Origin of the sequence: Acidovorax sp. KKS102 (assembly GCF_000302535.1) — a bacterium.
In the GTDB taxonomy this organism is placed as follows: domain Bacteria; phylum Pseudomonadota; class Gammaproteobacteria; order Burkholderiales; family Burkholderiaceae_C; genus Acidovorax.
In genome coordinates this window covers 2,729,308-2,959,054 of record NC_018708.1, presented here as the reverse complement: position 1 = coordinate 2,959,054, position 229,747 = coordinate 2,729,308, and the positions used below count along the sequence as shown (strand labels likewise).

At 65.3% G+C, this 229,747-nt stretch carries 207 protein-coding genes, 1 tRNA gene and 4 pseudogenes (2 of these 212 running past the window's edge); 127 read left to right on the top strand and 85 right to left on the bottom strand.

Translation table 11 applies throughout. The features are described from left to right. The 16 genes from C380_RS13555 to C380_RS13480 form a co-directional block, all read left to right on the top strand. A protein-coding gene (locus tag C380_RS13555; RefSeq protein WP_015014425.1) for a Spy/CpxP family protein refolding chaperone crosses the window boundary here: on the top strand, positions 1–155 show its 3' portion. 313 nt of this gene lie to the left of the window's left edge; only the last 155 of its 468 coding nucleotides appear in the window; the start codon falls outside the window, past its left edge; the stop codon is at positions 153–155. A 17-nt stretch (positions 156–172) separates the two neighbouring features. Next, the gene (locus C380_RS13550; RefSeq protein WP_015014424.1) at positions 173–499 is read left to right on the top strand and encodes a hypothetical protein; all 327 of its coding nucleotides are present in this window, start codon (positions 173–175) and stop codon (positions 497–499) included. A 17-nt stretch (positions 500–516) separates the two neighbouring features. Continuing rightward, positions 517–1,203 (top strand): response regulator transcription factor, encoded by a 687-nt coding sequence (locus tag C380_RS13545; RefSeq protein WP_015014423.1) that lies wholly within the window; start codon positions 517–519, stop codon positions 1,201–1,203. Then, the gene (locus C380_RS13540) at positions 1,200–2,582 is read left to right on the top strand and encodes a cell wall metabolism sensor histidine kinase WalK (protein ID WP_015014422.1); all 1,383 of its coding nucleotides are present in this window, start codon (positions 1,200–1,202) and stop codon (positions 2,580–2,582) included. The genes C380_RS13545 and C380_RS13540 overlap by 4 nt, the downstream gene beginning before the upstream one ends. A 407-nt stretch (positions 2,583–2,989) precedes the next feature. Continuing rightward, the gene (locus C380_RS13535) at positions 2,990–3,955 is read left to right on the top strand and encodes an ABC transporter substrate-binding protein (protein WP_015014421.1); all 966 of its coding nucleotides are present in this window, start codon (positions 2,990–2,992) and stop codon (positions 3,953–3,955) included. Positions 3,956–3,977: 22 nt separating this feature from the next. Next, the gene (locus C380_RS13530) at positions 3,978–4,814 is read left to right on the top strand and encodes an ABC transporter permease (protein WP_015014420.1); all 837 of its coding nucleotides are present in this window, start codon (positions 3,978–3,980) and stop codon (positions 4,812–4,814) included. After that, positions 4,811–5,602 (top strand): ABC transporter ATP-binding protein, encoded by a 792-nt coding sequence (locus C380_RS13525; RefSeq protein ID WP_369750446.1) that lies wholly within the window; start codon positions 4,811–4,813, stop codon positions 5,600–5,602. The genes C380_RS13530 and C380_RS13525 overlap by 4 nt, the downstream gene beginning before the upstream one ends. 41 nt (positions 5,603–5,643) lie before the next feature. Then, on the top strand, positions 5,644–6,456 hold the full coding sequence (gene hutC / locus C380_RS13520) for a histidine utilization repressor (protein ID WP_015014418.1): 813 nt from the start codon (positions 5,644–5,646) through the stop codon (positions 6,454–6,456). 64 nt (positions 6,457–6,520) lie between these two features. Then, entirely contained in the window at positions 6,521–8,059 is a 1,539-nt protein-coding gene (hutH, locus tag C380_RS13515) for a histidine ammonia-lyase (protein ID WP_015014417.1), read from the top strand. A 39-nt stretch (positions 8,060–8,098) separates the two neighbouring features. Next, positions 8,099–9,832 carry a urocanate hydratase gene (gene hutU, locus C380_RS13510; protein WP_015014416.1) on the top strand — a complete coding sequence of 578 codons (1,734 nt, stop codon included), beginning with the start codon at positions 8,099–8,101 and terminating at the stop codon, positions 9,830–9,832. Between the two features lie 63 nt (positions 9,833–9,895). Beyond that, complete coding sequence (locus C380_RS13505) at positions 9,896–10,780, top strand: phytanoyl-CoA dioxygenase family protein (RefSeq protein WP_015014415.1); 885 nt, start codon at positions 9,896–9,898, stop codon at positions 10,778–10,780. Beyond that, positions 10,777–11,403: a HutD family protein gene (locus C380_RS13500; protein ID WP_015014414.1), complete on the top strand. Its 627-nt coding sequence runs from the start codon at positions 10,777–10,779 to the stop codon at positions 11,401–11,403. Before C380_RS13505 ends, C380_RS13500 begins: the two co-directional genes overlap by 4 nt. A gap of 72 nt (positions 11,404–11,475) precedes the next feature. Then, complete coding sequence (hutI, locus tag C380_RS13495; RefSeq protein ID WP_015014413.1) at positions 11,476–12,771, top strand: imidazolonepropionase; 1,296 nt, start codon at positions 11,476–11,478, stop codon at positions 12,769–12,771. Then, positions 12,768–14,150 carry a formimidoylglutamate deiminase gene (locus tag C380_RS13490; RefSeq protein WP_015014412.1) on the top strand — a complete coding sequence of 461 codons (1,383 nt, stop codon included), beginning with the start codon at positions 12,768–12,770 and terminating at the stop codon, positions 14,148–14,150. The genes hutI and C380_RS13490 overlap by 4 nt, the downstream gene beginning before the upstream one ends. Positions 14,151–14,184: 34 nt before the next feature. Further along, positions 14,185–15,000: an N-formylglutamate deformylase gene (gene hutG / locus C380_RS13485; protein WP_015014411.1), complete on the top strand. Its 816-nt coding sequence runs from the start codon at positions 14,185–14,187 to the stop codon at positions 14,998–15,000. A gap of 123 nt (positions 15,001–15,123) precedes the next feature. After that, a complete protein-coding gene (locus C380_RS13480) occupies positions 15,124–15,339 on the top strand; it encodes a hypothetical protein (RefSeq protein WP_015014410.1) in 216 nt (71 codons plus the stop codon). A gap of 29 nt (positions 15,340–15,368) precedes the next feature. On the opposite strand, the gene asd is transcribed toward C380_RS13480, so the two are convergent. From asd to C380_RS13450, 6 genes are all read right to left on the bottom strand, one after another. Next, positions 15,369–16,220 (bottom strand): archaetidylserine decarboxylase, encoded by an 852-nt coding sequence (asd, locus tag C380_RS13475; RefSeq protein ID WP_015014409.1) that lies wholly within the window; start codon positions 16,218–16,220, stop codon positions 15,369–15,371. A 64-nt stretch (positions 16,221–16,284) separates the two neighbouring features. Further along, complete coding sequence (locus C380_RS13470) at positions 16,285–16,998, bottom strand: ABC transporter ATP-binding protein (protein WP_015014408.1); 714 nt, start codon at positions 16,996–16,998, stop codon at positions 16,285–16,287. Between the two features lies 1 nt (position 16,999). Then, positions 17,000–17,773, bottom strand: a complete 774-nt coding sequence (locus C380_RS13465) for an ABC transporter ATP-binding protein (RefSeq protein ID WP_015014407.1) — start codon at positions 17,771–17,773, stop codon at positions 17,000–17,002. Then, complete coding sequence (locus tag C380_RS13460; RefSeq protein ID WP_015014406.1) at positions 17,766–18,764, bottom strand: branched-chain amino acid ABC transporter permease; 999 nt, start codon at positions 18,762–18,764, stop codon at positions 17,766–17,768. The genes C380_RS13465 and C380_RS13460 overlap by 8 nt, the downstream gene beginning before the upstream one ends. Before the next feature lie 82 nt (positions 18,765–18,846). After that, complete coding sequence (locus C380_RS13455; RefSeq protein WP_015014405.1) at positions 18,847–19,710, bottom strand: branched-chain amino acid ABC transporter permease; 864 nt, start codon at positions 19,708–19,710, stop codon at positions 18,847–18,849. A gap of 111 nt (positions 19,711–19,821) precedes the next feature. After that, entirely contained in the window at positions 19,822–21,009 is a 1,188-nt protein-coding gene (locus C380_RS13450; RefSeq protein WP_015014404.1) for an ABC transporter substrate-binding protein, read from the bottom strand. A 548-nt stretch (positions 21,010–21,557) separates the two neighbouring features. On the opposite strand from C380_RS13450, the gene C380_RS13445 reads away from it, so the two are divergent. The 4 genes from C380_RS13445 (at position 21,558) to C380_RS13430 (ending at position 24,591) form a co-directional block, all read left to right on the top strand. Next, positions 21,558–22,727: an HPP family protein gene (locus tag C380_RS13445; RefSeq protein ID WP_015014403.1), complete on the top strand. Its 1,170-nt coding sequence runs from the start codon at positions 21,558–21,560 to the stop codon at positions 22,725–22,727. A gap of 302 nt (positions 22,728–23,029) precedes the next feature. Further along, positions 23,030–23,281 carry a translation initiation factor IF-1 gene (infA, locus tag C380_RS13440; protein WP_015014402.1) on the top strand — a complete coding sequence of 84 codons (252 nt, stop codon included), beginning with the start codon at positions 23,030–23,032 and terminating at the stop codon, positions 23,279–23,281. 185 nt (positions 23,282–23,466) lie between these two features. Continuing rightward, positions 23,467–23,543: transfer RNA gene (locus tag C380_RS13435), tRNA-Pro, on the top strand. Positions 23,544–23,847: 304 nt separating this feature from the next. Beyond that, entirely contained in the window at positions 23,848–24,591 is a 744-nt protein-coding gene (locus C380_RS13430; protein WP_015014401.1) for a DUF1624 domain-containing protein, read from the top strand. A 102-nt stretch (positions 24,592–24,693) separates the two neighbouring features. Here the strand turns inward: C380_RS13430 and C380_RS13425 are convergent, their stop codons facing one another. From C380_RS13425 to C380_RS13400, 6 genes are all read right to left on the bottom strand, one after another. Next, positions 24,694–25,479: a peptidylprolyl isomerase gene (locus tag C380_RS13425; RefSeq protein WP_015014400.1), complete on the bottom strand. Its 786-nt coding sequence runs from the start codon at positions 25,477–25,479 to the stop codon at positions 24,694–24,696. Between the two features lie 68 nt (positions 25,480–25,547). After that, entirely contained in the window at positions 25,548–25,808 is a 261-nt protein-coding gene (locus C380_RS13420) for a BolA family transcriptional regulator (RefSeq protein WP_015014399.1), read from the bottom strand. 15 nt (positions 25,809–25,823) lie between these two features. Next, on the bottom strand, positions 25,824–26,363 hold the full coding sequence (locus C380_RS13415) for a septation protein A (RefSeq protein ID WP_015014398.1): 540 nt from the start codon (positions 26,361–26,363) through the stop codon (positions 25,824–25,826). After that, a complete protein-coding gene (gene msrB / locus C380_RS13410) occupies positions 26,360–26,812 on the bottom strand; it encodes a peptide-methionine (R)-S-oxide reductase MsrB (RefSeq protein WP_015014397.1) in 453 nt (150 codons plus the stop codon). Before msrB ends, C380_RS13415 begins: the two co-directional genes overlap by 4 nt. Beyond that, positions 26,809–28,290, bottom strand: a complete 1,482-nt coding sequence (locus tag C380_RS13405; protein WP_015014396.1) for a YdiU family protein — start codon at positions 28,288–28,290, stop codon at positions 26,809–26,811. The genes msrB and C380_RS13405 overlap by 4 nt, the downstream gene beginning before the upstream one ends. A 79-nt stretch (positions 28,291–28,369) precedes the next feature. Beyond that, entirely contained in the window at positions 28,370–29,437 is a 1,068-nt protein-coding gene (locus C380_RS13400; RefSeq protein WP_015014395.1) for an AraC family transcriptional regulator, read from the bottom strand. 185 nt (positions 29,438–29,622) lie between these two features. Between C380_RS13400 and C380_RS13395 the strand changes: the two genes are divergently transcribed. Next, positions 29,623–31,356, top strand: a complete 1,734-nt coding sequence (locus C380_RS13395; protein ID WP_015014394.1) for a carboxylesterase/lipase family protein — start codon at positions 29,623–29,625, stop codon at positions 31,354–31,356. A gap of 46 nt (positions 31,357–31,402) precedes the next feature. Here the strand turns inward: C380_RS13395 and C380_RS13390 are convergent, their stop codons facing one another. Further along, on the bottom strand, positions 31,403–32,089 hold the full coding sequence (locus tag C380_RS13390; protein ID WP_015014393.1) for a Crp/Fnr family transcriptional regulator: 687 nt from the start codon (positions 32,087–32,089) through the stop codon (positions 31,403–31,405). Between the two features lie 288 nt (positions 32,090–32,377). Here C380_RS13390 and C380_RS13385 point away from each other — a divergent pair, with 288 nt between their 5' ends. The 20 genes from C380_RS13385 to C380_RS13290 all read left to right on the top strand — a co-directional run bounded on the left by C380_RS13385 (position 32,378) and on the right by C380_RS13290 (position 54,531). Beyond that, entirely contained in the window at positions 32,378–34,021 is a 1,644-nt protein-coding gene (locus C380_RS13385; RefSeq protein WP_015014392.1) for a 3-(methylthio)propionyl-CoA ligase, read from the top strand. 187 nt (positions 34,022–34,208) lie between these two features. Further along, positions 34,209–35,441, top strand: a complete 1,233-nt coding sequence (locus tag C380_RS13380) for a branched-chain amino acid ABC transporter substrate-binding protein (RefSeq protein ID WP_015014391.1) — start codon at positions 34,209–34,211, stop codon at positions 35,439–35,441. Positions 35,442–35,536: 95 nt separating this feature from the next. After that, complete coding sequence (locus C380_RS13375; RefSeq protein WP_015014390.1) at positions 35,537–36,490, top strand: branched-chain amino acid ABC transporter permease; 954 nt, start codon at positions 35,537–35,539, stop codon at positions 36,488–36,490. A 4-nt stretch (positions 36,491–36,494) separates the two neighbouring features. Next, the gene (locus C380_RS13370) at positions 36,495–37,817 is read left to right on the top strand and encodes a branched-chain amino acid ABC transporter permease (RefSeq protein WP_015014389.1); all 1,323 of its coding nucleotides are present in this window, start codon (positions 36,495–36,497) and stop codon (positions 37,815–37,817) included. Between the two features lie 2 nt (positions 37,818–37,819). Then, on the top strand, positions 37,820–38,605 hold the full coding sequence (locus C380_RS13365) for an ABC transporter ATP-binding protein (RefSeq protein ID WP_015014388.1): 786 nt from the start codon (positions 37,820–37,822) through the stop codon (positions 38,603–38,605). A 1-nt stretch (position 38,606) separates the two neighbouring features. Next, the gene (locus C380_RS13360; RefSeq protein WP_015014387.1) at positions 38,607–39,302 is read left to right on the top strand and encodes an ABC transporter ATP-binding protein; all 696 of its coding nucleotides are present in this window, start codon (positions 38,607–38,609) and stop codon (positions 39,300–39,302) included. A gap of 365 nt (positions 39,303–39,667) precedes the next feature. Further along, on the top strand, positions 39,668–41,767 hold the full coding sequence (locus tag C380_RS13355) for a 3-hydroxyacyl-CoA dehydrogenase NAD-binding domain-containing protein (RefSeq protein WP_015014386.1): 2,100 nt from the start codon (positions 39,668–39,670) through the stop codon (positions 41,765–41,767). A 41-nt stretch (positions 41,768–41,808) separates the two neighbouring features. Further along, positions 41,809–42,984, top strand: a complete 1,176-nt coding sequence (locus tag C380_RS13350) for an acetyl-CoA C-acyltransferase (RefSeq protein WP_015014385.1) — start codon at positions 41,809–41,811, stop codon at positions 42,982–42,984. 3 nt (positions 42,985–42,987) lie between these two features. Beyond that, on the top strand, positions 42,988–43,488 hold the full coding sequence (locus tag C380_RS13345; protein ID WP_015014384.1) for a PaaI family thioesterase: 501 nt from the start codon (positions 42,988–42,990) through the stop codon (positions 43,486–43,488). A gap of 115 nt (positions 43,489–43,603) precedes the next feature. After that, on the top strand, positions 43,604–45,472 hold the full coding sequence (locus tag C380_RS13340) for an acyl-CoA dehydrogenase (protein WP_015014383.1): 1,869 nt from the start codon (positions 43,604–43,606) through the stop codon (positions 45,470–45,472). Beyond that, positions 45,472–45,681 (top strand): hypothetical protein, encoded by a 210-nt coding sequence (locus tag C380_RS13335; RefSeq protein WP_015014382.1) that lies wholly within the window; start codon positions 45,472–45,474, stop codon positions 45,679–45,681. Before C380_RS13340 ends, C380_RS13335 begins: the two co-directional genes overlap by 1 nt. Positions 45,682–45,864: 183 nt before the next feature. Then, positions 45,865–46,656, top strand: coding sequence for an SDR family oxidoreductase (locus C380_RS13330; protein WP_015014381.1), 792 nt, complete (start codon positions 45,865–45,867; stop codon positions 46,654–46,656). A gap of 154 nt (positions 46,657–46,810) precedes the next feature. Next, entirely contained in the window at positions 46,811–47,242 is a 432-nt protein-coding gene (locus C380_RS13325) for a PaaI family thioesterase (RefSeq protein ID WP_015014380.1), read from the top strand. A 114-nt stretch (positions 47,243–47,356) separates the two neighbouring features. Further along, entirely contained in the window at positions 47,357–48,373 is a 1,017-nt protein-coding gene (locus C380_RS13320) for an NADP-dependent oxidoreductase (RefSeq protein ID WP_015014379.1), read from the top strand. After that, on the top strand, positions 48,373–48,825 hold the full coding sequence (locus C380_RS13315; protein ID WP_015014378.1) for a GNAT family N-acetyltransferase: 453 nt from the start codon (positions 48,373–48,375) through the stop codon (positions 48,823–48,825). The genes C380_RS13320 and C380_RS13315 overlap by 1 nt, the downstream gene beginning before the upstream one ends. Positions 48,826–48,879: 54 nt before the next feature. Beyond that, positions 48,880–50,547, top strand: coding sequence for an isovaleryl-CoA dehydrogenase (locus C380_RS13310; protein ID WP_015014377.1), 1,668 nt, complete (start codon positions 48,880–48,882; stop codon positions 50,545–50,547). 29 nt (positions 50,548–50,576) lie between these two features. Beyond that, positions 50,577–51,518: a glutathione S-transferase family protein gene (locus tag C380_RS13305; RefSeq protein WP_015014376.1), complete on the top strand. Its 942-nt coding sequence runs from the start codon at positions 50,577–50,579 to the stop codon at positions 51,516–51,518. Between the two features lie 148 nt (positions 51,519–51,666). Continuing rightward, a complete protein-coding gene (locus C380_RS13300; protein ID WP_015014375.1) occupies positions 51,667–52,572 on the top strand; it encodes an SDR family oxidoreductase in 906 nt (301 codons plus the stop codon). 101 nt (positions 52,573–52,673) lie between these two features. Further along, positions 52,674–53,279 (top strand): methylated-DNA--[protein]-cysteine S-methyltransferase, encoded by a 606-nt coding sequence (locus C380_RS13295; RefSeq protein WP_015014374.1) that lies wholly within the window; start codon positions 52,674–52,676, stop codon positions 53,277–53,279. A 226-nt stretch (positions 53,280–53,505) separates the two neighbouring features. Next, the gene (locus C380_RS13290) at positions 53,506–54,531 is read left to right on the top strand and encodes a diguanylate cyclase domain-containing protein (RefSeq protein ID WP_015014373.1); all 1,026 of its coding nucleotides are present in this window, start codon (positions 53,506–53,508) and stop codon (positions 54,529–54,531) included. A gap of 33 nt (positions 54,532–54,564) precedes the next feature. Here C380_RS13290 and C380_RS13285 read toward each other — a convergent pair whose 3' ends face one another. The 3 genes from C380_RS13285 to C380_RS13275 form a co-directional block, all read right to left on the bottom strand. After that, positions 54,565–55,647 carry a DUF72 domain-containing protein gene (locus C380_RS13285; protein WP_015014372.1) on the bottom strand — a complete coding sequence of 361 codons (1,083 nt, stop codon included), beginning with the start codon at positions 55,645–55,647 and terminating at the stop codon, positions 54,565–54,567. Between the two features lie 45 nt (positions 55,648–55,692). Further along, complete coding sequence (locus C380_RS13280; protein ID WP_015014371.1) at positions 55,693–56,097, bottom strand: hypothetical protein; 405 nt, start codon at positions 56,095–56,097, stop codon at positions 55,693–55,695. A 241-nt stretch (positions 56,098–56,338) separates the two neighbouring features. Next, complete coding sequence (locus C380_RS13275; RefSeq protein WP_015014370.1) at positions 56,339–56,632, bottom strand: hypothetical protein; 294 nt, start codon at positions 56,630–56,632, stop codon at positions 56,339–56,341. A 281-nt stretch (positions 56,633–56,913) separates the two neighbouring features. Here C380_RS13275 and C380_RS13270 point away from each other — a divergent pair, with 281 nt between their 5' ends. The 4 genes from C380_RS13270 to C380_RS13255 all read left to right on the top strand — a co-directional run bounded on the left by C380_RS13270 (position 56,914) and on the right by C380_RS13255 (position 62,241). Next, positions 56,914–57,222, top strand: a complete 309-nt coding sequence (locus C380_RS13270) for a hypothetical protein (protein WP_015014369.1) — start codon at positions 56,914–56,916, stop codon at positions 57,220–57,222. A 324-nt stretch (positions 57,223–57,546) separates the two neighbouring features. Next, positions 57,547–58,635 carry a DUF6817 domain-containing protein gene (locus tag C380_RS13265; RefSeq protein WP_015014368.1) on the top strand — a complete coding sequence of 363 codons (1,089 nt, stop codon included), beginning with the start codon at positions 57,547–57,549 and terminating at the stop codon, positions 58,633–58,635. Between the two features lie 118 nt (positions 58,636–58,753). Next, the gene (locus C380_RS13260; RefSeq protein ID WP_015014367.1) at positions 58,754–59,557 is read left to right on the top strand and encodes a MetQ/NlpA family ABC transporter substrate-binding protein; all 804 of its coding nucleotides are present in this window, start codon (positions 58,754–58,756) and stop codon (positions 59,555–59,557) included. A gap of 377 nt (positions 59,558–59,934) precedes the next feature. Further along, on the top strand, positions 59,935–62,241 hold the full coding sequence (locus tag C380_RS13255) for a bifunctional diguanylate cyclase/phosphodiesterase (protein ID WP_015014366.1): 2,307 nt from the start codon (positions 59,935–59,937) through the stop codon (positions 62,239–62,241). Positions 62,242–62,431: 190 nt separating this feature from the next. Here the strand turns inward: C380_RS13255 and C380_RS13250 are convergent, their stop codons facing one another. Next, a complete protein-coding gene (locus C380_RS13250) occupies positions 62,432–63,076 on the bottom strand; it encodes an FMN-dependent NADH-azoreductase (RefSeq protein ID WP_015014365.1) in 645 nt (214 codons plus the stop codon). Between the two features lie 146 nt (positions 63,077–63,222). On the opposite strand from C380_RS13250, the gene C380_RS13245 reads away from it, so the two are divergent. Continuing rightward, entirely contained in the window at positions 63,223–64,170 is a 948-nt protein-coding gene (locus tag C380_RS13245) for a LysR family transcriptional regulator (protein ID WP_015014364.1), read from the top strand. A 151-nt stretch (positions 64,171–64,321) separates the two neighbouring features. Next, positions 64,322–65,191 carry an HDOD domain-containing protein gene (locus C380_RS13240; RefSeq protein ID WP_043566561.1) on the top strand — a complete coding sequence of 290 codons (870 nt, stop codon included), beginning with the start codon at positions 64,322–64,324 and terminating at the stop codon, positions 65,189–65,191. Between the two features lie 102 nt (positions 65,192–65,293). Here the strand turns inward: C380_RS13240 and C380_RS25315 are convergent, their stop codons facing one another. The 3 genes from C380_RS25315 to C380_RS13225 all read right to left on the bottom strand — a co-directional run bounded on the left by C380_RS25315 (position 65,294) and on the right by C380_RS13225 (position 67,922). Further along, positions 65,294–65,566: an ankyrin repeat domain-containing protein gene (locus C380_RS25315; RefSeq protein WP_168162366.1), complete on the bottom strand. Its 273-nt coding sequence runs from the start codon at positions 65,564–65,566 to the stop codon at positions 65,294–65,296. An 810-nt stretch (positions 65,567–66,376) separates the two neighbouring features. Continuing rightward, positions 66,377–66,991 (bottom strand): RNA polymerase sigma factor, encoded by a 615-nt coding sequence (locus tag C380_RS13230; RefSeq protein WP_051022537.1) that lies wholly within the window; start codon positions 66,989–66,991, stop codon positions 66,377–66,379. A gap of 22 nt (positions 66,992–67,013) precedes the next feature. Next, positions 67,014–67,922 carry a hypothetical protein gene (locus C380_RS13225; protein ID WP_015014360.1) on the bottom strand — a complete coding sequence of 303 codons (909 nt, stop codon included), beginning with the start codon at positions 67,920–67,922 and terminating at the stop codon, positions 67,014–67,016. Between the two features lie 189 nt (positions 67,923–68,111). Between C380_RS13225 and C380_RS13220 the strand changes: the two genes are divergently transcribed. The 6 genes from C380_RS13220 to C380_RS13195 all read left to right on the top strand — a co-directional run bounded on the left by C380_RS13220 (position 68,112) and on the right by C380_RS13195 (position 73,468). Next, on the top strand, positions 68,112–68,696 hold the full coding sequence (locus C380_RS13220) for an alpha/beta hydrolase (protein WP_043566555.1): 585 nt from the start codon (positions 68,112–68,114) through the stop codon (positions 68,694–68,696). Positions 68,697–68,929: 233 nt separating this feature from the next. Then, a complete protein-coding gene (locus tag C380_RS13215; protein ID WP_043566551.1) occupies positions 68,930–69,934 on the top strand; it encodes a sulfate ABC transporter substrate-binding protein in 1,005 nt (334 codons plus the stop codon). Between the two features lie 35 nt (positions 69,935–69,969). Beyond that, positions 69,970–70,839 carry a sulfate ABC transporter permease subunit CysT gene (cysT, locus tag C380_RS13210; RefSeq protein ID WP_015014357.1) on the top strand — a complete coding sequence of 290 codons (870 nt, stop codon included), beginning with the start codon at positions 69,970–69,972 and terminating at the stop codon, positions 70,837–70,839. Next, the gene (gene cysW, locus C380_RS13205; protein WP_015014356.1) at positions 70,836–71,738 is read left to right on the top strand and encodes a sulfate ABC transporter permease subunit CysW; all 903 of its coding nucleotides are present in this window, start codon (positions 70,836–70,838) and stop codon (positions 71,736–71,738) included. The genes cysT and cysW overlap by 4 nt, the downstream gene beginning before the upstream one ends. A gap of 12 nt (positions 71,739–71,750) precedes the next feature. Further along, on the top strand, positions 71,751–72,875 hold the full coding sequence (locus C380_RS13200) for a sulfate/molybdate ABC transporter ATP-binding protein (protein ID WP_015014355.1): 1,125 nt from the start codon (positions 71,751–71,753) through the stop codon (positions 72,873–72,875). A gap of 56 nt (positions 72,876–72,931) precedes the next feature. Further along, the gene (locus C380_RS13195) at positions 72,932–73,468 is read left to right on the top strand and encodes a disulfide bond formation protein B (RefSeq protein ID WP_015014354.1); all 537 of its coding nucleotides are present in this window, start codon (positions 72,932–72,934) and stop codon (positions 73,466–73,468) included. A 118-nt stretch (positions 73,469–73,586) separates the two neighbouring features. Here C380_RS13195 and C380_RS13190 read toward each other — a convergent pair whose 3' ends face one another. The 3 genes from C380_RS13190 to C380_RS13180 all read right to left on the bottom strand — a co-directional run bounded on the left by C380_RS13190 (position 73,587) and on the right by C380_RS13180 (position 75,658). Further along, on the bottom strand, positions 73,587–73,805 hold the full coding sequence (locus C380_RS13190) for a hypothetical protein (RefSeq protein WP_015014353.1): 219 nt from the start codon (positions 73,803–73,805) through the stop codon (positions 73,587–73,589). Positions 73,806–73,991: 186 nt separating this feature from the next. Next, positions 73,992–74,660: a glutathione S-transferase gene (locus C380_RS13185; RefSeq protein WP_015014352.1), complete on the bottom strand. Its 669-nt coding sequence runs from the start codon at positions 74,658–74,660 to the stop codon at positions 73,992–73,994. Continuing rightward, positions 74,657–75,658 carry a rhodanese-related sulfurtransferase gene (locus tag C380_RS13180; RefSeq protein WP_015014351.1) on the bottom strand — a complete coding sequence of 334 codons (1,002 nt, stop codon included), beginning with the start codon at positions 75,656–75,658 and terminating at the stop codon, positions 74,657–74,659. Before C380_RS13180 ends, C380_RS13185 begins: the two co-directional genes overlap by 4 nt. A gap of 91 nt (positions 75,659–75,749) precedes the next feature. Between C380_RS13180 and C380_RS13175 the strand changes: the two genes are divergently transcribed. Next, the gene (locus tag C380_RS13175) at positions 75,750–77,378 is read left to right on the top strand and encodes an HD domain-containing phosphohydrolase (RefSeq protein WP_015014350.1); all 1,629 of its coding nucleotides are present in this window, start codon (positions 75,750–75,752) and stop codon (positions 77,376–77,378) included. Between the two features lie 115 nt (positions 77,379–77,493). On the opposite strand, the gene C380_RS13170 is transcribed toward C380_RS13175, so the two are convergent. After that, positions 77,494–78,402 carry a LysR family transcriptional regulator gene (locus C380_RS13170; RefSeq protein WP_015014349.1) on the bottom strand — a complete coding sequence of 303 codons (909 nt, stop codon included), beginning with the start codon at positions 78,400–78,402 and terminating at the stop codon, positions 77,494–77,496. Positions 78,403–78,515: 113 nt separating this feature from the next. Between C380_RS13170 and bla the strand changes: the two genes are divergently transcribed. Further along, positions 78,516–79,430: a class A beta-lactamase gene (bla, locus tag C380_RS13165; RefSeq protein ID WP_043565412.1), complete on the top strand. Its 915-nt coding sequence runs from the start codon at positions 78,516–78,518 to the stop codon at positions 79,428–79,430. On the opposite strand, the gene argA is transcribed toward bla, so the two are convergent. From argA to C380_RS13145, 4 genes are all read right to left on the bottom strand, one after another. Beyond that, on the bottom strand, positions 79,427–80,773 hold the full coding sequence (argA, locus tag C380_RS13160; RefSeq protein ID WP_015014347.1) for an amino-acid N-acetyltransferase: 1,347 nt from the start codon (positions 80,771–80,773) through the stop codon (positions 79,427–79,429). The two genes, bla and argA, sit on opposite strands and share 4 nt — an antisense overlap. Positions 80,774–81,105: 332 nt before the next feature. After that, positions 81,106–83,118, bottom strand: a complete 2,013-nt coding sequence (locus C380_RS13155) for an AAA family ATPase (protein ID WP_015014346.1) — start codon at positions 83,116–83,118, stop codon at positions 81,106–81,108. Positions 83,119–83,218: 100 nt separating this feature from the next. Then, the gene (locus tag C380_RS13150) at positions 83,219–83,464 is read right to left on the bottom strand and encodes a hypothetical protein (protein WP_015014345.1); all 246 of its coding nucleotides are present in this window, start codon (positions 83,462–83,464) and stop codon (positions 83,219–83,221) included. A gap of 346 nt (positions 83,465–83,810) precedes the next feature. Further along, positions 83,811–85,694: a serine hydrolase gene (locus tag C380_RS13145; protein WP_015014344.1), complete on the bottom strand. Its 1,884-nt coding sequence runs from the start codon at positions 85,692–85,694 to the stop codon at positions 83,811–83,813. A 106-nt stretch (positions 85,695–85,800) separates the two neighbouring features. On the opposite strand from C380_RS13145, the pseudogene hrpA reads away from it, so the two are divergent. From hrpA to C380_RS13110, 7 genes and pseudogenes are all read left to right on the top strand, one after another. Beyond that, positions 85,801–88,773 (top strand): annotated as a pseudogene (gene hrpA / locus C380_RS25395) (ATP-dependent RNA helicase HrpA); the annotation flags it as partial. A gap of 19 nt (positions 88,774–88,792) precedes the next feature. Beyond that, entirely contained in the window at positions 88,793–89,005 is a 213-nt protein-coding gene (locus C380_RS13135; protein WP_148279963.1) for a hypothetical protein, read from the top strand. A 21-nt stretch (positions 89,006–89,026) separates the two neighbouring features. Beyond that, positions 89,027–90,325 (top strand): TRAP transporter large permease, encoded by a 1,299-nt coding sequence (locus tag C380_RS13130; RefSeq protein WP_015014341.1) that lies wholly within the window; start codon positions 89,027–89,029, stop codon positions 90,323–90,325. Between the two features lie 42 nt (positions 90,326–90,367). Beyond that, the gene (locus C380_RS13125; RefSeq protein WP_015014340.1) at positions 90,368–91,333 is read left to right on the top strand and encodes a TRAP transporter substrate-binding protein; all 966 of its coding nucleotides are present in this window, start codon (positions 90,368–90,370) and stop codon (positions 91,331–91,333) included. Between the two features lie 31 nt (positions 91,334–91,364). Further along, on the top strand, positions 91,365–91,913 hold the full coding sequence (locus tag C380_RS13120; RefSeq protein ID WP_015014339.1) for a hypothetical protein: 549 nt from the start codon (positions 91,365–91,367) through the stop codon (positions 91,911–91,913). A gap of 48 nt (positions 91,914–91,961) precedes the next feature. After that, positions 91,962–95,615 carry a hydantoinase B/oxoprolinase family protein gene (locus C380_RS13115; protein WP_015014338.1) on the top strand — a complete coding sequence of 1,218 codons (3,654 nt, stop codon included), beginning with the start codon at positions 91,962–91,964 and terminating at the stop codon, positions 95,613–95,615. A gap of 134 nt (positions 95,616–95,749) precedes the next feature. Then, complete coding sequence (locus C380_RS13110; RefSeq protein ID WP_015014337.1) at positions 95,750–97,423, top strand: methyl-accepting chemotaxis protein; 1,674 nt, start codon at positions 95,750–95,752, stop codon at positions 97,421–97,423. Between the two features lie 96 nt (positions 97,424–97,519). Here the strand turns inward: C380_RS13110 and C380_RS13105 are convergent, their stop codons facing one another. Next, positions 97,520–99,220 carry an electron transfer flavoprotein-ubiquinone oxidoreductase gene (locus tag C380_RS13105; RefSeq protein WP_015014336.1) on the bottom strand — a complete coding sequence of 567 codons (1,701 nt, stop codon included), beginning with the start codon at positions 99,218–99,220 and terminating at the stop codon, positions 97,520–97,522. 139 nt (positions 99,221–99,359) lie between these two features. On the opposite strand from C380_RS13105, the gene C380_RS13100 reads away from it, so the two are divergent. From C380_RS13100 to C380_RS24040, 5 genes are all read left to right on the top strand, one after another. After that, entirely contained in the window at positions 99,360–100,142 is a 783-nt protein-coding gene (locus C380_RS13100; RefSeq protein WP_015014335.1) for an SDR family oxidoreductase, read from the top strand. Between the two features lie 20 nt (positions 100,143–100,162). Next, positions 100,163–100,588 carry a thioesterase family protein gene (locus C380_RS13095; protein ID WP_015014334.1) on the top strand — a complete coding sequence of 142 codons (426 nt, stop codon included), beginning with the start codon at positions 100,163–100,165 and terminating at the stop codon, positions 100,586–100,588. Positions 100,589–100,738: 150 nt separating this feature from the next. Beyond that, positions 100,739–101,278: a helix-turn-helix domain-containing protein gene (locus C380_RS25880; protein ID WP_015011973.1), complete on the top strand. Its 540-nt coding sequence runs from the start codon at positions 100,739–100,741 to the stop codon at positions 101,276–101,278. Continuing rightward, on the top strand, positions 101,173–101,709 hold the full coding sequence (locus tag C380_RS25875; protein WP_015014333.1) for an IS30 family transposase: 537 nt from the start codon (positions 101,173–101,175) through the stop codon (positions 101,707–101,709). The genes C380_RS25880 and C380_RS25875 overlap by 106 nt, the downstream gene beginning before the upstream one ends. Before the next feature lie 293 nt (positions 101,710–102,002). Continuing rightward, entirely contained in the window at positions 102,003–105,164 is a 3,162-nt protein-coding gene (locus tag C380_RS24040) for an EAL domain-containing protein (RefSeq protein WP_051022533.1), read from the top strand. Positions 105,165–105,232: 68 nt separating this feature from the next. On the opposite strand, the gene C380_RS13080 is transcribed toward C380_RS24040, so the two are convergent. Genes C380_RS13080 through C380_RS13070 form a run of 3 tightly spaced genes read right to left on the bottom strand, consistent with a single transcriptional unit; the run spans position 105,233 to position 107,427 of the window. Continuing rightward, positions 105,233–105,946 (bottom strand): hypothetical protein, encoded by a 714-nt coding sequence (locus C380_RS13080; protein ID WP_015014331.1) that lies wholly within the window; start codon positions 105,944–105,946, stop codon positions 105,233–105,235. Between the two features lie 8 nt (positions 105,947–105,954). Next, positions 105,955–106,536 carry a peroxidase-related enzyme gene (locus C380_RS13075; RefSeq protein ID WP_015014330.1) on the bottom strand — a complete coding sequence of 194 codons (582 nt, stop codon included), beginning with the start codon at positions 106,534–106,536 and terminating at the stop codon, positions 105,955–105,957. A 45-nt stretch (positions 106,537–106,581) separates the two neighbouring features. Then, complete coding sequence (locus C380_RS13070; protein ID WP_015014329.1) at positions 106,582–107,427, bottom strand: IclR family transcriptional regulator; 846 nt, start codon at positions 107,425–107,427, stop codon at positions 106,582–106,584. Positions 107,428–107,561: 134 nt separating this feature from the next. Here C380_RS13070 and C380_RS13065 point away from each other — a divergent pair, with 134 nt between their 5' ends. The 12 genes from C380_RS13065 to pcaC all read left to right on the top strand — a co-directional run bounded on the left by C380_RS13065 (position 107,562) and on the right by pcaC (position 120,125). Beyond that, positions 107,562–108,569 (top strand): tripartite tricarboxylate transporter substrate binding protein, encoded by a 1,008-nt coding sequence (locus C380_RS13065; RefSeq protein WP_015014328.1) that lies wholly within the window; start codon positions 107,562–107,564, stop codon positions 108,567–108,569. Between the two features lie 41 nt (positions 108,570–108,610). Continuing rightward, on the top strand, positions 108,611–109,546 hold the full coding sequence (locus C380_RS13060) for an amidohydrolase (protein WP_015014327.1): 936 nt from the start codon (positions 108,611–108,613) through the stop codon (positions 109,544–109,546). Next, positions 109,543–110,562 (top strand): tripartite tricarboxylate transporter substrate binding protein, encoded by a 1,020-nt coding sequence (locus tag C380_RS13055; RefSeq protein WP_015014326.1) that lies wholly within the window; start codon positions 109,543–109,545, stop codon positions 110,560–110,562. The genes C380_RS13060 and C380_RS13055 overlap by 4 nt, the downstream gene beginning before the upstream one ends. 56 nt (positions 110,563–110,618) lie before the next feature. After that, positions 110,619–111,305 carry a diguanylate cyclase gene (locus C380_RS13050; protein ID WP_015014325.1) on the top strand — a complete coding sequence of 229 codons (687 nt, stop codon included), beginning with the start codon at positions 110,619–110,621 and terminating at the stop codon, positions 111,303–111,305. Then, complete coding sequence (locus C380_RS13045; RefSeq protein WP_015014324.1) at positions 111,302–112,234, top strand: NAD(P)-dependent oxidoreductase; 933 nt, start codon at positions 111,302–111,304, stop codon at positions 112,232–112,234. The genes C380_RS13050 and C380_RS13045 overlap by 4 nt, the downstream gene beginning before the upstream one ends. 148 nt (positions 112,235–112,382) lie before the next feature. Next, a complete protein-coding gene (locus C380_RS13040) occupies positions 112,383–113,342 on the top strand; it encodes a tripartite tricarboxylate transporter substrate binding protein (protein ID WP_015014323.1) in 960 nt (319 codons plus the stop codon). Positions 113,343–113,355: 13 nt separating this feature from the next. Then, entirely contained in the window at positions 113,356–114,354 is a 999-nt protein-coding gene (locus C380_RS13035) for a tripartite tricarboxylate transporter substrate binding protein (protein WP_015014322.1), read from the top strand. A gap of 17 nt (positions 114,355–114,371) precedes the next feature. Then, positions 114,372–115,343: a tripartite tricarboxylate transporter substrate binding protein gene (locus C380_RS13030; protein ID WP_015014321.1), complete on the top strand. Its 972-nt coding sequence runs from the start codon at positions 114,372–114,374 to the stop codon at positions 115,341–115,343. Next, on the top strand, positions 115,340–116,230 hold the full coding sequence (locus C380_RS13025; protein ID WP_015014320.1) for an amidohydrolase: 891 nt from the start codon (positions 115,340–115,342) through the stop codon (positions 116,228–116,230). The genes C380_RS13030 and C380_RS13025 overlap by 4 nt, the downstream gene beginning before the upstream one ends. Before the next feature lie 21 nt (positions 116,231–116,251). Next, positions 116,252–117,169, top strand: a complete 918-nt coding sequence (locus C380_RS13020) for an SMP-30/gluconolactonase/LRE family protein (RefSeq protein ID WP_015014319.1) — start codon at positions 116,252–116,254, stop codon at positions 117,167–117,169. A 175-nt stretch (positions 117,170–117,344) separates the two neighbouring features. Further along, positions 117,345–119,546, top strand: coding sequence for a catalase/peroxidase HPI (gene katG / locus C380_RS13015; protein ID WP_015014318.1), 2,202 nt, complete (start codon positions 117,345–117,347; stop codon positions 119,544–119,546). A gap of 183 nt (positions 119,547–119,729) precedes the next feature. Next, positions 119,730–120,125, top strand: a complete 396-nt coding sequence (gene pcaC / locus C380_RS13010) for a 4-carboxymuconolactone decarboxylase (protein WP_015014317.1) — start codon at positions 119,730–119,732, stop codon at positions 120,123–120,125. Positions 120,126–120,167: 42 nt separating this feature from the next. On the opposite strand, the gene C380_RS13005 is transcribed toward pcaC, so the two are convergent. Continuing rightward, positions 120,168–120,713: a LuxR C-terminal-related transcriptional regulator gene (locus C380_RS13005; RefSeq protein WP_015014316.1), complete on the bottom strand. Its 546-nt coding sequence runs from the start codon at positions 120,711–120,713 to the stop codon at positions 120,168–120,170. 75 nt (positions 120,714–120,788) lie between these two features. Between C380_RS13005 and C380_RS13000 the strand changes: the two genes are divergently transcribed. After that, complete coding sequence (locus C380_RS13000) at positions 120,789–121,496, top strand: CoA transferase subunit A (RefSeq protein WP_015014315.1); 708 nt, start codon at positions 120,789–120,791, stop codon at positions 121,494–121,496. A 2-nt stretch (positions 121,497–121,498) separates the two neighbouring features. After that, positions 121,499–122,137 (top strand): 3-oxoacid CoA-transferase subunit B, encoded by a 639-nt coding sequence (locus C380_RS12995; protein ID WP_015014314.1) that lies wholly within the window; start codon positions 121,499–121,501, stop codon positions 122,135–122,137. Between the two features lie 124 nt (positions 122,138–122,261). Here the strand turns inward: C380_RS12995 and C380_RS12990 are convergent. Beyond that, positions 122,262–122,556: pseudogene (locus C380_RS12990) on the bottom strand (DUF4148 domain-containing protein). Positions 122,557–122,646: 90 nt separating this feature from the next. After that, positions 122,647–122,943, bottom strand: coding sequence for a hypothetical protein (locus tag C380_RS12985; protein ID WP_015014313.1), 297 nt, complete (start codon positions 122,941–122,943; stop codon positions 122,647–122,649). 532 nt (positions 122,944–123,475) lie between these two features. On the opposite strand from C380_RS12985, the gene C380_RS12980 reads away from it, so the two are divergent. The 4 genes from C380_RS12980 to C380_RS12965 all read left to right on the top strand — a co-directional run bounded on the left by C380_RS12980 (position 123,476) and on the right by C380_RS12965 (position 130,786). After that, positions 123,476–124,786, top strand: coding sequence for an HD-GYP domain-containing protein (locus C380_RS12980; protein ID WP_015014312.1), 1,311 nt, complete (start codon positions 123,476–123,478; stop codon positions 124,784–124,786). A gap of 232 nt (positions 124,787–125,018) precedes the next feature. Then, positions 125,019–125,957: a translesion DNA synthesis-associated protein ImuA gene (gene imuA, locus C380_RS12975; protein WP_015014311.1), complete on the top strand. Its 939-nt coding sequence runs from the start codon at positions 125,019–125,021 to the stop codon at positions 125,955–125,957. After that, positions 125,920–127,494 carry a hypothetical protein gene (locus C380_RS12970; RefSeq protein WP_015014310.1) on the top strand — a complete coding sequence of 525 codons (1,575 nt, stop codon included), beginning with the start codon at positions 125,920–125,922 and terminating at the stop codon, positions 127,492–127,494. Before imuA ends, C380_RS12970 begins: the two co-directional genes overlap by 38 nt. 88 nt (positions 127,495–127,582) lie before the next feature. Next, on the top strand, positions 127,583–130,786 hold the full coding sequence (locus C380_RS12965) for an error-prone DNA polymerase (RefSeq protein ID WP_015014309.1): 3,204 nt from the start codon (positions 127,583–127,585) through the stop codon (positions 130,784–130,786). A 72-nt stretch (positions 130,787–130,858) separates the two neighbouring features. Here the strand turns inward: C380_RS12965 and C380_RS12960 are convergent, their stop codons facing one another. Then, positions 130,859–131,428 (bottom strand): YdeI family protein, encoded by a 570-nt coding sequence (locus C380_RS12960; protein ID WP_015014308.1) that lies wholly within the window; start codon positions 131,426–131,428, stop codon positions 130,859–130,861. Positions 131,429–131,585: 157 nt separating this feature from the next. Beyond that, positions 131,586–132,968, bottom strand: a complete 1,383-nt coding sequence (locus tag C380_RS12955; RefSeq protein WP_083871612.1) for a lytic murein transglycosylase — start codon at positions 132,966–132,968, stop codon at positions 131,586–131,588. A gap of 221 nt (positions 132,969–133,189) precedes the next feature. On the opposite strand from C380_RS12955, the gene sbcB reads away from it, so the two are divergent. The 3 genes from sbcB (at position 133,190) to C380_RS12940 (ending at position 137,400) form a co-directional block, all read left to right on the top strand. Further along, positions 133,190–134,638: an exodeoxyribonuclease I gene (sbcB, locus tag C380_RS12950; RefSeq protein ID WP_015014306.1), complete on the top strand. Its 1,449-nt coding sequence runs from the start codon at positions 133,190–133,192 to the stop codon at positions 134,636–134,638. Between the two features lie 147 nt (positions 134,639–134,785). Then, positions 134,786–136,033 carry a cystathionine gamma-synthase family protein gene (locus C380_RS12945; RefSeq protein ID WP_015014305.1) on the top strand — a complete coding sequence of 416 codons (1,248 nt, stop codon included), beginning with the start codon at positions 134,786–134,788 and terminating at the stop codon, positions 136,031–136,033. 38 nt (positions 136,034–136,071) lie between these two features. After that, positions 136,072–137,400, top strand: coding sequence for a protein kinase (locus C380_RS12940; protein ID WP_015014304.1), 1,329 nt, complete (start codon positions 136,072–136,074; stop codon positions 137,398–137,400). 63 nt (positions 137,401–137,463) lie between these two features. Here C380_RS12940 and C380_RS12935 read toward each other — a convergent pair whose 3' ends face one another. Further along, the gene (locus tag C380_RS12935; protein WP_015014303.1) at positions 137,464–138,693 is read right to left on the bottom strand and encodes a nucleoside recognition domain-containing protein; all 1,230 of its coding nucleotides are present in this window, start codon (positions 138,691–138,693) and stop codon (positions 137,464–137,466) included. Between the two features lie 216 nt (positions 138,694–138,909). On the opposite strand from C380_RS12935, the gene C380_RS12930 reads away from it, so the two are divergent. From C380_RS12930 to C380_RS12885, 11 genes and pseudogenes are all read left to right on the top strand, one after another. Then, positions 138,910–139,623: a YebC/PmpR family DNA-binding transcriptional regulator gene (locus C380_RS12930; protein ID WP_015014302.1), complete on the top strand. Its 714-nt coding sequence runs from the start codon at positions 138,910–138,912 to the stop codon at positions 139,621–139,623. Between the two features lie 12 nt (positions 139,624–139,635). After that, a pseudogene (locus C380_RS25870) lies at positions 139,636–139,716 on the top strand (hypothetical protein); the annotation flags it as partial. Between the two features lie 18 nt (positions 139,717–139,734). After that, positions 139,735–140,031, top strand: a complete 297-nt coding sequence (locus C380_RS12925; protein WP_015014301.1) for a DnaJ domain-containing protein — start codon at positions 139,735–139,737, stop codon at positions 140,029–140,031. Next, positions 140,028–140,603: a hypothetical protein gene (locus C380_RS12920; protein ID WP_015014300.1), complete on the top strand. Its 576-nt coding sequence runs from the start codon at positions 140,028–140,030 to the stop codon at positions 140,601–140,603. The genes C380_RS12925 and C380_RS12920 overlap by 4 nt, the downstream gene beginning before the upstream one ends. Positions 140,604–140,608: 5 nt before the next feature. Then, positions 140,609–141,373 (top strand): hypothetical protein, encoded by a 765-nt coding sequence (locus tag C380_RS12915; RefSeq protein WP_015014299.1) that lies wholly within the window; start codon positions 140,609–140,611, stop codon positions 141,371–141,373. Next, positions 141,373–142,629, top strand: a complete 1,257-nt coding sequence (locus C380_RS12910; protein WP_015014298.1) for a hypothetical protein — start codon at positions 141,373–141,375, stop codon at positions 142,627–142,629. Before C380_RS12915 ends, C380_RS12910 begins: the two co-directional genes overlap by 1 nt. A 221-nt stretch (positions 142,630–142,850) precedes the next feature. Next, positions 142,851–144,077 (top strand): GGDEF domain-containing protein, encoded by a 1,227-nt coding sequence (locus C380_RS12905; protein WP_148279962.1) that lies wholly within the window; start codon positions 142,851–142,853, stop codon positions 144,075–144,077. A 132-nt stretch (positions 144,078–144,209) separates the two neighbouring features. Beyond that, a complete protein-coding gene (locus C380_RS12900; RefSeq protein WP_148279961.1) occupies positions 144,210–144,863 on the top strand; it encodes a DUF1569 domain-containing protein in 654 nt (217 codons plus the stop codon). A gap of 227 nt (positions 144,864–145,090) precedes the next feature. Further along, positions 145,091–146,161, top strand: coding sequence for an HlyD family secretion protein (locus C380_RS12895; protein ID WP_015014295.1), 1,071 nt, complete (start codon positions 145,091–145,093; stop codon positions 146,159–146,161). Continuing rightward, a complete protein-coding gene (gene rbbA, locus C380_RS12890) occupies positions 146,158–148,929 on the top strand; it encodes a ribosome-associated ATPase/putative transporter RbbA (RefSeq protein WP_015014294.1) in 2,772 nt (923 codons plus the stop codon). Before C380_RS12895 ends, rbbA begins: the two co-directional genes overlap by 4 nt. A 1-nt stretch (position 148,930) precedes the next feature. Next, positions 148,931–150,064 carry an ABC transporter permease gene (locus C380_RS12885; RefSeq protein WP_015014293.1) on the top strand — a complete coding sequence of 378 codons (1,134 nt, stop codon included), beginning with the start codon at positions 148,931–148,933 and terminating at the stop codon, positions 150,062–150,064. Between the two features lie 40 nt (positions 150,065–150,104). Here C380_RS12885 and C380_RS12880 read toward each other — a convergent pair whose 3' ends face one another. Beyond that, a complete protein-coding gene (locus C380_RS12880) occupies positions 150,105–150,893 on the bottom strand; it encodes a hypothetical protein (RefSeq protein ID WP_148279960.1) in 789 nt (262 codons plus the stop codon). Between the two features lie 150 nt (positions 150,894–151,043). Next, a complete protein-coding gene (locus C380_RS12875) occupies positions 151,044–152,327 on the bottom strand; it encodes an amidohydrolase family protein (RefSeq protein ID WP_015014291.1) in 1,284 nt (427 codons plus the stop codon). Between the two features lie 71 nt (positions 152,328–152,398). Here C380_RS12875 and C380_RS12870 point away from each other — a divergent pair, with 71 nt between their 5' ends. Then, the gene (locus C380_RS12870) at positions 152,399–152,767 is read left to right on the top strand and encodes a VOC family protein (protein WP_015014290.1); all 369 of its coding nucleotides are present in this window, start codon (positions 152,399–152,401) and stop codon (positions 152,765–152,767) included. On the opposite strand, the gene C380_RS12865 is transcribed toward C380_RS12870, so the two are convergent. The 9 genes from C380_RS12865 to C380_RS12825 form a co-directional block, all read right to left on the bottom strand. After that, on the bottom strand, positions 152,746–153,669 hold the full coding sequence (locus C380_RS12865; protein WP_015014289.1) for an ABC transporter permease: 924 nt from the start codon (positions 153,667–153,669) through the stop codon (positions 152,746–152,748). The two genes, C380_RS12870 and C380_RS12865, sit on opposite strands and share 22 nt — an antisense overlap. Positions 153,670–153,783: 114 nt before the next feature. Then, on the bottom strand, positions 153,784–154,845 hold the full coding sequence (locus C380_RS12860; protein WP_015014288.1) for an ABC transporter permease: 1,062 nt from the start codon (positions 154,843–154,845) through the stop codon (positions 153,784–153,786). Beyond that, a complete protein-coding gene (locus C380_RS12855; RefSeq protein ID WP_015014287.1) occupies positions 154,842–155,612 on the bottom strand; it encodes a hypothetical protein in 771 nt (256 codons plus the stop codon). The genes C380_RS12860 and C380_RS12855 overlap by 4 nt, the downstream gene beginning before the upstream one ends. Further along, entirely contained in the window at positions 155,609–157,165 is a 1,557-nt protein-coding gene (locus C380_RS12850; protein WP_015014286.1) for an ABC transporter ATP-binding protein, read from the bottom strand. Before C380_RS12850 ends, C380_RS12855 begins: the two co-directional genes overlap by 4 nt. Next, on the bottom strand, positions 157,166–158,077 hold the full coding sequence (locus C380_RS12845; RefSeq protein ID WP_015014285.1) for a 5'-methylthioadenosine/S-adenosylhomocysteine nucleosidase: 912 nt from the start codon (positions 158,075–158,077) through the stop codon (positions 157,166–157,168). Positions 158,078–158,250: 173 nt separating this feature from the next. Next, positions 158,251–159,261 (bottom strand): BMP family protein, encoded by a 1,011-nt coding sequence (locus C380_RS12840; RefSeq protein WP_015014284.1) that lies wholly within the window; start codon positions 159,259–159,261, stop codon positions 158,251–158,253. Positions 159,262–159,560: 299 nt separating this feature from the next. Continuing rightward, positions 159,561–160,190, bottom strand: coding sequence for a uracil phosphoribosyltransferase (gene upp, locus C380_RS12835; RefSeq protein ID WP_015014283.1), 630 nt, complete (start codon positions 160,188–160,190; stop codon positions 159,561–159,563). Between the two features lie 83 nt (positions 160,191–160,273). Beyond that, positions 160,274–161,248, bottom strand: a complete 975-nt coding sequence (locus tag C380_RS12830) for a threo-3-hydroxy-L-aspartate ammonia-lyase (protein WP_015014282.1) — start codon at positions 161,246–161,248, stop codon at positions 160,274–160,276. A gap of 201 nt (positions 161,249–161,449) precedes the next feature. Next, positions 161,450–162,424, bottom strand: coding sequence for a LysR family transcriptional regulator (locus C380_RS12825; RefSeq protein WP_015014281.1), 975 nt, complete (start codon positions 162,422–162,424; stop codon positions 161,450–161,452). A 258-nt stretch (positions 162,425–162,682) separates the two neighbouring features. On the opposite strand from C380_RS12825, the gene C380_RS12820 reads away from it, so the two are divergent. Then, on the top strand, positions 162,683–163,684 hold the full coding sequence (locus tag C380_RS12820; protein WP_015014280.1) for a tripartite tricarboxylate transporter substrate binding protein BugE: 1,002 nt from the start codon (positions 162,683–162,685) through the stop codon (positions 163,682–163,684). A gap of 11 nt (positions 163,685–163,695) precedes the next feature. Further along, positions 163,696–165,144, top strand: a complete 1,449-nt coding sequence (locus C380_RS12815; protein WP_015014279.1) for a M20 family metallopeptidase — start codon at positions 163,696–163,698, stop codon at positions 165,142–165,144. A 53-nt stretch (positions 165,145–165,197) separates the two neighbouring features. On the opposite strand, the gene C380_RS12810 is transcribed toward C380_RS12815, so the two are convergent. The 3 genes from C380_RS12810 to C380_RS12800 all read right to left on the bottom strand — a co-directional run bounded on the left by C380_RS12810 (position 165,198) and on the right by C380_RS12800 (position 168,748). Beyond that, positions 165,198–166,040, bottom strand: a complete 843-nt coding sequence (locus tag C380_RS12810) for an enoyl-CoA hydratase-related protein (protein ID WP_015014278.1) — start codon at positions 166,038–166,040, stop codon at positions 165,198–165,200. Positions 166,041–166,209: 169 nt separating this feature from the next. Next, on the bottom strand, positions 166,210–167,025 hold the full coding sequence (locus tag C380_RS12805; protein ID WP_015014277.1) for a hypothetical protein: 816 nt from the start codon (positions 167,023–167,025) through the stop codon (positions 166,210–166,212). Positions 167,026–167,209: 184 nt separating this feature from the next. After that, positions 167,210–168,748: a helicase HerA-like domain-containing protein gene (locus tag C380_RS12800; RefSeq protein ID WP_015014276.1), complete on the bottom strand. Its 1,539-nt coding sequence runs from the start codon at positions 168,746–168,748 to the stop codon at positions 167,210–167,212. A gap of 241 nt (positions 168,749–168,989) precedes the next feature. Between C380_RS12800 and C380_RS12795 the strand changes: the two genes are divergently transcribed. From C380_RS12795 to rng, 7 genes are all read left to right on the top strand, one after another. Beyond that, positions 168,990–169,709: a YebC/PmpR family DNA-binding transcriptional regulator gene (locus C380_RS12795; RefSeq protein ID WP_015014275.1), complete on the top strand. Its 720-nt coding sequence runs from the start codon at positions 168,990–168,992 to the stop codon at positions 169,707–169,709. A 113-nt stretch (positions 169,710–169,822) separates the two neighbouring features. Further along, positions 169,823–171,103: a phosphoribosylamine--glycine ligase gene (gene purD, locus C380_RS12790; RefSeq protein ID WP_015014274.1), complete on the top strand. Its 1,281-nt coding sequence runs from the start codon at positions 169,823–169,825 to the stop codon at positions 171,101–171,103. After that, positions 171,103–172,074, top strand: coding sequence for an oxygen-dependent coproporphyrinogen oxidase (hemF, locus tag C380_RS12785; protein WP_015014273.1), 972 nt, complete (start codon positions 171,103–171,105; stop codon positions 172,072–172,074). Before purD ends, hemF begins: the two co-directional genes overlap by 1 nt. A 193-nt stretch (positions 172,075–172,267) precedes the next feature. Continuing rightward, on the top strand, positions 172,268–173,128 hold the full coding sequence (gene rsfS, locus C380_RS12780; protein WP_015014272.1) for a ribosome silencing factor: 861 nt from the start codon (positions 172,268–172,270) through the stop codon (positions 173,126–173,128). A gap of 81 nt (positions 173,129–173,209) precedes the next feature. Further along, positions 173,210–173,677, top strand: a complete 468-nt coding sequence (rlmH, locus tag C380_RS12775) for a 23S rRNA (pseudouridine(1915)-N(3))-methyltransferase RlmH (protein WP_007858784.1) — start codon at positions 173,210–173,212, stop codon at positions 173,675–173,677. A 100-nt stretch (positions 173,678–173,777) separates the two neighbouring features. Beyond that, entirely contained in the window at positions 173,778–174,392 is a 615-nt protein-coding gene (locus tag C380_RS12770; protein ID WP_015014271.1) for a nucleoside triphosphate pyrophosphatase, read from the top strand. Positions 174,393–174,416: 24 nt separating this feature from the next. Next, a complete protein-coding gene (gene rng, locus C380_RS12765) occupies positions 174,417–175,907 on the top strand; it encodes a ribonuclease G (protein ID WP_015014270.1) in 1,491 nt (496 codons plus the stop codon). Between the two features lie 186 nt (positions 175,908–176,093). Here the strand turns inward: rng and C380_RS12760 are convergent, their stop codons facing one another. After that, positions 176,094–176,702 (bottom strand): glutathione S-transferase family protein, encoded by a 609-nt coding sequence (locus C380_RS12760; protein ID WP_015014269.1) that lies wholly within the window; start codon positions 176,700–176,702, stop codon positions 176,094–176,096. 94 nt (positions 176,703–176,796) lie between these two features. Between C380_RS12760 and C380_RS12755 the strand changes: the two genes are divergently transcribed. Next, positions 176,797–177,762, top strand: coding sequence for a YafY family protein (locus tag C380_RS12755; protein WP_015014268.1), 966 nt, complete (start codon positions 176,797–176,799; stop codon positions 177,760–177,762). Positions 177,763–177,769: 7 nt separating this feature from the next. On the opposite strand, the gene C380_RS12750 is transcribed toward C380_RS12755, so the two are convergent. The 6 genes from C380_RS12750 to kdpF all read right to left on the bottom strand — a co-directional run bounded on the left by C380_RS12750 (position 177,770) and on the right by kdpF (position 185,940). Then, a complete protein-coding gene (locus C380_RS12750) occupies positions 177,770–178,480 on the bottom strand; it encodes a response regulator (RefSeq protein ID WP_015014267.1) in 711 nt (236 codons plus the stop codon). Between the two features lie 21 nt (positions 178,481–178,501). Next, positions 178,502–181,228: a DUF4118 domain-containing protein gene (locus C380_RS12745; protein WP_043565396.1), complete on the bottom strand. Its 2,727-nt coding sequence runs from the start codon at positions 181,226–181,228 to the stop codon at positions 178,502–178,504. 67 nt (positions 181,229–181,295) lie between these two features. Beyond that, complete coding sequence (gene kdpC / locus C380_RS12740; protein WP_015014265.1) at positions 181,296–181,913, bottom strand: potassium-transporting ATPase subunit KdpC; 618 nt, start codon at positions 181,911–181,913, stop codon at positions 181,296–181,298. Between the two features lie 53 nt (positions 181,914–181,966). Continuing rightward, a complete protein-coding gene (gene kdpB, locus C380_RS12735; protein WP_015014264.1) occupies positions 181,967–184,033 on the bottom strand; it encodes a potassium-transporting ATPase subunit KdpB in 2,067 nt (688 codons plus the stop codon). A 21-nt stretch (positions 184,034–184,054) separates the two neighbouring features. Beyond that, positions 184,055–185,848 (bottom strand): potassium-transporting ATPase subunit KdpA, encoded by a 1,794-nt coding sequence (gene kdpA, locus C380_RS12730; RefSeq protein WP_015014263.1) that lies wholly within the window; start codon positions 185,846–185,848, stop codon positions 184,055–184,057. Further along, a complete protein-coding gene (kdpF, locus tag C380_RS12725; RefSeq protein WP_043565393.1) occupies positions 185,845–185,940 on the bottom strand; it encodes a K(+)-transporting ATPase subunit F in 96 nt (31 codons plus the stop codon). The genes kdpA and kdpF overlap by 4 nt, the downstream gene beginning before the upstream one ends. Before the next feature lie 492 nt (positions 185,941–186,432). Between kdpF and C380_RS12720 the strand changes: the two genes are divergently transcribed. Next, positions 186,433–187,335 carry a DMT family transporter gene (locus C380_RS12720; RefSeq protein ID WP_015014262.1) on the top strand — a complete coding sequence of 301 codons (903 nt, stop codon included), beginning with the start codon at positions 186,433–186,435 and terminating at the stop codon, positions 187,333–187,335. Between the two features lie 22 nt (positions 187,336–187,357). Here C380_RS12720 and C380_RS12715 read toward each other — a convergent pair whose 3' ends face one another. The 5 genes from C380_RS12715 to lptF form a co-directional block, all read right to left on the bottom strand. Beyond that, a complete protein-coding gene (locus C380_RS12715) occupies positions 187,358–188,524 on the bottom strand; it encodes a pyridoxal phosphate-dependent aminotransferase (protein ID WP_015014261.1) in 1,167 nt (388 codons plus the stop codon). 65 nt (positions 188,525–188,589) lie between these two features. Continuing rightward, complete coding sequence (locus tag C380_RS12710) at positions 188,590–189,531, bottom strand: CysB family HTH-type transcriptional regulator (protein WP_015014260.1); 942 nt, start codon at positions 189,529–189,531, stop codon at positions 188,590–188,592. Positions 189,532–189,604: 73 nt separating this feature from the next. Further along, positions 189,605–189,976: a sirohydrochlorin chelatase gene (locus tag C380_RS12705; RefSeq protein ID WP_015014259.1), complete on the bottom strand. Its 372-nt coding sequence runs from the start codon at positions 189,974–189,976 to the stop codon at positions 189,605–189,607. Between the two features lie 22 nt (positions 189,977–189,998). Continuing rightward, a complete protein-coding gene (gene lptG, locus C380_RS12700) occupies positions 189,999–191,108 on the bottom strand; it encodes an LPS export ABC transporter permease LptG (protein ID WP_015014258.1) in 1,110 nt (369 codons plus the stop codon). Next, a complete protein-coding gene (gene lptF / locus C380_RS12695; protein WP_015014257.1) occupies positions 191,105–192,211 on the bottom strand; it encodes an LPS export ABC transporter permease LptF in 1,107 nt (368 codons plus the stop codon). Before lptF ends, lptG begins: the two co-directional genes overlap by 4 nt. 23 nt (positions 192,212–192,234) lie before the next feature. Here lptF and C380_RS12690 point away from each other — a divergent pair, with 23 nt between their 5' ends. The 5 genes from C380_RS12690 to C380_RS12665 all read left to right on the top strand — a co-directional run bounded on the left by C380_RS12690 (position 192,235) and on the right by C380_RS12665 (position 197,455). After that, a complete protein-coding gene (locus C380_RS12690) occupies positions 192,235–193,791 on the top strand; it encodes a leucyl aminopeptidase (RefSeq protein WP_015014256.1) in 1,557 nt (518 codons plus the stop codon). Between the two features lie 7 nt (positions 193,792–193,798). Continuing rightward, on the top strand, positions 193,799–194,233 hold the full coding sequence (locus C380_RS12685) for a DNA polymerase III subunit chi (RefSeq protein WP_015014255.1): 435 nt from the start codon (positions 193,799–193,801) through the stop codon (positions 194,231–194,233). Next, entirely contained in the window at positions 194,233–194,829 is a 597-nt protein-coding gene (locus tag C380_RS12680) for a hypothetical protein (RefSeq protein WP_085944661.1), read from the top strand. The genes C380_RS12685 and C380_RS12680 overlap by 1 nt, the downstream gene beginning before the upstream one ends. 131 nt (positions 194,830–194,960) lie before the next feature. Beyond that, entirely contained in the window at positions 194,961–196,088 is a 1,128-nt protein-coding gene (locus tag C380_RS12675) for a branched-chain amino acid ABC transporter substrate-binding protein (protein ID WP_015014253.1), read from the top strand. 138 nt (positions 196,089–196,226) lie between these two features. Continuing rightward, positions 196,227–197,455, top strand: a protein-coding gene (locus C380_RS12665; protein WP_369750442.1) for an IS3 family transposase whose coding sequence is annotated in 2 segments (ribosomal slippage) — positions 196,227–196,572 and positions 196,572–197,455 — 1,230 coding nt in all. Because the reading frame shifts where the segments join, the coding sequence is not laid out codon by codon here. Positions 197,456–197,559: 104 nt separating this feature from the next. Here the strand turns inward: C380_RS12665 and C380_RS12660 are convergent. Together C380_RS12660 and lexA are read right to left on the bottom strand one after the other, a co-directional pair. Then, positions 197,560–198,567 carry a D-2-hydroxyacid dehydrogenase family protein gene (locus C380_RS12660; protein ID WP_015014252.1) on the bottom strand — a complete coding sequence of 336 codons (1,008 nt, stop codon included), beginning with the start codon at positions 198,565–198,567 and terminating at the stop codon, positions 197,560–197,562. 1,126 nt (positions 198,568–199,693) lie between these two features. Beyond that, positions 199,694–200,368, bottom strand: coding sequence for a transcriptional repressor LexA (lexA, locus tag C380_RS12655; protein WP_015014251.1), 675 nt, complete (start codon positions 200,366–200,368; stop codon positions 199,694–199,696). Between the two features lie 83 nt (positions 200,369–200,451). On the opposite strand from lexA, the gene C380_RS12650 reads away from it, so the two are divergent. Genes C380_RS12650 through C380_RS12640 form a run of 3 tightly spaced genes read left to right on the top strand, consistent with a single transcriptional unit; the run spans position 200,452 to position 202,363 of the window. Next, positions 200,452–201,411 (top strand): asparaginase, encoded by a 960-nt coding sequence (locus C380_RS12650; RefSeq protein WP_043565388.1) that lies wholly within the window; start codon positions 200,452–200,454, stop codon positions 201,409–201,411. Between the two features lie 20 nt (positions 201,412–201,431). Then, positions 201,432–201,851 carry a hypothetical protein gene (locus C380_RS12645; protein ID WP_015014249.1) on the top strand — a complete coding sequence of 140 codons (420 nt, stop codon included), beginning with the start codon at positions 201,432–201,434 and terminating at the stop codon, positions 201,849–201,851. A gap of 41 nt (positions 201,852–201,892) precedes the next feature. Next, positions 201,893–202,363 carry a DUF6152 family protein gene (locus C380_RS12640; RefSeq protein ID WP_015014248.1) on the top strand — a complete coding sequence of 157 codons (471 nt, stop codon included), beginning with the start codon at positions 201,893–201,895 and terminating at the stop codon, positions 202,361–202,363. Between the two features lie 152 nt (positions 202,364–202,515). Here C380_RS12640 and adk read toward each other — a convergent pair whose 3' ends face one another. The 6 genes from adk to C380_RS12610 all read right to left on the bottom strand — a co-directional run bounded on the left by adk (position 202,516) and on the right by C380_RS12610 (position 206,675). Further along, positions 202,516–203,172 carry an adenylate kinase gene (gene adk / locus C380_RS12635; protein WP_015014247.1) on the bottom strand — a complete coding sequence of 219 codons (657 nt, stop codon included), beginning with the start codon at positions 203,170–203,172 and terminating at the stop codon, positions 202,516–202,518. Positions 203,173–203,425: 253 nt separating this feature from the next. Continuing rightward, on the bottom strand, positions 203,426–204,265 hold the full coding sequence (kdsB, locus tag C380_RS12630) for a 3-deoxy-manno-octulosonate cytidylyltransferase (protein ID WP_015014246.1): 840 nt from the start codon (positions 204,263–204,265) through the stop codon (positions 203,426–203,428). Beyond that, positions 204,262–204,444 (bottom strand): Trm112 family protein, encoded by a 183-nt coding sequence (locus tag C380_RS12625; RefSeq protein ID WP_015014245.1) that lies wholly within the window; start codon positions 204,442–204,444, stop codon positions 204,262–204,264. The genes kdsB and C380_RS12625 overlap by 4 nt, the downstream gene beginning before the upstream one ends. A gap of 28 nt (positions 204,445–204,472) precedes the next feature. Further along, positions 204,473–205,582, bottom strand: coding sequence for a tetraacyldisaccharide 4'-kinase (gene lpxK / locus C380_RS12620; RefSeq protein ID WP_015014244.1), 1,110 nt, complete (start codon positions 205,580–205,582; stop codon positions 204,473–204,475). A 5-nt stretch (positions 205,583–205,587) separates the two neighbouring features. Then, positions 205,588–206,022 carry a biopolymer transporter ExbD gene (locus C380_RS12615; RefSeq protein ID WP_015014243.1) on the bottom strand — a complete coding sequence of 145 codons (435 nt, stop codon included), beginning with the start codon at positions 206,020–206,022 and terminating at the stop codon, positions 205,588–205,590. A 5-nt stretch (positions 206,023–206,027) separates the two neighbouring features. Then, on the bottom strand, positions 206,028–206,675 hold the full coding sequence (locus C380_RS12610; RefSeq protein ID WP_015014242.1) for a MotA/TolQ/ExbB proton channel family protein: 648 nt from the start codon (positions 206,673–206,675) through the stop codon (positions 206,028–206,030). Between the two features lie 352 nt (positions 206,676–207,027). On the opposite strand from C380_RS12610, the gene xseA reads away from it, so the two are divergent. Both xseA and C380_RS12600 read left to right on the top strand, forming a co-directional pair. Continuing rightward, entirely contained in the window at positions 207,028–208,353 is a 1,326-nt protein-coding gene (gene xseA, locus C380_RS12605; RefSeq protein ID WP_015014241.1) for an exodeoxyribonuclease VII large subunit, read from the top strand. A 211-nt stretch (positions 208,354–208,564) separates the two neighbouring features. Continuing rightward, positions 208,565–209,146 carry a superoxide dismutase gene (locus C380_RS12600; protein WP_015014240.1) on the top strand — a complete coding sequence of 194 codons (582 nt, stop codon included), beginning with the start codon at positions 208,565–208,567 and terminating at the stop codon, positions 209,144–209,146. Positions 209,147–209,318: 172 nt separating this feature from the next. On the opposite strand, the gene C380_RS12595 is transcribed toward C380_RS12600, so the two are convergent. Beyond that, the gene (locus C380_RS12595) at positions 209,319–209,858 is read right to left on the bottom strand and encodes a DUF192 domain-containing protein (protein ID WP_015014239.1); all 540 of its coding nucleotides are present in this window, start codon (positions 209,856–209,858) and stop codon (positions 209,319–209,321) included. Between the two features lie 198 nt (positions 209,859–210,056). Beyond that, a complete protein-coding gene (locus C380_RS12590; protein ID WP_015014238.1) occupies positions 210,057–210,260 on the bottom strand; it encodes a hypothetical protein in 204 nt (67 codons plus the stop codon). A gap of 225 nt (positions 210,261–210,485) precedes the next feature. On the opposite strand from C380_RS12590, the gene icd reads away from it, so the two are divergent. From icd to C380_RS12570, 4 genes are all read left to right on the top strand, one after another. Further along, positions 210,486–211,745 carry an NADP-dependent isocitrate dehydrogenase gene (gene icd / locus C380_RS12585; RefSeq protein ID WP_015014237.1) on the top strand — a complete coding sequence of 420 codons (1,260 nt, stop codon included), beginning with the start codon at positions 210,486–210,488 and terminating at the stop codon, positions 211,743–211,745. Between the two features lie 386 nt (positions 211,746–212,131). Next, complete coding sequence (locus tag C380_RS12580; protein ID WP_015014236.1) at positions 212,132–213,982, top strand: PAS domain S-box protein; 1,851 nt, start codon at positions 212,132–212,134, stop codon at positions 213,980–213,982. Beyond that, positions 213,979–214,392, top strand: a complete 414-nt coding sequence (locus C380_RS12575) for a response regulator (protein ID WP_015014235.1) — start codon at positions 213,979–213,981, stop codon at positions 214,390–214,392. Before C380_RS12580 ends, C380_RS12575 begins: the two co-directional genes overlap by 4 nt. Positions 214,393–214,410: 18 nt before the next feature. Then, positions 214,411–218,043 carry an EAL domain-containing protein gene (locus C380_RS12570; RefSeq protein WP_015014234.1) on the top strand — a complete coding sequence of 1,211 codons (3,633 nt, stop codon included), beginning with the start codon at positions 214,411–214,413 and terminating at the stop codon, positions 218,041–218,043. A gap of 120 nt (positions 218,044–218,163) precedes the next feature. On the opposite strand, the pseudogene mmsB reads toward C380_RS12570, so the two are convergent. From mmsB to C380_RS12515, 11 genes and pseudogenes are all read right to left on the bottom strand, one after another. Further along, positions 218,164–219,069: pseudogene (gene mmsB, locus C380_RS12565) on the bottom strand (3-hydroxyisobutyrate dehydrogenase); the annotation flags it as partial. Between the two features lie 95 nt (positions 219,070–219,164). Then, entirely contained in the window at positions 219,165–219,566 is a 402-nt protein-coding gene (locus C380_RS12560) for a DUF488 domain-containing protein (protein ID WP_015014232.1), read from the bottom strand. Positions 219,567–219,599: 33 nt separating this feature from the next. Continuing rightward, complete coding sequence (locus C380_RS12555; RefSeq protein ID WP_015014231.1) at positions 219,600–220,130, bottom strand: TfoX/Sxy family protein; 531 nt, start codon at positions 220,128–220,130, stop codon at positions 219,600–219,602. Between the two features lie 62 nt (positions 220,131–220,192). After that, positions 220,193–221,359: an acyl-CoA dehydrogenase family protein gene (locus C380_RS12550; RefSeq protein ID WP_015014230.1), complete on the bottom strand. Its 1,167-nt coding sequence runs from the start codon at positions 221,357–221,359 to the stop codon at positions 220,193–220,195. Between the two features lie 45 nt (positions 221,360–221,404). Beyond that, positions 221,405–221,791 carry a lysozyme inhibitor LprI family protein gene (locus C380_RS12545; RefSeq protein WP_193353828.1) on the bottom strand — a complete coding sequence of 129 codons (387 nt, stop codon included), beginning with the start codon at positions 221,789–221,791 and terminating at the stop codon, positions 221,405–221,407. 190 nt (positions 221,792–221,981) lie between these two features. After that, positions 221,982–223,505, bottom strand: coding sequence for a CoA-acylating methylmalonate-semialdehyde dehydrogenase (locus C380_RS12540; protein ID WP_015014228.1), 1,524 nt, complete (start codon positions 223,503–223,505; stop codon positions 221,982–221,984). Between the two features lie 256 nt (positions 223,506–223,761). Next, positions 223,762–224,817 carry a tripartite tricarboxylate transporter substrate binding protein gene (locus C380_RS12535; protein WP_015014227.1) on the bottom strand — a complete coding sequence of 352 codons (1,056 nt, stop codon included), beginning with the start codon at positions 224,815–224,817 and terminating at the stop codon, positions 223,762–223,764. A 66-nt stretch (positions 224,818–224,883) separates the two neighbouring features. Continuing rightward, a complete protein-coding gene (maiA, locus tag C380_RS12530; RefSeq protein ID WP_015014226.1) occupies positions 224,884–225,522 on the bottom strand; it encodes a maleylacetoacetate isomerase in 639 nt (212 codons plus the stop codon). 15 nt (positions 225,523–225,537) lie between these two features. After that, on the bottom strand, positions 225,538–226,245 hold the full coding sequence (locus C380_RS12525) for a fumarylacetoacetate hydrolase family protein (protein WP_015014225.1): 708 nt from the start codon (positions 226,243–226,245) through the stop codon (positions 225,538–225,540). An 84-nt stretch (positions 226,246–226,329) separates the two neighbouring features. Further along, on the bottom strand, positions 226,330–227,463 hold the full coding sequence (locus C380_RS12520; protein WP_015014224.1) for a cupin domain-containing protein: 1,134 nt from the start codon (positions 227,461–227,463) through the stop codon (positions 226,330–226,332). A 65-nt stretch (positions 227,464–227,528) separates the two neighbouring features. Further along, complete coding sequence (locus C380_RS12515) at positions 227,529–228,731, bottom strand: 3-hydroxybenzoate 6-monooxygenase (RefSeq protein WP_015014223.1); 1,203 nt, start codon at positions 228,729–228,731, stop codon at positions 227,529–227,531. A gap of 126 nt (positions 228,732–228,857) precedes the next feature. Here C380_RS12515 and C380_RS12510 point away from each other — a divergent pair, with 126 nt between their 5' ends. Both C380_RS12510 and C380_RS12505 read left to right on the top strand, forming a co-directional pair. Then, entirely contained in the window at positions 228,858–229,340 is a 483-nt protein-coding gene (locus C380_RS12510; protein ID WP_015014222.1) for a MarR family winged helix-turn-helix transcriptional regulator, read from the top strand. Between the two features lie 4 nt (positions 229,341–229,344). Continuing rightward, positions 229,345–229,747: the start of a LysR family transcriptional regulator gene (locus C380_RS12505; RefSeq protein ID WP_015014221.1), read on the top strand. It continues 500 nt past the right edge of the window; 403 of the gene's 903 nt are visible here — the first part of the coding sequence; it begins with the start codon at positions 229,345–229,347; the stop codon falls past the right edge of the window.

Sequence of the window (229,747 nt, the reverse complement as noted above, 5' to 3'; positions counted from 1 at the left end):
AGTCGCTGCTGGAAGACAAGACGCGCGCGGTGCAGGCCCACAGCCCGGCAGTGGTCAACGCGATGGCTGACTTCTATGACAGTCTGAACCCAGACCAACAGCAAAAACTGCGCGAGCTGATGCAGCGGCGCAAGGGCTGGATGGCCCGCGGCTAAAGGGCAGGGAGCATTGCATGTCACCCACGCTGGAACCTATCCACCGCCTCGCCCAAGGCGTTCGTGTGCACGGGCCTGCGCTGCTGTCGGGGGTGCCGGAGCCTCACGATGAGCTGATGTCTCTGGTCTGGGGGCCGCGCTTTGACCGCGAGCATGCGATGGGCCTGGTAGCCCGCCAGCCCTCGGTGGCAGCCCACGCGCTGCCCGCCTTGCTGGCGGCTGCCGACCATTTTGACGCGCTGCACGCTGGTGCGCAGGGCCGTTTACGCCGGCTCATCGTGCGGCACCGCGCATTGTGTGCGGCAGGCGCTTCTGTCGATGAACCCCGTGGGGAGCGCGCCTGACGGTGTGAGAATTGCTCATGCACCGCATATTGCTGATTGACGACGACGCGCAGTTGGGCGCGCCCCTGGCCACTTACTTCCAGCGTTTTGAGCTGGAGCTAGTTCACGCCCTTCGGCCCAGCGATGGCCTGGCGCAACTGACAGCCGGCGGCTTCGACGCGGCCATCCTCGACGTCATGCTGCCGGAAATGGATGGCTTCGAGCTGTGCCGCACCATCCGCAAGCAGGGCGACCTGCCCATCGTGATGCTGACCGCACGCGGCGAGGTGATGGACCGTGTGGTGGGGTTGGAACTGGGGGCCGACGACTATCTGCCCAAGCCCTTCGAGCCGCGCGAGTTGGTGGCACGCCTGCAGACGGTGTTGCGTCGACGCCGGGCGCCAGGGCCCGGTGTTGCAGCGGGCTCGCTGGAGTTTGAGGGCCTGTCCATCGATGCCGCGCGCCGCAGCGTACAGCGCCACGGCGAGGTGGTGGAGCTGACCGGCACGGAGTTCGACCTGTTGCACCTGCTGGCGCGCGAGCCGGGCAAAGTCTTCAGCCGGGACGACATCCTGAACCAGCTGCGCGGACATGAAGCCGAGCTGTACACCCGCGCGGTGGACATCGTGGTGAGCCGGTTGCGCAAAAAGCTGGAGCCGCTGGACTGCATCAAGACGCTGCGCAATGTGGGCTATTCCCTGGCCCTGCGCCGCGCTGCCCCATGAAGAAGATTTGTTCTCCCGTCCACGACCCGAACTGCCCCTGGCACCGCCGGGCGCGCCACGCGGTGGGGCATTCGCTGCGCATTCGGCTGGTGCTGGTGTTCATGGCTTTGGCTGTGGCCGTCGCCGTCACGTTCATGGGCGGTGTACAAAAAGCCGTGTCGGTGGGTTGGCGCGAAGCCGCACGGCCGCTGTTGATGGACTATGTGGACCGCTTGGCGGCCGAGATTGGCAGCCCACCAAGCATCGAGCGCGCGCAGGCAATCGCCAACCGCCTGCCGCTGACCTTGCGCATCGACGGCCCGCAGATCCATTGGGCCTCGCATCCCGATCAGCAGAACCCTGACTGGATGAGCGACAAGGTCCGCCAGGAAAGCCGCTGGACCGGTGACGAGAACGGGCACAGTCTGCTGCGCCGCACGACGGCCGATGGGCACCATATCGAGTTCGGGCTGAACGCGCTGTCCTGGGACAAGCGCCCGCGCATTGCGTGGGGCACGCTCACCGTGCTGCTGCTGCTCACGGCGCTGGCCTATGTGTATGTGCGGCATCTGCTGCGGCCGCTGGACGACATTCGCCAGGGGGCGCAGCGCTTTGGCAACGGCAACTTTGCCCAGCCCATCCCGGTGCGGCATGCCCACCGGCCGGACGAGCTGGGCCAGCTGGCCGAGACCATCAACACCATGGGGGATGACATCCACCAGATGCTGGAGGCCAAGCGCGCGCTGCTGCTGGCGATGAGCCATGAGTTGCGCAGCCCCCTCACGCGGGCCCGCCTGAACACCGAGCTGCTGCCCGAAACGGCCGACGTGCAACCCCAACGCCTGGCGCTGATGCGTGACCTGGGCGAGATGGCAGGCCTCATCACGGACCTGCTGGAAAGCGAGCGCCTCGCGGGCCGCCATGCGGCGCTGCACCGCGAGCCCACCGATGTGGCCGAGCTGGCGCGCGAAGTGGTGGCTGATCTGTGCTCCCGCCATGCGGGCGCCTCCGACATTGCCTTGCACGCAGCGCCGGACTTGCCCGCAGTACGGCTCGACCGATCCCGCCTTCGGCTGCTGCTGCGCAACCTGCTGGACAACAGCCTGCGCCACAGCGAGTCGGGCGCCTTCCCGCCCGAGCTGCATCTGCGGCTGGTGGATGAGGGCAGGGTGCTGGAGCTGGAGGTGCGTGACCATGGGCGCGGTGTGCCCCCCGAGCACCTGCCCCACCTGGCTCAGGCGTTCTACCGGCCGGACACCGCACGCCAGCGCGCCACCGGTGGCGTGGGGCTGGGCTTGTACCTGTGCCGCCTGGTGGCACAGGCGCACGACGGACAGCTGAACATGCGCAACGCAGAGCCTGGCTTGTCGGTCACCGTGCGTTTGCCGGTAGTGGAATAGACCGCCCGCCGGTGGCATAGACAGGCTGGCCTCCGCGACGGCAGGTGGCGTCGCACCGATGCGGCCAGAGCAGCGCACAGGCCTGGTGCGCGGGAGAACTGGCGGCACCAGGGGCCATGGCAGGCCTTACGAGGCAGATTCATAGTCTTTTTGCTCTGTGGCGCTAGTATTTGTTGCGCCGATAGCTATCAAATCAGGAGTGGTTTCTGATGCCTGGGGCCACCCGAGAAGTCGCCATCCTCCCTGGCCTCGTTCTTGCTCAAGATCATCACCCCCCTCGCATGAGTCGGATTTTTCAGTGTTTACCCTGTATATACAGGTATGCTGATGCTGTCATCATGGCCGCCGGTACGCAGGTGCGTTCCGGTGGGCAGGGCCAAGGTACTTTCTTCAAACAGGAGCAGATGATGACTCGATCGGTTGTGAAATGGACGTCGCTGGCAGCGGCAGCAGCATGCATGATGGCTCTGGCCGCACCGGCCCAGGCGCAGGACACCAAGATTGTGCTGGGCATGTCCGGCTGGACAGGTTTTGCACCGCTCACGCTGGCCGACAAGGCCGGCATCTTCAAGAAGAACGGCCTGGATGTGGAGATCAAGATGATCCCGCAGAAGGACCGCCACCTGGCCCTGGCCTCCAAGTCCATCCAGTGCGCCGCTACCACGGTCGAGACGCACGTCGCCTGGAACGCCAACGGCGTGCCCATCGTGCAAATCTTCCAGATGGACAAGTCCTATGGCGCCGACGGTATCGCAGTGCGCGGCGACATCAAGAGCTTTGCGGACCTCAAGGGCAAAACCATCGGCGTGGATGCGCCCGGCACCGCTCCGTACTTCGGCCTGGCCTGGATGCTGAGCAAGAACGGCATGAGCCTCAAGGATGTGAAGACCACCACGCTGTCGCCCCAGGCCGCAGCACAGGCCTTCGTGGCGGGGCAGAACGACGCTGCCATGACGTACGAGCCCTACCTGTCCACCGTGCGTGAGAACCCCAGCGCCGGCAAGATTCTGGCCACCACGCTCGACTACCCCATGGTGATGGACACCGTGGGCTGTGACCCCACGTGGCTCAAGGCCAACGGCAAGGCGGCTCAGGCACTCGCCAATTCGTATTTCCAGGCGTTGGACATGATCAAGGCCGACCCGACCAAGTCCAACGAGATCATGGGCGCCGCCGTCAAGCAGACGGGTGAGCAGTTTGCCAAGTCGTCGTCCTTCCTGCGCTGGCAGGACAAGGCCGCCAACCAGAAGTTCTTTGCGGGCGAGCTCACCAGTTTCATGAAAGACGCCACGGCCATCCTGCTGGAGGCCGGCATCATCCGCAAGGCGCCTGAAGACCTGAACGTCACCTTTGACGCCAGCTTCATCAAGTAAATAGACGGAAGAAGAGCGCTCCATGTCCGCCGTGCAACCCCTGTCCGTTTCTGAGCCAAAGGCCACCGTGCGCCGGCGCTCCCTGGCCCCGCTGGAGCCTGTGAGCAGCCGATCCCGCTGGATGCTGGGGCTGGCCTTTTTCGCCCTGTTCGTGGCGGTGTGGGCGTTCTTTACCCTGGGCGGCTTCGTGTCGCCCACCTTCCTGGCCAGCCCCGTCACCATGGTGAAAGAAGGCTGGCTGCTGTTCACCGAATACGGCTTCATCAAAGACATCGGCATGACCATCTGGCGCGTGGTCGGTGGCTTCATCCTGGCAGCGGTCATTGCCGTTCCGCTGGGCATTGCGATGGGCGCGTACAAGGGCATCGAGGCGTTCTTCGAGCCCTTCATCTCGTTCTGCCGCTACTTGCCTGCTTCGGCCTTCATTCCGCTGCTGATCCTGTGGGCGGGCATTGGCGAGGCGCAGAAGATCCTGGTCATCTTCATCGGCTCGGTCTTCCAGATCACGCTGATGGTGGCCGTCACCGTGGGCGGTGCGCGGCGCGACCTGGTGGAGGCCGCTTACACGCTGGGCGCAGGCCACAAGGGCATCGTCACGCGGGTGCTGATCCCCGGTGCGGCGCCCGAGATCGCCGAGACCCTGCGCCTGGTGCTGGGCTGGGCCTGGACCTATGTGATCGTGGCCGAGCTGATCGGCTCGTCCAGCGGCATCGGCCACATGATCACCGACAGCCAGTCGCTGCTCAACACCGGCCAGATCATCTTCGGCATCATCATCATCGGCCTCATCGGGCTGGTGTCCGACTTCGCCTTCAAGGCGCTCAACCACCGTCTGTTTGCCTGGAGTTTTGTGCGATGAGCAGCCCCTTGAACCGAGTCTCCATCCAAGCCGTCTCGCGCACCTTTGAAGGGCACAAGGGCCAGCGCACGCAGGCCCTGCTGCCCGTCGATTTTGAAGTGCGTGACAACGACTTTGTCACCATCCTCGGCCCCTCGGGCTGCGGCAAGTCCACGCTGCTGCGCATCGTCGCGGGTCTGGACCATGCCACCAGCGGCCGGGTGCTGCTGGACGGCGTGCCGGTCGAAGGCCCGGGCGCGGACCGGGGCATGGTGTTCCAGAGTTACACGCTGTTCCCCTGGCTCACCATCGAGCAGAACATCCGCTTCGGCCTGCGCGAGCGGGGCATGCCCGAAGCGCAGCAAAAAGAGCGCGCCGCGTACTTCATCGCCAAGGTGGGCCTGCGCGGCTTTGAGCAGCATTTCCCAAAGCAACTGTCGGGCGGCATGCAGCAGCGCACCGCCATTGCCCGCGCGCTGGCCAACGACCCCAAGATCCTGCTGATGGACGAGCCCTTCGGCGCGCTCGACAACCAGACCCGCGTGCTCATGCAGGAGCTGCTGCTGGGCATCTGGGAGGCCGAGCGCAAGACGGTGCTCTTCGTCACCCACGACATCGACGAAGCCATCTTCATGGCCAACCGCGTGGCGGTATTCAGCGCCCGGCCCGGCCGCATCAAGACCGAGCTGGCCGTCGACCTGCCGCACCCACGCCATTACACGATCAAGACCAGCCCCGAGTTCATGGACCTCAAGGCGCGCCTCACCGAAGAGATCCGCGCCGAATCCATGGCGGCGGACCTGCACTGATCTGAAGCCGCATCCACCCCGCACCCATTCCGCATCCACCCATGAGCGCCCGTCCATCCCGCCGCACCACCGCCGCTGCACCGCGCAGCGCCACGCCTGCCAAGGCCGTGGCCTCGGCGGCTGCGCCCGCGCAGGCCATGGCGCTGTACGAGCAGGTCAAAGACCACATCTCGCGCAAGATTCAGGAAGGCATCTGGCGCGCGGGCGACCGGCTGCCGTCTGAGAACGAACTGGTCACCCAGTTCGGCATCTCGCGCATGACGGTGAACCGCGCACTGCGCGAGCTGGTGGAGCAGGGGCGCATCGTGCGCGTGGCCGGTGTGGGCAGCTTTGTGGCCGAAGACAAGCCCCAATCCACGCTGCTGCAAATTGCCAACCTGGCGAGCGAGATCCGCCAGCGCGGGCACGACTACCGCTGCGACGTGCTCACGGTGGAACGCACCTCTGCCACGCTGGAGGTTGCCGCCGCGCTGGACCTGCGCACGGGCGAGTCGGTGTTCCACTCGCTGTGCATCCACCGCGAAGACGGCCTGCCCGTGCAACTGGAAGACCGCCACGTCAACCCACGCCAGGTGCCCCAGTTCGCCGCGCAAGACTTCACGCAACTGCAACCTTCCGAATACCTGGTGCGCAACGTGCCCTTCGACCAGATCGAGCATGTGGTCGATGCCGTCATGCCCACCGCCGAGCAGGCCGCGCTGCTGGAGATGTCTCCGCAGGAGCCTTGCCTGCTGCTCACCCGCCGCACCTGGTCGCGCGGCGTGCCGATCACCGTGGTGCGCTGCCTGCACCCCGCCACCCGCTACCGCCTGGGCAGCCGCTTCCGCGCCGACGGCAACCCCGTCGCTGGTTGAAATTTTTCGCCCAAAGCACAGAATTTTTTCGCTTGTACCTACTTGTATATACAGGATCAACGCCATGACACAGAACGCATCACTCATCACCCTGCACCCCGGCCGCGTCACGCTGGCCGAGCTGCGCCGCATCCATGCGGGCCCCGTGCAACTGGTGCTGGACGCCTCGGCCCGCGCAGGCCTGCAGAAATCCCTGGCCACGGTGCAGCGCATCGTGGATGAAGACCAGGTGGTCTATGGCATCAACACCGGCTTTGGCAAGCTGGCCAGCACCAAGATTGCGCACGACCGCCTGGCCGAGCTGCAGCGCAACCTGGTGCTGTCGCACAGCGTGGGCACGGGCGATGCGCTGCCCGACGATGTGGTGCGCCTCATCCTCGCGACCAAGGCGGTGAGCCTGGCGCGCGGCCACTCGGGCGTGCGACCCGAGCTGGTGGATGCGCTGCTGGCCCTGGCCAACGCCAACGTGCTGCCCGTGATCCCGGCCAAGGGCTCGGTGGGTGCGTCCGGCGACCTGGCGCCGCTGGCGCACATGGCCTGCGTGCTCATCGGCGAAGGGCAGGCCAAGGTAGATGGCAAGGTGGTGCCGGGTGCCGAGGCCATGCGTTCCATCGGCTTGCAACCGTTTGTGCTGGGCCCCAAGGAAGGGCTGGCGCTGCTGAACGGTACGCAGGTGTCCACAGCGCTGGCGCTGGCCGGTTTGTTTGGCGCCGAGAGCGTGTTTGCTGCTGCGCTGGTCGCAGGCTGCCTGTCACTCGAAGCCATCAAGGGCTCGGTCAAGCCGTTTGACGCACGCATTCACGAAGCACGTGGCCAGGCCGGGCAGATCGCTGTGGCTGCCGCCGTGCGCGCGCTGCTGGACGGCAGCGCCATCGACCCCTCGCACCCGAACTGCGGCCGTGTGCAAGACCCGTATTCCATCCGCTGTGTGCCCCAGGTGATGGGTGCGTGCCTGGACAACCTGCACCACGCAGCGCGCGTGTTGACCATCGAGGCGAACGCCGCGTCGGACAACCCGCTCGTTTTCGACAACGGCGATGTCATCTCGGGCGGCAACTTCCACGCCGAGCCCGTGGCCTTTGTGGCCGACATCATCGCGCTGGCCGTGGCCGAGATCGGCGCCATCTCGGAGCGCCGCCTGTCGTTGTTGCTGGACCCGGGCCTCTCAGGTCTGCCCGCGTTCCTGATCCGCGACAGCGGCGTGAACTCCGGCTTCATGATCGCCCAGGTCACCGCCGCCGCGCTGGCCGCCGAGAACCAATGCCTGGCCAACCCCAGCAGCGTGACCAGCCTGCCCACTTCTGCCAACCAGGAGGACCACGTCTCCATGGCCACCTACGGCGCGCGCCGCCTGGGTGACATGGTGCGCAATGCGGCCGTGATGGTCGGCATCGAGGCCATGGCCGCTGCGCAGGGCATGGAGTTCGACCGCTCGCTCAAGAGTTCACCCCTCATCGAAGCGCAATTCGCCGCCATCCGCGAGCGCGTGGCCTACCTGGAGCAGGACCGTTACCTCGCTCCCGACATCGAAGCCATGCGCGCCTGGGCCCAGCAGTCCACATGGCCCGCAGCGCTCACGCAATGCCTGCCCAGCTTCGCCTGATTTTTTCTACGCACACCCACTGATTCACAGGAGCCCACCATGAACGCCAACGACGCCATCATCGCTGCCGCCACTTCGTCCGCCAGCACCGACCCCCGCCACGACGCCAGTCGCGTGATCCGTGCGCCGCGCGGCAGCCAGCTCACCTGCAAGAGTTGGCTGACTGAGGCCGCCTACCGCATGATCCAGAACAACCTCGACCCCGAGGTGGCAGAGCGTCCTCAGGACCTGGTGGTGTACGGCGGCATTGGCCGTGCTGCGCGCAACTGGGAGTGTTTTGATCAGATCCTCGCCTCGCTCAAGGACTTGAACGACGACGAAACCCTGCTCATCCAGTCCGGCAAACCCGTGGGCGTGTTCAAGACCCACGCCAACGCGCCTCGCGTGCTGCTGGCCAACTCCAACCTGGTGCCCAAGTGGGCCAACTGGGAGCACTTCAGCGAGCTGGACCAGAAGGGCCTGTTCATGTACGGCCAGATGACCGCAGGCAGCTGGATCTACATCGGCACGCAGGGCATCGTCCAGGGCACCTACGAAACCTTTGCCGAGGCGGGCCGCAAGCACTTTGGCGGCTCACTGGAAGGGCGCTGGATCTTGACCGCAGGCCTGGGCGGCATGGGCGGCGCGCAGCCGCTGGCCGCTACCTTTGCGGGCGCGGTGTCGCTCAACATTGAGTGCCAGCAAAGCAGTATCGACTTCCGTCTGCGCACGCGCTATGTGGACAAGCAGGCGCGTGATATCGACCACGCGTTGGAGCTGATCCAGCAGCACACGGCAGCCAAAGAAGCCGTGTCGATTGCGCTGCTGGGCAACGCCGCAGAAATCCTGCCCGAGCTGGTGCGCCGCGCCAAGGCCGGCGGCTTGAAGCCCGACTTGGTCACCGACCAGACCTCGGCCCACGACCTCGTCAACGGCTACCTGCCCGCGGGCTGGACGGTGGCCCAGTGGCGCGCCGCGCAGCAGGATGTGACCCAGCATGAAGTGCTGAAAAAAGCCGCCGCCAAGTCGTGCGCCGTGCATGTGCAAGCCATGCTCGACTTCCAGCACATGGGCATCCCGGTGGTGGACTACGGCAATAACATCCGCCAGGTGGCGTTTGACGAAGGCGTGAAAGACGCATTCGACTTCCCCGGCTTTGTGCCCGCCTACATCCGCCCGCTGTTCTGCGAAGGCAAGGGCCCGTTCCGCTGGGTGGCCCTGTCGGGCGACCCAGAAGACATCCGCAAGACCGACGCCAAGATCAAGGAGCTGTTCCCCGAGAACAAACACGTGCACCGCTGGCTCGACATGGCTGGCGAACGCATCGCCTTCCAGGGCCTGCCCGCACGCATCTGCTGGCTGGGCCTGGGCGAGCGCCACATCGCGGGCCTGGCCTTCAACGAGATGGTGAAGAACGGCGAACTGAAGGCGCCCATCGTCATCGGCCGCGACCACCTGGACACCGGCAGCGTGGCCAGCCCCAACCGCGAGACCGAAGCCATGAAGGACGGCACCGATGCCGTGAGCGACTGGCCGCTGCTCAACGCGCTGCTCAACACCGCAGGCGGCGCCACCTGGGTCAGCCTGCACCACGGCGGCGGCGTGGGCATGGGCTACTCGCAGCACTCGGGCATGGTCATCGTGGCCGACGGCACCGATGCGGCAGCTGCACGGCTGGCCAATGTGCTGGTCAATGACTGCGGCAGCGGTGTAATGCGCCATGCCGATGCAGGCTACGAATTGGCCGTGGAAACGGCCAAGAAGCAGGGCCTGAAGCTGCCGATGATCAAGTAAGCCCGCCAAATACTCGCGGGGTCTATCTATCTGTCTCTACGTTTGATCTGGAGGTGAGGTGCCATGCCCGATGTTTCGTCTGGGGTTTCGCAGCAACAGTGGCAGGCGCGCCTGCGCGAGCGGTTGAGTGACCAACAGGTTGCCGACTTCGCCCGCGACGGCGCCATCTGCATCAAGCAGCTGCTCACGCCCGATGAAGTCGCGCTGCTGCGCGAAGGCATCGATGCCAACCTGGCCGCGCCCAGCCCGCGCGCCAAAGTGGCCAGCAGGCCGGATGACCCGGGCCGCTTCTTCGAGGACTTCTGCAACTGGCAGGACATTCCGCAGTTTGGCCGCTTTGTGCGCGACACGCCGCTGGCCCTGGCTGCGCAGCGCCTGATGCAGTCGCGCACCGTGCGGCTGTACCACGACCATGTGCTGGTCAAAGAGCCGGGCACGCGCCAGAAGACGCCTTGGCACCAGGACCAGCCCTACTACAACATCGAAGGCATGCAGAACGTGAGCATGTGGATACCGGTAGACCCGGTGTCCCGCGCTGCGACGCTGGAGTTTGTGGCGGGCTCGCACAAGGGCCCGTGGCTCATGCCGCGCACCTTCATGGACAACCAGGCCAAGTGGTTCCCTGAGGGCAGCCTGCAGGACCTGCCCAACGTGGAGGCCGACCGCGATGCCTTCCCCATCGTGGGCTGGGAGATCGAGCCCGGCGACGTGGTGTGTTTCCACATGCTCACGCTGCATGCGGCGGGCGGTGTGGAAGGGCCTAATCGCCGTCGGGTGTTCTCGGTGCGCTTTCTGGGCGACGACACGCGCCATGCGCCCCGGCCCTGGAAGACCTCGCCCGAGTTCCCGGGCTTGGCCGATGAGCTGCCCGCTGGGGCTGCGATGGACCACCCGCTGTTCCCTCTGCTGGTGGATGGCAACGATGCGCCGCAGGGTGAACGCGCATGAAGCAGTTTCTGGACTTGGCCTTCACGCCCCCAGTGCCCTGGAAAAACGGCGGCGGCAGCACGCGCGAGCTGGCGTGCTGGCCGCCCGGCGCCGGCATGGACAGCTTTGCATGGCGCGTGAGTGTGGCCACCATCGCCCGCCCCGGGCCGTTCTCAGCCTTTGCGGGCGTGGACCGGCAGATCATGCTGCTGGAGGGCGATGGCGTACAGCTGCAAGCCGCAGCGGGGCAATGGCAGCACGCGCTGACGCAGCGGTGGGAGCCGTTTGCGTTCTCCGGCGAAGAGCCGGTGGACTGCCGCATGCTCGGCGGTGTTTCTACCGACTTCAACCTGATGCTGCGCCGGGGAGAGTGGAGCGGGAGCCTGCAGGTGCTGCGCGATGTGCCGCCCGCAGAGGGGGCTGCCGCAGGCCTGTGTATGGTGCTCCACGGCACGTGGCGATATGAGGACAGCGATGGCCGCCCAGCGCGGATGTTGGCAGCGGGGCAGGGCCTGTGGTGGGTGAGCGAAGGGGGCGAAGCAGCGCCGTCAATCACCCCCGTACGCGGCGCCGAAGGCGCCATGTCTGCCGACGATGCACCGGTGCTGGCCTGGGTGGCCTTGCACAGGGGCTCCGCACCATAATTTGAATCAAATGGGCTGCAAGCGCTAGTGGAATATGCGCAAGTAGCTATATAAAAGATAGCAAATTGATCCATGAACACAGCAGCAAGTAGCAACCCGCAGAGCGCGGTCCCGCCAACATCTTCCGCGCCCAGTGCCGATGGCGTGTGGACCCACCTGCGGCCCTTGGCCGCGTTGTGGTCGGCGGACGTGCCGGTGCCCGAGAGCGCGCTGGCGTGTGTGGTGGTGCAGGGCGGCGCTGTGCAGTGGGTGGGCCCGCAGGCCCAGGTGCCTGCGGCGTTTGCCGCCTTGCCCCGCTTTGACGGTAAAGGCGCCATCACCACACCCGGCCTGGTCGATTGCCATACCCACCTGGTGTACGGTGGGCAGCGTGCCAACGAGTTTGCGATGCGGCTCGCAGGCGCCACGTATGAAGAGGTGGCCAAGGCGGGCGGGGGCATTGTGTCGTCGGTGCGCGCCACGCGCGAGGCCAGCGAAGACGAACTCTTTGCCCTGGCCGCGCCGCGCCTGCAGTCGCTGCTGGACGAAGGCGTGTGCGCCATTGAGATCAAGTCCGGCTACGGCCTGGCGCTGGAGCACGAACGCAAGCAGCTGCGCGTGGCCCGTCGTCTGGGCGAGGCCTTTGGCGTGACGGTGCGCACCACCTTCCTCGGCGCGCATGCGCTGCCGCCCGAATACGCTGGAAAACCTGGAGGTAGCCAGGACTACACAGACCTTGTTTGCAACGAGATGCTGACTGCCCTGGCGGCCGAAGGTCTGGTCGATGCGGTGGATGTGTTCTGCGAACGCATTGCCTTCACGCTGGCGGAGACCGAGCAGGTCTTCCAGGCCGCGCAACAGCTGGGCATTCCCGTCAAGCTGCATGCCGAGCAACTGTCCGACATGGGGGGCTCGGCGCTGGCCGCGCGCTACGGTGCGCTGTCGTGCGACCACATCGAGCACCTGTCGGCCGACGGCATCGCTGCCATGAAGGCCGCAGGCACCGTGGCCGTGCTGCTGCCCGGCGCCTACTACACGCTGCGTGACACGCACCTGCCACCCATCGCGCAGTTGCGCGCAGCCGGCGTGCCTATGGCCGTCTCTACCGACCACAACCCTGGCACCTCGCCCGCGCTCAGCCTGCTGCTCATGGCCAACATGGCCTGCACGCTGTTCCGCCTGACGGTGCCCGAGGCGCTGGCCGGCATCACCACCCACGCCGCGCGCGCGCTGGGCTTGCAAGATTCGCACGGCCTCATCGCATCTGGCAGACCGGCCAACTTTGTGCTGTGGCCCGTGGGCGAGGCCGCCGAGCTGGCCTATTGGCTGGGCCAGAAGCCCGCCTGCACCATCGTGCGGCAAGGGCGCATTCACGGAGTCATGCCATGACGCAACAGCTGTTCGCCGCCGATGCACTACTGCCCACGGGCTGGGCGCGCAATGTGCTGATTACTTGGGATGGGGCAGGGCGCATCACCGCCGTCTCGCCCAATGCGCAGCCCTCCGGTGCCGCTGTGGCCCCGGGCCCCGTGCTGCCTGGCATGCCCAACCTGCACTCGCACGCCTTCCAGCGCGCGTTTGCGGGCCTGACCGAGTACCGGGGGGAAAGCCAGGACAGCTTCTGGAGCTGGCGCAACCTGATGTACCGCTTTGCGGCGCGCATCACGCCCGAATCGCTGGAGGCCATTGCGACCTGGCTGTATGTGGAGATGCTGGAGGCGGGCTACACCAGCGTGTGCGAATTCCACTACGTGCACCACGACCAGGGCGGCACGCCCTATGCCGATGACGCCACGCTGTCGCTGGCACTGCTGCGTGCCGCGCAGCGTGCGGGCATCGGCATCACGCTGCTGCCGGTGCTGTACCAGACGAGCGGCTTTGGCGCCAAGCCACCGCGCGCGGACCAGGCACGCTTCATCCGCAGCACGGACAACATGCTCTCCTTATTGGAGCGCCTTGCGCCCGCTGCACAAGCGCAAGGGGCCGTTTTGGGCCTGGCACCGCATTCATTGCGTGCAGTGCCGCCCGACAGTCTGGCGGCTGCCGTGCAGGGCCTCACGGCGCTCAATGCGCAGGCTCCCATCCACATCCACATTGCCGAGCAGACGCAGGAGGTGGATGACTGCGTGGCCTGGAGCGGTCAGCGCCCGGTGCAGTGGCTGCTGGAGCACGCACCCGTGGACGAGCGCTGGTGCCTGGTGCATGCCACGCACATGACGCCGCAGGAATACCAGGACGCAGCGCGAACGGGCGCCGTGGCAGGTATCTGCCCCACCACCGAAGCGAACCTGGGCGACGGCATCTTCGACATGCCGCTGTGGCTGCAGCATGGTGGGCGCTGGGGTGTGGGCTCAGACAGCCATGCCTGCGTGAATGCGGCTGAGGAGTTGTTGATGCTCGAATACGGCCAGCGCCTTTCGCTGCGCCAGCGCAATGTGCTGGCCACCGCCGCGCAACCCGAGGTGGCCACGGCCATGACCTTGCAGGCCGTGCAGGGCGGGGCGCAGGCCGCTGGCCGCGCCATTGGCGGTCTGGCAGTGGGTGAGCAGGCCGACCTGGTGGCGCTGGGTGCGCAGCATGTAGCGCTGCGCGATCTGCCCGCACCCAGCATGTTGTCGGCCCATGTATTCGGCAGCCACCGCACCTCGGCCATCGACAGCGTGTGGGTGGCGGGCCAGCAGCGCATTACGGGTGGCCGGCACACGCTGCACGATGCGGCGGCCCATGCGTTTGTGGCGGCACGCTCGGCCACCATTGCACCCGATTGAAGCGTCCGATTGAATTCATACCCGTGAGCTTGTGATGACCGATACCTCTCCACCTCCTTTTGTCTTTTACCCCGGCACTGCGCCGCTGCTGGTGTCCATGCCCCATGCAGGCACCTACGTGCCGCCCGCGCTGGCCGCGCGCTTCACGGATGAGGCCCGCCAGGTGCCTGACACCGACTGGCACATGGAGCGCCTCTACGCGTTTGCCAAAGACCTGGGGGCGTCCATCCTCGTGGCCACGCATTCGCGCTATGTGGTCGACCTGAACCGCCCGCCCGATGGCGCCAGCCTGTACCCTGGGCAGAGCGTCACCGGCCTCTGCCCGGTCGATACGTTCGACGACACGCCCATCTACGCAGCAGGCGATGTGCCCGATGACGCAGAGATCGCTGCGCGCCGTGAGGCCGTCTGGGCGCCGTACCACGCGCAACTGCGTGCCGAGCTGGACCGCATCCGTGCGCAACACGGTGTGGCGGTGCTGTGGGACGCCCACTCCATCCGCTCGGTGCTGCCGCGCTTTTTTGAAGGCAAGCTGCCCGACCTGAACCTGGGCACGGCCAACGGTGAAAGCTGCGACCCGGCGCTGGCGCAGGAACTGCTGTCCATCGCCAAAGAGGCCCAGGGCTACACCGCCGTGCTCAATGGCCGCTTCAAGGGTGGGCACATCACGCGCCACTACGGGCAGCCCGCGCAGAACATTCACGCGGTGCAGCTGGAAATGACGCAGTGCAGCTACATGCAGGAGGCCCTGCCGTTTGACTACCTGCCCGAGGTGGCTGCGGGCGTGCAACCCCACCTGCGTAGTATGTTGGAGGCCGCGCTGGCCTTTGCGGCAGCGCAATCGGCGTGAGGCTTACGCCCCAGGGCGGGAAGTATCGGTGCTAGTATGGGCTGGTCGGTCCGCCATGGACCGCCGCCCGGGCCCACCCCACATCCACGCAGGGGCCCGTCATCGCGGGAGGAGCCGCACCCCATGGACCCCACCGCGTACTACTACATGCCTTTGTTCAAGCCAGGCACCTTCGTGCAATGGAACCACCAGCGCGAAACCGTGAGCCACGTGGTGGTGCGCCGCCACGCTCTTATGGTGTATCTGGTGGGGCATGAATCCCCTGTGTACCCTGAAGCGCTGCACCTCGCGCCCACCGCCTTCCGGCTCACGCGCACGCCCGACGCCGACGGTTCGTAAGCGCGTCGCGTCGGCCAAGGGGCTGAAGGTCAGCCCCCAGAGCGCTGTGCCATGGCTTCACCCAGCTGGATGGGGCGCGTGGGTGACCACTGCGGGTTGAATTGCAGCGGCCCTTGTGGGAACAGCATCACCACGGTGGAGCCGAGCAGGAAGCGGCCCATTTCTTCACCCTGCTGCAGACTTACCTGGCCCTTCGCGTAGTCCCACTGCCGCAGCACACCGGTGCGCGGCGGGTTCACCTGCCCGTGCCACACGGTGGCCATGCTGCCCACAATGGTCGCACCCACCAGTACCAGCACAAACGGGCCGTGGGCCGATTCAAAAAAGCACACCACGCGCTCGTTGCGCGCAAACAGGCCGGGCACGCCGCGTGCCGTGGTGGGGTTCACCGAAAACAGGTCGCCCGGCACATGCACCATGCGCGTCAGCTCGCCCGCGCACGGCATGTGGATGCGGTGGTAGTCGCGTGGGCTCAGGTACAGCGTGGCGAAGTGGCCGTTGTCAAAACGTGCCGCAGCAGCGGCGTCGCCACCCACCAGGGCGGTGGTGGAGTAGGTGTGCCCCTTGGCCTGAAAGACCTGGTCCTTGGCGATGGGGCCGAACTGGCTGATGGCGCCATCCACGGGGCAAATCAAATCGGCTTGGGCCAGTGGGCGGGCGCCGGGCTTGAGCGCCCGCGTGAAGAAGTCGTTGAACGAGGTGTAGCTGGCGATGTCGGGGTTGGCCGCCTCGGCCATGTTGACGTTGTAGCGGCCCACAAACCAGCGGATCACCGAGGTGGTGAGGCCGCCCAGCCGGGCCGATGCAAACTTGCCAGCCAGGGTGGTCAGTGCCTGCTTGGGCAGGAGGTATTGCGGCAGAACTGCCAGGCGATCAGACACGGGCGAACCCCTCAAAGACGAAAGCGGACGATTCTATCGGCGGGGCGCCATCGCCCGCACGGGGTCATACCCCGAGGTACTGCTCCAGCAGCAGGGGCTGCGCATGCAGGGCGTCCGAGCTGCCGTCAAACACTACCTGGCCCTTGACCAGGATGACGTTGCGGTCGGTGATCTGCGTGACGTGCTTCCAGTTCTTGTCCACGATCACGCTGCTGATGCCGCTGTCCTTGATGAGGCTGCAGATGCGCCAGATCTCGCGTGCGATCAGCGGTGCCAGGCCTTCGGTGGCTTCGTCGAGGATGAGCACGTCGGGGTTGGTCATCAGCGCGCGGCCGATGGTGAGCATCTGCTGCTCGCCGCCGCTGAGCTGCTGGCCGCCGTGGCCCAGGCGTTCCTTCAGCCGCGGGAAGGTCTCCAGCACGCGCTCGTAGGTCCAGTCCCGCTGGCCGCGCGTGCCGGCGCGGGCGGCCATCTGCAGGTTCTCGACCACGCTCAGGTTGCCGAAGATGCCCCGGCCCTCGGGCACGTAGGCGATGCCCAGACGCGCCACCTCGTAGGGCGGTTTGCCGGTCATGTCGCGGCCGGCCACGGCCACGCTGCCGGAGCGGGGCTTGACCAGGCCCATCAGCGACTTGAGCAGGGTGCTCTTGCCCATACCGTTGCGGCCCATGAGGCCGATGGTCTCGCCCTGGCCCACGGTGAAATCAATGCCGTGCAGGATGTGGCTGCTGCCGTAGAAGGTGTGGATGCCCTTGGCATCGATCCATGGAGTGGTCATGTCAGTGGTCCTCCCCCAGGTAGGCGGCCTGCACGGTGGCATCGGCGCGCACCTCGGGCGGTGTGCCATGGGCAATCACCTCGCCGTTGACCATCACCGTCAGGCGGTCGGCCAGCGCAAACACGGCATCCATGTCGTGCTCGACCAGCATCATGGCGTGGGCGGGCTTGAGGCGCTGCAGCAGCTCCACCATGCGTTCGGCCTCGGCCACGCCCATGCCCGCCAGGGGCTCGTCGAGCAGCAGCACCTGCGGCTCGGTGGCCAGGGTCATGGCAATTTCGAGCTGGCGCTGCTCGCCGTGGCTCATGGCTCCCGCGATGGCCGTGCGCCGGTCTTTGAGGCCTGACAGCTCGATAGCGCTTTCAAGACGTGCGCTGGTTGCTCTGTTTTTGATAGTGTCCGAGCGGGTGTCCTGCCACCAGCGCAAGGGGTTCCAGGGTTGCTGCGCATCGCGCGACTGGGCGGCCAGGCGCACGTTTTCGTGCACGGTGAGCGGCAGGAAGATGTTGGTCTTCTGGTAGCTGCGACCCAGGCCCTGGCGTGAGATGCGTTCAGGCGCCCAGCCGGTCACATTGGTGCCACCCAGCAGCACGGTGCCCGAGGTGGGGGGCAGGTCGCCCGAGAGCAGGTTGGTCAGCGTGGACTTGCCCGCGCCGTTGGGACCGATCACCGCGTGGATCTTGCCCCGCCACAGGTCCACCGAGACACCATTCACGGCGGCCAGGCCGCCGAAGCGCTTGGTGACCTTCTGTGCAGACAACAGGACTTCAGCCATGGTGCGATCCCTCCGAAGCCTTGGCTGCGCCCCGCTGCGCAAACATGCCCAGCAGCCCGCGCGGCGCGGCCACCACCACCAGCACGATGAAGCCGCCCATCAGCAGTTGCCAGTGTTTGCTGATGTCCTTGAACACGTGCAGCAGGTACTCGAACGCAAACGCACCCACGATGGCGCCTGCAAAGTTGCCCATGCCGCCCAGGATGACCATCATGATGGCGTGAGCGCTCATGTGAAAGCCCATGAGTTCGGGGTTCACATAGCCGGTCTGCGCGCCCCACAGGTACCCCGCCAGGCCTGCCAGCGCCCCGGCGACGGTGAAGGCAGTGAGCTTGTAGCCCCGCGTGCCAAAGCCCATGGCGCGCATGCGGTGCTCGTTGATGCGGATGCCTGCCAGCGCGCGGCCCAGTGGGCTCCACAGCAGGCGGCGCAGCAGCACATACACCAGCACCACCAGCGCCAGCGTGAAGTAGTAGAAGGTCTTGCGGCCCTCCAGATCGAACGGCAGCCAGCCGAAGAGCGACGCATCGGGCCGGAAGTTGATGTACAGGCCGTCCGATCCCCCCAGCACCTTGTTGTCGAAGAACAGGTAGAAGACCATCTGCGCAAAGGCCATCGTGACCATGATGAAGTAGATGCCGTGGGTGCGCACCACAAAGAACCCGATCACCAGCGCCACCAGGCCCGACACAGCCACTGCCAGCGGCAGCGACCACCACAGGCTGACCGGCATGTCCGCCGGCGTGAGAAAGGCGAGGGCGTAGCCCGCCACACCAAAGTACGCCGCGTGGCCCAGTGATACCAGCCCGGTCACCCCTTGCAGCAGATCCAGGCTCATGGCAAAGATGGCCATGATCATCATGCGGGTGACCATTTGCACGTAAAAGTCGCTGCCCACCACGGGGAAAAGCAGCAACGCCGCCAGCCCCAGCGCGAGGGCGAACTGCACGCTGCGCGGCAGCACTTCGATATTGGCGCGGGGGGTGCTCATGAGTTGCCGCCGGGCCGCCCCAAGGCAGCGAAGGCCCCCTCGGGGGGCAGCGAGATACACGAAGTGACGAGCGTGGGGGGAGTCATTGTTTAAACAGGCCTTCGGGTTTCCACAGCAGCACGGCCGCCATCAGCATATAGACCAGCATGCCCGCTGCCTGTGGCAGCAACACCTTGCCAAACGTATCGACAAAGCCCACCAGCAGCGCCGCAATAAGCGCACCCCGTACCGAGCCGATGCCGCCGATCACCACCACCACAAAACACATGATGAGCACCGATGAGCCCATGTTGGGATACACGCTGGATACGGGTGCAGCCACCATGCCCGCGACCGCCGCCAAGCCCACGCCGAGCGCAAACACGATGGCATGGATCAGCTTGATGTTCACGCCAAGGGACTCGGCCATGTCGCGGTTGAAGGCTCCGGCGCGGATCTTCATGCCCAGGCGGGTCTTGGAGATCAGCAGGTACAGCGCCACCGCCAGTGCAATGCACACGCCCGAGATGAACAGCCGATAGACCGGGTAGGAGAGGGTGTCGGTGAGCGGAATCGACCAGTCCAGCACCTTGGGGATGGGCACGCCATGCACATCGTCGCCCCACAGGATGGAGCGCAGTTCCTCGAAGATGTAGATGAGGCCAAAAGTCAGCAGCACCTGGTCCAGATGGTCGCGGTGGTAGAAGTGCCGGAATAGCAGCCATTCGAGCGCCAGCCCGAAGACCACGGACAGCAGCGCACCGCCTACGATGGCAAGTGCCAGGCTGCCGAAATGCCCCGACAGCGAATATGCGAGGTAAGCCCCCAGCATATAAAAGCTGCCGTGCGCCAGGTTCACCACGCCCATGATCCCGAAGATCAGCGTGAGCCCGGCCGCCAGCATGAACAGCAGTAGGCCGTATTGCACGCTGTTGAGCAGCTGGATCAGGAACGTCGCGAAATCCATGGAGGGCTGGGTTTGGAGTGCAAAAAATCAACCCGCGCAGAACGAGGCCGGCGGAGGAAGCCCGGCACGCAAGCCGGGCGGTTGGGTCGGAAAATGGGCCGACCGAACGGCTTAGCCCATGCGGCAACCGGCGCCGCTGTCGGCCAGCGCCTTGGCGGCCACGCCGATCACCTTGTTTTCCTTGTTCTCCACCCGGCGCAGGTAGATGTCCTGCACGGGGTTGTGGGACTTGCTCATCGTCCACTTGCCACGTGGGCTGTCGATGACGGCGCTTTCCATCGCCTTGATGACCGCCGGCTTGGCAGACAGATCGCCCTTGACCGCGTTGGCGCCCTGCACTAGCAGCAAGCCGGTGTCGTAGCCCTGCACGGCGTACACATCGGGCTGGCTGCGGAATGCCTTGGCGTACTCCAGGCGGAACTGCTTGTTGCGCGGCGTATCCAGCGAGTCGCTGTAGTGCATGGTGGTGATGATGCCGTCGGCAGCCGGACCTGCAGCGTCCAGCACGCCTTCGGTCAGGAAGCCCGAGCCATACAGCGGAATCTTGTCCTTGAGGCCGGCCGCCGCGTAGTCCTTGATGAACTTGGCCGCGCCGCCACCGGCAAAGAAGCAGGCCACGGCATCGGGCTTGAGCGCGGCAATCTCGGTCAGCAGCGCCTGGAATTCGACGTTGGGGAACGGCAGGCCCAGTTCCTTGACGATGGTGCCGCCCGCCTTGGTGTAGCTTTCCTTGAAGCCCTCAAATGCTTCGTCACCAGCCGCGTACTTCCAGGTGATCCACACGGCCTTTTTGTGGCCCTTTTCAACCATGGCCTTGCCCAGCGCCAATGTGGGCTGGGAATTGCTGAACGAAGTGCGGAACACGTTGGGGGCGCACAGCGCGCGTGTGGCTGCGTGTACGCCTGCGTTGGGGATCAGGTTGAGCACGCCGGTGTCGCGCGCCACTTTCTGGATACCCATTTGCACGCCCGAGTGCACGGTACCAATCAGCACATCCACCTTGTCGCGTTGCACCAGCTTGCTGGCGTTTTCCACACCCTTGCTGGGCTCGGACTCGTCATCCACCTTGAACCATTCGATCTCGCGCCCGCCGAGCTTGCCGCCTTGCTGGTCGATGGCCAGGCGCACGCCGTTTTCAATGGCCACGCCCAGCTGGGCAAATGTGCCGGTGTAGGGCAGCATGAACCCCACGCGCACCTTGCCGCTCTGAGCACGCACGATGGAGGGCAGCAGCAGGCCCGTGGATGCTGCGCCAACGAGGGCGGCACTGCGGCTGATGACGAGGCGGCGGGTGGTCATGGGGCTTGTCTCCTTTGTTTAGGCTTAAAGTAATTTACTGCAAGCGTTCGGTGGTGAATACCTATGGGTTACCCGTACCAGGGCTCGTTTCGGGTTTCGCGAGCGGGGAGGGGAGCTTCACGGCTTTTTTTGTCTTCGCTGCTGAGAAGCCTGACGGATCGGTACGGCATGGCTGCCGCTGTGGATGGTCACTACAGCCCAACTGAAAATTTGAAACATGAATTAAAATGCATATATTGAATTTTTGTGCAGTATAGAGCGTGTTTTTGGATTGGGGTGGTCGATTTGGGTTCGCGTTCTAGGTAGTTTCCAGCAGGGGCGCAGCACCGATACCGATCAAGGCGTGGCAACTCCCCGTCGCACCGAAAACCTCCCGGGCCCCAGCGGCATGGCGCTGCCTGCACAATCGTGGTCTGATCATCCGGTCCGTCGCATGTGGTCAGACGGCCTGGCCGGGCGATAGCGTTGTGGACTGCACCGTAGCCCACCATCCCGCAGTCTGCGCCGAGTTGATGCAGCTTGCCGCTGCATCCGCATTTTTATTCTGTATGCCTTCTTCTCCCTCCGAACTGTCTCCTTCCGCCCCATCCCGGCCGTCTTGGGCGGCTCGCTTGACCGAATGGCTGCGTCATTTCTGGCCCGCCCCGTTGGGCATTGATGGCAAAGAGCGCCTGCGGTTTGTGGTGGGCGCGGTGATCGGTGTGCTGCTCACGGCGTGGCTCAGTCGCTGGTGGGCCCAGGGCAATGGCTCGGGCCCGTGGATGGTGGCTTCGCTGGGCGCCAGTGCCGTGCTGGTGTTCGGCATGCCCTCTAGCCCGCTGGCCCAGCCCTGGCCGGTTTTGGGGGGCAGCACGTTGTCGGCGCTGGTCGGGGCGGTCTGTTCTGCGTTGATTTCAGACAAGGCCTTGGCGGGGGCGGTGGCTGTGGGGCTGGCGATTGCGCTCATGGTGCCTTTGCGTTGTCTGCATCCGCCAGGCGGGGCCATGGCCTTGTACGTGGTGCTCACCTCGGGCGATGGCTGGCACCTGGCCGCGTTTCCGGTGCTCTTCAACGTGGTGCTGCTGTTGATTGCCGCCGTGGTCTACAACGGGTTGACGGGCCGCCGCTATCCACACCCCCAGCGCGTCGCGCCGAAGGCGGCAGCAAGCCAGGGAGGCTTCACCGCATCGGACGTGGATGCGGCGCTGGCTCATTACAACCAGGTGCTCGATGTGAGCCGTGCGGACCTGGAAGGCCTGTTGCACCTGGCGGGTCGTGCGGCTTTCCAGCGGACGCTGGGGGAATTGCGCTGCGCGGACATCATGTCGAGCCCGCCGTACGCCGTGGAGGCCGGCGTTTCGCTCAAAGAAGCGTGGGCGCTGATGCGGCTGCAGCAGATCAAGGCACTGCCAGTGGTGGATGCCCAGCGCCACGTCATCGGCATCGTGACGGTGGCGGACTTCATGCGGCTGGCCAATCTGGACACCCACGAGGGGTTGGGGCAGCGCCTGCGCACGCTGGTCATGGGGCGCGGCGGGCAGCCTCAGACTGTGGGCGAGATCATGTCGCACCCGGTGCAGGTGGCGCGTGCGGGGCAGCACGCGATGGATCTGGTCCCCCTGTTTTCGCAGGGCGGCCACCACCACATCCCCATCGTGGATGACGTGGACCACCTCGTGGGCATCATCACCCAGACCGACCTGGTGCGTACGTTGGCCTCCGCAGTGCAGGCGCGATAGCGGGCGGCAGCTGCGGTCCCGATGAACGGGCGCGGCGCCCGCGCCACAGAGGGCACCGGCCGTGCCATAGGCAACTTACAGGTTGTCGCGGTACAATTGACAGGCTTTGCGCAGCGCTGACGCCTGTTCATTGACGCCGTCTCCCGGCCCTCTGCCTGATCTGCGCCCTGGGTGCAGCGACTCCCACCGCCCGCCATGCACCGTGTGTCGAGTTTCGACAACGCTGCAGCTGCCGTGGTGAATGCAAAAAACCGCTCAGGCGCCGACCACAGAACATTTGCTTTGAAGAGATAGAGAAACACATGGCCAAAGAAGAACTCATTGAAATGCAGGGCTCCGTCACGGAAGTCTTGCCGGACTCGCGCTTTCGCGTCACGCTGGACAACGGTCACCAACTGATCGCCTACACCGGCGGCAAGATGCGCAAGCACCACATCCGCATCCTGGCGGGTGACAAGGTGTCGCTCGAAATGTCGCCTTATGACCTGACCAAGGGCCGCATCACCTTCCGCCACCTGGCAGGTCGTGGCCCTGGCCCGTCGTCCAGCCGCTGATCGTTTCTTCCCCGGTCCGTGGCAGACCGGGGAAGGTGTTTGATTTTTCTGGTTCGTCTTTTGCCACGTCGCGGCCTTTGGGCCGTTCCCCCGTCATCTCTTCGCCTTGCCACTTTCTAAAAAAAGTCAAAAAAGCAGGCGTTGAATCCAAAACGGGGAATTTGGCGGGTTAGAATACGAGCTGTCGGAGCGTAGCGCAGCCTGGTAGCGCATCTGCTTTGGGAGCAGAGGGTCGCGAGTTCGAATCCCGCCGCTCCGACCAATGTTTGAAGGCCTTGCAGCACATGCTGCAAGGCCTTTTTTCTTGCTCGCTTCGAGGCATCGCGTCGCAACAAACAGGCTCACTGGCGGCGGATCAAGGCCATGTTCAGCGGGTATGTCGGAAGGCAGGCCGAATCTCCGTACCATTGGCTCCATCGCCCACAAACGCCCTTAGATGCCCATTTGCACCTGACCCTGCCGCGTACCGCGCACAGGTGCTTGCCGCTACCCCCATGACACTTTCTGTGCATTCCAAAGCCGCTGAGGCTTCCGCATCGCAGCCCCGTGGGCCTGACTCTCTTGCCATGCGTCGTTACGACGCCGTCGATGCATTGCGTGGCGTAGCGATGGTGTGGATGACGGTGTTCCACTTCTGTTTTGATCTGAGCCACTTCGGTCTGTGGCCGCAGAATTTCCGTGTCGATCCTTTCTGGACCACGCAGCGCACCATGATCGTGAGCCTGTTCTTATTCTGTGCAGGGCTGGGGCAGGCCATCGCCTGGCACCAGGGGCAGGGCTGGCGCAGGTTTGGGCGTCGGTGGATGCAGATCGCCGGGTGCGCATTGCTCGTATCTGCCGGGTCGTTTGTGATGTTTCCAGCCAGCTTCATCTATTTTGGTGTGCTGCACGGCATGGCGGTGATGTTGCTCATCGCTCGTTGCACTGCGGGTTGGGGGCGCTGGTTGTGGCTGGCCGGATTGGTGGCAGTGGCCTTGCCGTGGGCCGCGCAGCAGCTTCTGACGGGGGTATGGGCAGATGCAGCACCCTGGTTCAATGGACGAGCACTGAATTGGCTGGGGCTGGTGTCACGCAAGCCGTTCACCGAAGACTATGTGCCCGTGTTGCCGTGGCTCGGTGTGCTCTGGTGGGGGCTCGCTGCAGGCCAATGGGCGGTGCGAGCGCGCAAGGGTTGGCTGCAATGGCGGCTACCCGCCGGGCTCACGCCGCTGGCAACGCTGGGGCGGTGGAGCCTGAGCTACTACATGGCCCACCAGCCGGTGATGATTGGCCTGCTGATGGCCGTGGTGTGGGTGATGGGGCGGACTTGAGCCTTGTGAATTAAGTGGGGCTTGCGGCAAAGCCCGAGCCCATAAAAAAACGCGACCGAGGTCGCGTTTTTTTGTTTCCAGAACGGCTGAGTGCCCGTTGGCTTATTCCACCTTGGCCTTGGCGCGCAGGTCTTCCTGGAACTTGGCCAGCTTTTGCTGTTGCAGCTGCTGTGCGACTTGTGGCTTCACCTCTTCGAGCTTGGGCAGCTCGGCTTGGCGCACGTCGTCCAGGCGGATGATGTGCCAGCCAAACTGGCTCTTCACGGGCGTCTCGGTCATCTTGCCCTTTTCGAGCTTGACCAGCGCTTCGGTGAATTCGCTCACGTAGCTCGATGGGTTGGCCCAGTCGAGGTCGCCGCCCTTGGCGCCGGAGCCTGGGTCCTTGGATTGCTTCTTGGCGATGTCTTCAAACTTCGCGCCCTTCTTGATGGACGCGATGATGGCCTTGGCGTCGGCTTCCTTTTCCACCAGGATGTGGCGGGCCTTGTATTCCTTGCCGCTGTTGGCTGCCACGAACTTGTCGTATTCGGCCTGGATTTCAGCGTCCGTCACGGGGTTCGTCTTCTGGAAGTCGGCGAATAGCTCGCGGATCAGAATGGCCTGGCGGGCCAGTTCCAGCTGGGACTTGTAGTCGGCCGAGGTTTCCAGGCCGCGCTTTTGGGCTTCCTGCATGAAGATTTCACGAGCGATGACTTCTTCCTTGATCTGGCCTTCGATGTCGGGCGTCACAGGGCGGCCCGAGCGTTCCACCTGCTGCTTGAGCGCTTCGACACGCTCCTTGGGAACCGCCTTGCCGTTGACGATGGCGACATTCTGGGCGGAAACGGGCAGGGCCAACGTGCCCAGCACGGCAGCGGCCACCAGGCCGGACAGGAGCTGTTTCTTCATGCGAAATCCAAAAAAATAAGGGGTTTGTTTGCCAGCTGAAATCCGGCAGCTATGGATCTGGGGCCGGCTCAGAGAACTTCAATGGCGAGGGCGTGAACGCCTTGGTCAATAAATTCTTGCAGCGCATGATACACAAGGCGGTGTTGGGCCACGCGGGTGCGTCCTGTAAAGAAAGGTGACGCGATCCGCACCCGAAAATGGGTGCCGAATCCGGTGCCGTTGGCACCCTCATGGCCTGCGTGGGCGGCGCTTTCGTCCAGCACCTCCAGGTGGCTGGGGGTGAGGCGGTCGGCCAGTGTCTGGTGCATCTGGTCTGCAATGGTGGTCATGGGCTTCACGCTCGTTCAGGTGGTGGGCTCATCGCCCTTGAGGTGGGGAGCGATGTAGATACCCTGGGCCACCAGGAAGACCAGCGGAAAGACATAGCCCCAGAGCTTGAAATCCACCCAGGCTTCGGTGCTGAAGTTCATCACCACGTAGGCGTTGATGGCCGACATGAACGCGCAATAGACGATCCAGGCTACGTTCAGGCGCTGCCAGACGGTGTCGGGCAGGTCCAGCTGGCTGCCCAGCAGCATCTTGAGAAAGTTCTTCTTGAGCGCCCACAGCGCCACCGCCAGGGCCATCGACATCGCACCGTAGAGCACAGTGGGCTTCCACTTGATGAACCGGTCGTCCTGCAGCACCAGCGTAAGCGTGCCAAACAGCAGGATCAGCACCAGGGTGACCTTGTGCATGGTCTGCAGGCGCCGGTCGATGGCGTAGATGATGGCCATCTGCAAGGCCGTGGCCGCCATGAGCACGGCGGTGCCTACGTAGATGCCGTAGAACTTGTAGGCCCCGAAGAACAGCAGGATGGGGAAGAAGTCGATCAGAATTTTCATGGAATCAGCAAAGAGTGCCCAAAGAGTGCCGGGCTTCCGCGGTCGCCGGACTCGAAGTCCAGCGAAGCCGAGTTCATGCAATACCGCAGCCCGGTGGGCGCTGGGCCATCTTCAAACACATGGCCCAGGTGCGCCCCGCATTGTGCACACACCGTTTCGGTGCGGACCATGCCATGGCTGCGGTCCACGATTTCGGTGATGGCGCCGGGGACGGCTTCGGAAAAGCTGGGCCAGCCGCAGCCCGCATCAAACTTGGTGACCGAGTCGAACAGCTTGGCGCCGCAGCAGATGCAGTGGTAGCTGCCGTCAGCCCAGTGGGCTTCGTACTTGCCGGTGAAGGGGCGCTCGGTGGCGGCATGGCGCGTGACCTGGAAGGCCACGGGTTCGGCGCCTTTTTCGCGCAGTACGGCTTGCCATTCGGCATCTGTCTTCTGGATAGGGTGGGTCATGATGAACAGCTGATCTCGATGGAAGACGCCCAGTCGGGCGGGAAGGCGGCGTAGGCGTCGTGCCCGGGGTGCTCGTCAAACGGGCGCTCCAGCAGCCGCTGCAGGGTTTGGAGTTCGCCAAAGTCGCCAAGTTTCGCCGCACGGATGGCCTGTTCGCCCAGGTGGTTGCGCAGCACGAACTTGGGATTGGTTTTAAGCATCAAATCGGCTTGATGCGCTACATCCATATGCCTCGAATGCTCTGAATAGAGTAGCAACCATTGGTCACAGCCGGCGCGGTCTGCAAACAGGTCGCGTACGGGCTCCATGTCTTGGGTGCCCACGGCGTGCGACAGGCGGCGCCAGAAGATGGGGTAGTCCACCCCGTTCTGGGCCAGCAGCAGCAAGATGCCGTCGATGAGTGCGCCATCGCCATCGCTGGCCTCCACCAACCCCAGCTTGGCGCGCATTTGGGCCATGAAGCTTTCTGGGAAAACTGTTTTGTATGACTCCAGCGCCTGTTTGGCCAGGTCCTGGTCGCCGATCAATGGCAGCAGCGCCTGCGCCAGGCAAAACAGATTCCAGTAAGCCACATTGGGCTGGCGGTTGTAGGCGTAGCGGCCTTGCGAGTCGCTGTGGTTGCACACGTGGCCGGGCACAAAAGCGTCCAGAAACTGGAAGGGCCCGTAGTCAATGGTCAGGCCCAGGATGCTCATGTTGTCGGTGTTCATCACCCCATGGCAAAAGCCTACGGCCTGCCACTGCGCCATGAGGCGTGCGGTGCGCTCGCTCACCGCCTGCAGCAGGGCGGCGTAGGGGTTGCCTGCCATGCCGGTGCCGTCCCGGCATTCGGGGTAGTAGCGGTCGATGACGTAGTCGGCCAGCGTTTGCAGCGCGTCCTCCTGGCCGTTGGCTGCAAAGTGTTCAAAGTGGCCAAAGCGCACAAAACTGCGCGCCACGCGGGTGACGACGGCGGCGGTCTCGATCTCCTCGCGGCGCACCGGCCCGGGGGACCCGGTGATGCACAGCGCGCGCGATGTCGGCACACCCAAGCCGTGCATGGCTTCGCTGCACAAAAACTCGCGGATGCTCGAGCGCAATACCGCACGACCATCGCCCATGCGCGAGTAGGGCGTTCGGCCCGCACCCTTGAGCTGAACCTCCCACCCCGAGGCTGTCTCACCGAGCAAGATAGCCCGCCCATCGCCCAGCTGGCCGGCCCAGACGCCAAACTGGTGTCCGCTGTACACGCTGGCCAGGGGGCGCGAACCTGCCAGCAAGCGGTTACCGGTGAAGGCCTGCAGGGCCTCGTCGCTGTGCAGGGCGGCTTCATCCAGCCCCAGCAGTTGCGCCACGGCGGGGCTGGTCCCTACCCAATGGGGCGAGGGCAGAGGGGTGGGGCGCAGTTCGGTGAAAAAGTCAGGGCCCAGCGCGGCAAAGCGGTGGTCCCAGGCGAGGCCGAGGTCGGTGCGGGCGTCGCTGTCGGCGGTCAGGGTCATGGGCTGGATTGTCTCGCAGGCCGGATGTCCCGGCGCCCACAGGGCCATGGCAGGGTGGGGAGGGCTAGCACTGCAACCGTTAGAGCGACGCTGCCGCTGCCAGGAAGGCTGCGCTGGGTGCGGGCTGCACCAGCTGCTGGCGGTACTGGCCTGGTGGCATGCCGAACCAGCGCTTGCAGGCCCTGAAGAGGTTGCTCTGGTCGCTGAACCCCAGCTGGTCGGCCACCTCGGCCAGGCTGCGGCGTGGGTCGGCCAGGTACTGGCGGGCCAGCTCGCTGCGGGTGTCGTCCAGCAGTTGTTGAAAACTCACCGACTCTGCCTGCAGCCGGCGCTGCAGGGTGCGGTCGGTCAGGTGCAGGCGTGCCGCCACGTCCTCGCGGCGCGGTTCGCCCAGGTGCAGCATGCGCGATATCTCGGTGCGCACCTTGGCGCTGACCAGCGACTGGCCCAGCGGGCCCAGTTGTCCCAGCTCGGCTTCCACCAGTTGTTCGTGCAGCGCCCACAGGCTGGGGTTGTGGGTGGGGATGGGTTGCAGCAGGTCGGCTTCGGCCATCAGAAAGCGGTTCACCGGCTGGCCAAAACGGGGTGGCACGCCGAATGCCGCGCGATGCCGCGTGTCGTCGGTCGGTGCTGGGGTGACCAGCTCCACGGCCAGGGGTGTGAGGTCGCGCCGGGTGAGCCAGTCGCACAGCGTCAGCAGCGTGAGTACCGCAAACTCCACCCGCTGCCGCGGTATGGGGCGCGAGGCGCCGATGTGGTTGAGCACCAACCAGTAGCCACGCGGGTCCCGCTCCATCGAGAACGTGGTGGCGTCCGAGATCAGCGCCATGTGCCGGTCCAGGTGCTTGAAGCCTTCGAGCAGATTCGGCCCCGAGGCCAGCGCGTGGCCGACCAGGTCCAGCTTGCCGTAGCGGGCGGCCAGTTGGCGGTCCAGGCCCAACCCTGGGCGGTCGTAGTGCTGGGCTGCGGCCTCCCACAAGCGGCTGACGCGGTCCACATCCACACGGGTGTGGGGGTGCTGCAGGCTCTCCAGGTCGATGTTGGCCTGCGCGCACAGGGCCTGCACCGGCAGGCCCTCGGCCACAAAAAGCTCGGCAATACCGCGCACCCAGGCGGCAGAGCTGGTGCGCTGCGGCAGCGGGTTCATGGGCAGGCCCCAGTCTCAGGGTTTACGCGCGGGTGGTGTTCTGAAGTCACTGTTTTGGTGCGGTTGCGATAGTGGGTTGTGGGCCGGGCGTTTCCACAATCGGCGCCGAGGTCGGTCCCAGGCGCGAGTGTGATGCGTTCTGCAGGCCCGCCCCATTCCTGAAAACCCCGAAGGAGACAAACAACATGGCCTATTTTGCAAAGAGCCTGCGCTGGGGCGCAGCCTGTCTTGCCGCCGTGCTGACCACGGCGTGTGGTGGCTCTGGCGGCACGCCGCCCGAACTGCGCGAAACCCGCTACGGAATGGTGCGCGGTACGGACGAAAGCGCCACCAGCGGCACCTATGCCTGGAAGGGCGTTCCCTACGCCCAACCCCCCGTGGGGCCCCTGCGCTGGCAGCCGCCTGCAGAGCCCGCCGCCTGGATGGGCGAGCGCAGCGCCACCCGATTTGGCAACGCCTGCCTGCAGATGGGCCGCATTTACGGACCAGGGGCCAACAACCGCTTTGACGACACGATTGGTCAGACGCTGAACACGCCGCTGGGCAGCGAAGATTGCCTGACCCTCAACATCTGGCGCCCGGCCACCGCGCAGGACAACCTGCCGGTGCTGGTCTTCATCCATGGCGGCAGTGCCATCTCGGGCTACACCGCTGACCCAGTGTACGACGGCGCGGCGCTGGCCAAGTCAGCCAATGCCGTAGTGGTCACGGCCAACTACCGGCTTGATGTGCTGGGGTATCTGCAGTTGCCCGCGCTGCATGCGGGCAACAGTGGCAGTGGAGGCAACGCGGGCAGCAGCGGCTACACCGGCAACTATGCGTTGCTGGACGTAGTGCAGGCGCTGCGGTTCGTGCAGGGCAACATCGCCCGGTTTGGCGGCAATGCAGGCAATGTCACGTTGATGGGGCAGTCGGCGGGGGCCATCAATGCCCTGGCGCTGCTGACGGCGCCGCAGGCCAGCGGGCTGTTCCACAAACTGGTGCCGATCAGCGGGGGGATTTCCCTGGCGACCAACTTGCCCGCCGGGTCCATCCCCACACTCAACCCGGTCTCCCGCTATGCCACACAGGCCAGCCAGCTGCTGGCGCATCTGGCCGTGGCCGATGGCCTGGCACCCGCATTGCCAGAAGCCCAGGCCCTGGTGGCCGGTTGGCCCCCCACGCAGGTGGCCAGCTACCTGCGCGGCAAGGATGCGCGGGTCATCTTGCAGACGGTGCTGGCGAAGGGGCTGACAGGCTCCGGTCCCATCCCGGACGGTGTGGTGGTGCCGGCCGACCCCATCGCCGAGATCGGGGCAGGGCGCTATCAGAAGGTGCCCGTGCTATCCGGCTACACGGCCGAGGAGGGCAAGCTGTTTGCCCCCTTCCTGGTGCTGCTGGGCGGCAAGCCCGGCATGAAGATCAGCGATGCCGACCGCTTCGCGATGATGCAGCGCTTTGACCCCGATGCGCCCACCACCCTGACTGCGGCGGACATTCTGGATGCGTCCTACCTGCCGGTGACGGCCCCAGGCACGGGCTACAACGCACGCACACAGCTGCTGGGCAATGTGTTCATTGGCGCCAGCCGCGACAACCTGCTGAACGCCCTGCGCAGCCAGCAGAGCAACGTGTGGAACTACCAGTTCAACTGGGCCCAGCAGCCCGCACCGTGGAACGATGTCTACGGCGCGGCCCATGCGTTCGACCTGCCGTTTGTGTTTGGCAACTTCGGTCCCTCGGTGTTTGCGAAGGCGACCAACAGCACCGCCAACCAGCCGGGGCGCCTGGCCCTGTCGCGGGCCATGATGGACAGCCTGCGGGCGTTTGTGCACACCGGTGATCCCAACAACACCACGCTGGGCCAGACCTGGCAGCCCTGGCCCCGCAAGTTCATCTTTGACGCAGACCAGAAGGCGTTGCGCCTGAGCGTGCAATGACCTTCGCGCTGCAGATGCTGAACAGCCCTTGGCCGAATGCGGCTGGTCAGTGCGCGGCTGTGGCGGCGAGGTATGCGTTCAGCGCCTCGTCGTCCACGATGGCCACACGCCCGAAGTCCAGCGACACGATGCCCATGCCCTCCAGCGAGCGCAGCACCTTGTTCACGGTCTGCCGCGACAAGCCCACCAGTTGCCCCAGCTCTTCCTGCGTGAGGTTGAGCCGCCGCGTACTGCGCCAGAACAGGCGGCTCAAGTACAGCGCCACGCGGTGCTCGGTGGACTGGGTGCGCCCGGCTTCGATGATGGTCATGGCCTGGCCCAGCCGCATGTTCAGGTGTAGCACCAGGAACTGGTTGAACGCCAGACTGGTCTCGCGCAGCGTGGCAAACAGCGGCAGTGGCAGGCACAGCAGGGTGGTGGGGCGCAGAGCCACCACGTGGTACCGGCGGGGCTCCGGCTTCATGGCCGAGCCTTCGCCAAACCATTCGCCATCGGGCACTCCGATGAAGGCGGACGACCTGCCCTGGCTGGTGGGGCTCTGCAGCATCACCAGGCCCGACAGCACGGCATGCCAGCCCTGCACGGCGCTGCCGGCGGGCATCATCACCGCGCCCTTGTCGGCTTGCTCGGCAAACACCTCTTCGCGCAGCCGCTCCTGCATGGCGGCTGGCAAGCCTGCGAACCATGGCTGGGCGGCGATGAAGCGTTGGGCAGAAGGTGCGGCGCAGAGCATGGGCCTGATTGTCGCTGCAGCGGTGCCTCCGGTTCAGGGTATTCCCTTGCCCTTTGTCAGTGGGACGACAAGTGTTGGCAGCCATGCCTGTCGGGCGCACACTCCGCTGCGGTTCACGGGGTTCGGCGATGGTGCAGCCGTGCCGCCTCCGATGCCGCGCCAGCGCGGTGTTGCGGCGTGCGTGGGTTCATCCCAGTGGCGTGCGGGGGCACGACGCGGGCGACACCCGGACGCCGATACGCGCGCTACGATGACCGTTCCATTCACTACAACATCCAAGGAGTATTCATGCTGGGCTTGATGCAGAGTCAACCGTTGCTGATTTCGTCGCTGATCGAATTCGCAGAGCGCCACCACGGCGACGCCGAAATCGTGTCCCGACGGGTGGAGGGGGACATCCATCGCTATACGTACCGCGACCTCGCCGCACGTGCCCGCCGCCTGGCCAATGCGCTGGATGACCTGAAGCTCCAGTTCAGCGACCGGGTGGCCACGCTGGCGTGGAACGGCTATCGCCACATGGAGATGTATTTCGGCGTGAGCGGATCGGGCCGCGTGCTCCACACCGTCAATCCGCGCCTGCACCCCGACCAGATCGCCTGGATCATCAACCACGCGGAAGATCAGGTGCTTTGCTTTGACACCACCTTCCTGCCCTTGGTGCAGGCGGTGCACGCCAAGTGCCCCACCGTCAAGAAATGGGTAGCGCTGTGCGACGCCGACAAGCTGCCTGCCGATACCGGCATTCCCGGCCTGACCAGCTACGAAGCCTGGATCGGCGCGCACTCTTCCGACTACGCCTGGCCCGAGTTTGACGAGAACTCCGCATCCAGCATGTGCTACACCAGCGGCACCACGGGTAACCCCAAGGCCGCGCTGTACAGCCACCGTTCCACCACGCTACATGCCTACGCTGCGGCGCTGCCCGATGTCATGTGCCTCTCGGCCCGCGACTCGGTGCTCCCGGTGGTGCCCATGTTCCACGTCAATGCCTGGGGCATTCCGTACTCGGCCGCGCTCACGGGCTGCAAGCTGGTGTTCCCCGGCCCGGCGATGGACGGCAAGTCCATCTACGAACTCATCGAAGCGGAGAAGGTGAGCTATGCCGCAGGCGTGCCCACCGTGTGGCAGATGATGCTGGGCCACATGAAGCCTGCGGGCCTCAAGTTCTCCACACTGCGCCGCACGGTCATCGGCGGATCGGCCTGCCCGCCCGCCATGATCCATGCGTTCAAGGAAGACTACGGCGTGGAGGTACTGCACGCCTGGGGCATGACTGAGATGAGCCCGCTGGGCACGCTGTGCACGCTCAAGAACAAGCACCTCGCCATGTCCAAGGACGAGCAGATGAAGATCCTGCAGAAGCAGGGCCGTGCGATTTATGGCGTGGACATGAAGATCGTGGGCGGCGACGGCAACGAGCTGCCCTGGGACGGAAAGACCTACGGCGACCTGCTGGTCAAGGGCCCCTGGATTGTGGGCGGCTATTTCAAGGGCGAGGGCGGCGACCCGCTGGTGCGCGACGCGCAGGGCCGGGGCTGGTTCCCCACCGGTGATGTGGCCACCATCGATGCCGACGGCTTCATGCAGATCACGGACCGAAGCAAGGACGTGATCAAGTCCGGCGGCGAATGGATCAGCTCCATCGACATCGAGAACATTGCCATGGCCCATCCCGCCATTGCCATGGCAGCGTGTGTGGGTATGCCGCACCCCAAGTGGGATGAACGCCCCATCGTGGCCGTGGTCAAGCGCCCCGGTGCGGAGGTCACGCGCGAAGAGCTGCTGGCCTTCTACGAAGGCAAGACGGCCAAGTGGCAGATCCCCGATGACGTGGTGTTTGTCGATGCCATTCCGCTGGGTGCCACCGGCAAGATGCTCAAGACCAAACTGCGTGAGCAGCTCAAGGATTACAAGCTTCCCGGCCTGTGATCAGGGTGGGGCAATGCATGTGTGCGCATCGTTTGCGAACGCCATTTTTTGCACTGCCCCAGGCTGGTGCGCGCTCGGGGGAGCGCAGCGCCAGTCACGTGTGCGACGCTGGTAGGGGCAATCCCTGAGCATCGCTTTGTTGCAACGCGGTACGCTGCGTTGTGTCGATTTACAAGGAGACAAAAGCATGAAGTTCGCTATTAAGGCTGTAGCAGCCTCGGTAATCTTGGCAACCGCTGGCGGGGCCTTCGCTCAAAAGGGCGAGACGGTCAAAATCGCCTGGCTCGACCCCCTGTCTGGCCTGATGGCAGCCGTGGGAACGAACCAGCTCAAGAGCTTCCAGTTCATCGCTGAAGAGTTCAACAAGAAGAACCCTGCCGGCGTCAAATTTGAAATCATCGGCATCGACAACAAACTGAGCCCACAGGAAACCACCAGCGCACTGCGCTCGGCCATGGACCAGGGTGCGCGTTACGTGGTGCAGGGCAATGGCTCTGGCCCGGCCCTCGCCATCATGGACGCGCTGGAAAAGCACAACGCGCGCAATCCCGGCAAGGAAGTCCTGTTCCTGAACTACGCCGCTGTGGACCCAGACCTCACCAACAGCAAGTGCAGCTACTGGCACTTCCGTCTGGACGCAGACACCTCCATGAAGATGGAAGCGCTCACGACCTACATGAAGGACCTGCCAGAGGTCAAGAAGGTCTACCTGATCAACCAGAACTACTCGCACGGCCACCAGGTCTCCAAGTTCGCCAAGGAGATGATGCAGCGCAAGCGCCCCGACGTGCAGTTCGTGGGTGACGACCTGCACCCTCTGGCCCAGGTGCGTGACTTCTCGCCCTACATCGCCAAAATCAAGGCATCGGGCGCTGACAGCGTGATCACCGGCAACTGGGGCTCTGACCTGGCGCTGCTGATCAAGGCCGCGAACGACGCGGGCCTGAACAACGTCAACTTCTACACCTACTACGGCTCCGTCACTGGCAGCCCCACCGCCATGGGCGCTGCTGCCGCAGGCCGCGTGTACATGGTGGCTTACGCCCACATGAACCTGCCTGGCCCGCTGAACCAGATCGTGGTGGACTATAAGAAGAAGTTCAACGACGACATGTACACCGGTGCCGTGTACCACGCCTTCACCATGCTGTCCGAAGGCTTCGTGAAGGCCAAGTCCACCGACCCCGTCAAGGTGGCTGCAGCGTTTGAAGGCATGAAGTTCAAGAGCTTCAACGGTGAAGTCGAGATGCGCAAGACCGACCACCAGCTGCAACAGGGCCTGTTCATTTCCAAGTGGGAAAAAGCCGGCGGCAAGTACCCCATCGACTCGGAAAACACCGGCTACACCTTCGTGCCCCTGAAGTACTACGAACCCTACGTGGCCAGCACGCCCACGTCGTGCCAGATGAAGCGCCCCTGATGTGGCGCTGGCGCTGGGACCTTGTTCCCAGCCGTCAGAACTTCGAGGCCCGACGTACTCGGGCCTTTTTTTTCCCTCCGTGATGAAAAATTCCAATGAATCCTGAGTTTTTCGTGATCTCTTTGCTGAACGGCGTGAGCTACGGGCTCCTGCTTTTCATGCTGAGTTCCGGCCTCACGCTGATCTTCAGCATGATGGGCGTGCTCAACTTCGCACACACCAGCTTCTACATGCTGGGTGCCTATTTCGCGTTCACCATCTCCGGGGTGGTGGGCTTCTGGCCAGCGCTGGTGCTGGCTCCGCTGCTGGTGTTTGTGCTGGGCGCTGCATTTGAGCGCTATGCCTTGCGCCGGGTGCACAAGTTTGGCCATGTGCCCGAGTTGCTGGTCACGTTCGGCCTGTCGTACCTGATCCTGGAAGTCGTGCAGCTGGTCTGGGGCCGCTCCACGGTGCCCTACGGCCTGCCCGAGCAACTGCAGGGGCCGCTGTTCTCGCTGTACGGTACGCAGTTTCCCAAGTCGCGTTCGTTTGTGATGCTGGTGGCGCTGCTGATGCTGCTGTCGGTGTGGCTGCTGCTCACCCGCACACGCATAGGGCTGGTGATCCAGGCGGCCCTCAAGTACCCCGAGATGGTGGAGGCGTTGGGCCACAACGTGCCGCGCGTGTTCATGCTGGTGTTTGGCGGCGGTGCCGCGCTGGCGGGCTTGGCAGGCGTGATCGGCGGCAACACCTATGTCACCGAGCCTGCGATGGCTGCATCCGTGGGCTCCATCATCTTCGTGGTGGTGGTGGTCGGCGGCATGGGATCGCTGGCCGGAGCCTTCATTGCCTCGCTGCTGATCGGCGTGGTGCAGACCTTTGCCGTGGCGCTGGACTACTCGCTGATCCACGTCTTCAAGGCAGTGGGTGTGGCCGTGACCGACCAGACCTTTGGCTACCCCTTGCTCAAGCTCACGATTTCCCAGGTGGCGCCCATCCTGCCGTACCTGTTCCTCGTGCTGATCCTGATCTTCCGCCCCAAGGGCCTGTTGGGCACGCGGGAGGACTGAAGCCATGAATTCGACCACTCATCCTGTTTCTGGTGCCACGTCGCACTACCGGTTCAAGCCCTGGAACGTGGGGCGCTTTGTGATCTGGACGCTGTTTGCTGTCGCACTGATCGTCGCGCCCATGCTGTTTCGCAGCAGCCTGGCGCTGACCATGCTCTCGCAAATCGGCTACCTCATCATCATCTGCCTGTCGTACAACATGTTGCTGGGGCAGGGCGGCATGCTGAGCTTCGGCCACGCGGTGTACACCGGCCTGGGCTCGTTCATTGCCATCCACGCCATGAACATGGCAGGCAAGGGCAGCTTCAACATTCCTCTGGTCCTCATCCCCATCGTGGGCGGACTGGCGGGGGCGTTTTTTGCGATCTTGCTGGGTTTTGTGACGACCAAGAAGTCGGGCACTACGTTCGCCATGATCACGCTGGGCATCGGCGAGCTGGTGGCCTCGATGGCGCTGATGTTCCCCGAGTTCTTCGGGGGCGAAGGCGGCATCACCACCGACCGCGTGTACGGCCAGTCGTTCTTCGGCATCACCTTCGGTCCTGCGATCCAGGTGTACTACCTGATCGCCGTGTACTGCTTCATTTGCACGGCGGCGATGTTTGCCTTCACCGGCACACCGCTGGGCCGCATCCTGAATGCCGTGCGCGACAACCCTGAGCGTGTGGAGTTCATTGGCTACAACACGCAGCGCGTGCGCTACTTCGCCTTCATCATCGCGGGCTTCTTTGCTGGCATTGGTGGTGGCCTGGCCACGATCAACTTCGAGATCGTGACAGGTGCCGACAGCCTGAACGTGGTGCGCTCGGGCGGCTATCTGCTGTTCACCTTCCTGGGCGGGGCTACGTTCTTCTTCGGTCCCATCATTGGTGCGGTGTTGCTCGTGCTGGCGTCGGTGCTGCTGTCCGAGCTGTCCAAGGCATGGCTGCTGTATCTGGGCCTGGTGTTCCTGTTCATGGTGATGTATGCGCCCGGCGGCGTTGCCAGCCTGATCATGATGAACCTTCGCCTGGCCAAGTTTGGCAAGCTGCGCCAGCTGTGGACTTCGTACCTGGCCCTGGGCGGTACCGCCCTGGTGGGCGTGATGGGCGCGGCCTGCATGATCGAGATGACCTACCACCTGCAGCTCAATGCAGCGCTGGGGCCAGAGCTGACCTTCCTGGGCGCCACGCTCAATGCCAAGGGCTTTACCAGCTGGTTTGGCGCGGTGTTTGTGATGGTGACGGGCTTTGCCCTGTTTGAACTCTGCCGCCGCCAGTTTGTGCGCCAGTGGAGCCGGATCCAGGAAGAAATAGAACATGAAATCAAGCGTGGGGAGGCTTTGTAACCATGGCGGCTGACAACGCAACCTATGCGCTCGAACTGCGCGACCTGCGCAAGAGCTTTGGCAAGACCGAGATCATCCGCGGCGCCAACCTGGCCGTCGCGCCCGGTGAGCGCGTGGCCATCATCGGCCCCAACGGTGCCGGCAAGTCCACGCTGTTCAATCTGATCAGCGGACGCTTTGCGCCCACCAGTGGCGACGTGATCCTGAACGGCCAGCGCATCAATGGAATGGCGCCGTACGAGATCAATCGGCGCGGGCTTTCGCGCAGCTTCCAGATCACCAACATCTTTCCCAAGCTGTCGGTGTTCGAGAACCTGCGCTGCGGCGTGCTGTGGAGCATGGGCTACAAGTACACGTTCCTGCGCTTCCTGTCGAACCTGCACGATGCCAACGAGCGGGCCAAGCAGCTCATGGAAATGATCAAGCTCGACAAGAAGCGCGACACGCTGGCCATGAACCTCACCTACGCCGAGCAGCGCGCGCTGGAGATCGGCATCACCATCGCGGGCGGTGCCAACGTCATCTTGCTGGACGAGCCTACGGCCGGCATGAGCAAGACCGAAACCTCGCGCTTCATCCACCTCATCAAGGAAGTGACCGAAGGCCGCACGCTGCTCACGGTGGAGCACGACATGGGCGTGGTGTTCGGCCTGGCCGACAAGATCGCCGTGGTGGTGTACGGCGAGGTGATTGCCTTTGACACGCCCGACAAGGTGCGCGCCAACCAGCGCGTGCAAGAGGCCTATCTGGGCTCGGTCGTTGCGGACGAGCAAGGGGCGGGACACTGACATGCTGAAAATCGAAAATCTCCACGCCTATTACGGCAAGAGCCATGTGCTGCATGGCGTGACCTTTGATGTGCAACCCGGTGAAATCGTGGCCCTGCTGGGGCGCAATGGTTCGGGCCGCTCCACCACCGCGAAGGCCATCATGGGTCTGGTGGACTGGGAGGGCACACTCAACTGGAAGGGGCAGAACCTCAATGGCAGGAAGGCCTACGAGATCGCCCACCTGGGGGTGGGTTATGTGCCCGAAAGCCGCGATGTGTTCCCCAACCTCACCGTGCACCAGAACCTGATGCTCGGCCAAAAGGGCAGTGGCAAGAACAGCCGCTGGTCGTTTGACGACATGTACGAGATGTTCCCCCGACTCAAGGAGCGCCAGCACACCGAGGCGGGCGTGATGTCGGGCGGCGAGCAGCAGATGTTGACCCTGTGCCGCACGCTCATGGGTGACCCTGACCTCATCATCATCGACGAGCCCACCGAGGGTCTGGCACCCAAGATCGTCGAGCTGGTGGGTCAGTACCTGCAGACCATCAAGTCGCGCGGCATTTCCGTGTTGCTGATCGAGCAGAAGCTGACCATCGCGATGAAGATCTCAGACCGCGCACTGGTGATGGGCCACGGCTCCATCGTGTTCCAGGGCACACCGGACAGCCTGCGGGCCGACAGCTACATCCGCAAAGAGTGGCTTGAAGTTTAGCGGGGCGATCCCCCTGAGGTGCTGCGCGCCTTCCCCCCTTCTCTCGAATCGCTGCGCGATTCGGGAAGGGGGACGCAGCCCTCGCTGCGGGGCGGCCCTTGCTCGGCTGCCCTGGTCTCGGGGCGCGCCAGTTTCTAAGGTCCGGGGCAGGGCGGACGCACTGGAAGGCGCTCCGCCAACTGTGATCTATAGAGGTGCCCGGTCTTCGGTGGCGCCTTTTTTTTGCCTGCCGGAATCTGCTCTTCTGGGGATGTCTGATACCCCCTTGTCCCGCCCGGGACAAATTGACACGCCAAATGGTTTTGAAGTCTCTACAATAAAAACGCACGATCGTTCTTTTTCACTTTCCAAGGAACAACAGCACCATGACCGCTGAATACAAAGTCCACGGCTCCGTTGCCGTGATCACCATGGCCAACCCTCCCGTCAACGGACTCGGTCTGGCGACCCGCCAGGGCATCGTGGACGGCCTTGGCCGCGCCAATGCCGATGCAGCGGTCACGTCCATCGTGATCACCGGTGCCGGTGGTGCGTTCTCTGGCGGTGCCGACATCAAGGAGTTCGGCACCGACAAGTCGCTGCAAGAGCCCAACCTGCTGTCGGTGATTGCCGCCATCGAAAATTCGGCCAAGCCCGTTGTGGCCGCCATGCACAGCGTCGCCATGGGCGGCGGGCTGGAGCTGGCCCTGGGCTGCCACTACCGCATTGCCGCGCCTGGCTGCTCCATTGCACTGCCCGAAGTCAAGCTGGGCCTGATCCCCGGCGCAGGTGGCACGCAGCGCCTGCCGCGCGTGATTGGTGTGGAAGCCGCGCTCAACCTCATCGTGAGCGGCGAGCCCGTCAAGAGCGAAATGATTGCGGGCGTGCCCGGCCAGAAGCTGTTCGACAAGATGGCCGCGTCGGCCGAGTCGCTGGCGGCAGAAGCCCTGGAGTTTGCGCAGAGCGTGGCCGATGCCCGTCCTCTGCCCCTGGTGCGCAACCTGCCTTGCAAGCACCCCGAAGGCGATGCGTACTTCCAGTTCGCGCGCAACATGGTCAAGGGCATGGCCAAGAACTTCCCCGCGCCCGCCAAGTGTGTGGACGCTGTTGAAGCTGCCACCAAGAAGAAGTTTGCCGAAGGCATGCTGGTCGAGCGCGAAATCTTCATCAACCTGATGTGGACGCCCGAGTCGCGCGCACTGCGCCACCTGTTCATGGCAGAGCGTGCAGCCAGCAAGATCCCCGATGTCGCATCCGACACCCCCAAGCGTGACATCAAGCTGGTGGGCGTGATTGGCGCCGGCACCATGGGCGGCGGCATTTCCATGAACTTCCTGAACGCGGGTATCCCCGTCAAGATTCTGGAAATGAAGCAGGAAGCCCTGGACCGTGGCGTGGCCACGATCAAGAAGAACTACGAAGCCCAGGTCAAGAAGGGCAAGCTGAAGCAAGACAAGTACGAGCAGCGCATGGCCCTGCTGAGCACCACGCTGAGCTACGACGACCTCAAGGACTGCGACCTGATCATCGAGGCCGTGTTCGAAGAGATGGGCGTGAAGGAAGCGGTGTTCAAGCAGCTCGACGCTGTGGCCAAGCCTGGCGCCATCCTGGCCTCCAACACTTCCACACTCGACGTGGACAAGATCGCCGCCTTCACCAAGCGTCCGCAGGACGTGGTGGGCATGCACTTCTTCAGCCCCGCCAACGTGATGAAGTTGCTGGAAGTGGTGCGTGGCAAGGAGACCGCCAAGGACGTGCTGGCCACCGTGATGGCCATCGGCAAGAAGATCAAGAAGACCTCGGTGGTCTCGGGCGTGTGCGATGGCTTCATCGGCAACCGCATGATCGAGCAGTACAGCCGCCAGGCCGGCTTCCTGCTGGACGAAGGCTGCACGCCGCAGCAGGTGGACAAGGCCATCGAGAAGTTCGGCTTTGCCATGGGCCCGTTCCGCATGGGCGACCTGGCCGGCAACGACATCGGCTGGGCCATCCGCAAGCGCCGCGCCGTCGAGCGCGCCGACATGAAGTACAGCCGCACCGCCGACAAGCTGTGTGAACTGGGCCGCTTTGGCCAGAAGACCGGCGCAGGCTGGTACGACTACCAGGCTGGCAAGCGCGATGCGATCCCGAGCGACCTGGTCAACAAGATGATCGAAGACCACCGCAAGGAACTCGGCATCACGCCCCGCAAGATTTCGGACGAAGAAATCGTGCAACGCCTGGTGTTCGCCCTGGTCAACGAAGGTGCGCACATCCTGGAAGACGGCATTGCCAGCAAGTCCGGCGACATCGACATGGTGTACCTGACCGGCTACGGCTTCCCCATCCACCGTGGCGGCCCCATGCACTACGCCAGCGAAGTGGGTCTGTTCAACGTGGTGCAGGCCATGGACCGTTTTGCCAAGAACCCGCTGGACGACGCAGCGTTCTGGAAGCCCGCTCCGCTGCTGGCCAAGCTGGCCGCCGAAGGCAAGGCCTTCCAGTAAGCCGCCCGCGTGCACCCATCTACAGATTCAAAGGAATTCACATGACCTCCGCAGTGATTGTTTCCACCGCCCGCACGCCACTCGCCAAGAGCTGGAAGGGTTCGTTCAACATGACGCACGGCGCCACCCTGGGCGGCCATGCCGTGCAGCACGCCGTGTTGCGCGCCGGCATCGACGGTGCTGACGTGGACGACGTCATCATGGGTTGCGCCACGCCCGAAGGCGCCACGGGCAGCAACATCGCGCGCCAGATCGCGCTGAAGGCCGGCCTGCCCATCACGGCATCGGGCGTGACCGTCAACCGTTTCTGCTCGTCCGGCCTGCAGACCATTGCCATGGCTGCCCAGCGCATCATCGCGGGCGAGGCCGATGTGTTTGTGGCCGGGGGCGTCGAAAGCATCTCCTGCGTGCAGCAAGAGATGAACCTGCACATGATTCAGGACCTGGCCCTGGCCAAGCAAAAGCCTGAGATCTACTGGAGCATGCTGCAGACCGCCGAGCAAGTGGCCAAGCGCTACAACATCGGCCGCGAAGCCATGGACGAATACGGCGCTGCCAGCCAGCAAAAGGCTTGCGCTGCCCAGGCCGCCGGCCTGTTCGACGCCGAAATCGCCCCCATCACCGTGACGGCCGGTGTGGCCGACAAGACCCTGGGCCTGATCACCAAGCAAGTCACGGTGAGCAAGGACGAAGGCACGCGGGAAGGCACGACGGTAGAAGCCATCAGCGGCCTGCGCTCGGCGCTGCCCGGTGGTCTGATCTCGGCCGGCAATGCCAGCCAGTTCTCTGACGGCGCCGGTGCCTGCGTGGTCACCAGCGAAGAGTACGCCAGCAAGAAGGGCCTCAAGCCCCTGGGCCGTTTCCTCGGTTTTGCGGTGGCCGGTTGCGAGCCTGACGAAATGGGCATCGGCCCCGTGTTTGCCGTGCCCAAGGTGCTCAAGAAGCTGGGCCTCACGGTGCAGGACATCGACCTGTGGGAGCTGAACGAAGCCTTTGCCGTGCAGGTGCTGTACTGCCGCGACAAGCTGGGCATCCCCGCCGATCGCCTGAACGTGAACGGCGGCGCCATCGCCCTGGGCCACCCCTATGGTGTGTCGGGCCAGCGCCTTACGGGCCACGCCCTCATCGAAGGCAAGCGCCGTGGCGCCAAGAAGGTGTGCGTGACGATGTGCATTGGCGGCGGCATGGGCGCTGCAGGCATTTTCGAGGTGCTGTAAGCCATGTCCGGGCAGGCCTCGTCGGCACCGCGCACCGACATCCCCGATGTCGTGGTGTCGCCCGAGGTCTTCCTGGCCATGGGGCGTGAGGTACTGGCATCGCAGCCGTTCAGCATCCTGGTGGGGGCGCGGCTGCATGCCTTGTCGCCCGGGCAGTGCGAGCTGCACCTGCCCGTCACGCCCCAGCTGCTGCAACAGCATGGTTTTGTGCACGGGGGTGTGCTGAGCTATGTGGCCGACAACGCCCTGACGTACGCCGGGGGCACCGCCATGCGGGTGCCCGTGGTGACGTCCGAGTTCAAGATCAACTACCTGCGGCCTGCGGTGGGCGAACTGCTCATCGCCCGTGCGCAGGCGGTACACCATGGCCGCGCGCAGGCCGTGTGCCGCTGCGATGTGTTCGTGGTGCAGGCGGGCACCGAAAAGCTGTGCGCCGTGGCGCAAGGCACCATTGCCGCACTGCCACCGCGCGATGGCGCAGCGCCGGCCCCTGCGGGCGCCTGATGGTGGCAAGGGATGGGAGCATGTTTCTCCTCACTCCTGCGCCGTTTACTCCTTATTTGATAGCTGCTGGCGCATGATTTATCTGCGCCTGCGGCCGTTTTAACCCTGAAATGCCATGAGCCTACGTCCCACCGTCGATTTCCTGCTCTACCAGTGGCTGGACGCCGAGGAGCTGCAAGCCCGCGAGCGCTTTGCAGACCATTCCCGCGAAACCTTCGATGCCGTGCTCGACACCTCCGAGCGTATTGCGCGTGAGAAGTACGCGCCTTTCAACCGCGTGGTGGACACCGAAGAACCCCGCACCGAGACCGAGCGCGACGGCACGCTGCGCGTGGTGCTGCCGCAGGCCACCTACGAAGCACGGCGCGCCTATGCAGAATCGGGCCTGCTCAGCGCCGCGCAGGACTACGACATTGGCGGCATGCAACTGCCCTACACGGTGGAGGCGGCGGCCAACAGCTTTTTTGCAGCCGCTTCGATCAGCATTGGCTCCAACCTGCTGACCTCGGGCAACGCCAACCTGCTCATGGTGCATGGCACCGACCTGCAAAAGCAGGTGTTTGCGCTCAATGAATTCAACGGCCGCTGGTCGGGCACCATGTGCCTGTCGGAGCCGCAGGCGGGTTCGTCGCTGTCGGATGTCGCCACGCGCGCCGTGCCGGATGGCGAGGGTTTTGAAAGCGACCCGCTGGGCCCGCGCTACCGCCTCAAGGGCAACAAGATGTGGATCAGCTCGGGCGACCATGAGCTGACCGAAAACATCGTGCACCTGGTGCTGGCCAAGATCCCGGGGCCGGACGGCAAGCTGGTGCCCGGCACCAAGGGCATCTCCCTCTTCATCGTGCCCAAGAAGCTGGTGGATACCAACGGCCAGTTGACCGGCGTGCGCAATGACGTGGCGCTGGCGGGCCTGAACCACAAGCTGGGCTGGCGCGGCACCACCAACACGCTGCTGAACTTTGGCGAGGGCAAGTACCCCGTGGACGGCCAGGCCGGCGCCGTGGGCTACCTGGTCGGCCAGCCCGGCAAGGGCCTGCACTGCATGTTCCACATGATGAACGAGGCGCGCATCGGCATCGGCATGGCCGCCACCATGCTGGGCCTGGCGGGCTACTACGCCAGCCTGGACTACGCCAAGAACCGCCCCCAGGGCCGCCCAGTTCAAGGTCCGAAAGACGGCGCCGCCGCGGTGGTCAAGGATGCCGCCCAGCCCCAGGTGCGCATCGTCGAGCACGCAGACGTCAAGCGCATGCTGCTGGCGCAAAAGTCGTACGGCGAGGGCGCGCTGGCGCTCAACCTTTTCTGCGCGCGGCTGGTGGACGAGCAACACACGGGGGATGCGGCAGCGGCCGACGAGGCCCGCCTGCTGCTGGAGGTGCTGACCCCCATCGCCAAGAGCTGGCCCAGCGAATGGTGCCTGGAGGCCAACAGCCTGGCCATCCAGATCCATGGCGGCTATGGCTACACGCGCGACTTCCCGGTGGAGCAGTACTGGCGCGACAACCGCCTGAACATGATCCACGAAGGCACCCACGGCATCCAGGCCATGGACCTGCTGGGCCGCAAGGTGCTGATGGAAGGCGGCCGGGGCCTGCAGCTGCTGGCCGGGCGCATCAACGCCACCATCGAGCGCGCTATCCAGGTGCCCGCACTCGCTGCCCACGCCAACGCGCTGGGCAAGGCGCTGCAGGACGTGGGCGCCGCCACCAAAGCCGCCTGGGCCACAGGGCAACCGGCGGATGCGCTCGCCAACGCCGTGCCGTACATGCAAGCCTTCGGCCACACGGTGCTGGCCTGGGTGTGGCTGGACGTGGCTCTGGCTACGCTGGCGGCCGATGCCGCGCTGGCACAGCCCGCCAGCATGGGCCGCATGGGCGCCATGCGCTTCTTTTTCCATTACGAGCTGCCCAAGATCGGCGCCTGGCTACAAGTGGTCAGCACGCGCGACGCGACCTGCGCCAGCTTTCCGGAAGAGGCGTTCTGATGGCGGCTCCGAGCACGTTGCAGCGCTTGCAAAAGCTCATCTGGGTGCTGATCTACGGCGGCCTGCTCACGCTGGTGCTGGGCATTGCCACTGAGCGCACCGACGCATCCACCGGCTGGGTACTGATGGTGGGTGGGGGCGTGGTGGCGGCCGTGGGCGTGGTGCTGATCGCCGTGCGCGCGCGGCTCAAGGCCGGCCCCCAGGGCTGACGCTGCGGCACCGCTGCAGCCGCCCGGTCGGCCCACTGCGGGGCGGACGCGGCGGCGACACAATGCAGCCTTCTGGCACCGCACAATGGCTGCCTGTATTCCACCCCCTGGCTGGCGCATCCCAGCGCCGGGCTGTGGTCCGAGAACATCCATCGACTGGCAAAAATCCAAGGAGACATTCACATGACACGCACCATCCAACAACTGTTTGACCTGACGGGCAAGACCGCCCTGGTGACCGGCGGCTCGCGCGGCCTGGGCCTGCAACTGGCGCATGCGCTGGGCGAGGCGGGCGCCAAGATCGTGCTCAGCTCGCGCAAGGCCTCCGACCTGGAAGAAGCCGCTGCCGACCTGAAGGCCGCCGGCATCGAGGCCAGCTGGATCGCCGCCGACTGCGCCAAGGAAGAAGACATCCGCCGCCTGGCCGACGAGACCCTGCAGCGCCTGGGCCACGTGGACATCCTCGTCAACAACGCCGGTGCCGCCTGGGGCGCCCCGGCCGAAGACCACCCCGTGGAAGCGTGGGACAAGGTGATGAACCTCAACGTGCGCGGCTACTTCATCCTGAGCCAGCACATCGCCAAACACAGCATGATCGGCCGCCGCAGCGGCAGCATCATCAACGTGGCGTCCATCGCGGGCCTGGGTGGCAACCCCAAGGGCATGAACACCATCGCTTACAACACCTCCAAGGGCGCGGTGATCAACTTCACGCGGGCGCTGGCGGCCGAATGGGGTGCGTACAACATCCGCGTCAACGCGATCTGCCCGGGCTTCTTCCCGAGCAAGATGACGGTGGGCACCCTCAAGGCCATGGGCGAAGAGGCGCTGGCCGCGCACGCCCCGCTGGGCCGCCTGGGCGATGATGAAGACCTGAAGGGCCTGTGCGCGCTGTATGCGTCGGATGCGGGCAAGCACATCACCGGCCAGTGGCTGGCGGTGGATGGCGGGGTGAGTATCGTGACTGGAGGGTGAGCATCCCCCTGAGCGGCTGCGCCGCTTCCCCCTTCTCTCGAATCGCTGTGCGATTCGGGAAGGGGGACGACGCAATCGCTGCGGGGCGGCCCTTGCTCGGCTGCCCTGGCCTGAGCCGCGCCAGTATTTGACGTTTGTGTTCTGAGGAAATCCCTTGAAAAGTTTCGGTGTCGAAATCCCCTTTGTCAGCCACCTCGGCTTCACGCTGCACTGCATGGAGGACGGCGAGTCCGAGCTGCGTTACGAAGCCAAGCCTGAGCACCTGAACTCGTTTGCCGTGACCCACGGCGGCGCGTCGATGACGCTGCTGGACGTGACCATGGCGACGGCCGCGCGCAGCGTGACGCCGGACATGGGTGTGGTCACCATCGAGATGAAGACCAGCTTCATGCAACCCGCACGCGGGCCGCTGGTGGCCAAAGGGCGGCTGATTCACCGCACGGCCACCATGGCGTTCACCGAGGGCACGGTGTACGACGCCCAGGGCAAGGTGTGCTGCCATGCCACCGGCACGTTCAAGTACGTCAAGCGCCTGCCGGTGGACGGGCGCAATGTGAACGACCTCAAGGTCATCTCCACCGACTGAGTCGGTGGGCGAGGTCATCGGTAGGTTTTGAAGCCTTTTTGCCTGCAAGCGCAATGAATACAGGCGCTGGCAGCTATCAAAAACATAGTATTGAATTTTCTGAAGGAGCTCTCCATGCCACGCAACCAACAAATCGTTCTCGACAACCGCCCCCAGGGCGAAGCGGTGGCCAGCAACTTCAAGCTGGTCGCGACCGACACGCCCCCGCTGCAGGACGGCCAGGTGCTGGTGCGCCACCACTACCTGAGCCTGGACCCCTACATGCGCGGCCGCATGAACGAGAGCAAGAGCTACGCTGCGTCGCAGGCGCTGGGCGAAGTGATGATCGGTGGCACCGTGGGCGAGGTGGCCGAGAGCAAGCACCCCAAGTACGCCGTGGGTGACAAGGTGGTGGGCATGGGCGGCTGGCAGGAATACAGCGTGGTCAATGCCGACCAACCCGGCGCGCTGCGCAAGGTGGACACCACCCATGTGCCGCTGTCGCACTACCTGGGCGCGGTCGGCATGCCGGGCGTTACGGCCTGGTATGGCCTGGTCAAGATCATCGCGCCCAAGGAAGGCGACACCGTGGTGGTGAGCGCCGCCACGGGCGCCGTGGGCAGCGCCTTTGCCGCATTGGCCAAGGCCCGTGGCTGCCGCGCGGTGGGCATTGCAGGCGGCGCGGACAAGTGCAAGTACGCAGTGGAAGAACTGGGCTTTGACGCCTGCATCGACTACAAGCAGCACAGCGACGTGAAGGCGATGTCCAAGGCGCTGAAGGAAGCCTGCCCCAACGGCATCGACGGCTACTTCGAGAACGTGGGCGGATGGATCATGGACGCCGTGATGCTGCGCATGAATGCCTTCAGCCGCATCGCCCTGTGCGGCATGATCGCTGGCTACGACGGCGCACCGCTGCCCATGGCCAACCCCGCGCTCATGCTCATCAACCGCATGAAGGTCGAGGGCTTCATCGTGAGTGAGCACATGGAAGTCTGGCCCGACGCACTCAAGGAGCTGGGCACGCTGGTCGGCACCGGCAAGCTGCGCCCGCGCGAAACCATTGCCCAAGGCATTGCGGCTGCACCCGAGGCCTTCCTCGGCCTGCTCAAGGGCAAGAACTTCGGCAAGCAACTGGTCAAGCTGATCTGATGATGCTGAAGTGGACCTGGGCCCGCTTTGATGACCTGGGCGTGCATGCGCTGCATGACGCCCTGGCCTTGCGCTGCAAGGTCTTCATCCTGGAGCAGGGCCCGTACCAGGACCCGGACGGTGCCGACAAGCAATCCCACCACCTGCTGGGCTACGACGAGACGGGTGTGCTGCAAGCCTGCCTGCGTGTGGTGGACCCGGGCGTGAACTACCCCGAGCCCTCCATCGGCCGCGTGGTCACCGCCAAGGAGGCGCGTGGCAACGGCACGGGCAGGGCGCTGATGCAGGAGGGCATTGCCCGCTGCAGCCAGGCCTGGCCGGGCCGGGACATCCGCATCAGCGCGCAGGCGCACCTGCGGGGCTTCTATGGCAGCCTAGGCTTCGAGGCCGTGTCCGACGAATACCTGGAAGACGATATCCCGCACGTTGAAATGCTGAGAAAGGCGGGCTGACGCCGCCGCAGCCCCCGCCACCATTCACCCCCGCCCAACCGTGAAGGAGCCGACATGACCTTGCCCACCGTCACCCTGGCGCGTACCCATGACGTCTTCAACCAAAGCACGCCCTGGGCGGACGTGAACCTGTTCACCACCAACCAGCCGCTGCAGGACGCGCTGCGCCTGCATGCACCGGGCCTGGGTGTGGCGGGCCTCACCGCGCTGGGCGCCGAGATGGGCTCGGCCGAGATGCTGACCCACGCGCGCCTGGCCAACACCCACAAGCCCCAGCTGCGCACGCACGACCGCTTTGGCCACCGCACCGATGTGGTGGAGTTCCACCCCAGCTACCACGCGCTGATGGGCGCCGCATTGCGCCACGGCCTGCACGCCACGCCCTGGTCGCGCCAGGACACGGGCCACGCCCACGTGGAGCGCGCGGCGGGCTTCATGCTGTTTACCGAGGCGGAGCCGTCCATCCTCTGCCCGGTGTCGATGAGCTACGCCGTCACGCCTGCTTTGCGGGGCAATGGCGCCGTGTGGGCCGACTGGAACAAAGGCTTGACCAGCACGCAGTACGACCCGCGCCTCGCACTGTTCTCGCAGAAATCCGCGCTCACCATGGGCATGGGCATGACCGAGAAGCAGGGTGGATCGGACGTGCGCGCCAACACGACCCAGGCCGTGCCCGATGGCGACGATGCCTGGGGCGCGCGTTATCGCATCACGGGGCACAAGTGGTTCTTTTCCGCGCCGATGTGCGATGCGTTCCTGATCCTGGCGCAGGCACCCGGCGGGCTCACCTGCTTCTTCCTGCCGCGTGTGCTGCCCAATGACACGGTCAATGCGATCCGCATCCAGCGCCTGAAAGACAAGCTGGGCAACCACGCCAACGCCAGCTCCGAGGTCGAATTCATCGACGCGATGGCTTGGCGCGTGGGCGAGGAGGGCCGGGGTGTGGCGCAAATCCTGGAGATGGGCACCATGACGCGGCTCGATTGCGCCCTGGGCACCAGCGGCCTCATGCGGCAGGCGCTCAGCATTGCGCTGCACCACACGCGCCAGCGCTCGGCCTTTGGCAAGAAGCTCATCGAGCAGCCGCTGATGCGCAATGTGCTGGCCGATTTGGCGCTGGAGAGCGAAGCCGCCACCGCGCTGTCAATCCGCCTGGCGAGCGCCTTCGACAAGAAGGCCACTAGTGAGCACGAGGCCGTGATGGCCCGCCTGCTCACGCCCGTGGCCAAGTTCTGGGTCTGCAAGCGCGGCAGCGTGTTTGCTCAGGAGGCCATGGAATGCCTGGGCGGCAACGGCTATGTGGAAGAGGGCGGCGAGGGTGTGATGGCCCGCATCTACCGCGAGATGCCGCTCAACTCCATCTGGGAAGGCGCGGGCAACATCATGGCGCTGGATTTGATGCGCGCCGTGCGCCGCGCCGATGCCGCCGCCGCGCTGGACGCCGAACTGGCCCCCGCACGCGGCGCCCACCCCGCGCTGGACCGTCTGGCAGGTGCCTTGCCCCTGCGCGTGGACGCCATGACCACCGAGGCCGAGGCCCGCCGCCTTGCGCAAGATGTGGCGCTGGCCGTGCAGGCGGCGCTGCTGCTGCGCAGTGCGCCCGGCGCCGTGTTCCGCGCGTTTTGCGACTCGCGCCTTTCCGGCGATTGGGGCTACAGCTTTGGCACGCTGGGCGCGGGTGTCAACCTTGACGCCATCCTGGCCCGCGCGCTTCCGGCCTGAGCCCGTCCACAGTTTTATACGGAGACCCTATGTCCCACCTCATCCTGCACCACTACCCCTCGTCCCCGTTCTCCGAAAAGATCCGTGCGGTGCTGGGCTTCAAGCAACTGGCCTGGAAGTCCGTCATCATCCCCAGCGTCATGCCCAAGCCCGATGTGGTGGCGCTGACGGGTGGCTACCGCAAGACGCCGTTCTTGCAGATCGGCGCCGACATCTATTGCGACTCGGCCCTGATCTGCGACGTGCTGGAGCACGAACAGCCCGAGCCCGTGCTCTACCCGCCGCACCTGAAGGGCGTAGCGCGCGTGTTTGCGCAGTGGGCCGATTCCACGCTGTTCTGGGCGGCCATGGCCTACAACCTGCAGCCCAAGGGCGCAGCGGTGCTGTTTGCCAACCTGCCGCCTGCCGCTGCGCAGGTGTTTGGGGAGGACCGCCGCGAGATGAGCGCAGGCATGCAGCGCCTGCGCCCGGCCGACGCCACGGCCGCCTACCGTTCGTACCTGCGCCGCATCGCCCACATGGCCGAAGAGCATGACTTTTTGTTCGGCGCCGAGCCCTGCCTGGCCGACTTTGCGGCCTACCACCCGCTGTGGTTCACGCGCCAATGCGTGCCGGTGATGGCAGACATCTTTGCCGCCACGCCCGCCGTGCTGGAGTGGATGGACCGCATCGCCGCACTGGGCCATGGCCGCATGGAGAAGTTCAGCGCCGCCGACGCCATCACCGTGGCCGCCGGCATGGAGCCGCTGCCGCTGACCGACGATGTATTCCAGGACGAGCACGGCATCCCGCTGGGCAGCCAGGTCACGATTGCCGCCGAGAGCTTTGGCACCGAGCCCACGGAAGGCGAGCTGATTGCCGCCACCCGCACCCGCTACACGCTGCGCCGTACCGACCCGCGGGCGGGCACCGTGCACGTTCACTTCCCCCGCATCGGCTACGTGCTGCGGCCGGTGACGTCGGCGTCCTGACAAACGGCAGCCTTTTTGATCGCACCGCGCCCGATGCGCTCTGCGCGTTCGGGCGGCGTTGGTCGAAGCTAGGTGTCGGCATCAGAGCCGTCCCGTGTTTCACGACCGCACCCCATCATCCATCGATAACCCCTAGGAGACACACAACATGATCGACAACTTTGCCGGCAAAACCGCCGTCCTCACCGGCGCAGGCTCGGGTTTTGGCCTGGAATGCGCGCGCATTGGCGCCCGCCTGGGCATGAACCTGGTGCTGGTGGATGTGCAGCAGGATGCTCTAGACGCCGCGACGGCCGAGATGCAGGCCGCAGGCGCTCAGGTGCTGGCGCGCAAGGTGGACGTGTCGAACGCCGCCCAGATGGAGCAACTGGCCGCCGATGTGCAGAAGCGCTTTGGCGCACCGCACCTGGTGTTCAACAACGCGGGCGTGGGCGCGGGCGGCCTGGTGTGGGAGAACTCGGTCAAGGACTGGGAGTGGGTGCTGGGCGTGAACCTGATGGGCGTTGTGCACGGCGTGCGCCTGTTCACACCCATGATGCTGGCAGCCGCCAAGGCCGACCCGGCCTGGCGCGGCCATATCATCAACACGGCCAGCATGGCGGGTCTGCTGGCAGCGCCCAACATGGGCATCTACAACGTGAGCAAACACGCGGTGGTGGCCCTGTCGGAGACGCTGTACCAAGACCTGTCGCTGGTCACCGACCAGATCGGCGCCAGCGTGCTGTGCCCCTTCTTTGTGCCCACCGGCATCAACCAGAGCCACCGCAACCGCCCCGGCGACCTGCCCGCCGAAAAGCCCACCAAGAGCCAGCTCATCGGCCAGGCCATGAGCGACAAGGCTGTGGGCAGCGGCAAGGTGACGGCGGCCGAGGTGGCGCAAAAGGTGTTCGACGCGGCAGCGCAGGGCCAGTTCTACATCTACAGCCACCCCAAGGCCCTGGCCTCGGTGCAGACGCGCATGGAAGACGTGATGATGGGCCGCAACCCCACCGACCCGTTTGCCGCCAAGCCCGAGCTGGGCGCGCAGCTGCGCGCAGCGCTGCGGGCGGACTGACCAGCGCAACGCGCCCACAGACGCCTGGCGACAGGTGTTTGAATAAAAATAGCTGCATGCGCTAGTGCAATATGCGCCAGCAGCTATTAAATGCATAGCATATGTCCCCGGATGCACCGCTGAACGCTGATGCCCACGAGGCCGCATGGGGCCACGCTCTGTTCGACACGGCGCTCGGCCCCTGCGGCATTGCCTGGGGGCCCGGTGGTATTGCGGCAGTGCAATTGCCCGAGGCCGATGCACCGGCCACCCAGGCGCGCCTGCTGCGCGGGCTGCGGCAGGGCAACTATCCGCAGGTATTACCGCCGGCCGTTCCGCCAGCCGTGGTGCGCCATGCCATCGCAGGCATCCAGGGCTTGCTGGCCGGGGAGGCGCTGGACCTGCGGGAGGTGCCGCTGGACATGTCCGGCGTGTCGGCGTTTCACCAGCAGGTGTACGCCATTGCACGGGCCATTCCGCCGGGCCAGACGCGCACGTATGGCGAGGTGGCAGAGCAACTGGGCAGCAAGGGCCTGTCGCGCGCCGTGGGGCAGGCGCTGGGCCTGAACCCGTTTGCGCCCGTCGTGCCCTGCCACCGGGTGCTGGCAGCAGGCGACAAGCCCGGCGGCTTCTCGGCCGGGGGCGGTGCGCTGACCAAGATGCGCATGCTGCAGATCGAAGGGGCCTGCCTGGGCGGTACGCGTTCGCTGTTTGGCAACGCGGACTAGCCCAGCAGACTTGCCCCGCCATGCGGCAGTGATCTGTCGCGACGAGGGTCGGCGCGGCTGGCTGCACAAGTGTGTTACGGAGTGCTACATTTGTTGAAGCGCCTGTTTTTTGTGCAGTAGCGAGGCGCCTCGCGCTCTGTGCAGCAAGGCATTGCGTCCAGGGCTGCCGTGGCTACGCCTTGACCCACCCATCCCTCCGCTCCCGGCCTTCAGGAGAAAGTTGCCCATGTCACCCGAACGCCAACGACTGGCCCGCATGCTGTTTGACGAGTACATCGCCATGTATGCGTCGCGCGATGCCCGGTTGGTGGACCGCTTCAGCGACAACTTCAGCGGCTTTGCGGGCAGCAGCGACAAGCTCATCAAGTCCCGCAGCGAGTGGGTAGACATCACGCGGCTCGACTTTGCGCAGGTGCCCGGGCATATCGGCATCGAGATGCGAGACATCTTCCCCCAGGAGTTGGGGGCAGACGTGTTGGCCGTGACGGCGTTTTTTCACATCCACCTGCCCAACCCTGATCCGCTGTTTGCCAGTGAGACCGCCCGTTTGGTGCTTGTCTTCCGGCAGGAGGGCGGCGACTGGAAGATTGCGCACAGCAGCATCTCCATCCCCTACGGCCTCGCGCGCGACGGTGAGGTGTACCCCGCCAGCCGCCTGCAGCAGCGCAACCAGGAACTGCAGGCCCTGGTGGACGAGCGCACGCAGGCGCTGGCCCAGGCCAACAACCAGCTGCAACTTCTCAGCAATACCGACGGCCTGACGGGCATTGCCAACCGCCGCCACTTTGACCAGGCCCTGGCCCATGAATGGGCGCGCGCCCAGCGGGCCCATGCCCCGGTGTCGCTGATCATGCTGGACGTGGACGTGTTCAAGCACTTCAACGACCACTACGGCCATCTTGCGGGCGATGCCTGCCTGAAGTCCCTGGCCCTGACGCTGGCGCAGACCGGGGGCCGCCGCGACGGCGACGTGGTGGCGCGGTTTGGCGGCGAGGAGTTTGTGGTGTTGTTGCCAGGTGCCGATGCCCCGGCCGCGCTGGAGGTGGCCCAGCACATCCAGCAGGCCATCCAGGCCCTGGCCCTACCGCACGAGGGCGCCCCCCACGGCATCGTGACGGTGAGCTTTGGTGTGGCCACCATGGCGCCCGAGCGCGAGCAACTGGCCGAAGAACTGGTGCGGCGCGCGGACCGCGCGATGTACCGCGCCAAGCAAGGCGGGCGCAACCGCATCGAGCAGGCGCCGGAGCCCTAGAGCCGAACGGGGCCTGCCGGAGCGCCGTCGCCTTTATCGGGCCGCCAGCTTTGCGACCTCTTCCGCTACCCCCCGCACCGTGAGCGGCGCGCAGCCCTCTGCGTGGTTGCTGATGGTCACGAAGGCGTTCTGCCCCCGACCCGTGGTGCCCGCGATGACGGCAGCCAGCGCTGCCCGGGTTTCCGGTGCCGGGTGGTGCAGGCGGTCGTAGGGCTCGTACAGCCGCTCAGCCTCTTCATAGCCGTAGGGGCCGTGCACGGGGTTCAGGTTCCAGCGACACACCAGCGGGCCGGGCCACAGCGCACGCAACATGGGCAACTGGTCCTGCAGCGGCGGCATCTTGGCATGCAGCCCCAGGCAATAGGTGGCGCCCGCTTCGCGCAGCATGGCCGCAAAGTCCGGCGTCAGCCACTCGGGGTCGCGCACCTCCACGGCAATCACGCCGTCAGGCGCCAGGGGGGCCAACGGGGGCAGGGCCTGCAGCATGGCACGCAGACGATCCAGCAAGGCGGGCATGCGGTCCAGCTGCGCCAGCGGCAGCGGGCTGAGCTGGAACACCAGCGCGCCCAGCTTGTGGCCCAGGCCCTGCAACGCGGGCTCCACACACTCGCTGCGCGCCAGCTCGGGGCTCAAGAACGCCAGGTTGGGCTGGCGGCCCCGTCCGTCTTCGCTGCGCACCAGGGCGTCTGTCACCACGCTGGGCGCCTTCACCACAAACCGGAAATCGTCGGGCACCTGCGATGCGTAGCGTTCGTACTGGCTCACCGTGAGCGGGCGGTAGAGGCTGCGGTCGATGCTCACCGTGCGCATCAGCGGGTGCTGGGCGTACACGGCCAGCCCTTGTTTGGACAACTGCGTGTCGGAATGCTCGCCCTCCCACACCAGGCCTTGCCAGCCGGGGTAGGTCCATGACGATGTGCCCAGGCGCAACCGGGGCGGCAGGGCGGCGGCGAGGGTCGTCAGTGCACCGTCCGGAGCGATGGGCACCACGGTGCCAGACCGGGAGCGCCGTGTGGGGGCATCGGTGCCTGGCACGATGGGCGAAGCGGGTGCCGAGGCTGCAGCTTCTGCCGGCGGCGGCTTGGGCAGTGTGTCGCCAAAAAGATCGTCTTGCATGCGCTGGGGTGGGCCGGCGAAGAGCAGAGCGAGGGGGCCAAGGCGCTACGCGCCGCCAAACAGCCCGCTCTCGTCCAGCAGGTCAAACGCGATCTGGGGTTGGGCGTCCATGCTCTTCTTGATGGCTGCCGGAATGGCCTGCCGCGTCTTGCGGCACAGGCCCGGCTGTTCATGCACCAGGATCGCAATGCCCCGCAGGCTGCGCACCTCGTTCGGGCTTTGGGTGATGGACAGGCGAATGCCCAGTTGTTGCTCCATGCGCTCCTGCATCCTGCGCAGGTCGGCCAAGCTGCCCAGGTTCTCCAGCCGCTCCAGCATCTTCTTTTCTTCGCTGCGCGTGAGCATCAGGATGCGCACATCGCTGCCTGGCGTCTGGAGTAGCGCATCCCGGTCGCACACGCAGGTGCCGGGAGGGCATTCGGTGCGGATGGGGAAGGGGGGAAGGGACATGGAACGGCGTGTGAACAGTCCTTCATTCTATGAAGGGCTGGCGGTGCCCAGCGTGTGGCTGCCCGTAAGCCCATGCAGTCCACCAACAAAAAGGGCTCCCAAAAGGAGCCCTTTTTGCCTGCCCGCCCCTGCGGTTCAGTTAACACTCCCCATGGCAGCAGCACCCGCACCGCGCGAAGTGCCACCACCAAGGGAAGTCCCGCAACTGCTTCAATCCAACTCAAGCAGTTGGTCTGCCAAATTACATGGCGCTGAATTCGCCCGAAGGGATCTGGCCGGTGCGCACAGCTTCAGCAGCCTGGGCACGCACAGCTGCGCGGTCAGCGGTGGACTTGTAGGTCACCACACGGGAGCCAGCGGGTTCCATGCTGTGGGTACGGGCTTCGGTGACAGCCTCGGCAGCCACTTCAGCGCGGGTGCGGTTCGTGTCGAACTTCAGGGCAAATTGCGAGCCATCGGCTTCGTCAGCATGGGCACCAAAAGCGGCGAAAGCGGCAACAGCGGCGACGGAGAGGAAACGGGCGGTCTTGTTCATGATGAAAATCCTTGAAAGTTAAAAAGCGTCTCAAAAAAGCCGGGTCAAAAACCATTCCTGAACCGGGTTCGGTGAGTCGCCTTGCGGGTTCGGCTCATCGATGGGATGAACTGTACGCCGATGGTGTTCAGAGAAAAACCACTCAGTCGCAAACTAACTGTTCCAGTATTGAGAACAATCTTTCCTTTCTCCCGCGCTCTGCGGGGAATCTTTCAGCGCTCGAATTTTTCTGGAAAAAACTGTATATTCATACAGTATCAAACCACAGGAGAAGCAGCGCCATGCAAGTCATCGAATCCACTTACGTCGTCAACCTCCGCGACTACCCCGAGGAGCTTCCAGCCAAGGAGCGCATAGCCGCCGAAACCCGGTACGCCAGAGCCCTGGAAAAGCAGTTGGGCGGCCCCAAACAGGTGGCGGCCGCGCTGGACACCATGCAGAGCCTGGAGGAGTCGCCGCCCGAGGTGGTGTCCCCGGGTGATCTCACCCTGCTCAAGGCCTGGGGCAAGGCCAGCGTGGCGGCCCGGCAGGCCGGGTTCCGGGACTTGGGGGAAGGCGAGGGTGCGTACTTTGAGGTGCGGCTGGTCTGAGAGGCTGAGAGTCCTTTGTCCACGCCCGCTTGGCACGCCCATACGCCCCGGTTCGTCGTTACCAATGCTCGCCATAGCCTGAGCTATGGCTGTGCTTTGCGCCTAGATCCGAGGCGTATGGGCGCGCCAGGCGGGCCCGGCTAAAAAGACTCTCAGCCTCTGAGCCTGAAGGCCCGCAGAACGCAATCGGGCTGACCGAGCCGCCGTGCAGGCGCGTGCGGGTTGTAAGGGCCGGGTCGCCCCCGTGCTTGCGCAACCGCCGTGGGGGCAGATACTGTGTGTACATTGCATTCCCTGCACCTTCAACGCCGGAGACACCACCCCATGACCCTGCCGCTTCACCCCCTGGACCCTGACCTGTTTGCCCGCGCACTGCCGCTGCTGGACGACGAGTGGCTGACCCGCGACCCCGAGCTGGCGCCCGTGCTGCCCACGGTGCTGGCACGCAATGTGGGGCAGGACTGGCACAAGGCGGGCACCTTCCGCCACCACCTGGTGGGCGTGACGCGCACGCTGACGGTGTGGCAGCAGCCGCGCGATGTGCGCCTGCTGGGCCTGCTGCACAGCGTGTATGGCAATGCGTTTGTGGACCTGGTGAAGTTTGACCCCGCCAAGGAGCGCGCACGGGTGCGCGAGATTGCGGGCGAGTCGGCCGAGCACCTGGTCTACCTGTTTTGCACCCAGTCCCGCACGCAGTTTGTGCAAAAGGTGCTGGCCCATGCGCTGGAGGCCGATGGCAGCCTGGTGCTGCAAAAGGACGGGCAGGACCACGTGCTCACGCCCTACGAGGTGGCGGCCTTCATCATCGTGAGCATGGCCGACACCATCGAGCAGTGGTTCAGCTGGCAGGACGACATCTTTTCGCGCTTTCCGGACGTGCAGCACCGCCACCAGAAGGCGCATTGGGCTGCATCGCTCTGGCCCGGGCCCATGCGGCCGTCGGGGCGCATGGTGCACCAGATCAACGGGCTGGCCAAGGCGCTGCAGCACCCGGGCCTGAAGGATGTGCTGCCCATGCCGCCCGTGTTTGCGCATTGCACGCAGCACCTGTCGGCCGCCAACGAGGCGGCGGCCACGTCGCTGTACTGGTCGGTCATCCAGCAAGACCAGCCGCTGGTGGACCTGGACGTGGCCACCGGCGTGCTGGAAAGCGCCGTGCGCCACAACCCCTGGGTGGGCGAGCCGCAGATGGTGCTGGCGCAGCTGTATCTGTCTGCGGGCCGCAATGAAGACGCCAAGGCCGCCGCCGAGAGCGCGCTGCACCTGTTCAGCGCCTGGGGCAATGCGTGGGACAAGCGCGTGCAGTGGGACGCCTGGGTGGCCTGGACGCGCATCTTGCTGCAGGGCGCGACGGTGGACGGCACCTGGCCCGAGCGGCTGGACAAGCTGAACAACGTAGCACTGCGGGGCTGAAGAAGGAGCGTTGAGTGCTTGTTATGCGATTGGGTTGTAATGAAATGAAAACTTAGTTGTTCCTGTTTTATCGGGGAAACCCTAGGATGCGAGCCATCTCTCAACGAAAGGTTTTCCCGTGAACAACAACAAGCGCCTTCTCCTGCAATCCGCTCTGGCCCTGGCTGCCGCAGCCACTTTCTCGTCAGGCGCCATGGCCCAGGACAAGCCCATCAAGGTGGGCGTGACCGGCGGTCCCCACGCGCAGATTTTTGAGCAGGTGAAAAAGGTTGCCGAGAAGGACGGCCTCAAGATCCAGATCGTCGAGTTCAGCGACTACGTGCAGCCCAACGCCGCGCTGGCTGCCGGCGATCTGGACGCCAACAGCTACCAGCACAAGCCGTACCTCGATGCGCAAGTGGCCGACCGTGGCTACAAGCTGGTGTCGGTGGGCTACACCGTCAACTTCCCCATCGGCCTGTATTCCAAGAAGGTCAAGAAGCTCGAAGACCTGAAGGAAGGCGCCAAGTTCGGCATTCCCAACGACCCCACCAACGGCGGCCGCGTGCTGCTGGTGCTCCAGGACAAGGGCCTGATCAAGCTGCGTGATGGCGCGGGCCTCAAGGCCACTCCGCTGGACGTGGTGAGCAACCCCAAGAAGCTCAAGTTCGTCGAACTCGACGCCGCCCAGCTGCCCCGTTCGCTGGACGACCTGGACGCCTCGGCCATCAACACCAACTTTGCGCTGTCGGCAGGCCTGAACCCCGGCAAGGACGCGATTGCACAAGAAAACGCCAAGAGCCCCTACGTCAACCTGATCGCCGTGCGCGAAGCCGACAAGGACAAGCCCTGGGTGGCCAAGCTGGTGAAGGCCTACCACTCTGAAGAGATCAAGAAGTTCATCCAGACCGAGTTCAAGGGTTCGGTGCTGCCAGGCTTCTAAAGCCGCGATGGATCGCTCCATGGCGCCGGGCCGGCAACGGCCAGCAGCGGTGGAGGTTCTCTCTCCTTGCGCGAGCAGGGCAGTACCGGGTTGAGCAGGTACGCCCCGGCCATGGGCTGCAGCCCTCCGACGCTCTCGATCAGGCGGCGGTGTTGCGGCGCCGCAGCGTCGGGGGCTTAACAAAAAAATTCAAGCCGTTTGGCACCCAGCGCCCATCCCATGGGCGCTGGGTGCTATTTTTTTGATAGCTTTTTTCTGTGTCAGTGCCCTGGCAAACCGCAGGGGGAAAAGGTGGGTCGAACTTGCAGCCACAATGGGAGGGTTAACGTTCTGTAGCAACTGCGCCCAGCACACCCCCTCCATCCCAGCACTGACCCATGTCCTTCGCGGAACGAATCCTCACAGCGGTCTGGTTGAGTGCGACCACGCTGTCGTTCCTGGCGTCGTTGTGGGTGCCTTCTCCGGGTGCGCGGCTGTTTCTGGACAACACCTCCTGGACGCTGGCTTTCTGGCTGTCTGCCTTCTGGGCCTGGCGCGGCTGGCGGCAGGCGCCGCCCACCGACCGCGCGCTGCACACCGGCCTGCTGAGCTTTGCTGTGCTGGTGGCGTTGGGGCAGATGGTGTGGAACGTGCAGGTGGCGCTGGACTGGAACCCTTTCCCTGCGCCCGCCGACCTGCTGTTTCTGGCGGGTGGGCCGCTGTGGGCGGCCACTGTCATCCGCGCCACGTTTGCACGCCTGTCGCGCGACCGGGCCTACCCGGCGGCGCTGGACTTTGGTGGCACGGTGCTGGCGCTGCTGGCGTTCACGCTGGTGATCTATTTGCCGTCGGGCGGGGTGGACTCGCTGGCCGTGGGCACTGTGCTGGTGCTGTACCCGGCGGGGTTTCTGGCGGCAGCGGGCGTCACGGCGCTGGCCATTCCTACGGTGGGGGTGCGCATCGAGCGTTCTCACGTGCTGGTGCTGCTGGGCTTGCTGGGCTATGGGCTGAGCTGGATGCAGTGGAACCTCATGGTCATCAGCGGCACGGTGCAGCCGGGCATCTGGTTCAACGCCAGTTTCAGCGTGTCGGCACTGGTGCTGGGCTGGGGCGCACGCTGGCTGCGGTTTGCCATGTCGGCAGATGCGGCCTACCGCCGCCAGTGCGACCAGGCCATGAACTACGTTCCGCTGCTGTCCATGACGCTGGCGGCCGTCACCCTGGTGCTGCTGTTTGTGGCGCCCGATGGGCGGGCGGGCATGCAGGCACTGATCCTGGTGTGCTGTCTGCTGGTGCTGCTGCTGGCCGCGCTGCGGCAGACCATTGTGGTGAGCCTGCTCAACCGCCTGCGCACGGCCGAGGCCGCCGTGCTGCGCAACGAGGAGCAGCTGTACCGCGTGGCGCACTTTGACGCGCTCACCGGCCTGCCCAACCGCCGCTACTTTGAAGACGCGCTGGAGCGCGCCGTGGCCGAGGCGGCACGCGACACGCACAGCACCAACCGCCGCGTGGCGCTGCTGCTGATCGACCTGGACCACTTCAAGAGCGTGAACGAAACCTACGGCCACCGCGTGGGCGATGCGTTGCTCAGCGAGGTGGCTCAGCGCATCACCCAGCTGCTGGCGGGGCAGGGCCTGGTGTCGCGGCTGGCCAATGACCAGTTCACGGTGATGCTGCTGCGCCCCGCGTCGCGCACCGAGCTGGCGCAGCTGGCGGCCTCGCTGGTGGAAGGCCTGGCGCAGCCGTGGGAGCTGTCGGAGGTGGGCGCGCAGTACATGGGCGCCAGCCTGGGCATCAGCCTGTACCCGGACGACTCCGCCAACAGCGTGGAGCTGGTGCGCCACGCGCATTCGGCGCTGCATGCCACCAAAAGTGCGGGGCGCGGCTCGTACCGCTTCTACATCGAGGAGTTCACGCAGATCACGCGCGGACGGCTGGAGCTGCGCCGGCGCCTGCACAACGCGCTGCAGGCGGGCGAGTTCGCGCTGGTCTACCAGCCCCAGCTTAACCAGCAGCGCCAGACCGTGGGCGCCGAGGCGCTGCTGCGCTGGTCGGTGGACGACAAGGCGGTGCCGCCCGACGAGTTCATCCCGCTGGCCGAGGAGAGCGGGCTCATCGTGCCCATCGGGCTGTGGGTGTTCGAGACCGCCTGCCACCAGATGGCGCAGTGGCGTGCCGAGGGCTGGCAGGTGCCCGTGGTGTCGGTCAACGTCTCCACCATCCAGCTGCGCGAGCCGGGCTTCACCCAGACCCTGCTGGGTGTGACTCAGCGTGCCGGGGTCACGCCCGCCAGCCTGGTGCTGGAGATCACGGAGTCGCAGCTGCTGGACGAGTCGCTGTACGCCATCGCGCTGGAGCTGAAGAACGCGGGGTTTGCGCTGTCGATTGACGACTTTGGCACCGGCCACTCGTCGCTCATCAAGCTCAAGCGCCTGCCGGTGAGCGAGCTGAAGATCGACAAGGTGTTTGTGCGCGACATCGTGGTGGACGTGAACGACCGCGAGATCTGTGCCACCGTCAACGCGCTGGCCCGCACGCTGGGCCTGGAGGTGGTGGCCGAGGGCGTGGAGACCGAGGAGCAGCTGCAGTTTTTGATCCGCATGGGCTGCGAGCGCTTTCAAGGCTGGCTGTTTGCCCCGGCCCTGCCGCCCCGGCAGCTGGCTGAGCAATGGTTGCAGCGGCAGGCGTCACACGCAGCGCAGTGACTGCTGGCACGGTGCGGCGTAGGGGCGGCATTGCCCGTGCGCGGCATATCAAAAATGATAGCTGCCCAGGCATTTTCCACTAGCGCATCCGGCCGTTTTGGCTGGATAAAAGCCAAAACCCGGCACGGGGCCGGGTTCTAGGGGGGTTGCAGGGCTTGCGCCTTGCGCGCCGTCGTTGCTGTTGATGCGTTTAGGCGGCCTGCGAGACGCGGCCCTGGTTGGCGGCCACGCTGGTGTGCGTGGAAATCTCCACGTTGGCCGAGGCCAGTGCGGCCGCCTTGGCGTCCGGGCCCATGGCCACGCCTTCGGCGCGCACAAAACGCACATCGGTGATGCCGAAGAAACCGAACACCACCTTCAGGTAGCTCTCCTGGTGCTCCATGGCCTGGCCACCTTCGCTGGTGGAGTACACGCCGCCACGGGTGGAAGCCACGATCACCGTCTTGCCACCAGCCAGGCCCACGGGGCCCTTGTCGGTGTACTTGAAGGTGCGGCCGGCTTGCGCCAGGCGGTCGATCCAGGCCTTGAGCTGGCTGGGGATGGAGAAGTTGTACAGCGGCGCGCCAATCACGATCACGTCGGAGGCCAGGAACTGGCTCACCAGCGCTTCGGACAGGGCGTTTTCATTGCGTTCCACCTCGGTCGCAGCGGCCTGGCCGGTGCGGAAACCGAGCGATTGGGCCGACAGGTGCGAAGGGGCCTGTTGGGCCAAGTCCAGGTATTGCACGGTGGTGCCAGGGTGGGCGGCTTGCCAGGCGGCCACGGTGCGGGCGGTCAGTTGGCGGGACACGGATTGATCACCGGTGATGGCAGAGTCAACGTGAAGCAGTTGCATGAGGGAACTCCTTGGGTTCTGTGGATCGGAGCCACAGCGTGTGGCCATGGAATGAATTGTGGAGATGGATCGATTTGTTGATAAGGTAGTGAACTTGCGATAGATTGTTCTATCCATAGAACGATTGAAGTGTTACGGACCTGTCCATGCAAGACCTCAACGACATGCTGTATTTCGCCGAAGTGGTGGAGCGCGGTGGCTTTGCCGCTGCGGGCCGCGCGCTCGGCATCCCCAAGTCGCGCCTGTCACGCCGGGTGTCCGACCTGGAAACGCAGCTGGGCGTGCGCCTGCTACAGCGCACCACCCGCAAGCTCTCGCTGACCGAAGTGGGCGAAGCCTATTTGCGCCACTGCCAGGCCATGCGCGAGTCGGCCCAGGCGGCGGCCGACACGGTGGCCCAGGTGCAGACCACGCCGCGCGGAACCATCCGCGTGAGCTGCCCGGTGACACTGGCGCAGACCGTGGTGGCCGAGCTGATGCCCCGGTTTCTGGCCCAGTACCCCGAGGTGCGCATCGACATGCTGGTGAGCAACCGTGCGGTGAACCTGGTGGAGGAGGGCATCGACGTAGCGCTGCGCGTGCGCCCCTCGGTGGACGACAGCGGCAGCATGGTCGTCAAGCGACTGGACCACACCACACAGATCCTGGTGGCCAGCCCCGAGCTTCTGATCCGCCAGGGCACCCCCCAAACGCTGGACGACCTGGCCAAGCTCGACAGCATCGCCATGTCGGCGCCCGACGGACGCTCCACCTGGAACCTGATCGGCCCCGGCGGCGTGCACCAGCAGGTGCAGCACACGCCGCGCTATGTGGCGGACGACCTGCTCACGCTCAAATACGCGGCGGTGGCCGGCACGGGGGTGTGCTGGATGCCCGACTACATGTGCCAGGAAGAAATGCGCGAGCGCAAGCTGGTGCGGGTGCTGCCCGACTGGGCGCCCGCGCCCGCCATCGTGCACGCCGTGTTTCCGTCGCGCCGGGGGCTGTCGCCCGCCGTGCGGCGCTTTCTGGACTACCTGGGTGAGGCCATGCCCGGCCGCAGCAGCCTGAGCACGCGGCAGGCCCTGCAAGGGCTCGACGGCGCCAATATCTGAGGCCAGGTTCTGACGCACTGGGCGCAAAGCCTGCGCCTGTGCACGGGTTCGGTGGGCAGAACGCTTTTTGGCGCCACAATGCAACGAATTGCAACTGTGCGGGCTGCGCCCGTCCGTGTGGTCGGCACACGCGGCGGCCCGGGGACTTTTTGTGACCGCTCCACACCCCATCGACCAAGACATCCGGCAGGCCCGCGTGCACCCTGCCGTGCGTGCCATCGTGATCCCGCCGTGCCCCGAATCGCTGCTGCGCCTGCAGCAGATAGTGGCGGCGCCCGAGCTGGACTCGACCGCGCTGGAGCAACTGGCATCTTCCGACGTGGCCCTGGCCGCCGCCGTGATGCGGCTGGCCAACAGCCCACTGTACGGCCTGGCCCAGCCGGTGCAGACCGTGGGCATGGCGCTGACGGTACTGGGGCTGCAACCGGCGGTGGAGCTGCTGTCTGCCTTTATCACGCGCAACGCGCTGCAGGTGCGCTCGCCGTTGCTGGAGCATTTCTGGGAAAGCTCGCAGCGCCGCGCCATCGCGTGCGAGCACATCGGCCACCAGCTCTACAGCCTGGACCCAGGGCTGGGCTACAGCTTCGGGCTGTTCTGCCATGTGGGCATGCCGGTGCTGGTGAAGGCCGTGCGGGGCTATGCGGGCACCGTGACCGAGGCCCTGGCGCGCAAGGACCGCACCTTCACCCAGACCGAGAACGCCAGCCACCGCACTGACCACGCGGTGATGGGCGCCATCGTGGCGCGCACCTGGCACCTGCCGGGCGACGTGGCCCAGGCCATCTGGTTGCACCATGACTTTGCGTGCCTGAACGACGAGCGGTTTGACCCCACGGTGCGCCACCTGGTGGCGCTGGGCCTGCTGGCCGAGTTTCTGGTCAATCAGCACGACGGCCTGGCCCCGACGCGCGAGTGGACCCAGCACGGCCAGGCCTGCATGGACCACCTGCACGTGACGCAGGACGAACTGGACCACTGGATCGACGCGCTGCACCCGGCGTTCGAGGCGGTGCGGTTCTGATGATCCCAACGAGCGGCTGATTCTCCACTGGCACCGAACGGTGCCTCCAGGGCTCCCCATGCGAACATGACGCAGGCCCTGTGTGGCCTGCCGGTGAGCTTTTCAGCGCGCCGCTTCCAGCAACTCCACCAGGCGCGTGTGCCCCCGCTGTGCCGCCAGCTGCGCCGCAGTCAGACCATCGCGATCCACCAGCGTCGGGTTGGCGCGCAGGGCCAGCAGCCGCTGCACGGTGGCGGTGTGGCCGTTCATCGCGGCCAGCATCAGAGCGGTTTTTCCTTCGGGGTCGCGGGCATCCACCGGTGTGCCCTGTTGCACGAGCGCTTCGACCTGTTGGGTCTGGCCTGCGCGCGCGGCCTCCCAGACGGTGCTGGGCAAGGCTGCGCCCAGATTTTTTTTGCATGGCAGGGGCTGCGGCAGCCGCGTGGTGGTCGCGCGTTGCAGCGTCAGCCTGCGCGCTGCGGGCAGCTGGTGCGGCAGCCGGAGCGGGTGCAGCTGGGGTGGCCTCCTGGAGAGCCGGTGCTGCGGGGGCTGCTGCGCGCTCGCGCCTTTCAGCACCGGACTCGGCGCGGGGGGCTCCGGCCGTCGCGGGTGCGGGGGGCGAGGCGGGGAAACCGGAGAGGGTGCCTGCGGTGCGAGGCGCTGCCAGGGCTTCCTGTTCAGTGGCCGAAGGCGATGCGGGCGCCGCCTTGGCCACGGGCTGTGCGGGTGCTGGTGTCTGCGCAGGTGCGGGGGCGGCTACCGTGGAGGGCTTGGAGGGCAAGGCGTCGGCCGATGGGCCGGTGCTGTTCCGCGCCCTTTTCTGCGCGCTATCGGGCTCGCGCGGAGTGGCTGGTGAGGGCTCAGCCGGTGGCTGCGGCGTCGGAGGGGCCGCTGGCGCTGGGGCTGCCGGCGCCTCGGTCCGGCGGTGGCTGAAAGCAGTGTCCCGCTCTTCGGGCGTGCCGCGCTCAAACTGCAGCATCAGCAACCCAGTCAGCCCCACCACGGCCACAGTGGCCAGGGCCGAAATCTTCCAGCGGGCTTGGTTGGCGGCAGGGGTTGCCACTGAGCCTGCTGATGCCGATGCCGCAGCCTTGGCGATCATCTGGGCATGTGCACGCACGGCCTCGCGCACATGCGCGCCGGGGCGGGCGTCTTCCTGCTCGCTGGCTTCGTGGTAGCGCCGGACCAGTTCGTCGTCCTGCCGGGTCATACAAACTCCTTGAGGTGCTGGCGCAGGCTGGCCCGTGCGTAGCGCAGGCGGCTCTTGGCGGTTTCAAAATTCACGCCGGTGGCCTCGGCAATCTCCTGCACGCTCAGGTCGCCTTCGGCTTGCAGCAAAAAGGCCTCGCGCTGTTCCAGCGGCAACTGCTCCACCGCCGCAATCAGCGCAGCCGCCTGCTCGCGCGACTGCAGTTGCCGCACGGGCCCAAAGCCCGAATCAGCCACCAGCGCGTCGGCCAGCGTGCGCGCATCGTCCTCGCTGGCGTCTAGGCTGGTGTGGTGTTTGGTAGTGCGCAGGTGGTCCACCAGCCGGTTATGCGCCAGGGTGAACAACCAGGTGCGAAACTTGGCCTTCACCTCGTAACGGGCGGCATTGCGCGCCACTGCAAACCACACGTCCTGCAGCAGGTCGTCGGCCACCGCCTGCACCTTCACGCTGCGAAACACAAACCGCCACACGGACAGTTCGTGCCGGGCGTACAGCCGGTCGAACGCGGCCATGTCGCCCTTGGCGTAGCGCAGCATCAGCGCTTCGTCGGCGTCGTGGGCATGGTCAAAGGGTGGGGCGGCAGGCACCCGGGCATTATGCGAAACCCTCATGCACGCACGGGCTGGCCCAGGCCTACCTGGGGTCGGGTACGTACGACAGGTTGTCCGACTGCGGAAATGCGCGGGGCACCGGGGGCACGGAGGGTCGGGCGATGGGTTCGCGGATCACGCCGCTGGCGATCAGGTTCTCGCGGCTGTCGTAGCGGATGCTGATGATTTCATTGGGTTGCTCCTGCAGGCGCGTGAAAGTGGTGTGGGTGACGACCGAGGTCTCGCGCTGGCCATGCGCCGTGCCCAGCTTGGCCGATGGCATGGGGGCGGCCTTGGCCACACTGTCAGCAGATGGCGAGCGGGCAGTGGACTCTGCCTCGGCCGATGGGGCTGGGGCCGCAGGCGCACCGGCAGCCCCAGCGGCTGCGGGCGACGCGGGTTCCTCCCGCAGGCGCCCGAGGCCCAGGCCGTTGTCGCGGCGCTGGCTGTAGGGCTCGGGGGTGATGGTGGGGGCCGGCTGGGGCGCCGGTGGCTGTTCGCGGAACAGGGCCACACCAATCACGCCCACGTGCGCCGGGCGGCCCGTACGGGCGGCATACGAGTTGGCAATGTGCGAAAACTCAAAGGCCGCCACCTGGCTGTCGCTCTTGCGCCAGCCGGTGATCTGGTAACGCTCATAGGGCGAGAACACATAGCCGCGCTGGTCCCACGCAGCGGTTTCGCCGCTGAGCACATTCACGCCGTCCACTGACGGCACGGCCAGCACCCGCTCGCCAAGCCGGTTACGCACGGTGATGGCATACCGCGCCCCGGGCCGCCCGGCCACCCAGTATTCGCCCCGGGCGTAGTGCACCGGCAGCGTGGCGCCGGTGTCGCGGTCCACGATGGTGACGTCGGCCAGGCGGCCAATGGCCTGGGCAGGCAGGTGGGCCAGGCCCAGCAGTGCTGTCAGGGCGGCGAGGGCGGGCAGGGGGAGTGAACGGGGTTTCATGGCAGCTCCATCAAAAAAGTGGTGGTGCTGGGTGAAACGAACCGGGCGGCCGAAAGGGGTTAAACCCCGCGAAAAAAAATCCTGGGGTTAGACACTGCATAAATGCGGGTGTTTTTAGATGATTTGGCGATTAAATAACAAGAATTAAGTCGTTTGGGTTTTAAAGACTGGCTCGCAGAATGCCAGCCTGTGACCGCTAACACCTCCATCATCATCGTCCCCGGCTGGCGCGACTCGGGCCCCGGCCACTGGCAGAGCCTATGGGCCGAGCGCCTGGCCCATGCGAGCCGTGTGGTGCAGGACGACTGGATCACGCCCACGCGTTCGGCCTGGGTGAGCCAGTTGGAAAAGACGGTACTGGCTGCGCCCCAGCCCGTGGTGATCGTGGCGCACAGCCTGGGCTGCATTGCCACCACCCACATGGGCCCTGAGGCTGCGGCCAAGGTCTGCGGCGCGCTGCTGGTGGCCCCGGCCGACCCGGAGCGCCGGGCCATCCTGAGCGACTTTGCCCCCGTGCCCTATGCCGCATTGCCGTACCGCAGCATCGTGGTGGCCAGCAGCAACGACCCGTTTTGTCCCATCCGCCTGGCGGGCGCCTATGCGCGGGCCTGGGGCAGCGAGTTTGTGCGCATGCAGAACGCAGGGCACATCAACATTGACTCGGGCCATGGCGAATGGCCTTTGGGCTGGGCGTTGTTGCAGTCGCTGGAGGGGGATCACACCGGTAACCGGCCCATGGGTGGCTACGCGCAGGTCTCCTCTGCTGCTGCCTAATTGCTACCTTATTGATAGCTTGCTGGGCATATTGCACTAGCGCTTGGGGTCTATGGGGTCAGAAATCTCTCGCCTGGGCAGCCGCAGTGGGCCCAGGTGGCTTGACTTGAGCGCACCTCCCGATCGTGCTTATATGCCGATTTTTGATTAATTAACAAAAATATATTCTTTTGAGTTTTAAGGGGGGGGTCCGCACAATGCGGAATCTCCAGCATTTTTTGGGCGACCTCACCATGACTTCTCTGAAACTCAAGACCCTCCTGGCCTCCCTGGCCCTGGCCGCGAGCGGCATGGCTGCCGCTCAAAATTCGCTGCTCAACGTGTCGTACGACGTGGCCCGCGAGTTCTACAAGGACTACAACACCGCCTTTGCCGCCCACTACAAGAAGACCACCGGCCAGGACGTGAAGATCGACCAGTCGCACGCTGGCTCCAGCGCCCAGGCGCGGGCCGTGAACGATGGCCTGGCCGCCGACGTGGTGACCATGAACACGACCACCGACGTGCAGTTCCTGGCCGACAACGGCGTGGTTGCCAAGGACTGGGCCAAGAAGTTTCCCAACGACGCATCGCCCACCACGTCCACCATGCTGTTCCTGGTGCGCAATGGCAACCCTAAGAACATCAAGGACTGGGACGACCTCATCAAGCCCGGCGTGCAGGTGATCGTGGTCAACCCCAAGACCGGCGGCAACGGCCGTTATGCCTACCTGGCCGCCTGGGGCGCCGTGCGTGAAAAGGGCGGCACCGACGCGCAGGCGGCGGAGTTCGTGAGCAAGCTCTACAAGAACGTGCCCGTGCTGGCCAAGGGTGGGCGCGATGCCACCGCCACCTTCCTGCAGCGCAACCAGGGCGACGTGCTCATTACCTTTGAATCCGAAGTGGTCTCCATCGACCGCGAGTTCGGCGCGGGCAAGGTCGATGCGATCTACCCCTCGGTGAGCGTGGTGGCCGAGAACCCCGTGGCTGTAGTCGAGCGCACTGTGGCCAAAAAGGGCACGGCCCAGCTGGCCAAGGCCTACCTGGACTATCTGTACTCGGACGAAGCCCAGGAGATCGCCGCCAAGCACGCCATCCGCCCACGCTCGGAAAAGGTGCTCAAGAAGTACGAAGCCACGTTCAAGCCGCTCAAGCAGTTCACCGTGGCCAAGTATTTCGGCTCGCTGACCGAAGCGCAGAAGGTGCACTTCAATGACGGCGGCCAGTTCGACAAGCTGTACACGCCCGGTGCCAAGTAAGTAGGCGGCGCTTCTCCCGACTCACCACTGCATCTATGACCACTGCGACTGCCGTGGCCGCAGCCCCGGCCGGACGGCGCGCGCCCAAGCGCGTGTTGCCCGGCTTCGGGCTGTCACTGGGCTACACCCTTTTCTACTTGAGCGTCATCGTGCTGATCCCACTGTCCGCACTGATCTTCAAGACCTTCACCCTCACCTGGGACCAGTTCTGGGCGGCCATCAGCGCGCCGCGGGTGCTGGCTTCTTACCGGCTGACGTTTGGCGCATCGTTTATCGCGGCGCTGGTCAACCTGGTGTTTGGCTTGCTGATCGCCTGGGTGCTGGTGCGCTACAAGTTCCCGGGCAAGAAGATCGTGGACGCGTTGGTGGACCTGCCATTTGCGCTGCCCACGGCCGTGGCCGGCATCTCGCTCACGGCCCTGTTGGCGGGCAATGGATGGGTGGGCAGCATTCTGGAGCCCATGGGCATCCAGTTGGCCTTCAAGCCCGCAGGCATTGTGATTGCGCTCATCTTCATCGGCCTGCCGTTTGTGGTGCGTACGGTGCAACCGGTGCTTGAAGACGCTGAGAAGGAACTGGAAGAGGCCGCCACCTGTCTGGGCGCCACACGCCTGCAGACCTTCACCAAGGTCATCCTGCCCTCCATTACGCCCGCACTGCTCACCGGCTTTGCCATGGCGTTTGCGCGGGCGGTGGGTGAATACGGCTCGGTGATCTTTATCGCGGGCAACATGCCCATGGTGTCGGAGATCACGCCGCTCATCATCATCGGCAAGCTGGAGCAGTACGACTACGCAGGCGCCACCGCCGTGGCCGTGGTGATGCTGGTCATCTCCTTCATCCTGCTGCTCATCATCAACGCGCTGCAAGCCTGGCAGCGCCGCCACGCGGGGGCTCCAGCATGAGCGGTGCCAACTCTCGAACTGTTCGCCGCGCCCAGGCCGGCACCACCGAGGCGCCATGGGTGCGCTACACGCTCATCGCGCTGGCACTGGCTTTCATGCTGCTGTTCCTCGTGTTGCCGCTGGCCGCCGTGTTCGCCGAGGCGCTGCGCAAAGGCTTTGGTGCGTATCTGGAAGGCTTGCGCGAGCCCGATGCGTGGTCGGCGATCAAGCTCACGCTCATCACCGCGCTGATTGCGGTGCCGCTGAACCTGGTGTTTGGCGTGGCCGCGGCCTGGTGCATTGCCAAGTACGAGTTCAAGGGCAAGGCGTTTTTGACCACGCTGGTGGACTTGCCGTTCTCCGTGTCGCCTGTGGTGGCCGGTTTGATCTATGTGCTGATGTTTGGTGCCCAGGGCTGGTTTGGCCCGTGGCTGGCGGCGCATGACATCAAGATTATCTTTGCCGTGCCCGGCATCGTGCTGGCAACCGTGTTCGTGACCTTTCCGTTCATCGCCCGCGAATTGATCCCGCTGATGCAGGCGCAGGGCAACGACGAGGAACAGGCGGCCATCGTGCTGGGTGCCAGCGGCTGGCAGACCTTCTGGTACGTGACCTTGCCCAACATCAAGTGGGGCCTGCTGTATGGCGTGATCTTGTGCAACGCCCGGGCCATGGGCGAGTTTGGCGCGGTGTCGGTGGTGTCGGGCCACATCCGGGGCCAGACCAACACCATCCCGCTGCACGTCGAGATTCTCTACAACGAATACCAGTCGGTGGCCGCGTTTGCCGCTGCCTCGCTGCTGGCCTTGCTGGCCCTGGTCACGCTGGTCATCAAGACGATTGCCGAACACCGCAACGAGCAGGCCCTGAAGGCCGCCGCCGAATTGCCGCCCGAGCGCCCCGCGCCCGCTGGCGTGTGAAGGAAACAGAACATGAGCATTGAAATCCGTAACGTCAGCAAGCAGTTTGGCGACTTTCAGGCCCTGCGCGATGTGAGCCTGGACATTGCCTCGGGCGAACTCATTGCACTGCTCGGCCCCTCGGGCTGCGGCAAGACCACGCTCTTGCGCATCATTGCCGGTCTGGAAACAGCCGATGTGGGCACGATCCACTTCAGCGGTGAAGACACCACCGACGTGCATGTGCGCGAGCGCAACGTGGGCTTCGTGTTCCAGCACTATGCGCTGTTCCGCCACATGACGGTGTTCGAGAACGTGGCCTTCGGCCTGCGCGTGAAGCCCCGCAGCGAGCGCCCCAGTGAAGCGCAGATTAAGAAGAAGGTCATGGACCTGCTCAAGCTGGTGCAGCTCGACTGGCTGGCCGAGCGCTACCCTTCGCAACTGTCCGGCGGCCAGCGCCAGCGCATTGCCCTGGCCCGCGCGCTGGCGGTAGAGCCCAAGGTGCTGCTGCTCGACGAACCCTTCGGCGCGCTGGACGCCAAGGTGCGCAAGGAACTGCGCCGCTGGCTGCGCCGCCTGCACGACGAGTTGCATGTGACCAGCATCTTCGTGACCCACGATCAGGAAGAAGCCCTGGAAGTGGCGGACCGTGTGGTGGTGATCAACCAGGGCAAGATCGAGCAAAGCGGCTCCCCCCAGCAGGTGTGGGACCAGCCCGCCAGCCCGTTCGTGTACGGCTTTCTGGGCGATGTGAACCTGTTCCATGGCCGCGCCCATGAAGGCCTGGTACACCTGGAAGGCATGCAGATCGACTCGCCCGAACACCAGACGGCGCAAAACGCCAAGGCCTTTGCCTATGTGCGTCCGCACGACCTGGACGTGGAGCGCTACTCCCCCGGCGCAGGCCTGGACGCCGAAGGCCGTCCCCGTGGCATCGTGGCCCAGCTGAGCCGAGCCATTGTGGTGGGGCCGATTGCGCGGCTGGAACTTATTCCGACCGATGACCACAAACCAGCGGACAATGCGTCCCCAGAGTCCCTGATCGAAGCGCAGATTCCTGCGCAGCAGTTCAAGGAAATGGGTTTCAAAGAGGGTGAAACGCTGGTGGTTACACCACGCCGCGCCCGAGTGTTCTTGGATCACGCCGCTGGTATCTGAGCAGCTTCCCTGGGGATGCCGCGCCAGGCACTGCGCGGCTTAGAGGGATAACAAAGATGTTGTTGAACTGGATCGATCAGGCCCCGCGCCGTGTGCTGGCACTGATCAGCGTGGCCTGCGTGGCGATGCTGGCCTTTGGCATGTATTTGCAGCATGTGGTGGGCCTGGAGCCTTGCCCCATGTGCATCGTGCAGCGCTATGCGCTCATTGGTGTGGCGGTATTCACGGCCCTGGCGAGCGCGCGAGGCAATCGGGGCTGGTGGATGAGTTTTGGGGTGCTGGCCTTGGTCACCGCCGGGTTTGGCGCCTTTGTGGCAGCCCGCCAGAGCTGGCTGCAGTGGTACCCACCGGAGATCGCGACCTGCGGCCGCGACTTCTACGGCATGATCGAAAACTACCCCATCAGCCGCGCCATCCCCATGATCTTCCGCGGTTCGGGTGACTGCACCGCGATCGACTGGACTTTCCTCGGGGGCTCGATTGCCAACTGGTCGTTCATCTGCTTTGTGGGCTTTGGCCTGGTGCTGCTGGCACTGCTGGTGCGGGCCTTGAAGGGTGGTACCCAGCGGGGCTCCGGCTACTCGGTGGCTTGACGGCAGCCCTGGCTCTGCCCCCAAAAAGCGCTCTACGGAGCGCTTTTTTCATGCTGGAAGTTTTTCAAACACCGGGTCCTCTGCGGTGAGAGACGCCCTTGCCGGCATTGGCTTGCAACTAGCCCAGCACCACACCCCCTGCATCCAGCGACGGCGGGCGCAGCAGGTCCTCGTTGATGCCCATGGTCTGGCTGGCGCGTTCCACTGCTTGCCACAGTGGCGCCGGCATTTGCAATATCTCTTCCGGCGAGGTGGAGCGCGCGATCCAGGCGCTGATTTGCAGGTGCTGCTCTTGGGTGAGCAGGTCCAGGTTCAACATTTCGTCGATGATTTTCATGCAGGGGTAATGGGGGCGAGTGGGTGTTTGGGGAGGGCTCTGCGCAGTGAAGCCCTGGGGAGGCTGCGCGGTGCATGAGGTGGAGAAGGGCTGCTACGTGGTGACCTTTGGTGCCACGGAGCGTGATGCGCTGTGGAACAGATGGTGCCTAAGGCACCGATCTCAAGCAGATTCGGGATGGTGCCGTCAGCCGGGCATCCCGTTGCTGTGCGGGAATGGTACGCCTTGCGTTCCGTCCACCCAGGCGGGCAGTTTGGGCATCACCTGCTCAAACAGCGGGCTTGCCTGCCAGTGGGCCAGCCAGGCCTGCAAGCGCGGCCACGGTTGGGCACTCCACCAGACGTCATCAATGCCGGCAAACTGCCGTACAAAGGGCGCAATGGCCATGTCGGCAAGGGCTGCCCGGTTGCCATACAGGCAGGCATGGTGGGCGAGTCTTGCCTCCAGCGTTTGCAGCCAATCCACCGCCTGGGTGCGGGCCAGGGCGGGGTCGGCGTCGGGGTAGCGGCTGGGGTATTTGCACCGGTCCAGCGCTTGCTTGAACGGGCCGTCGCATTCGGCAATCAGCGCCAGCATGTCCGCCACAGTGCCGTTGCTGGGGGTGAGCCAGCCTTCCGGGTCGTTCTGCGCCAGCGCCCACAGCATGATGTCCAGGCTCTGCTCCAGCACCTGGCCGCCAGGGAGCACCAGCACGGGTACCGTGCCCTTGGGGGATGCTTGCAGCAGGCCCAGGGGCTTGTTCCTCAGTACCACTTCGCGCAGTTCGCACACCTGCCCACTCACGGCCAGGGCCAGGCGCGCACGCATGGCGTAGGGACAACGGCGGAACGAGTACAGGACGGGCAGGGCGGTCACGTTGTGCCATCCACGCCGTCGTCACCGGCGTCCTTGGCCGCAGTGCGCGGGGGGCGGCCGGGTTGCTGCGCGCCGATGTGTTCTTGCCCGCGCTGCCGGGCCAGCTGCATCTGCCGCTCGCGCTCGGCCAGGGCACGTTCCTGCTCGGGCGTGCGGGTGCCGTGGCAATAGGGGCAGCTTACGCCGGGCACATAGTGCGGTGACTGCAGTTCGGCCTCGCCCAGGGGCATGCGGCAGGAGCGGCACAGCTGGTGGTGGCCCGGTGCGAGGCCATGGCCTACCGACACGCGTTCGTCGAACACAAAACAGTCGCCGTGCCAGCGGCTGTCTTCTTCGGGCACGGTTTCCAAGTATTTGAGGATGCCGCCTTCGAGGTGGTAAACCTCGTCAAAGCCTTGCGATTTGAGGAAGGCGGTGGACTTTTCGCAGCGGATGCCGCCGGTGCAGAACATGGCGACTTTGGGCTTGCCTGCCAGCACGCCACCGGGTTGTTTCTCTTTTTCGACCCAGGCCGGAAACTCTGCAAAGGTCTGCGTGTGCGGGTTGATGGCGCGCTCAAACGTGCCAATGCCCACTTCATAGTCGTTGCGTGTGTCTACCACCACCACGCCAGGGTCGTCGATGAGGGCGTTCCAGTCCTCGGGCTTCACATAGGTGCCCGCGTTGCGCGCAGGGTTCAGGCCCGGCACGCCCAGGGTGACGATCTCGCGCTTGAGGCGCACGCGCATGCGGTAGAAGGGCATGCGCTCGGCCAGCGCCTCCTTGTGCTGCAGGGCGGTAAAGCGCGCGTCGCTGCGCAGCCACGCCAGCACGGCGTGCACACCCTGCGGTTCGCCCGCAATGGTGCCGTTGATGCCCTCGGGCGCCAGCAGCAGCATGCCGCGCACGCCGTTCGCGTCGCACAGGGTCTGCAGAGGCTCGCGCAGGGCCGCAAAGTCTGGCAGGTCCACAAACTGGTAAAGCGCGGCGGTGAGAAAGCGGGGTGTGACCGAGTCCACGAATTGGGCGTTTTTGAAACAGGAAGGGTGATGATAGCTGTCACCTTTCGTTACGATGCGGGGTTACCAACGCTGCTTGCAAGGTGGTCGCATGAGCAAGGAATCCACTCTCAATCTGTTCCGTCGGCTGGAGCAGCTCAACGGCATCGGCGCCGCGCTTTCGCGCGAGCGGGACATCGACCGGCTGCTGGAGAACATCCTGGAGGCCGCCAAGACCATCACGGGTGCCGACGGCGGCACGCTCTACAGCGTGACGGATGACCAGTCGGCGCTCAAGTTCGAGATCCTGCGCACCGACTCCCTCGGCATCAGCCTGGGAGGCACCACCGGCAAGCCCATCGACCTGCCGCTGCTGCCCCTGCGTACGGCCGACGGCGGGCCCAATGATTCGCTGGTGGCGGCGCACGCGGCCATCCACGACCGCACGGTGAACATTGCCGACGCCTACAGCGCCGCAGGGTTTGATTTTTCGGGCACACGCGCGTTTGACCAGCGCACGGGCTACCGGTCGCAGTCGTTCCTCACGGTGCCGATGAAGAACCATGACCTTGAACTCATCGGCGTGCTGCAGCTCATCAATGCGCGCGACCCGGACACGGGCGAGGTCATCACCTTCTCGCAGGCCGACCAGAGCCTGGCCGAGTCGCTGGCCTCGCAGGCGGCCATTGCGCTCACCAACCGGCTGCTCATCACGCAGTTGGAGCGCCTGTTCGAGTCGTTCGTGAACCTGATCAACCTGGCCATCGACGAAAAATCGCCCTACACCGGCGGCCACTGCCAGCGCGTACCCGCTCTCACAATGATGCTGGCCGAAGCCGTGGATGCAACCCGCGAGGGGCCGCTGGCCGCGTTCAAGATGAGCGACCGCGACCGCTACGAGCTCAAGATGGCAGGTCTGCTGCATGACTGCGGAAAGATCACCACCCCCGTGCATGTGGTGGACAAAGCCACCAAGCTGCAGACCATCTACGACCGCATCGGCCTGGTGGACACGCGGTTTGAGGTGCTCAAGCGCGACGCCGAGCTGGCCGCGCTGCGCCGCCAGCTGGCGCTGCGCCCGGTGGTGGACGCGCGGGCCGAGGGGCAGGAGCTGCAGGCCCTGCAACACGACATCCATGCGCTGGAGGAAGACCGTGAGTTTCTGCGCCGCTGCAACACCGGCACCGAGGCCATGCGCCCCGAGGACCAGCAGCGCGTGCGTGACATTGCCGCCATGCGCCACTGGCGCAACCCGCAAGGGGTGCAGACGAGCTTTCTGACGGCCGAAGAAGTGGAGAACCTCACCATCCGCTCCGGCACGCTGAACCAGGCCGAGCGCGACACCATCAACTATCACATCGTCGCCACCATCAAGATGCTGGAGACGCTGCCCTGGCCGCGCCACCTCCAAAACGTGCCCGAATACGCGGGCGGCCACCACGAGCGCATGGATGGCAAGGGCTACCCGCGCGGCCTCACGCGCGAGCAGATGTCGCTGCAGGCCCGCATGATGGGCATTGCCGACATCTTTGAGGCGCTAACGGCCGCAGACAGGCCCTACAAGAGCGGCATGACCTTGTCGCAAGCAATCGCCATCATGTGCAAGATGCGCGACAACGGGCACATCGACCCCGACCTGTTCGAGGTGTTTGTGCGGGAGCGGGTGTACCTGCGGTATGGCGAACAGTTTCTGGAGGCGGGGCAGGTGGACGCGGTGGATGTGACGGCGATGGGTTTTTGATTCCGCCGGGCGCCCGGGTGGCGCATCGTCCCATAGCGCGTATCGATGCCTTCGGATTGTTTGCTATCTAATTGATAGCTATTAGCGCAATATGCACTAGCGCTACTGACCTAAATCACTCCAATTTCTCTGCGCTGGTGCTGGTACCAGTGCTGCCCCCCGCCCCGGCGCTGGCCTGCGCCAGCAGCCAGTCCCGAAACGCCGTCATGGCCCCCGTGGCAGGGCGGGACTGCAGCCGCGTCAGCCAGTAGGCGCCCCGGTGCAGCTCTTGCGCAAAGGGCTGCGCCAGGCGGCCCTGCTGCAGTTCGCGCGCGAACATCTTCACTGGCAACAGTGCCATGCCCGCGCCCTGCGCCGCCGCCTCGGCCAGCGTCAGGGACGAGTCGAACACCGCGCCACGCACCACGGGGCAGGGCGCACCCGCAGCCTCGAACCAGGCCGTCCATTCGTCGGTGCGGTAGCTGCGCAGCAAAGGCTGGCGCGCCAGGTCGGCCGCCGTGCGCAGGCCGTGGGCCAGGGCGGGCGAGCACATCACGGACATGGGCGCATCCATGATGCGGTCGGCCTGCGTGCCGTGCCAGGCACCGTCGCCAAAGCGGATGGCGTAGTCCAGCCCTTCGCCCGCCATGTCAACCCGGTTGTTGTGCGTGAGCAGGCGAAGGTCCACAAACGGGCAGGCCTGCTGAAAGTCGCGCAGCCGTGGCAGCAGCCAGCCCACCGCGAAGGTGCCCACGGCCCCCACGGTCAGCACCTCGCGTGGGCGGGTGTCGCCCAGCTTCTCCAGGGCGCGCTGAAGGTTGCCGAACGACTCCACCACCACGGGCAGAAGCGCCTGGCCTTCGTCCGTCAGCGCCAGGCCGCGCGGCAGGCGCCGGAACAGCGGTTTGCCCAGCCGGTCTTCCAGCTTGCGGATGTGCTGGCTCACGGCGGTCTGGGTCACGTGCAGCTCCTGGGCGGCGCGCGTCAGGTTCAGGTGGCGGGCCGAGGCCTCGAAGGCACGCAGGGCGTTGAGCGGCAAGTGCATGGTGCCAAAAGGTCAAAGTTTTTCTTGGGGCTTTTGGCAATTATTGTCGATGGTGCTGGGGGCTGAACCTCCGTATCGTTCGGGCCTTGTTCCTCACCACGCTTTCCATCGATATGCAAAGAAGACAGTTTTCCTTGGGTTTGATGGCCGCCACGACCCTGCCTTTGTGGGGTTGCGCTGCCGTCCGCAACCCCGACCGGCGCGACCAGACCACCCGCGCGTGGAACGAAGCCCTCGCCAGCATCGAACGCACTGCACAGGGCCGCCTGGGTGTGGCCATGCTCGATACCGGATCGGGCCTGGCCCTGGGCTGGCGGCAGGACGAGCGTTTTGCCATGGCCAGCACTTTCAAGGCCGTGCTGGCGGGCTGGATGCTGGCGCTGGTGGACCAGGGCAAGGAGCGGCTGGATGCGCGTGTGCACTACGCCGCGGCCGACGTGGTGGCGTACTCGCCCGTCAGCGGTGCGCGCGCGGGCGACGGTGGCGGTCTGACGGTGGGAGAGCTGTGCGCTGCCACCGTGAGCCTGAGCGACAACACCGCCGCCAATGTGTTGCTGGCCCGCCATGGGGGGCCTGCCGGGTTCACCGCATTCGTGCGTTCGCTGGGTGACCCGATCACGCGGCTGGACCGCACCGAGCCCACGCTGAATGAGGCTGCCGTGGGCGACCCGCGTGACACCACCACGCCGCTTGCCATGCTGCAGACCCTGCAGAAACTGGTGCTGGGCAACGCGCTCAGCCCCATGTCCCGGGCCTGGCTGCAGCGCTGGCTGGTGGAGACCAGCACGGGCGACAAACGGCTGCGCGCCGGTGTGCCTGGCTGGAAGGTTGGCGACAAGACGGGCACGGCGGGCGACAGCGGCACGGCCAACGACATCGGCGTGCTGTGGCCGCAGGGCGGCGGCGCGCCGATGTTGGTGACCTGTTACCTCACGCGCTCTACAGCGTCAGGCGAGCAACGGGATGCGGCGATTGCCCAGGTGGCGCGCGCCGTGGCGACCGCACGCGAGACTTTCACCCGTGCTTAGAGCTTCTTGACCAGCACCTGGCTCTTGCGGTCCCAGTTGTACTTGCGCTTGCGGGCGTCGGGCAGCCAGTCAGGGTCTACCGGCGAGAAGCCGCGCTTGATGAACCAGTGCATGGTGCGGGTGGTCAGCACAAAGATGCTGTCCAGCCCCAGCAAGCGTGCACGCTGCTCGATGCGCTTGAGCAGCTTTTCGCCGTCGCCCGTGCCCTGGCTTTGTGGCGATACCGTTACGGCGGCCATCTCCGCCGTCTTGGCCTCGGGGTAGGGGTAGAGCGCGGCGCAGCCAAAGATCACGCCGTCGTGTTCGATGATGGTGTAGGTGGCGATGTCCCGCTCGATCTCGGTGCGGTCGCGCTTGACCAGCGTGCCGTCCTTCTCGAAGGGTTCGATCAGCTGCAGGATGCCGCCCACGTCATCAATCGTGGCCTCGCGCAGCTCTTCCAGCTTTTCGTCGATGACCATGGTGCCGATGCCGTCGTGCACGTACACCTCCAGCAGCAGCGAGCCATCCACCGCAAACGGCAAGATGTGGCTGCGCTCCACGCCGGCCTTGCAGGCCTTCACGCAGTGCTGCAGGTAAAAGCCCGTGTCCGTGGGCTGCTGGGCGGGCGGCAACTGGGCCAGCAGGGCCTGCGCGGCGGCCAGCGGCAGCTCGGTGTCGATGGGGTTGTCGTCGCTCTCGGGCTCGGTGGGCGACATGCGGATGCCCTGCACCTCGGTCAAAAAGATCAGCTTGTCGGCCCGCAGCTCAATGGCGACGCTGGTGGCCACTTCTTCCATGCTGAGGTTGAAGGCCTCACCCGTGGGCGAGAAGCCAAACGGCGACAGCAGCACCAGCGCGCCCATGTCCAGAGTGCGCTGGATGCCGGCCACATCCACCTTGCGCACGAGGCCCGAGTGCTGGAAGTCCACCCCATCCACAATGCCCACGGGCCGCGCCGTGAGGAAGTTGCCCGAGATCACGCGCACCGTGGCGCCCGCCATCGGCGTGTTGGGCAGGCCCTGGCTGAAGGCGGCCTCGATCTCGTAGCGCAGCTGCCCAGCGGCCTCTTGCGCGCAGTCGAGAGCCACAGAGTCGGTAATACGGATGCCATGCGAATACTTGGCCGCATGCCCCTTGGCCGCCAGCTGCTCGTTCACCTGCGGGCGAAAGCCGTGTACCAGCACGATCTTCACGCCCATGGCCTGGATCAGTGCCAGGTCTTGCGCAATGCTGTGCAGCTTGCCGGCCGCAATCGCCTCACCCGTCAGCCCGATCACAAACGTCTGGTTGCGGAACTTGTGGATGTACGGCGCCACCGAGCGGAACCAGGGGACGAAGGTGAAGTTGAAAACGGCGGACATGGAGGAGGGTGGTTGGGGCGGTGGTGGTAATGCGCGGAGGTGCGAATGATAAGTGTCCTTAGGGACCGGGTGCCGGGATTTGTACGCTCAGCCAGGGTGAGCATCGAACAGCGCCGCGATGCGGCAGCGCCAGCGTTCGGCTTCTTCCCGCTGGTCAAACCCCCCAGCTGCAGGGGGCGCTCGCCACGCGCTGTCAGGCGCAGCACATGGTGGGGAGCGTCTTCCGAGGCGCATCGGCACCGAGATGTGCTCGGCGTAGTGCAGCCCGTCGCCGGACTCGGAAAACCCGCTGGCCATGTCGATCCTTGAGCCTTGGTCTCTCGTGCTGGGTGTCACGCCAGCTGGGGTGCAGCGGACGCCGCCCCGCGTGCGCGAAACGCGCTGAGTTTGGCACCAAACGGCTCCAGCACCAGGCCTTCTTCGGGCAGGGTGCCTGCGGCATCCGACGGAGACGCCAGTGCAATGCCGCAGCATTGCAGCAGCGCCACCATCTCCGCCGGGGCGATGGTGCCGTGTGCCAGCAACGCGTCCACCGTGCGCCCCAGCGCCTCATGGTGCGTGGTCAGCAGGGCCTGGGCGCGCTGGTATTGCTGCTGCATCAGCGCCTCGATGGCTTCGTTGCTGGGGTCGATGTCGGTGTTGATGTGGTTGTCCATCTCCACGGTGACATCGGTGCGGGCCAGCCGCGCGCCAAAGCCATGGTGGCGGATGTAGCGCGCCGCTTCGGCCGTCACCTGCTTGAAGTCCTGCTCGGCCCCGGTGGTGCAGGCCATTTCGCCAAACACCAGTTCCTCCGCCACGCGGCCTGCCAGGCCTACGCACATCATGTCGAGCGCGTTCTGGCGCGTGGTGGCCTTGAGGCTAGAGAAGCTGTTGTACCCGCCCTCGAACGAGGCGATGTTGATCTTCACCTCTTGCGGAGCGTGCCCGAACAACACGCAATAGGCCAACCCGTGGCCCGCCTCATGCACGGCCAGCAAGGCCCGAAAGTCTGCGTTGGCCCGCTGTTTGAGCCGGTTCAGCTCCAGCGTCACCGCAAACGCGGCCTGCACTGGGCCCGAAGGCCCCTGGCCCGACACCAGCAGGTGGCGCTTGTCGGGCGCCAGGTGAATGGCGAACTCTTGCTCCAGCGAAAGCTGCTCTTGCACCACCCACAACGCGGCGTTGACCAGGTTGGCGCTCAGGATCGCGTGCACTGAGGAGAACAATGGCCGCGTGCCCTGCGCAGGGAACACCGCATTGGCATACAGCTCGCTCAGCACATCCTGCCCAATGGCAAACCGCACGCCACACTGCGCGGCAATATCGTCCACATAGCGTGTGCACAGGTTATGGATGAGGCGCTCATACGTCGCCTTGCTGAACGACGGGTAGACCACATGTTCATTGCCCAGCCGTGCGATCTGCTCGGGCTTGAAGCGCTCGCCCAGCGCCTTCTTCACATCGATGAGCGAGAGCTTGCGGGTTAGGCGGTGAAAGATGTCGGCATCGGTGTCGCAGTCTTCTACACGCTGTGCGGTCTCGTGGTACATCTCGTCGAGGTTGCCACATACAAACACCAGCAGCTTGCTGTAGTCGGTCTCCCACGCATGGCTGGACTGCTGAAAGCTGGCAAACAGCGCCTGCACCTTGGCGGGCGGCCACTGCATGATGGCGGACAGCGGCTCCTGCAGCTTCAGCATGCGCTTGAGTTCTTGCGCATCCCAGGCGTCCAGCTGAAAGCGGTAGGGCTTCTTGCCTGCGCGGTCGTCATCGCCATCTTCGGCGCGCTCAGCCTCGTAGTGCGCATCGGCCAGCTTGCGCTCGATGTTGGACAGCGCGCTCAACGCGGGTGGCAGGCGCCCATCGGACAGCAGCGTCCACACGTCCTGGTAGCGCTCCACCTTCACGTCGGCGCCCTTGGTGTCCACTGTGCGAAACCGCTGGAACTCGTCCAGTACCAGGATGCCCGGCATGCCCTCGTGGACGCCCGAGTCGCCCAGCATGCCCGAGATGGACGAGCTGCGGTAGCTCGCGCCGTGGCTGAAGCCGTCCATCTGCACTTCCACAAACCGGTCGTAAAAGCCCAGCAGCTGGGCCAGCCGCCGCGTGAGCTGCGTCTTGCCCGTGCCGGTCAGGCCCCACAGGCAGACGATGACCGGCCGGGTGATGAGCTGTGGCAGCACGTACCAGGCGCGGATGGCATTGATCACGCGGTCGATCACGTCGTCGATGCCGAAAAGCTCGGCTTTCAGTTGCAACGCCGCGCGCGCCAAAGCCTGCTGGCGCTGGGCCAGCTCTGCGCTGCTGGCAACTGGCGTGATGGTCGCGGCTGTCTGGGCACGCACAGGGTGCGCTGAGTGCATCGGGGATGGATGCGCTGCCAGCGTTGGCGCACCGGCCAGCGCCGGATGCGGAGTGGGATGCCGCTGGTGTGGCGGCAGTGGGTTGTTGAAGGGATTCATGTCAATCGTTCAAAAAGGGGTTCTGGATCGCCTTGCGCAGGGCGACGTTGTCCGCGCGGCGCTGGGCCCCACGGGTTCGGATGTGCTTGCCTGCCGCGCTGGACAGGCTGCGTTGGGCCAGCGCTGCGGCCACAGGGTTTCGGGGCGGGCCCGAGGCTTCGAGCTTCAGCACCAGGGGCTGCTTCATGCGGCGCAGCTTCTTGATTTCACCCTGGGCGAAGGCCCGAGACAGTTTTTTGGCACTCATGGTGTGCGTTCCACAAACAAAAAACCCCGGCAAATTAGCCAGGGCTTGTGGAGCGCTGCACAAGGTGCAGGAGGTCGCTTGTCTGCCGTGGCTGGATGCGTGAAAACACAGTCCAGCCGGGGCGGTGGACAGTGGTCAGGCGGGAGCGAACAAGGGAACAAACATAGCGGTGACCTCCAGGGCTCTCAGGGGCTGGCCGACATGGCCGCGCAGTGCTGAAAGAAGGCGCGATTGTGGCGAGGCGTGCTGCGCGTGGCAAGCGCAGGGGGCGCGGCGCTGGCCGATGTGTCGCACAAAACGCACAGTGTGTGCGCATTGCCCGCACATTGCACGGGGGCAGGGCGGCTCAATCGTGGCGGCGATACATCCAGCCTGCGGCGTGCACCCACTCGTCCTTGTCGTGCGTGTGCACCACCAGCTCCACCAGGTCGCGGCCCGCGTTGTGGGGCACCTGCACCGCCATGCCCGCGCGGTCTGCCGACAGGGGGAGCAGGAACTGCCTGTCGTCCCAGAGCAGGTAGCCGGGCAGGTCTGGCAGCTCCTGCAGGGAGGCGGCCCCCACGCCCATGGCCAGCGGGATGGAGTCGGGCGCCTCGTTGGCCAGCAGCCACGTGCTGCCCAGCCGCGCCGACCACTGCGGCGGGAGCGGTGCGGGGGCCCGCTGCATCTGCTGTGCCACCGTCGTGGCAACCCCGTAGTGCCCGGCCGTGGCTGTCTCGCGCGCAAGCAGGTAGCGGCGGCCTTCGACCTGCTCCCAGCGGTACTGCGTGCGGGGCTGGGCGTCCGACCACCACCAGCCATCGCTGCACAGGCGCAGCCCGGTGCACAGGGACTCCCATCCTTGGGCCTTGGCGGACCAGATCGACAAATCCACCTGCTGGCTGTCGGGCGAGCTGGCTTTGATGGGACGTGCGGAGCAGCCGTAGATGCCTAGCAGGGCGTCCACCGCGCTGGAGGAGATGGTGGCCTGCGCCGGGAAGGCCGCCGATACCTTGGGTGGCAGCATGCGCAGCTGCCCTATTTCGTGCAGCGCGCGCAGCAGGATGCCTTCGGCAACGGGTCCCGGCTTGAAGCCGGGCGCACTGCCAGTGATCAGCAGCGCCAGGCCCGCTTGCGGCAGCACGTAGAAGTCGCTGGCGTAGAACATCGTGTTGCCGCTCTTTTGCCAGGCCACAAAGCCTGCGGCGTCCAGTCCCGGGTGCTGGGTGCTGTCCCAGCCAAGGCCCGCGTGCCAGTCGGGGGTGAGGTGGCTCAGGCGCATGTCCTGGTGCTGCGTGCTGCCCATTTCGGTCACGGCGGCTTTCGAGACGATGCGCTGGCCGTCCAGTTCACCTCCCCGCATCAGCAGGGCGGCCAGCTTCATCATGTCGCCCGGGGTGGTGCACAGCCCGCTGGTGGCGTAGCCCATCACAAACTCCTGGCCCTGGCGGGCATCACCGATGTAGCCGTGGGCAAAGCTGCCTGGGGGCAGGGGCTGCAGCGTGTAGCCCGACCGCGCCATGCCCAGCGGGTTGAGGATGGCCGACTGCACGAACGCCGGATAGGCCTGCCCGGTGACCGCGAGCACGATGCGCTCGACGAGGGTGAAACCATCGTTGCAGTACACCGCCATGGCGCCGGGCGCGTGCTTCAGGTGCACGTCGGCCAATGCAGCCTCTAGTTCGGCCGCATAGCCCGGTTGCGGGGCAAACGAAAACAGGTTGTGGGTGTGGGTGCCGGGCAGCCCCGACGCATGGTTCAGCAGGTGCCGCACCGTGATGTCGCGGTAGCCCGGGGACAGCATGGCGAACTGCGGCAGGTAGTGCAGCACGGGTGCGTCCAGTTCCACCAGCTGGCGGTCCACCAGAACCATCACGGCCAGTGCCGCCAGCACCTTGCTCACAGAGCCCACGTTGAAGCGCGTATCGGGGGTGGCAGGCGTGCGGGTGCTGTCGTCCAGCACGCCAAACGCCTCCTGCCAGACCAGGCGCTCGCCTTGCAGCAGCGCAATCGATGCCGCCCGCGCCCGGCTGGCCTGCATGGCCTGCCGGATCTCCTGGCGGCCCCAGGCCATGGTGGCTGGCAGCTGGGGCCCCGGGTTGTTGCTGCCACCGCAGCCTGGCAGCCAAGGTGCCACTGCGGTGGTGCCCGCCCATGCCATCCAGTCGCGGCGGGACGGGGAGCGGGGTGGGTGGCGAGTTGCGGCGTGGTCGTCGGCAGCGGGTGTGGGGGCAGATGTCTGCAAGGGCATGCGGTTGTTCCAAGGGGCCCACCGGCCACGGAGACATCGCCGCGCGGTGGAGAAGGTGTGCGCATTACATACCGAAAACCCCGGCTCTCGGATAATGCGTGCCTTCATGACCGAATCCGCGCCTCTCCCCCCCACGCCACCCGCCTCCCGCGCCGCCCCTGCCGCCTCTGCCACCACGCCGCTGCGCATCACTTTTCCTGATTCCCTGCCCGTTTCGGGCAAGCGCGACGAGATCATGGAGGCCATCACCAAGCACCAGGTCATCATCGTGTGTGGTGAGACGGGGTCGGGCAAGACCACGCAGCTGCCCAAGATCGCGCTGGCGTTGGGACGTGGCAAGTGCAATGCCAACCCCGGACAGAAAGGGCAGCTGATTGGCCACACCCAGCCGCGCCGCATTGCCGCCAGCAGCGTGGCCAAGCGCATTGCCGAAGAGCTGAACACGCCGCTGGGCGACGTGGTGGGCTTCAAGGTGCGGTTTCAGGACCGCTTGAGCCGCGATGCGTCCGTCAAGCTGATGACCGACGGCATCCTGCTGGCCGAGACGCAGACCGACCCGCTGCTCAAGGCCTACGACACCATCATCATCGACGAGGCGCACGAACGCAGCCTCAACATCGACTTCTTGCTGGGCTACATCCGCCAGATTCTGCCCCGCAGGCCGGATCTGAAGGTCATCGTCACCTCGGCCACCATTGATGCCGACCGGTTTGCCAAGCACTTCGAATCCGCTAAAGGTCCAGCGCCGGTCATCATGGTGTCGGGCCGCACCTTCCCGGTCGAGCAACGCTACCGCCCGTTTGAAGAAAGCCGCGACTACGGTCTGAACGAGGCCATTGCCGATGGCGTGGATGAGCTGTGGCAGGGCAACGCGGCGGGCGACATCCTGGTCTTTTTGCCCGGCGAGCGCGAGATCCGCGAGGCGGCAGACCATTTGCGCAAGCACCTGTCGCACCAGCCAGTGATGCGCAATGCCGAGGTGTTGCCGCTGTTCGCGCGCCTGTCGCAAGCCGAGCAGGATCGCATCTTTGACGGCCACACGGGCCGCCGCATCGTGCTGGCGACCAACGTGGCCGAGACCTCGCTCACGGTGCCGGGCATCCGATACGTCATTGACGCAGGCACAGCGCGCGTCAAGCGCTACTCTTTCCGTAGCAAGGTGGAGCAGCTGCTGGTCGAGCCCATCAGCCAGGCCGCCGCCAACCAGCGCGCGGGCCGGTGCGGCCGGGTGGCCAACGGCATCTGCATCCGCCTGTATGACGAGGCAGACTTCAACAGCCGCCCGCGCTTTACCGACCCCGAAATTTTGCGTAGCTCGCTGGCCGGCGTCATCCTGCGCATGAAGTCGCTGCACCTGGGCGACGTCACTCAGTTTCCGTTCATCGAGGCGCCCTCGGGCCGCGCGATTGCCGACGGCTACCAGCTGCTGGCCGAGCTGGGCGCGGTGGACGACGCCAACGAACTCACGTCCGTGGGCGTGGAGCTGTCGCGCTTGCCGCTGGACCCGCGCGTGGGCCGCATGATCATCGAGGCGCGCGACCGCAAGGCGCTGGACGAGGTGCTCATCATTGCCAGCGCCCTGAGCGTGCAGGACGTGCGCGACCGTCCTATGGAAGCGCAGCAGCAGGCCGACCAGGCGCACGCCAAGTTCGACGACGACAAGAGCGAGTTCAGCGGGTATCTGAAGCTGTGGAAGTGGATCAACGAGGCCCGGGGCGGGGCGCCCAGCTTGCCGTCGGCCCGTGCCCAAAAAGCCATGGCCGCGCAGAAGGCGCCGTCGCAGGCGTACCTGCCCGTGGAGCGGCGCGGCGGCGCGCCTGCAGCGGCTGCTGCAGCAGCAATACCCGCCGCCCCAGCCGCCACCCACAAACTCAGCAACCGCCAGTACGAGCAGTTGCTGCGCCAGAACTTCATCAGCATCCGCCGCCTGCGCGAGTGGCGCGACATCCACACCCAGCTGCTCACAGTGGTGACCGAGCACAAGTGGCAGATCAACACCCAGCCCGCCAGCTACGAGCAACTGCACCTGTCCATGCTGGCCGGGCTGCTGGGTAACGTCGGCTGCAAAAGCGACGAGGAGGACTGGTACCTGGGCGCGCGTGGCATCAAGTTCTACAAGCACCCGGGCGCGCACCTCAACAAGAAGCCCGGCCGCTGGATCATCGCGTCGGAACTGGTCGAGACCACGCGCCTGTTCGGCCGGGGCATCGCTGCGATTGAGCCGCAGTGGCTGGAGCAGATCGGCGGCCACTTGCTGAAGAAGCAACTGCTGGACCCGCACTGGGAGAAGAAGTCTGCCGAGGTCGTCGCGCTGGAGCGCGCCACGCTCTACGGCATCGTGGTCTACAACAACCGCCGCGTGAACTTCGGCAAGGTAGACCCGCACGCCGCGCGCGAGGTGTTCATCCGCGAAGCCCTGGTGGGCGGTAACTGGGAGACGCGCCTGCCGTTTTTGGCCGCCAACCAGAAGATGATCGCCAAGGTCGAAGAGCTGGAGCACAAGTCCCGCCGCCAGGATGTGCTGGTGGACGACGAACTCATCTACGCCTTCTACGACCAGCAACTGCCGCCCGAAGTGTGCAGCGGCCATAGCTTTGAGGCCTGGTACCGCGACGAAAGCAAAAAGCAACCCGACCTGCTCAAGCTCACCCGCGAAGAGCTGATGCGCCACGAGGCTGCAGGCATCACCACCAACGCCTTTCCCAAGACGGTGCGCCTGGGCGGCGTGGACTGCGCTGCGAGCTACCTACACGAGCCCGGCGATGCGCGTGACGGCATCACCGTTACCATCCCGCTCTTTGTGCTCAACCAGGTGAGCGAAGAGCGCTGCGAATGGCTGGTGCCCGGCATGCTGAAGGACAAGATCCAGGCCCTGCTCAAAAGCCTGCCCCAGCGCCCGCGCAGCCGCTTTGTGCCGCTGCCCGAATCTGCCACGCGCCTGGCCGAGCTGCTGGGTGCGCCCGAGCGCTTTGGCACGGGCAGCCTGACCGATGTGTTGCTCAAGCAGGTGCGCGACGAAACCTCGCTGGACGTGAAGCGCGCCGACTTCAAGCTCGACATGCTCAGCCCACATCTGTATCAGCGCGCTGGTGCTGTCCGTGTACATCGCCTGCTATGCCGTGCGTTCGGTGTGGATCTCCTACATCACCCATGACATCTCGCCTGCGGCTGACGCGTCACCGCTGTGGATTCCCCAGATCAGCATGGCCATGGGCTGCATTGGTTTTGCGCTGGCGTTTGCCCATGCGCTGGTGTTGCGCTTCCAGGGGACGGCCTTCATGGCGGTGTCCGAAGCCGCACGTTCCGAATAACCCGATCCAGGAGACCTCATCATGGACGTCATCATCGCTTTGGGTCTGATCGTGGTGCTGTTCGCAGTGCTCGGATCGGGCCTGTGGATCGGCCTGTCACTACTGGCAGTGGCTTTGGTCGGCATGGAGTTTTTTACCAACCGCCCGGTGGGCGACAGCATGATGCTGACCATCTGGGGGTCGACCTCCAGCTGGACGCTGACGGCTTTGCCGCTGTTTTTGTGGATGGGCGAGATCCTGTTCCGCAGCAAGCTGTCGAGCAGCATGTTCAAGGGCCTGGCGCCCTGGCTGGAGCGCTTGCCCGGCCGCCTGCTGCACGTCAACGTGGTGGGCTGCACCATCTTCGCAGCCATCTCGGGCTCATCGGCCGCCACCTGCGCCACCATCGGCAAGATCACGCTGCCTGAACTCAAGCAGCGCGGCTATCCCGAAGACATCTCCGTGGGCACATTGGCCGGTGCGGGCACGCTCGGGCTGCTGATTCCGCCATCGATCATCATGATCGTCTACGGCGTGGCAGCAAACGTGTCGATCTCCAAGCTATTCCTTGCAGGGGTGATTCCGGGGTTGATGCTGGCTGCGCTGTTCATGGGCTACATCGTGGTGTGGGCCTTGTTCAACAAGGACAAGGTGCCGGCGCCTGATGCCCGTCTCAGCTTTGTGCAAAAGCTGTATGCCTCCCGCCACCTGATTCCCGTCGTGTCGCTCATCGTCGTGGTGCTAGGCGCCATCTACAGCGGCATTGCCACCGCTACCGAAGCTGCGGCGCTGGGTGTCGCCGGGTCGTTGATCCTGGCCAAGATCGAGGGCTCGCTGAACTGGGAGCGCTTCAAGGAAGGGCTGGTCGCCGCCTGCCGCGTGTACTGCATGATCGGCCTCATCCTGGCCGGTGCCGCGTTCCTCACGCTGGCCATGGGTTTCATCGGCCTGCCACGGCACTTGGCCGAGTTCATCGGGGCGCTGCGCCTGTCGCCCTTTGCGCTGATGCTGCTGCTCATCGTGTTCTTCATTGTGCTGGGCTGCTTCCTGGACGGCATCTCCATGGTGGTGCTGACCATCGCGGTGCTGCTGCCCACGGTGGAGGCTGCAGGCTTTGACCTGGTGTGGTTCGGCATCTTCATCGTGCTGGTGGTCGAGATGGCGCAGATCACGCCGCCCGTGGGCTTCAACCTCTTCGTGTTGCAGGGCATGACGCGGCGCGAAGTGACCTGGATTGCGCGCACGGCCTTGCCTCTGTTCGCTCTGATGATCGTGGCCGTCGTGATGACGTACTTCGTGCCCGATGTCGTGCTCTGGCTGCCCCGCCAGATGCAGGGCTGACCCCCAGCACCCACGCCTGAAACGTCCGCACAGGAGTTCCCCATGAAGACCTTGGTGTTGTTGGCCGCGTTCGCCGTGGCCCCGGTGCTGCACGCTCAGACCCAGTGGAAGCTGGCCACGGGCTACCGCGCGGAGTCGTTTCATACCCGCAATCTCGTGCAGTTTGCGCAAGACGTGGAACGTGCCTCGGCAGGCGCGCTGCGCATCGAGGTCCATGCCAACAACGCCTTGTTCAAGCTGAACGAGATTCCCCAGGCCGTGCAGGAGGGCAAGGCCCAGGCGGGAGAGACCATCATGACCAACCTGGTGCGAGACATCCCCATCGCCGGGGCGGACGCCGTGCCCTTTGTGGTGCGCAGCTATGCCGACGCGCGGCGCATGTGGGACGTGCAGCGGCCGTTGATCGAGTCGCACATGGCCAGCAAGGGGCTCAAGGCGCTGTACGCAGTGCCCTGGCCGCCGCAGGGGCTGTTCTCGATCAACCCCGTGCGCTCGTCCGCCGACTTCAAGGGCACGCGCATGCGCACCTACAACCCCGGCACCGTGCGCATTGCCGAGCTGCTGGGCGCCACGCCCGTGGATGTGCCCATGGTGGAGGTGAACCAGGCCCTGTCGGCTGGCAAGCTCGACTCCATGATCACTTCGGCCCTCACGGGGGTCGAGAACCAGGTCTGGGGCCAGATCAAGCAGTACTACGGCATCAACGCCTGGTTTCCCAAGAACATCGTTTTTGTGAACCAGCAGGCTTTTGACGCACTGCCTGCACCCACACGCCAGGCGGTGACGAAGGCCGCCGCCGAGGCCGAGACGCGCGGCTGGGCCATGAGCGCTGCGGTGGCCGAAGAGTCGGTGGCCGAGCTGCAACGCAAGGGCATCAAGGTGGATCGTGCGCCAGCGGATTTTGATGCCGAACTCAAGCGCCTGGGCGAACGCTTCTCGCGCGAGTGGGTGCGCTCGGTGGGCAGCGAGGCCAACCAGATCTTCATCCCTTACTACACGCAGCGCTGACCTTTCCTGCAAGTCTTTCAGGAGAAGCACCATGCACACACCCTCGGACACCATCGAGATGTACCTGCGCGCCAAGGATCTCAATCGCCCGCACCTCATTGCGCAAGCCTTTGCCGGTGGTGCGCTGCTGCAGATGGAAATGCGCCAGGGCGACGAGCAGGTCCCAGCATGCACCCTGGGCCGCGAGGCCATTGCCGAGACCCTGGTGCGCAACTTTGGCCGTGCCTATGAAAACGCCTACACCTTTTGCCTGACCGATCCCCCGGCACCGGCCTGCACAGACTTTCACTGCCTGTGGCTGTCTGCCATGACGGCCAAGGACAACCGCGCCGTGTGCGTGACTGGCGGCCGATACCACTGGCGATTTGCCCCTGGCAACCGCCTGGCGCAGGAGCTTCGCATCGTGATCGACACCATGCAGACCCTTCCGCCGGTAGACATCTTGCCCGTGATGGCCTGGGCCGCCTCCTTGGCGGGCCCCTGGTGCCCCGTCGAGCGGGCCCTTGCCACCGCTCCCCCCATTCCTGCCGTGTGGCAGGTCATGCAAAGGCTGGCCCCCGCCCACCTTGCCATCGCCTAGCCACACAGCCACCACCTCTTTCCATTTTTTATCTCGGAGCCACTACACATGACCACCATGACACCCCAAACGCACACCCCACGCTGGCAGTTCTGGATCGACCGGGGCGGCACGTTCACCGACATCGTGGCCAAGCGGCCCGATGGCTCCCTGACCACCCACAAGCTGTTGTCCGAGAACCCCGAGCAGTACAAGGATGCCGCCGTGGCGGGCATCCGCCACCTGCTGGGCCTGAAGCCTGGCGAGTCCGTCACGCCCGCGCTGGTGGAGTGCGTGAAGATGGGCACCACGGTGGCCACCAACGCACTGCTGGAGCGCAAGGGCGAGCCCACGCTGCTGGTCACCACACGCGGCTTTCGCGATGCACTGCGCATCGCGTACCAGAACCGCCCGCGCCTGTTTGACCGCCACATCCAGCTGCCCGAGCTGCTCTACACCGAAGTCATCGAGGCCCGCGAACGCATGGGCGCCCATGGTGGCGTGCTGCAGAACCTGGACGAAGCCACTTTGCGCGGTGACCTGCTGGCCGCCTATGGTCGCGGGCTGCGCAGCGTGGCCATTGTGTTCATGCACGGCTACCGCTACACGCAGCACGAGCAGGCGGCCAAGCGCATCGCCCAGGAAGTGGGCTTCACGCAAATCAGCACCTCGCACGAAACCAGCCCCATGATGAAGTTCGTGAGCCGGGGCGATACCACGGTGGTCGATGCCTACCTGTCGCCCATCCTGCGCCGCTACGTGGAGCAGGTGGCCAGCGAGATGCCGGGCGTCAAGCTGTTCTTCATGCAGTCCTCGGGGGGGCTCACCGATGCGGGCACGTTTCAGGGCAAGGACGCGATCCTGTCCGGCCCTGCAGGAGGCATCGTCGGCATGGCGCGCACGGCGGGCCTGGCTGGGCACGAAAAGGTCATCGGCTTCGACATGGGCGGCACCTCCACCGATGTGAGCCACTACGCCGGGGCCTTCGAGCGCGAGTTTGAGACCCACGTGGCGGGCGTGCGCATGCGCGCTCCCATGATGAGCATCCACACGGTGGCGGCGGGCGGTGGCTCGGTGCTGGCCTACGATGGCGCCCGTTTTCGCGTGGGCCCCGAGAGCGCCGGCGCCAACCCCGGCCCCGTGAGCTACCGCCGTGGCGGCCCCCTGGCTGTGACCGATGCGAACGTGATGGTGGGCAAGGTGCAGCCCCGTTATTTCCCCAGCATGTTCGGCCCCGCAGCCAACGAAACGCTGGACGCTGACGCGGTGCGCGCCCGCTTTGAAGAGATTGCGACGCAGACCCAGCGTAAGCCCGAAGAAGTGGCCGAAGGCTTCATCCAGATTGCCGTGCAGCAGATGGCCAACGCCATCAAGAAGATCAGCGTGGCGCGCGGCTATGACGTGACGCGCTACACCCTGCAGTGCTTTGGTGGTGCAGGCGGCCAGCATGCTTGCCTGGTGGCCGATGCGCTGGGCATGTCGCGCGTGTTCGTGCACCCCTTGGCTGGTGTGCTCAGCGCCTACGGCATGGGCCTGGCCGACCAGACCGTGATCCGCGAGCAGGCGGTGGAGATGCCGCTGGCGGCTGAATCTCTGCCCTTGATCGCCGAGCGCCTGGATACGCTGGGCGCTGCCGCGCAGGCCGAGCTGGAGCGCCAGCAGGTCAGCACCAACCCCGTGCAGGTGCGCCACAACGTGCATGTACGCTACGAGGGCACGGATTCGGCCCTGGTCGTGCCGTTTGGCGACATGGCCAGCATCCAGGCAGCCTTTGAGGCCGCCTACCGCCAGCGCTTTGCCTTCCTCATGGCCGGCAAGGGCCTGGTGGTGGAGGCCGTGTCGGTCGAAGCCATGATTGCCGGTGACGCCCCTGCCGAGCCGCGCCTGCCCGTGCACCCACACCGCAAGCACCCGCAGCGCGAGGTGGTCCAGATGTACTCGGGCGGCGCCTGGCACGACGCGGCCCTGGTGGTGCGCGAGGACCTGCACCCCGGCGACGTGATTCCCGGCCCCGCCATCATTGCCGAGAAGAACACCACCACCGTGGTGGAACCCGGCTGGTCTGCACGCCTGACCGACCTGGACCACCTGGTGCTGGACCGCGTGACCGCCCGCAAGGTGCAGTACGCCGCAGGCACCACCGTGGACCCGGTGCTGCTGGAGGTGTTCAACAACCTGTTCATGAACATTGCCGAGCAGATGGGGCTGCAACTGCAGAACACGGCCTACTCGGTGAACATCAAGGAGCGGCTGGACTTCAGCTGCGCGCTGTTCGACGCGGCAGGCAACCTGATCGCCAACGCGCCCCACATGCCCGTGCACCTGGGGTCCATGGGCGAGAGCATCAAGACCGTGATCCGCGAGAACGCGGGCAAGATGCACCCGGGCGACGTGTACATGCTCAACGACCCGTACCACGGTGGCACCCATCTGCCGGACGTGACGGTGATCACCCCGGTGTACGTGGCCGAGGGCAACGAACCCACGTTTTATGTGGGCAGCCGGGGCCACCACGCGGACATTGGCGGCACCACGCCAGGTTCCATGCCTCCGTTCTCCACGCGCATCGACGAGGAGGGCGTGCAGATCAACAACGTGAAGCTGGTGGACCGGGGCATCTTTCTGGAAGAGGAAGTGCGCACCCTGCTGGCCACGGGCGGCGGCACCACGCCATACCCCAGCCGGAACCCGCAGCAGAACCTGGCCGACCTGCGTGCACAGATCGCGGCGAACGAAAAGGGCGTGCAGGAGCTGTCGAAGATGGTAGACCAGTTTGGTCTGGATGTTGTGCAGGCCTACATGCGCCACGTGCAGGACAACGCCGAAGAGTCCGTGCGCCGTGTGATCACGCAGCTCAAGGACGGCAGCTTCACCCTGCCGCTGGACAACGGCGCACAGATCAGCGTGTCGGTCAAGGTCAATGTGGCCGAGCGCAGCGCGGTCATCGACTTTGCAGGCACCAGCCCGCAGCAGATGAACAACTTCAACGCCCCGCGTGCCGTGTGCATGGCGGCCGTGCTGTATGTGTTCCGCACGCTGGTGGACGACGACATCCCGCTCAACGCCGGTTGCCTCAAGCCCCTGCAGGTGATCATTCCGCAAGGCTCCATGCTCAACCCCAACCCGCCGGCCTCGGTGGTGGCGGGCAATGTGGAGACCTCCACCTGCATCACCAACGCGCTGTTTGGCGCATTGGGCGTGATGGCGGGCAGCCAGCCCACCATGAACAACTTCACCTTTGGCAATGCGCAGTACCAGTACTACGAAACCATTGCCGGTGGCAGCGGTGCGGGTGCGGTGCTGGACGCCTCGGGCCGTGCGGTGCGCGGCTTTGACGGCACCAGCGTGGTCCAGACCCACATGACCAACTCGCGCCTCACCGACCCCGAGGTGCTGGAGTTCCGCTTCCCGGTGGTGCTCGACAGCTACGAGATCCAGCGCGGCTCGGGCGGTGCAGGCCGCTGGGCGGGCGGGGACGGTGGCGTGCGGCGCGTGCGTTTCCTGGAGGCGATGACGGCCAGCATCCTGTCCAACGGGCGACTGAACCCCGCCTTTGGCATGGCGGGCGGCCAGCCCGGCAAGCCCGGTGCCAACCGCGTGCTGCGTGCCAACGGCCAGGTGGAGGAGCTGGGCCACATTGGCGCGGCACTGATGGAGCCGGGCGATGTGTTCGAGATCGCCACCCCCGGCGGTGGCGGCTTTGGCGAATGTGTCACGTCCTGACGTGATGGATTGCTGACCCACCCGGCGGGGCCGGTGCTGTGTGCTGCGAGTCAGCGAGGACCCACGGTGCACGGCGCTGGCCACCACCGGCTTCCACCCCCGCACGGTGCGGGATATGAAACAGGAGAACGCTCATGAACTATTTGCCCGCCACTTCCGGGGCGCCTGGCGGCGCCGCCTTCTCCGCCGCACCGGCCGACGCGGAGTTCAGCGGTGCCGTGCCAGACGCCGCTGCCCAGAGCCCAGCTCCTGCCCGGCGTCGCCGGACTCTGAGCGTGGGCCAGAAACTGGCGACCAGCTTTGGCATCCTGGGCTTTGCGGTGGCGCTGCTGGGGGCCACCACCTGGCTCACAGGGCAGGACACAAGCCGCCAGGCCACGTTGCTGACCACGGAGCAACTGCCCATTGAGCGCACCGTGCGTGACTGGAAAACTCAGTCGGTCTATATCGGCCAGATTGCGTTGCGCGCCACGTTGTCGTCCGATGTGTTCCCCTTGGTGGCCGAAATGCGCAACCAGATCGCCGCCGAAGACGCCATGCGCAAGCGCATTGATGAAGCGCTGACCAAGGCATCTTCCAGCGAGAGCGCGAGGCCCCTGTGGGCACAGGCCCAGGCCGAGCGCCAGAAATACGCCGTGTTGCGGGACGCGCTGGTGCAGAACGCCCTCGAAGCCAAGATCATCAGCCAGAAGGAGCTGCAGGAGCACGCCGCCGCGTTGACTCAATACCTGCGGTCCATTGACCAGTTGCTCGCAGCGTCGGAGCAGTCCTCCCTGAACGCGGGCGACAGCATGATTGCCGACGCGTCCCGTGCGCAATGGATCAGCGCCGTGGCGGTGCTGGTGGTGGTGGCGCTGTCGGCGCTGTTTGGCTGGCTGCTGCGGCGCTCCATTGTGTTGCCGCTGCGCCAGGCCTCCGAGGCTGCCGCTGTGGTGGCACGGGGCGACCTCACGGTGCGCATGCAAACCCAGCGCACCGACGAGATCGGCCAGCTGCTCACGGCGCTGGACAAGATGGTCGAGTCACTGCACTACGTGGTGACCGAGGTGCGTGACTCGGGCGAATCCATCCATGTGGCCAGCTCCGAAGTGGCCGCAGGCAACACCGACCTGAGCATGCGCACCGAGCACGCGGCCAGCAACCTGCAGCAGACGGCGGCCAGCATTGCCCAGCTGGCGCAGATGGTGGCCGCCAATGCCGACAGCACGCGCCAGGCCAATGCGCTGGCGCTCAATGCCACCGAGGTGGCCAGCAAGGGGGGCGAAGTGGTCAACCAGGTGGTCAAGACCATGGAAGAGATCAATGCCAGCAGCAAGAAGATCGCCGACATCGTGGGCATCATCGACGGCATTGCGTTCCAGACCAACATCCTCGCGCTCAATGCGGCCGTGGAGGCGGCGCGTGCGGGCGAGCAGGGGCGCGGCTTTGCCGTGGTGGCCAGCGAGGTACGCGGCCTGGCCGGGCGCAGCGCCAATGCGGCGCGCGAAATCAAGGCGCTGATCTCCACCAGCGTAGACAAGGTGAGTGATGGCGCCCGGCTGGTGGTGACCGCAGGTTCCACGATGGGTGACATCGTGCAAAGCGTGGAGCGTGTGACCACGCTGATGTCCGAGATCAACGAGGCCAGCAGCGAGCAGAGCACGCAGATCGGCCAGGTGAGCCAGGCGGTGGACCAGCTCGACCACATGACGCAGCAGAACGCCGCGCTGGTGGAGCAGGGCGCCGCAGCGGCCCAGAGCCTCAAGGACCAGGCCAACCGGCTGGCGGGTGCGATGGGGCGGTTTCAGCTCACGCGCGCAGCCGCATGAGGAGGGGTATTGCGCTGCAGATCGGACTGATTTCTATGAAAAAGGGCCTGCAGTGCAGGCCCTTCAAGCGCAAGGTGCTATGAATTTTGACGGTGCTTACATGCCCGCGTAGTTCGGGCCACCGCCGCCTTCCGGCGTGACCCACACGATGTTCTGCGTGGGGTCCTTGATGTCGCAGGTCTTGCAGTGCACGCAGTTTTGCGCGTTGATCTGCAGGCGCTGGGCATCGCCGCCCTTGGTCGTGTCGGGCACAAACTCGTACACACCCGCCGGGCAGTAGCGTGCCTCGGGGCCGGCGTACTTGGCCAGGTTGATGTTGACCGGCACGCTCGGGTCCTTGAGCGTGAGGTGGGCGGGCTGGTTCTCTTCGTGGTTGGTGTTGCTGATGAACACGCTGGAGAGGCGGTCAAACGTGAGCTTGCCATCGGGCTTGGGGTAGACGATGGGCTTGCACTCGGCCGCAGGCTTCAGGTACGCGTGGTCGGGCTTGTCGCGGTGCAGCGTCCAGGGGATGTGGCCGCGCAGCACGAATTGCTCAAAGCCGTTCATCAGCGTGGCCGTGGTCAGGCCGTACTTGAACCAGTTCTTGAAGTTGCGGTCCTTGTTCAGCTCGGTGTGCAGCCAGCTCTTTTCGAAGGCTTCGGGGTAGGCCGTCAGTTCGTCGTGCTGGCGGCCTGCCACCACGGCGTCATAAGCGGCTTCGGCGGCCAGCATGCCGGTCTTGATGGCGGCGTGGCTGCCCTTGATGCGGCCCACGTTCAGGTAGCCCGCGTTGCAGCCCACCAGTGCGCCGCCCGGGAACACCGTCTTGGGCAGGGCGTTGATGCCGCTGGCGTTGATGGCACGTGCGCCGTAGGACAGGCGCTTGGCCGTGATCTCGCCCTTTTCGTTTTCGAAGTAGTAGCGGACGTTGGGGTGTGTCTTCCAGCGCTGGAATTCCTCGAACGGGCTCAGGTAGGGGTTGGCATAACCCAGGCCGGTGACGAAGCCCAGGGCCACCTTGTTGCCCTCCAGGTGGTACAGGAAGGCGCCGCCGTAGGTGTCGTTCTCCATGGGCCAGCCAGCGGTGTGCATCACAAAGCCGGGCTGGTGCTTCTTGGGGTCAATCTCCCACAGCTCCTTCACGCCGATGCCGAAGCTTTGCGGGTCGCGGTCTTTGTCGAGGTGGAACTTGGCAATCAGCTGCTTGCCCAGGTGGCCGCGTGCGCCTTCGGCAAACACGGTGTACTTGCCCAGCAGCTCCATGCCGAGCTGGAAGTTCTCGGTGGGCTCGCCGTCCTTGCCAATACCCATGTTGCCCGTGGCCACGCCCTTGACGGAGCCGTTGTCGTTGTAGAGCACTTCAGCGGCCGTAAAGCCGGGGAAGATTTCCACACCCAGGGCTTCGGCCTGTTCGCCCAGCCACTTGGTCAGGTTGCCCAGGCTGATGATGTAGTTGCCGTGGTTCTGCGCAAACGGCGGGAGGAACATGTTGGGCACACGGAAGCCCGACTTTTCGCTCAGGAAGATGTAGGCGTCGTCGGTGACGGGCTGGTTCAGCGGAGCGCCGCGTTTTTTCCAGTCGGGGATCAGCTCGGTCAGGGCCTTGGGGTCCATGATGGCGCCCGACAGGATGTGCGCACCGGGCTCGGAGCCTTTTTCCAGCACCACCACCGAGACGTCCTGGCCTTTTTCGGCCGCGAGTTGCTTCAGGCGGATCGCAGTGGCAAGGCCGCCAGGGCCGCCGCCAACGACCACCACGTCGTATTCCATGGATTCGCGGGGGCCGTATTGGGCGAGGATTTCTTCGTTGGTCATGGGCTTCTCGTCGGGCGTTTGATAATGGATTATTTTCTACAGAGCGCCGACCGCGCCCTGTCTGTCTGGCGACTGATTGTATTCACGGAATATAGACAATCGAACGACCGTTCTATTTTGATCAGTAGGGAGACTCTAAATGGCATACAGCATCGACTTGTCCGGCCGCGTGGCCTTCATCACGGGCGCCTCCAGCGGGCTGGGCGCACAGTTTGCCCGCACGCTGGCCCGCGCGGGCGCAGGCGTCGTGTTGGCCAGCCGCCGAGTGGAAAAGCTCAAGGAGTTGCGCGCTCGCATCGAAGGCGAGGGCGGTGACGCCCATGTGATCGAGCTGGACGTGACCGACCACGACTCCATCAAGTCCGCCGTGGCCCATGCCGAGACCGAAATGGGGTCGATTGACATCCTGGTGAACAACTCGGGCGTGAGCACCACGCAGCGCATCCAGGACGTGACGCCCGAGGATTACGACTTCATTTTCGACACCAACGTGAAGGGCGCCTTCTTTGTAGCGCAAGAGGTGGGCAAGCGCATGCTGGCCCGCTCGCGCGGCGCAGCGCCGGGCAGCTTCACGGGCGGGCGCATCATCAACATCGCGTCGATGGCGGGCCTGAAGGTGCTGCCGCAGATCGGCGCCTATTGCATGAGCAAGGCTGCCGTGGTGCAGATGACCCGGGCGATGGCCCTGGAGTGGGGCCGGTTCGGCATCAACGTGAACGCCATTTGCCCCGGCTACATCGACACGGAAATCAACCACCACCACTGGCAGACCGAGCAGGGCAAGAAGCTCATGGACATGCTGCCGCGCAAGCGCGTGGGCCAGCCGCAGGACCTGGACGCGCTGCTGGTCATGCTGGCCAGCGACCAAAGCCATTTTGTGAACGGGGCGGTGATCGCTGCCGATGACGGCTTCGCGGTCTGATCCCCGGGGTACGGGCGGGTATGAAGATCGAAATCCCTGAGGTCAAGAAGCTGGTCTTTGAAATGCGGTTCCCGGTGCGCTGGGGCGACATGGATGCAATGGGCCATGTCAACAACACCGTGTACTTCCGCTACCTCGAAACCGCGCGCATCGAGTGGATGGTGTCGGTGGGCTGCAACCCCGACCCGCGCGGGCAGGGGCCGGTCATCGTCAATGCGTTCTGCAACTTTTACAAGCAGCTCGAATACCCGGCGGACGTGCTGCTCAAGCTTTACGTGAGCGACCCGGGCCGCACCACGTTCGAGACCTGGGGCACGATGGAACGCGTGGCCCAGCCGGGCGTGATCTGTGCGGCGGGCGGTGCCACGACGATCTGGGTGGATTTTCCGCAGCAGAAGGCGGCACCGCTGCCGGACTGGATGCGGGCGCTGGTGACGGCGGGTTGATCCGCTGGCCGGCCCCGTGTCTCGGGTGGGGGTGTCTAGCACCTATTTTGAGATGGCGGTTTCAACAACGAAGTGCACGTTGCCAAAAGGTAGGCCCAGACAAGTAAGTGAAGATGACTTGTGTGACCTGCCAGTCAACCCAAGTGCACCATGAACTACACCCATCTGAGCCAAAGCGAACGTTACCAAATCCAATGCCTGCGCGACGTGGGGCTGTCGATCACACAGACAGCCCTGCGCCTGGGGCGCCACCGCAGCACCATTGCCCGCGAGATCCGGCGCAACAGCGACGCCAGCACAGCCTACCAAGCCCACAACGCCCATCAACAGGCTCTCTCGCGCCAAAGCGGCCAGACCAACGCTCAGCGCTTTGACGGTGCCCAGTGGGAGCTGGTGCTGTCGTATCTGCAGCTGGACCTGTCGCCTCAGCAGGCAGCCGCCCGCCTGGGGCTGGAAAGGCGCCTGCGCATCAGCCACACCTGCATCTACAACCGGCTGCGCCGCATGGGACAAGCTGCACCGCGCCTGCGTTGCGGCCATTGCCGGCGCAAGGCACACAGGGTGCGGGGCAACTGCGCGATCGCGTGGGTATCGCACAGCGCCCCGCCATCGTGGACAAGCGAGCGCGCCTGGGGGATTGGGAGGGCGACACCATCGTCTCGGGTGCGGGTGGGCTGGCAGGGCTGGTGACCCTGACCGAGCGGCGCTCGCGCTACACACTGGCGCAGCGTGTGCAGCGGCGCCAGGCCGAGCCGGTGGGCCAGGCCATCATCGAAATGCTCAGGCCCCATCCCAAGCGCCGCCACACCCTGACGCTGGACAACGGCAAGGAGTTCGCCGATCACAGGTGGGTACATAGGCGTCTAAAGACGAAGGTGTACTTTGCTGACCCGCACAGCCCCTGGCAGCGAGGACTCAACGAGAACCACAATGGGCTGCTACGCCACTACTTCCCCAAGGGCAGCGATCTGGGCAAGGCCAGCGAGCAAGAGGTGCTCCAAGCCGTGTACCGGCTCAACCACCGACCCCGCAGATGCTTGGGCTGGAAGACTCCGCATGAGGTGTTCCACGGCTACAAAGTGACCCCACTTACACTGGGGACTGGTGCACTTCGTTGTTGAAACCGCCGATCAATTTGGCCACTAGCGCAGGTATCTCATGCCTGAAGTGCTATTAAAAACATAGTGTTCGCGCTGGTGAGGCTTGGTGTGCGGCCGATGTGCAACCCCCTCCCTCTGGACCGTGGTGCGCGCCAGGACCCGAAAGCCTGCCGGGCGGCATGAATAGCGCCCGCCGGGTACCCTTGTTCAATTTGTTACCTGTTAGGATGGTTCGGGGGATAACAGAAGAAAACGAATAGAGCGGGGAGGGAAATGCCCCCCTGCACCGACGTGCCGTTTTGTGCTTTCTGAGAATGAACTTATCCATCCAAGCAAGCGCAGCTGCCAGCAGCATCCACAAGGTGACAAATCTGGTCATCGCGTCGGTTCTTTTGATGGTGGGCCTGTACGCCTTTGACGAGTGGGGCCAGGTCAAGGAGCGCGAAGAGCAGCACATGCAGTCCAACCTGATGTTGCTCACGCGGACGCTGGACACTTTTTTTCTTTCCAAACGCGCTGGTATGTTCAGCCTGGCGGATGCCATTGCCATCTCGCCCGATGGCCTCGACAACTTGGCGCGGGTACAGCAGATGTTGGTGGACTACCGCAAGCACCGCCCCGAAGTCAGCCAAGCCTTTGTGAGCGACTTGAGCGGTCAGTTACTGGCCTCATCCCACACCACAAGCCTGCGTGATCTGCCCAGCATGGCGAGTCAGCCCAGCTTTCAAGACGTTGTGCGTGTTGCTCGGGACCTGCGCGACGTCTACCTCGGGAGACCCCAGAGAGACATGCTGGGCCCGGGCTGGGTTTTCACGCTCAGTTATGTGCTGCGGGACACGCAGGGCCAGCCTCGGGCCGTGTTGACGGATGTGTTCCCGGTCGATTTTCTGGAGTCGCTCTGGAAAGACGCCCCGCTGGTGCAGCAGCTCACGGTGGGTGTGCTGCGCGATGATGGCTACCTGATGACGCGCTACCCCGTGCCTGTCTCGGTCACCAAGGAAGAGGTCTATGGCACGCGCCGTGATGGGGCACTCGTCCGGTATCTGACCGCCCAGAAGTTCCCTGTGCAAGGGCGGGTCGAAGGGCCCAACGCACTGCTGAATGGACAGAACTTCATCAACCTGTTCCATCGGCTCGACCAGTTGCCTGCGACAGTCTTTGTGGCACAGCCGGAGAACCGGTTCTTTCGGGTCTGGGGTCGGAGCATTGACACACCGCTGGCCTTGACCGTGCTGCTGCTCGCCTTCATCAAGTTCGTGTCGCTGCGCCTGGCCCGCCGCGAAAAAGAAAACGAGGACCAACGGCAGGTGGTGGAGCAGGTGCTTCGCGACAGTGAAATCGAGCAGCGGTCCCTCATTGACAACCTGATGACGGGCCTCGTCATCCACGATGCAACGGGTGCCGTGGTCCGGTGCAACGCCGAGGCCAGCAACCTCCTGGGACTCAGCTTTGAGCAGATGACTGGTAAACAGCTGATCGATCCGGCCTGGTCCTTCCTGAACGAGGAAGGCCAGACCATGCCGGTGTCTGACTACCCCGCCTCGCGCGTGGTTGCCACCCGCGAACCAGTCAACGGCATCGTGGTGGGCATTGTTCGCTCCAAAGATGCCGACATCTGCTGGGTGCTGTGCCGTGCCGACCCCTGGTTCACGCCGGTGGGAGCGCTCGACAAGATCGTGGTGACCTTTGTCGACATCACCATGCGGCGCAAGCTGACGTCGCAGCTGCAGGACCGCGAACTCAAGTTCCAGGCGTTGTTTGACAACAGCATGGACGCTGTGCTGCTCACCTCGCCCGATGGCACCGTGCTGGCCGTGAATCGGGCGGCGTGCCGCCTGTTTGGCTTGAGCGAGGCGCAAATCATTGCCCGGGGACGCGCGGGGCTGGCCGACCCCACCGACCCCCGGCTGCACGAGCTGCTCGGGCGGCGCGAGCAGATGGGGCAGGCGGCCGGCCTGTTGACCATGGTCCGGGGCGATGGCAGCCGATTCACGGCCGAGATCAGCTCCAGCATCTACGGAGACAGCGAGGGCCGCCAATACAGCAGCATGATCGTTCGCGACATGACGGAGCGCCTGCGCAGCCAGGCCGAGTTGGAGGCCGCCAACGCGCAGATGCGCCGTATCAACGAGCAACTGGCCGAGGTGGCGCACTTTGACATGCTGACGCACCTGCCCAACCGCGTGCTGCTGGCCGACCGGCTGCAGCAGGCCATGGCGCACTGCGTGCGGCGCCAAAAGTCGCTGGCGGTGGCCTTTCTGGACCTGGACGGCTTCAAGGACATCAACGACCGCTATGGCCACGCGGCGGGTGACGAGTTTCTGGTGGCGATTGCCAAGCGCCTGCGGTTGGCACTGCGCGATGGCGACACGCTGGCGCGCATTGGCGGGGACGAGTTTGTGGCCGTCATGTCCGACCTGTCGACCGAGCACGACTGCGAACCCCTGCTGCTGCGGCTGCTGCAGGTGGCCGCAGAGCCGTTGCAGGTGGGCGGCAACTCCTTGCAAGTCTCCGCCAGCATCGGCGTCACCATCTACCCGCAAGACGGCTCCAGCTCGGAGCAGCTCATCCGGCATGCGGACCAAGCCATGTACCTGGCCAAGCAGGCGGGCAAAAACCGGTTCCACCTGTTCGATGTGGCCAGCGATGCCGCCATCCGCATCAAGCGCGAAAGCCTGGACCAGATTGCCGCTGCCATTGCGCAGCACCAGCTGGTGCTGTACTACCAGCCCCAGGTCAACATGCAGACGGGCGAGGTGGTGGGCATGGAGGCGCTGGTCCGCTGGTTGCATCCCGAACGGGGCCTGCTCGCGCCCGGCCAGTTCCTGCCGGTGATTGAAGACCATGACCTGGCCATTGCGATTGGTGAGCGGGTGCTGGACCTGGCCTTGTCGCAGATGGCGCAGTGGTTGGCGGCGGGGCTGCACCTGCCGGTCAGCGTCAATGTGTTCTCCCGGCAGCTGCAGCAGGATGACTTTGTGCACAAGCTGCGCCAGGCACTGGCCGCTCACCCCACGGTGCCTTCGTCGGCGCTGGAGCTGGAGATCGTGGAGACCAGCGCGCTGCAGGACATGGCCCAGGTGTCCGGCCTGATGCACGCATGTGCCGAGCTGGGCGTGCGTTTTGCGCTGGACGATTTCGGGACGGGCTACTCGTCGCTGACCTACCTGAAAAAGCTGCCCGCGGAGCTGCTCAAGATCGACCAGAGTTTTGTGCGCGACATGCTCGATGACCGGGATGATTTGGCGATCGTTCAGGGCGTGGTCGGCCTGTCCAAGGCCTTCAATCGCAAGGTGATTGCCGAGGGTGTAGATACCGTGGCTCACGGCCGCAAGCTGCTGGCCATGGGCTGCGTGCTGGGCCAGGGGTATGGCATTGCACGGCCCATGCCTGCGCAGCAGGTGCCGGGCTGGCTGGACCAGTGGCGGGCGCAGCAGCCCTGGGTGCCTCAGGAAGACGTTGGCTTGCCTGCCTGATGCCTTCGGCGGAGATAGCGAGGAAGGGGGCGGCGCCATCTGCGGCGACCGAGAGGCAAGGAATACCGTCAACCAGGCGGCAGGGCTACGCAATGCGCCATGGGCATGCCCTGTGCCTCGGAGGCACCCAGCAAGAGCAGGCGCTGCAGCTCTGGCAGATAGCGAATGGCCGTCTGCGGGGCGCTGTAGCCGTTGCTGTTGTTCAGGCGCTCCTGCATGCGCAGTGCCAGACGGCTGGGCAGGTGTTCGATGCTGAGCGTGCGCACGCCGGTGTAGAAGGTGGTGTCGATGGTGCCTTCGGTGCCGAAAAAGCCGCCACCCACGCGCGCGGCGCGGCGACGGCCCTCGAAGGCTGTGGCGATGCGCAGCTTTCCGTCGCGGCTGGTGCAGCTCCCTTCAAAGGCTGCAGCGCATTCCATGGGCAGGGGGTTTTGCTGCACCAAGACGGCCTGCACGGCGGGTGTTCGCAGCAGCGCTGGGGGCACGGGCTCCAGGCGCGCGCAAGCCGCCGTGGGCACCACCTGCCACGCCGTGGCGCCGGGCGAGTCGGGGATTTGCAGGCGCGACCCCGCCACGCCGGCGCCCAGGTAGTACGTGGGCGCCGCCCCGGCGTTGGACTCTTCGCGGAAGAGGGCGGAGGACCGCAGCGGCGACAGTGCGCCCGCAGGCACAGCCACCGGCAACGGGTGAATGGGCAGCGTGCCTTCTGGCGGCCCAAACCCCGCAGCCTGCACTGCGGGGGCGGCCAGCACACAGAGCCAGATCGTTGCTGCGGCGCGCATGGTGGGTATCAGGCCGCAGGCTTGGCCTTGGGCACACGGCCCATCAGATAGAACTCGGGGTTGGGCTGCATACCGGCAAAGCTGGCCATGCGGTTGGACAGGCCAAAGAACGCCGTGATGGCCGCGATGTCCCAGATGTCCTCGTCATCGAACCCATGCGGGTGCAGGGCCTCGAAATCGGTGTCGTCGATCTCGTGGGCGTTCTGGCACACCTTCATGGCGAAGTCGAGCATGGCCCGCTCCCGGGGGCTGATGTCTGCCTTGCGGTAGTTCACTGCCACCTGGTCGGCGATGAGCGGCTTTTTTTCGTAGATGCGCAGGATTGCGCCATGCGCCACCACGCAATACAGGCACTGATTGGCGGCGCTGGTGGTGGTGACGATCATCTCGCGCTCGCCCTTGGTCAGGCTGCCTTCCTCCTTGAGCATGAGCGCATCGTGGTACGCAAAGAAGGCGCGCCATTCTGCCGGGCGGCGGGCAAACGCGAGGAACACGTTGGGGATGAACCCGGCCTTCTCCTGCACTTCAAGAATCCGCGCGCGGATGTCCTCGGGCAGGGTGTTCAGGTCGGGGAAGGGGTAGCGGCTCACGGTGGTCTCCTGGGTTTTTGTAGGGGTGGATAACGAACGCAAGTATCAGGGATGCCACTGGGTCGCCCGCACGGGGGCATGGGCCGGCGCGGCCGAGCTGCCGGCCAGCGCATAGGACAACTGCGTTGCCGCAGCGATCACGGTGTGCGCCAGCGCTTCGAGCTTTTCAGCAGGCAAACGCGAGGCCGGGCCTGAGATGCACACCGAGCCCATGAGCCGCCAGTGCATGCCAAACACCGGCGCCGACACGGTGGCCACGCCCTGTTCGCGTTCACCAATCGACCAGTGGTAGCCCTTCTTGCGGATCTCTTCATAGGCTTTGCCCGGCTCGCCCGAAAACGCCAGGATCACGCGGCCCGGCGAACCCTTGTCCAGCGGCAGTCCTTCGCCTATGCGGGCGTGGTGGCGCAGCGCCTGGGGACCTTCCACGCGCACGAGGCAGGTGCGCACATTGCCTTCACGCACGTAAAACGCAGCGCTTTCGCCCGTGGCAAGGGTCAGCTCACGCAGCGCGGGCTCCAGCACGTTCTGCACGTCAAAGCCCGCCTGGTAGCGCGCACCCAGCCAGCCGGCGGCCGGGCCCAGGCGCCAGTCGCCGTCTTCGCGCTGCACCATGAAGCCGGATTGCGCCAGTGTGCGGGCCAGGCGCAGTACGGTGGTCTTGTGAAGGCTGCAGCGGCGGCTCAGCTCTGCCAGGGACAGGCTGGATTCGCCCAGCGCAAAGGCCTCCAGCACCTGCAGGGCACGCGTTACGGCGATCACGCCACCGGTGTCCTTGGTCGCCGCATCGGTCGGCGCGTCTGCGCTTTCATCGGCCCCAGCAGTGGTGGCATTCGGTTTGGCTGCCTTGCGCGGGGCAGGGCGCGCTGGCGAAGAGGATGGGTTGCTCATGGCGCAATTCGTTTCATTGTTTGCAACTGCATTGTATGGGTTGAAACGCGTGCGTACATTCGCACACCACGGCGCCGGGCCCGAACAGGCCTTAGCAGACCGGTGTGACGAACCACCATAACGGAGACAAATCCATGCTCGCTTTTTCATCGCTTTCACGTTCTTTGAGCGCGCGCCTGTGCGCCGCTTTCCTGGGCCTCGCCGCCATGGGCGTGCCCCACGGCGCAGTGCAGGCGCAAACTGCCTACCCCGCCAAGCCCATCCGCCTGATTGTTCCGTTCCCACCCGGTGGCGGTACGGACATGATCGCCCGCGCTGTGGCGCAGAAGGTGGCCGACCAGAACAAGTGGAACGTGATCGTGGACAACCGTCCCGGCGCCGGCGGCAATCTCGGTGTGGACGCCGTGGCCAAGTCCGACCCCGACGGCTACACCCTGGTGATGGGGCAGACCAGCAACCTCGCCATCAACCCCACGCTGTACAAGAAGCTGCCCTACGACCCGCTCAAGGACCTGGCACCCGTGGCGCTGGTGTCCTCCTCGCCCATCGTGATGGCCGTGCCGGTCAACTCGCGTTTCAAGACCTTTGCCGACGTGGTGGCTGCGTCCAAGGGCAAGCCTGATGCCTTGACGCTGGGCTATTCGGGCAACGGCACCGTAGCCCATCTGGCTGGTGAAATGGCCGAGAACGCTGCTGGCATCCAGCTGCGCCACATCCCGTACAAGGGCGCAGCCCAGGCCATGACGGACCTGATGGGCGGGCAGATCGATCTGTACATGTCATCCGTGCCCACACTGCTGGGCCATGTGCGCAATGGCAAGCTCAAGGTCATTGCCATCACCTCGGCCCAGCGCTCCGCGCAACTGCCCGATGTGCCCACGCTGGCCGAGTCCGGGTTCAAGGGCTTTGAGGCTGTGACCTGGTTCGGTGTGCTGGCCCCGGCGGGCACGCCCGCAGCCATCGTGGCGCAGCTCAACAAGGCCATCAACCAGGCCCTCAAGCAGCCGGACGTGGCCGACAAGCTGCGCTCTGAAGGCGGCGAAATCCTGGGTGGCACGTCCGAGCAGTTTTCGGCCCTGCTGCGCACCGAAGTGCCCCGCTGGTCCAAGATCGTGAAGGACTCGGGCGCCAGCCTGGACTGATAGCGCCGCGCCACGCTCATCCCCGCTGACAGCCTATCGCCATGACCCGCGATTGCCTTGCCACGCCCGTACCGTTTTCCTTGGGAACGGCGGCGCCCCGCACCGCACTGCCAGCGGGGGCCTGCGACTGCCATGTGCATGTGTACGACCAGCGCTTTCCCTCTGCGCCCGGCGCCAGGTTGTTGCCGCCCGATGCGTCGGCCAGCGACTACCGCGCGCTGCAGCAGCGCCTGGGGACCGAGCGCACGGTGCTGGTCACGCCATCCACCTACGGTGCGGACAACCGCTGCATGTTGCAGGGCCTGGCTGTGTTGGGCGAGCAGGCCCGGGGTGTGGCCGTGATCGATGGCAGCGAGAGCGTTGCCCAACTGCAAGCCCTGCACGACGCGGGCGTGCGCGGCGTGCGGCTGAACCTGTCGCTGGGCGTCACCGGCTCGGTGGACTCTATCTTGCCCCTGGCCCGGCGCATTGCGCCCTGGGGCTGGCATCTGCAATTGCTGATGGCACCCGATGTGCTGGCCAGTCTTGGCGGCGTACTGCGCAACGTGCCCGTGCCCCTGGTGTTCGACCACCTGGGCCGCATCGCCCCCGCGCAGGCGGGGCAGCACCCCGCCCATGCGTTGCTGCTGCAACTGCTGGGCGAGGGCCGGGCCTGGGTCAAGCTCTCGGGCGGCTACATCGTCAGTGCCACCCATGCGGTGGACGACCCCGCGCTCGACGCGCTGGCCGCCAGCTACCTGCGTGCTGCACCAGAGCGCGTGCTGTGGGGCAGCGACTGGCCCCATGCCACTGCCAGCGCTGGCCTGCACCCCGTGCCGGACGACGCATTGCAAATCGACACCCTGGCGCGCTGGTGCGATCAGGCCGGTGCGGATGCCCTGCGCCGCGTGCTGGTCACGAACCCTGCCGCGCTCTATGGCTTCTCGCCGGTCTCGACTTCTTCATCCCCACCCCTGTCTGAGGGCCTTGCACCATGACCTCTTTGGTATCTCCCCTATCTACGCACGGCGCACAGCGCCGCCACCTGTTGACCACCCTGGCCCTTGCGGGCGCTGGTGTGGGGACGGGGCTGCCCGCCTGGGCGCAAAACGATTGGCCTGCGGGCAAGCTCATCACCTGGGTGGTGCCTTACCCCGCCGGTGGCAGCACCGATGTGCTGGGCCGCAACATCGCCCTCAAGCTGGGCGCGGCCCTGTCCACCAACGTCATCGTGGACAACAAGGCCGGGGCGACGGGCACCATCGGTGCAGCCTATGTGGCCAAGGCGGCGCCCGACGGGCTCACGCTGCTGGGTACGTCCATCGGCCCGCAGGCGATTGCGCCGCACCTCATGGCCAAGCTGCCCTACGACCACATCACGGCGTTTGAGCCCGTCATCACCGTGGGCACCATCCCGCACATCCTGGTGGTGGGCGCGAACCAGCCGTTCAAGACGGTGGCCGATCTGCTGGCCGCGGCCAAGGCCCAGCCCGGCAAGCTGGCGTTTGCCTCGGGCGGCAACGGCACCATCTTGCACATGCAGGGCGAGCTGCTGGCGCAGCAAACCGGCGCGCGCTTCATCCATGTGCCCTACAAGGGCGACACCCCCGCGCTGCAAGACACGCTGGCCGAGCAGGTGCAGTTCATGTTTGCTCCCGCAGCCGCTGCCCTGCCGCATGTGCAGTCGGGCAAGTTGCGCGCCCTGGCTGTCACGTCGGCCCAGCGCCTCAAGGCCCTGCCTGCCGTGCCAACCATGGGCGAAGCGGGGATCAAGGACTTTGTGGTGGAGCAGTGGCAGGCCGTGTTTGCGCCTGCCAAGACACCTGCTGTCATCGTGCAGCGCCTGAACCGCGAAATTGCCGCCGCGCTGAAAGACCCCGCCCTTGTGGCTCTGGCCGACAAGCTGGGCGCGGCGCTGGTGGGTGGCTCGCCCCAGCAGCTGGGCGACCTGCAAAAGGCTGACTCCGCCAAGTGGGCCAAGGTGATCAAAGAAGGCGGCATCAAAGCCGACTGACCACCGCAGTTCTCTTATTTCCTTTCTTCATTCCTTCGTTCAACCGGACCATCCCCATGAGCCAACTCCCTGAAATCATCCGCACCATCGACCGCGTCAGCGCCGACGTCGTCGCCAAAGCCTCCACCTTCCAAGCCGCCATCCTGTCCGACGTGGCAGGCCGCCGCGGCACCATGCATGGCCGCGTCGCACCTGTGCATCAGAACATGAAGGTGGCTGGCCCCGCCTTCACCGTGGAAGTGCGCCCCGGCGACAACCTCATGATCCATGCCGCCATTGCCCTGGCCCAACCGGGCGATGTGCTGGTGATCGACGGCAAGGGCGACCAAACGGCGGCGCTGATGGGCACGCTGATGCTCAGCGCCTGCAAGAAGCGTGGCCTGGCGGGCGTGATCGTGGACGCCGCCATCCGCGACAAGCTGGAAATTCTGGAGCTGGACTTCCCCGTGTTCAGCGTGGGCTTCAACCCCGCAGGCCCCACCAAATTTGTGCCTGGCCGCGTCAACCACCCCATCAGCGCCGGTGGCGCCACCGTGAACCCCGGTGACCTGGTGGTGGGCGATGCCGATGGCGTGGTCGTCATCGAGCGCGATAAAGCCCCCGCCATGATGGCCCTGGCGGACAAGAAGGTGGCTGACGAAGCCGCCCGCATCGAATCCATTGCCCGTGGCGACACCGCCGCGAAGTGGCTGCCTGCCGCCCTGCGTGCCGCTGGCGTACTGAAAGAAGGAGAAACGCTGTGAGCCAACCCACCATCATCGTCACTGGCGCCGACCTGGCGCAACAAGCCCTCGACCTGCTGACAGGCTACGCAATCGTCTATGCAGGCAAGGCATCCACGGAAGAAGACCTGGTGGCCCTGTGCCGCGCGCACAACCCTGTGGCCATGATCGTGCGCTACGGCAAGGTAGGCGCTACGGTGATGGATGCTGCGCCTGCGCTCAAGGTCATCTCCAAGCACGGCAGTGGCACGGACACCATCGACAAGGTCGCAGCCCAAGCCCGTGGCATTGAGGTGGTGGCCGCCGTGGGCGCCAATGCCGCTGCCGTGGCCGAGCAGGCCCTGGCCCTGCTGCTGGCTTGTGCAAAATCGGTGGTGGCGCTGGACGCACGCATGCACGCTGGCCACTGGGACAAGGCCACGCACAAGAGCCTGGAACTGGGCGGCCGCACCGTGGGCCTGGTGGGCCTGGGCGCCATCGGCCTGCGCTTTGCCAAGATGGCCGACGCCCTGGGCATGCGCGTGATCGGCTTTGATCCGTTTGCCAAAAACCTGCCCGCGTACGTGCAGGCGGTGGACCTGGAAACCATCTGGCGCGAATCGGATGCCATCTCGCTGCACTGCCCGCTGACCGACGACAACCGGGGCATGCTCAACGCCACCACGCTGGCGCAGTGCAAGCGCGGCGTGATCGTGGTGAACACCGCACGCGGCGGCCTGATCGACGAGGCTGCACTGCTGGCCGCCGTGCGCTCGGGCCAGGTGATGGCGGCAGGGCTCGACAGCTTTGCGGTAGAGCCCATGACGGCAGGCCACCCCTTCCAGGGCGAGAAGAACTTCATCCTCAGCCCCCACATCGGCGGCGTGACGAGCGATGCCTACGTGAACATGGGCGTGGGCGCCGCGAAGAACCTGCTGGCCGTGCTGGCCCGCAGCGCTGTCGCTGCCTGAGCATCGATTTCTTCCATAACAACCATGGTGCCGATGCCGCTCGCGCTGAAGCGTGGTGCGGCATCGGCACCTCACGGAGACAAGCAGCATGATCCAAATTCTCAAAACAAATCGGCCGCTAACACTTGCGAATAAAGCGCTGGCAGCTATGGCTTTGGTAGTGACTGCCACTGCGGGTGTGCTGAGTGCAGCGCCTGCGCAAGCCCAAGGCACCTGGCCTGACAAGCCGCTCAAGCTGGTGGTTCCGTACCCAGCCGGTGGCAATGCCGACAACACCGCGCGCTTGCTTGCCACGCAACTGGGCCAGCGCCTGGGCCAGCAGGTGGTGGTGGACAACCGCCCTGGCGGCAGCGGCACGATTGGCGCTGCGGCGGTGGCCAAGGCCCCGGCCGATGGCTACACGCTGCTGCTTGACGCCACAGCTTTCACCGTCAACCCCAGCCTGTTCCCCAAGCTGCCGTTTGATGCGACCAAAGACTTTGCACCCATCTCGCTGGTGCTGCAGGTGCCGCTGCTCATGGTGGTGCCCGCCAACTCGCCCTTCCAGTCGGTGGCGGATGTAGCCAAGGCCGCCAGGGCGCGGCCGGGCCATCTGACTTATGCATCGGCTGGCAACGGCGGCGCGCAGCATCTGGCGGGCGAGCTGTTCAAGCAGGGGCAGAAAGTGGCCATCACCCACATCCCGTACCGCGGCGGGGCGCCTGCGCTCACCGACCTGATCGGTGGGCAGGTGGACGTAATGTTCAGCGCCACCACGGCCAGCGGCCCGTTCGTCAAAAGCGGCAAGCTGCGGGCGCTGGCCATCTCGTCACCCCGCCGCGTTGAGGGCTGGGAGTCCGTGCCCACCGTGGCCGAGTCTGGCGTGCCCGGCTTTCAGGTCAGCGAGTGGAGCGGCTTGTTCGCCCCCGCAGGCACACCGCGCCCCGTGCTGGAGCGGCTGGAGGCCGAAACCCGCGCCATCGTGGCCAGCCCCGAAATGAAGAAGCGCTTTGCCGAACTGGGCGTGCAGGGCGTGGGCTCCAGCGCGCAGGAATTCAGCAGCTTTTTGAAAGCCGAAACCACCAAGTGGGCTGAGGTGATTCGCACCAGCGGCATCCGCATGGACTGAGGACGCCTTCGCCATGTTCAAGAAAAAAATGCCTCTGGCGCTTATCCATCAAGCGCTGGCAGCTATTGTTTTAGTAGCGTCTGGCATCGCCCATGCGCAAACGGGCGCGGCGGCCTACCCCACCAAGCCCGTGAAGCTGGTGGTGGGCTTTGCCGCTGGTGGCCCCACCGACGTGGTGGCGCGTGCGTTTGCCGACCACGCCAGCCGCGCGCTGGGCCAGCCGTTCATCATCGACAACAAGCCCGGCGCGGGCACCATCATTGCCGCGCAGGCCGTGGCCAGCGCCCCGGCCGATGGCTACACGCTGCTGTTCGGCGCCACCAACCACACGATGATTCCGGCGCTGTACCAGGGCCGCGTCAAGTTTGATGCGGTGAAGTCCTTCCGCCCCCTGTGCACGGTGGCAGGCAGCCCCACGGTGCTGGTGGTGGCACCCGGTCTGCCGGTAAAGACGCTTGCCGACTACCAAGCCAAGGCCCGTGCCGAGCCCGGCCGCGTGACGGCAGGCACGGCCGGGGTGGGTAGCTCAGGCCACTTCGCCACCGAGATGTTTGCCCGCGCCCAGGGCCTGCAGCTCAACCATGTGCCCTACAAGGGCGCGGCGCCCGTGGTGACGGACCTGATGGGCGGCCAGCTCGACAGCTCGTTTGCCACGCTGGGCTCGGTGCTGCCGCAGATCCAGACCGGCAAGCTGCGTGCGCTGGCCGTGGGTGCACCCAAGCGCTCGGCCCTGGTGCCCGATGTGCCGACGTTTGCCGAGTCAGGCGGCGGCAATTACGCGGCCGACGTGTGGTACGGCGTGCTGGCCCCCGCAGGCCTGCCCGAGCCCATTGCCCAGGCGCTGGAGCGCACGGCGGCCGACTTTGTCAAGAGCGCATCGGCCATCGACAAGCTGCGTGGCCTGGGGCTGGACGCCGAATCGGTCTGCGGCAATGCCTTTGCCAGCCGCGTGGCCCGCGAAGTGACCACGTATAGCCAGATGGCCAAAGCGCTCGACCTCAAAGCTGATTGAACGACAAGGAGACTCTCATGCGACGCATTCACACCTCACTGGGCGCAGCCCTTGCGCTGACCTTCGCCATGGCCCATGCCATGGCACAAACCGGCTACCCGGACAAAGCCGTCAAGATCGTGGTGCCATACCCACCCGGCGGCGCGGTCGATCAGGTGACCCGACGCATAGCCCAAAAGCTCACAGAGCAAACCGGCCAGAGCTTCTTTGTCGAAAACAAGGCCGGTGGCACGGGCACCATCGGCGCCAACCAGGTGGCGCGTTCGCCGGGTGATGGCTATACGCTCATGGCCAATGACACCACGTACTCCATCCTGCCCCAGGTGTTCGAGAAGCTGTCTTGGGACTACGCCAACGACTTGGTGCCTGTGGCAGGTTTCAATTTCGCCCCCACCGCCGTGGTGGTGGCCGCCAACTCCCCGTTCAAAACACTGGGCGATCTGGTGGCGTATTCCCAAGCCAACCCGGGCAAGCTCAACTACGGCACCGGCGGAGCGGGCACCATGCCCCACTTCGCCACAGAAGCATTGCAGGGTGCCAGCGGCCTCAAGGCCACCCACGTGCCCTTCAAAGGCGCTGGGGAAGCCACCTTGGCGTTGCTGGGTGGAACCATCGATTTCCAGATCGCATCCACCCCAGGCGTGATGGGGCAGGTGCGTGGCGGCAAAGTGCGCCTGCTGGCTGTGAGCGGCGAGCAGCGGCTCAAGGCCGTGCCCGATGTGCCCACGTTTGCCCAGGCGGGGGCGCCGGGCTACAAGGTGGTCAATTTCACCGGCCTGTGGGCTCCCAAGGGCACGCCAGAAGCGGTACTGAGCAAACTGCGCCAGGAAATCACCAAAGCCATGGCCAGCGCGGATGTGCAGACTTTTGCCACGGACCTCGGCGCCGTGCCCAGCGTGCTCAGCGGAACCGCCTTTGCCGACAAGCTGAAGGCAGATGCCCAGCTGTGGGAGTCTGTGGCGGTCAAAGTGGGTATTGAAAAGCAATGACCCCCGTGCCCCACTCCGTGGGCCTGAACCGCCCACAGCGCCAGTTGCCGCCCGGAGCGTGCGACAGCCACATGCACATCTTTGACCCGCGCTTTGCACCATCCAGCCACTGGCCGCGCACGCCGCCGGTAGCCCCCGTGGCGGCGTATCGGCAACTGCAGGCGCGCCTGGGCACCACGCGCACGGTGGTGGTCACGCCCTCCACCTACGGCACCGACAACGCCTGCACGCTGGATGCGCTGGACCAACTGGGCGACGCTGCGCGCGGCGTGGCCGTGGTGGGTGAGGATGTGAGCGCGGATGAACTGGCCGATCTGGCCGCACGCCGTGTGCGCGGGCTGCGGGTCAACTTTGTCTCGCCCCAATCGTGGGGCACCACCACACCTGAAATGCTGGCCACGCTGGCGCGCAAGGTGGCCGAGCACCCGGCCTGCGCGGGCTGGCATATCCAGATTTTTGTGCACCCTGAGCAACTCATCGAGTTGGCGCCCCAGTTGCAAACCCTACCCGTGCCGTTGGTCATCGACCATCTGGGCCGCATTGATCCGGCCCAAGGCCCCGCTGCGCAGGCCTATGGCGTGGTGCGCAGGCTGCTGGATGGTGGCAACACCTGGGTCAAGCTCTCGGGCGCCTACATGCGATCAACCGTGCATGGCCCCAGTTATGCAGATACCCTGCCGTTGGGCCAGGCCCTGGTGCAGGCCGCGCCCGAGCGCCTCGTGTGGGGCAGCGACTGGCCACACACCACGGAGGCGCCTGGCACTGTGAACGATGCCGACTTGATGGATCTGCTGCAGGCCTGGGCTGGCAGCGACGCGGCCATGGACCGCATCCTGGTCGACAACCCGGCACGGCTGTATGGTTTCGATGCCGTTCCCGCCGCCTGAACGAATTGGAAAGACCCCACCATGTTTTTGCTTCAAGCCCCTGAAGTCCGAGACCTCGATGTCTTCACCGCCATGCCCGAGCCCTTTCGCCGCCGCGAGCGCAGCGACTGGGCCGACGCCAACCGGGGCGGCACCATCACCGATTCGTTCCTGGAAGGCCCGGTGTTCGACGACGCAGGCAACCTCTACGTCAGCGACATCCCCTGGGGCCGGGTCTTTCGCATCAACCCGCAGGGCGACTGGGCGCTGGTGGCCGAGTACGACGGCGAGCCCAACGGCTTGAAGTTCTTGAAGCCCGGTGCGCTGCTTATCACCGACTACAAAAACGGCCTGATGCAGCTGGACGTGGCCACGGGCGCCGTCACCCCGTACCTGCAGCGCCGCAACAGCGAGCGCTTCAAGGGCGTGAACGATCTGATCTTTGATGCCGACGGCAACCTGTATTTCACCGACCAAGGGCAGAGCGGCCTGCACGATCCGAGTGGCCGCCTGTACCGGCTGCGGCCCAACGGACAGCTCGACTTGCTGCTGCACAACGTGCCCAGCCCCAACGGCGTGGCCCTGTCGCCCGATGGCCGCGTGCTGTATCTGGCCGTGACGCGCGGCAACTGCGTGTGGCGCGTGCCGCTGCTGCCCGACGGCAGCGTGGCCAAGGTCAGCCAGTTCTTTACCTCCTATGGCCCGAGCGGCCCGGATGGTCTGGCTGTGGATGCCGAGGGCCGCTTGCTGGTGGCCAACCCCGGCCTGGGTTATGTGTGGGTGCTGAACCACCGCGCCGAGCCGGTGCAGGTGCTGCGCGGCGCGCCGGGCAGCTCCACCACCAATCTGGCGTTTGGTGGGGCAGGGCGCACCACGGTGTATGTCACTGATTCCACCCATGGGCGCATCCTGCGGGCTGACATGGGGGCCCCTGGACTGCCGTTGGCTCGCTTGCGTTGAAGCGGCCTCCTGTCTGATGAATGCATGGGGTGCAGTGAAATCAATGGAGTGAAGGTGTTTTATTGATATTGACTATTGAAGAGATTCAATCGATTCAATTTACCTGTCATGGTTTGCTTCCTACCATCTGTCCTGTCGATACGTTTTGCCGACGCGCTTTCACAGGAGATGACCCATGACGACAGAAGCCAAGTGCCCCTTTGACCACACCAAGGCCGCGCCCACGGGCCCCCGCAATGCCGACTGGTGGCCCAACCAGCTCAATCTCCGCCCCCTGAACCAGAACTCGCCGCTCACCGACCCGATGGGAGAGGGCTTCAACTACGCCGAGGAATTCAAGAGCCTTGACCTGGCGGCCGTGAAGGCCGACCTTCGGGCGCTGATGACCGACTCGCAGGACTGGTGGCCCGCAGACTTTGGCCACTATGGGCCGCTGTTTGTACGCATGGCCTGGCACAGCGCGGGCACCTACCGCCTGGCCGATGGCCGTGGTGGCGCAGGGGCAGGGCAGCAGCGTTTTGCACCGCTCAACAGCTGGCCCGACAACGCCAATCTGGACAAGGCGCGCCGCCTGCTCTGGCCCGTCAAGCAGAAATACGGCCGCAAGATTTCGTGGGCCGACCTGATGATTCTGGCGGGCAACGTGGCGCTGGAATCCATGGGCTTCAAGACCTTTGGCTTTGCTGGTGGCCGCCCCGATGTGTGGGAGCCCGATGAAAACGTGTATTGGGGTGCTGAAAGCACCTGGCTGGCTGGCGACAAGCGCTACAGCGGCGAACGCGATCTGGCCAACCCGCTGGCCGCCGTGCAGATGGGCCTGATCTATGTGAACCCCGAAGGCCCCAATGGCAACCCCGATCCCGTCGCCGCCGCCCGTGACATCCGCGACACCTTTGCTCGCATGGCCATGGACGACGAGGAGACCGTGGCATTGATTGCTGGCGGCCACACCTTTGGCAAGACCCACGGTGCGGGCGATGCGGCCCTGGTGGGCAAGGAGCCCGAAGGCGCGGGTATCGAGGAGCAGGGCCTGGGCTGGAAAAGCAGCCATGGCTCTGGCAAGGGTGGCGACACCATCACCAGTGGCCTGGAAGTCACCTGGACCACCACGCCCACGCAGTGGAGCAACAACTTCTTCGAAAACCTGTTTGGCTACGAATGGGAGCTGACCAAGAGCCCGGCGGGCGCCCACCAGTGGACGGCCAAGGGAGCTGCGGCCACGATCCCGCACGCGCACGACCCGTCGAAAAAGCTGGTGCCCACCATGCTCACCACCGACCTGTCGCTGCGCTTTGACCCGGCCTACGAGAAGATCTCGCGCCGCTTTTTGGCCCACCCCGAGCAGTTTGCCGATGCGTTTGCACGCGCCTGGTTCAAGCTCACGCACCGCGACATGGGGCCGCGTGCCCGCTACCTGGGCCCGGAAGTCCCCGCCGAAGTGTTGATCTGGCAAGACCCGGTTCCCGCCGTCGATCACGCTCTGGTCAACGCGCAGGACATCGCTGCGCTCAAGGCCAAGGTGCTGGCATCGGGCCTGTCCATTCCAGAGTTGGTATCCACGGCGTGGGCCTCCGCTTCCACGTTCCGGGGCGGCGACAAGCGCGGCGGTGCCAACGGCGCGCGCATCCGTCTGGCGCCGCAGAAGGACTGGGCCGTGAACCAGCCTGCGCAGCTGGCCAAGGTGCTGGGTCAACTCGAAGCTATCCAGCGCGACTTCAATGCCGCGCAGACCGGCGGCAAGAAGATCTCGCTCGCTGACCTGATCGTGCTGGCCGGTGGCGCCGCCGTCGAGGCCGCAGCGAAGCATGCCGGGCAAGAGGTGACCGTGCCTTTCACCCCCGGCCGCACCGACGCCTCGCAGGAGCAGACCGATGTGCCTTCTTTCGAGGTCATGGAGCCTGTGGCCGATGGCTTTCGCAACTATGTGCGTCCTGGCCTGGAAGGCGCCGTGGCCGAGCTGCTGGTGGACCGCGCCAATCAGCTCACGCTGACAGCGCCCGAAATGACGGTGCTGGTGGGTGGCTTGCGCGTGCTGGGTGCCAATGTGGATCAGGCGGCCCATGGTGTCTTCACGCAGCGCGTCGGCACCTTGAGCAATGATTTCTTTGTGAACCTGCTCGACATGCGCACCCAATGGCAGAAGTCGGCGGGCGCAGCAGGTGTGCTGGACGGTGTGGACCGCAGCACCGGTGCCAAAAAATGGACCGGTACGGTGGCCGACCTGGTGTTTGGCTCCAACTCTGTGCTGCGTGCGCTGGCCGAGGTCTATGCCAGCAGCGATGCGCAGGCGGTGTTTGTGCAGGACTTCGTCAAGGCTTGGACCAAGGTGATGAACCTCGACCGGTTTGACCTGGCCGCAGGCGGCGCCAGCGCCTGAATCCCAGGGCCTCTGCTCCATGCCGTTGAAGGATGGCATGGGGTGGGCTGAGCATGCCTTGATCGAGCCCGGTGTGTGCAGTGCACGCGCTGGGCTTTTTGTTCTGTGGTTTTCATGACGGGGGCGTTGCGCTTGCTCGCTACCATCGGGCCTTGATGTTTCAACCTTTCAAGGAGAGCGCGCGTGACAGCAACCCCGTCCAAAGACTACGAAAAAGGCCTGGCCACCCGCCGAGAGGTCATGGGTGATGATTTTGTGGACCGTGCGCTGGGCAACGCCACTTCTTTCACGCAGCCCATCCAGGAATACATCACGCGCAATGCGTGGGGCGATGTCTGGCAGCGCCCTGGGCTGGACCGCAAGACCCGCAGTCTGATCACGGTTTCCATGCTGATCGCGTTGGGCAAGCAGCACGAACTCAAAGGCCATGTGCGTGGAGCGCTGAACAATGGCGCCACGGCCGAGGAACTGCAGGAGGTGCTGCTGCACGCCAGCGTCTATTGCGGCCTGCCGACGGCGGTAGAGGCGTTTCGCACCGCTGCGGAAGTCATTGACGGACCTGCGGGACCTGCCAAGTAGCGGGCCCGCGACTGGTGGGGGCGACGTACAGGCCGCCCCGCTTCAGCCGCCTGCGAGCAGTTTTTGCACCAGGTCGGCTGCGGTGGACGCGTTGTACTTGCGCATGAGCCGCGCGCGGTAGATCTCCACGGTGCGGTGGCTGATCTCCAGCGCCCGGCCAATCTCCTTGGAGGTCAGGCCTTCCAGCAGGCGTGCGGCCACCTCCCGCTCACGGCCTGTCAGCTCGGCCTTCACGGTGCGCTGCGAGCTGAGGTCCTCAAAGCTCCAGATGCCGGATTCATGCGGGGCATTGCGGTTGAGTGCGCGGCCCGACACGTGGCACCAGAAGACCTCGCCATTGGCGCGCTTCATGATGCGGTTGTCCGCATAGTGGCCCTTGGCGTTCAGGATGGGCTCCATGTGTGCGCCCAGGCGCTCGTACTCGTCAGCGCTCGGATAAAGTATCTGGAACGACTGGCCGATCAGCACCTCGCGTGAGGCACCGAACATCTCGCACACATGGCGGTTGCAGTCGACCATGGTGCGGTTGCGCGACAGCACCAGCCCCACGGGAGCCATGTCAAAAGCCAGCCGGTAATCCACTTCCATAGTGCTAATCTTTACGGAAAACTACTTATTTAAGTACGTAGTATCGTAGCGCATCCCATTCATAAGGAGATCGTGGTGAACAAGATATTCCCCTCCGCAGCCGAAGCCCTGAAGGGCGTGGTTGCAGACGGCCAACTCATGGCTGTAGGCGGTTTCGGGCTGTGTGGCATTCCTGAAGCCTTGATCGACGCGCTGCGTGATTCGGCCGTCAAGAACCTCACCGTGATCTCCAACAACGCGGGCGTGGACGGCTTTGGTCTGGGCAAGCTGCTCGAAACCCGTCAGATCAAGAAGATGATCTCGTCGTACGTGGGCGAGAACAAGGAGTTCGAGCGTCAGTACCTGGCGGGCGAACTGGAGCTGGAATTCACCCCCCAGGGCACGCTGGCCGAAAAGCTGCGCGCAGGCGGCGCGGGCATTCCGGCCTTCTTCACCAAGACCGGCGTGGGCACCATCGTGGCCGAGGGCAAGGAGCTGCGCGAATTTGACGGCGAAACCTATGTGATGGAGCGCTCCCTGGTGCCCGAGGTCTCGCTGGTCAAGGCCGACGTGGCCGACAAGTCGGGCAACCTGCGCTTCAACCTTACCGCGCGCAACTTCAACCCCGCCGCCGCCACTGCAGGCAAGGTCTGCATCGTCGAAGTGGAAAAGATCGTGGAAGTGGGCGAACTGGCCCCCGACGATATCCACCTGCCTGGCATTTACGTGCACCGCATCGTGCTCAACGCCAACCCCGAAAAGCGCATCGAAAAACGAACGATCACCGAGAAAGCAGGAGCCTGACCATGCCGTGGACCCAAGACCAGATGGCCGCCCGTGCGGCGCAAGAACTCGAAGACGGCTTTTATGTGAACCTGGGCATCGGCATTCCCACGCTGGTGGCCAACTTCACCGGTGACAAGGAAGTGTGGCTGCAGTCCGAGAACGGCATGCTGGGCATCGGTCCCTTCCCGACCGAAGACCAGGTGAACCCGGACCTGATCAACGCCGGCAAGCAGACGGTGACGACCATCAAAGGCTCGTCCATCTTCGGCAGCGACCAGTCGTTTGCCATGATCCGTGGCGGCAAGATCAACCTGTCCATCCTGGGCGCCATGCAGGTCAGCGAAAAGGGTGACCTGGCCAACTGGATGATTCCCGGCAAGATGGTCAAGGGCATGGGCGGCGCCATGGACCTGGTGGCGGGCGTCAAGCGCGTGATCGTGCTCATGGAGCATGTCGCCAAGAAGAAGGACGGGACCGAGGACCTGAAGATCCTGCCCCAGTGCACCTTGCCCCTCACCGGCGTGGGCGTGGTCGACCGCATCATCACCGACCTGGCCGTCCTGGACGTGACGCCTCAGGGCCTGAAGGTGGTGGAGCTGGCTCCCGGCGTGACCTTTGAGGCTCTGCAGGCCAAGACCGGCGTCACGTTGATCCCCTGAGCGTTGGGCCACTATCGTAGTGGCGCCACAAAAAAGGCCGGGGCCCTTCACAGGGCCCCGGCCTTTTGCATTTGCACAGCTTTTTCACAAAGCCCCCATGCCGTACGCACGGGGCCTGTGGCAATTACATCGCGTTGCCGATTTCGCCCGAAGAAATCTGGCCGGTGCGCAGGGCTTCAGCAGCCTGGGCACGCACAGCAGCGCGGTCAGCGGTGGACTTGTAAGTCACCACACGCGAGCCAGCAGGCTCTTGGCTGCGGGTTTGCCACGGTAGCGGCTTCAGCAGCCACTTCAGCACGGGTGCGGTTGGTTTCGAACTTGGTGGCGAACTGCGAAGCATCGGCTTCGTCAGCGTGGGCACCAAAAGCGGCGAAAGCGGCAACAGCAGCAACGGACAGGAAACGGACAGACTTGTTCATGGTGAAACTCCGGAAAATCTGAAAAAGAGGGACTTGGGTACTGAGAGATACGGCGCAACCAGGGCGGCAGATTCAGCCGCCCCGGGTCAATCAGCCGCGCTCACCCGAAGAAATCTGGCCGGTACGCACAGCTTCAGCAGCCTGGGCACGCACGGCAGCGCGGTCAGCCGTGGACTTGTAAGTCACCACACGCGAACCAGCGGGTTCGATCGAGCGGGTCTGAGCCACGGTAGCGGCTTCGGCTTGCACTTCAGCGCGGGTGCGGTTGGTTTCAAACTTGGTGGCGAATTGCGAAGCATCGGCTTCATCAGCCTGGGCACCAAAAGAAGCGAAAGCGGCGACAGCGGCGACAGCGGCGATAGACAGGAAACGTGCGGTGTTGTTCATGATGAAAAATCCTTGAAGTTAAAGAAGCGGCTCAAAAAAACCGGGACAAAGCGCCAAAAACAAAGAAAGCTGCCTGGGACCGGGTTCGGTGAGTCGCCTTGCGGGTTCGGCTCATCGATGGGATGAACTGTACGCCGGTGGGGTGCAGAGAAAAACCACCTAGTCGCGAACTAACTGTTCCAGTATTGTGAACAATCGGCGCGGAACTTTTCAGGGTTTACCCAAGCCTGACTGCCTGAGAACGCCAAAAAATGGGCTTTTGGCGACATTGCCTCATGAAAACCCTGATTTCCATTTGGGACAATGACATTGGGGTGACAAGGGGCTTTTCCATCCCGGAAAGCCTGGGTGCAAGCAGGTCTTGCACAGGGGAATAGGGGCGTGCAATGCGTTCCATGCGGCCAAAACAAGTGCAGGTAGCAGGGCTTGCCACTTGATGTGCATCAAGATTGCGTGTCTGTATCGCGCCATGCGAGTCAGTGCCTTGCAAGAGAACCCCATATAGTGCGAAGTAACGATTTGTGTTGCTTGCATGACCGATATTCTTCTTTCAGCGGATGCCGAGGACGCTGACAGCCCCCATTACTTGCGTGCGCTGACCGACATGGCCGACCGGCGTACGGTGGTCGCAGGTGCTGCCATCTACACCGACAACGGCATCAAGCTGGTGGAGAAGGGGGCACGCATCGACAGCCGTCTGTACGACCGCCTGGTACAGCACAAGCTGCGTGAACCCATTGATCGCCATCTGTCCATCGAAAACCCGGTGGACGTACCGGCCCTGCTGGCCCTGGGCCAGACGCTCATCGAGCAGGAAACCCTGCCCGCCATGCTGGCCGAGGCATTGGGCTCAGGCGCCCGGTTGTTGGCACCCCTGCGTTCCCTGCCATTGCCTTCTGCCATGGCCTGCAAACTCACGGTGATGCGTGACCAGCGGCCCACGCTGTTCCAGCACAGTCTGGTGATGACCACCGTGGCGGTGTTTCTGGCGCTCAAAAGCGGGCTGAGTGAGCGCGACTGCAGCACGGTGGCGGCCGCTGCGCTACTGCATGACCTGGGGGTGCTGCACATGGACCCGGCCTGGGACGACCCGGACCACAAGGTGGTGGGGGTAGGGCGCAAGCACCTGGTGGCCCATCCCATCTCGGCCATGCTCATGATCCGCGACACACAGGCCTACCCACGCGCCGCCGAGGTCGCTGTGCTGGAGCACCACGAGCGCATGGACGGCAGCGGTTATCCGCGCGCCTTGCTGGGGGCCGACATCACGCCCATGGGCCGCATCCTGCTGTTGGCCGAGGTGGTGGCCGCCTTCTACGAAAAATACGACGACATGCCCGCACAGCGGCTGTCGCTGGTGCTGCGGCTCAACCACCGCAAGTTTCCTTCGGCCTTGGTGGCGTTCATCCTGCCGCTGCTACAAGAAGAAGTAGCCCGCGAATCGGCCCTGATGCCCCTGGGTAACGACGCCCCGCGCCAGATCGAATTGCTGGCCGAAGCCTTTGCCTACTGGGACCAGCTCAAGGCGGCGTTGCCCCCAGACGCGGCGGCCAAGTCTCCTGCGGGCAGCGCCTTTGCGTTTGCCGATTCCCGCCTCATGGCATTGCAAAAGGCCCTGATCGAAGCGGGCTCACACCCCCGGCACCAGGGGGAATTGCTGGCGCAGCTGCAAGGCGACGCTATTGGCATGGCCGAGGTCGCCCTGGTGGGGCGCGAGGCCTTGTGGCAGCTGCAAAGCATCCTGAACGCCAGCCACCGCCGCTGGCCTCAGCTCTCGGACCGTGCCACGCCTGCCGATGCGGCAGTGGCGGACTGGTGCGATTGGGCGATGCGTACGCTGTAAACCGACTCTTGGATCGACACCACCAACTCGGGGGCTTTTTAAAGAAGGCACTCCGGTTGACGGTGCTTGCTAGCGGCCCCTCCGCGCCGCCCTGAACGCGTGGGCGGTTCGCCAGCCTGCGTCGGCCTCCGCATACCGGCGTCCTGGGTGGGTCTTCGCCTTCAGACCCACCCAAGCAGCAAAATACTGGTTATATTTACAGTATTCTTGTTGCCTGAATCCCTCTGCCACCATGCCTGCGTCACGCCCTTCCTCGCGGCTTGCGTCCCATTCGCCCGCCTCCATTGCTGGGGTGTGGCATGCCGACGCGCTGGGGGCCGGCACGCCGCGTGTGCTGCCCACAGGGTATGCCGCGCTGGATGCCGAACTGCCGGGCGGTGGCTGGCCTGTGGGAGCCCTGAGCGAGGTGCTGCAGCCCCTGGCGGGCTTGCATGAATGGCAACTGGTGCTGCCTGCGCTGGTGCAGGCCACGGCAAAACAAAGTGGGGCCATCGTGCTGGTGGCGCCGCCCTGTGAGCCTTTTGGCCCGGCCTTGCAATCGCAGGGGTTGCGCGCAGAGCGGGTGTGTGTGGTGCGCGCCGACTCCCCCGTGGCCGCCTTGTGGGCGGCTGAGCAGGCGCTGCGCTGCCAGGGCGTGCTGGCCGTCATGGCCTGGTTGCCCCAGGCGCAGCCTGCGGCACTGCGGCGGTTGCAACTGGCGGCTGCCCAGCAGCAGCAATTGTTGTGGGTGTTTCGTTCGGTGGCCGCCTCGCTGCAGGCGCTGCAAATGCCGCATGCGTCGCCCGCCCCGTTGCGGCTGCAAGTGCAGGGGCTGGCCCTGCCAGGGGATGCCGCCGCTGCCCCTGGCATGCAGGTGCAGATCCTCAAGCGCCGGGGGCCTCCGCTGGCGCAGGCACTCCACCTGCCGGGCTGTCATCCGCAGTTGGCGCAGGTGCTGGTGGCGCAGGCTGAGCGGCGCCGTGCGGCGCAAGAAGCCGCCAGGGCTCTGCTGGCAGGGCGTCAGGCCGCATCCGTCCGTGTAGCCGGGGCCTTGGCGGGGGCGTTGGCGCGCCACGTGCCTCCAGTCCAGCCCCCAGGCCAGCCCGGAGAGCAGCCGGGGGGCCGACCCGGAGGCCGGCCAGAAGGGAGCAGGCATGCACTGGATCGCTCTGCCATTGCCCTGGTCCGATGAGGCTGCCGCCTTGCCAGGTACGGGTATGGGCACGGACAAAAGTGCTGGCGCACTCCAGGCCGCCGCTGGCTGGTGGGCCTTGCGTTTCACGCCGCGTGTGGCACTGGCCGATGGCGAGGCGGTGTTGCTGGAGGTGTCCACCACCGAACGCCTGTGGGGCGGGCGCGAGGCGCTGCAGGCCCTGGTGCTGCAAGCCTGGGCCGAGGCTGCTGCCCGGTACGAAGGGGAGGGCGCAGCGCCTCCACGCGTCCGCAGCGCGGAAGGGCTTGCCCCTTGCTGTGGACAGACCCCGGCTTTGCCGCTTCATACGCCGACGGTGTGGGGCACAGGCCCCACCGCCCTGGTGGCCCATGCCAGGCTGCGCATGGCAATGGCAGGGCGCTCCTGCCCACCGCAGAGCAGGGTAGAGAGCCTGCCCTTGCACACGCTGACAGCACTGCGCCCCCATGTGGCCAGCCTGGAGCGCATGGGCTGCCGCACCTGGGGCGCGCTGCGGGCCTTGCCGCGTGCGGGCGTTGCGCGGCGCCTGGGCGCGGGCGTGCTGCAGGTGTTGGATCAGGCCCTGGGCGATGCCCCCGAGGCCCATGCCTGGTTGCAACTGCCCGAGCAGTTTGTACTGACCACTGAGCTGCCCGCCCTGGCCGCATCGGCCGACGCACTGCTGTGGAGCGCCAGCCGCAGCCTGACAGCCCTGCAGGCCTGGCTGCAGGCGCGCCAGCAGGGCGTGCTGGCGCTGGAGCTGGCCTGGCGCCACGACCTGCGGCGCATCGATGGTGTGATGCTGCCGCCCACCCAGGCGCTGCAGGTGCGCACCGCCCAGGCCACCCACGACCTGGCGCACCTGCGGCGCCTGCTGGCCGAAAACCTGGCGCACACCAAGCTGGCCGCCCCGGTCCACCAGATCACGCTGCGCCTGCTCGAATCGGCCCCGCTGCCGCACCGCAGTGCCAGCCTGCTGCCCCCGGGGGAGGTGGGTGGGCGCGACCCAGCAAGCCATGGCAGCCCCGAGTCCGCCGGCGCTCCCGGCGAGGCCCTGCACCAACTGCTGGAGCGCCTGTCGGCCCGCTTGGGGGCGGACCATGTGGTGGCCCCGGTGCTACTGGCCGACCACCGGCCCGAACGCATGCAGCAGTGGCGCCCTGCGGCAGAATGGCTGGGCACGCCCGCCCGTTCTGCAGGTCCTCATGCTGTGGGCCGTGTGCCGCAGGGCATTGCGCCGGATGCCCCCCTGCTGCCTACCTGGCTGCTGAACCCGCCCCGGCAGCTGGCCGTGCAAGGCAACCGTCCTTGCCATCACGGCCTCCTGCGCCTGCTGGCCGGGCCCCACCGGTTGGAGGCGGGCTGGTGGTCTGCCATGGACGATGCGGTGGATCCAGCACCCCATTGCGCAGACCTGGCCTTGCGCGATTACTTTGTGGCCTACAACGACGTGGCGGGGCTGGTGTGGGTGTTTCGCGAGCGCCTGACGGCTGCGCTGGAGGGCTCGCCAGCGATGGCTCGGCCACACCGCTGGTTCTTGCACGGAATCTTTGGCTGAGCGGGCAGGGTGGTTGTCCATGGGTTTGACGCACCGACATCCTCCGCAGGCTTCTGTTGTGCCTGCAGCCGCTGCACCTGCCGCAGGCATGGCCGAGCTGCCAGGCTATGCCGAGCTGCATTGCCTGTCCAACTTCAGCTTTCAGCGCGGCGCATCGCACCCGCAAGAGCTGGTCACGCGTGCTGCCCAACTCGGCTACCAGGCGCTGGCGCTGACCGACGAGTGCTCTGTTGCCGGGGTGGTGCGCGCCTGGGGGGCGGCCAAGGAATGTGGCCTGCACCTCATCGTGGGCAGCGAGTTTTTGTGGGGCGACCTGCGGCTGGTGGCCCTGGCACGCGATGCCGGGGGCTGGGGCAACCTGTGCGAGTTCATCACCGCCGCCCGGGCCGCCGCGCCCAAGGGGCAATACCGTGTGGCGGCGGACAGCCCCTGGCACTTGCTGCAGGGGTGCGAGCTGCTGCTGGCACCATGCCGTCAGCGCTTTGATGCTTCTGATTTTGTAGCAATCAGCGCATGTATCACTAGCGCTACCAGCCAATTGGGCTCTCAAAAGGCTCCGCATGTGTGGCTGGCGGTCGAATTGCACCAGGCGGCCGATGACAGCCTGTGGCTGGCCACGCTGCAGCGCGTGGGGGCCGCGCTGCAGCTGCCGTTGGTGGCTGCGGGCGACGTGCACATGCACGCCCGCTCGCGCAAGCCGCTGCAGGACGTGATCACCGCCGTCCAACTCGGCTGCACCGTAGCCGAGTGCGGCTTTGCGCTGCAGCCCAATGCCGAGCGCCACCTGCGCCAGCGCGTGCGGCTGGCGGGCATCTATCCGCCCGAGTTGCTGGCGGCCACGCTCACCGTGGCCGGGCGCTGCACTTTCAGCCTGAGTGAGATCCAGTACCGCTACCCGCTGGAGACCGTGCCCGAGGGCATGACACCTGCCCAGGCACTGGCCTGGCTGGTAGAGCTGGGGGTGCGAAGCCATTACCCTTTGGGCGCGCCCGAGGGCGTGCAGGCGCAGATCCGCAAAGAGCTCGATCTGATCGCGCACTGCGGGTACGAGATGTATTTCCTGACCGTGCATGACATCGTGCGGTTTGCGCGCAGCGTGGGCATCCTGTGCCAGGGGCGCGGCTCGGCGGCCAACTCAGTGGTCTGCTACGTGCTGGGCATCACGGCAGTGGCCCCCGAGCAGTCCCACCTGCTGTTCGAGCGCTTCATCAGCAAGGAGCGCAGCGAGCCGCCCGACATCGACGTGGACTTCGAACACGACCGGCGCGAAGAGGTCATCCAGTACATCTACGACAAATACGGCCGCGACCGCGCCGCCATTGCCGCCGTGGTCACCTGCTACCGCACGCGCAGCGCCCTGCGCGACGTGGGCAAAGCCCTGGGCGTGGCGCCCGCCCTGGTCGATGCGTTTGCCAAAGACCACCACTGGTTTGACGAGACCTTTGCCACCGACCGCCTCCAGGAGCTGGCCCAGGCGGTGGGCGTGTCGCTGCACCGGCATACCGCTCGGCTGTGGCTGGAGCTGGCTGCCGACCTGAAGGATTTTCCGCGCCACCTCAGCCAGCATGTGGGTGGCTTTGTGCTGACCCAGGGCAAGCTCACGCGGCTGGTGCCGGTGGAGCCCGCCAGCATGAAGGACCGCTCCGTCATCCAGTGGGACAAGGACGACCTCGATGACATGGGCCTGCTCAAGGTCGATGTGCTGGCCCTGGGCATGCTCAGCGCACTGCGCCGCTGCCTCAACCTGCGCGCAGCCCTGCGCGGCGAGCGCTGGGGTCTCAAAGACATCCCGCACGAAGACCCCGCCACCTACGACATGATCTGCGCCGCCGACACCGTGGGCGTGTTCCAGATCGAAAGCCGCGCGCAGATGAGCATGCTGCCCCGCCTGCAGCCGCGCGAGTTCTACGACCTGGTGGTCGAGGTCGCCATCGTGCGCCCCGGCCCCATCCAGGGCGGCATGGTGCACCCCTACCTGCAGGCGCGCGAGCGCAGACGCAGGGGCGAGTCGCTGGAGCTGGAAAAGCCCGAACTGGAGGCCGCCCTTGCGCGCACACTGGGTGTGCCCATCTTTCAGGAACAGGTGATGCAGATCGCCATGATCGCGGCGGGCTTCACGCCCGGCATGGCCGACGACCTGCGCCGCTCCATGGCCGCCTGGAAGCGCAAGGGCGGCGTGCACCGCTTTGAAGAGCCTCTCAAACAAGGCATGAAAGACCGGGGCTACCCCGCCGAATTTGCCGACCGCATCTTCCAGCAGATGCTGGGTTTTGGTGAATACGGCTTTCCTGAAAGCCATGCCCACAGCTTTGCGCTGCTGGCCTATGCCAGCAGCTGGCTCAAGTGCCACGAGCCCGCCTGCTTTTTGGCGGCGCTGCTCAACTCCTTGCCCATGGGTTTTTACAGCGCCTCGCAACTCGTGCAGGACGCCCGCCGCCACGGCGTGCGCGTGCTGCCCATCGACGTGACCGTGAGCGACATCGACTGCACGCTGGAGGGCAACCCCGAGCCGCTTCGCCCCGCACGCGGCCTGGGCGCGCCGCCGCTGCCCCAGCCCGCTGTACGCCTGGGCCTGCGGATGGTCAGCAGCCTGCACGGAGATGCCGCCAAGCGCCTGCTGCAAGCCCGCGCCACAGGCCCCGACTTTGCCAGCACCGAAGACCTGGCCCTGCGTGCCCAACTGAGTCAGCAAGACCTGCAGGCCCTGGCAGCTGCCGACGCCCTGGCCAGCCTGTCCGGCCACCGGCGCCAGCAGATGTGGGACGCCGCTGCCCAGCACAGCGCGCCGCCCCTGTGGCGCGACGTGCCCGTGCACGAGGTCCCGCTGCAACTGCCCGAGGCGGCCGAGGGCGAAGAAATCCTGTTCGACTACGCCGCCACCGGCCTGACGCTGCGCCGCCACCCCCTGGCCCTGCTGCGCCCCCGCCTGGCCCGCTGGCGCTTGCAAACCGCCCTGCAATTGCACAGCGTCGCCCACGGCCGCAAGGTGCGCGCCTGCGGCATCGTCACCGTGCGCCAGCGCCCCGGCACCGCCAAGGGCACCATGTTCGTCACGCTGGAAGACGAAACCGGCCCCGTCAACGTCATCGTCTGGCCCGCCCTGGTCGATGTGTGGCGCAATGCGCTGCTGCGGTCACAGCTGCTGGCGGTGGAAGGGGTGTGGCAATGCAGCCCCGGCGCGCTTGGTAGCAAGGCCATGGTGCGCCACCTGGTGGCCCAGCGCTTCAAGGACCTGACACCCCTACTGGGCCGCATGGGGCAGGCGCTGCAGGGGAGCCGGGATTTTCATTGAGTGCGTGCAGATGAGCTCCAGCCCGTTTCTCCGGGCACCTGCTTGCCATTCCTGGTAGATGGCCAACGGCTCCTAGGGGTGAAGCTTTTCGCCATTGCTCAGCATCTGAGCAAATTCAGCGATTTTTCGTGCGCGTGTCTCGGCCTTCTTGACGCTTTGAATGCGAAACAAGATGGCAAACCTGTTTTTGCTATTGAGCGTGGCAAAAAATGCCTGGGCTTGGGGGTTGGCATCCAGGGCCCGTTGCAAGTCGTCGGGGACTGTAGACGTGCGCGCTGACGCGTAAGCCGCATCCCATCGTCCGTCCTGCTGGGCCCGTTCGATGGCGGCCAGGCCGGCTGGCCGCATTTTGCGGGCACTGATGAGCGCCTCGGCTTTTTCCCTGTTGATCTTGGACCAGATGCTCTTGGGGGTTCTGGGTGTAAAGCGTTGAAGCCAATAGTGCTGGTCTTCCGACTGCTTTTGGCCGTCAATCCAACCGTGGCAAAGAGCACTCTCCAGTGCTTGTGCGTAAGTGACGGTGGGCTGCTCGGCAGACTTCTTGGCCACGCGCAGCCACACGCCGGGCAAGGTACTGCCATGGCTCTCCAGCCAGGCCTCCCACTCCGATTGCGTCGCGAAGGTCAGTTTGGGATCGGTCATGGTGCGTTGACAAAAATCCTAACGGATGAAAAGGATTTCCCCATACCCAGTGGCTGCAGCGCATGGCACCCCGGGGCTACGTTGGTGAGGGCGACTCCTCATCAGCACACCCGCTTAGTGAACAGGGCCGCGCATCTGTGTTCCGGTCTGCCAGTCTTCAGGGCGCCTGCAGCTTTTGCAGCAGCTCCAGCGTCGGATACCCGTCGGCCACCGTGCCCAGGCTGCGCTGGTAGCCGCGCAAGCCTGCGCGGGTGGCGGGGCCCATCACGCCATCGGGAGTTCCAGCGGCAAAGCCCCTGCGGTTCAGGGCCTCTTGCAGGGCTTGCAATTGTGCGCGCGACAGCGGTTCGATGTCGCGGGGCCACGGGGTGGCCACCGGGCCCCCACCGTCGATCTGGCGTGCCAGCAGCGCCACGCCCAGCGCGTAGTTGACCGAGTTGTTGTAGCGCAGGATGGTGCGAAAGTTGTTGCCCACCAGAAAAGCCGGGCCCCGTGCACCCGCAGGGGTGGCGATGGAGGCCCCGGTCAGGTCGGGCAGCGGCGCCCCGTCGATGGATCGCACCCCTTCGGCCTCCCACTGGGCCGTGGTCTGGCGCACGGCGGGGTCGGCGCGTGCATGGTCGAAGGTGGGGGGCAACTGCACTTCGGCACCCCATGGCTCGCCAGACTTCCAGCCGGACCGGGCGAGGAAATGCGCGGTGGACGCCGTCACATCGGGCACGCTGCCCCAGATGTCGCGGTGCCCGTCGCCGTCGGCATCCACGGCATACGCCAGAAACACCGAGGGCAGGAACTGCGTGTGCCCCATGGCCCCGGCCCACGATCCGATCATGCGGTCGGCGGCGATGTCGCCCTGGTCGATGATGCGCAGCGCTGCCAGCAGCTCGGTCTGCGCCCAGGCGCGGCGGCGCCCTTCGTAGGCTAGCGTGGCCAGTGCGTCCACTGTGCGGAAGGTGCCAAAGTTGCTGCCGTAGTTGCTCTCCATGCCCCAGATGGCGGTGACGATGCTGGCCGGCACGCCGTAGCGGGCGGCTGCGGCCTGCAGGGCGGTGCCGTGCGCTGCCAGCTGGGCCTGGCCCAGGGCAATGCGCTGGGGGGAGACGGCGCTGTCCAGGTACGCCCACGGGGTGCGGGTGAACTCGGGCTGGGCGCGGTCCAGCTCGACCACGCGGGGCAGCCACTGTGCCTTGCCGAGCACGTCGCGCACGGTGGCGGGGCGAATGCCGGCCTCCAGCGCTTGGGCCGAAAAGGTGCTGAGCCATTGGGCAAAGCCGGCAATGTGGTCAGCATCGGGGCTGGCTTGCGGCTGTGTGGCGGCTGGTATGGGTGAAGCTGTCTGAGCTGGGGCCGCTGGGGTCGCCGCCACAGGTTTGGCTGCGGGCGTCGGGGTGGAGCTGGGGGCTGAAGCGCAGCCTGCGAGGACGAGGGCGGCTACCAGAGCCAATCCGGCAACGCCTGCGGGGGCGTGGGCACGTGGGGCGGCGAGGGGCAGGGCGGAGGCGCGCCCCACGGGGCGAGGGGAAGCAATGAAACTGGGCATGCGCCATTGTCCCGCGTGCCAGCCTGTGTACCGGGTGCGAATGTGCGTCAGTCCGTACGGTGAATATGCTTACTATGTTTTTGATAGCTGCTTGCGCATGTTCCACTAGCGCTTGCGGCCAAAAACGCTGAAAAATGCGGTTACAGTGGCGGCTTTGTTGCCTTGCGCCCAGCCCGCCGTGCGCAAGCCGCCGCCTGCAGCCCCCTGTTAGCCTACCGACCATGGCGCCCCACACCTTTCTCTGGCACGACTACGAAACCTTTGGCGCCAACACGCGCCGCGACCGGCCTGCGCAGTTCGCGGCCATCCGCACCGATGCGGAGCTGAACGAAATCGGCGAGCCGCTGATGCTGTACTGCCAGCCCGCCAACGACTATCTGCCCGACCCGGTGTCGTGCCTCATCACCGGCATCACGCCCCAGCAGTGCCTGGAGCAGGGCGTGCCCGAGCACCAGTTTGCCGCGCGCATCGAGTCCGAGTTTGCGCAGCCCGGCACGATTGGCGTGGGCTACAACACCATCCGGTTTGACGACGAGATCACGCGCTTCATGTTCTGGCGCAACCTCATCGACCCCTACGCGCGCGAATGGCAAAACCAGTGCGGCCGCTGGGACCTGCTGGACGTGGTGCGCATGACCTACGCGCTGCGGCCCGACGGCATCAACTGGCCCAAGAAGGAAGACGGCGTGACGCCCAGCTTCAAGCTGGAGCACCTGTCCAAGGCCAACGGCCTGCAGCACGACGCCGCGCACGACGCGCTGTCGGACGTGCGCGCCACCATTGCGCTGGCGCGGCTGATTCGCCAGCACAACACCAAGCTGTTCGACTTTGCTCTCAGCCTTCACAAGAAAGACCGCGTGGCCGCCGAGCTGCGCCTGCCCGCCACCACGGCCACGGCGCGGGCGTTTTTGCATGTCTCGGGCATGTTCCCCACCGAACGCGGTTGCTTGGCGGTGATGTGGCCGCTGGCCAGCCACCCCACCAACAAGAACGAGCTGATCGCCTGGGACCTGGCCCACGACCCGCGCGAGCTGGCCACGCTGAATGTGGAGGACATCCGCCTGCGCATGTTCAGCAAGGCCGATGCGCTGCCCGAGGGCGTCACCCGCCTGCCGATCAAGACCATCCACCTGAACAAGTCGCCCATGGTGGTGGGCAATGTGAACACGCTCACGCCCGCGTTGGCCCAGCGCTGGGGCATCGACCTGGCCCAGGCCGCGCAGCACGCCGAGGTGGCGCGCGCGCTGCCCGACATGAGCGGCATCTGGCCAGCGGTGTTTGCCCGTCCGCAAGAGCCCGCGCCCGATGTGGACCAGGACTTGTATGGCGGGTTTTTGGGCAACAACGACCGGCGCCTCCTGAACGACCTGCGCACCCTCAGCGGCGACAAGCTGGCCAAGGCGCGTGCGCACTTTGACGACCCGCGCCTGGCCGAGCTGCTGTGGCGCTACCGGGCGCGCAACTTTCCGCAGACGCTGTCACCCGAGGAGCAGGAACGATGGGAGGCCCACCGCGCTGCCTGCCTGTTTGACGGGCAGGGCGGTGCGCGCACGGTGGAGCAACTGTTCACTGAAATCGACGAACTCTCAGAGACGGCCGACGACGAGCGCACGCAGGATATTTTGGGCGCCTTGTACGATTACGCTGAACACATCGCACCGGAGCGGTAGCCCCCCGAGGAGCTGCGCGCCTTCCCCCGGAGGGGGACGCACCCGGTGGCCTGGCAAAGTCAGTTCCACGGGTGCACTGGCATCAGGGCGCGCCAGTAGTGATCGCCCCGTCTTGTAAGCAGCCACGCAGAAACAGCGCAGATTTTTATGACGACACCGCAGAACCACAGTTTCACCACCCAGATCGTGCACGCCGACCGCCTGGGCGGCGCCGAGCAAGGGGCCATCCACAAGCCCATCCACACCTCGGTGCAGTACGGCTACGAGAAGGTCGAGGACCTGATCGCCGTCTTCCAGGGCACCGCCAAGGGCGGCTTCAACTACGCGCGCCAGGGCACGCCCACCACGGCGGCGCTGGAGGCCAAGATCACGCAGATGGAGCGCGGGCATGGCTCCATCGTGTTCTCCACCGGCATGGCGGGCATCTGCGCGGTGTTCCTCACCCTGCTCAAGGCGGGCGACCATCTGGTGGCCAGCCAGTTTGTGTTTGGCAACACCAACAGCGTGTTCGGCACGCTGGCCGACCTGGGCATCGAAGTGACCACGGTGGACGTGACCGATGCGGCCAACGTGGCCGCCGCGCTGCGCCCCAACACCCGCATGGTGTTTGTCGAAACCATTGCCAACCCCGGCACGCAGATCCCTGACCTGGAAGGCATTGGCGCGCTCTGCCAGCAGCGGGGCGTGCTGTACGTGGTGGACAACACGGTGGCCTCGCCCTACCTGTTCCGTGCCGCTACGGTGGGGGCAGGCCTGGTGGTCAACTCGCTCACCAAGAGCATTGGCGGGCAGGGCGACGCGCTGGGCGGCGCCATCACCGACACGGGCCTGTACGACTGGTCGGGCTATCCCAACATCTTTGCGGCCTACCGCAATGGCAACGCCAAGGGCTGGGGCTTGCAACAGATCCGAAAGAAGGGCCTGCGCGACATGGGCGGTACGCTGTCTTCCCACGCTGCCCACCAGCTGGCCCTGGGTGCGGAGACTTTGTCGCTGCGCATGGACCGCACCAGTGCCACCGCCCTGGCGCTGGCGCAGTGGCTGGAAGCGCACCCGGCCGTCTCGCGCGTGCTGTACCCCATGCTGCCATCGCACCCGCAGCACGCCTTTGCGCGCAAGCACCTCAAGGCAGGCTCGTGGCTGCTGTCGTTCGAGCTGCGCAACCCTGACCAGTGCCTCGCCGTGTGCAACCGCCTACAGTTGCCCATCAAGGCCACGGGGCTGGCCGACACGCGCACGCTGATCATCCCGGTGGCGCACACCATCTTTTGGGAGGCCGGCCCCGCCGTGCGGGCCACCATGGGCATTGCCGACAGCATGATCCGCCTGTCGGTGGGCCTGGAAGAGGTGGAAGACCTGCTGGCCGACTTTGAGCAGGCGCTGGCCGGAGCCTGACCCCACCTGACTTGCCACCCTGACACGGGAGCCCCGCCATGGCCACTGCCACCTCTGCACCGCCCGCCAACATCGGCAAGTACCGCATCGAGCGTGAACTGGGGCGGGGCGCCAGTGGCATCGTTTACCTGGGGCTGGACGGCTTCCGGGGCCGCAAGGTGGCCATCAAGCAGACCCACGCGCACCTGCTGAAGGTGCCCGAGCAGGCCGAGCGCTACCGCAAGCTGCTGCGCAACGAGGCCGCGCTGTCGGGCCGCCTGCGCCACCCCAACATCGTGCGCCTGCTGGATGCGGACGAAGAAGCGCTGCCGCCGTATCTGGTGCTCGAATACGTGGACGGCCAGCCGCTGTCCGACTTTGCGACCCCCGACACCCTGCTGCCCGTGCCCCAGGTGCTGGACATTGCCTTCAAGTGCTGCAACGCGCTCGAATACGCTTACCGCGAAGGCCTGGTGCACCGCGACATTAAGCCCGCCAACCTCATGCTGGCGCGCGGCGGCGATGTGAAGCTGACCGACTTTGGCGCGGCGCTGTCGCTCCGCAGCGATGCCACCCAGCTATCGGGCCTGGTGGGCTCGCCCTCGTACATGTCGCCCGAGCAGGTGCGCGAGCAGGACCTCACCCACCACAGCGACATGTTCTCGCTGGCCGTGGTGGTGTACGAGCTGCTCACTGGCCGCCGCCCGTTTGATGGCGACAGCGACTTTGCCACGCTCTACAAGATCAGCAACGAGACGCCCACGCGGCCCAGCCTGCTGCGCGCGTCGCTGCCAGCGCATGTGGACGAGGTGCTGCTGCGTGCGCTGGCCAAGCAGCCCGCCGACCGCTTTGCCACCTGGGCCGACTTTGTCCAGGCGCTGCTGGCCGCGCACCGGGGCCTGCCCCGCCAGAAGTCGCAAGACACCGAGGCCGAGCGCTTTGCGCGCCTGCGAGCATTGCCGTTTTTTGCCGACTTTCACGACGTGGCCCTATGGGAGCTGATGCGCCTGGGCAGCTGGCGCCGGCTGGAGCAGGGCACCGTGCTGATGCGCGAGAACACGCCGGGTGACTCGTTCTGCATCCTCATCGAAGGCCAGGTGGCCGTCAGCCGCCAGGGCTGGAACCTCAGCACCTTGGGCCCCGGCGTGACCCTGGGCGAGATGACCTACCTGCGCCCCGACAACCGCATCCGCACCGCCACCGCCGTGGCCGAGACCGAGGTGCTGGTGCTCAAGGTGCGCAACCCGGCGCTGCGCGAGGCGTCGGAGGATCTGCAGTCGCGCTTTGACAAGGCCTTCATCAAGCTGCTGGTCGGGCGGCTGATCGCCACCAACGAGCAACTGGCCGAGTGGGAGCTGGTGGCTGCGCCAGGGCCCGCTGGCGGTTGATGCCCTGATTGCTACTTAATTGATAGCTGCCAGGGCATATTGCACTGGCGCTACCAGCAAAAACTATCCAAAAAACCGGTAACACACCATGATGGCGGCCACCACGCCCGCCAGCTCGGCCAGCAGCGCGCAGCCCACGGCGTGCCGCGCGCGCTGGATGCCCACTGCGCCAAAGTACACCGCCAGCACGTAAAAGGTGGTTTCGGTGCTGCCCTGGATGGTGGCGGCGGCCAGGGCGGCAAAGCTGTCCACGCCCTGGGTCTGCATGGTCTCGATGAGCATGGCGCGCGCCGCGCTGCCCGAGAACGGCTTGACCAGAGCGGTAGGCAAAGCGTCCACAAACCGGGCATCAGCGCCCAGCGTGGTCACGCACCAGCGGATGCCGTCGAGCACATAGCCCAGCGCGCCCGAGGCGCGGAAAACGCCCACCGCGCACAGCATGGCCACCAGGTAGGGCAGCAGGCCCTTGGCCACGTCAAAGCCTTCCCGCGCGCCGTCGATGAAGGCCTCGTACACCGGCACCTTGCGCCATGCGCCCAAGGCCACAAACAGCACGACCAGCGCAAACAGCGTGAGGTTGCCCAGCAGCGACGACAGCGAGGCCAGCGCCGCAGCGCTGAGCGTGGTCAGCAGCGCCATAAAGCCGCCCAGCACCAACGCCACCGGCAGCAGGTAGGCCAGCACCCCGGGGCTCCACAGCGGCAGGCGCTGCACCACGGCCACGCTCAGCAGGCCCACCAGGGTGGACGCGGAGGTCGCCAGCAGGATGGGCAAAAAGACCAGTGTCGGGTCGGGCGCGCCCTGCTGCATGCGGTACATGAAGATGGTGACCGGCAGCAGCGTGAGCGAGGAGGCATTGAGCACCAGAAACAGGATCTGCGCGTTGGTGGCGGTGTCGGGCTGCGGGTTCAGCTCCTGCAGCGACTTCATGGCCTTCAGCCCCATGGGCGTGGCCGCGTTGTCCAGCCCCAGCGCGTTGGCCGCAAAGTTCAGCGTGATCAGCCCGAGCGACGGGTGGCCGCGCGGCACCCCAGGCATGAGCCTGGCAAACAGCGGCGCCAGCCAGCGCGCCAGCGCGTCCACCAGGCCCGCCTTCTCGGCAATGCGCAAGAACCCCAGCCACAGCGTGAGCGTGCCAAACAGCAGCACCATCACCTCGACCGAGAGCTTGGCCATCTGGAACAGGGCCTGCACCATGGCCGAGAAGATGTCGGCATTGCCGCCCACCAGCCACTGGGCCAGCGCAGCCACCGCCGCTGTCAGGAAGAAGCCGAGCCACAGGGTGTTGAGCATGGGATAGGGGGCGCTGAGGGGAGGGTGGGTGTTTGGCCGAGATTACACGCTGCTGAGGGCAGGGCGGGGCCGGTGGAAGCGGGTTTGGCGCCGTCACGACAGCGCCAGGGTTGTGTGCCTGAGGTGATTCTGGGGCGCCGAGTAAACTATAGGGTTTTTGCCGCGCGGAGCGACCCACGGCAAATACCCCCCAACCCACACACAAAGGTAACCCCCATGGGCGCGCAGTGGAAAGCAAAAGGCAAGGCTCTGGTGGCCGATGCCAAGGGCAAGCTGTTTGGCAAGCTGGTCAAGGAAATCACCGTGGCCGCACGTGGCGGCGCCGACCCGGCCAGCAACTCGCGCCTGCGCCTCGTGGTCGAGCAGGCCCGCAAGGCATCGATGCCCAAGGACACGCTGGAGCGCGCCATCAAGAAGGGCTCCGGCACCGGCGCCGACGCCGTCAGCTACGAACGCGTGATCTACGAAGGCTTTGCCCCCCACCAGGTGGCCGTGATGGTCGAATGCCTGACCGACAACGTGAACCGCACCGCGCCTGAAATGCGCGTGCTGTTCCGCAAGGGCCAGTTGGGCACGTCCGGCTCGGTGGCGTGGGACTTCAACCACGTGGGCATCATCGAAGCCGAGCGTGCCAACGCCGATGCCGACCCCGAGCTGGCCGCCATCGAAGCCGGTGCGCAGGACTTTGAGGCCGGCGACGAAGAAGGCACCACCGTCTTCTGGACGGACCCTACCGACCTGGATCTGGTCAGCCGCGCGCTGCCAGCCTACGGCTTCACGGTGCTGACTGCCAAGCTGGGCTACAAGCCCAAGAACCCGGTGAACCCCGCCAACCTCACGGCCGAGCAACTGGAGGAGGTGGAGAACTTCCTGGCCGCCATCGATTCGAACGACGACGTGCAAAACGTGTTTGTGAGCTTGGGTGGCTGATGCCGGCGGGCTGGTGCTGGCGCAGGTACCGCATACGGTGCCGCGCAGCATTCCGCCCACTCCATCCGTTGGCTGGCCACCTCTTGTTTTGACGGACCCATCCACTGTTTCATGACTGCTGACCACTACGCAGCCCTCGGGCTGGCGGCCAACGCGTCGCTGGCGGACATCAAGAAGGCCTTTCGCCAGAAGGCCTCGTTCTACCACCCCGACCGCAACACCGCACCCGACGCGGCCCAACGCTTTGCCGAAGTGCAAAAGGCCTACGAGGTGCTGTCGGACGACGACGCGCGCCAGGCCTATGACGACAACCGCCGCCGCAACCTGCTGGACGACCCGCTGCAGACCGCCCAGGAGATCTGGCAGGCCTACAGCGCGCGCATCCTTTCTCATCCTTCTGCCCTGTGAAACTTTCTCCCTATTTTTATGACCTGCGCTCGGCCTACCAGGCCGAGCTGGATGACCTGGTGTCGGACTCCGAAGGCAACGACGTGCTGCGCAAGCGCCTGGCTGAAAAGCGCAACGAGATGGCGTTTTTGGTGCAGATGATGGAGCTGGCCCCCGAAATGGTGGCCGTGGTGTTCCACCGGGGCTTTCGCTTCACCCAACCGGCAGCGCTGGAGCACCTGCTGAGCCTGCCCGTGAATGAGTTGCCCGACTGGCACAGCCTGGGCCACGCCGTGGCGCTGGAGCCCTGGGCGCAGAGTCTGGCGCAGACGGTGCTGCGCGAGCCCCAGGGCGCACGCTTTCTGACCGTGGCTGCTGGCCTGGAATACCTGCAGCAGCACGCCCACATGGCCCCCGCTGCCGCCGCACATGGCGACAGCGATGCCGAAGAGGACAGTGAAGACGCCGCCGAGCACGACGACGACTACAGCGCCCTGAGTGCCGACGACGCGGTGGACCCACACAACAGCCGTACGCGCGAAGAGGCCAGCGCCAACTGGCTGGCCGACGTGGGCTTTGAGCGCAAGGAATGACGACCATGAGCAGCAGCAACCAACACCTGGCCCTGATCACCAAAACCACCAGCCTCATCGCAGCCGGTGACATCGTGGGCGCCGAATCGGCGCTGGCAGAGCTGGCCGATGCCGAAGGCGACAACGCCCTGATGGTAGTGCTGGACCAGCTCGCCCCCAAGGACATCCTGGCCGTGATGCGCGAGTACGACGACTCCAAGGCGTCCGTGGTCAACATGCTGGTCACGCCCGAGCAGTTTGCCCGCGCCATGGTGCTGGAGAAGCAGTACAAGGACCTCACCCACACCCACCTGCGCAACATGGTCAACGCCGTGGTCTTCCGCGACGATGCCGACCCGGTGGAATTCCTCACCGCCATCGGCGACCTGGAAGGCGGCGCCGAAGCCCTGGCCAACTACTTTGCGGAAAAGTGGAGCCGCATCGAAGCCTTTGCCCGCACTGGCACGTTTGACGCGACCGAAGACTACGGTGTCACGCTGAGCGATGACGAACTGCTGGCCTCGGGCTATGTGCAGCCGCGCGTGGACCTGGACGAGGTGGCCGACCGCGACTGGATGCAGATGGCCTGGCTGCTGCGCTACGAGTGCCGCGACCTGTTCATCGAAATGCTGCTGGTGCTGCGCGCCAAAGCCCGTGCGTTTGATATGGGCCTGGAAGAGGGCGATGAGACTCCCGCCGAGGAAGACGACGGCAAGTTCGAGACCAGCGAGACAGACCGGGGCAAGGCCACGCCCGCTGCCCGCGCCTCTGACGAAGAATCCGCGATTTGATGATGTCCCAAAGCTCGGCACTGCAACTGCACGACGCCCGTCCTTTCTTTGAAAAGGCGCTGGTCTACGGCGTGCAGCACGGCATCCTCGATGCGGACCGGCTGGCGGCCATCCATACCGATGCGCCCAAGGGCATGGTGCAGATTGCGCGCTACTTTGGCAGCGAGTTCTTGCGGCCCGAGCTGGAAAAAGCGCGGGATCGCATGGTCAACCTCATCAGCCTGTACCTGCTGGAGACCACGGACGGCGATCTGGCCAAGGCGGCGGTCTCGCTGCGCGACAACTCCTTTTTGTCGCGCTCCAAGGGCGGGTCGGACATGCTCAAGCGGCTGATCGCCATGCCCGAGAGCAGCAACTTTGGCATGGCCGGCTATGCCGATTCCGAAACCCCGCTGCTGGCTGCCTGGTCGTTGCGCAGCCATGCCGACTACCGCGCCGAGCTGGCCCGCCGCAGCCAGATCGCCCAGGCCATTGCCGCCGCCGAATGGTTGGCCGCGCAATACGACCTGGACACCGACGAGCTGGAAACTGCTGGTGCCGATGCCGAGGCGGTGATCCGCACAGGGCTCCTGATGCAGGCGCTGAACCCCAAGGCCATGGCGGCGGGTGAGTGGCCCAGCGCCCCGGCGTTTGAAAAGCTGGTGACGGCACTGCGCAAAAAGAAGGCAACCGTGCCGACGGCGCTGCGCTTGCCCGCTGGTGTGCCCGCAGAGCTGCGCGATGTGCTACAGGCCCAATGCGCTGCGGTGCTGGCGGACTTGCCCAAGCTGCTGCAGTCCACTGCGCCCCTGCGCACCCTGTTGCGCCCCATGGGCGCATTTCGGGCGCGGTACTTCCTGCTGGACGACCCGCTGGCCGAAGTGGACAGCTTTCACCGCAGCCTGGACGCTCTGGAGGAAGACGACGAGCCTCCGCAGCCCGCCAGCAAGACCTGGACGAAGGCGACCGCAGGCAACGAGGACGAGCACTCCCTGCTCACGCTGTTCCTGTGCCTGGCCGCTGGCGCGCCCAAGAAAACGCTGCTGACCGAGAAAACCGCCGCCAGCCTGGTGCGCAAGATCCGCAAGTCCGGCCTGCAGCCCGAGCTGGCGGCCGATTTCATCCGCAGCCATGCAGCAGCCGCCTTCCAGCAGGACTACCTGGCCCTGTGGTCCGGTTTTGTGCAAGACGCGCAGGCCACGCTGACCAGCGACCGCGACTACCAGATGCACGACGCACTGGCGCTACTGCGGCGCGAATGCCACGTGGTGGGCTGACAGGTGCGCCCATAGGCCGAGGGAGGGGGCGGCCTGAGAGGCTCCAGGCACTAACTCAAGCACTGCATGGATGCCCGAAAAAGAGTCGCGGGGCAGTCAAGGCTCTCGGTTACCATTGTTAACGTTGACAGTCATCGCATAGCCTGCAAGCCATAGCAGCCGGGCGTTGGGCGATGGCGTCGCGTTGTGAGCCTCATTGCCATCGCCTGTCTGTACCTTCTGTGCACAGCCCCACCCTCCTTATCGTCGCGGCCATTCTTGCAGCGCTGGTCACAGGCGTTCTGTCCGCGGTGTGGATCTTCAACAGACGCATTCCCGGGCTTCGCTTCTGGGCGCAGGCACTGTTTTGCGCCACCGTCTTCTGCATCAACCTGCTGCTGCGCGACCATGTGTCGCTGCCGTTGTCTGTCGTGCTGGCGCAGTCTTCCGTAGCGTTGGCTGCATACCTATGCCTGCTGGGCGCACGCGAGTACATGGGCAGGGCGCCCTTGGGGCACGGTGTTGCCTTACTGGCCTTGGCGCTTCTGCTGGGTACTGCCTTGTTTTTTACCCTGGTGAAGCCGAATGTGCAGGTACGCATCGCGCTGACGGGGCTGGTGCCAGGGGTGTTGTTCATTGCGGCCGCGCACACACTGGCCCGTGGCGGCTTTCACAAGGTGCCCGCACGGTACCTGTTTGCGGCCACGGTGGGCGTGCATGGAGCGTTCTTGCTGGTGCGGCCTTTGCTGTTCAAGCTGGCCGCGCCCGCCGATGGGGCGCAGCCCGAGACGGGCATGGTGGCTGCGCTGTCGCAGTTTGTGGTGCTGGAGTCCACCCTGGCGCTGGTGCTGGTGGCGTTTGGTGCGCTCATGCTCACCAATGAGTTCATCACCAACGAACTGCGCCACCTGGCCGAGGTGGACCCGCTGACCAATGTATTCAACCGCCGCGCGTTTCTGACCCTGCTGGACAAAGCCATCAGCAACGCCCAGCGCACGCAGACGACGTTGCCCGTGCTGGTGATGGACCTGGACCATTTCAAGAAGGTCAACGACAGTTGGGGCCACCGCGCGGGTGACGATGTGCTGCGCCATTTTGTGATGCTGGCCCAGCGCTGCCTGCGCAAGGAAGACGTGATGGGTCGACTGGGGGGGGAAGAGTTCGCCATCTTCTTGCCCAACGCAGGGGCCGGTGGCGCCGTTGCGGTGGCCGAGCGGCTGCGCGCCATGGTGGAGGCCCACCCGGTGGTGACCGAGCAGCGCAGCATTGCGCTCACGGTGAGTGTCGGCGTCACCGTGTGCGCGGGCAGCGAGTCCGCAGGCACGGCCCTGCAGCGTGCGGATGAGGCCATGTACCTGGCCAAGGAACGGGGGCGCAACCGCGTGGAGATGACCGTGGTCCCTGCTGCACCCATGGCCCCGGCTACCACCACCAACCAGCCTGCCACGCGGACCACCCTGGCGGCATAGGAGCTGCCTTGCGCCGTGGCGGGCTGTGTCGGCTGCCCGACCCTGGCGGTGGCGGCATGGGTCACAAAGTCGATGTTGCCCGTCACAATCGCCTTTTTCACCCCGCCCCCGGTGATGCGAGCAGACAACCCCATGGCAGTCCCCACCCCTCCTGGCGCTCCCAGCGACGCCCACGCTGCAGCCCCCCAATCCGCCGGCACCCAGCCCGCGCCCTCTGCGTCGCCCGTAGCGCACGGCCGCAGGGCATTTCTGGCCACCGGGGCTGGAGCCGCGCTCGCAGCCGCTGGCGCTGCGGGTTATTTTCTGCACCAACCGGGCAACGACCGACGGCTGGTCTTCGCCACCCTGCACGATGCCATGGGTGAGGCCGAGCGACTGAATGCTGCCTCTGTCCACGCGCTGGAACCCGCCACGGCCTGGACCTGGGCCCAAACGCTGGTGCATTGCGCGCAGAGCATTGAATACTCGTTGCAAGGCTTTCCGTCGCCCAAGTCGGCGCTGTTTCAGAACACCCTGGGGGCCGCCGCTTTCAAGGTGTTTACTCTGCGGGGCCGCATGAGTCACAACCTGGCTGAGCCCATTCCGGGAGCCCCGGCGCTCGATGCGCAGACCACGGACCCATCGGCCGCCATGGCACGCCTGCGCCAGGCGGTGCAGGACTTTGCCCTCCACACCGGTGCACTGCAGCCTCACTTTGCCTACGGCGCATTAACCCGGACGCAGTACGAGCAGGCGCACGCCATGCACCTGGCCAACCATCTGTCGGCCTTTGATGGGCGCGGCTAGTTCAGGCGCTGAAGACTAAAGCTGCGCTCGTCTGAAGCTGCTGGACCAGCTCCGCAGCGTAGCCGTAAGACCCACGCAATTGCAGTCAAATTGATGCAAGTCAAGGGAGGCGGCCGACCGCGCGCAGCCCATGAGGGCCCTGCGCTTACGATACTTTTTGAGGTGAGGCGCCTTCGCTGATGTGACTGCCAATGCGCTCTGCCTCCGCACCAAAGAGGATCAGAGCCATGGGCAGCAAGTGGAAAATTTATGCGGCCGTCGCAGCGCTGTTGCTGCTGGGCACCGTATTGGTCGTGCGGTGGGCGCCCTGGCAGCCCAAGGGGCCGGGCCCGGGCTTTGTAAGCGGCAACGGCCGCATCGAGGCCACCGAGATCGCCGTGGCCACCAAGCTCGCGGGCCGGGTGCAGGACATCCTGGTGGCCGAGGGCGATTTCGTGAAAGCGGGGCAGCCCGTGGCCCGTATGCAGATCGACGGCCTGCAAGCCCAGCGCGAAGAGGCCGTGGCCCGGCTGCAGCAGGCGCAGCTGGCCATCAGCAGCGCGCAGGTACAGGTGGCCCAGCGCGAGAGCGACTACCAGGCTGCCTTGGCGGTCGTGGCCCAGCGCGAGAGCGACCTCGACACCGCCCGCCGCCGCCTGCCGCGCTCCGAGCAGCTGGCGCGCGAAGGCTTCTTCTCTAGCCAATTGCTCGACGACGACCGCGCCAAGGTGCGCAGCCAGCAGGCCGCCGTGGTCGCGGCCAAGGCGCAGGCCAAGGCGGCGCAGGCGGGCATCGGCGCGTCGCGCACGCAGGTGACCAGCGCCGAGGCCAACGTGCGCGCGCTGGAGGCCACGCTGGCCCGCATTGATGTGGAGCTGGCCGACAGCGATCTCAAGGCCCCGCGCGACGGGCGGGTGCAGTTCCGCGTGGTGCAGCCCGGCGAGGTGGTGGGCGCAGGCGCGCGCGTGCTGCAGCTGGTGGACCTGACCGATGTGTACATGACCTTCTTTCTGCCCGAAACCGTGGCGGGCCGCGTGGCGCTGGGCAGCGATGTGCGCATCGTGCTTGATGCCGCGCCGGGCTTTGTGATCCCGGCCACCGTGTCGTTTGTGGCCAGCACCGCGCAGTTCACGCCCAAGACGGTGGAGACCGCCAGCGAGCGCCAGAAGCTCATGTTCCGCGTGCGGGCCCAGATCGACAAGGCACTGCTGCTGCGCCACCAGGAGCAGGTCAAGACCGGTCTGCCTGGTGTTGCCTGGCTGCGGGTGGACCCCGCCGTGGAATGGCCCGCCAACCTTGCCATCAAGGCGGACCAGTGAGCCTCCCCGGCAGCGTGGCACCCGTGGCCCGCCTGCGTGGCGTGGGCCAGCGATATGGGCGCACGGTGGCGCTCTCAGACATCGATTTGGAAGTGGCCGCGGGCCGCATGGTGGGCCTGATCGGACCGGATGGCGTGGGCAAGTCCAGCCTGCTCGCGCTGGTGGCGGGCGCCCGTGCAGTGCAGCAGGGCACGGTGGAGGTGCTGGGCGGCGACATGGCCAAAAGCCGCCACCGCAGCCGCGTGTGCCCCCGCATCGCCTATATGCCGCAGGGCCTGGGTAAGAACCTGTACCCCACGCTGTCGGTGGAAGAGAACCTGCAGTTCTTTGGCCGCCTGTTCGGGCACGACGCGGCCGAGCGGCGCCGCCGTATTGATGAACTCACACGCAGTACCGGCCTGCACCCGTTTCTGGCGCGGCCTGCGGGCAAGCTTTCGGGCGGCATGAAGCAGAAGCTGGCGCTGTGCTGCGCGCTCATCCACGACCCCGACCTGCTCATCCTGGATGAGCCCACCACCGGCGTGGACCCGCTGGCGCGCGCGCAGTTCTGGGATTTGATCGGCCGCATCCGCGCCGCCCGGCCCGGCATGAGCGTGATCGTGGCCACGGCCTACATGGAGGAAGCCCAGCGCTTTGAATGGCTGGTGGCGATGGACGAGGGGCGCATTCTGGCCACCGGCACCCCGGCCGAGCTGATGGCCCGCACCGGGCACGATTCGCTGGAGCAGGCCTTTGTAGCGCTGCTGCCCGAGGCCAAGCGCCGGGGCCACCAGGCGGTGCAGATTCCGCCTCTGGACCGGTCGCAGGCAGAAGACGACGCCCATGTCGCCATTGAGGCGCGCGACCTGACCATGCGGTTTGGTGATTTTGTGGCGGTGGACCATGTGAGCTTTCGCATCCAGCGGGGCGAGATCTTCGGCTTTCTGGGCAGCAATGGGTGCGGCAAGTCCACCACCATGAAGATGCTCACCGGCCTGCTGCCCGCCAGCGACGGGCAGGCCTGGCTGTTCGGCCAGCCGGTGGACCCCAAGGACATGGCCACGCGGCGCCGCGTGGGCTACATGTCGCAGGCGTTTTCGCTGTACAGCGAGCTGTCGGTGGAGCAGAACCTGGTACTGCATGCCCGCCTGTTCCACGTGCCCGAGGCCGAGGTGCCCGCGCGTGTCACGGCCATGCTGGAGCGCTTTGACCTGCAGGCCGTGCGCAGTTCGTTGCCCATGAAGCTGCCGCTGGGCATGCGCCAGCGCCTGTCGCTGGCCGTGGCCATGGTGCACCAGCCCGAGCTGCTGATTCTGGACGAGCCCACCTCGGGCGTGGACCCGATGGCACGCGACAACTTCTGGCGCCTGATGGTGGAGCTGGCGCGGCGCGACAAGGTCACCATCTTCATCTCCACCCACTTCATGAACGAGGCCGAGCGCTGCGACCGCATCTCGCTGATGCACGCAGGGCGCGTGCTAGAGAGCGCTGCGCCGCAGGACATTGTGGCCAAACGCGGCGCCACCACGCTGGAAGAAGCCTTCATCGGCTACCTGGAAGATGCTGCGGGAACGGCACCAGACCCTGTGCCTTTGCAGGCTTCGGACCCCGCTGCGCTATCGCCGGTGTCCGCATCCAGCGCTACCACCTCGCGCTCCCGTCTTCGCCAGAGCCTGGCCCGCATCCACAGCACCCAGTGGCGCGAATCGCTGGAGCTGCGCCGCGACCCGGTGCGCGGTGCCATGGCGCTGCTGGGCTCGCTGATCCTGATGTTCGTGATGGGCTATGGCATCAGCATGGACGTGGAGAACCTGCGCTTTGCCGTGCTGGACCGCGACCAGACCGCGCTGAGCCGCGCTTACACGCTGAACCTGGCGGGCTCGCGCTACTTCACCGAGCGGCCGCCCATCACCACCTACACCGAGCTGGACGCGCGCATGCGATCCGCCGAGATATCGCTGGCGCTGGAGATCCCGCCCGGCTTTGCACGCGATGTGGCACGCGGCCAGACGGTGCAGATCGGAGCGTGGGTGGACGGCGCCATGCCCCAGCGTGCCGAAACCGTCATCGGCTACGCCCAGGGCCTGCACCAGCAGTGGCTGGTGGAGCAAAGCCGCAGCCGCACGGGCACCGTGCCCCGAGGCCTGCTGGAGGTGGAGCCGCGCTACCGCTACAACCCCGATGTGCGCAGCCTGCCGTCCATGGTGCCTGCCGTGATTCCGCTGCTGCTGCTGATGCTGCCCGCCATGCTCACGGCCCTGGCGGTGGTGCGCGAGAAAGAGCTGGGCTCCATCATCAACCTGTATGTGACGCCCACCACGCGCACCGAATTCATGTTGGGCAAGCAACTGCCCTATGTGCTGCTGGCGCTGTTCAACTTTGGCCTCATGTGTCTGGCGGCCGTGACGGTGTTTGGCGTGCCCATCACCGGCAGCTTTGCCACGCTCACGCTGGGGGCTGTGCTGTTCAGCCTGTGCTCCACGGGCATGGGGCTGCTGGCCTCCACCGTCACGCGCAGCCAGATTGCCGCCATGTTTTTTGCCATGGTGGGCACGCTCATCCCGGCGGTGCAGTTTGCGGGGCTCATCAACCCGGTGTCGTCCATGACCGGATTCGCGCGCTGGGTGGGCGAGGTCTATCCGGCCAGCCACATGTTCACCATCAGCCGGGGCGTGTTCAACAAGGCCCTCACGCTGCAGGACTTGCAGGCCGAGTTCTGGCCCATGCTGGTGGCGGTGCCGGTCATCATCGGCGCGGCGATCTTGCTGTTACGCAAGCAGGAGACCTGACATGGCACTGCGTGGACGGTGGTCGAACATTTTTCGCCTCGGCATCAAGGAGCTGTGGAGCCTGTGGCGCGACCCGGCCATGCTGTTCCTCATCGTCTACACCACCACGCTGGCGGTGTACTCGGCAGGCATGGCGCAGCCCGAGACGCTGTACCACGTGCCCATTGCCATCGTGGATGAGGACGACTCGGCCTTGTCCCAGCGCATCGCCACCGCGTTCTATGCGCCCCAGTTCACGCGCCCCGCGATGATCAGCATGCGCGAGGTGGACCCGGGCTTGGACGCCGGCCGCTTCACGCTGGTGCTGCACATCCCCGCGCATTTCCAGCGCGACGTGCTGGCGGGCCGGGTGCCGCAGGTGCAGCTCAACATCGACGCCACGCGCATGGGGCAGGCGTTTGCGGCCAATGGGGCGGTGCAGCAGATCGTGCAGCTGGAGGTGGCCGAGTTCGTGCAGCGCGACCGCACTGTGGCCGCGCAACCCATCGAGCTGACGGTGCGCTCGCGCTTCAACCCGGCGCTGAACCCCGCGTGGTTCGGCTCGCTGATGGAGCTGATCAACATCGTGACCATGCTCTCCATCATCCTCACGGGCGCCGCGCTGATCCGCGAACGCGAGCACGGCACGGTGGAGCATTTGCTGGTGATGCCCGTCACCCCCGGCGAGATCATGCTGGCCAAGGTCTGGGCCATGGCGCTGGTGGTGCTGGTCGCTACCTGGGTGTCGCTCACGGCGGTGATCCGCTGGGCGATTGGCGTACCCATCGAGGGCTCGGTACCGCTGTTTCTGCTGGGGGCCACGCTGCATCTGTTTGCCACCACGTCCATGGGCATCTTCATGGCCACGGTGGCGCGCAGCATGCCGCAGTTTGGCTTGCTGATGGTGCTGGTGATGATGCCGCTGCAGATGCTGTCGGGCGGCGTCACCCCGCGCGAGAGCATGCCGCTGTGGGTGCAGTACGGCATGGCCCTGGCGCCCACCACGCACTTCACCGAGCTGGCCCAGGCCATCCTCTACCGGGGCGCGGGCTGGGCGGTGGTGTGGCCGTCGCTGGTATGGCTGCTGGGGATTGGGGCGGTACTGTTCAGCCTGGCGCTGGCGCGGTTCCGCAAGACGATTGCGCGCATGGCTTGAGCGCACCAGCGCTTCCTGTGTCCCACACTTGGCGAGAGTGTCATGGCTTGGTGTCGAATTCGTTCAGGGGCAGATTGAAGCTGCCTCTTCGGTCTCCGGTGACTGAGAACGCGCGTGTGCTTCCTGACAGGTTCTTGCCACTGGTCTGGGTAAAGACCACGCGGTATTTGCCTTCATCCACGCGGTCCAATGTGTAGCCTCCGCGGGGCGACAAGTAGACCTGCCTCAGCGGGGAACAGGGGTTGGCATCCGCTGCGCACAGGCGCACCCATAGTCCTTCATCGCCGGGATTACCCAGCGTGATCAGGGTGTCCCCACCAGCGGCCAGATAAGGTTGGCCGAGCAAGCGACCACTGGATTTGGGCCATTCGCCTCGCCGGTTGTCTGGTGATTTGCCATGGGGGTAGGGCAGGGTGTGCTTGACACCAGGCCCCTGCGATGGCTGTGCTGAATGCTGAGGAAAGCGGGGCCCCTCATAGCGCTGGGGGGCTCCCCACAGGGCGTAGCCCACCAGCACATAAAGCAGCGTGGCCATTGCCAGCAAAGCCATAGCACCGTAGCTGCTGGTATTGATCCAGGGCTTGCGTGGGTAGGTGAACGTATCCAGCAGTTCGCCGACGGCATCTCGGCCGGTGATCGCGCGCACCAGCCAGAACAATGCGGCAGCACCCCACAGGCCCGCCAGCAGCCAGGGCCTGGCCAACTCGTTGTAGATACCCATCAAGACGAGCTTGGGCATCATGAAAATCAGATCCGCAAGGCTTGCTTCCGCCCTGGCAGTGGCGCTGAATGTCAGCGCCGCAATGAAGAGGAGGAGTTGTTTGTGCATGGCGAAAGCGACCAAGGGGTTAAGGCGCTGGAGGTGGTGCAGCACGAGATGATCATTCCCCGCGGGAGTGTCCCGATGGTAGTCGTCTGGCACGCAGGGTCACCCGAGGTCGTGGCGTTCGGCGTCGAGGCATGCGAACTGCGACAGACCTCAAGAGCTGCCCGTTGAAATGAAATTTGTACTGCTTGGCCGCCCTGGCAGGCGCAACTGTGCCACCGGCGCTGGGCTGCTCGCCACCCGCTGGCCGCGCCTCCACACCCCCAGCCGCGCAGCGCGCAGGCGGATGGCCTCGACGGGGGTGCGTGCGTGCAGCAGCACGAAGTCTGCATGGCAGCCGGGCGCAATGCCATAGCCCTCCAGGCCCAGCAGGCGTGCCGGGTTCACCGTCACCGCATCAAAACACTGCCGCATCGCGGCCTGGCTGGTCATCTGCCCCACATGCAGGCCCATGTGCGCGGCCTCCAGCATGTCGGCGCTGCCGCCGCTGTACCACGGGTCCAGCACACAGTCATGGCCAAACGCCACCGTCAGGCCTGCGGCCATCAGCTCGGGCACACGGGTCATGCCCCGGCGCTTGGGGTAGGTGTCGTGGCGGCCTTGCAGCGTGATGTTGATGAGCGGGTTGGCCACCACGCCCAGGTCGGCCTCGGCCATCAGCGCCATCAGCTTGCTCACGTAGTAGTTGTCCATGCTGTGCATGGAGGTGAGGTGCGAGCCCGTCACGCGGCCCTGCAGGCCCAGGCGCTGGGTTTCGTACGCCAGGGTTTCCACGTGGCGCGAGTGCGGGTCATCGCTCTCGTCGCAGTGCATGTCCACGCGTTTGCCGCGCTCGGCGGCCAGTTCGCAGAGGATTTTCACGCTCTCGGCCCCCTGGGCCATGGTGCGCTCGAAGTGGGGGATGCCACCCACCACGTCCACGCCCATGTCCAGCGCACGCTTCAGGTTGTCGAACCCGCCCGGCGCACGCAGCACACCGTCCTGCGGAAAAGCCACCAGTTGCAAATCCAGGTACGGCGCCACGCGCTGTTTTACATCCAGCAGCGCCTGTACCGGCAGCAGGCTAGGGTGGCTGGTGTCCACATGGCTGCGGATGGCCAGCAGCCCGCGCGCCACGGCCATGTCGCAGTACTGCAGCGCGCGTTGCACGATGGCGTCGTGGGTCAGCGTGGGCTTGAGTTCGCCCCACAGCGCAATGCCTTCGAGCAGCGTGCCGCTCTCGTTCACGCGCGGCTGGCCGTAGCTCAGGGTCGAATCCATGTGGAAATGCGCGTCCACAAACGGCGGGCTGACCAGCAGGCCACCCGCATCTACCGTTTCATGCGCAGGGGCTTGCAGGCCTTCGGTCACTTCGGTGATGCGGCCGCCTTGCACGGCGATGGACATGTTCTGGCGGCCGTCGGGCAGGGTGGCGTGGGTGATGAGCAGATCGAGCATGGTGGGAGAGTTTAGAGATTCGTCTGGGCGTGCAGGCACACTGCGGGGTCTAAAGAACAAAGGGTCATCCGATGAACGAACATGAAAAGCTGAACTACGTCGAATTTGCCGCGCGCGACTTGCCCGCCACGAAGTCGTTCTTTGAAAAGGCCTTTGCATGGGCCTTTGTGGACTACGGCCCGGAGTACACGGCCTTCACGGGCCAGGGGCTGGACGGTGGATTCTTTCAGGCCAGCCTGTGCTCTACCCCAGCTACTGGCGGCGCCTTGCTGGTGTTCTACAGCGCAGACCTCGAAGCCACGTTGGCAAAGGTTGAGCAGGCGGGTGGCCATGTGGTCAAGCCGGTGTTCGAATTTCCGGGAGGGCGGCGCTTTCATTTCACCGAGCCCAGCGGCAACGAGTTTGCGCTGTGGTCCGATCAACGCTCCCCCTTGCGGTAAGGCTTCATCAACGCCTGCGGATAAGCCGCCTTGCGCGCCACCAATACCAGCGCCAGGATGGACAGCAGGTAGGGCAGCATCAAATACACCTGGTACGGCAGCCACGCATCACCCGCCTGCTGCAGGCGCAGTTGCAGCGCGTCAAAAAAGGCAAACAGCAACGCACCCAGCAGCGCCTTACCGGGCCGCCACGATGCAAACACCACCAGGGCCACGCAGATCCAGCCCCGACCATTGATCATGTTGAAGAAAAAGGCGTTGAACGCCGACAGCGTGAGGAACGACCCCGCCACGCCCATCAGCGCCGACCCCGCAACGATGGAGCCCGTGCGCGTGGCCGCCACCGAGATGCCCTGGCCCTCGGCCGCCTGCGGGTTCTCGCCCACCATGCGCACGGCTAGGCCCAGCGGTGTGCGCATCAGCACCCAGGCCAGTAGGGGCACCAGCAGCAACGCCAGCAGAGTGAGCGGCGTTTGCGCCGACAGGATGGGAGCGCCCAGCCACTCCATGGGCGCAAAGGGCTCGATGGTGGGCGGTGTGTTTACCTTGGGGAAGCTCACGCGATAGCCGTAGTAGCTCAGCGCCGTAGCAAGCAGCGTGATGCCCAGGCCGGACACGTGCTGTGACAGCGCCAGCCCCACGGTGAGCCAGGCGTGCAGCAGGCCAAACACAGCACCCGTGAGCGCCGCTACCAGCACCCCGGTCCACAGCCCATGGCCCGCATACACCGTAAGCCAGCCGGTGAAGGCCCCGGCCACCATGATCCCTTCAATGCCCAGGTTCAGCACCCCGGCGCGCTCGCACAGCAGCACGCCCAATGTGCCCAGGATGAGCGGGGTGGCCACGCGCAGGGTGGCAATCCAGAACGCGGGGTTGGCGAGGATGTCGAGCAGTTCGGTCATGCGGCTGCTCCGTGGAATTTTGCTTCTGTTTCGATAGCTGCTAGCGCATGATTCACTAGCGCTACAGGCCGATTTGGTTTGAAATTGTGGTTTGCACGGCTTGTCATGGCTGCATCACTTCCACCGCACGCGGTATTGGGTGAGCAAGCCCGCCACCAGCACCGCAATCAACGACGTCGCCACGATCACATCCGCAATGTAGGTCGGCACGCCCACCGCGCGGCTCATGCTGTCGGCCCCCACCAGCACGCCCGCTACAAAGGTGCCCGCCGCAATCACGCCCAGCGGATGCAGCCCGGCCAGCATGGCGATTACGATGCCGCTGTAGCCGTAGCCGGGCGACATGTCCAGCGTCACATAGCTGGTGCGGCCCGCCACCTCAATGGCACCCGCCAGCCCGGCCAGTCCACCGGACAGCAGCGCGACCAGCACCACGGTGCGGGTAATCGGCACGCCCGCAAAGGCGGCTGCGCGTGCATTGGCCCCGGCGGCGCGAATGTCAAACCCCGGCACCGTGCGCGCCAGCAGCGCCCACAGCATCACCGCCAGCGACACGGCCCACAGCAGCCCCGTGTGCAGCCGCGTCTGCGGCACCAGCTTGGAGAGTTCCAGATCGCCCTGCAGCGCCACACTCTGCGGCCAGCCCATGGAGAGCGGGTCTTTCATCGGCCCGTCCAGCAGCGCCGACACCAGCAGCAGCATGATGAAGTTGAGCAGCAGCGTGGTAACGACCTCGTCCACCCCCAGCCGCGCCTTCATCAGCGCCGGGCCCAGCAGCAGCGCCGCGCCCGCCAGCGCGGCCGCAAGCATCATCAGCGGAAAGAGCACATACGGCGACCATTCCAACCCCGTGCCCCCATGCATGCCGCCCACGGCCACAGCGGCCAGCGCTCCGGCATAAAGCTGCCCCTCGGCCCCGATGTTGAATAGCCGCGCCCGGAAGGCCACGGCCGCCGCCAGCCCAGTGAGGATCAGCGGCGTTGCGCGGGTGAGGGTTTCGGTCAGCGCAAATACCGAGCCAAAGGCGCCTTGCAGCAGTAGCGCGTAGGTCTGCCGCACGGGCGCGCCGGCCCACAGCACCAGCAGGGCGCTGATGAGCAATGTGAACACCACGGCACCCACTGGTGCCAGCACGTAGGCGGCGGGGGAAGTGTGGTTGCGTTTTTCGAGTCTCATGGTGCACTCTGCTCGCGCACGGTCACTCTAGATGGAAGAGACAAAACGTGCGCCATTAACTTGGTCACAAATTCGTTATGGACTTCAGCCATCCGTTTGATCTCGTCGTTCAAGAACGAGACGATTGGAATGTTTGGATGGATGTATCGAACTCCTTGGCGGTGCGCCGCTTCATGTTTTTGTGCAATTGGTCCGAAGAAAAGGCGATGAATAGGATCACGCTCTTCGCTTGAGTTCAAGAGTTTTGGTCTGGGAAGTCCTTTGTGTTTTGCCTGGTTGTTGAAGTCTCTCAAGTAACCAAAGCGTTCACAGTCCACCAGAGTTTTTAGTGAAGTCTCAAACGCACCAAGTTGCTCTGGGTACTTCAGTAACTTGTGGCTGTACACATCAGACGATTTCAGGTGCTGCGTTAGGTCTACAAGGTGATACAGCGCGTAGGCCATCGTGTCCGCTATTGCGTGCAAGTGCTGAACGCACTCTATGACGTGTTTGCCTAGATGGAACATAGAGCGATGAAACTGCTGAAGGCGTGCGTCCTCATCTTCATCACTCATCGGCTCGCTATCCTCATCGCTAAACATGAGTCCTGTCTCAACTGCAACCTTGGCATGCCTCTTCACTTCTTTCAAGTGAAGTCCTGCGTATTGGAGTCGGTTGACGATAGACATCACGCTAGATGAAACATCTTCTGCGCGTGCAGTGTTAAAGACACGTAGAAGTTCGCGCTTCAGGGCAAATGTGGGGATATCGTCGGTATTAGTTGTCATGAAACTGCGCCTGCCATGGCAAGACCAATCGCTTCTCTTGTCCAGTCTTCAGCGCGTCGCCCCGCGCTCAGATGCCCGTCATGCATCACCGCCACGCGGTCACCCAGCGCCAGAACCTCGTCAAGGTCGTCGGAGATCAGCAGTACGGCGGCGCCGTTGTCACGGGCTGTGATGAGTTGCTGCTGCACAAACATCACCGCGCCAATGTCCAGCCCCCAGGTGGGTTGGTGCGCGACGATGAGTTGGGGGGCGGGGGCCGAGTTGCCCGCCGCGTCCTTGGGCGGCATCAGCGCCCGGCCCAGAATGAGCTTTTGCATGTTGCCGCCCGACAGCGACCGCGCAGGCGCATCGGGCCCGCCGCCACGCACGTCAAAGGTCTCGGCCACGCGCTGCGCATGCTGACGTGCGGCTCGGCGCTTGACCCAGAAGGCACGGAACCACGCGTGCGCAAACCAGGGGCCGCGCAGGCGCTCTGAAACCGCGTTCTCCCACACCGGCAGGTCACCCACCACGCCCACGGCGTGGCGGTCTTCGGGGATGCGGGCCACGCCCTGGCTGACCAGCCATGCGGGCCCGGCTTGCAGCGCCGCGCCGCGTAGCGTGACCTGGCCGGTGGTGGCGTTGCGCACGCCGCACAGCACATCGGCCAGCGCCATCTGGCCGTTGCCGCTGACGCCTGCAATGGCGACGATCTCGCCGGCGCGCAGGGTGAGGGAGACATCGTTCAGCCGGTCGCGCCCAGCGGGTGCGGTGCTGACGTTGGTCAGGGTGCAGATGGGATCGCCCACATTCTTGGCGGGGCGGCGCTCGGCCGCCTCGATCGCATGGCCCACCATCCATTGCGCCAGCTGCCCTTGCGTGGTGCCCTGCGCAGGTGCCTCGGCCACCAGCTTGCCCTGGCGCAGTACGGCCACGCGGTGCGACACGCGCAGCACCTCGCCCAGCTTGTGGCTGATGAAGATGATGGACAGGCCCTGCGCCACCATCTGCGCCAGAGTGTCGAACAGCGCCTCGCTCTCCTGCGGGGTGAGCACGGCGGTGGGTTCGTCCAGGATGAGGATGCGGGCGCCGCGATAGAGGGCTTTCAAAATTTCGACGCGCTGGCGTTCGCCCACCGAGAGGCTGCCGACCTTCGCATCGGGGCTGACGGGCAGACCAAATTGCTGCGACACCGCCAGCAGCTTGGTGCGCGCCTCGCTGCGGCGCGAGAAGGGCTGCCACAGCGGCTCGGTGCCCAGTAGCACGTTGTCCAGCACCGTGAGGTTGTCGGCCAGCGTGAAGTGCTGGTGCACCATGCCAATGCCCGCCGACAGCGCCGCGCGCGGCTGGCCGGGCGCCAGGGGCTGGCCAAAGACTTCTATGCTGCCTTCATCCGCCACGTAGTGCCCGAACAAGATGGACATCAGCGTGGACTTGCCCGCTCCGTTTTCGCCCAGCAGGGCCAGCACTTCGCCGCGTGCCAAGGTCAGGCTGATGGCGTCGTTGGCGACGAGCTTGCCGAAGCGCTTGGTGATGCCCGAAAGGCGCAGGACAGGGTCGGTGGGGGAGTCCATCTATTTCCAGGCCGCTAAAAACGCACGCAACACCTTGGCCGAGTTGGCGGCTGCCAGGCCCATGAAGGTGCCCATTTCGTTCTCGCCCTCGCCACCTCCCGCCAGATCGCTCAGCGACCGGAAGGCGATGTAGGGAACGCCGTTGCTGTGCGCCACCATGGCGGTGGCGGCGGTTTCCATGTCGAGCACGTTGGCCTCGAAAGTCTTGAAGGCGTATTCGCGGAAGGCCTTGTTGTCTACAAAGGCCTGGCCCGACACGCCGTTGCCGCCCACCACCAGTTGCGGGCGCTGCTTGAGGCAGGTGGCGGCCAGACAATGCTCCAGGCCCACGTTCTGCAGGCTGCGGGCGGTGGCCAACATCTTGGGGTCGGCTTCAAACCAGAATTTTTTCGAGAGCTGTGGCTGGGCGGCCGAGCGCACTTCGACGGGGCGCGGGTGCATCATGCCGAAGGCGGGCATCGTCAGCTCGCTTTTCATCCAGGCGGGGGCGCTGTATTGGCCGGGTTGGTCTTCGCGCGCCATCAGCCATTCCATGTACTGGCCCCACTGCGCAGGCACCGTGACATCGCCAATGTGCAGGCTGGGGTTGACGCCGCCCGCAATGCCGCTGAAGACCACGTGGCTCACGTTGAAGCGATCCAGCACCAGCTGGGTGTTCATGGCCGCGTTGGTCATACTGATGCCGGAGAGGAACACCACGACAGGTTTGCCCTCCAGCGTGCCGGTGGTGAACTCCACGCCGTTGATGCTGTGCTTGGCGGGTTGCTGCACCTGGGGCAGCAGCACGGTTAGCTCGGGCGCAAAGGCGGAGATGACGGCGATGCGGGGCGTATCGTCCATCCGTACTGCCGTCTTGCCGGGCGCGGGGGCAGCGCAGCCTGAGACCATGGCGGCCAGTGCCACAGCGCCCATAAGACGTGAACAACGGGTAGCCAGCGAGGCTTTTGCGGCGGGGAGTGAGGTCATGAGGGCCTTGTCAGCGGTTCATTGCGGAGGCGTCCAACAAACAGGCCACCGCGTTGTGAGGGTGGCCTGTTCACGCAAAGGAACGGGCAAGCGGGCAGGGCGCCCGCCGCCCGCCGTGCTCACTTGGCCGTCGATTTGGGCTGGCTGTCATCCACCTTCACGGTGAACTTGCCGGCCAGGATGTCGGCCTCCTTGGCCTTGACCTTGGCGACGATGTCGGCAGGCACCTTCTTCTCGAACGTGCCCAGGGGCGCGAGTTCAGAGCCCTTGTGCTTCATCATCGAATACGGGCCGTAGTCCTCGGCGGTGAACTTGCCTTCCTTGACCAGCTTGAGTGCGCGGTCGATGCTGGGCTCCATGTGCCACAGGGCCGAGGCCACCACGGTGTCGGGGTACTGCTCTTGGGTGTTGATCACGTTGCCGATAGCGAGCTTGCCTTTTTCTTTGGCGGCATCGCTCACCCCAAAGCGCTCGGCGTAGAGCACGTCGGCGCCCTTGTCGATCATGGCAAAGGTGGCTTCCTTGGCTTTTGGCGGGTCAAACCAGCTGTTGATGAAGGTGATGGTGAACTCGACCTTGGGGTTGGCCTCCTTGGCGCCCGCCATGAAGGCGTGCATCAGGCGGTTGACTTCGGGTATGGGGAAGCCGCCCACCATGCCGATCTTGTTGGTCTTGGTCATGCCGCCAGCCACCATGCCGCTGAGGTAGGCGGGCTCCTGGATGTAGTTGTCGAACACGCTGAAATTGGGCGCCTGCGGTTTGCCGGAGGAGCCGAGCAGGAATGATGTCTTGGGGAAGTCCTTGGCCACCTTGCGGGCGGCGGCTTCTACCGCAAAGGCCTCGCCCACGATGAGCTGGTTGCCGCCGGTGGCGTACTCGCGCATTACGCGCTCGTAGTCGGCGTTGCTCACGTTTTCGCTGGCCTTGTATTCGATCTCGCCGCGTGCTTCGGCGGCCTTGAGGGCCTTGTGGATGCGGCTGACCCATTGCTGTTCAAAAGGCACCGTGTAGATCGCCGCGACCTTGAGCTTGGACTGCGCGAAGGCCAAAGAGGGCGCCATCGCCATGGCAGCCGAGAGGGCCATGGAGGTGCAGAGCAGGCGTCCGGTGAAGATGCGGCGAGTGGTCATGGTGGGGTTCCTTCAGACAAGCAAACAAGGAGGTTGGGTGTGCTGCTACCAAGCAAGGAGCGCGCCAATCGGTGGCTGTGTAACTGCAAACCAGCGGCAAGTCTGCCAGAGGAAAGCCACCAGTTGGTAAAAAAATGGTGCGTGCGTGCAGAGCTTCCGAAAATCCGCCTGCGGCACCCCACCAGGGTAGGGCCCGCAATGGGCTGTTACGTAACGCAGAGAGGCCCGGTGACGAAAAAAAGCCACCGCTGGGCGACAAGCCCTGCGGTGGCTGGTGCATGGGCGCTAACGCTGTGCGCTTATTTGGTGCCAAAAATGCGGTCGCCCGCATCGCCCAGGCCCGGCAGGATGTAGCCGTGGTCGTTCAGCTCGCGGTCGATGGCGGCGGTGAAGATCGGCACGTCGGGGTGGGCCTTTTGCAGCGTGGCCACGCCTTCAGGGGCGGCCAGCAGGCAGACGAACTTGATGGAGCGGGGGTTGAGCTTCTTGAGGCGGTCCACGCAGGCTGCGGCCGAGTTGCCGGTGGCCAGCATCGGGTCCACCACGATGATGTCGCGCTCGTCCATCTCGGACGGCATCTTGAAGTAGTACTCCACGGGCTGCAGCGTGGCCGGGTCGCGGTACAGGCCGATGTGGCCCACGCGGGCGCCGGGCACCACGTTGAGCATGCCGTCCAGAAAGCCGTTGCCCGCCCGCAGGATGGAGACCAGCACCAGCTTCTTGCCGTCAATCATCTTGCCGGTCATGGTCTCCAGCGGGGTTTCGATCTGCACATCCTGCAGCGGCATGTCGCGGGTTACTTCATACGCCATCAGCGTGGACAGCTCGCCCAGCAGGCGGCGAAAGCTGTTGGTGCTGGCGTCTTTCTTGCGCATCAGCGTGAGCTTGTGCTGGACGAGGGGGGGGGTGATGACGGTGACGTTGCTCATGGGGAACCTGAAAGGAGAAGGGCAGAGGCCTTTGCGCTGAAACACAGGCGCGCTCTGCCGCGCGGTGATTGAAAAAGTGGGGGCTAGTCTGCCAGAAACCGTGCCAGCCGCGACAGATCGACGTTGCCGCCGCTGATGAGGACGCCGACGCGCGCGCCATGGATGTCCACGTTGCCGTGCTGGGCCCCAGCGAAGGCCAGGGCGCCTGTGGGCTCAACCACGATCTTCATACGCTCGGCAAAAAAGCGCAGGGACTCGACCAGTTGCTCGTCGGTGGCGGTGACCATGTCGTCGGCCAGGCGCTGGATGATGGGGAAGGTGAGCTGGCCCAGCGCCTGGGTTTGTGCGCCGTCGGCAATGGTGTGGGGCGTGGGGATCTGCACCACATGCCCGGCTTTGAACGACTGCTGGCCGTCGTTGCCCGCTGCGGGCTCCACACCCACCACCCGGCATTGCGGCGCCAGGGCCTCGGCGGCGAGCAGGCTGCCGGCCAGCAGGCCACCGCCGCCGACGCAGACGAACAAGTAGTCCAGGTCGGGCACTTCTTCAAAAAGCTCTTTGGCCGCCGTGCCTTGACCGGCGATGACATGGGGGTGGTCGAACGGGGGCACCAGCGTCATGCCGCGCTCCAGCGCCAGGCGGCGGCTGATGGCCTCGCGGTCTTCGGTGTAGCGGTTGTAGGTGACGACCTGGGCGCCATAGTCGCGCGTGGCAGCCATCTTGGAGGCGGGGGCGTCCTCGGGCATGACGATGGCGGCAGGCATGTCCAGCAGCCGGGCGGACAGTGCAATGGCCTGCGCGTGGTTGCCCGCCGAGAAGGCGAGCACACCGCGTTCGCGCTGCTCGTCGGTGAACTGGGCCAGGGTGTTGAACGCGCCCCGGAACTTGAAAGCGCCGGTGCGCTGCAGGTTCTCGCACTTGAAGAACAGCTGCGCGCCCAGCCGCTCGTCGGCAGTGCTGGAGCGCAGCACGGGCGTGCGGTGCGCCATGCCCTTGAGCCGGTGCGCGGCAGCGGCCACATCGTCGTAGGTGGGTGGGGGAGCGGTGTGCTCGGTCATAGCGGTGTCCTCGCTGCGGGGCGCAGCCTGCCCCTGGTGGGTACATGATAGCCCGTCAAGCAGATTGTTGGCATAAAAATGGCCGCTACCGCTTGATGGTTGGGTGATATTTGCTATCAAATGCGTAGTGATGGCAGAGCTGCGCAGCCCTGCCTGCGACGGTAGGTAACGGCACGGCATGTGTGGGGCTTGGCCATCGCGCTACTTGTTGCGCCAGTTTTTGAGCATCCGGATCAGCATGGCGGGTATTTGCTCGCGCCGGTGCACCACGCCCAACGGGGGGAGGGGGCTGCTCAGCTGCACATCCAGCTGGCACAGCTGCGCGCCCGACGGCAGCACGGGCGCAATGCTCTGGGGGACCAGCGCCACGGCATCGGGCTGGTTCAGCAGGCTGGCGAACACGGGGAGCGAGACGGTCGACACCGGGAACTGCAGCGCATCGGGCAGGGCCGCCAGCACTTCACGCTCGAAGATCTCGCGCACGGCGATGGTGGCGGTGGGCAGCACCCAGCGTGAATCCTTGAGCGCCGAGAGCGCGATGCCCCGGCGCTTGGCCAGGGGATGGCGGGTGCTGGCCATGATCACCGGCTCATCGGGCTGCAGCGGCTTGAAAACGTACGACGCTGGCAGCAGCACCGGCTCGCGGCAGAACACCGCGTCGAGCCCGCCGTTGAGCAAGAGCGGCAGCAGCCGTTGGCTTGAGTCCTCCTGGACGTCGATGTGCACCCGGGGCTGGGTTTTGTAGAACTCTGCGAGCAAGGGCGACAGGATGGCCTGCGTGGCCGCGGGGGTGGCGCCCAGGCGCAGTGCAGCGGCAGCGCCGCGCCGGATGGCGGCCAGCGACTCTGCCGCTTCCTCCAGCGCGGCGAGCACTCCGCGGGCTGTGTCTACCAGCGTCTGGCCCGCCAGCGTGGGCCGGATGCCCCGCGCATGGCGCTCGAAGAGGCGCACGCCCAGGATGCGCTCCATCTCTGCCAGCGCCTGCGTGGCGGCGGACTGGCTCATGTGCAGTGAAGCGGCGGCCTGCAGGACGGAGCCGCACTGCTGCAGCGCCACCAGCAGCTGAAACTGGCGCAGGCGCGCGTGGCGGGCCAGGCGGGCATAGAGCACCTGCCCTTGCGGGGGCGCGGGGTCGTCCAGGTTGTCGGAATCGGTGGGTGGGGTTGAGAGGGCCATGGGGCTCCTGTCCAGACTGGCAAATAAGGAGAAGCGATAGAGATCCGGCAGCAGCGTGACTCGCCACTGCGATGGTTGCTATCCCGTCGGAGCTATCGACAAGGCTTATACCTTTCGAAGAATACCGCGACCTGCAGAGAGTCTGAAATTCCTATAGTCGATGTCAGTAGCAGGCATGCCCGGTGGCCCTGCGCACCGTGCCCTTCCCGCTGATCCAGACCCATCCATCCATTCACGAAAGCGCTACCCATGTCCACAATGACTTCGTTTCTGGCACGGCGGACCGTTGTGTCCACACTGTGCGCCGCAGCTGCCTGCGCCCTGCTGGTGGCAGCCCCGGCAGCGCAGGCTGCAGACAACTACCCGAGCAAGCCTGTGAAGCTGATCGTGCCGTTTGCCCCCGGTGGCTCCACCGACATCGTGGCCCGCGTGGTGGCCGAGGGCATGCGCGCCAGCCTGGGGCAATCGGTGGTGGTGGACAACAAGGCGGGTGCTGGCGGCCTGCTGGGCACCGAGACCATCGCCCAGTCTGCGCCCGACGGCTACACCATCGGCATGGCCACGGTGAGCACGGCCACGGTCAACCCTTCCATCTTCACCCGCGCTGCCAAGCTGGAGGGCAAGCTGGTACCGGTGGTCAAGCTCGTGACCGTGCCCTCGGTCTACATGGTGCACCCTAGCATGGGCGTCAAGGACTTCCAGGGCTTCATGGCCAAGGTTAAAGCCAAGCCCGGCGACTACAGCGTGGGCGTGCCCGGCCTCGGAACGCTGGGCCACCTCATGATGGCGTCGTTCAACGAGACCTTGAAGACCGATATCCAGATCGTTCCCTACCGTGGCAACGGCCCCGCGCTCAACGATGCCCTGGCAGGCATGGTGCAGGTGATGGCAGACCAGCTGCCCTCGGCCATGCCGCACATCAAGGGCGGCAAGCTGGTGCCCATGGTGCTGGCCGCCGACCGCCGCGTGTCCGAGCTGCCGGATGTGCCTACCTTCAAGGAGCTGGGCCACGCCGACCTCAATGAGCTGGGGATGAGCTGGTTCGGGTTGGTTGTGCCTGCGGGTACTCCTGCGCCCATCATCAAGCGGCTGCAGGACGCGGCCGTCAGCGCCTTGCGTTCGCCCGATGTGCAAGGCCGCCTCAAGACCATGGGTGCGACAGCGGTGGAGATGGACCAGAGCAAATTTGCATCGCAGATCGCCGCTGACCTCCAGCGCAACAAGGCGCTGCTGGACAAGCTGGGCGTGAAGCCTGAATAAGGGGCGGTGCGATGACTGCTGCCGTGCAATCGATTCAGGATCTGCAGGATTTTTTTGACCGTGAGACGCCCCGGATGACGGGGCTGGCCGACAGAGTGTGGTCCCTGGCCGAGCTGCGCTACGCCGAGCGCGGGTCTGCCCAGCTGCACATCGACGGGCTGGCCGCAGCGGGCTTTCGGATCACGCGCGACGTGGCCGGTATCTCCACCGCCTTCATGGCGGAGTGGGGCGACGAAGGCCCGGTACTGGCCTTTCTGGGCGAGTACGACGCGCTCTCGGGCCTCAACCAGCAAAGCGGTGCGCTGGTGTGCCAGCCGTCCGTGGACAGCCCCGGCCTGGCCGGGCACGGCTGCGGCCACCATCTGCTGGGCACCGCGGCGCACTTTGCCGTCATTGCGTTGCAAGAGCACCTGCGCCGCTCGGGCCAGCAGGCGCGCGTGCGGTTCTACGGCTGCCCGGCCGAAGAAGGTGGCTCGGGCAAGACCTTCATGGCACGCGCAGGGGTCTTCGATGATGTGGACACGGCGCTGACGTGGCACCCGGGCAGCTTTACCGGGGTGCTGAGCCAGGCCACGCTGGCCAATGTGCAGGCGCGTTTTGTCTTTCACGGGCGCGCCTCGCACGCGGCCCACTCGCCGCACCTGGGCCGCAGTGCCCTGGATGCAGTGGAGTTGATGAATGTCGGTGTGAACTACCTGCGCGAGCACATGCCTGCGGATGCGCGGGTCCACTATGCGGTCACCGACTCGGGCGGGTTCTCACCCAACGTGGTGCAGGCGCGCGCCGAGGTGCTGTACCTGATCCGCGCACGCAACAACCGCGATGCCGCCGAGCTGTACGAGCGTGTGCAAAACGTGGCGCGTGGTGCTGCGTTGATGACGGATTGCCGTGTCGAAATCGTGTTCGACAAGGCCTGCTCCAACCTGCTGCAAAACCGCACGCTGAACCAGGTGATGTACGCGCAGATGCAGGCACTGGGGCAGCTGAAGGTCGATGCCGCGCAGCACAAGCTGGCGGGGGATTTTCAGGCGACGCTGGACGCTGCCGATGTCGAGCAGGTCAGCCGCCCGCTGGCCAGTGTGCTGCGGGGCAAGGTGCCGGCGATCTTCGAAGGCATCGCGCCCTACGACCCTGCCGTCGAGGAAACCCTGTTCGGCTCAACCGACGTGGCGGACGTGAGCTGGATCACCCCCACCGTGCAGGCCTGGGTGGCCTGCTACGCCTTCGGCACGCCGTTGCATTCATGGCAGATGGTGTCGCAAGGGCAGTCCGGGCTGGCACACGCGGGCATGGTGCACGCAGCGCAAATCCTGGCCGCCACGGCGATTGTGTTGCTGGAGCAGCCGGAGCTGATCGGGCAGGCCAAGGCCGAATTGCTGGAGCGCCGAGGTGGCCAACCTTATATCTGCCCCATCCCGGCAGATGCTCCGTTGCCGAACCAGCCGCGCGCTGCGGGTTGATGGGACCACCGTGATTCGCCTGCGGCGGCGCCTGCCAGTGCTTGTTCAGCGCATCAACCCAGTTCGCTGAACCGCTGCAGCGGTGTGAGTGCCGGGAACTCGCCCGCGCGCTTTTGCTTCATGGCCGTGACCGATTCGCGCACATGCTGGTTGCTCCAGATGGCGCCCTGCAGCCAGCCCATCTGGCGCAGGCTGTCTTCCACGCTGTGGTCGCGCGCGTAGTTCACGGCCTGCTTGGTGCCCCAGATGGCCACCGGGGGTTTGGATGCGATCTCTTTGGCGCACTGCAGCGCGGCAGCCAGCATGGCCTCTTGCGTGTCGAACACCTCGTTGACCAGGCCGTAGTCCTGCGCCTTGGCCGCGCTCAGGCGGCGGCCGGTGTAGGCCAGCTCCTTGACCACGCCCAGCGGGATGAGCTTGGGCAGGCGCTGTAGCGTGCCCACGTCGGCCACCATGCCGATGTTGATCTCCTGGATACAGAAGAACGCATCCTGCGTGGCGTAGCGGATGCAGCCCGCCGTGACCATGTCTACCGCGCCGCCGATGCAGCCGCCATGGATGGCCATGATCACCGGAATGCGCAGGTTGTCGATGCGGGTGAAGGTGGCCTGCATGTCGGTCAGCAGGTCGAAGATGGCGGCCCGGCCCTCGGGGCTCTGGTCGTCCATGGTGATGGCGCCGCCAAAGGTCTCCAGCGCCATGCCCGCGCTGAAATGTTTGCCGGTGCTGCTGATGACCAGCGCCCGCGCCTCGCCCGCCTGGTGCAGCCGGGCCAGCACCGCGTCCAGCTCGCGCCAGAAGGTGGGGTGCATGGTGTTCATGGCCTCGGGTTTGTTCAGAACCAAGTGGGCCACGTGGTCAGTGATGCTGAGGGAAAAGCAGGTGAGGGTGTTCATGGGGTGCCACTGTAGACCGGTGGGCGCAGGCCCGGTCGTCGCCTGGGTGACTGGGCGTGATTTCAGGCCATTTTGGCTGCATGCGCTAGTGCAGCATGCCCGGATAGCTATCAAAAAGAGAGTGAATGGGCTGGCGGTGGGCCACCGTTGGGGTCGGTAGATCAGGTGCTCAGTCCCCGCCGCCGCCACAACCGCCCCCATCGCCCCCGCCATCCCCGCCGCCGTCACTGCCGGCATCCGAACTCTCGGCGCCACCAAAGTCGCCCGAGCTGCCGCTGTAGCTGCCGTCCGAAAAACTGGTGCCGCAGTAGCTGTCGCCGCTGCCGCTGCCGCCCGCGTCGCTCTTGCGGGCAATGTCGGAGCAGTCGGGCACGTAGGTGAAGCCCCCGGCAATGGCGAACTTGGCGTCCAGCGCAAAAAGCAGGGGCAGGCGGCTGGGCGTCTTGGGGTCGATGGATTCTTCCTTGCACACCCAGTACCAGCAGCGGCGCAGGCCGTCGTTGTGGCGCGCCTTGTGGCCCAGCGCCTCGGCGGGTGTGTGGTGCAAAAAGAAACCCAGCGCGTTCTGGCACCACAGCTTGTACGCCTGCGTGTGCAGGATGAATTCGTGCCACAGCGCATCGACCGCCTTGGAGGGCATGGCCACAAACTGCTGGTTGCTGCGCAGGCAGGCCATGAAGAACTGGCGCAGGCCGCGTTCGACCAGCTCACAGTCTCGGGTGCTCAGATGGGGGTAGGTCTCGCGCAGCTTGCGCTGCAGAAAGCGGGGCAGGGGAGCCTCGCGGATGTAACGCTGGCGCACGGCGTTGGTCCACTGGATCACCAGCGCCGTGAATATCACGGTGGCAATGAAGTACAGGACCCAGGGCCAGCGCAGGCGCCAGGCGCCTACAAAGATGCCGAGGATGGCTGCCACCCACACCCCAATCGCCAGCAGCATGACCTTGCCGCCCCAGCGCAGCAGAACGTTTTCAATGCGTGTCATCGTCCCTCCTTCTTTTTGTTGTTATGTATGGCGATTTCACGGCAGCCATGTGACTGATTTGTGACGACTTGCAGGGTGTCGTCAAACCGTCACAGGCGCCATGTGATGCGCTTTTGCAAGAGAGGCAAGCCGCAGGGGGCGGAAGAGGCGCCGGTCGATGAGGCCGGGTGCCATACCAACGGAGTCAACGGCGCTTGCTGCCCCCGCCAAAGATGCCGCCCAGCACACCCCGCAAAATCTCCTTGCCAATCGTGGTGCCCATGGTGCGCACGGCGGACTTGGCCATGGTCTGCGCCAAGCCATCGCGTTTGCCGCCGCGTGGGCCGGTGCTACCAAACAGCACATCGTTCAGCCCGCCCAGCAGGCCGCCGCCTTCTTCAGCGGGCGTGCCGGCGGTCACCTTGCCGTTGCCACCGCCCGCTGCATTGCCTGCCTGCGTGCCGGCTTCAGCTGCGCGGCCCTTGAGTTTTTCGTAGGCGGACTCGCGGTCTACCATTTTTTCGTATACACCCGCCACCAGCGAGCTGGCCATCAGCGCCTGACGCTGCTGCGGGGTGATGGGGCCCAGCTGGCTGCCGGGTGGCAGCACAAACACACGCTCGGTCACGCTGGGGCGGCCCTTGGCGTCCAGAAAGCTCACCAGCGCCTCGCCCACGGCCAGCTCGGTGATGGCAGTCTCGATGTCCAGCCCCGGCTTTTGCCGCATGGTGGTGGCCGTCGCCTTCACGGCCTTCTGGTCGCGCGGGGTGAAGGCGCGCAGCGCGTGCTGCACGCGGTTGCCCAGTTGGGCCAGCACGCTGTCGGGGATGTCGAGCGGGTTCTGGGTGACGAAGTACACGCCCACGCCCTTGGAACGCACCAGGCGCACCACCAACTCAATGCGCTCGATGAGCACCTTGGGCGCTTCGTTGAACAGCAGGTGGGCCTCGTCGAAGAAGAACACCAGCTTGGGCTGCTCGGGGTCGCCGATTTCGGGCAGTTGCTCGAACAGCTCGGACAGCATCCACAAGAGGAATGTGGCGTACAGGCGCGGTGAGTTCATGAGCTTGTCCGCCGCCAGGATGTTGACCACGCCGTGGCCGTCCACGGTCTGCATGAAGTCCTGGATGTTGAGCATGGGCTCGCCAAAGAACTTGTCGCCGCCTTGCTGCTCGATCTGCAGCAGGCCGCGCTGGATGGCGCCCACGCTGGCGGCGCTGACGTTGCCGTACTCGGTGGTGAACTCCTTGCTGTTGTCACCCACGTACTGCAGCATGGCGCGCAGGTCTTTCAGGTCCAGCAGCAGCAGGCCGTTGTCGTCGGCTATCTTGAACACCAGATTGAGCACGCCCAGCTGCGTCTCGTTCAGGTTGAGCATGCGGCCCAGCAGCAGCGGGCCCATGTCGGACACCGTGGCGCGCACCGGGTGGCCCTGCTCGCCGAACACGTCCCACAGTGTGGTGGGGCAGGCCGAGGGTTCTGGCAGATCCAGGCCGCGCTCCTTGAGCACGGCGGCCAGCTTGTCGCCAATCTTGCCGGGCTGGCTAGCGCCCGTGAGGTCGCCCTTCACGTCGGCCATGAACACCGGCACGCCAATGCGCGAGAAGTTTTCGGCCAGGGTTTGCAGGGTCACGGTCTTGCCGGTGCCGGTGGCGCCGGTGATAAGCCCGTGCCGGTTGGCCAGGCCGGGCAACAGGTGGCATTCGATGGTGTCGTGCTTGGCAATCAGGAGGGGGTCAGCCATTTCGGGTTTCCTCGGGGTGAGGGAACCTCTGCACGCGTCGCGCGCCGTGTGCATCTGCGGTCTCGGGCGGTCTGCTGCGTTACAAATGCTCGCAATAGCTGCGGCTATTGCTGCGCTTTGTGCCTGGCAGCCCATCCCGACCCGCAGCGCACACTTTCCGCGCGACGCGTGCAGAGGTTCCCTGTGTTCAGCAAAAAGTAAAATCCACCGACTAGATTAAATCAATACAAAAGGACTTCTCGTGGCAGGACACAGCAAATGGGCGAATATCCAGCACCGCAAAGGGCGCCAGGATGAAAAACGCGGCAAGATCTGGACCCGCATCATTCGTGAAATCACTGTAGCCGCCCGTGCCGGTGGCGGTGACCTGTCTGCCAACCCCCGCCTGCGCCTGGCGGTGGACAAGGCCAAGGCGGCCAACATGCCCGCCGACCGCATCAAGTACAACATCGACAAGGCCACGGGTAACGCCGAAGGCCTGACCTACGAAGAAATTCGCTACGAAGGCTACGGCATTGGCGGCGCGGCCATCATGATCGACACCATGACCGACAACCGTGTGCGCACCGTGGCCGAAGTGCGCCACGCGTTCAGCAAACATGGTGGCAACATGGGCACCGAAGGCTCGGTGGTCTTCCAGTTCAAGCACTGTGGCCAGCTGATTTTTGCCCCCGGCACCAGCGAAGACAAGGTGATGGAAGTGGCGCTGGAGGCGGGCGCCGAAGACGTGGTGACCGACGAAGACGGCGCGGTGGAGGTGCTGACTGCCCCGGCCGACTTTGAAGCCGTGAAAAACGCGCTGGAGGCCGCTGGCCTGACGGCCGAAGTGGCGGGCGTGACCATGCGGCCTGAAAACACCATCGAGCTGACCGGCGAAGACGCCGCCAAGATGCAAAAGCTGCTGGACGTACTGGAAGACCTGGACGACACCCAGGAGGTCTACCACAACGCGGCGCTGTGACTTTGCACCCGTTGATCACCGCTTTTTCTTGCCCTGACCTGTTTTCCGACTGATATTCCCCCGAACCCCACCCAGCAGCGCAGCGCTCTGGGCCGGGTTCACCAAAGGTTCCTATGAAAGTACTTGTGATTGGTGGCGGCGGCCGTGAACACGCGATGGCGTGGAAACTGAGCCAGTCCCCCAAGGTGACCAAGGTGTATGTTGCACCCGGCAACGGTGGCACGGCCCTGAACCCCAAGCTCGAAAACGTGGCGATCTCCGACGTGCGCGAACTGCGCACCTGGGCCCAGGCCGAGAAGATCGCGCTGACGGTGGTGGGCCCCGAGGCGCCACTGGCGGCCGGTGTGGTCGATGAGTTCCGCGCCCACGGCCTGCGCATCTTCGGCCCCACCAAGGCGGCAGCCCAGCTGGAAAGCTCCAAGGCGTTCAGCAAGGCCTTCATGCGCCGCCATGGCATCCCCACGGCCGACTACGACACCTTCACCGATCCTGCTGCGGCTCACGCTTTTGTGGACCGCCTGGGCGCGCCCATCGTCATCAAGGCCGACGGCCTGGCCGCGGGCAAGGGCGTGGTGGTGGCGATGACGCTGCAAGAGGCTCACGACGCCGTGGACTTCATGCTGGTGGACAACAAATATGGCGTGACGCACAACGAAGGCGGCGCGCGCGTGGTGATCGAGGAGTTCCTCGAAGGCGAAGAAGCCAGCTTCATCGTGCTGTGCGACGGCAAGAACGTGCTGGCCCTGGCCACCAGTCAGGATCACAAGCGCCTGAAGGACGGCGACGAAGGCCCCAACACCGGCGGCATGGGCGCCTACTCGCCCGCGCCCGTGGTCACGGCCGATGTGCATGCCCGCGCCATGCGCGAGATCATCCTGCCTACGATCCGTGGCATGGAAAAGGACGGCATTCCTTACACCGGCTTCCTGTACGCAGGGCTGATGATCGATGCCAAGGGCCAGCCCAAGACGCTCGAATTCAACTGCCGCATGGGCGACCCCGAAACACAGCCCATCCTGATGCGCCTGAAGAGCGACTTCAGCGACGTGATGGCCGCTGCCGCCGACGGCAAGCTCGACCAGATGGAACTGCAATGGGACCGCCGCACCGCGCTGGGCGTGGTCATGGCAGCCCATGGCTACCCGGAAAATCCGCGCAAGGGTGACCCCATCACCGGCCTGCCGGCTGAGGCGGACGATGCCGTGGTGTTCCATGCGGGTACGCAGCTGAAAGACGGCGTGGTCAGCGTGACGGGTGGCCGGGTGCTGTGCGTGACGGTGCTGGCCGACAGCGTTAAGCAGGCGCAGCAACGTGCGTACGACGTGGCACGTGGCATCCAGTTTGATGGCGCGCAGTACCGCCGCGACATCGGCTTCCGTGCCCTGAAAAGCTGATGGCAGACGCGCAAAGCCTTAACGCCGCCGACACGGTGGCCCGCGTGCGCGCTTACTTGGTGGGCCTGCAGGCGCGCATCACCGACGCGCTGGAATCCGTGGAAGGCGAGGGCGGCGCCCGCTTTCTGGCCGATGCCTGGAGCAAGCCACCCGGCGAGCCGCTGCAAGGCGACGGCATCACCAAGATCATGGAAGGCGGCCGCGTGTTCGAGCGCGCGGGCTGTGGCTTCAGCCATGTGCGCGGCCCGCAGCTGCCGCCCTCGGCCACGCAGCACCGGCCCGAGCTGGCGGGTGCGCCGTTCGAGGCCATGGGCGTGTCGCTGGTGTTCCACCCGCGCAACCCGTATGTGCCCACGGTGCACATGAACGTGCGCATGATCGCCGCCGGCCACCCCGGTCAGGCGCCGACCTGCTGGTTTGGCGGCGGCATGGACCTCACGCCGTACTACGGATTTGAAGAAGACGCGGTGCACTTTCACCGCACTTGCCGCGATGCGCTCAGCGCCTTTGGCGACGACAAGTACCCGCGCTTCAAGCAGTGGTGCGATGAATATTTCTATCTCAAGCACCGCAGCGAGCAGCGCGGCGTGGGCGGCGTGTTCTACGACGACTTCTCGGAACTGGGCTTTGAACAAAGCCTGGCGATGACGCAGTCGGTGGGCGACGCGTTCCTGAGCGCCTACCTGCCCATCGTCGAGAAGCGCCAGGGCATGGCCTATGGCGAGCGCGAACGCGACTTCCAGCTCTACCGCCGGGGGCGCTATGTCGAGTTCAACCTGGTGTGGGATCGGGGCACGCACTTTGGCCTGCAGTCGGGCGGGCGCACCGAGTCCATCCTGTTGTCGATGCCGCCGCTGGTGTCGTGGTCCTACCAGCGCTTTGATGCGGCCGATTCGGCCGAAGCCGAGCTCACGCAGCGCTTTTTGGTGCGGCGCAACTGGCTTGCGGAGGGCGCTGTCCCTGCGTCCTAAAAGCCGTGAAAAGCGCAAAAGCTATAATTTCAATAGCTGCCCGCGCTTTTCACATGAGCGCCAGAGGCCAAAAACACCTCACACTGCTGCAGCGTCCCAGCACAACACCCGCGCAACACCCAAGGCTCAGCCCGCTGGCTGTGCGCTGCGTTGCACGCTATATTGATTCCATTCCCTCTCTAATCACCGCCTGATGACCACCTCCACCAAATCGGAAACCGCCGCCAAAAAAGACGTCACCAAACTCCAGCGCGCCATCGTTGATGGCCTGGAAGACGTCAAGGCGCAAGACATCCAGGTCTTCAACACCGAGCATCTCTCGCCGCTGTTTGAACGGGTGATCGTGGCATCGGGCACCTCCAACCGCCAGACCAAGGCCCTGGCTGCCAGCGTGCGCGATGCAGTGAAGGAAGCCGGGTTCAGCAAGCCCCGCATCGAAGGCGAGGACAACGGTGAATGGATCATCGTGGACTGCGGCCCGGCCGTGGCGCACATCATGCAGCCCGCCATCCGTCAGTACTACCGCCTGGAAGAACTGTGGGGCGACACCCCAGTGCGCCTGAAGCTGGGCGCCGCCAAGCCCCAGTCCAGTGCCGCCACCGAACTGGCTGAGAAGAAGTCGGCCCAGAAGGCTGCCAAGTCGGACGCCAAGGCCGCAGGCAAGGCGCCCGCCAAGAAGGCCGCCATGTCCACCGTGGCCGCCCGTTCTGGCAAGGCCACCGTCAAGGCGGTCGCCAAGACCGCTGCGAAGACTGCAGCCAAAACAGCGCCGAAGCCTGAAGCAAAAACTGCGGCCAAGGCAGCACCCGCAAAGTCTGCCTCCAAGACCGGCGCCACCAAGCCAGCCAGCAAGACCACGGGCGCAGTAGCCGCCAAGAAGCCCGCCACCAAGACCCCCGTCAAGACCGTGGTGGTCAAGCCCGCTGGCGCCAAGAAGCCCGCTGCCAAGAAGTCGCCGGCAGCCAAGTCCCTTGCACGCGCAGCCGCCAAGCCAGCTTCCGCATCGGTCTCCAAGCCGGCGGCCAAGAAGGCGCCTGCTCGCAGCAAGGGCTGATCCAGCTCCGCTGCCGCGCGCTCACTGTGCTCACTATGGGCGTTCTGCAGCGGCCTCTCTCACACGCATCCAGATTGATCCATGAAGCTGCTGATCGTGGCGGTAGGGCAGCGGGTGCCCGACTGGGCGCAGACCGCGTACGACGATTACGCCAAACGTTTCCCGCCTGAACTCAAGGTCGAACTCAAGGCCGTCAAGACCGAGCCTCGCGGCTCCAAGACGCTGGAGACGCTCTACGCCGCGGAGCGCGAGCGCATCGAGGCCGCCATTCCGCGCGGCACGCGCGTGGTGGCACTGGACGAGCGCGGCACCAACCTCACCACCAAGGCCCTGGCCGAACGGCTCAAGGGCTGGCAGCTGGGCGGTGACGATGTGGCGCTGGTCATCGGCGGCCCCGATGGGCTGGACCCCGCTTTCCGGCAGGCGGCGCACGAGCGGATTCGCCTGTCGGACCTGACCCTGCCGCACGCCATGGTGCGCGTGCTGCTGATCGAGCAGCTGTACCGCGCCTGGTCGGTGAATGCCGGGCATCCCTACCATCGTGAATGAAGCAGGCCCTTTGTGATGCTGGTCTGTGTTACTCCTGTTTTCATAGCTGCTAGCGCTTGATGAATGAGCGCTAGAGCCGATTTTTATTAAAAATCCGTTCATGCCCGACTTCATCTACCTTGCCTCCCAGAGCCCACGCCGTCGCCAGTTGCTTGAACAGCTGGGCGTGCGGCACGAGCTGCTGCTGCCCAATGTGGACGGCGATGAGCCCGAAGATGCCGAGGCCATCGAGATGGTGCTGCCCGGCGAGGCGCCCACGGCCTATGTGGAGCGCGTGACCGCGCTCAAGCTTGATGCGGCCGTAGCTCGGCGCGCGCGGCGCCAGTTGCCAGAGGCGCCCATCCTGTGCTCCGACACCACTGTGGCCCTGGGCCGCACTATCTACGGCAAGCCTGACGATGCAGCCCATGCTGCGCGCATGCTGGCCGAGCTGGCGGGCCACGAGCACCGGGTGCTCACTGGCGTGGCGCTGCAGGTGGGGGCCAAGCGGCTGACGGCCCTGTCAGTGTCGCGCGTCACCTTCTCTGCCATGACCCCGGCGCAGATCGATGCGTATGTGGCCACGGGCGAGCCGCTGGGCAAGGCGGGTGCCTACGGCATCCAGGGCAGGGCGGCGGCGTATGTGGAACACCTGGCGGGCAGCTATTCGGGCATCATGGGGCTGCCGATGTACGAGACCGCACAGCTGCTCCGTGCCGCAGGCTTCCCCCTATAAGCAAGAACAACAGGTTCCAGAGCCATGCAACAAGACATCCTGATCAACTGGTCGCCCCAGGAAACCCGTGTGGCCATCGTCGAGCACGGCGCCGTGCAGGAGCTGCATGTGGAGCGCACTTTGGAACGTGGCCTGGTGGGCAACGTCTACCTGGGCAAGGTCTCGCGCGTGCTGCCAGGCATGCAGTCGGCCTTCATCGATATTGGCCTGGAGCGCGCGGCCTTTTTGCATGTGGCCGATGTGTGGCAGCGCCAGCCCGATGGCGAACCGCCCGCATTCGCCCGCAAGAACGAGCCGCAGGTGCCCATCGAAAAGCAGGTATTCGAAGGCCAGGCGCTCATGGTGCAGGTCATCAAGGATCCTATCGGCACCAAGGGCGCGCGACTGTCCACGCAGATCAGCATTGCCGGTCGCCTGCTGGTGTTTTTGCCGCAGGACGACCATGTGGGCGTGTCGCAAAAAATCCCGCCTGCGGAGCGCGATGCGCTGCGCGCGCGGCTGCAGGCGCTGGTGGGCGACAAGTCCACGGGTGGGGGCGGCGGCTTCATCCTGCGCACCAATGGCGAAGATTCCACCGATGCCGAGCTGGCCGAAGACATTGCCTACCTGCGCAAGACCTGGGCGCGCATCAAGGAGGCATCGCTCAAGCTGCCCGCCATGTCGCTGCTGCACCAGGACCTGGACCTGCTGCAGCGCGTGCTGCGCGACCTGGTGGGTGACCACACGCAGACCATCCGCATCGACTCGATGGAGCAGTTCCAGCGTCTGCGCGCTTTCGGGCAGGAGTTCATGCCCGCCGCCGCCGGCAAGCTGCAGCACTACAAGGGCGAGCGCCCCATTTTTGACCTGTACTCCATCGACGAAGAGGTGGCCAAGGCCCTGGGCCGCAGGGTCGATCTGAAGTCGGGCGGCTACCTCATCGTGGACCAGACCGAGGCGCTGACCACCATCGACGTAAACACCGGCGGCTACGTGGGTGCCCGCAATTTTGACGACACCATCTTCAAGACCAACCTGGAGGCCGCGCAGGCTATTGCGCGCCAGCTGCGCCTGCGCAACCTGGGCGGCATCATCATCGTGGACTTCATCGACATGGTGCGCGACGACCACCAGCAGGCCGTGCTGTCGGAGTTCAAAAAGCAACTCGCCCGCGACCGGGTCAAGACCATGTCGTCTGGCACCTTCTCGCAACTGGGCCTGGTGGAGATGACGCGCAAGCGCACCCGCGAATCATTGGCCCACATGCTGTGCGAACCCTGTGAGGTGTGCCAGGGCAAAGGCAGCGTGAAGACCGCGCGCAGCGTGTGCTACGACATCCTGCGCGAGATCCTGCGCGAAGCGCGCCAGTTCAACCCGCGTGAGTTTCGGGTGGTGGCCTCGGCCCGGGTGGTGGAGTTGTTCCTGGACGAGGAAAGCCAGCACCTGGCCGGGCTCTCCGACTTCATCAAGAAACCCATCTCGCTGCAGGCAGAAAGCGCGATGGGGCAAGAGCAGTACGACATCGTGCTGCTGTAACAGCATTCTTGATTGACCGCGCGCTCAGAGGCTGAGAGTCTTTTCGCCAAGCCCGAAAGGCGCGCGAAAACGCCTCGGATCGAGGCGCAAAGCACAGCCATAGCTCGGGCTATGGCGAGCATTTGCAACGAAGAGCCGGGGGTTTTTGGCGTGCAAGGCGGGCATGGCGAAAAGACTCTCAGGCTCTTAGGCCTCGATCTGCATCGCCGGGCGCGCCTGCACCCGGGCCAGCCACGCTTGCACATGCGGATGTGCGTTGACAGGGGCACCCAGGTACTGGCTATAGCCCACTACTGAGCCCGCCACCAGATCCACCAACGAGTAGTGGGCCCCCAGCATCCAGGGTTGCTGGGCCAGCCGTGCGTCCAGCAGGGCCAGCAACTCGCTCAGCTGACGCAGAACGGCCTCTGCCTGGGCGGTGTTGCGCCACACCGCTTCGCCCTGGGTGGCCACATGCAGGCGCCCCACCAGCGCGCCATAGGTCACGTACGACCACGTGCACCACGACAGCGCCTGTAACGCCTCGGGCGTGCCGCCAGCGGGCCACAGGCCGCGCTCCACGCCAAAACGGTGGCCCAACCACAGGTGGATGGCCAGGGCCTCGAACATGGGCGCACCGTCCACCGTCAGCGTGGGGACCTTGCCGTTGGGGTTCAGGGCTAGATATTCGGGGCGGCGCTGTTCGCCGGTGCGGATGTCGATCTTGATGCGCTCATGCGGCACACCCAGTTCGGTAAGCGCGCAGCCGATGGGGGTGGCGCTGGACATGGGGTGCCAGTACAGGACGATGGACATGAAGAACTCCTTGCAAGTGGTGGAAGAAAAGGTGGAGTCACTGTAAGAACCATTGCGGACAATTTCGGTCCTCGATTCGACGTACAGTGGCGGCATGCTCACCTCGTCCACACGCCTGTTGCGCCTGCTGTCCCTGCTGCAAACCCGCAGCCACTGGATGGGCCCCGAGCTGGCCGAGCGGCTGGAAGTGCACCCGCGCACGCTGCGCAGGGATATCGACCGCCTGCGGCAGCTGGGCTACCCAGTGCAGGCCAGCAGCGGTGTGGCGGGCGGCTATGCGTTTCGGGCCGGACAGGCGCTGCCCCCGCTGCTGCTGGACGATGAAGAAGCCCTGGCCGTGTCGATTGCGCTGCGCACCGCCACTGCGGGTGCCGTGGGCGGCATTGAAGAGCCCGCCTTGCGTGCCTTGGTGAAACTGGAGCAGGCCATGCCCCTGCGGTTGCGTGAGCAGGTGGACGCGTTGCGCTCCACCATCTTGCCGCTGGACCGCCCCGGGCCGGTGGTGGAGGCCTCGCTGCTGGCTACGCTGGCATCTGCATGTTGCGACCAATTGCGGCTCATTTTTTCGTACGAAGATGGCAAGGGGCGTGCCACCCAGCGCTCGGTGGAGCCACAGGGCGTGGTGCACACCGGCATGCGCTGGTACCTGGTGGCGTGGGACTGCGACCGGGGCGACTGGCGCACCTTCCGCATCGACCGCATGGTGGCAAAGCCCGAAGTCGGCGCGCATTTTGTGCCGCGCCCCGGGCCGGACGGCGGCGACCTCAAGGCCTACGTAACGCGCTCCATCACCGTGGCGCCGCACCCCGACCAGGCGCGGGTGGTGCTGCACGCGCCCTACGCAGAAATGGCGCGGCGCATTCCGCAGTCGGCCGGTGTGATCACCACGCTGGCCGATGGGCAGCAGTGCCTGCTGGAATGTGCCGCCAGCGATGCCCTGGTGTTCTGGTTGATGGCGCTGGACGTGGAGTTTGAGGTGCTGGCGCCCGCGTCACTGCAGCAGCGGCTGCGCGTGGCGGGGGAGCGGGCGTTGCGTTGCACTGGTGCACGCAGTTCGTGAGTTGGCGTCAGGGTACGAACCGGTACCCAATGCCCGCCTCGGTTCGCAAATGCCGGGGCATCGAGGCGTTGTCCTCCACCTTCTTGCGCAGGTTGGCCATGTGCACGCGCACGTAGTGCGTGTCTTCCGCATGGCCTGGGCCCCACACGGCCTTGAGCAACTGGGCGTGGGTGATGACGCGGTCGGGCTGGGAGGCCAGGTAGGTAAGCAGCTTGTATTCGATGGGCGTGAGATGCAGGGCTTCGCTGCCATCGCTACCTGCGCTGCGCTCCACCGTGCGGCGGGCCAGGTCCACGGTGATGGGGCCGAACTGGATGACGGGTGTGGCGTCGGCGCCGGATGCCCTTTGGCTGCGCCGCAGTTGCGCGCGTACGCGGGCCATCAGTTCGCCCGAACCAAAGGGTTTGACCAGGTAGTCGTCGGCCCCAGCGTCCAGCGCCGCGATCTTGCTGGCTTCGGCGCTGCGGGCCGAGAGCACGATGATGGGCATGGCCGACCAGGTGCGCAGGTCGCGGATCAAATCGACGCCGTCGCCATCGGGCAGGCCCAGATCCAGCACCACCAGGTCGGGGCGGCGGGTGCCGGCCTCGATCAGGCCGCGCTGCAGGGTGGCGGCCTCGTGCACGGTGTGGCCTTCGGTCTCCAGCGTCAGGCGCACAAAGCGGCGGATATCGGCTTCGTCTTCGACGATGAGGATGTGGGTGGGCAGGTCTGTCATGGGGATTGCGGGGCCGCGCGGTCAAACTTCGCTGGTGGTGTCTGCATCGGTGCCTAGGTCGGTGGGCGGTGTGCCGCGTGGCAGCAGCAGCGTAAAGCGCGCACCTGCAGGCTGGCCCTGGGCGTTGTGGATCGTATCGCCCCGGATGCTGCCGCCGTGCGCCTGCACGATGGCGCGGCAAATCGCCAGCCCCAGGCCCACACCGGGCGTGGCGCTTTCGCGGGTGCCGCGCTCGAACTTTTCAAACAGCAGTTCTTCGCGCCCTTTGGGCAGGCCGGGGCCTTCATCGGTGAGGGTCAGGGCCACCGCGTCGCTTTGGGGCTGCGCGCTGATGTGGATGGTGGTGTCTGCGGGGGTGTACTTGGCGGCGTTTTCCAGCAGGTTGACCAGCACGCGCTCCATCAGCACGGCATCGATCTGCAGCAATGGCAGGTCGTCGGGCAGAGTCACTTCGACCCGGTGCGCCGCGATGGCGGGGGCGCTGGCGGCCAGGGCGCTGCCCACCACTTCTTCCAGCGGCTGCCAGGCCTTGTTGAGCTGCACGGCCCCGGCCTCCAGGCGGGCCATGTCCAGCAGGTTGTTGACCAGTGCGCTCATGCGCTGGGCGGATTGCTGGATGGCGCCGGTCAGCTCTTGTTGATGAGCAGGCAGGGGCGGCTGCACCATGGCCAGCGATTCGGCCAGGCCGACCAGCGAGGCCAGCGGCGTGCGCAGGTCGTGCGAGATGGCCGAGAGCAGCGAGTTGCGCAGCCGCTCGGACTCGATCTGCACGGTGCTCTTTTGCGCCACGTCGATGTAGTGGATGCGTTCGAGCGAAATGGCCAGCAGCGAGGCGCAGGTTTGCAACAGGCGGCGCGGTTCTACACCGGGTACCTGGCCTTGTGGCATAGCCACTACCAGCACGCCACGGATGCGCATGGGCGCCTTGAGCGGCAGCACCAGCGTGGGGCTGGAGTGCAAGGTGTCCGTGCCACGGCCTGCGGGCTCGCCGCGCTCAAACGCCCATTGCGCCACGGCCATGTCCACGGGGGCGGTGCCTCCGGGCAGCACCTGCAGGCGGTTGTCATCGTCGGCCACCACCAGCGTGCTGCCTGCGCTGAACTCGCCCGTGATGAAGCGTGCGCCAATCTCGGCCACCTGTTCGGGCAGCAGGGCGGCAGACAGGTCACGCGCCATGTCGTACAGGCTGCGCACGCGGTGTTCGCGGTCGGTGGCGGCCTCGGCCTGTACCTTGAGCCCGGCGGTGAGCTGGCCCACCACCAGGGCCACCACCAGCATCACGGCAAAGGTGACGACGTACTGCGCGTCGCTCACCGCAAAGTTGAAGCGGGGCGGCACAAAGAAGAAATCAAAAAACCCCACGCCCAGGAACGCCGCCATGATGGCCGGGCCGCGACCAAAGCGCAGCGCCACCCCCACCACCACCAGCAAAAACAGCATGACGATGTTGGTCAGCTCCAGCACATTGGCGAGCGGTGTGGCAATGACGGCGGCAATGCAGCAGGCCAGGGCGGCGGCGATGTAGCCGGGCCAGAATGCGGCGCGGGGGGCTGCTGTGCTGGTGCGGGGGGCTTTGCGGTCTGTAGCGGCGTCCCGGCCAGGCAGTGTGCCCACCTGCAGCAGGTCCAGGTCGCTGGCACTTTGTCCGATCTGCTCGGCCAGCGTGGCCTGCCAAGGCCAGCGCCGGGTGCTGCGCCCCATGACCACACGCACCAGGTTGTGTTCGCGCGCATAGCGCACCAGGGCCTGGGCGGGCTGCGCGGCGGGCAGCACGGCGCACGCGGCGGCGCCTAGTTGCTGGGCGATTTTTAGCGTGCGCTCCACCTGCGGGTGCAGAGTGGCCGACTGGCCTTGCTGCTCGGGCGTCTCCACATGCACGGCGTGCCAGGGCAGGTCGAGCTGGGCGGCCAGGCGGGCGCAGCTGCGCACCACTTTTTCGGCGTTGTCGCCCGTGCCCACGCAGGCCAGCAGGGCCTCGCGGTTGGGCCACACGGCCTCTGGCGTGGTGGTACTGGCGCGGCGGTAGGCGCGCATTTCGTCGTCCACCCGGTCGGCGGTGCGGCGCAGGGCCAGCTCGCGCAGGGCCAGCAGGTTGCCTTTGCGAAAGAAGTTGGCGGCGGCGCGCTCGGCCTGCTGGGGCAGGTAGACCTTGCCAGCTTTGAGGCGCGCCAGCAGCTCGTCGGGCGGCAGGTCGACCACCACCACTTCGTCGGCAGCGTCAAAAAACTGGTCGGGCACCGTCTCCCACACGCGGATGCCGGTGATGCCGCTGACGATGTCGTTCAGGCTCTCCAGGTGCTGCACGTTCATGGTGGACCACACGTCGATGCCTGCGGCCAGCAGCTCTTCGGCGTCTTGCCAGCGCTTGGGGTGGCGCGATCCGGCCACATTGCTGTGGGCCAGCTCGTCCAGCAGCACTAGGCCCTCGGGGTTCGCAGCGCCCCAGGCCAGGGCGGCGTCCAGGTCAAACTCGGGCAGGGTGCGGTCTTTGTAGGGCAGGGCGCGCAGCGGCAGGCGCGGCAGGTGGGCGGTCAGCGCCTCGGTGTCGGTGCGGCCATGCGTCTCGACCACGCCGATGGTGACGGGCAGGCCCTGCGCTTGTGCGGCCCTTGCCGCCGACAGCATGGCGAATGTCTTGCCCACGCCCGCACAGGCACCGAAGAACACCTTGAGCCGCCCGCGCTGCTGCTGGGCCTGCTCTTGCTGGATGCGCTGCAGCAGCGCGTCGGGGTCGGGGCGATCCTGCATGGGCACAGTGTACTCGTCGATTTTGAATCAAATTGGCCCCTGGCGCTTGTCCAACAAGCGCTAGCAGCTATTGTTTTGGTAGCGATTCGAGCGCGAGGTTCAAGGCGAGAACGTTCACACGCGGCTCGCCCAGCAGGCCCAGCCAGGGGCTTTCGGTGTGCTGTTGCACCAGGGCTTGCACCTGCGCCAGCGGCAGGCCACGGGACTTTGCCACGCGGGCTGCCTGGTAGTCGGCAGCGGCGGGGCTGATCTGCGGGTCCAGCCCGCTGGCCGATGCGGTGACCAGGTCCACGGGCACAGGGCGGGTGTTGCCGGGGTCCGCAGCACGCAGGGCCTCGATGCGGGCCTTCACGGCATCTACCAGCGCAGGGTTGGTGGGGCCTTGGTTCGATCCGCCCGACGCCGCTGCGTTGTAGGGCATCGGTGCCGTGGCCGAAGGGCGGCCCCAGAAGTGGCCGGGCTCGGTGAACGACTGGCCGATGAGCTCGGAGCCTACAGTCTTGCCACCCTGGGTGATCAGGCTGCCATTGGCCTGGTGGGGGAACGCGGTCTGCGCCACGCCGGTGACGAGCAGCGGGTAGAGCAGGCCAGTGATGAGGGAGAGCACGACAAACAGCGTGAGGGCGGGGCGCAACACGCCGCCGGTGCTGGCAGGCACGTCGTCGCGGGGAATGCGGATAGGCATAGGATTTTCCCTTTCAGTCATTCGGTGGGCTATGTCTTTGGATGGGGCTCGGCTCAGGTCAGGCCAGTCGCTGCCAGCACCATGTCAATCAGCTTGATGCCAATGAACGGCACCACCATGCCCCCCAGCCCGTAAACGGCCAGGTTGCGGCGCAGCAGCGCGGCGGCACCCACAGCGCGGTAGGCCACGCCCTTCAAGGCCAGCGGGATTAGGAAGATGATGATCAGCGCGTTGAACACCACGGCCGACAGGATGGCCGACGAGGGGCTGGCCAGGTGCATGAAGTTCAGCGCCGACAACTGCGGGTAGGTGGTGACAAACGCCGCCGGGATGATGGCGAAGTACTTGGCGATGTCGTTGGCAATGCTGAAGGTGGTGAGCGAGCCGCGTGTCATCAGCATCTGCTTGCCGGTCTCCACGATCTCGATGAGCTTGGTGGGGTTGCTGTCCAGGTCCACCATGTTGCCCGCCTCCTTGGCGGCCTGGGTGCCGGTGTTCATGGCCACGGCCACGTCGGCCTGGGCCAGGGCGGGCGCGTCGTTGGTGCCGTCGCCGGTCATGGCCACCAGTTGGCCATTGGCCTGGTAGCTGCGGATGAGCTGCAGCTTGGCCTCGGGCGTGGCCTCGGCCAGGAAATCGTCCACACCCGCCTCGGCGGCAATGGCGGCGGCTGTCAGGCGGTTGTCGCCGGTCACCATCACGGTCTTGATGCCCATGCGGCGCAGTTCGGCAAATCGCTCCTTGATGCCGCCCTTGACCACGTCTTTGAGCTCCACCACGCCCAGCACATGGGCACCATCGGCCACCACCAGGGGCGTGCTGCCACGGCGGGATACGTCGTCCACCGCCGTCTGCAAGGCGGTAGGAAAGCGTCCGCCCAGTGCCTCCACATGCTTGCGGATAGCGTCTGCTGCACCTTTGCGCAGCAGGCGCGGGCCGGGCAGGTCCACCCCGCTCATGCGGGTCTGGGCCGTGAAGTGCACGAACTGGGCGCCCATGGCCTCGATGTCGCGCTCGCGCAGGTTGAACTTCTGCTTGGCCAGCACCACGATGCTGCGGCCTTCGGGGGTTTCGTCGGCCAGTGATGCGAGCTGGGCGGCATCGGCCAGGGCCGCATCGGTCACGCCGGGGGCAGACACGAACTGGCTGGCCTGGCGGTTGCCCAGGGTGATGGTGCCGGTCTTGTCCAGCAGCAGCACGTCCACATCACCTGCCGCCTCCACGGCGCGGCCCGAGGTGGCGATCACATTGGCCTGCATCATGCGGCTCATGCCTGCCACGCCGATGGCGCTGAGCAGACCCGCGATGGTGGTGGGGATCAGGCACACCAGCAGGGCCACCAGCACCACCAGGCTCACCGGCTCGCCCGCACCGCTGGCCTGCACGCTGAACAGCGAGAACGGCAGCAGCGTGACCACCACACCCAGGAACACGATGGTCAGCGCCACCAGCAGGATGGTCAGCGCGATCTCGTTGGGTGTCTTGTGGCGCTTGGCGTTCTCCACCATGGCGATCATGCGGTCCACAAAGGTCTCGCCGGGGTTCACGGCCACGCGCACCACGATCCAGTCGGACAGCACGCGGGTGCCGCCCGTCACGGCCGAGAAGTCGCCGCCCGATTCGCGGATCACCGGGGCGGATTCACCGGTGATGGCGCTTTCGTCCACCGAGGCCACGCCGTCGATCACCTCACCATCGGCAGGGATGGTGTCACCGGCTTCGACCAGCACCACATCGCCTTTGCGCAGGTGGGCGGCTTCCAGGGGCAGCCAGGTCATGGCGGTGCGTGGGGTGGTGCGGTCAAACTGGCCGTCCAGCTTCTTGGCCCAGGTCTGTTTCTTCAGGCCGCGCAGCGATGCTGCCTGGGCCTTGCTGCGGCCTTCGGCCATGGCCTCGGCAAAGTTGGCGAACAGCACGGTGAACCACAGCCACAGCGCGACTGCGGCGGTGAAGCCCTCGGGCTTGCTGGCGGCCAGTGCGGTGGTGAAGGCGCTGCCCACGTACACCACAAACATCACCGGGTTGCGCCATTGCACGCGCGGGTCCAGCTTTTTGAATGCCTCCAGCAGCGCGGGGCGCACCAGGGCGGGGTCGAACAGGGTCATTGTTTTGCGAGTCATCACAATCTCCGTGCCATTTCTTCAGCGTGTGGTCAGCACCAGGTGCTCGACCACCGGGCCCAGCGCCAGGGCGGGCACATAGTTCAGCAAGCCCACCAGCAGCACCACGCCTGCCAGCAGCGCCACAAACAGCGGGCCGTGGGTGGGCAAGGTGCCATCGGTGGCGGTAGCGCGCTTCTTGGCGGCGAGGGACCCGGCCATGGCCAGCACCGGCACGATCACGCCAAAGCGGCCCAGCCACATGGCCACCGCCAGCAGCACGTTGAAGAAGGGTGTGTTGGCCGACAGGCCCGCAAAGGCGCTGCCGTTGTTGTTGGCGGCAGAAGACAGCGCGTACAGCACCTGGCTGAAGCCGTGCGCGCCGGGGTTGGAGAGACCTGCGCGGCCTGCCTCGCTCATCGCCGCCACGGCGGTACCGAGCAATACGAGCAACGGCGTGACGAGGATGGCGATGGCAACGAGCTTCATCTCATGCGTCTCGATCTTCTTGCCCAGGTACTCGGGCGTGCGGCCAATCATCAGCCCGGCGATGAACACCGCCATGATGGCGAACACCAGCATGCCGTACAGGCCCGAGCCCACGCCGCCAAACACCACCTCGCCTATCTGCATCAGCACCATGGGCACCATGCCGCCGAGGGGTGTGAAGCTGTCGTGCATGGCAATCACTGCGCCGCAGCTGGCGGCCGTGGTGATGACGGCGAACAAGGCCGAGGTGGCGATGCCAAAGCGCGTCTCCTTGCCTTCCATGTTGCCGCCGGCCTGCAGGGCGCTGGCAGTTTGGTCTACACCCAGCGATGCCAGCAGTGGGTTGCCTTGCTGCTCGAAGGCGGTGGCAGCTACCACGGCGACCACAAACAGCAGACTCATCGTGGCCAGAATCGTCCAGCCCTGGCGCTCATCGCCCACCATGCGGCCAAACACCAGGCACAGCGCGGCGGGGATGAGGAATATGGCCAGCATCTGCAGCAGGTTGCTGGCGGCCGAGGGGTTCTCGAACGGGTGGGCCGAGTTGGCGTTGAAGAAGCCGCCACCGTTGGTGCCCAGCATCTTGATGGCGAGCTGTGAGGCCACGGGGCCCATCGCCAGGGTTTGGGTGGTTTGTGTCGCAGGCTCGGTGACCGGGGCACCTTGCGCGTCCAGCACTGGCTGCCCGGCAGCATCCAGCTTGGGGGCTTCGTAGTGCACGGGCTCCAGAGTCTGCACCTCGGTATAGGGCGACAGGTTCTGGATCACGCCCTGGCCTGCAAACACCACGGCCAGCACCAGCGACAAGGGCAGCAGCACCCACAGCGTCGCACGGGTCAGGTCGGCCCATACGTTACCGATGGATTGTGCAGAGTGCCTTGAAAAGCCACGCACCAGCGCGATGACCACCACCAAGCCCGTCGCGGCAGACAGAAAGTTCTGCACCGTCAGCGCCAGCATCTGCGTGAGGTAGCTCATGGTGCTCTCGCCGCCATAGCCTTGCCAGTTGGTGTTGGTGACAAAGCTGATGGCGGTGTTGAAGGCCGAATCGGGTGCCACCGCAGCCATGCCCTGAGGGTTGAGCGGCAGCACGGCTTGCCAGCGCTGCAGCGCATACACGGCCAGCACGCCCAGGCCGTTGAACACCAGCAGGCCCTGCGTGTAGCGCAGCCAGCCGGTTTCTTCATCGGGCCACACGCCTGCCAGTCGGAACAGCGGGCCTTCCAGCCTCCGTCCCAGCGCAAAGCGGCCCGCCATCACGGTGTCGATGTAACGCGCCAGCGGCCAAGCCAGCGCCAGCAGCAGTGCGATAAACACTGCCAATTGCAGCCAGGCACCGGTGCTCATGAAAAGTCCTCCGGCCGCAGCAGCACGGCGATCAGGTACACCAAAAGGCCTGCAGCCAGCACGGCCGCCAGAATCATCCAGCCGCTGGTCATGACCGTCCCCCTTGTGCCTGGCGTTGCAGCAGCGCGCAACCCTTGGCCAAGCCATAGACGGCCAGCCAGAGCAGGCCTCCCACCGCCATCAATATCCAGTCCATAGCGTCCTCCTTGAGACATGGACCGATGCTAGGAACGGCCGCATCAAGATGGGCGCAAGAGTGCGGTGTGGGGTATCAAGATCGCATCAAGATGCGCGGGCGCCAGGCCAGGTGGGCAGAAAGATGTGTGGTAGTTTGCTATTGAATTTGTAGCTTCATACGCATGATATTCAAGCGCTACAGACCGTTTCTATTCAAAGTGTTGCCTTGAAGCGCGGGTTTGCCGGTTCTCGCACTGGCTTCGGGCGTCTGCGCGCTGGGCAGGTGTGGCGCACCTTGAGGTCTGTCCGTTCTCCCAATGGTTCATAAGAGAACGCTCGCATCGGCCTGAAGCAAAGGCGTGTGCAAGGTGCGATCATCCCCACCCTGCATCACGCTTCTTTCCTCCATGACCCAGGCCACACCGCTCCGTTCCAGCGCTTCCAGTCCGCTCGATTCCCTCGTCCCTCTGCTGTTTGTGGCGCTCTGGAGCACTGGCTTTATCGGCGCCAAGCTGGGGCTGCCGTATGTGGAGCCGCTGACCTTTCTGGCGCTGCGGTTTGCCATTGTCATCGTGCTCATGCTCGCGGTGGTTGCCGTGGCGCATGCGCCGTGGCCGCCGTCGGGCAAGGCTTGGTTGCACATCGGTGTGTCGGGCCTGCTGGTGCACGGCGTGTACCTGGGCGGTGTGTTCATCGCCATTGGGCATGGGCTGCCATCGGGCATCACGGCGCTGGTGGTGGGGTTGCAGCCGCCGCTGACAGCCCTGGTGGCCGGGGCTTTGCTGGGCGAGAAGGTGCGGCCTGCCCAATGGGCGGGCCTGGCCCTGGGCTTCACCGGCGTGGCGCTGGTAGTGGCCGGCAAGGTGGCTACCGTGCCGGCGGGTGCTTTGCTGGGCATGCTGCTGCCAGCGGTGGTCGCGCTGCTGGGCATCACGGCGGGCACGCTGTACCAGAAGCGGTTTTGCCCCTCGTTCGACTTGCGCACGGGCTCTGTCATTCACTACCTGCCCTGTGCCGTGGCCATGGCCGCCGTCGCCTACGCCACCGAATCCATGACCATATCGTGGACCGGCGAGTTTGTGTTTGCGCTGGGCTGGCTGGTGCTGGTGCTGTCGCTTGGCGCCGTGAGCCTGCTGAACCTGCTCATCCGCCGGGGCGGCGCGGTCAATGTGGCCAGCCTGTTCTACCTGACCCCGCCCACCACAGCGCTGATCGCCTGGGCCATGTTTGGCGAGACGCTCAGCGGCTGGGCGCTGGCCGGGATGGCGCTGGCGGCTGCGGGGGTGTGGCTGGCGCGGCAGACGAAGTAAGAGCCCTGGAGGGCCCTGCGGATCAGAGCTTGCGCAGCCGCTCCAGCGCGGCGCGCAGCGTCTCGTCCTTCTTGGCGAAGCAGAACCGCACCACACGCTGGTCAAACCCGTCGCCATAAAACGCTGACAACGGAATCGCGGCCACGCCCACCTCGCGGGTCAGCCATTGGCAGAAATCGGCCTCGTTCAAATCACTGATCGCCGAGATGTCCACGCACTGGAAGTAGCTGCCCGTGCTGGGCAGCAGCTTGAAGCGTGAGCCCTCCAGCCCCTGACGGAACAGGTCGCGCTTGGCCTGGTAGAACGCGGGCAACTGCAGGTAGGGTGTGGGGTCTTGCAGGTAGGCGGCCAGGCCGTGCTGCACGGGGGTGTTGACGGTGAACACGTTGAACTGGTGCACCTTACGGAACTCGGCCGTCAGCGCGGCGGGGGCGGCCACGGTGCCGACCTTCCAGCCGGTGACGTGGAAGGTTTTGCCAAAGCTGGACACGATGAACGCACGGGCCGCCAGGCCTGCAAAGCGTGCGGCGCTCTGGTGCTCGGCGCCGTCGAACACCATGTGCTCGTACACCTCGTCGCTGATGAGCAGGATGTCGGTGGGCGCGAGCAGGTCTTCGAGCTGGCGCATTTCCTCGGCCGTCCAGATGGTGGCGCTGGGGTTGTGCGGGCTGTTGATGAGGATGGCGCGGGTGCGGGGCGTGATGGCCGCGCTGATCTTGGCGAAGTCAGGGCGGAAGGTGCCGGGCGTGAGCGGCACGCGCACGGCCTTGCCACCGGCCAGCTCGATGTTGGGCACATAGCTGTCGTAGCAGGGGTCGAGCACGATCACCTCGTCGCCCGCGTGCACGATGGCCAGGATGGCGGTGATGATGGCCTGCGTGGCGCCCGCGGTGATGGTGATTTCGGTGTTGGGGTTGTAGGCGCGGCCGTGCAGCGCCTCGATCTTGCGGGCCACGGCTTCGCGCAGCATGGGCACCCCGGTCATGGGCGGGTACTGGTTGTGGCCGGCCTGCATGGCGGCCGTGACGGCGTTCACCAGCTCGGGCGCGCATTCAAAGTCGGGGAAGCCCTGGCCCAGGTTGACGGCCTTGTGCTCTGCGGCCAGGGCGGACATCACGGTGAAGATGGTGGTGCCGACGTTGGGCAGCTTGCTGGGGAAGGCGGGTGTGCGGGCGGTGTTGGTGGTCATGGCGCAGCAGCTTGAAATGCGGGGAAATTCGGTAAGAGTGAGGGGCTTCTGGTGGGGAGCGCAGGTCAGAGTTCGTAGTCGTTGACATGGCCCGTCATCGCGCGGGCAATCAGTTCGCGGCTCAGGCGGTCGCTGAGCAGCTCGGCAAACTTGTAGACAAAGTTGCGCAGATAGGCGCCGCGCTTGAAGGCCACGCGGGCCACGCTCTGGCCAAACAGGTGGCCCACGGGGCGCACGGCGAGGTCGCCCACCGGGTCATCGCGCATGGCCATTTCGGCCACGATGCCAATGCCCAGGCCCAGGCGCACATAGGTCTTGATCACGTCGGAGTCAATGGCTTCGAGCACGATGCGGGGCGTGAGCTTGCGCGCTGCGAAGGCGTGATCGATCTTGCCCCGGCCGGTGAAAGAAGGGTGGTAGGTGATCAGGGCCTCATGGGCCAGGTCGTCCAGGCCAATGCGTTCTTTTTTCGCCAGCGGGTGGTCGTTGGGCACCACCAGCACATGCTGCCATTCGTAGCAGGGCAGGGTGACGAGTTCGGGGTAGTCCGCCAGGGATTCGGTGGCCATGCCGATCTCGGCCACCTCGTCGATGATCATGCGGGCCACTTCGTGGGGCGTGGCCTGGTGCAGGCTCACGTTGACCTTGGGATAGGCCTCGCGCAGCCGCGCCACGGGCACCGGCAGCACGTAGCGCGCCTGGGTGTGGGTGGTGGCGATGCTGAGGGTGCCGCTGTCTTGTGCGCTGAACTGCTCGCCAATGCGCTTCAAGTTACCCACCTCGCGCATGATGACCTCGATGCTTTTGAGTACATGCTGGCCGGGCTCGGTGATGCGCTTGAGGCGCTTGCCGTGGCGGGCAAAGATGTCCACGCCCAGTTCTTCTTCCAGCTCGATGATGGCTTTGGAGACGCCCGGCTGCGAGGTGTGCAGGGCCTTGGCGGCCTCGGTCAGGTTGAGGTTGCGGCGCGCAGCCTCTTGAACGAAGCGGAATTGGTGCAGATTCATATCGAATATTGCCTAAAGGATTGCATCATTATGCTGCAATCGTCTAAGCAAACGGACCGCACTCTCGGAAATTTCAGATCGGCGGGCTTTCGCAGGCGATCTCGGCCATCAGGGCCGTCATGCGGGGGTCTTCTCCGATGGCTGTCTGCACATGGAATTGAACTCCAGGATGTGCGGTGCGCAGCTCTTGCACCAGCAAGGGCAAGTCCTCACGCGCATGTTTGCCGGTGCCCAGGAACATCGGAACCACTGTGACAGCGGTGGCCCCATCGGCCACCAGTTGCCGGACGGCGTCTGGCAGGGAGGGTCCACACAGTTCCAGGTAAGCGCAGATAGCCTGGCGGCCAGGGCTTTGCGCCGCAATGCGCGTTGCGACTGCCTCCATAGGGGCGCGCCACAAGGGGTCGCGGGACCCGTGGGCAAACAGGACGATGGCTTGGGTCATGGGGCGAGGCAAAGTCAGAGTGTCAGCGTCTCAGCACCAGCCAGCCAAACGCCGCCAGCGAGAGCAGGGAATAAATCAGGCCGGGTGCCGCCGCTGTCAGCCATGGCGACCAGTTTTGCAGGTTGCCCGCGTAGCCGAAAACGTTGTTGAGCAGGAAGAAGCTGATACCCGCCATCACGCCGCCGAACACATAACCCGCGATGCCGCCCGAGCGGAAATGCAGGTAGGCAAAAGGTAGTGCTAGCACCACCATCACCAGACAGCTCAAGGGGTAGAACACCTTGCGCCAGAACTCGATCTCGTACTTCTGCGCGGACTGTCCATTGGCGTTCAGGTGCCGGATGAACTGAAAGAGGTCCAGCGTGGCCATGCGGTCAGGCTTGAGCAGGGACGCCGCCACCATGTCGGCGCTGATCTTGGTCGGCCACTGCAGGGAGGGGCTCTCCAGGTGCTCCACGCGGGCCTCGTTCTTGTCGCTTTGTTGTTCAAAGTGACTGCGCTGCACCTTCTCCAGGGTCCACGATCCATCGGTGCCGAACTGCCCCGACGCAGCCCGGGTCTGCGACGCCAGGCGCCCCTTCTCGTCAAACTCGAAGATGCGCACGTCCAGCATGCCGCCATTGGGAGTGAGTGCGCGCACGTTGACGGCAAACGAATGGTCTTCTTGCCGCTCCTTGAGCCATGCACCTGTGGCGCCCGCTGTGAGCCGTCCCAAGTAGCGCACCTTGATGAGCTGCGCAGTGCGGTCGGTCAGGGGAGCCAGGTAGTCACCGACAGCAAACGTCAGCAGCACAAAGACGCCGCCGAGCGTGAGCAGGGTACGCAGTGCGCGCCAAGGGCCCATGCCGCTGGTGCGCATGATGGTGAACTCGGAGCTTTGTGCCAGGCGCGCCATCACGAAGATGGTGCCGATCAGTACCGTGATGGGCAGCAGTTCATACAGGTGACTGGGGATGCTGAGCACCACAAACAGCAACGCGTGCGATAGCTGATAGCCATCTTCCCCGGCACGGCCCACCCAGCGGAGCTCATCCACCAGGTCAAAGAAGAAGAAGAGGGCCAGAAAACCTACGGTGACGAAGGTGACGGCGCCCAGGGCCTCGCGGTGAATCAGGCGGCGGATGGTTTTCATGCGGACTGTCCTCCCGCCTCAGCAGATCGCCACAGGCGCCGCACCGTCCATTGGTTGTGCCGCACCGCCAGCACCAGCAGCGAGACCGCCAGCATGCCGCCATGCAGCATCACCATGAAGCTGGTGAGGCCCAGCCGGTCGGCACCCACCCAGCTCTGGCCAAGGGTCATGAGGTTGTAGTAGACGATGAAGGCAAACAGCGCGAACACCATGCTGGTGCTGCGCGCTGCGCGTGGGTTGACGCTGGCCACGGCCAGGCCCAGCAGCACAAAGTTGAGGGCAGCGAGTGCAAGGCCGAGTCGCCATCCCAGCTCGGCGCGGTAGGCGGGCAGCGGCTGCATGACGAGGTCGTAGGTGGTGCGTGTCTTCACCGCCTGCTCTCCAGCCGACCCAGGGGGCGCGCTGCCAATGCGGGTGCCGTACAGGCTGAACTCGCTGATCTTCACACCGGGCTTGTCCCGTGACGTCTCCAGGCGCTGGCCGTCGCTCAGCAGGGCCATGCGTTCACCGCCCTGGGTCTCCAGCCGGGCGCTGCGGGCGGAGGTGACGGATTCGCGTTTGCCGTCATTCGCAGCAATGAACACGTTGTTGGCCGCCAGTGTGTCCGGGGTGTCCTTGTCAATGAAGAACACGCGGCTGCCGTTGGAGGATTCCTGGAACTCGCCCGGGGCGATGCGGTCGATGTCGCTGCGCTGCTCGTAGCGGGTCCTGAGTTCCTGGATCTGGGAGTTGGCCCATGGCCACACCAGCAGCGACAGCACAGCGATCACCACCATCACCGGCCATGCAAATCGCAACAGGGGGCGCACCAAGCTGATCAGGCCGCGCCCGCTGGCGAACCAGATCACCATTTCGCTGTCGCGGTACATGCGCGACAGCGTGCCGACGACCGCGATGAACAGGCTGAGGCTGAGAATGGTGGGCAACTGACCCAATACGGTGAAGCCCATGACGAGCATCACGTCGGACGGGCTGACGCTGCCCTTGGAGGCCTGACCCAGTGTGCGGATGAGCATCATGGTCATGACCACGGTCACCAGCACCACAAGGGTCGCGCCGAAGCTGCGCGCCAGCTCCTTGCGGATGGATGAATCGAATAACATTGGCTCGAAGGAAAACACCAATTATGAACTTTGATCTCAAGACCCTTGAACTTGCTGCGGCAGCTTCGGAGAAATGCGACCTGCTGATCGTCCTGCTTCCCGAGGGCTTCAAGCCCGGCAAGGATGCGCTGTCCGCCCTGGCGGCCTTGGCGCTCAAGAATGGAGATCTGACCACCAAAGCCGGTAAACACCTGCAGCTGTACCAGGTGCCTGCCGTCGCAGCCCGCCGCGTGGTGCTGGTGGGCCTGGGTGACGGCTCGGCGCGCGCAACGCGCCAGGCCCTCCAGTCGCTGGGCGGCGCCATCAAGGCGCCACACACCAAGCGCGTGGTACTGTGTTTCGCGGGCGAGGCCCAGGCGGCGGCCGTCAGCGCTGCTGTTCAGGCCGTGGCAGATGTGAGCTATGTGTACACCACCACCAAGACCAAGGTGGAGGCACGCAGCCTGAGCCGCTGTGTGGTGGGCGTGCCGGATGCGGCCAGCGCGCGTGACGGGTTTGACAGCGGTGTGGCCTTGGTGGCTGGCGTAGAGTTTGCGCGGGAATGGGGCAACCGCCCGGCCAACCATGCCACGCCCAGCCTGCTGGCTGACGCGGCCAAAACCCTCGCCAAGCTGCCACGCATCCAGTGCAAGGTGCATGGCCCCGCAGAGGTGGCGCGCCTGGGCATGGGCGCTTTCATGGCGGTGGCCAAGGGCTCTGAAGAGCCGCTGCGTTTCATCGAGTTGCGCTACAACGGCGCGGCCAAGGACCGGGCGCCCATCGTTCTGGTGGGCAAAGGCATCACCTTTGACACCGGCGGTATCTCGATCAAGCCTGCGCCCGAGATGGACGAGATGAAGTTCGACATGTGCGGCGCTGCCAGTGTGCTGGGTACCTTCCGCGCGCTGGGTGAACTGCAGCCTGCCGTCAATGTAGTGGGCCTGATCCCGGCGTGCGAAAACATGCCAGACGGGCGCGCCGTTAAGCCCGGTGATGTGGTCACCAGCATGAGCGGTCAGACCATCGAGATTTTGAACACCGATGCAGAGGGGCGCCTGGTGTTGTGCGATGCGTTGACCTACGCCGCGCGATTCAAGCCTGCCGCGGTGGTGGATATCGCCACACTGACGGGTGCCTGCGTGATCGCGCTGGGCGGCGTGCGCAGCGGCCTGTTCGCTAACAACGATGGTCTGGCGGAGTCTTTGCAGGCGGCCGGCGAAGCCGCGCAAGACCTTTGCTGGCGCATGCCCCTGGATGACGACTATGCGGACGGCCTCAAGAGCAACTTTGCCGACATGGGCAATGTGGCTGGCCGTGCGGGCGGTTCCATCACTGCTGCCAAGTTCTTGCAAAAGTTCGTGGGCGACATGCCGTGGGCGCATCTGGACATTGCAGGCACCGCGTGGAAAGGTGGGGCGGCCAAGGGTTCTACAGGCCGGCCCGTGGGGCTGCTGGTGCACTATGTGCTCGAACAGTCCAGGTCGCAGGTCCGTACGGCAAAGGCCCCCAAGTCCACGTCGCGCTCTGCGACCAGCAAGGCGGCTACGGGCACTGCCCGCAGGCCTGCCGCCAAACGGCCCGCTGGCAGCAAGTCTGCTTGACCGTGCCATGACCGAGGTGGCCTTTCACTTCAACGCGCCCGACAAGCTGGCGTATGCATGTCGGTTCGCACGCAAAGTGCAGCGCAGCGGAGCCCGCTTGGTCATCGCAGCGCCGGCGGATGCGCTCCAGACGCTGGACCGCATGCTCTGGTTGATGGCCCCCCAGGACTTTGTGGCCCACTGCCATGCCGACGCCGACGAGGAGCTGGTTCAGGCTTCGCCGGTATTGCTGGCGCAAGATGCACGCTTGGCGCCGCACCACGAAGTCTTGCTGAATCTTCATGCAGAAGTGCCCGAGGGTTTTGGCCGGTTTGACCGCCTGGTGGAAGTCGTGAGTGCCCAGGACGAAGCCGACCGTGCCCAGGCGCGCACGCGGTGGCGCCATTACGCGTCCCGCGGTTATGCCATTACCCGCCACGATCTGGTGCTGAAAGCGGGCTGATGGCGCTCCCCCCCAAGACCCCTCCGCGCTTTGTACCCACGCTCACCGAAGTGGTGCAAGTGCCCGACGCCGCATCCCCGGCGCAGGGCGCTACGAATCCAGCAGCGCGCACGACAGTTCTTTCTCCAGCGCAGTCGGCTGCGCTGGCAAAGGCAGCCCCGCCCGCAGTGCGGCCCACTGCGATGCCGCAGGCCAGTGCACTGGCATCTACGGCGCGTCCTCCGGCGCCGACCTTGGCTGCGCCACCGCCGGTGGTTTCTTCTCAAGCGTCGCGCGCTGTGGCTTCACCTGCCCAGCAACGCCCATCAACCTTCGCTGCTGCCACTTCCGTAGGGATGCCACCGGTGTCCGCGCCTGTTGCCGCCCGCGCCTTGCCCGAAGGGATAGAGGAATACATGGTGCACCGCGTCATGCAGCGTGTGGATGTGGTGCTCGATCAGCGCCTGCGCGAGGCAATCGCCTCAGTGGTGCAGGAGCAGACGCGTTCGGTGCTGCCACGCCTGCGCGAAGAGATCGAGTCGGTGGTCCGGCATGCGGTGTATGAAGCCGTGGCAGACGAGTTGGCAAGCGGTGCGCCGCCTGCGCCAAAGAGATGACAGGGTATTCCCCTGTGGTTTCTCTCGCGTTTAATCGTGTTCCCTAATGATCTGGCCCGTAAATTGCGATATGTTCGCCTGCGTTGAGACACAAGAAGATTCTCAGCGTTTATCTTTACTGGAGATTTGATATGCAATTGAAGTTGAAACTGACCGTGGTTGCTGCTATCGCGGCTGTTGCTGGTGTGGCCTCTGCACAAGAGCAGGTGGTCAAGATCGGCCACGTGGCTCCGGTTTCCGGCGCCCAAGCCCACTACGGCAAGGACAACGAAAATGGCGCCCGCATGGCCATTGAAGAGCTGAACGCTCAAGGCGTCACCATCGGCGGCAAGAAGATCAAATTCGAGCTGCAAGCTGAAGATGACGCTGCCGATCCAAAGCAGGGCACTGCTGCTGCACAAAAGCTGTGCGACTCCAAGGTCGTTGGCGTTGTCGGCCACCTCAACTCCGGTACCACGATTCCCGCCTCCAAGGTGTACAACGATTGCGGCATCCCAATGGTGACGGGCGCTGCAACCAACCCCAACCTGACCAAGCCTGGCTACAAGACCACGTTCCGTATCATCGCCAACGACAACGCCCTCGGCGCTGGTCTGGCGTTCTACGCAGTGGACACGCTGAAGCTCAAGACCGTTGCGATCATCGATGACCGTACGGCTTACGGCCAAGGCGTTGCCGACGTGTTCAAGAAAACCGCTACGGCCAAGGGCATGAAGGTGGTGGACGAGCAGTTCACGACCGACAAGGCCACCGACTTCATGGCCATCTTGACCGCCATCAAGGCCAAGAACCCCGACGCTATCTTCTACGGCGGCATGGACCCTCAAGCCGGCCCCATGCTGCGCCAGATGGAGCAACTGGGCATGGCCAACGTCAAGTACTTCGGTGGTGACGGGGTTTGCACGTCTGAAATCGCCAAGCTGGCTGCTGGCGCCAAGACCCTGGCCAACGTGATCTGCGCTGAAGGCGGCTCCTCGCTGGCCAAGATGCCTGGCGGCACCGCCTGGAAGGCCAAGTACGACGCCAAGTACCCTGGCCAGTTCCAGGTGTACAGCCCCTACACCTATGACGCCACGTTCCTGCTGGTCGACGCCATGAAGCGCGCCAACTCCGTGGACCCCAAGGTGTACGTGAACGAACTGGCCAAGGCCAACTTCAAGGGCGTGACCTCCACCATCGCCTTCGAGTCCAACGGCGAAATGAAGAACCCAGCCATCACGCTGTACGTCTACAAGGACGGCAAGAAGACACCTCTGTAATTGAGTGTGGCTTGCTGCTGTGGGGCATTTCGATGCCCCGCGGCCATCAAAAAAGGCTTCCCTCGGGAAGCCTTTTTGTTGTGAGTGACCCGTCCTGCCTGGCGTTGACACGAGGACCTTTCAAAAAGGGTATGTGTCATGGAATCAAGTGTCAAACGCACGCAGCGCGACTACACACTGGCCTTTAAGTTGGCGGTGGTGGAGCAGGTGGAAAAAGGCGAGCTCACGTACAAACAGGCGCAGCAGCACTACGGCATCCAGGGTCGCTCGACGGTTCTGGTCTGGCTGCGCAAGCACGGTCGCCTGGGCTGGAGTCCTGCGGCATCATCTGCAGCCATGCCGATAGACAAGAAGAACACTGTTGCTCTCACGCCCGAGCAGCAGATCAAGGCGCTGCAGGTGCAGCTCGCACAGGCGCAGGAGAAGGCCAGGCTATTCGAAGCCGTCATCGACGTGCTGCGCAAGGACTATGGGGTGCGCATCGTAAAAAAGCCTTTGGGCAAGTCCTCGCGCAAAACCTCATCGCAGGGTTGAGCGTGAAGAGGGCTTGCCAGCATATGGGCCACAGCCGTCAGGCGTATTACCAGGGTAGGCGCCGCGAGGCCGATCGCTTGGCGAATGCGCAGACGGTGGTGGAGTTGGTGCGCGAGCAGCGCATGCGCCAACCACGCATAGGCACGCGCAAGCTGCACCACTTATTGCAGGAGCCGCTACAGCGCCGAGGCATCGACTTGGGCCGCGATGCAATGTTCGACGTCCTGCGCAATGCCAGGCTGCTGGTGGCACCCCGGCGGGCGTATCACAAGACAACAGACAGTCACCACCGCTTCAGGCACCATCCGAACCTTCTCAAGGTAGGGCCGCAACAGATCCACGCCAGCGGCAGCGAGCAGGTCTGGGTGGCTGACATCACCTACTTGCCCACACACGGCAAGTTCGTCTATCTGAGCCTGGTCACGGATGCGTATTCCAGGAAGATCGTCGGCTGGCACGTGCATGAGAGCCTGCAGACCGAAGAGGTGGCGCAGGCCATGAAGATGGCGCTCTCGGGGCGACAGAGCAGCCGACAGTTGGTGCACCACTCCGACAGGGGTATCCAGTACTGCGCGACGTACTACCAGGCCCTGCACAAGCGCCACGGCGTGATCTGCTCGATGACGGACGGCTACGACTGCTACCAGAACGCGCTGGCCGAGCGGGTCAATGGCATCTTGAAGAGTGAGTTCTTGCTGCAGCGCCCCGCCGATCTGGGGCAGGCCAGACGCATGGTCGAGCAGTCAGTCGACATCTATAACTGCGAGCGACCGCATCTGTCGCTGAAAATGCAAACGCCCGATGCAGTGCATCGGGCGTCATTGGCCGGATAGTCCGGCTGGAGTTTTTAACCGTCCTGGGTGTCAACGCTATTCAGGACGGGTCAGAGGTACAACAGCCAGTCGCGTAATTGGAACTGGTGGATGACCGACTGCCGCTAGCGCCTCACCTGTAGTGAGCCCGGGTTCACGATGTTGGTGGGTGTGCCTTTGATGAAATTCACCACGTTATCAAAAGCTGCACCAAAGTAGAGCTCATAGCTGTCCTGTTCCACGTACCCAATATGTGGCGTGCAAATGCAGTTTTCGAGACGAAGTAGGGCGTGGCCTTGCAGGATAGGTTCACTCTCGAACACATCCACTGCTGCCAAGCCTGGGCGACCCCGGTTGAGGGCCGCGATCAGGGCGTCTGGCTCGATCAGCTCTGCGCGTGATGTATTGACCAGCAGCGAAGTGGGCTTCATGCACGAAAGGTCTTCGAGCGAGATGATGCCGCGCGTCTCGTCGTTCAGGCGCAGGTGCAAAGAGATCACATCGCATTGCGAGAAGAACTCTTCCCGTGTGGCCGCTGCCTGGTAGCCGTCTGTCAACGCCTGCGCACGCGATGCCTCTCGACCCCAGACGCGCACGTTCATGCCAAACGCGCGTCCGTACCCAGCCACCAGTTGTCCGATGCGGCCATAGCCCCAGATACCCAGGGTCTTGCCCCTCAGCACGTTGCCGATCCCGAAGTTGGCGGGCATCGAGGCGGTCTTGAGACCAGACTGCTGCCAGGCGCCATGCTTGAGGTTGGAGATGTACTGGGGCAGTCGGCGCATGGAGGCCATCACCAGGGCCCAGGTCAGCTCAGCGGGTGCCACAGGGGATCCAACTCCCTCTGCCACGGCAATGCCGCGCTCGGTACATGCCGCCACATCAATGTGGCTGCCAATCTTGCCGGTTTGTGCAATGAGCTTGAGCCGAGGGAGCTTCTCGACCAATTGGCGCGTGATCTGGGTCCGTTCACGGATCAGCACGATGATGTCTGCATCTTTGAGACGCACCGAAAGTTGCCCCAGCCCCTTGACCGTGTTGGTGTAGACCTTGGCGGTGTATGCGTCGAGCCGCGATGCGCAATGCAGCTTGCGCACTGCATCCTGGTAATCGTCGAGGATCACAATATTCATCCCGACATTGTGCCTTGGCGGGCGCAGGGAAGAGCCACCTGAGCCCTGTGGCCAAGCCAAAGTCTCCAATTTTTGGTGACGGAGTGCTGCGCAGATACCGGAAATGGCCGTATCACTCCGCACGACCGCACGACCGCACGACCGCACGACCGCACGACCGCACGACCGCACGACCGCACGATTGGCGCAGGCTGGCGTCAGTGTTTGGTGTCGATCAAGATCTGGTACGGCTCTGCACCAGCCTTGGGGCTGTGGGGACGGTCCTCACACCACCTCATCGGCGGTAGCTCCGTAATCTGAAGACGAGGCCGCCACAGTGGTCGGGACGCAGGAGCGTTTGCCACCTTAACCGCCCGCAATGTCCAGTAAATCAGGCCCTGAGAGCCTCGGATGCCGCCAAACGGTCCAGCTCTGCGCAGACATCTGCCATCCGGCCTGCAATCACTAGGCGTCCGGTACCTGCGGCATCAGAAGTCCGGCGCAGCACTTTTGTTGTTCGTGGGCTGCAGGAGGTCGTCCCCACCGCTGATAGGAAAGCTTGCCGTTTGCTACCTGCCATGTGCGTTGGCAGAAAAGAGCGGTGCGTGTCGGGCGAACGGGCAGGACTTTCTGGCGCTCGTGCAGGTGGTTTGACCGTAAAAGGCCAGTTCCCGCGAGGGGCGCGTTGTCCTTGGTGCTGTTCAGCACGATGAAGTGCCGCAACGTCTGTAGCCCGTCTTTGGAAAATAAAGGGCGATGCATTCCCAGATTCAGTGGGCTCTCTCGTCTCTGCTTGCGCCCGTAGGGCCATCCTACCTGCGGGCGTTTGCTCCGCACTCGCAAACAGCTTTTTGAGGCTGCGAACAGGGCTCTGCAGGGCAGAAAGGGTGAACAAAGCAATTCCCATGTGAAAACTCCGAAAGTCGGGGGTTGAACATAGGCAGGATTGCAGAGTGGCTGAGTACCAAAACACCCAAAAGCAGCGCGAGACCATCCCTTGCGGTGCAGCCAGCTGCTCCGCCGATTCATCACGCATTGCTTGGGAGTTTTTGGCACTCAACGGGACCCGCATCGCAGGGCTGGTGTACTGATCAGAATCTGTCCACCAAACGCCCGCCACCCACGGTGCGGCCCCTGAGCGCGTGCACTACATCAGCATGGTGTTGCGGATAAGACCCACTGCCAGACCTTCGATTTCGAAGGGCTCACCCGGCTGCACCACGATCACAGGGTAGTCGGGGTTCTCGGGCAGTAATTCAATGGCGTTGGCGGTGCGGCGAAGGCGCTTGACAGTGACGTCGTCACCCAGTCGGGCCACGATGATCTGGCCGTTGCGGGCTTCGCGGGTGGACTGAACGGCCAGCAAATCGCCATCCATGATGCCTGCGTCACGCATGGACATGCCCCGCACCTTGAGCAGGTAATCGGGCTTGTGCTGGAAGAGGCTGTTTTCTACGCTGTAGGTCTGGCCTACATGTTCCTGCGCGAGAATGGGCGACCCCGCAGCCACCCGGCCTACCAAAGGCAAGACCAGTTGCGACAGGCCCGGGATGGGCAGGCTGAACTGACTGCCGCGCGCGGCGTTGATGGAGCGCACCGTGTCGCTGCGCAGGCGGATGCCCCGTGAGGTGCCGCTGACCAGCTCAATCACCCCTTTACGGGCAAGAGCCTGAAGGTGTTCTTCTGCCGCATTGGCTGACTTGAAACCCAGCTCGGCCGCGATTTCTGCGCGGGTGGGAGGCGCGCCGGTGCGTGCGATAGCGGTCTGGATGAGATCCAGAATCTGCTGCTGGCGGGCGGTGAGTTTGGGGTTGTCGAGCATGGTGGTTTCCGGTGCGGGCGGTTACAGTGATGAACAACTGTTTTTTAATCCAGTAACTGTATTTTTCACCAGTTTTTCGGAGTATGCAAGTGAGTGGGCAAAAAATTGTGGTTTTGGGCACCGGTGGCACGATTGCGGGCACCTCGGCCCAAGCGGGGGACAACATTGGCTACACCGCCGCGCAGGTGGGCGTGGAACAACTGCTGACGGCTGTGCCCGGTCTGCAGGCTCTGGCAGGGGGCGCCTTGGTTGCAGAGCAAGTAGCGCAGATCGACAGCAAGGACATGGATGGCGAGGTGTGGCGCACGCTGGCATTGCGGTGCGCCCACCACCTGAATGACCCGGAGGTGAAGGGGTTGGTCATCACCCATGGTACGGACACCCTGGAAGAAACGGCGTGGTTCTTGCACGAAGTGCTGGACGCCGCCAAACCCGTGGTGCTGACCTGCGCGATGCGGCCTGCCACAGCCTTGACCCCCGATGGCCCCCAGAACCTGCTGGACGCGGTGGCAACGGTATTGGCGCCAGGTGCCACAGGTGTGCTGGCTGTTGCGGCGGGTGAAGTGCATGGCGCACGGCATGTGCAAAAAGTGCATCCCTACCGCGTCAATGCCTTCAGCTCGGGGGATGCTGGACCTCTGGGGTGGGTGGAAGAGTGTGTGGTCCGTTGGGCATGCAATAGCCCAGTAGTGCCGGTAAATAATGTCGATGGTGCTATGAATAATATAGTGAGCGCTGCGACTTGGCCGTGGGTGGAAATCGTCATGAACCATGCGGGGGCATCGGGCAGGGCGGTGGATGCGCTGGTGCGAGAGGGCGTGCAGGGCCTGGTGGTGGCCTGCACCGGCAATGGCACGATCCACCACGATTTGGAGGCCGCTTTGGTGCGCGCGCAGAACGCCGGAGTGCGGGTGGTGCGCTCCACCCGCTGCGCGGAGGGGCAGGTGCTGCCCAAGCCGGGTGATGTGCTTCCCGCCTCGCAAGGCCTGTCGCCGGTGAAGGCGCGGGTTGCCCTGATGCTGGATTTGCTGCGGATGCATTGATCTAAGAAGGGCCGGCAGCCGTGTTCACCGCACTCAAGACACACGCCTGGGCTTACCCCGCGCTGGAGGTCGTCCACATCATCGGTATTGCGTTGCTGCTGGGCAATCTGCTGCTGCTGGAGTTGCGGGTCTTCGGACGTGGTGCGGCACTGCCGGTGAAAGACCTCGCGCGGCTGAGTCTCACTGTGGCGCTGTGCGGCTTCGGATTGGCCGCAGCGTCGGGGCTGCTGATGTTTGCCACCCAGCCTGCGGAGCTGCTCAGCAACCGCGCTTTTACCTTGAAGATGCTGTTGTTAATGCTTGCGGGCTGCAACGCGGCGTGGTTTCATGCACGCGGTTCGCTTGTACGCCTGGATGGGTTGGCACGCTTGCAGATGCTGGTGTCCACCGTGATCTGGCTGTCGGTGGTGGCCTGTGGCCGCTGGATTGCGTACCTTTGATATGGCCCCTTGAATCGGGTTTTGTTCCTACGGGAGTCTTTATGGGCTTGCAACGTCGTCATGTGCTGATCGCCGCGAGTGCCTTGCCTTTGGGGGCACACGCGCACCACGGCTGGAGCAGTTTTGATGCGGACCGACCGCTGTATCTGGAGGGCACGGCGCGCAAAGTGCGGTGGCAAAACCCGCATGCAGAGCTGGAGCTGGAATTGCCCGCTGCGCTCCGGTTGCCTTCAGATCTTGCCCAGCGGCCTGTGCCTGCGCAGACCGCGCCGGTGGACGGACGCGCACTACTGGCCAAAACCGTGCTGCCCACCCGCAAGGACCGCGTCTGGGAGGTTGAGCTGGCTCCGTTGACTCGTATGCAGGCCTGGCAGGTGCCAGAGATCAAGCCGGGTACGGCCGTGTCTGTGGTGGGCTTTGGCCTGCGGGACGAAAAGGGCGAGGCAGTGCTGCGCGCCGAATACCTGTTTGTGGACGGCAAAGCCTACGGCTTGCGGTCCAGCCCCGCCTGATGCCAGGCACGTGCCCGCAGCGGGTGGCTGTCGCGGCCACCGCGCGGCGGGGCGTTTCATGAAAAAAGCGACGCCCTGGTGCAGTGCGTCGCTTTCAGGAGGCTTGAGCGCCCAACGTGCGTCAGGCGGATCTTGGCCCTTGGTTCATTGCATCAGCTGGCCAGCGCCTGCAGCGCGCGTGCGGTGATCTCGTCCACGCTGCCCGTACCGCTGATGGCGCGGTACTTGGGCGCTGCGGCGGGTTCGGCCTTGGCCCAGTTGCTGTAGTAATCCACCAGGGGGCGCGTCTGGTCGCTGTAGACCTGCAGGCGCTTCTTGACGGTTTCTTCCTTGTCGTCTTCGCGCTGGATCAGTTCTTCACCGGTCACGTCATCCTTGCCTTCGACCTTGGGTGGGTTGAACTTGACGTGGTAGGTCCGGCCGCTGGCAGGGTGCGAGCGGCGGCCGCTCATGCGTTCGATGATGGCGTCAAAGGGCACATCGATTTCGAGCACGTAGTCGAGCTTGACGCCGGCGGCCTTCATGGCGTCGGCCTGCGGAATGGTGCGGGGGAAGCCATCAAACAGGAAGCCGTTGGCGCAGTCGGGCTGCGTGATGCGCTCCTTGACGAGCCCGATGATGATGTCGTCGCTGACCAGGGCGCCCGAGTCCATCACGGCCTTGGCCTGCAGGCCCAAGGGAGTGCCAGCCTTGACGGCGGCACGCAGCATGTCGCCGGTGGAGATCTGGGGGATGCCGTACTTCTGGCAGATGAATGTGGCTTGCGTGCCCTTTCCGGCGCCAGGCGCGCCCAACAGAATCAGTCTCATGGATGTCCTCGAAGGTTAGAAATCGGGTGGCGCCGCTGGCGGGGACGTTCGAAGGGCGCCTGAAGCCGTTCTGTGCGCCCGGGATGCGGTGCTCTCGTTACAGTTGAGGATAGCATGTGACCACCTTGCGCGGACTTACATGGGTGACCGTTTCTTGGCCGGTGCCTCCATGGAAGCGCTGCGAGGGTCATCGGTGCGACCCCGGGTGTATCCAACATGCATGCCAACGCGGACCGTTGGCGCCTGAAAACTGTCAGCGAAACAGCGCGCGGACCTGCTCCAGGTCCTCTGGCGTGTCCACGCCAGGGCCCGGCGCCGCGTCTGCCAGGTGAACGGCGATGCGGTGGCCGTGCCACAGTGCACGGAGCTGTTCCAGCGCCTCGATGGCCTCGGTCGGCGCAGGCGCCAATTGTGGAAACTCCCGCAGAAACCCCGCGCGATAGCTGTAGATCCCCACGTGGCGTAGCGGTGCAAAGCCTTGCAGTGCCTTCACGCCGGGCTGGGCGGCCTGTGCTGCACCCTGCCACCAGGCCGTGCCAGTATGGTCGCGCCCAAAAGGGATGGGCGCGCGGCTGAAGTAATGGGCCAGGCCCCGCGCGTCCAGCACCACCTTCACCACGTTGGGGTTGGTGTAGTCGGCCAGGGACGCGATGGCATGGGCGGCGGTGCCCATGCTGGCTCCAGGGCGCTGGCCGTATTGACCATCTCGATCTTGCAGCAGGGCGGCCACTGCATTGATGAGCGCGGGGTCTATCAGGGGCTCGTCGCCCTGCACGTTGACAACGATATCGTCGCCCTGCAGCCCCAGTTGTGTGCAGGCCTCGGCCAGCCGGTCACTGCCGCTGGCGTGGTCGGCGCGGGTCATGACGGCAGCCACACCATGGGCTGCGCAGGCTTGCAGGATGCGGGCGTCGTCTGCAGCCACCACCACGCGGACTGCGGCGCTCTGCGCAGCGCGCTGGGCTACGCGCACCACCATGGGCAGGCCCGCAATGTCCGCCAGGGGCTTGTCGGGCAAGCGGCTCGACGCCATGCGTGCCGGTATCAGCACGGTAAAGGGGTTGTTGGCTGCGGGGACTACGGGGGCGCTCACTGCTCCAGTTCCTCGTCGGTCAGGGGGCGGGCTTCATTCTCCAGCAGCACCGGGATTCCGTCGCGCACCGGGTAGGCCAGCCGCGCGCTGCGCGAGACAAGTTCCTGAGCCTCGCGGTCATACGTCAAAGGGCCTTTGGTGACGGGGCAGACCAGCAGTTCAAGCAGTTTGGGGTCCATGGGGAAGAGGCTTTCCGGGTGGGTTCGTTCAGGCAGGGGCAGATGATAGCGGCGGCCTTTGGGCTGCGGAGCCGGCGACTGCTTGATGGAGCCAATCGTCCAGGACGGCAAAAAAGCGCGGGTCCATCTGCGTGGTCAGTGGCACGGCCAGCGCGTCCGGATGGCGCGTCCAGAGCTTCACCGCGTCCTTTTCTGTGCAAATTAGCTGTAGGCGCTGGTCGGATATGCGCTGCCAGCTATCAAAATCATAGTGATCGGGTAAGGCCTCGGTGTCCTCCAGCGTCAGGCCCTGGTTGCGCAACATGGCAAAGAACTCGGCGGGTCGGGCCACGGCGGCCACCGCATGCAGGGGCTGCCCTTGCAGTTGTGCCAGTGGCACGGGGTGGCCGTCCGATTGCAGGGCATAGGGCGCCAGGCTGCGTTGGAGGGCAAATGCCGGCGCTGTGGTGCCACGCGGCGGCGCGCTGCCTGCATGCAGCACCATATCCACAGGGCGGGGCCAGGGCTCCCGCAGCGGGCCTGCGGGCAGCAGAAAGCCGTTGCCGATGTCTTGGTTGTTGAAGATGCAGATCTCCAGGTCCCGTCGCAGCGCCAGATGCTGCAAGCCGTCGTCGCAGACGATCACATCGGTATCGGGGTGGGCTGCCAGCAACGCGCGTGCGGCGGTGATGCGCCGTGGGGCCACAAACACGGGCACCGTGTCGCCACCCGCTACGCTGCGGGCAATCAAGGCCGGCTCGTCGCCCACCTCGCTCGCGGGGCTGTCGGGTTGCACGGCTCGGCAGTCTTGTGTGCTGCGACCGTAGCCGCGCGAGATCACGCCCGGGCGCAGACCACGCGCCTGCAAGTGTTTGACGAGTGCAATGACCACAGGAGTCTTACCGGCGCCTCCGGCAATCACATTGCCCACCACGATGACAGGCCGGCCCGGGTGTTCGGACCGAAGCCAGCCCCGGCGGTACAGCCAGCGGCGCAGGGCCACCAAGGCGCCGTACATGAGAGAGACGGGCCAGAGCGCCCACGCCGCTGGACCCCGGGACTGCCAGATGTTCTGCAGCCGCTGTTCGGCCGTGGCAGAGGAGGGCGGAGGGGCTTGCGGGGCCGAAGCCCGGGGCGGCTGCGGCCCGGAAGCGGCCATGCCCGTCAGCGGCTGGCCGCGCGGCCCGACGCGGACGACTGCGTGGCAAACGTGATCTGCGTGAGGCCCACGCGGCGCGCGGCCTCCATCACGGTGACCACGGACTGGTGCGGCGACATGGCGTCTGCACTGATGATGACCACGCTGTCACGGCCAGCGGTGGCGGCGGTGCGAAGCGCCTGCGCGATGGCATCCACGCTCTTGCCTTCCACGCCGGTCTTGTTGACGGCGTAGCGGCCGTCTGCGGCCACCGACACGATCACTTCCTTGGGGTGGTCGCGCTGTTGCTCGGCATCGGCCACGGGCAGGGTGAGCTGCAGCTCCGTGAACTTGCTGTAGGTGGTGGTGAGCATCAGAAAGATGAGGATCACCAGCAGCACGTCGATGAACGGGATCAGGTTGATCTCGGGCTCATCCTTGGCGCGGGGGCGAAAGTTCATGGCGCTTATTTGGCTTTGCGCAGGCGCAGCATGTGGCGAACGAACTGCTCCGAAGCCAGCTCCAGCGTGAGCAGATACGCGTCCACGCGGGCCCGGAAGTAGCGCCAGAAGATCAGGGAGGGGATGGCCACGATCAGGCCAAATGCCGTGTTGTAGAGCGCAATCGAGATGCCATGTGCCAGCTGTGCCGGGTTGCCACCGCCCATGGCCTGGCCCACACCGCCGCCGCCGGCTTGCGAACCAAAGATCTCGATCATGCCGATGACGGTGCCCAGCAGGCCCAGCAGCGGCGCGGCCGAGGCGATGGTGGCCAGGGCCGACAGGTACTTCTCCAGCCGGTGAGCCACTGCGCGGCCTGTACCTTCCATCGCGGCGCGCAGGTCGGTTTCGCTGCACTGGGGGTTGCTGTTGAGGGTGCGCAGACCGCTGGCCAGCACTTCGCCCAGGGCCGAGTTCTGGGCCAGCTGGTTCACCACATCGGGGGTGGGCAGGGCCTTGGACGACACCGTGATGGCTTCGTCGAGGAGTTTGGGGGGGGCCACGCGGGCCGTTTTCAGGGCCAGAAAACGTTCAAAAATCAGTGCCAGTCCCAGGACGGAACACGCGATCAGGGGCCAGATGGGCCAGCCTGCGGCTTGTATGATGGACAGCAAATCTCTCTCCGCGCAGATGAAAGCAATCGGCGATTATGGCCCAGCTTGTGGCGGCCACTGCGTCACAAACCGTTACGTTATCGCGCACGCTTCCCCTCGTTGCGCTCACCCACAAAAACTGTGGATAACTTTGTGGGCAACCCACATCCGCAGCCCCGCAAAGTGGCTCCGCGCCGTGCTTGCAACAGATTGATGAAAAATTGTGCAATGAAAAACATATATAAATCAACAACTTGCACGTGTTCTCGTGTTTTGCGGCCGATTGGGGTGTCTGGGTTGAAGGCAGCTCCCGCTGGCCCGAAACTGTGGAGTACTCGCATGGGGGGCGCCACGCCAACGCGCGCCATTTCTCATGTTTGACCGCTCAAGCCCAGCAGCGGCGCCCCGTATCTGGGAAGTTGGCGCGCTGTGCCGCGCCATTGCTGACGCTCTGGAGGCGCGCTTCAATCCTGTCGCGGTGCGCGGCGAGATCACGGGCTTCTCGCGCGCGTCCAGCGGTCATTGTTATTTTTCGATCAAGGACGCCAACGGGCAGTTGCGCTGCGCCATGTTCCGCCGCGCAGCCACGCTGCTTGACTTTTCGCCGCGCGATGGCGAATTGGTGGAAGTGCGCGGGCGCCTCGGTGTGTATGAGGCGCGGGGCGATCTGCAGTTCATCGTGGAGAGCATGCAGCGTGCGGGGCAGGGCGCGCTGTTCGAGCAGTTCCTGCGCCTGAAGGCGCAGCTCGACGCCGAAGGCCTGTTCGACACGGCGCGCAAGCGCCCGCTGCCGCTGCAGCCGCGCGGCATTGGCCTGGTCACCTCGGCGGGTGCGGCTGCGTTGCACGATGTGGTGACGGCGTTGCGCCGCCGGGTGCCGCACATTCCGGTGGTGCTGGTGCCCGCGCAGGTGCAGGGTGTGGCCGCCCCGCCGTCGATCATTGCGGCGCTATCAAAACTGTATCTACTGGCGCAAGCGGGGCGGGCGCAGGGGGGTGATTCGAATCCCAATCCACCCATTGACGTGATTCTGCTGGTGCGTGGGGGCGGCTCCATCGAGGACCTGTGGGCCTTTAACGACGAGCAACTGGCCCGCACCATCGTGCAAAGCCCGGTGCCCCTGGTCAGCGGGGTGGGGCACGAGACGGATTTCACCATCGCCGACTTTTGCGCCGACCTGCGCGCTCCCACGCCCACGGCGGCGGCCGAGCTGGTGGCCCAGCCGCGCGAAGTCTGGCTGGGAGCGCTGGAGTTGCTCGCAGGCCGCCTTAGCGATGGCGTGCAGCGCCAGCTCGATACCCGCCATCAGCGGCTGGACCAGGCCGCCGCCCGCCTGGGACGCCCCTCGGGCCTGGTGGCGCGCCAGCAGTTGCAGCTGGCGCGCCTTGCGCAGCGCATGCGCCATGGAGTGCTCCTGAAAATGCAGCGCCTGGCGCAGCGCCAACAAGCGCTGGAGGCCCAATTGCCCCAGGCTCTGCAACGCAGCGTGGCGCAGAACGCCGAGCGGCTGGAGCGTGCCGCCCTGCGGCTGGAATTGCTGGACCCGCGCCTCGTGCTGCAGCGCGGTTATGCGCTGCTGACCGACACCAGCGGCCAGGCCGTCACCAGCATCCGTCAGGCCCAGCCGGGCGACGCACTGCGGGCCACGCTGGCCGATGGGGCTGTGGATGTGACGGTGTCGCAGCCCCGGCTTTTGTAACCGGATCGTGCAGGACGGTGGGCGGCTGGCAGCCCGCCTGTAGGACATGGGCGGTTTGTGGCGCTGCGGGTGGAATCCGGGAGCCCACATGCTGCACAGGTCACCTGATGTTCCTACAATGCCCCCTTCGCGCTGTGTCCGACTGCATTGCTCAGGAAAGCCCGCGTTGCAGACGGCATCCCAGAATTTCAAACCACGAGGAAACACCACCATGGAACACACCCTTCCCCCGCTGCCCTACGCCATCGACGCCCTGGCCCCGCACTACAGCCAGGAAACCCTGGAGTACCACCACGGCAAGCACCACAACGCCTACGTGGTGAACCTCAACAACCTGCAAAAGGGCACCGAGTTCGAATCCATGACGCTCGAAGAGATCGTCAAGAAGTCGAGCGGCGGCATCTACAACAACGCTGCGCAAATCTGGAACCACACCTTTTTCTGGAACTGCATGGCTCCCCAAGGTGGCGGTGAGCCCTCGGGCGCTCTGGCTGCCGCCATCAATGCCAAGTGGGGCAGCTACGCCGCCTTCAAGGAAGCCTTTGTGAAGTCCGCCGTGGGCAACTTCGGTTCGGGCTGGACCTGGCTGGTGAAGAAGGCCGACGGCAGCGTGGACATCGTGAACACCGGCGCCGCCGGCACGCCCCTGACCACGGCCGACAAGGCCCTGCTGACGGTGGACGTGTGGGAACACGCGTACTACATCGACTACCGCAACATGCGTCCCAAATTCGTCGAAACCTTCCTCGACAAGCTGGTGAACTGGAAGTTTGCTGAAGCCAACTTCGCCTGATCGCTACAGGCAGTCGCGGTGGGGAGCTCTGCCCACATCGCCCTGACAACAAAAAACGGCCCGAGGGCCGTTTTTTGTTGCTCCGCAGAAAAGTTGAAGTCTTTTCGGCTGGATGCGCTAGTGAATCATGCCTGTGATGCTATTGAAAATATAGCGTCAGCAGCCGCGTGCATTACTGCCGGGCAAACGGGGTCCCGCCGAGTTTCGCCCCCGCCTTGATGCCCTTCTTGGCAAACCAGCCTTGGTTCATCTCCAGCACGTAGCGCACGGGCTTGGCCGAGCAGTGCGAATCCAGTGTCTGGGGCTTCATGTCCTCCAGGTTCACGATGGTGCCGTCATCGGCAATGAAGGCCGCCGTGAGCGGCAGCAAGGTGTTCTTCATCCAGAAGCACTGCTGCGAGGGCTGTTCAAACACAAACAGCATGCCCTCGTGCGCGGGCATTTCCTTGCGGTACATCAGGCCCGTCTGGCGCTCCTGCGGGGTGAGGGCGACCTGTGCGTCGATGCGGTGCATGCCAGCGGTCAGCTCCACGCGCCGCAGGTTCATCTGGGGACCTTCCTGCGCCTGGGCGACCCCGGCGGGCACCGCCAGTGCGCCCACCACCAGCCCAGCACACCAGGCCCCGACGGCGCGGCGGGCGCGGCTTGGAACACCGGTCGCCCCGCGCAGGGCGGCGAGCGGGAAGGCTGGGAGGGCGCGTGAGGCGGTCATGGGCGGGGCTTTCTGGCAAAAAGAGACAACACGAAGTGCGGCAACTGCGCCAGAGACGGACTGCAGCGGTCGCGAAAAGTTCAGGCGGTGCGCAGGGCGTCTGCAGCACCAAAGAAAACGCCCGCAGGAGCGGGCGGTTTTGAATCAGCGAAGGCCTGCGGGCCCAGTGGCGGGTACGTCAGGCCTTGCAAAGCTGGTTCAGGCGGCCTTGTGGGCAGTTTTCTTCTTGGCGACCTTTTTGTGGGTCTTTTTCTTGGCGACCTTCTTGGTGGCCGGAGCTGCTGCCTGGGCCGTCATGGGAGCGGCTGCAGGAGTGGTGGTGGCAGGGGCGGCTGCGGGTGCCTGTGCAAAAGCACCAGCAGTGAACAGACCGGCCACGAGGACAGCGAGGAGTTTTTTCATATATGCCGTTTCCAGTGTGAACGAAGGTTGAAGGGCCGGACGAATTCCGTACGGCTCCATTCGCAACGATAGCAGCGCGCGGCCCGTTGACAGGGTCTTCGACGAAATTTTTTGTCATTAGAATGGTTTGAAACCACACTGCCACGCCTGTGGCGGTGCCTCTTTTCCTCGCTTTGCCCCTCATCGACCGAATCAGACTCGGCGCATACCGGAGACTTCCCACCCATGACCACCTACCAGCACATCGTGGTGCCTGCCGAAGGCCAGAAAATCACCGTCAACGCCGACATGTCCCTGAATGTGCCGGACGAGCCCATCATCCCGTTCATCGAGGGTGACGGCACGGGCCTGGACATCACGCCCGTCATGATCAAGGTGGTCGATGCGGCCGTGGCCAAGGCCTACGGCGGCAAAAAGAAGATCCACTGGATGGAGGTGTACGCGGGCGAAAAGTCCACCAAGGTCTATGGCCCCGATGTGTGGCTGCCCGACGAAACTCTGCAGGTACTGCGCGAGTACGTGGTCTCCATCAAAGGCCCGCTGACCACGCCGGTGGGCGGCGGCATCCGCTCGTTGAACGTGGCGCTGCGCCAGGAACTGGACCTGTATGTGTGCCTGCGCCCGGTGCAGTATTTCAAGGGCGTGCCTTCGCCTCTGAAGGAGCCTGAAAAGACCAACATGGTGATCTTCCGCGAGAACTCGGAAGACATCTACGCTGGCATCGAATTTGAAGCCGAGTCCGACAAGGCCAAGAAGCTCATCAAGTTCCTGCAGGACGAGATGGGTGTCAAGAAGATCCGCTTCCCCAACACATCCGGTCTGGGTGTGAAGCCCGTCTCCATCGAAGGCACGGAGCGCCTGGTGCGCAAGGCCATCCAGTACGCCATCGACAACGACAAGCCCAGCGTGACCATCGTGCACAAGGGCAACATCATGAAGTACACCGAAGGCGGCTTCCGCGACTGGGCCTATGCGCTGGCACAGAAAGAATTCGGTGCTGAACTCATCGACGGCGGCCCCTGGTGCCGCCTCAAGAACCCCAAGAACGGCAAGGAAATCACCATCAAGGACAGCATCGCCGATGCCTTCCTGCAGCAGATCCTGCTGCGCCCGGCGGAGTATTCAGTCGTGGCCACGCTGAACCTGAATGGTGACTACATTTCTGACGCGCTGGCCGCGCAGGTGGGCGGCATCGGCATTGCCCCTGGCGCCAACATGTCCGACTCGGTGGCCTGTTTTGAAGCCACCCACGGCACCGCGCCCAAGTACGCGGGCAAGGACTACGTCAACCCTGGCTCCGAGATCCTGTCGGCCGAGATGATGCTGCGCCACATGGGCTGGACAGCGGCCGCCGACCTGATCATCAGCTCGCTGGAGAAGTCGATCGCATCCAAGAAGGTGACCTACGACTTTGCCCGCCTGATGGAAGGCGCCACCCAGGTGAGCTGTTCCGGGTTCGGACAGGTCATGATCGACAACATGTAAGACCGCACAGCGCCGCCACCCACACGGGGCGGCCGGTGACGTGTTCATGCCCCTGATCCTTGATGGGTTCGGGGGCTTTTTGTTTGGGGCGTGGCCCTTGCGCTTTGCAGTGGATCGCGATGGGTTGCAGCCTTGGCACTTCAGTGTTGGAGTTTTGCCGCGTTCCCCCCTAATATGGTTCGGCGCTCTCGCCGCATTGCGTGACCCCTGCTGTCTTGGAGTTGGGGCAACGCAATGTGGCGAGGGGTGGCTTGAGTACATAGCATGGTGAAAGTGCTGTGTGCCCTCACCACCCACACTAAAAACACCGACACCGGGGCCAACGCAGGGCGCACCCAGGCACAGCCAGCACTGCGATGCAGCCCCACCCGGAGCGAGAGGGCCGCATGGCGACTGAATTTTCTGCCGCGTACTGGGAGCAAAACCCCGATGCATTGCTGGTGCTGTCGCCCCAGGGCGTGGTGCTGGAGTGGAATCCGGCGGCCGAGCTGATCTTTGGGTATTCGCAGGCCGAAGTGCAGGGGCGCTCCGTCCTCGACCTCATCGTGCCCCAGGGCCGCGCGCACGAAGAGGACCTTTTTCGGGCGGAGGCCTTGCGCCTGGGCACCTCGGTGCAAGAGGCGGTGCGCCGTCGTAAGGACGGCTCGCTGGTGCATGTCAATGTATCGACGAAGGCCGTGCGCGATGCCAGTGGTCAGGTGTTGTACTTCCTGTCGAGCAAGAAGGATGTCACACAGCTCAAGGTGCAGCGCGACGCCAAGCTGCTGGAGGCGCGGTTTCGCGATCTGCTCGAATCCACCCCCGATGCGATCGTGATGGTCAACGTGACCGGGCGCATCGTGCTCGTCAACTCCCAGGCCGAGCGGGTGTTTGGCTATCCCCGTGCTGAACTGCTGGGGCAGGCGGTGGAGGTGTTGCTGCCCCACCGTTACCGCGGCGCCCACCTGGGCCACCGCAGCGGGTTTTTCGGACAGCCGCGCACCCGCACCATGGGCGCGGGGCTGGAGCTGCACGGCCTGCGCAAGGATGGTGGAGAGTTTCCGGTCGAGATCAGCCTGAGCCCTATCGACACCGAAGAGGGCACCATGGTGATGAGTGCCATCCGCGACATCACCGACCGCAAGCGTGCGGACCAGAAGTTCAAGGACCTGCTGGAGGCCGCGCCCGACGCCATGGTCATCGTCAACCGCGAAGGGCACATCGTCCTCGTCAACTCGCAGGCGGTCAAACTGTTCGGCTGGAGCCGCGACGAGTTGCTGGGCCAGCCCATCGAGTTGCTCGTGCCCCAGCGCTTCAGCGCCCGGCACCCGGACCACCGGCGCAATTTTTTTGCCGAGCCACGCACCCGCTCCATGGGCGCGGGGCTGGAGCTGCATGGCTTGCGTAAGGACGGCAGCGAGTTCCCGGTGGAGATCAGCCTGAGCCCGCTGGAGACAGAGGAGGGCCTGTTTGTCTCCAGCGCCATCCGTGATGTGACGGAGCGCAAGCGCATCGAGCAGGTGCTGCGCGACAAGAACCTGGAGCTGGAGAACGCGGCCCTGGTGAAAGACCGTTTTCTGGCCAGCATGTCCCACGAGCTGCGCACGCCCCTCAACGCCATCATCGGCTTTACCGGCACGTTGCTCATGCAGCTGCCCGGACCGCTGAATGCCGAGCAGGAAAAGCAGCTGCGCATCGTGCAGACAGGCGCCAAGCACCTGCTGTCGCTCATCAACGATCTGCTGGATGTGGCCAAGCTCAGCGCCAACAAGGTCACGCTGAATCTGGAGCGCGTGGATTGCAAGACCCTGATCGAAGAAGTGTCTGCGACACTGGAAATGGAGGCACGGCGCAAGGGCCTGGCTTTTGCGGTGCACACGCCGCCGGTCGATGTCTTGCTGCTCACCGACCGGCGCGCGCTCAGTCAGATTCTCATCAACCTCGTGGGTAACGCCATCAAGTTCACGCAACAGGGGCGGGTGGATGTGGTGCTGCAGGATTTGCAGCTGCCCACCGGCCGCGCGGTGCAACTGCGTGTGCAGGACACCGGCCCGGGCATACCGCTGCAGGAGCAGCCCCGGCTGTTCGAGGCGTTTTCGCGGGTAGAAAGTGCAGACCGCCGCCACCACGAGGGCACGGGCCTGGGCCTGCACCTGAGCCGCAAGCTGGCCGAGGCCCTGGGTGGCACGCTGGGTTTTGACAGCACCGAGGGCCTGGGCAGCACATTCACCCTGCAATTGCCGGAGCATGTGGCATGACGACCACCACCACCCATCCCGCCACCGTTCTGGTCATCGAAGACGATGACGCCAGTCGCATGCTGGTCACCTATTTGCTTGAAGCTGCTGGCCACCGGGTGCTGGCCGCCGAGAACGGCGCCGTGGGGCTGGACCTGGCGCTGGCCGAGGGGCCGGACATCGTGCTGTGTGATCTGCAGATGCCCGTGATGAACGGCTACGAAGTGGCCCGGGGCCTGCGGTCCAGCCCGCGCTGGCGGGTGGTGCCTCTGGTCGCGGTGACGGCCTTCTCGATGCCGGGCGACCGTGAGAAGGCCCTCGAAGTCGGTTTTAATGAACACCTGTCCAAGCCCATCACGCCCGAAACCTTTGTGCAGCAGATCGAGGCGTTTTTGGCCAGTGCCCGGCAAACACCCCCTCAATCAGGTTGAACCCCCAGCACTTACAGCATGGCAAAGATCCTCGTCGTTGATGACCTCCCCGCCAACCGCGCGCTGGTGGTCACGCTCATCGGGCACAGCGGCCACCAGGCGCTGGAGGCGGCCGATGGCGCCGAGGCGCTGGCCCTGGTCCGTGCCGAGCGGCCGGACCTGGTGATCTCCGACATCCTGATGCCGACCATGGACGGCTTTGAGTTCGTGCGGCAACTGCGCTCCGACCATGGCCTGGCGGCCACGCAGGTGATCTTTTGCAGTGCGCACTACCAGGAGGAAGAAGCCCTGCGTCTGGCCGAGGCCTGCGGCGTGACCCAGGTGCTGTTCAAGCCCTGCGAGCCGCAAGACATTCTGGCGGCCATCGAACAGGCGCTCACGCAGATCCGCCACCAGCCCTCGGTGGCGCTGGAGCACAGCTTTCAGACCCGCCACCTGCAGCTGATGACGGACAAGCTCACCGGCAACGTGGCCGAGCTGGCAGCCATGAACCGACGCCTGTCCGCACTGACCGACCTGAACCTGCAGCTGGCCTCAGAGCGCGACCCGCAGGTGCTGCTGGCCAATGTGTGCCGTGGCGCCCGCGAGCTGGTGGGCGCGCAGTACGCCGTGCTGTGCGTGGTGCGCAAGCACAGCGACGGCGCCATCACCTGCACCAGCGGCATGGACCCTGCCCTGCAGAACGGGCCTGTTGATCTGCCCGTGGTGTCGCACGGGCTGCTGGGCCAGCTGCGGGCGGAACGCCAGCCGCACCGCCTTGTTAATGCAGGGGGTGACCCCGTGGCGCTGGGCTTGCCCGCAGGATATCCCCCGGTGCACACGGCAGTGATCGCGCCCATCGTGTCGCTGTCGTTCTCCTATGGCTGGCTGTGCCTGGCCAACAAACAGGGGGCGGACGCCTTCAGCGCCGACGATGAAAAAGTCCTGGCCATCCTGGGCGCGCAAGTGGGCCGCATCTACGAAAACGGCAGCCTGTACCAGGAGATCCAGCAGCACGCCGAGCAACTGCAGGTGCAGGTGCAAGAGCGCCAGCGGGCTGTGGATGCCCTGCGCGCCAACAAGGCCAGCCTGCGCAGGGCCCAGGCGCTGGCCAAGATATCCCACGTCATCAGCGGGCCTGACGGCGCCTTTGAGAGCTGGCTGGACACCTTGCCTGACATGCTGGGGCTGGACGAGAGCGCCATGCCCCGCTCGGCCCGCGACTGGCTGGCGCTGGTGCACCCCGATGACCGCGACATGTTCCGCCGCCACGCGCTGCAGGCGGCGCACCAGGGCGCGCGCATGGACTTTACCTACCGCGTGGTGCGTGGCGACGGCCAGCCGCTGTACCTGCGCCAGGTGATGGAGCCCCTGGAGGACGAAGCGGGCCGGGGCGAGCTGGGCCGCTGGTTCAACACCATCCAGGACATCACCAAGGAAAAGCGCGCCGAAGAAGAACTGCACGAAAGCGACCGCCGCTTCAACGACATGCTCGACAAGGTCGAGATGATTTCGCTGATGCTGGACTGCGAAGGCCGCATCACCTACTGCAACGACTACCTGCTGCGGCTGACCGGCTGGCAGCGCGACGAAGTGTTTGGCCGCAACTGGTTCGACCTGTTCGTGCCGCCCGAGATGGGCGATGTGCGCAGCGTCTTTGCTGACGTGCTGGCCGACCGGCCCTCGGCCTGGCATTACGACAACGAGATCCTGACCCGGTCTGGCGAGCGGCGCCTGGTGCACTGGAACAACACGGTGCTGCGCTCCGTGGGCGGGCAGGTGACGGGGGTGGCGGCCCTGGGTGAGGACATCACGGCACGCCGCGACGCCGAGCGGCGCATCAAGCGGCTGAACCGCGTGTATGCCGTGCTCAGCGGCATCAACACCCTGATCGTGCGGGTGCGCCAGCGCGACGAGCTGTTCCGCGAGGCCTGCCGCATCGCGGTGGAGCACGGCCAGTTCAAGATCGCCTGGATCGGTCGCGTGGACCACGCCCTGCAAGAGGTGGTGCCGGTAGCGCTTGCCGGGGCCGGGGCGGAGTTCCTCATGCATGTGCGGCGCCGGTTGTGGCTGAGCGAAACCCCGAGAGAGGGCGAAAGCCTGAGCGCCAGCGTGGTGCGCACCCGGCAGTCCGTGGTGTGTGAGGACATTCAGAACGACCCGCGCATCCTCGTCCCCCAGGAGCTGGCTGCGCGCGGCGTAGCATCGATGGCCGTGTTGCCCCTGCTGGTGGCGCATGAGGTGGTCGGCGTGATTGCCCTGTTTGCCGACGAAGCCGAGTTCTTTGACGATGACGAGATGCACCTGCTGACCGAGCTGGCGGGGGACATCGGCTTTGCCATGGACCACCTCGACAAGGAAGAGCGGCTGAACTACCTGGCGTACTACGACGACATCACCGGTCTGCCCAACCGCACCCTGTTCCTGGAGCGCAGCGGCCAGCACCTGCGGCCACGCGAAGGCTCCAAGACGCTGCTCGGCATGGGGCTCATGGACATCAGCCGGTTTCGCTTTGTCAACGATACCCTGGGGCGCCAGGAGGGCGACGAACTGCTCAAGCAGGTGGCGCAGCGGCTGCAGCAGGCGGCGGGCGACGCGTACGACGTGGCGCGCATTGGCGTCAACAGCTTTGGCATCGCCGTGACTGACGCGCGGGATGCGGGCGCGGTGGCGCTGGCACTGGATGGCCTGATGCGCGCCTGTTTTGATGCGCCCTTTGTGCTGGGCGGCACCGAGCTGCGCATGGCCGCCAAAGCCGGTGTCGCGCTGTACCCCATGGATGGTGCCGATGCAGAAACCCTGCTGCGCAACGCCGAGGCAGCCCTCAACAAGGCCAAGGCCTCGGCCGACAGCCTGTTGTTCTACACCTCGGAGATGAACACCCGCGTGGCCGAAGCGCTGAGCCTGGAGGGGCGCCTGCGCGATGCGCTGGAGCAGGGCCTGTTTGCGCTGCACTACCAGCCCAAGCAGCACCTGGCCTCGGGCGCCATCGCCGGGGCCGAGGCCCTGATCCGCTGGAACGACCCCCGCCGGGGGCTGGTGCCGCCCGCGCAGTTCATCCCCATCCTGGAAGAAACCGGCCTGATCTACGACGTGGGTCGCTGGGCGCTGCGCCAGGCCCTGGCCGACAACCTGCGCTGGCGCCAGGCAGGGCTGGCGCCCCTGCGGGTGGCCGTCAATGTGTCGTTTCTTCAGCTGCGGCACCGGGGCTTCATTGCCGAGGTGCGCGACGCCGTGGCCCACGACGCCAATGCGGCCGCCGGGCTGGAGCTGGAGATCACCGAAAGCATGGTCATGGACGACGTGCAGCACAGCACCGCCAGCCTGCATGCACTGCGCGAGATGGGCATCACCATCGCCATCGACGACTTCGGCACAGGGTTCTCATCCCTGAGTTACCTCGCCAAACTGCCGGTGGACACGCTCAAGATCGACCGGTCCTTCATCCTCAACATGGCCTCGGGCCCGCAGGGCGTGGCGCTGGTCTCCACCATCATCAACCTGGGGCATTCGCTGGGCCTGAAGGTGGTCGCCGAAGGGGTGGAGACCGAGGACCAGTCCCGCCATCTGGCACTGCTGGGCTGCGACGAGATCCAGGGGTACCTGTTGAGCAAGCCGGTGCCTGCCGAGGTGTTTGAGGAGCAGTTTCTCCAGACCCTGGTGGCGAAATAGCGGGCAAAAAAATGCCGACCTGCAGGTCGGCATGGTGGCTGCGGCGTGAGGCCCTCGGTGGACGAGGGGGCCGCAAAGATCAGCAGCGCCCCCAGCCCTGGGTCCTCAGCGTATTCGCTTTCAGCCCTTTTGCACCATCTTGATGATGCTGGAGAAATCCAGCGCGCCGTGGCCCGCCAAGCTGTGCGCCGCATACAGATTACGCGCCATACCCCCCAGCGGCGTGGCAGCCTTCACCGCCATCGCGTTCTCCTGCGCCAGGCCCAGGTCCTTGAGCATTAGGTCCGTACCAAAGCCGCCCGCATAGCCTTTGCTGGCGGGCGCAGTTTCCATCACGCCGGGGAAGGGGTTGTACTTCTCCAGCGCCCAGTTGCCGCCCGAGCTGCGGCGCATGATTTCGCTCAGTACCTTGGGGTCCAGGCCGTTGGCCACGCCCAGGGCGATGGCCTCGCTGGTGCCGGCCATCAGGATGCCCAGCAGCATGTTGTTGCAGATCTTGGCGGTCTGGCCTGCGCCCACGGCGCCCGCGTGGAAGATGTTGGCGCCCATTTTTTCGAGCACGGGGCGGGCGCGTTCCAGATCAGCCGCGTCGCCGCCCACCATGAAGGTGAGGGTGCCTGCAATGGCGCCGCCGGTGCCGCCCGACACGGGCGCGTCGATAAAGGCCACGCCCTTGGCCTTGGCGGCCTCGGCCACCTTGCGGGAGGTGGCGGCAGCGATGGTGGAGCAGTCGATGATCAGCGTGCCCGCAGGCAGCTGGGCCAGCAGGTCGCCCGCGCCGAGGAACAGGCCTTCCACATGCTGGCTGGCGGGCAGCATGCTGATGACGACTTCGGCACCCGCCACGGCGGCCTTGGCGTCAGCTGCGATGGGCACGCCGTCTGCGGCCAGCTTGTCGCGGGCGGGTTGCGAGAGGTCGAAAGCGCGCACTTCGTGGCCTGCCTTGTGCAGGTTGTGTGCCATGGGGCCGCCCATGTTGCCGAGGCCGATGAATGCGATTTTCATGCTGTGTTGCTCCTGGATGTCGTTGTGATGGTGAAAGAAAAGGGTTCGGGTTCGGTATGAATTTGATAGCTACCAGCGCATATTCATCTAGCGCTTGAGCCCAAAAACATCTGAAATCAATCGGCGATGTCTGCTCCGCGGCCCGCCAGCTCAGCGCGGAGCACCGACCGGTGGCAGCGGGCTTCGTCCTCGCAGTAGCAGCCCAGCGACATGGCACTGTGGTGCGACAGCGCGGCCAGCAAATCCAGCGTGCGGCTGGCCTCGGGCTGGGCCAGTTCCTTGCGGAACTGTTTGGTGAAGGTCTCCCACGCCTTGTCGCCCTCCTTACCGATGGGCACCTGCTGGACCTGGGCCATGAGGTCGGCGCTGGGGGAGAGCAGGGGGTACCACACGTCGTAGTAGTCGCGGCTGGCGAACTCGGCCTTGGGCACGCCACGCGGTGGGCGGCGCACGGTGCCGATGCGGGTGCCTTCCCCAGCGGTGCGCGGGGTGCCAAGGCGGACGATGCGAAGGGGCATGGTGGGGCTCCGGGTGGGGTGTGGAGGGGTGAGTCAGTCGTCGGCTTCGAAGATGCTGTGCTTCTTGGCGGCGGGCTTTTTGGCAGGAGGCTTGGCGGCCTTGGCGGCCTTGGCGGCCTTGGCGGTCGTGCTTGTCGCTCCTTTCGTGCGCGTGCCTGTTGCTGCGACTGTCTTGGCAGTAGCTGGCCGGGCTTTGGCGGCATCCGTTTTTTTCTTGGGCGGTGCCGCCTTGGCGTGCGGGTTGTAGGCCAGTGCTTCGTCGATCCAGAAGCTCCATTGCGCCCGGGTGGAAAAGCCGTTGGGCTCCACCCAGAAGTAGCCCTTCATCCCGCCGCCTGGAGAGAGTTCGCGCGTGTTCTGCATCTCCTGCAACTCGCCGTGCCGTTCCGGCGGCAAACGCACCAGCAGCTCCTCGCCCTTGACGGCGATGCACATCTTGCCGTCCACGAAGAAGGCGTGCGTTCCAAACAGGGCACGCTCTTCCACGTCGCTGCGGTGCGCGAGCGCCGTGCGCACGGCGTCGATCAGGTGCAGGGTTTCGTCAGACAGTGGGCGGGCGGGCATGGTGAGAGAAAAAATGCCGGTAGCGCTAGTGCAATATGCCTGGATAGCTATGAATTTAGTAGCTACCGGATGGCCTCGGTGGCATCCCCGTCCAGCATGCGCCGCGCAATGATCACGCGCATGATTTCGTTGGTGCCTTCCAGAATCTGGTGCACACGTGCGTCGCGCAGCAGGCGCTCCAGCGGGTATTCGCGGATGTAGCCGTAGCCGCCGTGCAGTTGCAGGGCCTCGTTGACCACGGTAAAGCCTGCGTCGGTGGCAAAGCGCTTGGCCATGGCGCAGTAGGTGGATGCGTCGCGCGCACCGGCGTCCAGCTTGCTGGCGGCCAGGCGCACCATTTGGCGCGCTGCGACCAGTTCTGTGGCCATGTCGGCCAGCTTGAACTGCAGGGCCTGGAAGCTGGCGATGGGTTTGCCAAACTGTTTGCGGTCTTGCATGTACTGCTGCGCGGCGTTGAGCGCGCCTTGGGCTGCGCCCACCGAGCAGGTGGCGATGTTGATGCGGCCGCCGTCCAGGCCCTTCATCGCGATCTTGAAGCCTTCGCCTTCGCGGCCCAGCAGGTGGTCGGCAGGGATGCGCACGTTGTCAAAGCTGATGGTGCGCGTGGGCTGGCTGTTCCAGCCCATCTTCTGTTCCTTCTTGCCGTAGCTGATGCCGGGTGTGTCGGCGGGCACGGCAAAGGCGCTGATGCCGCTGGCGCCCGATGCTGCATCACCCGTGCGGGCCATGAGCACCAGCACGTCAGTGCTGCCTGCACCGCTGATGAAAGCCTTGGCGCCGTTGATGACGTATTCGTTGCCGACCAGTTCGGCGCGGGTCTTGAGCGAGGCGGCGTCGGAGCCTGCGCCGGGCTCGGTCAGGCAGTAGCTCGCGAGCTTTTCGCCGGTGGTCAGCAGCGGGCCCCAGTGGTCGCGCACGGCGGGTGTGGCCCAGGTGCCCAGCATCCAGGTGGCCATGTTGTGGATGGTGATGAAGGCGGTGGTGGATGGGTCTACCGCCGCCATTTCTTCGAAAACCAGCGTCGCGTCGAGGCGTGGCAGGGCGAGGCCACCGGCGGCTTCGGGGGCGTACAGGCCACAAAAGCCCAGCTCGCCCGCCTTGGCGATGGCTTCTTTGGGGAAGATGCCTTCTTCGTCCCAGTGCGCGGCGTGGGGTGCCAGCTCTGCCTGGGCAAAGTCGCGCGCAGTCTGGGCAAAGGCGCGCTGCTCTTCGGTGAGTTCAAAGTCCATGGTGTTCTGTCTCTTGGCTTTTTGTTGTTCTGGGGTGGGGCGTGTTCATGGCTTGGCGGACGGGTGGTCCAGCGTCAGCCAGCGCATCAGGCCTTTGCGGCGCGTCTGGGTTTCGGCCGTGAGGCACTCGTGGTACAGGCGCGGCCACTGGGGTTGCGACTCGTTGCTGCGCTGGGCCTGCTTGCAGCGCGTGGTGCGCTCGCGTTGCCAGGCCGTGTGCTCTTGCCGCAGCTGTGGCCGCTCGTGGGCCGACAGGGCGCGCATCACGTCGCCGTAAAGGACGGCGATCTCGGTATCGGCCGCCTGAAAGGCTTGCACGGCGCAGGCGTTGGTTTCTTCGACCGTGCCGCCGGGTTTGCAGGCGGCACCGGCCTGCGCGTGGGCATCGGCACTCATCAGCATCACGCAAACAGCACCGAGGCTGAAGAACATTGCCAATCCCCGCTTCTTCGTCTTGAAAAATTGCATTCCCCGCTTTTACCATCGACCACAGTGGTCATGACTGGCGGGGCTCAAGGCCAGTGCCACCGCGCTAGGGCCGCCCCGCCGCGCTGGTGGCGTCCCCCTTCCGCATCGCGCAGCGGTGCAGAGAAAGGGGGAAGCGGCGCAGCCGCTCAGGGGGTTACTTCAAGCTGATCGTCGTGTTCACACCATGCGAGATGGTGCTGTCGTCAAACCAGCGCGCCGTCACCGTCTTGGTCTGCGTGTAGAACAGCACGACCTGCTTGCCGTAGGGGCCCAGGTCGCCCAGCTTGGAAGCGCGCGAGCCCGAGAACGAGAACAGCGGCACTGGCACAGGGATTGGCACGTTGATGCCGACCTGGCCCACGTCGATCTCTTCCTGGAACTTGCGGGCGGCCGCACCCGACTGGGTGAAGATGGCGGTGCCGTTGCCGTTGGGGTTGCTGTTGATGAATTCGATGGCTTCGTCAATGTCGGCAGCGGCCGACAGGCATAGCACGGGGCCAAAGATTTCCTGGTCGTAGATGGCCATGCCGGGTTTGACGCCGCTGAACACCGTGGGACCCACAAAGTTGCCCTTTTCGTAGCCGGCCACCTGGGGCTTGCGGCCGTCCAGTTCCAGCGTGGCGCCGTCGGCAATGCCGCGCTCGATCAGGCCTTCCACACGCGACAGTGCAGCGCACGACACGACCGGGCCCACGTCGGTGCCCTTTTCCACACCAGCGCTCACCTTGAGCGTCTTGGCCTTCTCGACCAGCTCGGGAATCCACTTTTGCGCTTCGCCCACCAGCACCACCACCGACAGCGCCATGCAGCGCTGGCCTGCGGCGCCGAAGGCGGCACCGGCCAGGGCGTTCAGGGTTTGTTCCTTGTTCGCATCGGGCATCACGATGGCGTGGTTCTTGGCACCCATCATGCATTGCACGCGCTTGCCGTTCAGGCTGGCGCGGTTGTACACGTGCGTGCCCACCTTGGTGGAGCCGACAAAGCTGATGGCCTTGATGTCCTGGTGGTCGCAGATGGCGTTCACGGCCATTTCGCCGCCGTGCACCACGTTCAGCACGCCAGCGGGGATGCCGGCTTGCAGCGCCAGCTCGCACAGGCGCATGGTCACCATGGGGTCTTGCTCGGAGGGCTTGAGCACGAAGGTGTTGCCCGTGGCAATCGCCATGGGGAACATCCACAGCGGGATCATGGCGGGGAAGTTGAAGGGGGTGATGCCTGCGCACACGCCCAGGGGCTGCAGCAGGGTGTAGGTGTCCACGCCACCGGCCACGTTGTTGGCCAGCTCGCCCAGTTGCAGGTTGCCGATGCTGGCAGCGTGTTCGACCACTTCGAGGCCACGGAACACGTCGCCTTCAGCGTCCGGCAGGGTCTTGCCCTGTTCGGCCGTCAGGATGGCGGCCAGCTCAGCCATGTTTTCGCGGATGAGCTGCTGGTATTTGAGGAAGATGCGGGCGCGGGTGCCGATGGGGGTCTTCTTCCAGGTCTTGAACGCTTCCTTGGCCGAGGCCACGGCGGCATTGATTTCATCGGCCGTGGCAAACGGCACGCGGGCCAGCACTTCTTGCGTGGCGGGGTTCACCACGTCACGCCACTCGGTGGACTTGGATTCGACGAACTGGCCGCCGATCAACAGCTTGACGGTGGGGGCCAGCACGGCCGTGGAAGTGGGTGCATTCATGGGTGTGTGTCTCCTGGAAAAAATGCGTGCAGGGGTGCGGCAAGGTGCCTCGAACCGCTCCATGTTAGCTGTGCGAAATTGCTGGTGCAATAGAGAAAATTGCACTTTGTTTTTGCATATTTGCACATCGTCAGCCTGCTTGTGCGGCCCCCATGGCACAGCGCCCGCCCGGGGCCTTGCCCGCATGTACGGTGCAAGGCCCCAGGCGGGCGCGAGGGTCATTCGGCAGGTTGTGCAGGCGCAAGGCCCCTGGCCGTCATTCCAGGCTGATATTGGCTTTCTGGATCAGCAGCTTGTACTGCTCGGACTTGACCCCGGCCTGGCGCTGGATTTCTTCGACCGACCACGACAGGGGCTCGAACGCAAAGGTGTTGAATTTCTCGCGCACTTCGGGCTCTTGCAGCACTTTCAGCACATCGGCGTGGATCTGGGCGCGCACCGGTGCGGGCACGCCTTTGACGGCCAGCAGGGACACGAACGAGTTCACATCCACCTGCGCGGGGCCACCGGCCTCGGCCAGCGTGGGCACATCGGGCAGCTGCGCAATGCGCCGGGGGCCGGCCACCGCCAGGTAGCGGATCTTGCCGGCCTTGTAGATGCCCTGGCTGGAGGGAATGCTGGCCAGGCTCCAGGCCGGGTCGCCATTGGCAACCGAGGTGAACAGTTGGCTGACCTCGCGGAACGGCACATGGGTCATTTGTGTGCCGTCCACCAGGTCCAGCCACTCACCGCCCAGATGGCCTGGGCTGCCCACGCCCCATGAGCCATAGCTCACGGCGCCCTGGCCCTTCTTGGCGGCCGCAATCAGGTCGCCCATGTTCTTCCAGGGCGACTGCGTGGGCACGGCGACCAGGAACGGCGTGCGAAACAGCGGCGCCACCGGGTCAAAAACCTGCAAGGTCTGGAAGTTGCGTTGCTTGTACAGGTGGGGCAGGGCGGACAGGTGTTCGCTGTCCAGCTGCAGCAGGGTGTGGCCGTCCGGCGCGCCACGGCGCGCGGCCTCGATGGCGATGAAACCGCCGCCGCCGGGGCGGTTGTCCACCGTCACGCTCTGCTTCCAGGCCGCTGACAGTTTGTTGGCCACCAGGCGCAGCACTGCGTCGGGGCCGCTGCCGACGGCGAAGGCCGTGACCACGGTGACCGGCTTGCTGGGAAAGGCGGACGCGCTGCCCTGGGCCCACGCCAGGCAGGTGGCGCTGGCGCCGCCCAGCAGCAGGGCTGCGGTGGTGAGTGCACGGCGGCGCAGGCCGCGCTGCGGGGCCAGGGTGGCGTGGTGGTGGGGCGCCGAAGTGGCGGACGGGAAGGCGGGCATGGTTTGTCTCCGGGTTGTAGTGATGAATGCGGGTGTGCCGGTGGTGGCTGCGGTGGTGTGGCAGCGTCAGGCGTCTGGCTGGGCCGCAGGGGCGGCGCGGGCAAAGGCGGGCAGTTCGGCGCAGGCGGTATCCACTTCGCGGATGAGCGGCCAGGCGGCCATGTCCACGCCAAACCGGCGGGCGCTTTCGACCTGCGGAATCAGGTACACATCGGCCAGGCTGGGCGCGCCGCCAAAGCAGTAGCTGCCGCGCGTGGTGTCTTGGGCCAGCAGGGCCTCGATGGCGTCAAACCCGGCGGTGATCCAGGTGGCGCACCAGGCGTTGATGGCGGCTTCGTCCGCGCCAAACTGCTTGCGCAGCGTTTGCAGGATGCGGCGGTTGTTGATGGGGTGCACATCGCAGCCCACGATGGCAGCCAGTGCGCGCACCTGGGCGCGGGCCAGCGGGTCGGCAGGCAGCAGCGCGGGCGTGGGATAGCGCTCCTCCAGCCATTCGATGATGGCGGGTGACTGGATGAGCACCTGGCCGTTGTCGAGCTCCAGCGCGGGCACCAGGCCCTGCGGGTTGATGGCCTTGAACAGTGCCTGTGCCTGCTCGTCCACGCGCAGGTCCACCGGCACGTAGTCGGGCGTGAGGCCCTTGAGGTGGAGCGCGATGCGCAGGCGGTGCGAGGTGCCGCTGCGGAAAAAGCTGTAGAGCTTCATGGGGCGGTCCTCGGTTTATGCGGGTTGGCCCACGGTCAGCGCGATTTCGCCCACACCCTCCACGCGGCCGGTGATGTGGTCGCCGGGCACCACGGCGCCCACGCCTTCGGGCGTGCCGGTGTAGATGAGGTCGCCGGGCTGCAGGTGGTAGAACAGGGAGAGGTCGGCAATGATCTCGCGGATGTTCCAGATCAGCTTGTCCAGGTTGGACTGCTGCTTGACCGCGCCGTGGACCGACAGCTCGATCACGCCGGACTCGATCACCTGGCCCGGCATGGGCACCACCTCGCTGGCCACGGAGGATTGCTCCACGTCCTTGCCCAGATCCCAGGGGCGGCCCTTGTCGCGCGCCACCAGTTGCAGGTCGCGGCGGGTCATGTCCAGGCCGCAGGCGTAGCCGTAGATGTACTCATGCGCCTGCTCGGCCGGGATGCGGAACCCGGCCTTGCCAATCGCCACGACCAGTTCCATCTCGAAGTGGTAGTTCTGCGTCTCGGGCGGGTAGGCCACGGTGGCGCCTGATTCGGTCAGCGTCTGGGGCGCCTTGGTGAAGTAGAAGGGGCGCTCCACGCTTTTGTCCACGGGGCGACCCATCTCGACAGCATGCGCGTGGTAGTTGCGGCCCACAAAGAACAGGCGGTGGATGGGCAGGCGCTGCGCGCTGCCGCGCACTGGCAACGATTGAACGGGCGGTGGGGTCCAGAGGTAAGAGGTAGCAGTCATCGGGGCTTCCGGTCGAAGAGGAGTGCAGGGCCCACCCGCGTGGGCGGGCAGACGCTGCAAGGAATGAATGGGGCGGGGTTGTTGTCAGGCAGGCTCGATTTGTTCGCGCCAGGCATGCACGGCCTCAAAAATCGGTGTGTCGCTGAAGCGAAACAGATCCAGCGAGGGCTGGCCGGCATCGCACTGGGCGGTGAAGGGCTGCCAGGACGGCACCACAAACATGTCCCCACGGCGCACCTGCCACTGGTGGTCTCCCACCTTCACGGTGCCCTGGCCGTCAAACACCTGGAACACCGACGAGCCCACCTCGCGGCGCGTGCGGGTGGTGGCGCCGCTGCTCACCCGGTGCATCTCGCAGCGGATGGTGGGCAGCACGTCGCGGCCATTGGTGGGGTTGGTGTAACGCACTGCGGCGTGGCCGGGGCTCAGCGTGGCGGGGTGGCCCTCGGCTTCCAGCGCCAGTTGTTCGTTGAGGGCCTTGTCGGTGTCCACCCAGCGGTAGGCCAGCATGGGGGTGACGGGCTGGTCCTGCAGTTGCGACACCGGGCGCAGGCCCGGATGCGCCCACAGTCGTTCGGAGCGTGAGAGCATGGGCGTGATCCGCTCTGCCGGGCTGATGGCGTCGCGCCCCACCTCGAAGAACTGGGACTCGGTGTAGTAGGCGAACGGAATGTCCAGCCCGTCGATCCAGGCCATGGGCTTGTCGGCCGCGTTGTGGTGGGCGTGCCAGTTCCACCCGCCCTGGGGCAGGAAGTCGCCGCGCGACATGCGCACCGAGTCGCCATTGACCACGGTCCACACCCCTTCGCCCTCCACGATGAAGCGGAACGCGTGCTGTGTGTGGCGGTGTTCGGGCGCGTCTTCGCCCGGCATCAGGTACTGGATGGCCGCCCACAGCGTGGGGGTGGCAAAGGGCCGCCCGCCCAGGGACGGGTTGGCCAGGGCGATGGCCCGGCGCTCGCCCCCGCGCCCCACGGGCACGATGCGGCCGGCTTCATCGGCCAGCGGCACCAGCCGGTCCCACCGCCACAGGTGGGCGCTGGCCTTGCTCTGCGGATGGGGGGGCATCAGGTCGCCGATCTGCGTCCACAGCGGCACCAGCATTTCCTGCTCAAAGCCACGGTACAGCTGCTCCAGCGCGGGGGTGGGCTCGGGCTGGCCAGGGGCCGCCACGGCGGACAGGCGAACGGGGGACGGTACGGGATCCATCTCGCTCATGGGAATTCCTTGGGTTGAATGTGGGGGTAGGGGCGAAGATCGATGGGGCAAGGCGCCCGGCCGGCTCAGTCGGCCAGGCAGTTGTCGACCTTCCAGCCATACAGCCACTCCATCGCGTCGTAAAAACGCTCAGGGCTGCGGCCCTTCCAGAGGTCGTTGCGCACCAGGCGCTCCACGCCCTGGGCGTGAAAGATGCGGCCCATTTCGCGTGCCGACAGCACCACGCGTGCCGTGCGGGCGACGCGCGAGCGCTCGTACAGCGACAGCGCCTGGGGGAAGTCGTGTTGGCAGCGCTTGAGAGCCTCGCCCAGCGTCACCGCGTCTTCCAGCGCCATGCAGGCGCCCTGGGCCAGGTACTGCAGGGTGGGGTGGGCGGCATCGCCCAGCAAGGTGGCACGGCCAAACGTCCACTGGCCGATGGGCTCGCGGTCGGCGGTGGCCCAGCGTTTCCAGCTCTTGGGCATGTCGATCAGCTGGTGGGCGCGCGGGCAGCAGTCGCGGTAGTAGCTCTGCACCTCTTCGCGGCTGCCCTCGCGCACGCCCCATTCCTCCTGCTCGCGGCTGTGGAAGGTCACGACCACGTTGTACTGCTCGCCGCCACGCAGCGGGTAGTGCACCAGGTGGTAGTTGGGGCCGACCCAGATGCTGGCGGCGTTCCAGCGCAGGTCTTCGGGGAAGTCGTTCTTTTCCACCACGGCGCGGTACACCACATGGCCCGACACGCGGGCGGCATCGCCGACGTATTGCTGGCGCACGACGGACTTCACGCCATCCGCACCAATCAGGGCCTGGCCCCGGTGCGCCACGCCATGCTGGTCGTACACGGTGACGGTGTCACCGGTTTGCTCCACGCGCTCGATGCGCGTGCCGGTCAGTGTCTCGATGTTGCCGTGCGCTTTGGCCCCTTCCAGCAGCGAGGTGTGGATGTCCGCGCGGTGGATCACGGCGTACGGGTTGCCAAAGCGCTGGCGAAAAGCCTCGCCCGTGGGGATGCGGCCGACCAGGTGTTCGTCCAGCGCGTCATGCATCACCATTTCGTCGGTGTAGACCGCGCGGGCCCGCGCCAGCTCGCCAATGCCCAGGGCGTCGAACGCGGCAAAAGCGTTGGGGCCCAGCTGGATGCCCGCGCCGATCTCGCCGAGCTGCGGAGCCTGCTCCAGCACCTTGACCGCATAGCCCTGGCGTGCCAGGGCCAGCGCTGCTGCCACGCCACCGATGCCGCCGCCAGCGACCAGGACGGGCGCCGTGGGAGTGTTCAAAACTGTCATTGCCGCTGTCTCCATCCGTTGTGCCACTGACGTGGATCAATAAGCCGTATACATATCAAAAGTACACTGATGATTAGTGTAGGGCCTAAAATGACCCGCATCAAGATCGGTAGAAACCCTAGATTCATGTCCGTAGAGATCGACAACCTTCCCGGTTTCCATATCCGCCGCCTGCAGCAGATTGCGGTGGCCGTGTTTCTGGAGGAGACGCAGGCCACGGGCATCACCCCCGTGCAATACGCCGCGCTGTACGCCGTGGGGCGCGAGCCGGGCATCGACCAGCGCACGCTGGCGCGCACCATTGGTTTTGATACCTCCACCATTGGCAGCGTGATCGACCGGCTGGAGTCGCGCGGGCTGATGCAGCGCAACGCCCACCCCGAAGACCGCCGCGTGCGGCTGCTGACCCTCACGCCCGAAGGCCAGCGTGTGCTGGAAGAGGTGGAGCCCGGCATGCTGCGCGCGCAGGAGCGCATGCTCGAACCCCTGGCGCCCGAGCAGCGCAAGGTGTTCATGGACATGCTGCGCACGCTGGTGCGGGGCAACAACGCGCTCAGCCGTGCGCCCAGCGAGCCGCTGGACGGACGCGCTGCACGGCGGGCCCGGTGACGCCATGGACTGGGACAACCTGCGCTACTTTCTGGAACTGGCCCGCGCCGGCACGCTGGTGGGAGCCGCGCGCCGCCTGGCCGTGGACCACACCACGGTGGCGCGCCGCCTGCAGGCGCTCGAAAAGCAGGTGGGCTCCGCCCTGTTTGCACGCGAGGCCGGCGGCCACCGGCTGACCGAGGCCGGGCGCGCGCTGCTGCCCCAGGTCGAGGCCATGGAGGCCGCCTTTCTGGCGGTGGAAAACGCCACACCCGGCGTGCGCCAGGGCCTGCATGGCCTGGTGCGCATCGGTACCACCGAGGGCTTCGGTAACCTGATCCTGGCGCCCCAGCTGGCCCGGTTTGCGCTGGACCACCCCGGCCTGGTGGTGGACCTGCTGGCGCTGCCGCGTTTGGTACACCTGTCGC

Bases quoted from the DNA above. Each gene is read 5' to 3' on its own strand.
- C380_RS12535 (WP_015014227.1), bottom strand. From the start codon at position 224,817: ATGCCCGCCTTCCCGTCCGCCACTTCGGCGCCCCACCACCACGCCACC.
- C380_RS12850 (WP_015014286.1), bottom strand. From the start codon at position 157,165: ATGGACTCCCCCACCGACCCTGTCCTGCGCCTTTCGGGCATCACCAAG.
- C380_RS12800 (WP_015014276.1), bottom strand. From the start codon at position 168,748: ATGGCTGACCCCCTCCTGATTGCCAAGCACGACACCATCGAATGCCAC.
- C380_RS13020 (WP_015014319.1), top strand. From the start codon at position 116,252: ATGTTTTTGCTTCAAGCCCCTGAAGTCCGAGACCTCGATGTCTTCACC.
- katG (WP_015014318.1), top strand. From the start codon at position 117,345: ATGACGACAGAAGCCAAGTGCCCCTTTGACCACACCAAGGCCGCGCCC.
- lptG (WP_015014258.1), bottom strand. From the start codon at position 191,108: ATGAAAACCATCCGCCGCCTGATTCACCGCGAGGCCCTGGGCGCCGTC.
- C380_RS13550 (WP_015014424.1), top strand. From the start codon at position 173: ATGTCACCCACGCTGGAACCTATCCACCGCCTCGCCCAAGGCGTTCGT.
- C380_RS12545 (WP_193353828.1), bottom strand. From the start codon at position 221,791: ATGTTCTTCAGCCTCGGTGCTGTTTGCGTGATGCTGATGAGTGCCGAT.
- C380_RS13505 (WP_015014415.1), top strand. From the start codon at position 9,896: ATGCCCGATGTTTCGTCTGGGGTTTCGCAGCAACAGTGGCAGGCGCGC.
- C380_RS12660 (WP_015014252.1), bottom strand. From the start codon at position 198,567: ATGAATATTGTGATCCTCGACGATTACCAGGATGCAGTGCGCAAGCTG.
- C380_RS12750 (WP_015014267.1), bottom strand. From the start codon at position 178,480: ATGACAGACCTGCCCACCCACATCCTCATCGTCGAAGACGAAGCCGAT.
- C380_RS13455 (WP_015014405.1), bottom strand. From the start codon at position 19,710: ATGGATTTCGCGACGTTCCTGATCCAGCTGCTCAACAGCGTGCAATAC.
- C380_RS13400 (WP_015014395.1), bottom strand. From the start codon at position 29,437: ATGAACCCGCTGCCGCAGCGCACCAGCTCTGCCGCCTGGGTGCGCGGT.
- C380_RS13025 (WP_015014320.1), top strand. From the start codon at position 115,340: ATGACCCCCGTGCCCCACTCCGTGGGCCTGAACCGCCCACAGCGCCAG.
- C380_RS13390 (WP_015014393.1), bottom strand. From the start codon at position 32,089: ATGCTCTGCGCCGCACCTTCTGCCCAACGCTTCATCGCCGCCCAGCCA.
- C380_RS12650 (WP_043565388.1), top strand. From the start codon at position 200,452: ATGCAAGTGAGTGGGCAAAAAATTGTGGTTTTGGGCACCGGTGGCACG.
- C380_RS13080 (WP_015014331.1), bottom strand. From the start codon at position 105,946: ATGCGCGCCGCAGCAACGATCTGGCTCTGTGTGCTGGCCGCCCCCGCA.
- maiA (WP_015014226.1), bottom strand. From the start codon at position 225,522: ATGAAGCTCTACAGCTTTTTCCGCAGCGGCACCTCGCACCGCCTGCGC.
- C380_RS12570 (WP_015014234.1), top strand. From the start codon at position 214,411: ATGGCAAAGATCCTCGTCGTTGATGACCTCCCCGCCAACCGCGCGCTG.
- C380_RS13145 (WP_015014344.1), bottom strand. From the start codon at position 85,694: ATGCCCTTGCAGACATCTGCCCCCACACCCGCTGCCGACGACCACGCC.
- C380_RS13105 (WP_015014336.1), bottom strand. From the start codon at position 99,220: ATGACCAACGAAGAAATCCTCGCCCAATACGGCCCCCGCGAATCCATG.
- C380_RS12770 (WP_015014271.1), top strand. From the start codon at position 173,778: ATGCCCGACTTCATCTACCTTGCCTCCCAGAGCCCACGCCGTCGCCAG.
- C380_RS13050 (WP_015014325.1), top strand. From the start codon at position 110,619: ATGAGCCAACTCCCTGAAATCATCCGCACCATCGACCGCGTCAGCGCC.
- C380_RS12760 (WP_015014269.1), bottom strand. From the start codon at position 176,702: ATGTCCATCGTCCTGTACTGGCACCCCATGTCCAGCGCCACCCCCATC.
- C380_RS13250 (WP_015014365.1), bottom strand. From the start codon at position 63,076: ATGCAACTGCTTCACGTTGACTCTGCCATCACCGGTGATCAATCCGTG.
- C380_RS12550 (WP_015014230.1), bottom strand. From the start codon at position 221,359: ATGGACTTTGAACTCACCGAAGAGCAGCGCGCCTTTGCCCAGACTGCG.
- lexA (WP_015014251.1), bottom strand. From the start codon at position 200,368: ATGCTCGACAACCCCAAACTCACCGCCCGCCAGCAGCAGATTCTGGAT.
- C380_RS13265 (WP_015014368.1), top strand. From the start codon at position 57,547: ATGACCCTGCCGCTTCACCCCCTGGACCCTGACCTGTTTGCCCGCGCA.
- C380_RS13035 (WP_015014322.1), top strand. From the start codon at position 113,356: ATGTTCAAGAAAAAAATGCCTCTGGCGCTTATCCATCAAGCGCTGGCA.
- C380_RS12680 (WP_085944661.1), top strand. From the start codon at position 194,233: ATGGCGCTCCCCCCCAAGACCCCTCCGCGCTTTGTACCCACGCTCACC.
- C380_RS12995 (WP_015014314.1), top strand. From the start codon at position 121,499: ATGCCGTGGACCCAAGACCAGATGGCCGCCCGTGCGGCGCAAGAACTC.
- bla (WP_043565412.1), top strand. From the start codon at position 78,516: ATGCAAAGAAGACAGTTTTCCTTGGGTTTGATGGCCGCCACGACCCTG.
- C380_RS12510 (WP_015014222.1), top strand. From the start codon at position 228,858: ATGTCCGTAGAGATCGACAACCTTCCCGGTTTCCATATCCGCCGCCTG.
- C380_RS12840 (WP_015014284.1), bottom strand. From the start codon at position 159,261: ATGACCACTCGCCGCATCTTCACCGGACGCCTGCTCTGCACCTCCATG.
- C380_RS24040 (WP_051022533.1), top strand. From the start codon at position 102,003: ATGAACTTATCCATCCAAGCAAGCGCAGCTGCCAGCAGCATCCACAAG.
- C380_RS12575 (WP_015014235.1), top strand. From the start codon at position 213,979: ATGACGACCACCACCACCCATCCCGCCACCGTTCTGGTCATCGAAGAC.
- C380_RS12520 (WP_015014224.1), bottom strand. From the start codon at position 227,463: ATGAGCGAGATGGATCCCGTACCGTCCCCCGTTCGCCTGTCCGCCGTG.
- C380_RS12870 (WP_015014290.1), top strand. From the start codon at position 152,399: ATGAACGAACATGAAAAGCTGAACTACGTCGAATTTGCCGCGCGCGAC.
- C380_RS13170 (WP_015014349.1), bottom strand. From the start codon at position 78,402: ATGCACTTGCCGCTCAACGCCCTGCGTGCCTTCGAGGCCTCGGCCCGC.
- C380_RS12625 (WP_015014245.1), bottom strand. From the start codon at position 204,444: ATGGACCCCAAACTGCTTGAACTGCTGGTCTGCCCCGTCACCAAAGGC.
- C380_RS12710 (WP_015014260.1), bottom strand. From the start codon at position 189,531: ATGAATCTGCACCAATTCCGCTTCGTTCAAGAGGCTGCGCGCCGCAAC.
- cysT (WP_015014357.1), top strand. From the start codon at position 69,970: ATGACCACTGCGACTGCCGTGGCCGCAGCCCCGGCCGGACGGCGCGCG.
- C380_RS12845 (WP_015014285.1), bottom strand. From the start codon at position 158,077: ATGGGCGCTGTGGCACTGGCCGCCATGGTCTCAGGCTGCGCTGCCCCC.
- C380_RS12970 (WP_015014310.1), top strand. From the start codon at position 125,920: ATGCACTGGATCGCTCTGCCATTGCCCTGGTCCGATGAGGCTGCCGCC.
- C380_RS12590 (WP_015014238.1), bottom strand. From the start codon at position 210,260: ATGAAAAAACTCCTCGCTGTCCTCGTGGCCGGTCTGTTCACTGCTGGT.
- C380_RS13490 (WP_015014412.1), top strand. From the start codon at position 12,768: ATGACGCAACAGCTGTTCGCCGCCGATGCACTACTGCCCACGGGCTGG.
- C380_RS12985 (WP_015014313.1), bottom strand. From the start codon at position 122,943: ATGAACAACACCGCACGTTTCCTGTCTATCGCCGCTGTCGCCGCTGTC.
- C380_RS12715 (WP_015014261.1), bottom strand. From the start codon at position 188,524: ATGACCACCAACACCGCCCGCACACCCGCCTTCCCCAGCAAGCTGCCC.
- C380_RS13480 (WP_015014410.1), top strand. From the start codon at position 15,124: ATGGACCCCACCGCGTACTACTACATGCCTTTGTTCAAGCCAGGCACC.
- rng (WP_015014270.1), top strand. From the start codon at position 174,417: ATGCAACAAGACATCCTGATCAACTGGTCGCCCCAGGAAACCCGTGTG.
- C380_RS12880 (WP_148279960.1), bottom strand. From the start codon at position 150,893: ATGCACAAACAACTCCTCCTCTTCATTGCGGCGCTGACATTCAGCGCC.
- C380_RS12825 (WP_015014281.1), bottom strand. From the start codon at position 162,424: ATGGCCCTCTCAACCCCACCCACCGATTCCGACAACCTGGACGACCCC.
- C380_RS13245 (WP_015014364.1), top strand. From the start codon at position 63,223: ATGCAAGACCTCAACGACATGCTGTATTTCGCCGAAGTGGTGGAGCGC.
- C380_RS13100 (WP_015014335.1), top strand. From the start codon at position 99,360: ATGGCATACAGCATCGACTTGTCCGGCCGCGTGGCCTTCATCACGGGC.
- C380_RS13305 (WP_015014376.1), top strand. From the start codon at position 50,577: ATGTCCCACCTCATCCTGCACCACTACCCCTCGTCCCCGTTCTCCGAA.
- C380_RS12960 (WP_015014308.1), bottom strand. From the start codon at position 131,428: ATGACCGATCCCAAACTGACCTTCGCGACGCAATCGGAGTGGGAGGCC.
- C380_RS13155 (WP_015014346.1), bottom strand. From the start codon at position 83,118: ATGCACTCAGCGCACCCTGTGCGTGCCCAGACAGCCGCGACCATCACG.
- C380_RS12955 (WP_083871612.1), bottom strand. From the start codon at position 132,968: ATGCCCAGTTTCATTGCTTCCCCTCGCCCCGTGGGGCGCGCCTCCGCC.
- C380_RS13500 (WP_015014414.1), top strand. From the start codon at position 10,777: ATGAAGCAGTTTCTGGACTTGGCCTTCACGCCCCCAGTGCCCTGGAAA.
- cysW (WP_015014356.1), top strand. From the start codon at position 70,836: ATGAGCGGTGCCAACTCTCGAACTGTTCGCCGCGCCCAGGCCGGCACC.
- C380_RS13070 (WP_015014329.1), bottom strand. From the start codon at position 107,427: ATGAGCAACCCATCCTCTTCGCCAGCGCGCCCTGCCCCGCGCAAGGCA.
- C380_RS13370 (WP_015014389.1), top strand. From the start codon at position 36,495: ATGAATTCGACCACTCATCCTGTTTCTGGTGCCACGTCGCACTACCGG.
- C380_RS13295 (WP_015014374.1), top strand. From the start codon at position 52,674: ATGTCCCCGGATGCACCGCTGAACGCTGATGCCCACGAGGCCGCATGG.
- C380_RS13005 (WP_015014316.1), bottom strand. From the start codon at position 120,713: ATGGAAGTGGATTACCGGCTGGCTTTTGACATGGCTCCCGTGGGGCTG.
- C380_RS12885 (WP_015014293.1), top strand. From the start codon at position 148,931: ATGGCACTGCGTGGACGGTGGTCGAACATTTTTCGCCTCGGCATCAAG.
- C380_RS12705 (WP_015014259.1), bottom strand. From the start codon at position 189,976: ATGACCCAAGCCATCGTCCTGTTTGCCCACGGGTCCCGCGACCCCTTG.
- argA (WP_015014347.1), bottom strand. From the start codon at position 80,773: ATGTCCGCCGTTTTCAACTTCACCTTCGTCCCCTGGTTCCGCTCGGTG.
- C380_RS13365 (WP_015014388.1), top strand. From the start codon at position 37,820: ATGGCGGCTGACAACGCAACCTATGCGCTCGAACTGCGCGACCTGCGC.
- msrB (WP_015014397.1), bottom strand. From the start codon at position 26,812: ATGACCCACCCTATCCAGAAGACAGATGCCGAATGGCAAGCCGTACTG.
- lpxK (WP_015014244.1), bottom strand. From the start codon at position 205,582: ATGGCCGCTTCCGGGCCGCAGCCGCCCCGGGCTTCGGCCCCGCAAGCC.
- C380_RS13380 (WP_015014391.1), top strand. From the start codon at position 34,209: ATGAAGTTCGCTATTAAGGCTGTAGCAGCCTCGGTAATCTTGGCAACC.
- C380_RS13350 (WP_015014385.1), top strand. From the start codon at position 41,809: ATGACCTCCGCAGTGATTGTTTCCACCGCCCGCACGCCACTCGCCAAG.
- C380_RS13330 (WP_015014381.1), top strand. From the start codon at position 45,865: ATGACACGCACCATCCAACAACTGTTTGACCTGACGGGCAAGACCGCC.
- C380_RS12815 (WP_015014279.1), top strand. From the start codon at position 163,696: ATGACTGCTGCCGTGCAATCGATTCAGGATCTGCAGGATTTTTTTGAC.
- hutG (WP_015014411.1), top strand. From the start codon at position 14,185: ATGACCGATACCTCTCCACCTCCTTTTGTCTTTTACCCCGGCACTGCG.
- C380_RS13200 (WP_015014355.1), top strand. From the start codon at position 71,751: ATGAGCATTGAAATCCGTAACGTCAGCAAGCAGTTTGGCGACTTTCAG.
- C380_RS13445 (WP_015014403.1), top strand. From the start codon at position 21,558: ATGCCTTCTTCTCCCTCCGAACTGTCTCCTTCCGCCCCATCCCGGCCG.
- C380_RS13425 (WP_015014400.1), bottom strand. From the start codon at position 25,479: ATGAAGAAACAGCTCCTGTCCGGCCTGGTGGCCGCTGCCGTGCTGGGC.
- C380_RS12895 (WP_015014295.1), top strand. From the start codon at position 145,091: ATGGGCAGCAAGTGGAAAATTTATGCGGCCGTCGCAGCGCTGTTGCTG.
- C380_RS13215 (WP_043566551.1), top strand. From the start codon at position 68,930: ATGACTTCTCTGAAACTCAAGACCCTCCTGGCCTCCCTGGCCCTGGCC.
- C380_RS13470 (WP_015014408.1), bottom strand. From the start codon at position 16,998: ATGACCACTCCATGGATCGATGCCAAGGGCATCCACACCTTCTACGGC.
- C380_RS13225 (WP_015014360.1), bottom strand. From the start codon at position 67,922: ATGAAACCCCGTTCACTCCCCCTGCCCGCCCTCGCCGCCCTGACAGCA.
- C380_RS13340 (WP_015014383.1), top strand. From the start codon at position 43,604: ATGAGCCTACGTCCCACCGTCGATTTCCTGCTCTACCAGTGGCTGGAC.
- C380_RS12935 (WP_015014303.1), bottom strand. From the start codon at position 138,693: ATGCTCAACACCCTGTGGCTCGGCTTCTTCCTGACAGCGGCGGTGGCT.
- C380_RS25880 (WP_015011973.1), top strand. From the start codon at position 100,739: ATGAACTACACCCATCTGAGCCAAAGCGAACGTTACCAAATCCAATGC.
- C380_RS13460 (WP_015014406.1), bottom strand. From the start codon at position 18,764: ATGAGCACCCCCCGCGCCAATATCGAAGTGCTGCCGCGCAGCGTGCAG.
- kdpB (WP_015014264.1), bottom strand. From the start codon at position 184,033: ATGACTCGCAAAACAATGACCCTGTTCGACCCCGCCCTGGTGCGCCCC.
- C380_RS13450 (WP_015014404.1), bottom strand. From the start codon at position 21,009: ATGACCACCCGCCGCCTCGTCATCAGCCGCAGTGCCGCCCTCGTTGGC.
- hutI (WP_015014413.1), top strand. From the start codon at position 11,476: ATGAACACAGCAGCAAGTAGCAACCCGCAGAGCGCGGTCCCGCCAACA.
- C380_RS13150 (WP_015014345.1), bottom strand. From the start codon at position 83,464: ATGAGTGCCAAAAAACTGTCTCGGGCCTTCGCCCAGGGTGAAATCAAG.
- C380_RS12925 (WP_015014301.1), top strand. From the start codon at position 139,735: ATGACTGCTGACCACTACGCAGCCCTCGGGCTGGCGGCCAACGCGTCG.
- upp (WP_015014283.1), bottom strand. From the start codon at position 160,190: ATGAGCAACGTCACCGTCATCACCCCCCCCCTCGTCCAGCACAAGCTC.
- C380_RS12910 (WP_015014298.1), top strand. From the start codon at position 141,373: ATGATGTCCCAAAGCTCGGCACTGCAACTGCACGACGCCCGTCCTTTC.
- imuA (WP_015014311.1), top strand. From the start codon at position 125,019: ATGCCTGCGTCACGCCCTTCCTCGCGGCTTGCGTCCCATTCGCCCGCC.
- C380_RS12940 (WP_015014304.1), top strand. From the start codon at position 136,072: ATGGCCACTGCCACCTCTGCACCGCCCGCCAACATCGGCAAGTACCGC.
- C380_RS12555 (WP_015014231.1), bottom strand. From the start codon at position 220,130: ATGCCCGCCCGCCCACTGTCTGACGAAACCCTGCACCTGATCGACGCC.
- C380_RS12915 (WP_015014299.1), top strand. From the start codon at position 140,609: ATGAGCAGCAGCAACCAACACCTGGCCCTGATCACCAAAACCACCAGC.
- C380_RS12810 (WP_015014278.1), bottom strand. From the start codon at position 166,040: ATGAACACCCTCACCTGCTTTTCCCTCAGCATCACTGACCACGTGGCC.
- C380_RS13290 (WP_015014373.1), top strand. From the start codon at position 53,506: ATGTCACCCGAACGCCAACGACTGGCCCGCATGCTGTTTGACGAGTAC.
- C380_RS12525 (WP_015014225.1), bottom strand. From the start codon at position 226,245: ATGACTGCTACCTCTTACCTCTGGACCCCACCGCCCGTTCAATCGTTG.
- C380_RS13540 (WP_015014422.1), top strand. From the start codon at position 1,200: ATGAAGAAGATTTGTTCTCCCGTCCACGACCCGAACTGCCCCTGGCAC.
- C380_RS13040 (WP_015014323.1), top strand. From the start codon at position 112,383: ATGGCTTTGGTAGTGACTGCCACTGCGGGTGTGCTGAGTGCAGCGCCT.
- icd (WP_015014237.1), top strand. From the start codon at position 210,486: ATGACCACCTACCAGCACATCGTGGTGCCTGCCGAAGGCCAGAAAATC.
- C380_RS13230 (WP_051022537.1), bottom strand. From the start codon at position 66,991: ATGAGGGTTTCGCATAATGCCCGGGTGCCTGCCGCCCCACCCTTTGAC.
- C380_RS13315 (WP_015014378.1), top strand. From the start codon at position 48,373: ATGATGCTGAAGTGGACCTGGGCCCGCTTTGATGACCTGGGCGTGCAT.
- hemF (WP_015014273.1), top strand. From the start codon at position 171,103: ATGGCAGACGCGCAAAGCCTTAACGCCGCCGACACGGTGGCCCGCGTG.
- C380_RS13270 (WP_015014369.1), top strand. From the start codon at position 56,914: ATGCAAGTCATCGAATCCACTTACGTCGTCAACCTCCGCGACTACCCC.
- hutU (WP_015014416.1), top strand. From the start codon at position 8,099: ATGAACGCCAACGACGCCATCATCGCTGCCGCCACTTCGTCCGCCAGC.
- infA (WP_015014402.1), top strand. From the start codon at position 23,030: ATGGCCAAAGAAGAACTCATTGAAATGCAGGGCTCCGTCACGGAAGTC.
- kdpA (WP_015014263.1), bottom strand. From the start codon at position 185,848: ATGAGCACCGGTGCCTGGCTGCAATTGGCAGTGTTTATCGCACTGCTG.
- C380_RS12720 (WP_015014262.1), top strand. From the start codon at position 186,433: ATGACCCAGGCCACACCGCTCCGTTCCAGCGCTTCCAGTCCGCTCGAT.
- C380_RS13360 (WP_015014387.1), top strand. From the start codon at position 38,607: ATGCTGAAAATCGAAAATCTCCACGCCTATTACGGCAAGAGCCATGTG.
- C380_RS13125 (WP_015014340.1), top strand. From the start codon at position 90,368: ATGAAGACCTTGGTGTTGTTGGCCGCGTTCGCCGTGGCCCCGGTGCTG.
- C380_RS13110 (WP_015014337.1), top strand. From the start codon at position 95,750: ATGAACTATTTGCCCGCCACTTCCGGGGCGCCTGGCGGCGCCGCCTTC.
- C380_RS13130 (WP_015014341.1), top strand. From the start codon at position 89,027: ATGGACGTCATCATCGCTTTGGGTCTGATCGTGGTGCTGTTCGCAGTG.
- adk (WP_015014247.1), bottom strand. From the start codon at position 203,172: ATGAGACTGATTCTGTTGGGCGCGCCTGGCGCCGGAAAGGGCACGCAA.
- C380_RS12675 (WP_015014253.1), top strand. From the start codon at position 194,961: ATGCAATTGAAGTTGAAACTGACCGTGGTTGCTGCTATCGCGGCTGTT.
- C380_RS12965 (WP_015014309.1), top strand. From the start codon at position 127,583: ATGGCCGAGCTGCCAGGCTATGCCGAGCTGCATTGCCTGTCCAACTTC.
- C380_RS12805 (WP_015014277.1), bottom strand. From the start codon at position 167,025: ATGACACGCATTGAAAACGTTCTGCTGCGCTGGGGCGGCAAGGTCATG.
- hutH (WP_015014417.1), top strand. From the start codon at position 6,521: ATGACACAGAACGCATCACTCATCACCCTGCACCCCGGCCGCGTCACG.
- C380_RS12855 (WP_015014287.1), bottom strand. From the start codon at position 155,612: ATGACAACTAATACCGACGATATCCCCACATTTGCCCTGAAGCGCGAA.
- C380_RS12540 (WP_015014228.1), bottom strand. From the start codon at position 223,505: ATGAATGCACCCACTTCCACGGCCGTGCTGGCCCCCACCGTCAAGCTG.
- C380_RS13175 (WP_015014350.1), top strand. From the start codon at position 75,750: ATGAGCAAGGAATCCACTCTCAATCTGTTCCGTCGGCTGGAGCAGCTC.
- C380_RS12945 (WP_015014305.1), top strand. From the start codon at position 134,786: ATGACGACACCGCAGAACCACAGTTTCACCACCCAGATCGTGCACGCC.
- C380_RS13095 (WP_015014334.1), top strand. From the start codon at position 100,163: ATGAAGATCGAAATCCCTGAGGTCAAGAAGCTGGTCTTTGAAATGCGG.
- kdpF (WP_043565393.1), bottom strand. From the start codon at position 185,940: ATGACCAGCGGCTGGATGATTCTGGCGGCCGTGCTGGCTGCAGGCCTT.
- C380_RS12875 (WP_015014291.1), bottom strand. From the start codon at position 152,327: ATGCTCGATCTGCTCATCACCCACGCCACCCTGCCCGACGGCCGCCAG.
- C380_RS13285 (WP_015014372.1), bottom strand. From the start codon at position 55,647: ATGCAAGACGATCTTTTTGGCGACACACTGCCCAAGCCGCCGCCGGCA.
- C380_RS13300 (WP_015014375.1), top strand. From the start codon at position 51,667: ATGATCGACAACTTTGCCGGCAAAACCGCCGTCCTCACCGGCGCAGGC.
- C380_RS13525 (WP_369750446.1), top strand. From the start codon at position 4,811: ATGAGCAGCCCCTTGAACCGAGTCTCCATCCAAGCCGTCTCGCGCACC.
- C380_RS12515 (WP_015014223.1), bottom strand. From the start codon at position 228,731: ATGACAGTTTTGAACACTCCCACGGCGCCCGTCCTGGTCGCTGGCGGC.
- C380_RS12580 (WP_015014236.1), top strand. From the start codon at position 212,132: ATGGCGACTGAATTTTCTGCCGCGTACTGGGAGCAAAACCCCGATGCA.
- sbcB (WP_015014306.1), top strand. From the start codon at position 133,190: ATGGCGCCCCACACCTTTCTCTGGCACGACTACGAAACCTTTGGCGCC.
- C380_RS13345 (WP_015014384.1), top strand. From the start codon at position 42,988: ATGTCCGGGCAGGCCTCGTCGGCACCGCGCACCGACATCCCCGATGTC.
- C380_RS12830 (WP_015014282.1), bottom strand. From the start codon at position 161,248: ATGACCGAGCACACCGCTCCCCCACCCACCTACGACGATGTGGCCGCT.
- hutC (WP_015014418.1), top strand. From the start codon at position 5,644: ATGAGCGCCCGTCCATCCCGCCGCACCACCGCCGCTGCACCGCGCAGC.
- C380_RS13120 (WP_015014339.1), top strand. From the start codon at position 91,365: ATGCACACACCCTCGGACACCATCGAGATGTACCTGCGCGCCAAGGAT.
- C380_RS13320 (WP_015014379.1), top strand. From the start codon at position 47,357: ATGCCACGCAACCAACAAATCGTTCTCGACAACCGCCCCCAGGGCGAA.
- C380_RS13190 (WP_015014353.1), bottom strand. From the start codon at position 73,805: ATGAAAATCATCGACGAAATGTTGAACCTGGACCTGCTCACCCAAGAG.
- lptF (WP_015014257.1), bottom strand. From the start codon at position 192,211: ATGTTATTCGATTCATCCATCCGCAAGGAGCTGGCGCGCAGCTTCGGC.
- C380_RS13115 (WP_015014338.1), top strand. From the start codon at position 91,962: ATGACCACCATGACACCCCAAACGCACACCCCACGCTGGCAGTTCTGG.
- C380_RS12865 (WP_015014289.1), bottom strand. From the start codon at position 153,669: ATGACCGAACTGCTCGACATCCTCGCCAACCCCGCGTTCTGGATTGCC.
- C380_RS13415 (WP_015014398.1), bottom strand. From the start codon at position 26,363: ATGAAAATTCTGATCGACTTCTTCCCCATCCTGCTGTTCTTCGGGGCC.
- rlmH (WP_007858784.1), top strand. From the start codon at position 173,210: ATGAAGCTGCTGATCGTGGCGGTAGGGCAGCGGGTGCCCGACTGGGCG.
- xseA (WP_015014241.1), top strand. From the start codon at position 207,028: ATGTTTGACCGCTCAAGCCCAGCAGCGGCGCCCCGTATCTGGGAAGTT.
- C380_RS12930 (WP_015014302.1), top strand. From the start codon at position 138,910: ATGGGCGCGCAGTGGAAAGCAAAAGGCAAGGCTCTGGTGGCCGATGCC.
- C380_RS13195 (WP_015014354.1), top strand. From the start codon at position 72,932: ATGTTGTTGAACTGGATCGATCAGGCCCCGCGCCGTGTGCTGGCACTG.
- C380_RS12690 (WP_015014256.1), top strand. From the start codon at position 192,235: ATGAACTTTGATCTCAAGACCCTTGAACTTGCTGCGGCAGCTTCGGAG.
- rsfS (WP_015014272.1), top strand. From the start codon at position 172,268: ATGACCACCTCCACCAAATCGGAAACCGCCGCCAAAAAAGACGTCACC.
- C380_RS12595 (WP_015014239.1), bottom strand. From the start codon at position 209,858: ATGACCGCCTCACGCGCCCTCCCAGCCTTCCCGCTCGCCGCCCTGCGC.
- C380_RS13275 (WP_015014370.1), bottom strand. From the start codon at position 56,632: ATGAACAAGACCGCCCGTTTCCTCTCCGTCGCCGCTGTTGCCGCTTTC.
- C380_RS13420 (WP_015014399.1), bottom strand. From the start codon at position 25,808: ATGACCACCATTGCAGACCAGATGCACCAGACACTGGCCGACCGCCTC.
- C380_RS12820 (WP_015014280.1), top strand. From the start codon at position 162,683: ATGACTTCGTTTCTGGCACGGCGGACCGTTGTGTCCACACTGTGCGCC.
- C380_RS13545 (WP_015014423.1), top strand. From the start codon at position 517: ATGCACCGCATATTGCTGATTGACGACGACGCGCAGTTGGGCGCGCCC.
- C380_RS13405 (WP_015014396.1), bottom strand. From the start codon at position 28,290: ATGACCCTGACCGCCGACAGCGACGCCCGCACCGACCTCGGCCTCGCC.
- C380_RS13395 (WP_015014394.1), top strand. From the start codon at position 29,623: ATGGCCTATTTTGCAAAGAGCCTGCGCTGGGGCGCAGCCTGTCTTGCC.
- C380_RS13060 (WP_015014327.1), top strand. From the start codon at position 108,611: ATGACCCGCGATTGCCTTGCCACGCCCGTACCGTTTTCCTTGGGAACG.
- C380_RS12860 (WP_015014288.1), bottom strand. From the start codon at position 154,845: ATGAGACTCGAAAAACGCAACCACACTTCCCCCGCCGCCTACGTGCTG.
- C380_RS12900 (WP_148279961.1), top strand. From the start codon at position 144,210: ATGGCAGTCCCCACCCCTCCTGGCGCTCCCAGCGACGCCCACGCTGCA.
- C380_RS13535 (WP_015014421.1), top strand. From the start codon at position 2,990: ATGACTCGATCGGTTGTGAAATGGACGTCGCTGGCAGCGGCAGCAGCA.
- C380_RS13375 (WP_015014390.1), top strand. From the start codon at position 35,537: ATGAATCCTGAGTTTTTCGTGATCTCTTTGCTGAACGGCGTGAGCTAC.
- C380_RS12745 (WP_043565396.1), bottom strand. From the start codon at position 181,228: ATGCAGGATCGCCCCGACCCCGACGCGCTGCTGCAGCGCATCCAGCAA.
- C380_RS12755 (WP_015014268.1), top strand. From the start codon at position 176,797: ATGCTCACCTCGTCCACACGCCTGTTGCGCCTGCTGTCCCTGCTGCAA.
- C380_RS12685 (WP_015014255.1), top strand. From the start codon at position 193,799: ATGACCGAGGTGGCCTTTCACTTCAACGCGCCCGACAAGCTGGCGTAT.
- C380_RS13310 (WP_015014377.1), top strand. From the start codon at position 48,880: ATGACCTTGCCCACCGTCACCCTGGCGCGTACCCATGACGTCTTCAAC.
- C380_RS13465 (WP_015014407.1), bottom strand. From the start codon at position 17,773: ATGGCTGAAGTCCTGTTGTCTGCACAGAAGGTCACCAAGCGCTTCGGC.
- C380_RS12980 (WP_015014312.1), top strand. From the start codon at position 123,476: ATGACCGATATTCTTCTTTCAGCGGATGCCGAGGACGCTGACAGCCCC.
- C380_RS13385 (WP_015014392.1), top strand. From the start codon at position 32,378: ATGCTGGGCTTGATGCAGAGTCAACCGTTGCTGATTTCGTCGCTGATC.
- C380_RS12640 (WP_015014248.1), top strand. From the start codon at position 201,893: ATGGGCTTGCAACGTCGTCATGTGCTGATCGCCGCGAGTGCCTTGCCT.
- C380_RS13335 (WP_015014382.1), top strand. From the start codon at position 45,472: ATGGCGGCTCCGAGCACGTTGCAGCGCTTGCAAAAGCTCATCTGGGTG.
- C380_RS13255 (WP_015014366.1), top strand. From the start codon at position 59,935: ATGTCCTTCGCGGAACGAATCCTCACAGCGGTCTGGTTGAGTGCGACC.
- C380_RS13530 (WP_015014420.1), top strand. From the start codon at position 3,978: ATGTCCGCCGTGCAACCCCTGTCCGTTTCTGAGCCAAAGGCCACCGTG.
- C380_RS12600 (WP_015014240.1), top strand. From the start codon at position 208,565: ATGGAACACACCCTTCCCCCGCTGCCCTACGCCATCGACGCCCTGGCC.
- C380_RS13430 (WP_015014401.1), top strand. From the start codon at position 23,848: ATGCGTCGTTACGACGCCGTCGATGCATTGCGTGGCGTAGCGATGGTG.
- C380_RS13055 (WP_015014326.1), top strand. From the start codon at position 109,543: ATGACCTCTTTGGTATCTCCCCTATCTACGCACGGCGCACAGCGCCGC.
- C380_RS12615 (WP_015014243.1), bottom strand. From the start codon at position 206,022: ATGAACTTTCGCCCCCGCGCCAAGGATGAGCCCGAGATCAACCTGATC.
- purD (WP_015014274.1), top strand. From the start codon at position 169,823: ATGAAAGTACTTGTGATTGGTGGCGGCGGCCGTGAACACGCGATGGCG.
- C380_RS13065 (WP_015014328.1), top strand. From the start codon at position 107,562: ATGCTCGCTTTTTCATCGCTTTCACGTTCTTTGAGCGCGCGCCTGTGC.
- C380_RS13355 (WP_015014386.1), top strand. From the start codon at position 39,668: ATGACCGCTGAATACAAAGTCCACGGCTCCGTTGCCGTGATCACCATG.
- C380_RS13280 (WP_015014371.1), bottom strand. From the start codon at position 56,097: ATGTCCCTTCCCCCCTTCCCCATCCGCACCGAATGCCCTCCCGGCACC.
- C380_RS13030 (WP_015014321.1), top strand. From the start codon at position 114,372: ATGCGACGCATTCACACCTCACTGGGCGCAGCCCTTGCGCTGACCTTC.
- kdpC (WP_015014265.1), bottom strand. From the start codon at position 181,913: ATGCCTATCCGCATTCCCCGCGACGACGTGCCTGCCAGCACCGGCGGC.
- C380_RS12560 (WP_015014232.1), bottom strand. From the start codon at position 219,566: ATGCCCCTTCGCATCGTCCGCCTTGGCACCCCGCGCACCGCTGGGGAA.